The following is a 221,647-nucleotide window of genomic DNA, read 5'->3' on the forward strand; positions in this document are numbered from 1 at the left end:
ATTACCAGTCTTTTTATTTTATTCCTGCTGTCCGGATATTGCGTTAACAGCAGCGCGATGTTGGTCAGCGGGCCGATGGTGACCAGCGTAACGGGGTCGGCGTTGCTGCTAAGGTATTGATAAATCGCTTCGAAAGCGGGCACCGCGAGCGGTTTACGCGAATGCTCAACGAAAGCGTAGCCTTCCATCCCGGACTCGCCGTGAACATAAGCGGCATCGCGCAGCTTACGCACCAGCGGCGTGGCGGCGCCTTGTGCAACGGGGATATTTTTCTGCCAGAAATGCATGAGCTGCAGCGCATTACGCGTGGTTTTTTCTACCGAAACATTGCCGGCAACGGTGGTGATTAGCTTCAAATCAAGCTGCGGCGCAAAAAGCGCGGCGGCAATCGCCACCGCGTCGTCGATACCGGGATCGGTATCAAGAATGACTGGGGTTCTGCTCATGCTTTTCTCCATAAAAAAATGCCAGACGGTTTAACCCGGCTGGCATCTTCTCATTTTCGTTAACGGCTTGCGTTACTCTACTTCACGAACATCCATACGCAGCTCGCGCGGCACTTCAAAGACGATGTTTTCTTCGCGTCCTGTCAGTTCACGGGTTTCGCTACCGCCCAGCTCGCGCAGACGGGCAAGCACGTTTTGCACCAGGATATCAGGTGCGGACGCTCCGGCCGTGACGCCAACGCATTTCGCTTCTTTTACCCAACCTTCCTGGATATCCCCGGCGTCATCAATCAGATAGGCCGATTTACCCATACGTTGTGCAAGTTCAGCCAGGCGATTGGAGTTGGACGAGTTTTTCGACCCAACGACCAGCACCACGTCCGCCTCATCAGCCAGCGCGCGCACGGCTTCCTGACGGTTGGTGGTGGCGTAACAAATGTCGTCTTTGCGCGGACCAATGATTTTCGGAAAGCGATTACGCAGCGCGTCAATCACATCGGAAGTGTCATCAACAGAGAGCGTGGTCTGCGTCATAAACGAAAGCCTGGATTCGTCTTTCACATCCAGCTTGCTGACGTCTTCCGGCGATTCAACCAGGTACATTCCCCCTTTCGGGTTGCTGTACTGGCCCATAGTGCCTTCCACTTCCGGGTGGCCTGCGTGACCAATCAGAATGGACTCTTCACCACGGCGGCTTGCGCGCGCCACTTCCATATGCACTTTGGTCACCAGCGGGCAAGTCGCATCAAAGACCGTTAAATCACGGCCTTTTGCTTCGTTGCGCACCGCCTGGGAAACGCCATGCGCTGAGAAAATCAGAATCGCGCCGTCCGGCACTTCGCTGATTTGCTCAATGAAAATCGCGCCGCGTTCGCGCAGACTGTCTACCACATAGCGGTTATGCACCACCTCGTGACGGACATAAATTGGCGCGCCGTATATAGCCAGCGCGTTTTCCACAATGCTGATAGCGCGGTCGACCCCGGCACAAAAGCCGCGTGGGTTAGCCAACAGGATCTGCATTCAACGCCTCCAGTACCGGGTTAACTTCCAGTACTTCGATATCAAAATGAATGGTTTGCCCGGCGAGCGGGTGATTAAAGTCAACGGTGATGGAATCCCCGTTTACTTCACGCACGACGCCCGGCATCTCGCTGCCATCCAAAGCGGTGAAAAGCATAATCGCGCCCGGTTCAGGCTCGCCCGCGTCGACGAACTCACGACGAGAGAAATACTGGATCATATCCGGGCTTGGGATCCCAAACGCTGATTCAGGCGCCAGCGAAAAGGCCTTCTTATCGCCAGCTTTTAACCCCACAAGCCGATCTTCCAGGCCCGGCGACAGCGTTTCATCGCCAAGCGTGAAGAGCGCCGGTTTACCGTTATTACGGGTGGACTCAGCGGTGGAACCATCTTCGAGTTTCAGCGTGAAATGCACCAGGACTCTGCTGTTGGCCTGTATAGATTCAGCCATTATTTACCCTTTTTGCTTTGCGGGCTTGTCGGAGGAAACAAAGAATCCCTCCAGCACAATCAGCGCCGCGCCGATACAAATTGCCGTATCGGCCAGATTGAAGGTGGCAAAGTGCCAGTCGCCGACATAGAAATCGATCATATCAACGACAAAACCGTGCCATAGCCTGTCAAACAAATTACCCAGCGCGCCGCCAATAATTAAAGCATAGGCGATATTATTGAGCTTCTGGCTTGCTTTGGCGCGATACATCAGCACCGCCAGCACTACGCAGATACCAATAGCGATACCCGCGAAGAACCAGCGCTGCCAGCCGCCTTTGTCGGCCAGGAAGCTAAACGCCGCGCCGTAGTTACGGGCGTAGTGCAGGTTCAGCGACGGGAACAGCGATACGGTATCCCCCAGCATAAAATGCTGGAGGATAAGGTACTTGCTGCCAAGGTCGATGATTAATACCACGACCACCAGCCACAGCCAGCGCAAGCCGGTAGAAAGAATCGGTTTACTCATCAGGCAAATTTACGCTTTTCGCCGTCGCCGGCTACGTTGACTACACAGCGGCCGCAGAGCTCTGCATGTTCCGCTACCTGACCGACGTCTTTGGTGTAATGCCAGCAACGCGGGCATTTTTCACCGTCGGCTTTGCGCAAGGCGATTTTCAGGCCTTTAACGATTTCACTTGGCTGAGCGTCTTCCGTCGCCTGCGCATAATCCGCAACTTCGGCTTCAGAGGTCAACAGGACGAATCGTAATTCTTCGCCGAGGCTGTTTAGCTTCGCGGCCAGTTCGCTATCCGCGTACAGCGTCACTGCAGCTTCCAGAGAACCGCCAACACGCTTATCAGCTCGCGCCTGTTCGATGACTTTGTTTACTTCGCCACGTACGGTCAGCAAGGTATCCCAGTATTCATTGTTCATCGCTTCGCTATCAGCAAGTCCAAACAGACCTTCGTACCACTCGCCGGTAAAGACGTATTGCTCGCGTTTACCCGGCAGATAACCCCAGATTTCATCCGCGGTGAAGGACATGATCGGCGCCATCCAGCGAACCAGCGCTTCTGCGATATGGAACAGCGCGGTCTGGCAGCTACGACGCGCGACGCTGTCCGCTTTCGCGGTGTACTGGCGGTCTTTGATAATGTCGAGGTAGAACGAGCCCATTTCTACGGAGCAGAAGCGCATCAGGCGCTGGACTACTTCGTGGAAATCATAGCTCTCATAGGAAGCCAGGATATCCGCCTGCGCTTCTTGCGCGCAGCCAACGGCCCAACGATCCAGGGTCACCATCTCTTCCGGTTTCACCATGTCTGTTTGCGGATTAAACCCGTTCAGGTTCGCCAGCAGGAAACGCGCGGTGTTACGGATACGGCGATAAGAATCAGCGGCGCGCTTGAGGATTTCGTCGGAAACCGCCATTTCGCCGGTGTAATCGGTGGAAGCGACCCACAGACGCAGGATATCCGCGCCCAGTTTGTTCATGACATCCTGCGGGGAAACGGTATTACCGATGGATTTGGACATTTTGCGGCCCTGACCATCGACGGTAAAGCCGTGGGTCAGTACCTGGCGGTAAGGCGCTTTGCCTTTCATCGCCGTAGAAATCATCAGAGAAGACATGAACCAGCCGCGATGCTGATCCGACCCTTCAAGATACATATCTGCCGCATGGCCGCCAAACTCCGGGCGAACGTCGACTACGGATGAGTGCGTTGAACCGGAGTCGAACCACACGTCCAGCGTATCCGGCACCTTCGTGTAGTTGTCGGCGTCGTCACCCATGATGTCGCGCGGGTCGAGATCCCACCACGCCTGGATGCCGTCTTGTTCTACGCGCTTAGCAACTTCTTCCATCAGCTCCAGCGTACGCGGATGCAGCTCTTCTGTCTCTTTATGCACGAACAGAGACATCGGCACGCCCCAGGTGCGCTGACGAGAAATACACCAGTCCGGACGGTTAGCCACCATGGATTCGATACGCGCCTGGCCCCAATCAGGGATCCACTGCACGCTTTTGATCTCTTTTAAAGACTGCTCGCGCAGGCCTTTTTGATCCATGCTGATGAACCACTGAGGAGTGGCGCGGAAAATGATCGGCGTTTTGTGGCGCCAGCAGTGCGGATAGCTGTGCAGCAGCTTTTCAACGTGCAGCAGAACGCCTTTATCGCGCAGGATGTTAACGATCAGATCGTTGGCTTTGAAGACCTGAACGCCGTCCAGACCTTCATAGGTGCCAGGCAGATAGCAGCCGTCCGGCCCCACCGGGTTAGCGATTTCCAGACCGTATTTCTGGCTGATAACGAAGTCGTCCGGACCATGGCCACCAGCGGTATGTACCGCGCCAGTACCGGCATCCAGAGTAACGTGCTCGCCCAGAATTGCCGGCACGTCGAAATCCAGGAACGGATGTTTAAAGCGCATCAACTCCAGGTCGGCGCCCTTCGCGGTGCCCAGAACCTGCCAGTCATCGATAGCCGCGCTCTTCATTACGCTTTCGAGCAGATCTTTCGCCACGATCAGCGCCTGGCCCGCAACCTGCGCCAGCACATACTCGAATTCAGCATTCAGGGAAACGGCACGGTTAGCCGGCAGCGTCCACGGAGTGGTGGTCCAGATAACCATCGAAACCGGGCCGTTAACCTGCGTTGCGCCAAATTTGGCTTTCACCGCATCGGCATCAACGGCCTGGAAGTTAACGAAGATGGATGGAGAAGTTTTGTCGTAGTACTCCACTTCCGCTTCAGCCAGCGCTGAACGGCAGTCGACGCACCAGTGCACCGGCTTAGCCCCTTTATGCAGGTGGCCGTTACCGATGATTTTCCCGAGCGCACGGATAATGTTCGCTTCGGTGTTGAAATCCATGGTCAGGTACGGACGTGACCAGTCCCCCAGCACGCCCAGACGGATGAAGTCCGCGCGCTGTCCGTCAACCTGCTCTGCCGCGTATTTACGGCATTCCGCGCGGAACTCCGCAGCGGTGACTTTCTCGCCAGGCTTGCCGATTAGCTGTTCTACTTTCAGCTCGATTGGCAGGCCGTGGCAGTCCCAACCCGGAACATAAGGAGAATCAAAACCGGAAAGCCCTTTGGACTTCACGATAATGTCTTTCAGAATCTTGTTAACCGAGTGACCAATATGAATGCTGCCGTTCGCGTAGGGAGGGCCATCATGCAGAATGAAGGATTTTTTGCCTTTTTTTGCATTGCGGATGATGCCGTACAGGTCATCACCGTTCCAGCGCGCCAGCATGCCCGGTTCGCGTTTGGCGAGATCGCCACGCATCGGGAACCCTGTTTCCGGCAAGTTCAGGGTAGATTTAAAGTCACTCATTAGATTCTCGGTTCCGTATTTCGGTTTGAGGAAAGTCTGCTCAGGCGTTTGACCCGAAAAACTCGCGGGCTGTTACCACGTCTTTTGCGATTTGCGCCTTGAGTTCATCAAGGGAGGCAAAACGCTGTTCATTGCGTATTTTTTTACGCAGCACCACATCTATATGGCGCCCATACAGGTCCATTGCAACGTCGAGCAAATGGACTTCTAACTGCTGGCGCATCCCCGCAACCGTTGGACGAGTGCCGATGTTGGCTACGCCAGGAAGCAGCCTGTCGCCGAGGCCAGCTACTTCTACCGCGAAGACCCCTTTAACCGGGGAAACCTGACGACGCAGCGGTATATTCGCCGTCGGAAAGCCGATGGTGCGCCCCAGTTCATCACCGTGAACGACACGTCCTGAGATGATAAACGGATGCCCTAGCAGGCTTTGGGCCTGCTCAAGGTTGTCATCAGCCAGCGCCTGGCGAACCGCCGTGCTGCTGATGCGCACGCCGCCTTCACAAAATGTCTGCGTGTTGGCGACTTCAAAGCCGTATTCCAGTCCAGCTTTCTGTAATAACAAGAAATCCCCCTGGCGACCAGCGCCAAAGCGGAAATCATCCCCGACGGCGAGAAACTTCACCCCGAGGCGGTCAACCAGCAGATCGCTGACGAAGTTTTGCGCCGTCAGCGCGGCAAAGCGCCGGTCGAACCGGACGCAAAGCACGTAATCCACGCCGCACTCGGCCAGATAACGCAGCTTCTCGCGCAGCCTTGTCAGGCGTGCGGGAGATTTACCGGCGGCAAAAAGCTCAAGCGGCTGGGGCTCGAAGATCATGACCATTACCGGAAGATTGCGCGCACGCCCTTGGGCACACAGCCCTTGTAGCAGAGACTTGTGGCCTCGATGCACGCCATCAAAATTACCAATGGTGAGGACACACCCGTGGTGATTCTGGCGCAAATTATGTATGCCGCGTATCAGCTTCATGGCTGGCTCAAGACAGTGGAAATCGGCGGATTATACCAACTACCACGATGAACGTTAACCAACGATTGCCCCCTTTGGCATAAAGCTTTAAGGATTTCATTACGCTGAAGGGCGGTTTCAGCAAGCAAGCGCGCCATTGAACGAATTTTGTTAGCGAAAGGCTGTATTCGCGCCCGTGAAGCTGGTAGAATCCGCGCCATCACAACGTAAGAGGTGTCGTAAGTTTAACGGCGCTTATTTGCACAAATCCATTGACAAAAGAAGGCTAACCGGGCATATTCCTCGGCCTTTGAATTGTCCACATAGATCATATTTGGGAGTTGGACCTTGGCTAATATCAAATCAGCTAAGAAACGTGCTGTACAGTCTGAAAAGGCTCGTAAGCACAACGCAAGCCGTCGCTCTATGATGCGTACTTTCATCAAGAAAGTATACGCAGCGATTGAAACTGGCGACAAAGCTGCTGCACAGAAAGCATTTAACGAAATGCAACCAATCGTGGATCGTCAGGCTAGCAAAGGTCTGATCCACAAAAACAAAGCTGCGCGTCATAAGGCTAACCTTGCTGCGCAAATCAACAAACTGGCTTAATCGCTTTTTTGTTGTCAGCTTGAAAAAAACCGGCTCACGCCGGTTTTTTTATGCCTGAAATTTGCCGCTTACTTAAAAAGCGCCGAATAATCTCTGTTACACACGCGCCGCACCGCCGGGTGCTGGATCATGCGTTCTGCAAAAATGGCGTGATATTCTTCCATCACATGCTCAATCCGCCCGATCTCAACAATGTTGTTATCGTTGTAGATGTCCTTTCCATAAAGCGTAGGCGCAACAAAAATAGCGTTGTGCGCGGCGCCAAAAGCTTTCATCAGCGCAGCATCGTCAAACTCGCCGAGTATTTCCACCTTCAGGCCCTGTCCGTTAATCCAGTTAAGGATTTTACGTCCAAGCATTGAACGGCGGCCCGGGATCAGTAAACGTCTTGTTTCAAGGCAGGCCGGGAACGGTAAATCCGGTAGCGGGTTCTGACACCAGAAACTGATCCCGCACTCGCCAATCTTGACGGAGAACAGGCCTTCCTGCTGCGTTGAATCAATGGGGCAGTCGGAAATAATCATGTCCAGCTTGTGCTGGCTGAGCTGCTCCAACAGCATTTCGTGGGTGGACTCAAAACAACGCAGATGAATTTGCTCATCTTCAACCACCGCCGCATCCAGCACGCCGCTCACCAGCCGTTTGGAGAGCGCATCGGCAATTCCAACGTCGAACAGCAGGCTGGAGTCTTTGCGGTAGTTGACGATATCCAACATTTCCTGGCTTAGCGTGAACATGCGGTCCGCATAACGGAATACCAGTTGCCCCAGCTCGGAAGGCTCAAGCCCTCGCCCTTTGCGCTTAAACAACTTGCCGTCCAGACGCTCTTCCAGCGCTTTTATCTGACCGGTGATAGTTTGCGGCGTCAGATACAGCGCTTCCGCGGCGCCCACCACGGAGCCTTCTTTACAGACATGCCAGAAATAGTAGAGATGGTTGTAATTGATATGAGACACGCGCTTTCACTCCCTGAGAGATTATCCATTGGCTGACGGCGGTTTTACGCCGTCAGCGGTGAAAATTAGTGTTGTTGCACCCCTGAGGAAAAACGCTTCCTCAGCATACTGTAGCCCACCACGGCGGAAAGCAGCGATCCCATAAGGATGCCGAGTTTCGCCCAGGTGATAAGTGCGGGGTCGACGCTGCCAAAGGCAAGCGAAGCGATGAAGATCGACATAGTAAAGCCGATCCCGCACAGCACGCCCACGGCCATAATGTCTTTACCCGTTGTTCCCTCAGGCAGGCTCGCCAGCCTGAGCTTCAATGCGGCCCAGCAGAACAAGCTGATGCCCAGCGGTTTGCCAATAAACAGGCCGGCAACGATGCCCATCGGCAGCAGCGACGTTAATCCTTCAAGCGTCACGCCATGTAAGGATACGCCGGCATTGGCAAAGGCGAACAGCGGCAGAATTAAGAACGCCACCCAGGGATGCAGCACATGCTCCAGCGCGCGGGCGGGCGATCGCCCCGCTTTTTCTCTCAGCGGAATGAGGAAACCAATGATCACTCCGGCAAGCGTTGCATGAACGCCGGACTTCAGTACGGCAGTCCACAGCACAAGGCCTACAAGTATATACAAGCCGGTACGACGGACGTTGCAGATGTTCAGCAAGGCCAGTACCGCAATCGCGCCCGCGGCTACGGCCAGCGAAAGCAAAGAGAGATCGCTTGTATAAAACAGGGCAATAATAATGATGGCGCCAAGATCATCAATAATGGCTAACGCCATCAGAAAGACCTTCAAAGCAACCGGCACCCGGTTGCCCAACAGCGCCAGAATCCCCAGCGCAAAGGCGATATCCGTTGCAGCCGGAATGGCCCAGCCCTCACGGGTGATAGGATCCTGATAGTTGAAGATCAAATAGATGGCGGCGGGAACAAGCATTCCTCCAAGCGCTGCGATCATCGGGAGAGCAGCCTGGCGGCAGCTTGCCAGAGATCCTTCAACCAGTTCACGTTTCACCTCAAGGCCAATCATCAAGAAGAAGATAGCCATTAAGGCATCATTCACCCACAGCAGCAGGTTTTTGCTGATGTCCAGAGAGCCAATGCGCACTTCGACAGGCGTTTCTAAAAATGCCTGATAAAAGCCGCTGGTGAAATCGAGGTTAGCCAAAACCATCGCCATGGAAGCGGCGATAATTAACAGGATGCCGCTTGCGGCATCGCCATGGAAAAATCTTTGTAGTGTTTTCGTCATTTTTTCATCCTGGATGTAAGCAGCGTAAACAATAAGCCCCTACGAGGTCGTCAAAATAACAGTTGTAATACTTCGATAAAAGCAGGTTATATAGCAAAAATAGCTCGGTAAAAACGAATTAAAACAGAGTAGTTGTTTGCCCGCGTCGAAAATAAAAAACCTGAACCGAAATGACCCGATTCAGGTTTTAATTTTCATGCCCAACCGGATGATTTATTTGGTCAAATCATCAAAGAATCTTTTCACGCCATCAAAGAAGCTTTTGGAACGCGGGCTGTTTTTCTCACCGCTTGGTCCGCCAAAGCTTTCTTCCAGATCGCGTAAAAGCTGCTTCTGTTTTTCATTCAGGCTGACAGGCGTTTCCACTACGACGCGGCACAGCAGATCGCCCTGCGCACCGCCACGTACGGATTTCACCCCTTTGCCGCGCATTCTGAACAGCTTGCCGGTTTGAGTTTCGCCCGGTACTTTCAGGTTCACGCGGCCATCAAGCGTCGGCACTTCAATCTCACCGCCCAGCGCTGCCATAGCAAAGTTAATCGGCACTTCGCAGTAAAGGTTGTTGCCTTCACGTTCAAAGATTGGATGCTGCTTAACCTGCACCTGAACATACAGATCGCCTGACGGCGCGCCGTGTTCACCTGCTTCACCTTCACCCGCCAGACGAATACGATCGCCGGTATCCACGCCAGCCGGGATTTTCACCGACAGGGTTTTGGTTTTTTCTACACGGCCATGGCCATGACAGGTGTTGCAAGGATCTTTAATAATGGTGCCGCGACCCTGACAGTGCGGGCAACTCTGCTGCACGGTAAAGAAGCCCTGACGCATCTGCACCTGGCCTGCGCCGTGACAGGTTGGACAGGTCTGCGGTTTGGAACCGGATTTCGCGCCGCTGCCGTGGCAAACATCACACTCTTCAAGCGTCGGAATGCGGATCTCTTTGGTTACGCCGCGAACGGCTTCTTCCAGCGATAAATCCATGTTGTAGCGCAAATCAGCGCCGCGAGCGGCACGTTGACGACGACCACCGCCAAAGATGTCGCCGAATACATCGCCAAAGATATCGCTGAAATCGGCGCCGCCGCCGCCAAACCCACCGTTAAAGCCGCCGCCGCCCATGCCGCCCTGCTCAAACGCAGCGTGACCATACTGGTCATACGCAGCACGTTTTTGCTCATCGGTCAGGATTTCGTAAGCTTCTTTGATTTCTTTAAACTTACCTTCGGCCTCTTTGTCACCCTGATTACGGTCCGGGTGGAATTTCATCGCCAGGCGCTTGTAAGCTTTTTTGATTTCACGCTCGTCCGCGGACTTCGGGACGCCTAAAACCTCATAATAGTCTTTCTTCGCCATCTCTTTGTTCTGCCCCTAACATGCGTGCACGGGCGTGGAGAAAACTCCTACGCCCGTGCCAGTTATAAACCGCTCAAAGGGCGATTATTTTTTGTCTTTAACTTCTTCGAACTCAGCGTCAACAACATCGTCGTCTTTGCCAGCGTTAGTCGCGTCTGCCGCATTGCCCGCCTGCTGCTCAGCGTGCTGCTGCTGAGCCAGTTCCATCAGCTTCTGAGAAACCTGCGCCAGCGCCTGCATTTTCGCTTCGATGTCCGCTTTGTCTTCGCCTTTCAAAGAAGATTCCAGCGCGCTCAGAGCAGATTCGATAGCAGTTTTGTCGTCAGCCGGCAGTTTGTCGCCCGCTTCTTCAACCTGCTTACGGGTGCTGTGCAGCAAATGGTCGCCCTGGTTGCGGGTCTGAACCAGCTCTTCGAACTTACGGTCAGATTCGGCGTTAGCTTCCGCATCGCGTACCATTTTCTGGATTTCTTCTTCGTTCAGACCAGAAGAAGCCTTGATGGTGATCTTCTGCTCTTTGCCGCTGTTTTTGTCTTTTGCGGAAACGTGCAGGATACCATCGGCATCGATATCGAACGTTACTTCGATCTGCGGCATGCCGCGCGGTGCCGGGCTGATACCATCCAGGTTGAACTGACCCAGAGATTTGTTATCAGACGCACGCTTACGTTCACCCTGAATCACATGGATGGTTACCGCAGACTGGTTGTCTTCAGCGGTAGAGAACACCTGGCTGTGCTTGGTCGGGATAGTGGTGTTTTTGTTGATGAGCGCAGTCATCACGCCGCCCATGGTTTCGATACCCAGAGACAGCGGGGTAACGTCCAGCAGCAGCACGTCTTTCACTTCGCCCGTTAATACACCGCCCTGAACCGCAGCGCCGATAGCAACGGCTTCGTCCGGGTTAACGTCTTTACGCGGCTCTTTACCAAAGAACTCAGCAACTTTTTTCTGCACCATTGGCATACGAGTCTGACCACCGACCAGGATGACGTCCTGAATATCGGATACGGACAGGCCAGCATCCTGCAGCGCAACTTTCAGCGGCTCGATAGAACGGTTTACCAGGTCTTCGACCAGGGATTCCAGTTTCGCGCGAGTCACTTTGATGTTCATGTGTTTTGGACCGGTCGCATCTGCTGTGATGTACGGCAGGTTCACGTCGGTCTGCTGTGCAGAAGACAGTTCAATTTTCGCTTTTTCTGCAGCTTCTTTCAGACGTTGCATCGCCAGCGGATCGTTACGCAGATCGATGCCCTGATCTTTCTTGAACTCTTCTACCAGATAGTTGATCAGACGGCTGTCGAAGTCTTCGCCGCCCAGGTGGGTATCACCGTTGGTCGCCAGAACTTCAAAGGTTTTCTCGCCGTCAACTTCATCGATTTCGATGATAGAAATATCGAAAGTACCACCACCCAGGTCGTAAACCGCGATAGTACGGTTGCCGACTTCTTTATCCAGACCGTAGGCCAGCGCCGCGGCGGTTGGTTCGTTGATGATACGTTTTACTTCCAGACCTGCGATACGACCGGCGTCTTTAGTTGCCTGACGCTGTGCGTCGTTGAAGTAGGCAGGTACGGTGATAACCGCTTCAGTTACCGGCTCGCCCAGGTAATCTTCAGCCGTTTTCTTCATTTTTTTCAGCACTTCAGCAGAGATCTGCGGAGGCGCCATTTTCTGACCTTTTACGTCAATCCAAGCATCGCCGTTATCAGCGCCGATAATTTTGTACGGCATAATGGCTTCGTCGCGCTGCACTTCTTCGTCCTGGAAACGACGGCCAATCAGGCGCTTGATCGCGAACAGGGTGTTCTGCGGGTTCGTCACTGCCTGACGTTTAGCCGGCTGACCTACCAGAGTTTCGCCATCCTGGGTATATGCGATGATGGAAGGCGTGGTGCGATCGCCTTCGGCGTTTTCCAGCACGCGTGCCGTGGTGCCATCCATGATTGCTACACAAGAGTTGGTTGTACCCAGGTCGATACCAATAATTTTACCCATCTAAACGTCTCCACTTAAAATTTGTTCGTCATGTGGTTGTGAACCTGTTATGCGGGCAAACAAGCGTGTTTCAACTGCCCAAACATGTTTTTTTCCAGGTCCGCCAACTGCGGTTGGATACAAGATGGGGTCGGCTTGTCCGCCATCAAGGGGCAAAGCAAAAAAAAATTTTCATCTTCACACCTGTTTAGATCATGGACTCCTGTCAGACACCTGATTATGATGCCGCGCCCCGCAGCCCTTTAACGGATGCGCGGCCTTAATACACACTACATTTCAGATGAATTTTTTAGAGGAACTATGGGCAACACTAAGTTGGCTAACCCCGCTCCCCTGGGCTTAATGGGCTTCGGCATGACCACCCTTCTGCTCAACCTGCACAACGCTGGTATTTTCCCGATGGATGTCAACATCCTTGCTATGGGCATTTTTTATGGCGGTATTGCCCAGATTTTTGCGGGCCTGCTGGAATTTAAAAAAGGGAACACCTTCGGCTTAACCGCCTTCACCTCTTATGGCTCTTTCTGGCTGACTCTGGTCGCCATTCTGATCATGCCTAAGATGGGTCTGGCGGATGCCGCGAACGCACACTTCCTTGGCGCATACCTTGGCCTGTGGGGCGTATTCACCCTGTTTATGTTCTTCGGCACGCTGCGTTCCGCGTGTATGCTGCAGTTCGTGTTTGCCAGCCTGACCGTATTGTTTGCCCTGCTGGCTGTTGGCCACCTGTTCGACAATGAAGGCATCGTTCGCGTGGCGGGCTGGGTCGGTCTGGTCTGCGGCGCAAGCGCCATCTATCTGGCAATGGGCGAAGTACTGAACGAGCAGTTTGGCCGCACCGTGCTGCCGATTGGCGAGAAGCATTAACTGCCGTCACAGTCGGTAAATCAATCACCACCTCCCTGGGAGGTGGTTTAGGGGTGACAATAAAAAGCGGAGCCGGGCTCCGCTTTTTTTATGAATGTTGCAACGGTCTTTCTACCACCACATCTTCATGATTCAAATCCTGGCGCAGCCAGATCCCCAGCGCTAATCCCACCAGAGCCAGCGCCAGTACATACCAGGCCGGCGCCATTGGCGAAACGCCCATTAGCATGGTGACAAAGATTGGCGTGAGGCCGCCGAAAATGGCGTACGACACGTTATAAGAGAAAGAGATGCCGGTGAAACGGACTTCCGCCGGGAACGCCCGCACCATGACAAACGGCACCGCGCCGACAACCCCAACGCTCAATCCTGCCAGGCCATACAGCACAAACAGGTGCTCAGGATAGATTGGGGTAAGGTGATAAAACATCCAGCTACAGGCTGCAAGCAACAGGCTGCCGATAATAAAGGTTTTGCTCGCGCCGATACGGTCGATAACCAGGCCCGCGGCAATACAGCCAACGCACAGCATAATAGTGGCGATGCTATTCGCCTGAAGCGTCAACGCGGGCGCAATACCCACCTGTTTTTGCAGCCAGGTCGGCGCCATTAAAATCACCACCACGATACCCGCTGAAAGCAGCCAGGTTAGCAGCATAGAAACCACAACCGCTTTCTTATGGTTAACCACTACGGACTTGAGCGGCAGCTCTTCAGCCAGCGCTTTGCGCTTTTGCATCTCAATAAAGATCGGCGTTTCCTGCAGCCAGCGACGTAAATACATCGCCACCAGCCCGAAAATACCGCCAAGGAAAAACGGAATACGCCAGCCACCGTTATGAATGGCTTCCTGAGTCATCGAAGTATTGATGATGGTTGCCACAACGGAGCCGAGCAAAATTCCCACCGTCAGCCCGGCCGTTAGCGTTCCGCAGGCGATGCCGATGCGTTTATAAGGAACATGCTCGGCAACGAACACCCATGCGCCAGGCACTTCACCGCCAATCGCAGCCCCCTGAAGGACACGCATCAGCAGCAGAAGCAAAGGAGCCGCGATGCCAAGCGTGTTATAGGTCGGCAGCAAGCCGATCGCCAGCGTCGGCAAAGCCATCAACAGGATACTTAGCGTGAACATCTTCTTACGCCCAACAAGATCGCCAAAATGGGCCATCACGATGCCGCCTAGCGGACGAGCCAGATAACCGGCGGCAAAAATGCCGAAGGTTTGCACCTGGCGCAGCCATTCCGGAATATCCGCAGGGAAAAAGAGGGCGCCTACGACCGTGGCAAAAAACACAAAGATAATGAAGTCGTAGAATTCGAGCGCGCCGCCGAGGGCGGCCAGAGTCAGGGTTCTATAATCCTGACGGTTCAGAGGTCTTGCTGGTGGCGTTGCTGTTTGTATGGACATAAGGAACCGCGCGTAAAGAGGAGTGTGATAATTATTTTCCGTTTAGCTGTAAAGCAAACATTACTATAACGGTTAAAAACCAGCACTCCATAGACGCTACATCTTATGTCATAAACGCCTTAAATTTAGGATTTTGTTTCGCGGATTGCGCTCTTGGGGCGGAAAGCTGCTACTACTTGCGGATCGGTTTCGATATATGGCCCCTCAAGCAATTGTACACAATACGGTACACTGGCAAATATGCCAGGCACGAGCGCTTTTCCGTTTTCATCCTTCACGCCTTCAAGGGTTTCCTGAATTGACTTCGGCTGCCCGGGCAGGTTGAGGATCAGCGCCTGTTTACGAATCACGCCCACCTGACGGGAAAGGATAGCCGTCGGCACAAAATGCAGACTTATCTGGCGCATCTGCTCGCCGAAGCCCGGCATTACGCGGTCGGCGATGGCAAGCGTTGCATCTGGCGTCACATCGCGGCGAGCCGGGCCGGTTCCGCCAGTAGTCAGCACAAGATGGCAGGCCATTTCATCAACCAACTCGCAAAGTGTTTGTTCGATTATCGATTGCTCGTCTGGGATCAGGCGCGTTTCAATCTGGAAAGGGGTTGTGAGCGTACGTTCCAGCCAGGCAATCAGTGCTGGAATGCCTTTATCCTGATAAACGCCGCTTGAGGCGCGGTCAGAGATGGAAACTAAACCGATGCGTAAGGTATTCATATCATTCCCGGGAAGTCAAAACCTGGACAGAATGATACACGGCGAAGGGATTTGCAGACAGGGGATAACACTAAAAAGCGTGGCCGGGAACTCCGGCCACGCTAATGATTACAGCAGATCGCCGATCATTTTTTCCAGCTTTTCCTGGTCGATAGCAAACTTGCGGATACCGTCCGCCAGTTTATCAACGGCCATTGGGTCCTGGTTGTGCTGCCACAGGAACTGGGATTCAGTGATACGTTCAGGACGCGCTTTCACCTCGCCGCTGTACGCCAGTTTACGCTCAACCGCGCCTTCGCTTTCCGCCAGTTCTTTAAGCAGCGCAGGCGCGATAGTTAAACGGTCACAGCCAGCCAGCTCAAGGATTTCGCCAACGTTACGGAAGCTTGCGCCCATGACGACGGTCTCGTAGCCGTGCTGTTTGTAATACTGGTAGATTTCAGCGACGGAAACCACGCCCGGATCTTCGGACGCTGCGTATTCTTTCTGGTCGGTGTTGGCTTTGTACCAGTCGAGGATACGGCCAACAAACGGAGAAATCAGGAACACGCCCGCTTCTGCGCAAGCACGAGCCTGAGCAAAGGAGAACAGCAGGGTCAGGTTACAGTTGATGCCTTCTTTTTCTAACTGCTCAGCGGCACGAATGCCCTGCCAGGTAGAAGCCAGTTTGATCAGGATGCGATCGTTGCTGATGCCCGCGTCGTTGTACAGTTTGATCAGGCGTTTGGCTTTCGCGATGCTCGCTTCGGTGTCGTAGGACAGACGAGCGTCAACTTCAGTAGAAATGCGGCCTGGGATCAGCTTCAGGATTTCCAGACCAATGTTTACCGCAAGCTTGTCGGTGGCGTCCACTACCTGCTGTGCACGGTCGCTGCTCTGCTCGCGCGCCCACGTCACCGCATCGTCAATCAGTTTGCGGTATTCAGGGATTTGCGCTGCGTTCAGAATCAGGGAAGGGTTAGTTGTAGCATCCTGCGGCTGGTACAGCTTCATTGCCGCGATATCTCCGGTGTCAGCAACCACTGTGGTTAGCTGACGCAGGGAGGTCAATTTATCCGTCATGATAGTGTTTCTCGTCAGGTGTAGCTTGTTAGGGAGATGTAACCGGTCTTGCCTGATGATATCACGACGCAAGTCAGGTGCAACCGTAGCAATACCCGCACAGAAGGCGGACATAAATATGATAAACTCCCTGTAATATTTGCCTGCGATGTAATGGACTGTGCGTTATCGAAGCCTCCTGTCCGGAGCTGTCACGCATTGACAAGAGGAATGTTAATGACCGATTTCCTTCACTTTATCAATGATGTACTGTGGGGATCCGTGCTGATTTACCTGCTTATTGGCGCAGGCATCTGGTTTACTTTTCGCTGCGGTTTTGTCCAGTTCCGCTATTTCACTCAGTTTCGCGCGCTTATCAGCCCGCCATCCTCTCGTGATAAAGCTGGCATTTCTCCCTTTCAGGCGCTTTGCACAAGCCTTGCCGCACGCGTCGGCAGCGGCAATATCGCAGGGGTTGCGCTGGCGCTAACGATGGGCGGCCCCGGCGCGATTTTCTGGATGTGGGTCGTCGCGCTTATTGGCATGGCGACTGCATTTGCAGAATGTTCCTTGGCGCAGCTCTACAAACGTCGTGACAGCGAAGGCAACTATCGCGGCGGCCCGGCCTGGTATATGGAAAGCGGTCTGGGAATGCGCTGGATGGGAGTGATGTTCTCCCTCTTTTTGATGCTCGCCTTCGGGCTGATTTTCAACGCGGTGCAGGCCAATTCCATTGCCAATGCGTTAAATCACGCCTTTGCCGTCCCGAAAACCTGGTCCGGCATTTTGCTGGCTGTGCTGACCGCCGGCGTTATTTGGGGCGGTATGCGCGGCACGGCACGCCTTGCGCAGTTTCTGGTGCCTTTCATGGCGATAATCTGGGTGATGATGAGCGTGTATGTCGTCGCGCTGCATATCGATCGCGTGCCGGATGTAATCATGCTGGTGATAAAAAGCGCTTTTGGCTGGCAGGAAGCGGCTTCAGGCGCATTAGCCTTTACGCTAAGCCAGGCGATTACCACCGGCTTCCAGCGCAGCATGTTTTCTAACGAGGCGGGAATGGGATCAACGCCTAATGCTGCCGCTGCCGCGTCTGCATGGCCACCGCACCCGGCCTCGCAGGGGTTGTTGCAAATGTTCGGCGTGTTTATCGATACCGTAATTATTTGTACCGCCACGGCGGCTATTGTCCTTTTATCCGGAATACTCGATAACCCAACAACCAGCACCGACGGCATAGCCCTTGTGCAAATAGCCCTCAGCGGCATGGTTGGCGGCTGGGCTTCGGGATTTATCGCTTTTATCGTCTTTCTGTTCGCCTTTACTTCCATTGTGGCGAATTACGCATACGCCGAAAACAACCTGCTATTTTTGCAGCAAAAAAATCCGTTTACGCTGGTGCTGTTTCGCAGCCTTGCTTTAGTGATGGTGATGTTTGGCACTCTTTCTCCCCTGCCGCTGGTGTGGCAGCTTGCCGACGTGGCGATGGCGTTTATGGCGATAACCAACCTCAGCGCTATTCTTTTGCTTTCACCAGTAGTACGGGACATTACCGCAGACTATCTTCGTCAGCAGAAACTTGGCGTAACGCCGGTATTTGATCCGAATCGTTTCCCCGAAATCAAAAACCAGTTGGCGCCGGGCGTATGGGACAACCTGAACGTCACCAAAACCAGGCGTTAATCGCAACCATCGGCGGATACTTTCAGGAAATTTGCTAAAGTAAGCGCATAATTTTCAAGGAGCGAACATGCTAATTGTTATTTCCCCCGCTAAAACGCTTGATTATCAAAGCGATCTGCCAACAGAACGCTACACCCAACCGGAACTGTTGGAATATTCCCAGCAGCTAATCGGCATCGCCCGCAAGCTCAGCGCGCCGCAAATTGCCTCGCTTATGAGCATCAGCGACAAGCTTGCTTCGCTCAATGCAACTCGCTTCCATGAATGGCACCCGGATTTCACCCCGCAGAATGCGCGTCAGGCTATTCTGGCTTTTAAAGGCGATGTGTATACCGGCTTGCAGGCTGAAAAATTCAGCGATGCAGACTTTGATTACGCCCAAAAGCATTTGCGCATGCTGTCGGGGTTGTATGGCGTGCTGCGTCCGTTAGATCTGATGCAGCCGTATCGTCTGGAGATGGGAATTCGTCTGGAGAATCCGCAAGGCAAAGACCTTTACCACTTCTGGGGAGAAACGATTACCGACAAGCTGAAGCAGACGCTGGCGGATCAGGGCGACAATATCCTGATAAACCTGGCTTCAGATGAGTATTTTAAAGCGGTAAAACCTAAGAAGCTGCAGGCTGACATTATTAAGCCCGTCTTCCTGGATGAGAAAAACGGCAAGTTTAAAGTTATCAGCTTCTATGCCAAGAAAGCCCGCGGATTGATGAGCCGCTATATCATCGAAAATCGCCTCACCAAACCTGAGCAGCTCAAAGCGTTTAATACCGATGGCTACTTCTTTGATGAAGCGGCATCCGCTAAAAACGAACTGGTGTTTAAGCGCCACGAACAATAAAGCAAAACGCCAGCGTAAAGCTGGCGTTTCTTTTAGTGGTGGTTCCGGTGCTTATCATAGCGATCATTATCATGGTGGTCATGACGATCATAGTGGCGGTCAGGGCCGCCATGCGGCTGCCAGCGATTGCCGCGCCATTCGTAATGATTGCCCCACCAGCCGTGGTCGCGCCAGTGGCCGCCATCCCAGTAGTTACCATGATTATCCCGATCGCCAATCTGCAGCTTCACTGCCGGAACCAGGGTTATTTCAGCAGCCTGCGCGGCCAGAGGAGTCACCACCAGAATCGATAACGCCAGAACGATAGATTTCAACATAAGTCACTCCTTACTACTTCATGTCCCGATATGGGTCGTTAGGGAGAGATTATGACGATTGGCGCCAGGTTGTTATCCTCTGCAATCCTAATATCTAAGTGCCCGCATTTTATGGGAATTTCTACTTTATCCCTCCTTGATTCCTGCTTATTTTCTCCATAATTAGCCATAAAAAAACCACTCCGAAGAGTGGTTCGTTTGAAGCTTTGCAGATTATCAGGCTTTAACCATCATTAATTCACGCAGCGCGGCAAAATCCGCCGGCAGATTATGAGACAGCAACGGCAAATCGGCACGCGACGCCAGTTCTTCCGGCAGCGGCAGCGTTTCCCCAAGAATGTCTTCAACGCTCTCTTTAAACTTCGCCGGGTGCGCCGTGCCAAGGAACAGCCCGTATTCGCCCGGCTGAAGCTGGTCGCGCAGCGCGCGCCAGGCAATCGCGGCATGAGGTTCGGAAATATAGCCCTTCGCCCGCAGCTCAAGCATCGCCTGCTTCGTCTCTTCGTCGTTCAGCGCGGCATAACCCAGGTCGGTCAGTCGCCAGATTTTACGGCGGAATAATTCTTCCACACGCGGCCAGTTATTTGGCTGGCTGACATCCATGGCGTTAGAAAGCGTGGCGACGGTTGTGTTTGGGGTCCATTTCCCGTCGGCCAGGAAACGCGGAACCGTATCGTTGGCGTTAGTGGCTGCGATAAAGCGTTTGACCGGCAAACCAAGCGATTTTGCCAGCAGGCCAGCCGTCAGATCGCCAAAGTTACCGCTCGGCACGGAAATCACTAGCTGATTGCGGGCTTCCTGCGGCAACTGCGCCACGGCTTCGAAGTAATAGCAAATTTGCGCCAGCAGGCGACTGATGTTGATGGAGTTGGCGGAGTTTAACCCCAGCGCAACCTTCAGCTCTTCGTCGTCGAACGCCTGTTTGACCAGCGCCTGGCAGGCATCAAAATCGCCATCAATGGCCACGGTTTCAATATTGCCGCCAAGGGTACAGAACAGTTTTTCCTGCAGCGGGCTGATTTTGCCACGTGGATAAAGAATGACAACACGCACATTCTCCAATCCATAAAACGCGTGAGCGACCGCAGCACCGGTATCGCCTGAAGTAGCCGTTAAAATAGTTACCGGTTTGTCGCCGCTGATGTGGGTCAGCATCTGCGCCATAAAACGGCCGCCGAAATCTTTAAAAGCCAGAGTCGGGCCGTGGAACAGCTCAAGACAGCCAATATCCGGCTCGACGCTTTTCACCGGAGCCGGGAAAGCAAAAGCCGCGCGTACTCGCTCAAGAAGCTCATCCTGCGGAATTTCATCGCCGATGAAAGCAGACAGAATTTTGCTGCTGCGCGAAACGAAATCCATTTTCAGCATTTCGTCGATTTCGGTTAGTTCGAACTCAGGCAAGTCGTGAGGGAAAAATAGCCCCTGCTGTTTTCCCAGGCCCTGCGTAACCGCCTGGGCAAAGTTGACCTGCTCGTTATGATCTTTAAGGTTATACAGTTTCATGCGTTATCCCAGAACTCGTGCGCCAGCCGTATCCAGACGGCAAATATGTACAAAACCTTCCTGGTTCTGCAAATAATGTTGGCCTAACCAGTCAGCCACGCGTTGTGCGGTATCAGTGTTATCGCACAGCGCAAATAAGGTCGGGCCGGACCCCGAAATTCCGCTAGCCAGAGCGCCAATGTCCGCCGCGGCCTGACGCGCTTCGCTAAAACGCGGCAGCAATTTAGCGCGATACGGCTCGGCAATGACATCACGCATCAGCTTCGCCGCAAGCTGCGGCTGGCGGGTATGGCAGGCGTGAATAAAGCCTGCAAGATGGCGGCCGTGGCTGATGCAATCCTGGCGGCGATACTGCGCAGGAAGAATAGCCCGAGCCTCGGCAGTAGAAACTTTAATCCCCGGATACGCCAGCACCCACAGCCACTCGTCAAACCCGGGGACCGACTGGCTGATAATACCGTTTTCTTCGATCATCAACTGCATGCCGCCGAGGAAGCAAGGCGCGACGTTATCATAGTGAACGCTGCCGGAAATGCGCCCTTCCAGCTCGCCCATCAGGCTGAGCAGGCGATTATCGCTGAGCGGCTTGCCGCAGTATTCGTTCATCGCCATTAAACCTGCGACGACAGAACAGGCGCTGGAGCCAAGCCCCGAGCCAATCGGCATACTTTTTTCCAGCGTCATCGCCACGGGAATATTTTTGCCGATCTCCTGGCAGAAGCGTTCCCAGCACTGATAAACGATATTCTCACGAGGTTCAGACGGTAATTTACTGGCGAAGCGCCCGATGTTGTTAAGGCTGAAGGAATCCGCCGCTTCAACCGTGACGTAATCTCCCAGCAGCGAGCCATCTATCGGCGAAACTGCCGCGCCCAAAACATCAAAGCCGACGCTCATATTTGCGCTGCTCGCCGGGGCATATACTTTAACCATCTTAAACTCCTAACTTCCATGACAGGGTGCGCAATAGGTCCGCAAAAACACCGGCAGCAGTGACATCGTTGCCCGCACCGTAGCCGCGCAATACAAGAGGCAGCGGCTGATAATAGTGGCTGTAGAAAGCCAGGGCGTTCTCGCCGTTTTTCACCTTATACAGTGGATCGTTACCGTCCACGGCGTCAATTTTAACTTTGCAACTGCCGTCTTCTTCGATCGCGCCCACAAAACGCAGCACTTTACCTTCATCGCGCGCCTTCGCCACGCGAGCAGCAAAATCATCGTCCAGTTGCGGTAAACGCGCCATAAACGACTCGACATCCCCGGCTGAGTCAAAGGATTGAGGTAAAACCGGCTCGATTACGATATCGGAAAGCTCAAGGTTGCTGCCCGTTTCACGGGCCAGGATCAACAGCTTGCGCGCTACATCCATTCCGGAAAGATCGTCGCGCGGATCGGGTTCGGTATATCCCATTTCCCGTGCTACACGCGTCGCTTCTGACAGGCTCATCCCTTCATCAAGCTTGCCGAAAATAAATGACAAAGAACCAGAAAGAATGCCAGAGAAACGGCGTAATTCATCGCCCGCATTCAGCAAATTTTGCAGGTTTTCAATAACCGGCAAACCCGCGCCAACGTTAGTATCGTAGAGGAATTTACGACGCGATTTCGCCGCCGCGTTACGCATCTGGTGGTAGTAATTCATGGTAGAGGTGTTCGCCTTTTTATTTGGCGTCACCACGTGAAAACCTTCGCCGAGGAAATCGGCATACTGATCCGCCACCGCCTGGCTTGAAGTACAGTCGACGATGACCGGGTTCAGCAGGTGATATTCTTTTGCCAGACGGATAAGTCGGCCCAGATTAAACGGCTCTTTGGCTTCGGCCAGTTCCGCCTGCCAGTTTTCCAGATCCAGGCCGTGTACGTTGGTCAGCAGGGCCTTTGAATTTGCCACCCCGCAGACGCGCAGATCGATATGTTTCTTTTTCAGCCATGCCTGCTGACGTTTCACCTGCTCAAGCAGCGCGGCGCCCACGCCGCCCACGCCAATCAGGAACAGTTCGATAACCTGGTCGGTATTGAACAGCATCTGGTGGGTGACGCGCACGCCGGTAACCGCATCATCGTTGCTGACCACAACGGAAATGGAACGCTCAGAGGATCCCTGCGCGATTGCCACGATGTTGATGTTCGCACGAGCCAGCGCCGCAAAGAATTTTGCGGAAATACCCCGTAACGTGCGCATGCCGTCGCCCACGACTGAGATGATTGCCAGGTGCTCCATGATCGCCAGCGGCTCAAGCAGGCCCTCTTTCAGCTCCAGATAAAACTCTTCTTCCATAGCGCGGCGCGCACGACCGCAATCGCCCTGCGGCACACAGAAGCTAATGCTGTATTCAGAGGAAGACTGCGTGATCAGCACCACAGAAATACCCGCGCCGGACATCGCGGCGAAAACACGGGCTGCCATGCCGACCATGCCTTTCATGCCCGGCCCCGAAACGTTGAACATCGCCATGTTGTTAAGATTGGTGATGCCCTTAACCGGCAGATCGTCTTCATCGCTTTCAGCGCCGATCAGCGTGCCTGGCGCCTGTGGGTTGCCGGTATTTTTGATAAGGCAAGGGATCTGGAATTGGGCGATAGGGGTAATGGTGCGGGGATGAAGGACTTTAGCGCCGAAGTAGGAAAGCTCCATGGCTTCCTGATACGACATCGATCTCAATAACCGGGCGTCGGGAACCTGGCGCGGGTCGCAGGTATAAACGCCGTCGACGTCAGTCCAGATTTCACAACAATCGGCGCGTAAACACGCGGCCAGCACCGCAGCGGAATAATCGGAACCGTTACGGCCAAGCACGACAAGCTCGCCCTTTTCATTACCGGCAGTAAAGCCCGCCATTAATACCATATGGTCAGCCGGGATGCGGCTGGCGGCAATGCGACGAGTGGATTCGGTAATATCAACGGTGGACTCGAGGTAATGCCCGACGGCGAGTAATTTTTCGACCGGATCGATAACGGTTACGTTGTGACCGCGGGCTTCAAGCAGTGCCGCCATGATAGCGATAGAGAGCTTTTCGCCACGGCAAATGATTGCCGCATTAATGCTGTCCGGGCACTGTCCCAGAAGGCTGATGCCATGCAGAACATGTTTGAGCTGGGCGAATTCTTGTTCAACAAAGGCTTTAAGCTTAGCGAGCGGGAAACCGGGTTGCGCCTCAGCAAGTCCGTTAAGCAACTCGCTAAAAATACGCTCCGCATCGCTGATGTTCGGCAGCGCATCCTGTCCACCGATGGTTTTTTCAATCATCGCCACCAGGTGATTGGTAATTTTTGCCGGGGCAGACAGCACGGTCGCCACCTGCCCCTGTTTGGCATTACTTTCCAGGATATCGGCAACACGGAGAAAACGCTCCGCATTTGCCACTGATGTACCACCGAATTTCAACACTCGCATTGGATATTACCCCTTGATTTTTAGTCGAAAAAAAAGCCCGCACTGTTCAGGTGCGGGCTTTTTTCGTTTTTCCTGTATGCGTCAGCCCGCACCGTTACCTGTGGTAATGGTGGTTGTAATAATTGTGGTCATTGGGCTGAGGCGAATCATGGATGTTGTGTGCTCTTAATCTGATTTACCTATATTGGTTAAAGTATCCGCCTGGTTAAGTCAATTTATTTTTACTTTTGTCACGCTGGTTTACTTTCCACTCGCACGCTAACAAACAGGCCATAAATGGCACAATTACGCTATTTTGCTATGGATATTATTCCGTATTATCGCTATCAAAAGCCTTTTCATCAGGATTATTCACTGGCAAATTTATTTCGATATCGTGCAGCAACCGGTGCAGCATGGCGGTATCTCGCTGGGTTAAAAGACCTAAGCGCTGCTGTAGCCAGTCGGCCATTTTTTGGTCATCCGCAACGTCGAGCCGGGTGGTTAATGCGGTAATACGCTGACGTAATGCGCTCAATTGTTGAGCATCCGCCTGCTGCTTTTGCACTTCGGGCAGTTGCATAAGAGAAGAAAGTTGGTAGCAATAAACCATCACCGCCTGCCCCAAATTCAGCGAGGGGTAATCCGCTACCATCGGCACGCCGGTCAGCACATCGGCCAGTTCCAGTTCTTCATTGGTCAGGCCGGAATCTTCCCGCCCAAAAACCAGCGCGGCGGTGCCGACCCATTCACGTTTCTCTTCCAGCAACGGCGCTAGTTCCTGCGGTGTCGCATAGTAATGAAATTTGGCCCGGCTGCGAGCGGTCGTCGCAACGCTAAAATTTACGTCGTGCAATGCGTCGGCAAGCGTTGCGAAATGTTGAACATTATCAAGGATGTCTCCGGCGCCATGCGCCACCCAGCGCGCTTCCGGTTTCAGGTGCGCATCGCTTGCAACTATTCGCAATTCCGTAAAGCCCATGGTCTTCATCGCACGGGCGGCGGCACCGACATTTTCGGCCCTGGCAGGGGAAACCAGAATGATTGGTAAACGCATCAAAACTCTCTTAAAAATCGTCAAAGCCGGATAAAACCCGGGTAAAAATGATAATGCGCATCACAAATTTACTTTAATGCAACATTCGCAAGCGCAATATAAGTTATAAACACATACATTAGACACATAAGTTTTCAAGCGAAAAATGCTCAACAATGGATGCAAAACCGATGATATCTAACGGTTATTGCAGGAAAAACGGCGTTGATTAACATAACGAAATCTGATTTATCAGGTTTATTATCTTTTACGCGTCACTACGTTGATTATTAAAAAATTGTGACACAAGCTAGCAATACGCTACGATGATTTCATCAAACTGTTAACGTGCTACAATTGGAATTGATATATGTCAACGAAGCGTAGTTTTATCAGATGTCTAAAGCGGTCCTGCCTGTTATGTTGCTGTTAAAATGGTTAGGATAACAGCCGTTTTTGACACCGTCGGGTCCAGAGGGAAAAGCGCCCACGACCAAGCTAATGATGTTGTTGACGTTGATGGAAAGTGCATCAAGAACGCAATTACGTACTTTAGTCATGTTTAGCCCGACATGTTAATTTTTACCTTTTAGGTATGACATGTACCAGGCAGGTCAGGGACTTTTGTACTTCCTGTTTCGATTTAGTTGGCAATTTAGGTAGCAAACATGCAGACCCCGCACATTCTTATCGTCGAAGACGAGTTAGTAACACGCAACACGTTAAAAAGCATTTTCGAAGCTGAAGGCTACGATGTCTTTGAAGCGACTGATGGCGCAGAGATGCATCAAATCCTTTCAGATAATGATATCAACCTGGTCATTATGGACATCAACCTGCCGGGCAAAAATGGCCTGCTGCTGGCGCGCGAACTGCGCGAGCAAGCCAACGTGGCGCTGATGTTCCTGACCGGTCGCGATAACGAAGTAGACAAAATCCTCGGTCTTGAAATCGGCGCAGATGATTACATCACTAAGCCATTCAACCCGCGTGAGCTGACTATTCGTGCTCGTAATCTGCTATCCCGTACGATGAACCTGGGTGCGATCAGCGAAGAACGCCGTTCTGTTGAAAGCTACAAGTTCAACGGATGGGAGCTGGATATCAACAGTCGCTCTCTGGTTAGTCCAAACGGCGAACAGTATAAGCTGCCGCGCAGTGAATTCCGCGCCATGCTGCACTTCTGCGAAAACCCAGGCAAAATTCAGTCACGCGCCGAGCTGCTGAAGAAAATGACCGGGCGCGAACTTAAGCCGCACGATCGTACTGTCGACGTTACTATCCGCCGTATTCGTAAACATTTCGAATCCACGCCGGACACCCCTGAAATCATCGCCACTATTCACGGCGAAGGTTATCGTTTCTGCGGCGACCTGCAGGAATAATTCAGGCTAACCGGCAGTCAGTATTGCGAAAGGGCGGATAATCCGCCCTTTTCTTTTGTTGTTAATTCCACGGCATAATCGGCACGGCGCTCAGCGCGTTCTTCGGCGAACCCTCGACTACTTTGTCAGAATAAGCCAGATACGCCAGGGTATTGCGCTTCGCATCATAAAAACGCACTACCTGGAGCTTTTTAAATACCAGAGAAGTGCGCTTCTGGAATACCACTTCGCCCTGCGCCTTACCGGTTTTAATTTTCTCGCTAAGCTCTACCGGCCCAACCTGCTGGCAGGAAATGGCCGCATCAGCCGTGTCTTCAGCAAGTCCTAAACCGCCCTTGATACCGCCGGTTTTAGCCCGGCTAATGTAACAGGTCACATTCTTCACATCCGGGTCGTCAAAAGCTTCAACAACAATTTTATGATCCGGTCCAAAAACCTTGAACACCGTGTCCACTGAACCGATTTGTTCGGCAAAAACGTTCTGAGACAACATCAACAATGCGCCCGCTGCGGCTAAAACTTTATATTTCATATTGTTACCATTAATGAAGATTACCCCGGTTGACTATTCATCCTTTGAGGAAAAAGTCGTTTAATATCACGTTATTAATCAAATCATCCGAAGGACAAGCTGATTTTGGCACAACTTGCTAAAAAAAACTCTGAACGACCAAAGAACAAAAAATGCTATTATCCGGCCATAATTTCGGCACCCGCTCTGTCAGGATGAGGATATTTTATGGATCAGGCTGCGATCATTCGCGATCTGCTTACCTGGCTGGAAAGCCATCTGGATCAACCCCTTGCGCTGGATAATGTGGCGGCAAAGGCAGGCTATTCCAAGTGGCATCTACAAAGGATGTTCAAAGACGTTACGGGGCATGCGATTGGCGCCTATATCCGTGCGCGTCGCTTATCAAAATCCGCCGTGGCGTTGCGCCTCACCGCTCGTCCTATTCTTGATATTGCCCTTCAGTATCGTTTCGACTCGCAACAGACGTTTACCCGCGCCTTTAAAAAACAGTTCGCCCAGACGCCGGCATTATATCGCCGTTCACCGGACTGGAGCGCTTTTGGTATGTGTCCGCCTCTGCGTTTAGGCGAGTTTAACCTTCCGCAGGCTCATTTTGTTACTCTGCCGGAAACGCACCTGGTTGGCGTCACACAGAGTTATAGCTGCACGCTTGAGCAAATTTCAGATTTCCGTAACGAAATGCGCATTCAGTTCTGGACGCAATTCCTCGGCAATGCCCCTACGCTCCCGCGCGTGTTGTATGGTTTGCACGAACCGCGCCCCAGCATTGAGAAGGACGACGAGCAGGAAGTATTTTACACCACAGCGCTGTCGCCGGAAATGGCCAACGGCTTCCTGCCGGATTCTCATCCGGTCATGCTGGAAGGGGGTGATTACGTTCAGTTTAACTATGAAGGGCCGGGCACCGGGCTTCAGGAGTTCATTCTGACAGTCTACGGCACCTGTATGCCGTCACTGAACCTGACCCGTCGCAAAGGCCACGATATCGAGCGCTTCTTCCCGCAGGAAGAAGCTCGAGTTGAAGATAGACCGCTGCAAATCCGTTGCGAATATTTAATCCCGGTACGTCGTTAACGCTGCAGTTCGTCTAACGCAGGGGCGTCTAAATGCGAGATGTCCCCTGCCGTTTCAACCACCCAGCCTGGCGCAAGCCACGGGCTTTCCTGATGGTCGACACGCGAGATAGAACAGTTTCGCAAACGCAAACGGCGCTCTGCCCAGGCCGGTAAGCCCAGAATTGTACTCACCAGACAGCCCAGCGCCATACCGTGGCTTACCAGCAATGGACGGCTGCCGGCAGGGAGGTCGCGACAGGCATTGAGCGCTGCGTGCATACGGTTGCTCATTTCCAGCATCGATTCCCCTTCAGGAATGCGGCCATCCGGCGTGCCGTTTACCAGCAGACGACGCCAGCCCTCTTCTTCTTCGCTTAGCGTGTCCAGATGTCGGCGTTCGAGCACGCCCATATCCAGTTCACGCAGACGTGCGTCAAGCGTTACATCGCACCCACAAGCCTGCGCGATAATCTCTGCCGTACGACGCGTACGCCCTAAATCACTGGCGATAACATGAGTAATACCAAGGGCTTTCACACGTTCAGCCACTTGCCAGGCCTGACGTTCCCCTTTTTCAGTCAGCGCGCTGTCTGACTGGCCCTGAATGCGGCGCTCCGCATTCCACTGCGTTTCACCATGGCGAACAAGGTATACCTGTAACATGCTTTTTATCCGTTATACTGCTGCAACAAAAAATCTTTAGAGTTTCAGTGATTATGTACCATGTTGTCTGCGCCACAACCAATCCGTCCAAAATTAATGCTATTTTGCAGGCATTTCACGATATCTATGGTGAAGGATCCTGCCATATAGAGTCTGTTGTCGTCGAGAGCGGCGTGCCGGAACAGCCATTTGGAAACATTGAAACGCGAACTGGCGCACGAAGCCGCGTCATAAATGCCCGGCAGGTTCGCCCGAAAGCGGATTTTTGGGTCGCGATTGAAGCCGGGATAGACGAAGGCAGCACGTTCAGTTGGGTGGTTATTGAAAATCAGGCGCAACGCGGTGAAGCGCGTTCAGCAACGCTGCCGTTACCGGAAGTTATTCTGCAGAAAGTAAAAGCGGGTGAAGCGCTTGGCCCGGTTATGTCGGAATACACTGGCATCGATAAGATTGGCCGCAAGGAAGGCGCGATTGGGGTGTTTACCGCCGGGAAGCTCACGCGTAGCAGCGTTTATCACCAGGCGGTAGTATTAGCTTTGAGCCCGTTCCACAACGAGATTTACCGCTAGTCGCCTTTGCGTAATAGCTCCTGCTCCAGCCAAAGACAAAGTTCCGGCGGCGCGGATTTCAGGCTATTCGAACCACGGGTAATAGTAGCAATACCGGCGCCAAGCTCATTTTTAAGCTCGCGCTGGCTCATTTCACCTTTCAGTAACTCTTCGATAATTCTTACGCGAGTCCCCAAAGCGGCGCGCTCATCGGGCGTGAGTAATAGCGCTAACAGCGGCAGGTGAAGCTGCTTATCAAAAGATTTTTGCAGCAAATCCACAAAGCGAAGCCACTCCTGATTACTTTGCTCGGCCTGCTCCGCCGAGTATTGAGAGAGCTGAGTCATGTCAGGCCACCATACTATTTAACTAGTACAGCAGCATAACATAAACTCCCTCAAATCAATAACGCCGTTGCCACTCCGCGTCCGTTAACAATGGGTCTGATTTACCCATGAAATGCTTATAGTACGCGTCATAAGCGAGCACGTTTTTCACATAGCCGCGCGTTTCGGAGAACGGAATACTTTCCACAAAAGCGACTGCGTCAATGCGCCCTGCGCTGTTGCCAAGCCAGGTTCTGACTCGTCCGGGCCCTGCGTTATAAGCCGCCGATGAGAAAATACGGTTGTTTCCAAACTGCTGATAAACCGACTCCAGATAGGTCGTACCAATATTGATATTGGTATCCGGGTCCAGCAGTTGATTCGGGCTGGAATACCCAGCAATGCCAAATTTACTCACGGTGTGCGCAGCCGTGGCCGGCATCACCTGCATCAGGCCGCTTGCCCCCACCGGCGAGCGCACTTTCGGATTCCACGCGCTTTCCTGACGGGCAATAGCCATCGCGTAACTTTGCGTAATATCTTTGCCGCTGACATAGCGCGCGAAAGTATTTTTGTAGGCCAGCGGGAAACGCTCTTCGAGATGATCCCACAATTTACCTGCGATCGTCGCCTGAACGCTCAGATCCCACCAGTTTTGATCGAATGCATAACGCGCCAGCCCTTCCTGCTCGGGTTTGCTGCGGCTGGTGATCAAATTCGCCCATTCACTGCGAGCGGTGTTATCCATGCCCCAGTACATTAACTCGCGCACGCGTGCCATTTCCGGCCCCTGCACCAGCGCCGGGTTTACCGCAGCGGCTTTATCCACGCGCAGAGGATAATCTTCCCCCAAACGCTGTGCTGCGATCATTGGATAGAAACCACGCTGCTGCGTGAGCGAGCGCAGGATATCTTTCGCTTCATTTTCTCGCCCGCGCTCAAGCAGGAGATCGGCCTGCCAGTAGCGCCACTCATCTTTTTCTTTCGCTTCCATCGGCAAACGCGCAAGCCAGGTATTCAGCCCCGCGCGATCCCCTGCTCCCAGCGCCATACGCACGCGGCGTTCAACCAGCGTGGTGGACTGCGAACGCATGATCACATCATCGCGCCAGTTGGCTTGCTCAGAGGTGATATCGTTGCCCATCAGACGCCAGGCAACGGTTTCTTTCAGCTCCTGAGCCTGATCTTCGTTAAGCTGCTGGGCCTGCACCAGAGAAGGGATCATCAGTCGTGCATTTTCCGCATCCTGGCGCGCAATACGGGTAAACGCTACCGCCGCCGCCTGGCGAGTGAAGTCTGTCGCCCCAACGGTGCGGGCGAATGTCAGCACCGTATTCGGATCGTTTTGCAGGCTGATAAGCGCGCTGGCAATGGTCTGGTAATCCGCAGGCATCTGGTTCGCCAGATTCACCACCAGCGAAGTATTACCTTCTTTCATCGCCAGACGAATACGTTCCAGGTAAGCCAGAGGATCCTGCGTTCCGGATGACCGCCATGCCGAGAACAGACGATCGCAGCTCGAAGGTAAATTCTTACCGCTCAGCCACAGCTCTTTCGCTCCGCTCCACGCGGCGTCCGCCTGGCCGGTATTCCATTTCGCGTAGTAGTAATTACATTTTGATTCTGTGGTGCCCGGCGCCTCCGGACTAAAGGCCAGCAATCCGCGCCAGTCTTCACGACGCGCCAGCTCATTTACAAAACGGGATTTCAGCAATCGCGCCGGAGGCAACGTTGGGTTCGCCTGGATAAACTGGCTGACGGCCACCGTCGGCTCATTCATTAAATCATCGGTGAGCAGGCGATATTGCAGATAAGGATAGAGCGGATAATCCTGCAAACCGGGCAGCATCTGCTGCACCACATCCATTTGCTTGTTATCCCATGCCTGTTTGATTTGTGCATATCGGTTGCGTTGTTCGTCGAGCGAATCAGCCCGAGCCACACCGGCGAGCGTTGCCAGGCAAACGCCTGCAGCCAACATACGCCATACAACTTGTCTGGATTTCCCCACAAGTTCTCCTCACATGTATCAAGGCGGCATCATGCCGCCACGCAGATTAATGACAAACCTCATGGCTTGCGAAGTTCTGAAAGATGTCACCCGAAAAATTAACGGAAAAATCAATTTATTGATTTTCGGCTGATGACCACAAAAAAGGAAAAACCACGTTTTTTCTTTTTTGTCAGCAATCTCAGGGCGGCATCATGCCGCCACGTCATCTTCATGCTAACCAGGGGGCGCTCGTTGCGCCACGCCCGATGAAGATATTTTGCCAATAAACGCTTTAAGCGGGTTTTGGGTAACACAACCCGCGTGCCCTGCTGGGATTAACTGCTGAAAACGGCTACACTTCGCCACTGATACGCTACTCCTTAAATCACGAAAAAGAGGCGAAGTCGCACTGTGGCTCAATTCGTTTATACCATGCATCGTGTCGGCAAAGTTGTTCCGCCGAAACGTCATATTCTCAAAAATATCTCGCTCAGTTTCTTCCCTGGCGCCAAGATCGGCGTGCTGGGTCTGAACGGTGCCGGTAAATCCACTCTGCTGCGCATTATGGCCGGCATTGATACCGAGATTGAAGGCGAAGCCCGTCCGCAACCTGGTCTGAAAATTGGTTACCTGCCTCAGGAACCGCAGCTCAATCTTGAGCACACGGTTCGTGAGTCCGTTGAAGAAGCTGTTTCCGAAGTGGTTAACGCGCTGAAAGGTCTGGATGAAGTGTACGCGCTGTACGCCGAACCGGATGCTGACTTTGATAAGCTCGCAGCCCAGCAAGGCAAGTTCGAAGAAATCATTCAGGCGCATGACGGCCATAACCTGAACGTACAGCTTGAGCGTGCAGCCGACGCGCTGCGTCTGCCGGACTGGGATGCGAAAATCGCGAACCTGTCCGGTGGTGAACGCCGCCGCGTAGCGCTGTGCCGCCTGCTGCTTGAAAAACCAGACATGCTGCTGCTCGACGAACCAACCAACCACCTGGATGCGGAATCCGTGGCCTGGCTTGAGCGCTTCCTGCACGACTTCGAAGGCACCGTTGTGGCGATTACCCACGACCGTTACTTCCTCGACAACGTAGCGGGCTGGATCCTGGAGCTTGACCGCGGCGAAGGTATTCCGTGGGAAGGCAACTACTCTTCCTGGCTTGAGCAAAAAGACCAGCGCCTGGCGCAGGAAGCCTCCCAGGAAGCGGCGCGCCGTAAATCTATTGAGAAAGAACTGGAGTGGGTCCGTCAGGGCGCGAAAGGCCGTCAGTCTAAAGGCAAAGCTCGTCTGGCTCGCTTTGAAGAACTCAACAGCACCGAATACCAGAAACGTAACGAAACCAACGAACTGTTTATTCCACCGGGCGCACGTCTGGGCGATAAAGTCGTTGAGGTTACCAATCTGCGCAAATCCTACGGCGACCGCCTGCTGATTGACGATCTGTCCTTCTCCGTACCGAAAGGCGCGATTGTCGGCATCATCGGTCCGAACGGCGCGGGTAAATCCACTCTGTTCCGCATGATGTCCGGTCAGGAACAGCCTGACAGCGGCACTATTGAGCTGGGCGAAACCGTGAAACTGGCTTCCGTCGATCAGTTCCGCGACGCGATGGACAACAGCAAAACCGTGTGGGAAGAAGTCTCCGGCGGCCAGGATATCATGCGTATCGGCAACACCGAGATGCCAAGCCGCGCCTATGTGGGCCGCTTTAACTTCAAAGGCGTTGACCAGGGCAAGCGCGTTGGCGAACTGTCCGGCGGTGAACGCGGTCGTCTGCACCTGGCGAAGCTGCTGCAGGTTGGCGGCAACATGCTGCTGCTCGATGAACCAACCAACGACCTGGATATCGAAACCCTGCGCGCATTAGAAAACGCCCTGCTGGAGTTCCCGGGCTGTGCAATGGTTATCTCGCACGACCGCTGGTTCCTTGACCGTATCGCCACCCACATTCTGGATTACCAGGATGAAGGAAAAGTTGAATTCTTCGAAGGCAACTTCACCGAATACGAAGAGTACAAAAAACGCACTCTGGGTGCGGATGCGCTGGAACCTAAGCGTATTAAGTACAAACGTATTACTAAGTAACGAAAACGGGGCGCACAAGGCGCCCCATTTTTTTAAGCAAACAGGCTACCCCTGCTCGCCAATCATATCCTTCACCAGCTCAACGCAGCGCAGGAAGCGGGAATCGTAGTCAGATTCTTCAACGTGCACGTAGCTGATGTTGTTCTCTTCAAGCATCGATACCAAAAGATCCTGGAACGATTTCCTGTCCGCGTCGCTGCCCAGGCTTCGTAAACCGTCGGCTACCCAGGGCGTGTTGTTCTCAAGCAGGATAACCAGGTCAAAACGGTATTCGTCGATAAGCGCCTGCACGAATGGATGCTCGCGGCCTTCATATTTCTTACAGAAAGCCTGAGTGGTGACAAAATCGGTGTCGATAAAAGCCACTTTATTGGCGTATTTCACCGCAAAATCGACGTACTGAGCATGTCCGATGGCGATTTTGTCATAGTCGGAATACTGCAGCGCCATCTCATCGCCGCCGAGATGCGAGAAGACATAATCCCGCCCGTATTCCCAGGCGCTGGTGGTGTTGAAGATATTGGCAAGCTTATTGACCATCCACGACTTGCCGCTCGACTCCCCGCCCAGAATCGCCACGGTTCTGACAAAGAAGGGTTTTACCTCGGTTGGAATATATTCCCAGTAGCGGAACGGGTTTTCGCGAATCTGCCCGCCGCTGATATTCATAAAGGTACGTTTCGGATCGATAAGCACGGTTTCAATGCCAAGCTGCTCCGTAAAACGCGGCGCATCGCTCTCTTCCGAGGTGTAGATACGGTCGGCATTGATGCCTTTGCTTTCCATAAAAGCTTTAATGCCCCGGCTCCAGACATCCCAGCCGTGCGGATACGGCTCCATTCCTTCTTCGTTAAACGAATGGATACGGATGTTCTTCTGATATTTGAAGGTCTGTAGCAGCCAGCGCAGACGGTCGCCCGTGGTGGGCTGCTGAGACATGGCGCTGTCTTCAAACAACAACCGGTCGCGAGTTTCGTCATAGCCCATGATGATATGCAGCTCATCAACCTGGCTTGCGGCGCGCTGAATTAAATAGATATGGCCGGTATGCAGCGGATAAAACTTACCGAATACCACACCGACTTTTTTCTCGCGCCTTGGGAATTCCAGACCAAGAAAACGGTGCAACGCTTCGAGTTTCTGAGCGCTCGGGCTTTTGATTTTGGCGTTAAGTAACTGGCTAAGGTAGCCCTTGGTCATGCCGCAGGCTTCTGCGACCTGCTGCAGCGTAACGCTCTGCTGACGAATAGCGGTCTTCAGGTACTCGAAAGACGACATGCTGCCTGCCTCCTGCAAAAATGGGCGAATAATCAATTATAAGTCGTCAAAGACCGACAGCGCATCCGAGAGTTTTTTCACGCCGAAAACCTGCATCCCTTCCGGTATTTTTTTCGGCACGTTAGCCTGTGGAACAATCGCTCGCTTAAAGCCGTGTTTTGCTGCTTCTGAGATGCGCTCCTGGCCGCTTGGCACGGGGCGAATTTCTCCCGCCAGCCCCACTTCGCCGAAGACCACCAAATCCTGCGGCAGCGCCCTGTTTCGCAAGCTGGAAACCATCGCCAGCAGCAATGCCAGATCGGCGCTGGTTTCGGTAACCTTCACGCCGCCGACGACGTTTACGAAGACATCCTGATCCGCCATCTGCAGCCCGCCATGGCGGTGCAGCACGGCGAGCAAAATAGCGAGACGGTTTTGCTCAAGTCCCACGGCGACGCGGCGTGGGTTGGACATCATTGATTGATCCACCAGCGCCTGAATTTCTACCAACAGCGGGCGCGTGCCTTCCCAGACCACCATTACCGAACTGCCCGGCGTGATTTCATCGCCGCGGCTTAAGAAGATAGCGGAAGGGTTGCTGACTTCACGTAGCCCCTGTTCCGTCATGGCGAATACGCCCAGTTCGTTTACCGCGCCAAAGCGGTTTTTATGACTACGCAACGTGCGGAAGCGCGAATCGGCATCGCCATCTAACATCACCGAACAGTCGATGCAGTGCTCAAGCACTTTTGGACCGGCAAGCGAACCGTCTTTGGTCACGTGGCCAACCATAATAATCGCCACGCCCCGAGTCTTGGCGAAGCGCGTAAGGTAAGCGGCAGATTCACGCACCTGCGCCACGCTGCCCGGCGAAGATTGTACATCCGCCATGTGCATAACCTGGATGGAGTCGATAACCATCAGCTTCGGCGCTTCTTCTTCAGCGATCGTGCAGATTTGCTCGATGCCGGTTTCCGAAAGCATGTTCAGATTCGCGGTCGGCAGCCCTAAACGATGGGCGCGCATAGCAACCTGCTGCAAGGATTCTTCGCCCGTGACGTACAGCGTTTTCATCTGCTCGCTGAGTTTGCACAGCGTTTGCAGCAGCAGCGTTGATTTACCGGCGCCTGGGTTGCCGCCAATCAGAATAGCGCTACCGGGTACAACGCCGCCGCCCAGCACGCGGTCAAACTCTTTGAAGCCGGTTGAGAAACGCGGCAGCTCTTCGAGGCTAATTTCAGAGAGCTTTTGAACCCGGCTGACCCCTGCGCTGCCCGCGTAGCCAGATAAGCGTTCGTTACGCGCAACGGTTGGCGAGGCGGCAATGCGCACTTCGGTGATGGTATTCCAGGCATGACAGGCGCTGCACTGCCCCTGCCAGCGCGGATAATCCGCACCGCATTCATTACAGACAAATGCGCGTTTTGGAGCTTTCGCCACCTTAATACCTCTTAACGTTCTTCCTGAATCAGACTGCCGGACAGAATACAGAACACGCCCATCAAATCGGCATGGCGGATGGTCACTTCTGTCTTTTCATTCACTTTTGGCTTGGCATGGTAAGCAATGCCCAGCCCGGCGGCCTGAATCATGGGTAAATCATTAGCCCCGTCGCCAATAGCAACGGTCTGCTCGACGGGAATTTCATATTTCATTGCCAGACGTTTTAGCGTCTCGGCTTTAAACTGCGCATCGACAATCTGACCAACGACTTCGCCTGTCAGCTTGCCGTCGCAAATTTCGAGTTCATTTGCCACAACCGTGGTGAGATGCAGTTTATCGCGCAGATATTCTGCAAAGAAGGTAAATCCGCCGGAAGCAATGGCGACTTTCCAGCCAAGAGACTCAAGTTTTAGCACAAGGGACGTCAGGCCTGGCATTAACGGCAGCTCGTCGCGCACCTGGCGCAAAATCGACGCGTCCGCCCCTTTCAGGGTGCCCACACGCTGCTTCAGACTGGCGGTAAAATCCAGTTCGCCGCGCATCGCGCGTTCGGTTACTTCAGCCACCATTTCGCCCGTTCCGGCAAGTTTAGCTATCTCATCAATGCATTCGATTTGAATCGCGGTGGAGTCCATATCCATCACCAGCAGGCCCGGCGTGCGCAGATGGGGAATTTTTCCCAACGGGGCGACGTCCAGACCGGCATCATGAGCAAGCTTCGTCGCTCTTGGCGTTAATGAACCCGCGAGGCGAATAACCTGATAATCTTCCACACACCAGGCGGTCACGATAACCATCGCAGCGCCCAGTTTGCGCTGGTAGCGATTGAGACAGGCTTTATCAAGGTTCCGGCCATACAGGAGCCAGCCGCTGCGGCCCGCACGGTAATCCAGCGGCATCACTTCATCACCGCTGAGGGATAGCGGCAATCCTGGCCAGAGGGCAACATCGTTGGGCAAGTCGCACCAGGTCAAACTATTTGGCATTACAGCTCCTGAAAAAAAGATAAGGGCCAGAACAAAACAACGCATGAGGCTACCTTGTCCACGTTGCTTCTGGCAACATTAAAGTATGCAATTTTCCTAAGGCGCATTATGGCTCGAACTAAAATGAAATTCAGGCTACATCGTGCAGTGATTGTACTTATCTGCCTCGCACTTTTGGTGGCGCTGATGCAGGGGGCATCGTGGTTCAGTCAGGGCCACCAGCAGGCCCGAAACGTCCAGCTTGAAGAGCTGGCCCGCACGCTGGCGCGTCAGGTTAGCTTCAACCTGATTCCATTGATGAAATCCGAAAATCCGGATGAAAAACGCATCAACACCATGCTGACTTTGCTCACCCGCGACAGCCGTATTCTGGATGCGGCTGTTTATGATGATGAAGGCGATCGGGTGGCGCGAGCCGGCGAAGGCATAGACGTGCGCGACCGTCTGGCATTGGATGGCAAAAAAGCGGGCAGCTATTTTAATCAGCAAATTGTCGAGCCTATTGTCGATAAAGACAGCCCCATCGGCTATCTGCGCATCACGCTTGATACTCATAGCCTGCCTACGGAAGCCAAACAGGTGGATAACACCACCAACATTCTGCGCCTGATGATGCTGCTGGCGCTGGCAATTGGCATTGTTCTGACCCGCACTCTGTTGCAGGGCAAACGCACCCGCTGGCAGCAGTCCCCTTTCCTGCTCACCGCCAATACCGAAGTGAAAGAAGACGAAGAAAAGGATTCCTGATATGTCGACGTTACGCCTGCTTATTTCTGACTCACACGATCCCTGGTTTAATCTGGCCGTGGAGGAGTGTATTTTCCGCCAGATGCCCGCCACGCAACGGGTGCTTTTCCTGTGGCGCAATGCCGATACCGTGGTCATTGGCCGTGCCCAGAATCCGTGGAAAGAGTGCAACACCCGACGCATGGAAGAAGACAACGTGCGGCTGGCGAGACGCAGCAGCGGCGGCGGCGCTGTGTTTCATGACCTGGGCAATACCTGCTTCACTTTTATGGCAGGCAAGCCGGAATATGATAAAAGCGTTTCCACTGCCATTGTGGTTAACGCGCTGAATTCGTTGGGCATAAGCGCCTCGGCCTCCGGGCGAAACGATCTGGAAGTGCTGACGCCGCAAGGCGCTCGTAAAGTCTCGGGATCGGCCTACAAAGAAACAATGGATCGCGGTTTCCACCACGGCACGTTATTGCTGAATGCAGACTTAAGCCGTCTTGCGAACTACCTTAATCCGGACCCGAAAAAACTACAGGCGAAAGGCATCACCTCCGTTCGCGGACGCGTGACCAACCTGAACGACCTGCTGCCAGGCCTGACCTATGAAGATATTTTTTCGGCGGTGCGCGAAGCCTTCTTTGACTATTACGGCGAGCGCGTTGAAGCCGAGCATATCTCGCCGGATGCCCTGCCCGATTTACCTGCCTTCGCCGAAACCTTTGCCCGCCAGAGCAGTTGGGAATGGAATTTCGGCCAGGCGCCCGCCTTCAGTCACCTGCTCGATCAGCGTTTTACCTGGGGCGGCATCGAACTGCATTTCGACGTTGAGAAAGGCCATATTGACCGCGCGCAGATTTTTACTGATAGCCTGAACCCCGCGCCGCTCGAAGCGCTTGCCGCCCGCCTTCAGGGCTGCCTGTATCGTAGCGATATGTTGCAGCAGCAGTGTGAAACGCTGATCGCTGATTTCCCGGAGCAGGAAATGGAGTTACGGGAAGTCAGCGCGTGGATTGCGCAGACCGTGCGTTAAGCAAGGCGCTGGATATCCGCCTCAACGACATCGAGCTTGCGTTCCATCTTCCTGCTCAGCTCGCGAAACCCTTCGCTGACGCCTTGATTCTGGCTTGCTGCAAGCCAGAACTGTCGGGCTAACGGCAACATTTCCTGCCAGACATCGCCCGGCACTATCGGATCTATTTGCGGCGTATCAGGTTCTCTTCGCATGCTCCCGGCGCTGTTGGGAGCAAAGGCCATCGGCAGCATGTCATAGACCGGCGCTAAACGAAGCGGCATATCGGAAAGATAGAAAGACAGATTGCCCGCATGCATGTCGCTATTGGCAATCAATCTGCCAAACGCCCAGACTCGCTGAACCACACGCAGCGTTGCAGTTTCTATAACCTTCTGCGGGACTAATTCAGCCATCGCCGCTGGCCAGTGCAGCGGCCCGCTTGCAAACTCGCATTGCACAGCTTCAAGGGATACGATCCCCAGTCGGCCGCGCATGCCAATACAGTCAAAGCGGACAACCTCCAGGAATGCTTGTTGCTGTTGATTCACCAACACCCGAGCCCTGGATGCTGTAATGCCAGCCTGATTCAATATGTTTAGCGCCAGCGCCTCGGCATGAAGTAAATCCGCCCAGCGCCGACTGTTTTCATTGTGTACCGACGGGGTAAATTTAACGATAACCTGAGCAGGACCTGCTTCGGTTTGCGCATAGCAGGTGAACTTCGGCTGCTCTCCCCCCGCAGACGATCCCACGATATCTCCGGCTAAAGCGCTGTTTGCCATTTCGCCGTATACAGAAAGTTTGTCAGATTCAGGAATTGCCTGCGGCGCCGTTGCTTCAAACCAGCGGCGATAGCTTTCTTCGCCCACTAACCAGCCACCCAGGTTTTCTGGTGCCTGTCGGGAAAGCGCCAGCAAAACATCCTCTTCCTGCCATAAACGGATATCCTCCGGCAGGCCGGTTTGTTGCGCTAATCGCCGCCCCCATGACCTTCCCAAAAACCCCTGCGGACGCAAATCCGTTAAATACCATGGCAATCCATCAAACCACTGCGCAGTGCCGTTGTTGAGGATGACAAGGCAACTGCCCTGCGGCCAGATTGGGTAAAGCTCTCCGAAACGCCATGCCTTTCCTTCATGGTCTATTTGCCACAAAGGAAACTGACGAATCTGGCGCACGGGTCTTATCAACGCATATCGCGTCGCTCTGGCTTGCCCCGCTTTAATGATGGTTTGTTCAGCATTCACAAGGCGCGAAAACGTCGCCTGGCTAACGCCCAAACGCAGGCGCAGTGGGTTTGCAGCCTGCGGGCCCTGTAACAATAAGTCCGTCAACGCGCTCATGTGAATAGATTTGTGAATAGATACATGAATAGATTTATAGCGCTAAATAACTGAAGGGTAAAGCGAGATGGGATAAAAGCGAACTGATGGTGAATAGATACTTAAGTAAAAAGGGCGCTTTACGGCGCCCTTGCGGAATTACTCTTTGTCACCCAGCAATACGGATTCAAGAGCAATCTTGATCATATCGTTAAAGGTGGTCTGGCGTTCCGCCGCGGTGGTCTGCTCATGTGTACGGATATGGTCAGACACGGTGCAGATGGTCAGGGCTTTCGCGCCGTATTCCGCTGCCACGCCGTAGATGCCGGCGGCTTCCATTTCCACGCCCAGGATGCCGTATTTTTCCATTACGTCGAACATTTGCGGGTCCGGCGTGTAGAACAGATCGGCTGAGAAGATGTTGCCTACGCGAGCATCAACGCCCAGCGCTTTAGCCGCATCGACCGCGTTACGAACCATATCGAAATCCGCGATGGCTGCGAAGTCATGATCTTTAAAACGCAGGCGGTTCACTTTGGAATCAGTACATGCGCCCATGCCGATAACCACGTCACGCAGTTTCACATCAGCACGAACCGCGCCGCAGGAACCTACACGAATGATTTTCTTCACGCCGAAATCGGTGATCAGCTCTTTGGTGTAGATAGAGCAAGACGGGATGCCCATGCCGTGGCCCATTACGGAAACTTTGCGGCCTTTATAAGTACCGGTGTAACCCAGCATGCCACGCACGTTGTTCACTTCGCGCACGTCTTCGAAGAAAGTTTCAGCGATGTGTTTAGCGCGCAGCGGGTCGCCCGGCATCAGTACGACGTCTGCGAAATCACCCATTTCTGCATTAATGTGTGGCGTTGCCATCTTTGTTATTCCTTGATTTAAAGAGGTTCAGTTCGGGCGCAAAGCCTTGCGCCCGACAAAATCACAGCATGTTTTTGCCGTATTCCATATCGGAAAGACCGAAATATTTCGCGACGGTCTGGCCGATATCCGCGAAGGTTTCGCGGTGGCCAAGGGAACCGGCTTTCACTTTCGGGCCGTAAACCAGCACCGGGATATGCTCGCGAGTATGGTCGGTGCCTTTCCAGGTTGGGTCGCAACCGTGGTCTGCGGTGAGGATCAGGATATCGTCCTCTTTGAGCAGTTCCATCAGTTCCGGCAGGCGGCGGTCAAACAGTTCGAGGCCTGCGGCATAGCCCGCAACATCGCGACGATGGCCCCATGAGGAGTCAAAATCAACGAAGTTGGTAAACACGATGGTGTCGTCGCCCGCATCTTTCATCTCTTTGATGGTGGCATCAAACAGCGCGTCCAGACCGGTCGCCTTCACTTTTTTGGTGATGCCGACGTTGGCGTAGATATCCGCGATTTTACCTACGGAAACCACCTGGCCGTTTTTCTCTTCGACCAGTTTTTTCAGCACGGTTGGCGCTGGCGGCTCAACGGCCAGGTCGTGGCGGTTACCGGTACGCTGGAAGTTACCCGCTTTGTCGCCGATAAACGGACGCGCGATAACGCGACCAATGTTATAGCCGCCTTCGGTCAGCTCAACACGTGCGATTTCGCACAGTTCGTAGAGCTTATCCAGACCGTAGGTTTCTTCGTGGCAGGCAATCTGGAACACGGAGTCCGCAGAGGTATAGAAAATCGGCTTGCCGGTTTTCATATGCTCTTCGCCCAGCTCATCCAGAATCACGGTGCCGGAAGAGTGGCAGTTGCCGAGGTAGCCTGGCAAATTCGCACGCTCAACCAGCTTATCCAGCAGCTCCTGCGGGAAGCTGTTTTGCGTGTCTGAGAAGTAACCCCAGTCGAACAGCACAGGTACGCCTGCGATTTCCCAGTGACCAGACGGCGTATCTTTACCGGATGAAAGCTCGTGAGCCCAACCGTAAGCGCCAATAACTTCAGCGTTACCGTCCATGCCCGCCGGGATTTTACCGGTAGAACCTTCTGCGGCTTTAACCAGCCCCAGACGCGTCAGATTTGGCAGAGTCAGCGGCCCTTTGCGGCCGTGGTCCGCTTCGCCTTTTGCACAAGCTTCTGCAATGTGCCCAAATGTATCAGAGCCGACGTCGCCAAAGCGTTCAGCATCTTCAGTCGCGCCGATGCCGAAAGAGTCAAGCACCATAATAAATGCACGTTTCATAATTTCTCCTGCGTCTATGCGCCTGAAACGTCCGGGGACGTTTCAAAAAGTGATCGGATCAGTATGCCATTTATTGACTAATTCTGCGATAAACGACCGGCGTTTGTGTCGGCTGGGTATCGTTAACTTTGATTGCCGCTTTCACCGCGCGCGCCGCTTCCTGCCACTGCGCTTCGCTTGCTGCATGAATGACAGCCAGCGGGCGTGATGTGTCCACGCTATCGCCCAGGCGAGCCATTTCGGTAAAGCCCACGCTGTAATCGATAGTATCGGAAGCCTGACGGCGACCGCCGCCCATAGAGACCACCGCCATGCCTAAGGCCCGGGTGTCCATTTCGCCAACAAAACCAGCGCGATCGGCGTAAACGGCTTTGCTGAGCACGGCGGTCGGCAGGTACTTAGCGTAGTTTTCAACGAAGTCGGCCGGGCCTTTCTGTGCCGCGACCATCCGCCCGAAGATTTCTGCCGCTTTACCGTTATCCAGCACGGCCTGAAGCTTAGCGCGAGCTTCCGCATCATCTTTGGCGAGATTGCCGGAAAGCAGCATTTCTACACAAAGCGCCATGGTCACTTCCAGCAGACGAGGATTACGGTATTCACCTGTCAGGAACTGCACCGCTTCGCGCACTTCAACCGCGTTACCTGCGCTGGAAGCCAGCACCTGATTCATGTCGGTCAGCAGCGCGGTGGTTTTGACGCCGGCGCCGTTAGCAACGCCGACGATGGCTTCAGCCAGCTCGGCGGACAGTTCGTAAGTCGGCATAAATGCGCCGCTGCCCACTTTCACATCCATCACCAGCGCGTCCAGCCCTTCGGCCAGTTTCTTCGCAAGGATTGAACCGGTGATAAGCGGGATAGAATCTACGGTTGCGGTAATGTCACGCGTGGCGTAGAAGCGCTTATCCGCAGGCGCCAGCGAGTTGGTCTGGCCGATAATCGCCACGCCGACGTTTTTGATAATGTCGCGGAAACGGTTATCGTCCGGGAAAATGTCAAAGCCGGGAATCGCTTCGAGTTTATCGAGCGTGCCGCCGGTGTGGCCGAGCCCGCGGCCGGAGATCATCGGGATATAACCGCCACATGCCGCGACCATTGGGCCCAGCATCAGCGAAGTTACATCCCCCACGCCGCCGGTGGAGTGTTTATCCACAATTGGGCCGTTGAGATTAAGGCTCTTCCAATCCAGCACGGTTCCTGAATCTCGCATCGCCATCGTCAGCGACACGCGTTCCGGCATGGTCATATCATGAAAGAAAATAGTCATCGCCAACGCGGCAATCTGTCCTTCAGAAACGGTGTTGTCGCGAATGCCGTTAATAAAGAAACGAATCTCTTCGTCGCTTAACGGCAGGCCATCACGTTTTTTACGAATAATTTCTTGAGCGAGAAACAAGGTAACCCCCTGAGTTAATCAGGTAAATGCGGCGGTGAACCCGCCGCCGGAAGAGATTAATAGCTGCTGGCGCTTTTGCCGTCGCCGTGACCCAGCGCTTTTAACAGGCTGGCAAGCAGGCTGGATGCGCCAAAACGGTAGTGACGGGAATCCGCCCAGTCTGCGCCAAAGAGTTCATCAGCGATGGACAGGAATAGCGCCGCATCTTCTGCGCTGCGCACGCCGCCTGCAGGTTTGAAGCCAACGGTTTTTTCCACGCCCATATCACGAATAACTTCCATCATGATGCGCGCGCTTTCAGGCGTCGCATTCACCGGCACCTTACCGGTAGACGTTTTGATGAAGTCAGCACCAGCTTTGATAGAGATTTCAGAAGCTTTACGAATCAGCGCTTCTTCTTTCAGCTCGCCGGTTTCGATGATGACTTTCAGCAGCACGTTCGCGGCGGCACAGGCTTCTTTACAGGCTTTCACCAGGTCGAAACCAACCTGCTCGTTGCCGGCAATCAGCGCGCGGTATGGGAATACAACATCCACTTCGTCTGCGCCGTAAGCAATAGCTGCGCGAGTTTCAGCCAGGGCGATTTCAATGTCGTCGTTGCCGTGTGGAAAGTTGGTAACGGTGGCGATACGGATATCCGGCGTGCCCTGCTCTTTAAGAGTCTTACGCGCAATCGGAATAAAGCGTGGGTAGATGCAAATCGCTGCGGTGTTACCTACTGCGGTTTTCGCCTGATGGCACAGCGCGATGACTTTTTCATTAGTGTCATCGTCGTTCAGGGTGGTCAGATCCATCAGTTTCAGCGCGCGCAGGCTGCTTGCAGTTAAATCGGTCATAACGCTCTCCAACAAAAGATACAGAAGTCTCAGGCTTTCGAAACTCAACACGTTGGAGCGGACTTGGTTCCTTGAAGAGCAGAGGCAACGCTTGTCGCCATCACGTTGAGATCCATCTCACCGCACATTGCCGGTAGCAATGTTATAATTCTAACACTCACTACCCAGGCAATTTTGTGTTTCGCTTCACAAAAGCCAAAGGCGGAATTACATACTTTTCTCAGTATACGTGATTTAACGGACAAAATAACGCAATAAAATCGCCGGATGACCCTGAAAACGGCTGGCATCCCGCCAGCCGTTGATTTCCCGAAAATGTTAATATTCTAACATTACCAGCTTTCTGTTACAGCGCGAGGAAGACGCCTGCGATAGTTGCGCTCATCAGATTCGACAGCGTTCCCGCAGCCACTGCCTTCAGGCCAAGCTGGGCGATATCATGTCGACGGTTTGGCGCCATGCTGCCAAGGCCGCCAATCAGAATGGCTATAGAAGAAAGGTTAGCAAACCCACACAGCGCGAAGGAAATAATTGCTTTTGTATGGTCGGAAAGAACCTGCAAACCAGCCGCAGCAACGGTCGCGTCATCCTTGAGGTATTCACCAAAGTTCAGGTAAGCCACGAATTCGTTGATGATAAGCTTCTGGCCGATAAACGAACCTGCCACGTTTGCTTCACTCCACGGCACGCCGATAATCCACGCCAGCGGCGAGAATACCCAGCCCAGAATCAGCTCCATTGAAAGCTGCGGATAGTTAAACCAGCCGCCAATGCCGGAGAGCATGCCGTTAAGCAGCGCGATCAGCGCCACAAACGCCAGCAACATTGCGCCCACGTTCAGCGCCAGTTGCATACCGGAAGCAGCGCCGGAGGCGGCGGCATCCAGCACGTTCGCCGGACGGTCCGGATCGTTTTTCATCGACTCCAGTTCAGGCGCATCATTCGGCACTTCGGTTTCCGGCAGGATCAGCTTGGCAAACAACAGGCCGCCTGGCGCTGCCATAAACGACGCCGCAATCAGATATTCCAGCGGCACGCCCATTTGCGCATAGCCCGCCAGAACGGAACCGGCAACGGAAGCCAGGCCGCCGCACATTACCGCGAACAGCTCGGAACGAGTCATAGTCGCGATGTATGGACGAACAACCAGCGGAGCCTCAGTTTGTCCGACGAAAATATTCGCCGTGGCGGAAAGAGATTCGGTCCGGGAAGTTCTCAGCACCTTGCGCAGGCCGCCGCCAAGAATACGGATAACAAGCTGCATAATGCCGAGGTAATAAAGCACCGCGATCAAAGAGGAGAAGAAGACGATAATCGGCAGTACGCGCAGCGCAAACACAAAGCCGCCGCCGCCGAACACTTCAAACATTTTATCGGAAACCAGCCCACCGAAAAGGAACGAGATCCCCGCATTGCCGTAGGCAATCACGTTTGCGACCCCTTCAGACATAGCGAGCAGCACTTTGCGTCCGACCGGTACATAAAGGATTAACGCGCCAATACCGACCTGAATCAGCCACGCGCCCAGCACGGTACGCAAATTAATCGCTTTGCGGTTGCTGGAGAGTAAAACAGCGATCAGCAGCAGTACTATCATGCCGACCAGACCCATGAGGATTTGCATACGGTTTCCCTGTGTATTATATGGAAATAGAAAAGCGCAACGGCTTTCGCCTAACGCGCGGATTATAGCCGCAGGCGTTGAACAAATTGCCATCGCTATCACGTATTTCTACAAATCCAGAGAAACGTTTGTCTTATAAGGTGACCCAGATCACATCATTTTGCTGAATGATTACCAGCGGAATAATTTGTCTGCGTTGTAAATCAACGCGCTGGCAATTTCTTGCGCGGGTTCGGGGCGCAGTTCACACAGTGCTCTGAAAACATCTGCAACGCGTTCCGGGCGGTTTGGCTGACCCTGCGAGCCGTTAAGCGGCATGTCCGGCGCGTCTGTTTCCAGCAGCAATGATGAAAGAGGAAGACGCGCTATGACGTCGCGGGTTTTGCTGGCCCGGGGATAAGTAATGGTGCCGCCAACGCCGAGAAAATACCCCAGCTCAACAAACCGCTCGGCCTGTTGCAGGCTGCCGGCAAACGCGTGAACGACGCCGGTGCGCGGTAAATCGTGGCGTTTAAGATGCATAGCCAGTTTGTCATGGGTGCGGCGCGAGTGAAGGATCACCGGCAGTTCGTAGCGTTTGGCCAGTTTCAACTGTGCATCAAGAAGGGTTTCTTGCCTTTCAAACAGCGGTTCGTCCATGTAAAGATCGAGGCCAATCTCACCGATCGCCACCAGCTTTTCCGCGCGCTGTTTTAGATGATGCTCAAGCAACGCCAGAGAAGCGTCCTGATGCTTATAAATAACAATTGGATGCAGACCAATCGCGGCATACAGCGCGGGATGCTGTTCAGCCAGCGCCAGCACGGTAGCAAAACGCTCAGCTTCAATAGCCGGGACGATAATTTTCTCCACGCCCGCCCGTTGCGCTAACGCAAGGCTATGGGTTTCGTCGCCGGTAAAAGGCGAAAAATCAAAATGGCAGTGAGTATCGTAAAACTTAGCCATCACGCGGTGTCCTCGTTATTAAAAGAGGCGTCATTGGCTTCCGGCGCTTCCACCACGTTTTTGATCAAAGGCTCGTTCGCCACGACCGCAGGCGGCACAACCAGCGGCCCAGGTGTAACAACACGCGGGCGATGTCGTTTGATTGGCGGCTTCGCCGCCAACTGCCTGCCAACCGTGGCGAGGAAGTAACGACCGCACAGGCGTCCTGTTTTGTAATCGGCGTTCAGCGACGGCAGGCGGCTGCCCAGCGCGATACTCATCAGCGGCTTAGGGGGATAAATTTCAAAGATGCGCAGCTTGCCCGGCGGTTTTTCGATAAAGCTCTGAATATCGCGGTAACTCGCTTCGTGGTGTTGCACCAGATTCAGCAACGGTTGCAGGCTGCTGTCGCCCAGCCAGCGCTCCATGCGCTTAAACCATTCCGGCGTGTAATACATCTGCGAAGGAACGGTGCGGATAACTACCAACGTATCGGCGCCGAGGCGTGCGGCTTCACGCACCGGAATAGCATCGCTTATCCCGCCGTCCTGATAGCTGATGCCGTCGATATCCACGCCGGTACGATAAAACCCGGGAATAGCGCTCGATGCCTTGATGATATTCAGCCACGTATCGCTGGTCGGCGAGAAGTAGCCTGGCGAGTAATCATCGCTGCGGCATGCGCACATATAAAACTGCTTACCCGTCTCAAAAAGCTGGTCCGCATGGGACATGGAAAGCGGAAGTTTTGTGGACGTTGACTCAACAAGCCAGTCGAGGTCGATGAGGTTTCCTCCGCGCACAAAGCGCAGCGGATCGAAGAAGTCACGGGTTGTCGTAAAACGCGTAATCACTCGCCGCGCATAGCCTGGCTGGTTGCAGACATAAGCTGAGAGGTTTTGGGCGCCGGCGGAAGTGCCCAGGAAAAGATCGAACGGGTTAAATTCCGCGCGCATGAATTCGTCCAGAACACCGGCTGTGAAGATCCCACGCTGCCCGCCACCTTCGCAAATAATGGCAAGTTTACCGGGACTAAACGGGTTAAGTGCAAGCGGCGCAATATTGCCGAGCGTTACGGGTATACGTTGTCCCACCCTGCTTTCCTTTTCTATCCTTCTCTTTCAAGCCCTATGAGCGTTGGCTGCATTTTCTTGCCGCCTGGCCGTAACTCGAAATCTAAAGGTTATAAATTATTTTATGCCTTTCTATAAAATCCAGCCGAACAGAAACGCGAGAGCCAGTCATAAATGACTGGCTCTGGGGTCGGTCTCTTACTGTTATAGCATGTATAGCACGCTACGGACGTCTACGGCCCATAAACAGGCTGACCAGGAACAGAATAATACCTACCACGAAGACAATTTTTGCAGCACCCGCTGCGGTACCAGCAAGGCCACCAAAGCCCAACGCTGCTGCAATCAACGCGATAACCAGAAAAATAATGCCCCAACGAAACATAAGCCTCTCCTTAAACCATAGTGAACTCGAATCGCTTCTTAATGAGAGCCTTCAGGCTGCTCACTGGCGATATATGAGTAGCGGTAGTGCTGACTGATTCCCCCGGCCAACCCGGAGGAATAAGTTTCGGTTTGCTGCGATTATTCTACTTTCAGGTCGTTCTTAACGCTTTTCACGCCGTCTACGGCTTTAGCAATGCTCTCTGCACGTTCAGACTGAGCATTGTTCTTTACGTTCCCTGAAAGTTGTACAACGCCATCGGTGGTTTCCACTTTCACATTACGAGAAGGAACGATGTCGTCTGCTAATAGTTTAGCTTTGATTTCACTGGTGGTAGCAGTATCACCAGCATAACCGCTTACCGATTTGTCTTTAGCATCGCGGACGTGAAGCTTATCGCTCACGGAGGAGACGCCTTCAACGCCTTTAGCGACGGATACCGCTTGTTCAGCCTGAGCCTGGGTTTCGACAAAGCCGCTCAAGGTGACAACTTTTTTATCGGTTTTCACCGAAATATCGGTGCTTTTAATATTTTCATCGTCCACCAGCGCGGCTTTTACTTTCGCGGTGATGGAGCTGTCATCCATGAAATTACCGACTTTATTCATAGAGCTATCGATTTTTTGCCCTGCGGAGTCAGCCGTTGATTCAGTTTTGTTCAGCATAGTATCTTCTGCAAGAGCGGAACCGCTTGCCAGAACCGAACCCAGAACCACCGCCAGCAGAGTTTTTGAAATCTTAGTCGTAGTCATCGATTTATTCCTGTAAGTTTGCTCAGAATTTGAGCTCTAAGCCACAACGTGGCAGCTTTGCTGAAAAGGCGCTAAGCCTAAGCTTGCTCTCAGTCTGTGACTTTAGTGATAACCAAACCTTATGGCTTCTCGCCCTGTCTGATATCACGCCCTTCATGAGTTAAAGCAGTTATTAATATTGCAACAACAAATCTTCCCTGAAAAATATCCCGTAAAACCATCTATGGATGGGATATTTATCCATGCAATCTGCCATCACTTTGTTAAATATAGATCACAATCGCAAAATTGCATGGTGCGGGAGATTGAAAAACAGGCGAATGAAGGTGAAATGCGGGAAATTAAGAACAATCCGTAAGGGGTTAATAAGACAGGAAAAGTAGCAGGACGCGGCCGCCGCCGCGCCCTGAGAGGGGATTAATGCTCGCGAGTTTTACGGAACACGACATCCGGATAACGGTCTTGCGTCAGGTTAAGGTTAACCATAGTTGGCGCGATATACGCCAGGTTATCCCCGCCATCGAGCGCCAGTTGCACTTCGTTTTTGCGTTTGAATTCTTCAAACTTTTTCACGTCGCTGCATTCTACCCAGCGCGCCGTCGACACGTTAACGGACTCGTAAATCGCTTCAACGTTGTATTCGCTCTTAAGCCTTGCGACGACCACGTCAAACTGCAGCACGCCCACCGCGCCTACGATCAGATCGTTATTGGTGATGGGACGGAACACCTGCACCGCGCCCTCTTCAGAAAGCTGTACCAGGCCTTTAAGCAACTGTTTCTGCTTGAGCGGATCGCGCAGGCGAATGCGACGGAACAGCTCCGGCGCGAAGTTCGGAATACCGGTGAACTTCATCATTTCGCCCTGGGTGAAGGTATCACCAATCTGAATGGTGCCGTGGTTGTGCAGACCGATGATGTCGCCCGGGTACGCTTCTTCGACGTGGGAGCGGTCGCCTGCCATAAAGGTCAGCGCATCGGAAATCACCACGTCTTTGCCGGTACGAACCTGGCGCAGTTTCATACCCTTTTCATATTTACCGGAAACCACACGCATAAAGGCTACGCGGTCGCGGTGTTTCGGATCCATATTGGCCTGAATTTTAAATACGAAGCCGGTGAATTTCTCTTCCGCGGCTTTAACTTCGCGGCTGTCGGTGTTGCGCGGCATTGGCGCAGGCGCCCACTCCACAAGGCCATCAAGCATATGGTCAACGCCGAAGTTACCCAGCGCGGTACCGAAGAAGACCGGCGTCAGTTCCCCTTCAAGGAACAGTTCGCGATCGAATTCGTGGGAAGCGCCCTGCACCAGCTCCAGCTCATCGCGAAGTTGCGCCGCCAGCTCTTCACCCACGGCGACATCAAGCTCGGGGTTATTTAAGCCTTTTACAATGCGCACTTCCTGAATGGTGTGGCCTTTACCGGTCTGGTAAAGATAGGTTTCGTCTTTATAAAGGTGATAAACGCCTTTGAACAGCTTGCCGCAGCCGATAGGCCAGGTAATCGGCGAACAGGCGATTGAAAGTTCGCGTTCAACTTCATCCAGCACTTCCATCGGATCGCGAATGTCGCGGTCCAGCTTGTTCATAAAGGTAAGGATCGGCGTATCGCGCAGACGGGTAACTTCCATCAGCTTACGGGTACGGTCTTCAACGCCTTTCGCGGCGTCGATAACCATCAGACAGCAGTCCACCGCCGTCAGGGTGCGATACGTATCTTCGGAGAAGTCTTCGTGCCCTGGGGTATCAAGCAGGTTGACCAGGCTGTCGCGATACGGGAACTGCATCACGGAGGTGGTAATGGAAATACCACGCTGCTTTTCCATTTCCATCCAGTCGGATTTCGCATGCTGGCTGGAGCCGCGGCCCTTTACGGTACCGGCGGTTTGAATCGCCTGTCCGAACAGCAGCACTTTTTCAGTGATGGTGGTTTTACCGGCATCGGGGTGAGAAATAATCGCAAAGGTGCGGCGTTTCGACACCTCTTGCAGGTAAGGAGACAAAGTCATAATTGTATCTTCTGTGAATGCGCGCGGCCTTGGGCCACGCGGCTAGTGAACGTATTCTGGCGGCTATTTTACCCATCAGTATGGGTTTAACAATCAGCAATCATCAGCAGGATGACAAACTTTATACGATTGCGGACCGCGACGATCTCACCGGAATATTAACAAGGAAAATCAATTGATTGATTTTCGGCTGTCTTCTGCAAAGAAGAAAAAACCACGTTCTTTTCTTCTTTATTAATAATCTCAATCATGGCTTACACAACAGTTGCTCCAGTTCACCGAGTGAGGAAACCTGCCAGGTTGGATTAATTCCTTGCGGCAGGCTGCGCCCGTGGGCGTTTAACCAGCAGGTGGCAAGGCCGGCATTGATACCGCCCAGAATGTCCGACTCCGCGGTGTCGCCTACCATCATCACGCGATCGCGCGGCGGATTGCCCATTTGTTCGAAAGCATAATCGAAAATTCTGCGGTCCGGCTTGGCGATGCCCACCTGCTCGGAAATCACCAGCAGATCGAAAAAGTCCCGCAGGCCGGTGCGCTCAAGGCGGATCTGCTGCAGCGCAGTAAATCCGTTGGTGATGATACCGATTTTAACCTTGTCTTTCAGGGCATTAAGCAACGAAACCGCGCCCGGCAGCGGCGTGCAGATTTCAGCCATCGCATTCAAAAACGCGGCGTTCAAGTCGCCCGCCGGTACGTTCAGCCTTTCAGACCAGCCCTGGAAACGCTGGTGCTGCAGATGCAGCGCGCTGATGGCGCCGTTTTGATAATCAATCCAAAGAGGCTTGTTAACCGCCTGGTAATCCTGGAAATCGTCAGCCGTGAACGTCACGCTATAGTCGAGAAACATCCGCTGCAGGCCGCCGAACGCGTCAAAGGTAAATAACGTTTCGTCGGCATCAAATAAAATCCAGTCCCAGTTCATCAACACACCTTTTATCAATTAATACCCTGAATAATTCGAGTTGCGGCCAACTCTCCTGCTTCTCGAAGAATGACGGGTTTTTTAGCCCAGCGGTAACGCCATGATTATGGCGTCTTCCCTGCCCTCTTTGGTCGGGTAATAGTTGCGGCGAATCGTCGCCTCGTTAAAGCCCAGGCTCTCGTAGAGCGCAATGGCTGCGGTATTCGAGGCGCGCACTTCAAGCCACAGGGTGAACACATCTCGCGCTTCCAGCTCGCTGATTAAATGCTCCAGCAACTGACGGCCCAATCCCTTGCGCTGATAAGCGGGATCGACCGCGATATTGAATAACGTGGCCTCATCGAGAACAACCTGCGTGACGGCAAACGCCGCCATTTCGCCATCGACATCAAGACGCAAATTGAAATAGCGATCGCCCTGATTGCTGGCGAAGGTTTTCTCACTCCATGGAAAAGCATGGCTGCGCTGCTCGATGGCATACGCCGCCGCTAAATCACTCGGCTTCAGGGAATAAATCGTGTTCATGTTCGCAAATTTGCTGCCACAGCGCCTGTCGGGCTGCGCCATTATGATAAAGCTCGTTTAAGGCAGGCGTTGTTAACTGCGCGCCGGGAAGGGACAGCGGTTCATCAACGCCCAGTCGCCAGCTATTACAGCGGGTATCTGCTGGCAGCATCGCCGCACGATCCGGCGTGAGCTGCATAACCTGCTGCGGCGTAAGCGCCAGACTGCGCAGCACATCGCTAACCAAGGGATCGCTTAACGCCGGGAGGTCTTCTGCGACCATCACCAGCCGCGTATTCGCCAGCAGCGAGACGGCTATCTCGCCCTGCAACACCAGCGGTCGCCGCAGGTCCCACTGGGTAATGCCCAGTTGCCCTAACAGCCAGTCACGTCGCAAGCTCATAACGAAACCTTTTGAGAGTGCCAATTGGGGCGCAAATATAGCAAATTCATCGAATGTCCGCCATTAAACCTCTATAATCGCCGCTCTGATTTTGAAGGAGTGTTCCGATGTCTGCGTTAACCCCGGCAAGCGAAGTACTGCTGCGCCACAGCGATGATTTTACCGAAAGCCGCGTACTGTTTGCCGGTGACCTACAGGACGATTTACCCGCACGTTTTGAGACGGCGGAAAACCGCGCCCACACCCAGCAGTTCCATCACTGGCAGGTACTGAGCGCCCAGATGGGTGAAAACGCGCAGTATGGCCTGGTCGCGGGTGCCGATATCATTGGCGACAGCAACACGCTGATTTACTACTGGCCGAAGAACAAACCGGAAGCGCACTTCCAGTTGATGAACATTTTGTCTCTGATGCCGGTCGGCTGCGATGTGTTCGTGGTGGGTGAAAACCGCAGCGGTGTGCGAAGCGCCGAGCAAATGCTTGAAGATTACTGCCCGCTGACCAAAATCGACAGCGCGCGTCGCTGCGGCCTGTATCACGGTCGGCTGGAAACGCCGCCGCAGTTTGATGAACAGGCCTGGTGGGATGAATATCAGCATGAAGGCATGACGGTGAAAACCCTGCCGGGCGTCTTCAGCCGCGACGGCCTGGATACCGGCAGTAAGCTGCTGCTTTCTACTCTGACGCCGCATACCAAAGGTAAAGTGCTGGATGTCGGCTGCGGCGCTGGCGTGCTCGCCATTACGCTCGCAAGCCATTCACCAAAAGTTCGCCTGACATTATGCGATGTTAGCGCGCCGGCAGTTGAAGCCAGCCGCGCAACGCTTGCTGCGAACGGAATTGAAGGTGAAGTTATCGCCAGTAACGTCTATTCCGAAGTGAAAGGCCGTTTCGACATGATTATCTCCAACCCGCCTTTCCACGATGGCATGCAAACCAGCCTGGACGCCGCGCATCAGCTTATTCGCGGTGCGGCTCGTCATCTGAACATGGGCGGCGAGCTACGCATCGTAGCCAACGCCTTCCTGGCCTACCCGAACGTGCTGGACGAAGTATTTGGCAGCCATGAGGTCATCGCACAAACAGGCCGTTTTAAAGTTTACCGTGCCGTACTGGCCCGTGCGGCCAAGGCGAAGAAGCGCTAAACACGCCGCAGCGCCGCTTTTTGCAGCAATTGCGAAAGCGGTGCCAAATTAACTGTTGACGAAGCTCAGAAAACATCTAGAATGCGCCTCCGTGGTTGTGATACTTCGGTATTACAGGTATGCGAAGGTGGCGGAATTGGTAGACGCGCTAGCTTCAGGTGTTAGTGTTCTTACGGACGTGAGGGTTCAAGTCCCTCTCTTCGCACCACCAACAACCACGAGATATCGTTCGCACTGCGCGAAGGTGGCGGAATTGGTAGACGCGCTAGCTTCAGGTGTTAGTGTTCTTACGGACGTGAGGGTTCAAGTCCCTCTCTTCGCACCAATGCGATGACGATATCAACTCTCTTAAGCGCAAGCTTAAAACCTGTGCGAAGGTGGCGGAATTGGTAGACGCGCTAGCTTCAGGTGTTAGTGTCCTTACGGACGTGAGGGTTCAAGTCCCTCTCTTCGCACCACTTCTTAGTTGTTTCCCAGAAGCGCTCCAGTAATGCCTCGGCTGTTTTCTGCATTAATTTTTTACCTCATTTTTCTTATCTCATTCCAGAACTCATCATCACCAACGCAAGCCCGCTGGCAAATGCAACGCATGACGGCAGTAGCACGTAATGACGTAGACGCCTGTGAAACAGCATCGCCGTAGAAGCGACTAATCCCAACGCCACCAGCACCCGCCACTGGCTAAAGGACAAGTCCATGTACACCAGCGCCGCGACTATCAAAGCTGGTACGATCGTTCCCCAGGCGCTTTCAAGGCTCCGTTGCAACATTATGCCTATCTCATCAATTGGTAATGATAACCAATATCATATGATAACATTTCTCAGTTGTCAGCTATCGCAGTAACGTTTTTAGTCTGAATCAGAGCCGTTTTCATCATCGGATGACAGTTATTCACGAAGATGATAGATTTAGCCATAACGTTAATAAAACTCACCAATACAAAACACAACGTTAATCCGCTATCCGCAAATATAATTTTAAATCAATGCGAATTCACACTTCCAACACCTGACCTAAAGAATTAATTAAGCTATGAGTGCAAAAAACTGGCGAGCCTTAAATAAAGGGAAGCATCAACTTTCTTTACGTTTATTTCTTTTACTGAACGCAATATCCGCCTGTTTCAGCATGGTGAGCCCTATCTACCACACGGCAGCTATTACCGTGCCTGTCGTTCTGGTTCTGCTGCTCAGCACGGCGTTTTTGATCTGGCAATTGGTTGATAAGCAAAGATTAATTAATATCAATTCGGTATCATTTCTGCTGGGGGTAATATGGGCGTGGCATGTGGTTATTAAAAATAACGCCATTCCTGCCACCGATGCATCATTTCTAATAATTGCTCTGCTGTCGATATTATTTATTGGTTCTATCTCTTTTATCAATAATTTACAGGCTTTCATCCTGCATTGCCTGCCGGTTGCGTTAACTATTGCATGGCTCGATCAGGGCGAACACTGGCCGCGCGTCCTTTACTCCATCGCTTTGCCCGCCATCGGCATCACCATTCAGCATATCATTCAGCGGCGTAATGATAAGTTCACCCAGCGGCTGATGAACAAGCTGCTGGAAGAGAAAGAGACGCTCAACGATCTAAGCATGATCGACCCGCTCACGGGCCTGTACAATCGCCGTGGCTTTCAAAACCGTCTTGAAAATGTCCTGGCGGCTGGCAGCGGCAACCACTACGTGCTGCTGCTCGATATCGACCATTTTAAAGCTTACAACGATAACTACGGCCACAGCATGGGTGATCAGGCGTTGATCCGTGTCTCTGCCGCTATTCGCGATGCGGTGCGCTCGCGTGATATCGTCACCCGCTACGGCGGCGAAGAGTTTATGGTCCTGCTGACAAATATTGATGCCGACGTAGCGCTGCAAACCGCTGAACGCATCCGTCAGCGCGTTTACGATCTGAAGATCCTGCATTTGTTTAACGAACAGGTAGCCACGAATGTCACCATCAGTATCGGTCTTTCCCCGCTTGAGGATGACGGCATCGACGAGGCGCTGAGAATGGCTGACCAAGCGCTTTATCGCGCCAAAGGCCAGGGCCGCAATAACATTCTCACCAGCGATTCTTTGCAGGCGGCGTGAACAACGCCGTTCTTTTTCACCCCACCCGCACAGAGCGCACATTTTCATCTTGCTAACGGCTTTGCCTATAGTTAGGATTGGCAATCATTATCATTTAGATTACCGGTCGTATCAGGCGATGGCGTTTCAGTCCCAACAGTTTATTGATGACATTGCATGGCAGACGCCTTTTCGGCGCGCTGAGCCGCGGCTTGCGGACGAATTACGCGACCACTTCACATCCCATCGCGCGTATTTCAACGATATCGTTAAGCTAAATGAAACCACACCAGATAATGCTCTGACCTTCTATCAGTGGGCCCAGCCGGCGACGTTAACTTCCCTGATGGCCTGCTACGCCGATCATATCTATCGCAACCAGCCCGAGCTGCCGCGCGAAGGCAAACCGCTGAAGTCCCTTTGGGCGCAGTGGTATCTCGGTTTACTGGTTCCGCCTTTGTTAATGGCGCTGATTACCCATCCACGCGCGCTGGATATCGACCCGGCGCACATTCGCGCTGAGTTTCATGAAACGGGCCGAGCGGCCGCTTTCTGGCTGGACGTTCAGGAAGACGCTGCCGCAACGGTATTACCGCTTCGCCTGCGCGTGGAGAAACTCATCGTTAAAGGCATGATGCCGGTTGTTGACGCGCTGGAAGACAGCGGTGACATTAACGGCAAGCTGATCTGGGCAAATACCGGCTATCTCATCAACTGGTTCCTGGGCGAGATGAAAGACCTGGTCTGCGATGAAACCGTTGCCGACCTGCGTCACGCCTGTTTCTTCGAAAAACAGCTTTCTGATGGCCGGGACAATCCGCTTTACCGCACCGTGGTACCACGTGAAGGATTGCTGGTTCGTCGCACCTGCTGCCAGCGTTACAAGCTGCCGGATGTTCAGGGCTGCGGCGACTGCACTTTAAAATAAAACGGCGGGTTTCCCCGCCGTTTTCACATCTGAAACGCTTACGCTGCCTGCTGGCTTGCTTCACCAGAAGCTTTCTGCGCCTCTTGCGCTTCCTGCTCAAGCAACTGCTTCTCGTACACTTTAAAGAACGGGAAGTAGATGATGGCGGAAACGACGGCCAGCAACACCACCAGAATCGCCGCACGGAAATCCCAGCCCAGCGCCCAGGCCGCGCCAATTGGCGCCGGCGCCGTCCACGGCACAACAGAAATGACGCGCCCAATCAGATCCATCTTCATTGCACCCCACGCCAGCACGGCGTTAACCATCGGCGCCAGCAGGAACGGAATAAAGAACACCGGGTTCATAACGATTGGCGTACCGAAAATAACCGGTTCGTTAATGTTAAAGCAGGTTGGCACGATACTCAGGCGGCCAATGGAACGCAGGTGGGCCGATTTACTGCGCAGGTAGCAAATGACCAGTCCCATGGTAGCGCCGGAGCCACCGACTACGATAAAGAACGTCCAGAAGGCTTCCATAAAGATATGCGGCAGTGGCGCGCCCTGCGCCAGCGCACTCTGATTCATTCCGAGGTTGGTCAGCCAGAACATTTGCAGCATGCCTGAAACAATCGCCGCGCCGTGAATCCCCGCAAACCACAGCAGGTGGCCAATCAGCACCGCCAGCAGAATCGCCGGCAGAGAGTCCGCCGCGGAAACCAGCGGTTTGAACAGCGACATAATGGCCTGTGGGATAAGCATATCGAACTGCGACTGAATGAACAGGCTCAGCGGATACAGCGTCAGCACCACAACCAGCACCGGGATCAGCAGATCAAAGGAGTTTTTGATCATCGGCGGCACCTGGTCCGGTAGCTTGATGCCAATGTTATGCGCCTTCAGGAAACGCATCATCTCAACGCAGTAAACCGCCACCAGAATCGCGGTGAAAATACCCGTACCGCCCAGGCTATCTACCGGCAACGCCCCTTCGGTTTTTGGCGCGGCAACCAGCAGGAATGCCATCAGCGACAGCATGGCGCACATAAACGGATCAAGACCGTGTGACTTCACATAGTGCTTGCCCAGGTTATAGGCGATAGCCGCGCAGATATAGATGGACATGATGCCCATCGTCATATCAAACGGCGTAAGGATCTGCCCTTCGAAATGTTTGGCTGCATCCAGCCACGCGCGGGCGAAGCCCCAGGTGGTGGTTGGCGAGAATGGAGGATATGCAAAGACCAGCAGGAACGATCCAACAATCATAAATGGCATGGCGGAGATAAATCCGTCGCGGATAGCCATAACATGTCGTTGGGCCGAGATCCGCCCGGCTACCGGGCTGACATAGTTTTCAACAAAACGAAAAATCAAATTAAAGGCGGCATGGTTAGAAGACATAGTCGTTCTCCAGTCAGGCTATCAACGCGAGTGCATCAGCGAGAATTTTATCGCCGCGCATCATTCCGTAATCCATAGAGTTGATCACCGTGACCGGGATCTGTTTAGGTGCTGCCTGTGCTTTGAAATCCTCCAGACGATATTTGATTTGTGGCCCGAGTAAACAGCAATCATAACCGGGCATAACATCAGTGAACTCTTCAATGCCAACCGCTTTAATTTCTACGTCAATCTGTTGCACTAAAGCGGCTTGCTTCATCCTGTTCACGACCATGCTGGTAGACATACCAGCGGCACAGCATAAAAGGATACGTTTCATAGACTGCTCTTATTATCAGGTACAGGGGTGGTTACAGATTCAGTATTCCTCGCTCTTCGTCTTACTGCAACCGGTTACTGTAACCGGTTGCAGTGATTGTGAAGGAGATCCAGAATTCGCTGAATTTAAGCGGCTGCGTTGGCGATAAGCGGTTTACAAAAAGCAGGGCCTTATGCGAAATTATTTGCAGCCCAATCAGGAGAAACACATGAGTCTGCAGTCTGTGCGGCAATTCTTTGCCGACCACGCCCCCGATATCGACATTATCGAACTTAATCAAAGCACTGCCACCGTAGCCCTTGCCGCCGTCGCGCATAACGTTGAACCCGGTCAGATTGCCAAGACGCTGTCACTGAAAGTCAAAAACGACATTATTCTTGTCGTTGCAAAAGGAGATGCACGACTGGACAACAAAAAGCTCAAAGCCGCCTTCGGCGCGAAAGCCCGCATGCTCAGCAGCGACGAAGTCGTCACCTGGACCGGCCATCCTGTCGGCGGCGTTTGCCCATTCGGCCTTGAAAACCCGCTGGCCGTATATTGCGACATCACGCTTAAACAATATGACGAAGTGCTTCCCGCTGCGGGCGCCATTCACAGTGCGGTACGCATATCGCCCGAGCGTTTAGCCGAACTGACTGCTGCAAAATGGATTGATGTTTGCCTTTAAGGCAAAGAAAACCCTTAACATAGTTAACGAATCAACTTCTTGTCCGGAACGCTATCCCACACCGGGGCTATGCGAAACGCTTTTGGCGTGGCCCCGGTGTGGCGACGGAAGAAACGTGAAAAATAAGTCGCGTCGCTAAAGCCAAGGTAATCAGAAATCTGGCTGATGGTCATGCTGGTGTAGAGCAGGCTGCGTTTTGCCTCCAGCATCAGCCGCTGATGCAAAACGCCCAGCGCGCTGTGGCCATAAAACTCATGGCAAAGCGTATTGAGATGCACGCTTGATAAGCCAATCAGGCTCGCATAATGCGCAATGGAAAGATGCTCGCGATAATGGCTTTCTACCAGCTTATTAAAACGACGAATAACGCAACGCCTGCGCTCCACTTTGTCGCGGCCGATAAGCGCTGGTTTACATTGCCGGTTCAACCAGACAAGCAGCGCGCTTATCAGCGAGTGGATCATCATATCTCGCGCCTCACCATCGCCCTCATATTCGTTTTGCAAAGTGTGAAACAGAGTATTAATTTGTCCGCGCGAAGCTTTAACCGGCACGCAGGCGGCCTGCATGAGCACCTGTAAAGGACGGCCAAACTGCTCCTCAAACTGGGCAATCAGCGGCGCGGCAAACGAAAGCGAATAACCCTGAGTGCCCGGGGCAAAACGAAAACCGTGGATGCAAAGCGCAGGCACAATCTGCAAACAGGCCTGGTTCACGCGCCGCCTTGTCCCCTCAATTTCAATCTCCGCCTGCCCTTTGTGCATATACAACAACTGCACCAGATCGGCATGTTGATGCACGCGAATATTCCATTCATACAGGCTGCTGCGGCTATGAATAGATTCACAATGCAGCAGTTCCGGCGTCGGCCAGTTAAGGCTTTCACCGTAAAGCTTAAAGACGGGAACGATATTGTTAAGGCTCATCTTTCGCTCATAGTGGCAACAGGCGTCCTCTTTCGCCGGAATAAGTGTAGCGCATTCAACTCGCTTGCTTGTCAGCGCACTTCTTCGAAAGGCAGCCCGACATAATTCTCAGCAATGGTTGTCATGCCTGCACGAGAACCCAGATAGTATTCGCGATCGGCCTGCTGCATTTTGCGATCGAAGGCGTTTTGTCCGCTAAAATCATGCAGCAGATTGGTCATAAACCAACTGAAACGCTCGCCTTTCCAGACGCGGCGCAGCGCCATGGGCGAATAGACGTCCAGGAAGTCGGTACGGCCTTCGTGATAAACCTTCTTAAGGATGCGATAGAGATAATTGACGTCGGAAGCGGCGAGGTTAAGCCCTTTCGCCCCGGTAGGCGGCACAATATGCGCAGCGTCCCCCACCAGAAAAAGGTTGCCGTATTGCATTGGTTCAACCACAAAACTGCGCAGCGGCGCGATACTTTTTTCAAGCGCGCAGCCCGTCACTAACCTGGCACCCAATGCCTGCGGTAAACGCAGCTTAAGCTCATGCCAGAAACGTTCGTCTGACCAGGCTTCAACGTTGTCCGTCAGCGGCACCTGAAGGTAGTAACGGCTTCTCGTTAGTGAGCGCTGACTGCATAGCGCAAAACCCCGCTCGTGATGAGCATAAATCAGTTCGTGATTAACGGGCGGTGTGTCCGCAAGCAATCCCAGCCAGCCGAAGGGATAAACGCGCTCGTACTCGCGTAAAACATCTTTTGGGATAACCTGCCGGGAAACGCCGTGGAAGCCGTCGCAGCCGGCAATGTAATCGCAGTCGATGCGGCTGCTTTCCCCCTGCTTTTCAAAAGTGACATAGGGTTTATCGCTTTTGATATCAAATAATTGCACATTGCTGACGCCGTAAACGGTCACTGCGCAAGCCTCGGCGCGGGCCTCCATCAAATCCTGGGTCACTTCTGTCTGCCCGTAAACCATCACCGTTTTCCCGCCGGTTAACTCCTTAAGGGGGACGGCAATTCTTTTGCCATCGAACAGAAACTCCACGCCGCCATGCACCAGCCCTTCCCTGTCCATGCGCTTGTGAACGCCGGCTTCCCGCAGCAGATCAACGGTCCCTTTTTCCAGAATCCCGGCGCGGATTCGGCCCAGCACGTAATCGGGGGAGCGCCGCTCCAGCACAATATTGCTAATGCCTGCCCGATGAAGCAGTTGGCCCAGCAGCAGGCCAGACGGCCCGGCGCCAATTATCACAACCTGAGTTTTCATAGCAGAAACCCTCAACGCGAATTGTTATTTGTTTGTTTTATTTGTGTAAATAAAATGAGTGCATCTGCATTTTTGCATTCCAAAGAAGAAAAAGAAGGGCAATAACTGACTAAAACGTGCACTTTTCGAAACTCGGGCAGAACTGTGGGCAGGTTCAAATTTTGAGGAAAATGTAGACAAGGCGTCTGTCCCGGACAATGAATGCTCCGGGATGCCTGAATGTCAGATAAAGGATTTAGATAAATGGAAATAAACGAGGAAAAGCCCCGGAATTAACCCTTCATAAGATTCATCATTTGCTTAAACATATTACTTTCGCTATTGGCTAACTCATTAACCAGCGTGAAGTGGTTGTTACGTTGATCGTCAAGCAGGCTAACGTCATAGCCTTTTTCTCTACAAGCATTGAAATAAAGTTGGGTTTGGTTACGAAAACCCAGTGTTTCTTTTGCGCCAACGTCCAATAAAATACGCGGAGCATTCTCTTTCTCAGGAAGATTGAATATCGGGCTTAATAATTTTGCCTGTTCAGGAATAAGGCGCATCCATTCATTGATATAAGTCTCGCACAAGGGGCGAATATCATACAGCCCGCTTAACCCTAAAGCGCCTTTAATAACATTAGTCGGCACCCGATAGCTTTTCTGCCAGTTATCGGCGATTAACATCCCCGTCAGATGTCCGCCGGCTGAGCTTCCACCAACAAAAATACGTTCAGGGTCAATGCCAAATGGCGCTGAATGATGGTACAACCAGGCGATTGCGCTGCGAACCTGCCGGACAATTTCGGCAAGCGTAGCTTCAGGCTGCAAGGTATATTCCAGTGTCGCCACCGCGACACCGTGCCGGGTAAAACTTTCGGCCATCGAACAGGCATCTTCTTTACTTTGTGAATGCCAGTAACCGCCGTGAATAAAAACAAAAAGAGGCGCGGGTTGCTTTAACGCGGGAAATAAATCCAGACGTTCATCTGCTCCCATTCCATAATGCAAATCATAAATACCCGCAGTACGAGCTTTTGCCCTTGCGGCCAACTGGCTGTATTCCACCATGCAGGCATCAAAGTCTTCTACTGAGGCCCGGGCATTATACTGAATATTTCGGGCGTCAATATTTTGAAATTCCACATCGATCATTATTAATTTCCTTATTATGGCTTAATTAACAGAAGAGCTGTTGGCAAAAAATCCACCTGCGAATATATAGTAAATTTGACCTAAGATTTAACGACATAAAGTGCTTTTGTAGGCGGCGGTCAACGCCGTACGACGCCTTCCTTTGATGAAAATGTAGACAAAACGGCTTATCTGAAGAAAGGTTGATCCAGACCGCCTCAGTGCAGGCAGGAGCATATGCTATTAATAAGCAGTCTTAATTTTGAGCGGTCGCGCCGCTATTTCATTTTCCAGGGCAAAGCATGCAGACAGACGACAACGTACAGCGGGAAGTCACCCGCTTGTGTATTCAGTGCGCGCTTTTTTTATTGCAGCACGGTGCTGAAAGCGCGCTGGTTGAAGAACTCTCCACTCGCTTAGGCATCGCGTTGGGTATGGACAGCGTTGAAAGCTCCATCTCAGCGAACGCTATTGTGCTCAGCACCATTAAAAATAATCAGTGCCTGACTACCACACGTAAAAACATCGACCGCGGCATCAATATGCACGTCGTCACCGAAGTGCAGCATATTGTGATTATGGCCGAACATAAGCTGCTGGATTATAAAGACGTTTTGAAACGCTTCTCGCATATTAAACCCCTGCGTTATCCTCGCTGGCTGGTGGTGCTGATGGTGGGATTATCCTGCGCCTGTTTCTGCAAGCTGAACAACGGCGGCTGGGAAGGCGCATTCGTCGCCTTTGTGGCAAGCTCCGTGGCGATGTATGTACGCCAGGTGCTGACGCAGCGCCATTTGCATCCGCAAATTAACTTCTGCATCACCGCTTTTATCGCCACCACCGTCTCCGGCCTGTTAATAACCAAGGGGCCCTTTGCCAGTACATCAAACATAGCGATGGCGGCAAGCGTTCTGCTGCTGGTGCCGGGCTTTCCATTAATCAACGCCGTGGCGGATATGTTCAAAGGCCACGTCAATACCGGCCTTGCACGCTGGGCTATGGCGAGCCTGCTAACGCTCGCCACCTGCATCGGGGTAGTTATGGCAATGGCTATCTGGGGGCTGCGCGGATGGGCATAATAGATTTCATCTTCGCGTTAATGCAGGACATGGCGCTGGCGGCAGTCCCGGCCGTAGGCTTTGCGCTGGTCTTCAACGTGCCGCACCGGGCGTTGCCTTATTGCGCATTGCTTGGCGCAATAGGACACGGTTCGCGCATGGCAATGATGACCGCAGGTTTCAATATAGAGTGGAGTTCGTTTATTGCCGCCATTCTGGTAGGTATGATCGGCATTCAGTGGTCGCGCTGGTACCTTGCTCATCCGAAGGTCTTTACCGTGGCGGCGGTCATTCCGATGTTTCCCGGGATCTCAGCTTACACCGCGATGATTTCCGCCGTTAAAATGAGCCACTTCGGCTACAGCGAAGACCTGCTAATCCAACTGGTGACGAACTTCCTCAAAGCGTCGTTTATCGTGGGCGCCCTGTCGATTGGCCTTTCGCTTCCGGGTTTATGGCTTTATCGCAAGCGTCCTCGCGTTTAACCTGATGTAATGTAAGAAACCAGCCCTGTTACGTAGCCGATAACCTTAAGGAGCCCGATTGGAACCTCACGAAATCTATCTCCCGGAACATTCCGCTGAGGCGAGCCTGAAAGAGAAAATCTTTTTTAGCGCCATTACCCTGTTTGCTGAATTTGGCCTGAACGGCGCGCGCATGGAGCAGATAGCCGAAAAAGCGGGCACCACAAAGCGCATGGTGGTGTATCACTTTAAGAGCAAAGAGCTGCTCTACGTTCAGGTGCTGGAATATGTCTATACGCAAATTCGTGGCGCCGAACGCAAGCTTAACCTTGCCACTCTTCCGCCCGTTGAGGCCATGGTAAGGCTGGTAGAATGGACGTTCGATTTCCACGCCACGCACCCGGATTTCATTCGTATTATCTGTATGGAAAACATGCAGCGCGGGCGCTTTGTTAAAGAATCCACCTTCCTGCGAGAAATCAACCGCAGCGCGCTGGATTTACTTGAAGATATCCTCTCACGCGGCCAGGAAAAACAGCTATTTAGCACAGCGGTAACCGCCAAAGACGTGCACCGTCTGGTCAGCAGCTTTAGCTTCTACCATGTCGCCAACAGCTACACCTTCTCCAACCTGTTTGAGGAAGGACGCGACCCGGCAGAATACACCGACCACTATCGTAAAATGGCGGTGCAGGTGGTGCTGCGTTACGTCGGACCGTAGACAGAAGAAGGCAGAAAGCGGAAAAGTTGCACAATTGCCCCTTTGATTAAGAACAGTCGCTGTTCCGGCGTTCTGCCTCAGAGCGTTATACTCGGCGCTGTTCTCCTGCCAGGCAGGTTATCAAAATGGGTATAACAAGATGAAAGCAAGCAATCGTATGGTATGCGCCCTTGCGCTGGCGGCCTCAGTTTTTGCAGGCCAGGCCGTCGCGGCAAGCTGGCAGGACCAACTGTCCAGCGCGGCAAGCGAATTAAGCAAAAGCAACACCGCTACCACCGGCAGCACGCAAAGCGGCGGGCTTTCCCTCTCCTCGCTGACCGGCCTGCTAAACGGCGGCAACCAGGCGCTAAGCTCCAACAGCATGACCAACGCGGCTGGCGTAATTGAGTACTGCGCCAAAAACAAACTGGCGACGGCCACCAGCGCCGAAAACATCAAAAGCCAGCTAATGAGCAAGCTGGGCCTGGAAAGCGCCACCAAACCCGCCGAAGAACCGGACTATAACCAGGGCCTGCTGGGTCTGCTGAACACCGGTAAAGACCAGCAGTTGGATCTGAACACTATCGGCAGCTCGCCGCTGGCTGAAAAAGTGAAAACCAAAGCCTGCGATCTGGTACTGAAACAGGCGGCTAATTACATTTCCTGAATGAAAAAGGCTGCCTCAGCGGGCAGCCTTTCCGGCAACAAATGTTCATATTTCACGTTATTTTGATGCCGCATCAAACTACGCCAGCAGCAGGCGAATGCCCCGATCGCACAGGCGTTTCGCGTCCTGCTCAGGCAGCGCTTTATCGCTGACGATATGAGTAAAGGCGCTAAGCGGCGAAATACAAAATAACGAGTATTTCTGGTATTTAGAACTATCGGCTATCAGCACCTTTTTGCCGGCGTTGGCGATAATATCGTGTTTGATCGCCGCTTTTTCTTCCGTCGGCGTCGTAACGCCTTTCTCCAGGCTCCACGAGTTGCAGCTCATAAAGGCCACGTCCGGATGGATAGCGCGCAGTAAACTTCTGCCGTGCTCCCCCACGCAGGACTGGCTGCTGTCGTCGATGCGTCCGCCAATAATGGTCACTTCAATCTGGCGAAACTCAGACAAGAACAGCGCAATATGCAGGTCTGCCGTGAACACGCGCAGCGGAAGATGAACCAGGCTGCGCGCAAGCTCCAGCGCCGTTGTTCCTGCGTCCAGCACTATTGCATCACCGGAAGAGACAAGCGAGGCGGCCTCACGGGCAATCGCCTGTTTTTGCTTGAGGTTACGCTGTTGCTTTTCAAACGTGGTGGGCTGGATGGGAACAAACTGCTTGAGCGCAACGCCGCCGTGGCTGCGGCTGATAACGCCCTGTTCATCCAGTTTTATCAAATCGCGACGAATGGTGGCCGGTGAAGCGTCCACCGCCTCAACCAGTTGCTCTACTGTCACCAGATTATGGCTTTTTAACACCGCCATAATCTGGTCAAGACGATAATTACTCTTCATTTTCCGTGAGATTACGCCAGTTGCATTGCGAGTTTAATCGAGACCTCCATGCTCTCAGATTTAGCTTTTCCTTGCCAGGCAATATCAAAGGCGGTGCCATGATCCGCGGAGGTCCGAATAAACGGCAGGCCCGCGGTGATATTCACCCCGTCGTAAAAACCCAGCAGCTTAAGCGGAATATGCCCCTGATCGTGATACATCGCCACCACCATGTCGTATTGCCCTTCATAAGCCTGTAAAAAGACCGTATCCGGCGGGCAGGGGCCGTAAACGTTTAGCCCTTCGGCTTTCGCGGCGTTAATGGCAGGCGTGACCGTATTGATCTCTTCATCGCCGAACAGCCCGTTTTCACCCGCATGAGGATTAACCCCGGCGACGGCAATGCGTGGAGCGGCATACCCCACGCGTTTGAGAAATTTATCGGCAATATTGATAACCGTTTCGATACGCTCCTGATTAAGCGTATCGAGGAATTTGCGCAGGGCGATGTGCGTAGAAACATGAATGACCTTCAGCTTATCGGTGTAAAGCACCATCGCATAGTCTTTGCTGTCGGTGAGCTTTGCCAGCAGTTCGGTGTGGCCCGGATACAAATGCCCCGCCTTATGAAGCGCTTCTTTGTTCAGCGGCGCCGTAGCAATCGCATGAACTTCGCCTGCCAGCGCCAGTTCGGTCGCGCGCTTAACGCAGCGATAAGCCAGATCGCCCGCCTGGGCCTGGACTTTTCCGGCTACCAGCGACTGCGGCTCTTCCAGCGGTTCATCCAGCACGTTAATGACGCCTGGCGTGAAACGCGCCTCTGAAACCTGATTGACTGGACGTAAATCCACTTCAGGAACAAGACCTGCCTGACAAACGCGTCGCAAGGTTTCCAGACAGCCGATAACCACGGCTGGCGCGCCGTTCAGCTCGTCGTGCAGCAGCGCTTTGATAATAATTTCCGGGCCTATCCCGGCAGGATCGCCCATCGTTACCGCGATTGTCTTAGTGGTCACTGTACATCTCCTCAATAAAATAGAGCGCATCGCAAAGCGTACTCTCTGTACCAAACCCACCGGCTTTTGTGATCACCGGTAAATCATCAATCTCGCTGTTGATAAACGTCCCGCAGGGAATGCAGGGAGCGACTTCACTCTCGATGCGGTAGCCTTCAGCGCCCAGCGCGTTAGCCACCGCAATGGCGATATCGCCGCCGGTGAGGAACAGCCCGCCAATACTGGCCTGCCCGGTTATAGCCAGCGTGAGCTGTCCGAGCTGCTGACTTATTCTTTCTCCGACCTGCTGACGCGTCAGAGCGTATTGCCGGCATAGCGCCTCAATCTGGAAGCGATCTTCCGCCTCGCGGCTGGTGCGCAAAATACAGTGCCGCCCTTGTTCAAGAATTTCGCAGGCCTGCGCGATGATGTTCTGCCGATGTTGTTCGGCACGCGAAGTCAGCAATAGCGCAACGTCGATATCAACGATGTCGCCACGCCTGCTACGCCTGGCCTGCTCCACCTGGCGGCGGGTGGCTTCGCTCATTGACCCGGCGACAACCAGCACCGGCAGAGCCTGGCGTTCAGATAAAAAAGCAGATACGGGAAGCGCATTGGCAAGACCGGCGGCCCCCACCAGTAAAGGCGGCGGCGACATTGCCATCGCCGCGCTGGCAATAATCTCCAGATCGTTCTCGGTAACGGCATCCACCACCACCATGGTCTTCCCCTGCCCGGCTAGCTGCTCAAGGGCGCTCGCCAGCTCGCCGCTTCTGACTCTCGACAGATCGATTTCACAGACCTGAACTGCGGATTGCCGGGCGATTAAGGTGCTGATGCGGGATGAAACGATGGGCGTGCGCGGATCGCTTGCGAACTCCGTTTCAAGCAAAGGAACCTGATGCACCAGACATTCGCCCCGTTCGGTGGTGCGCCCGGCACCGGGAATAGCCCCGGCAATTAACGCCAGCGTTTTACCCGTTGCCAGCATGGCGGCTTCAACCTCAGCCCCCACGTTGCCGCGAAAAGTCGAATCAATTTTCTTGTACACCAGCGGTGCTTCCTGCCCCGGCTGGCACCACTGTCGTAAGGCTTCCGTTACCGCCTGCGCGGCTTCACCCGGGGTAACGGCCCGGCTTTCGGTATTCACCACCAGCACATCCGCATGACGGGAAGGCTTCTGCCGCTGCGTAAGCATGACTTCCGTTTTGGCTCCTTTCTTTGCCAGTTGCACCCCGGTGTCGTTGGCGCCGGTAAAGTCATCCGCGATAACGATTAATTTCATAAAGCCTCCTTCGCCTTCATCTGCGCGTTACGCTTTGCCACCCAGGATGTCAGAAGCGGCGTAAGAATAGCCGTGGTGATAACCGAGGCCGCTATTAGCGGCGCAGCCGACGCCGCAACCTGCGCCAGAGAAGGGTCCGCCTGCGCAATCGCCAGCGGGGTAGCAACGGCGTTGCCTGCGGTACTTGAAGCGGCCGCGCCTGCAATACCTGTCCCGCCCATTAAGCGATCGGCGCGGATATTAAAGAATCCGCCCACGATAGTGGTCAGCACACCAAGCAGAATGCCGGCAAGCCCGCCCTGCAACAGCATTTCCAGATTAATGCCCGCCCCTAACGCGAAGGCGAAGAAAGGAATCAACAGCGGGCCGCCTTTGGTCAGAAACTCGCGCATATTGACGTCAAGATTACCGAGCAGCATTCCCACCACCAGCGGGACCAGAATCGCCACCAGCGCCATCAGAGGAATGTTTGCCATTCCCGCCGCGCCCAGGGCAATCATGGTAAAGAACGGGCCGTCGTTCAGAGAAAGAATAGAGATAGCGCCCACGTCGCGCTCATTGCCAAATTCCCCCACCAGCGCCGCATACAGACCGCCGTTGGAATTGCTCATAGCGGCGATAATCGCCACGCCGCTAAGGCCAAATATTCCTTCCGCGCCGAAAAGGTATTCCACGCCAAGCCCCAGCGCCACCGCAACGAGCAGTTTAGTTAGCGTAATCGTGCCGCCCTGCAGCAAAGCCTGCGGGGCAGCTTTGAAACTGATGCCGGCCCCCATGCACAACAGGAAAGCGCCAATCAACGGAGCCGCGCCGTTTTTAAATAACGCCGTGGTAAAACCGCCGATTTCAAGCGCCTGAGGAAAGAATGTATTCAGCACCGCGCCAATCACCAGAGGAACAACCATCATGCCGCCCGGGACCTTCTCAATTGTTTTTTTGATGTTCATCTTTCACCCGATTAGATTGAATAAAATCAAAATGATTATATTCAATCAATGAAAGGATAGAGAGATCCCGGTCACAGAACGCTCAAAAGCTACAATAATGGGGTTAACCGGGAAAGGATGATTTAAAGAACGCTAAAAAGAGCTCAAAATGATTATTTTCAATCATCAGCAAATAAGAGCGGAGGCCTCAAATGTCCTCCGCCGCAGCGGGAAAGGAAACTACTTTTGTAACGCGCAGCCGTAATCCAGGATCTCCCCCGCCGTGCCCAGGTTTAAATCCGTCACTTTCAGCCGATTAGCCAGCAGCATAAACTCGCCCTGCTCTGTCATCGTCACCGCCAGGCCATATTTTGCGATGTCGTCGCCACGCTGTTTGACATAAGCATTCAACAGAGCAAAGGGGCTTTGCTGCTCAAACGTATTCGCGGGAATTTTCATCGCCAGATAATCATGGCCTTTAAGCTTCTCGCCGAACGGCTGCCAGCTATTGCTAATCTGCCCTTCGTGCTGGTTAAGCGCCTGATAAACATCCGGCCGCAGACAGGCAAGATGGATATGCAGTTGGTTTTGCGAACGCCCGTACCAGGAGTTTATCGCCAGGGCCAGATAGCGGTCGTTAACAGGTTTGTCCGCCATCTGCTTTAAGCGGCCGCGCTCCTGCCAGGCGTAATAAAAGTAATTTGGCGCGTCTGGCTTCTGAATAGCCGGGCTTTCGATGCCGGTGATTTTCTCCGTCGGCATCGCCAGCGTATGCAGCGGCCCTTTGGCATCTTTAAACACCACAAAATGCTTAACAGGATCGACGGCTAAACAAGGCGCGGGATCGTGACGCTGCTGCTGATTCGGCACGCACTGCTCGCTGACAATCTTCCACAGCGCATCGCTGTTAGCGCGGATATACAGCAGCCAGACGGCAGCGGCCACGACCAGTACAATAAGCAGGAAAAAGATGATGCGGAGGGCTTTCTTCATGAAGAGTCACGTCCTGTGTCGAGAGATTTACCAAAGCGGATGTAGAGGAACATTCTACACCGCCGGCGTCCGGAGCCATAACGCCAACAAACTTTTACGCAACCGCCCGCCGTTCAACGCTGCTGCAACGACCTGGCTATTAACTGAAAACATTCCTCAATCTGCGGAGGAAAATCCTGCTGGCAGCTGCGCATCAGGGCAACGGTGCGGCTCAGGGAAGGCTGCTGGAGATGCACGACTGCAAGCTCTTTATCCTGCAGGTGCGTGGTGTAAAGCTGCGGCAAGATCGCAATAGCAAGGCGCGAGCGGACCAGGCCATAAAGCGTTTCAATAAAATCGACCTGATAGCGCGCGGTAAGATTCAGACGCTGGCTTTCGGCCATCGCGGCCACCAGCCGACTGATATTTCCTTTGGAAAATACCGCAATATCGCGGCGGGAAAGGTGCCGCCACGGGATATGGCTGGAGGTTGCCAGAGGATCTTCGCGATGCATAACGGCCACGAAAGGATCTTCCTGAAGCGGATGGATCTCAAGCGTTTCGGGCACGGAACTGTCCAGCGCGCCGATGCCAAAATCAAGCTGGCCTTTTTCCAGGTGGGCGATCAGCGAATCGTTAGTACGATCGTGAAACTCAATGCGCAGGCGCGGAAAATGTTCTGCCATAAGCCGGGGAATGTCCGGGAACAACAGGCTGCCCACCGACGGCACAAGGCCGATACGTAACGTGCCGTCACCGCCGTCCTGCACGATGCGTTGCATATCATCAAACGATCTTTGCGCCACATACAGCACTCGCTCTGCGTGGGGCAGGATCGCCGTACCCAGTTCGGTTAACGTCACCGCCGAAGCCGTGCGGTTAACCAGCTTGCCGCCGAGCACCGTTTCAATTTGTCGCAACGCGCTGCTGAGCGCAGGCTGGCTAATCGCCAGATGGCTCGCGGTATCGGTAAAATGGCGCAGCTTAGCCAGCGTCACAAAATACTGAATCTGTTTTAAGGAGAGAGCGGGCAGGCGCTGCCAGGGTTCAGCCATGATGGTATCAGGGTTCGCAAGGTAAACGTTTGCGACAGGATAAACGTTTCTTATCGGCCGATAAATTAAATCATCTGGGTAAACCTTAACTGCCTGGAGTAGCCTGCCACTATTTCCAGCCGGACAGTAAACCGATGAACTCATATGTACTTGCGGACGTGCGCCGCCGGGCGGTTAAAGCAGCTTCAGGCGAGGCGCCATTCGACCTGCTGCTAACCAATGCGAATCTGATTGATATGGCGACAGGCGAAATCCGCCTCGTCGATATCGGCATCGTCGGCTCGCTTATCGCCAGCGTCCATCCTTGCGGAACCTGGCCTGAAGCCGCAGACATTCACGATCTGGCCGGGGATTACGTAAGCCCCGGCCTGATGGACACCCACGTTCATGTTGAAAGCTCCCACCTGCCGCCTGCACGCTACGCTGAAATTGTTGTGGCGCAAGGCACCACGACCATCTTCTGGGACCCGCATGAGCTGGCAAACGTGCTGGGCGTGGAAGGCGTGCGTTATGCTGTGGAAGCGAGCCGCGATTTACCGTTACGCGTGATTTGCGCCGCGCCGTCCAGCGTCCCTTCTACGCCGGGCCTGGAAATGTCCGGGGCGGATTTTGCAGGCAAAGAGATGGAAACCATGCTTGCATGGCCGGAAGTGGCGGGCGTTGCGGAAGTGATGGACATGCACGGCGTGCTGAACGGCAGCGAGCGCATGCTGGAAATTCTTAACGCCGGGCTGAACAGCGGCAAGCTGATTGAGGGCCACGCGCGCGGCCTGAGCGGCGCTCAGCTTCAGGCGTATCTCGCCGCTGGCGTCACCTCCGATCATGAACTCACCTCCGCCGCCGATGCGCTGGAAAAACTGCGCGCCGGGCTGACCATCGAAATCCGTGGTTCTCATCCGTACCTGCTGCCGGAAATCGTGGAAGCGCTCAACGCCCTGCCTCACCTCTCCTCGCAGGTTACGGTCTGCACGGACGATGTCCCGCCGGATATCCTGCTGGAAAAAGGCGGCATTATTGCTCTGCTGAACCTGCTGATTGAACACGGCCTGAAGGCGACCGACGCGCTGCGCCTGGCTACGCTCAATGCCGCAATCCGCCTGCAGCGTAACGATTTAGGGCTGATTGCCGCCGGGCGCACGGCAGACCTTGTGGTATTTGATTCGCTGGAAAAATTACAGGCGAAAGCCGTGTACGTCGCGGGGCAGCACATGGCGCAAAACGGCAAATTACTTAAACCCGTCAACGCGCCGGATGTTTTGCCTCCGCGCGACACCGTGCGTTTAAAACCGCTGAAGCCGGAAGATTTTACCCTCAACGTTCCTGTCGCTCACGGCACCGCCACGCTGCGCCACATCAAGGGCGCACGCTTTACCCAGTGGAACGAAACCACCGTAAATGTACGCGACGGAAAAGTGCTGCTCCCGGAAGGCTTCAGTCTGATTTGGGTGCAGCATCGCCACGGCCGTCATGAAGCCAAACCTCAATTGGCGCTGCTGGAAGGCTGGGGCGAACTGCGCGGTGCGATTGCGACGACCTATTCTCACGATTCCCACAACCTGGTGGTGCTGGGCCGCAACCCGCAGGACATGGCGCTGGCAGCGAATACCTTAATCGCCAGCGGCGGCGGCATGGCGCTTAGCCAGAACGGCGAAATCCTCGCCCACGTCGCCATGCCCATCGCCGGCATGCTCTCCGACTTACCCGCAGCGGAACTCGCACGGCAGTTCCACGAGCTTCGCGAACTGAGCAACAAAGTCGCCGACTGGGAGCCGCCATACCGCGTATTCAAAGCTATTGAAGGCACCTGCCTTGCGTGTAACGCCGGGCCGCACCTGACCGACCTCGGATTGACGGACGGCGCCACGCGCCAGATCGTCGACCCGCTTATTGCCTGCCAGGAAACGCTGGCGAAATAACAACACAACGTTGAGATAGCACAGGAGAGCCACACAATGGCCGAAAACTCAGTAAATCCAGCCGCTGCAGAGAGCTGGCTGGAGCGGCGCTTCCAGCTTTATTCACGGCAAAGCAAGGTGAAAACCGAATGCCTCGCCGGGGTGACGGGCTTTCTGGCCGCCGCTTACCTGCTGGTTGTTATTCCCGGCCTGCTGGCCGCAGGCGGAATGGATAAAGGCGCCGCCACAACCGGCACGATTCTGGTCTTTGTCGCGGGCACGCTGCTGATGGCTTTTTACGGCAACCTGCCGTTTATCGTAGGTCCTGGCATCGGCGGGTCGGTGCTGGTGGGCGTTACGCTTGCGGGCAGCGAAGGCATTAGCTGGCAGACTGGACTCGGTATCGCCTGCTGGTCCGGCATTCTCTTTTTCGCCCTTACCCGGCTTGGCCTGCGCGAGGTGGTCACGCGTTCGGTACCGCAATCCATCAAGCTTGGGCTAACGGCGTCCATCGGCCTGTTTGTTGCCGTGCTTGGTTTTCGCAACGCCGGGCTGGTGCTGGCGAACGCGAAAACCAACGCGCTGATGATGGGCGATTTTACCGCGCCGGGCGCGCTTGTTGCGCTGTGCGGCCTGTTCCTCGCCATCGCATTGCAGGCGCGACGTATTCCCGGTGCGATTCTCTGGGCTATTTTATTCGCAACGCTGGTCGGTATTCCTTTTGGCGTCACGCATCTGCCGCAAAGCTTTATCGCTATGCCGCATTCTCTCGCCCCGGTGCTGGGGCAAGTGGATATGTTTGGCGCGCTGAACATCGCCTTTCTGCCTTACCTGTTTGTGTTCTTCGCCTCGGAGTTTTTCTCCACCATGGGAACCACGCTTGCGGTTGGCGGTGAGGCCGGTTTGCTGGATGAGCACGGCAATATGCCGCATATCAACCGTCCGTTTATGGTGGACTCTATTGCGGCAGCGCTCGGCCCGTGGGTGGGGATCCCGGCGGCTACGGCGCTGATTGAATCTTCCGCTGCGGCAGAGGCCGGGGGTAAAACGGGACTGGCTGCGCTTGCGGCAGCCATCATGTTCCTGCTGATGCTGCTGTTCACGCCAATTGCCCTGGCTATCCCAAAAGAGGCCACCGCCCCTGCGCTGATCCTCATCGGCCTGAATATGTTCAGCGGGCTGCGCAAGGTGGATTTAGCGAACTTCACCGACGGCCTGCCGGTGTTGATGATGGTGATGATTACGCTGATTGCCAACAGCTTCGGCACCGGCATTGCGGGCGGCCTGCTGTTCTATATCATCATCAAGGCGATTGCCGGGAAATGGCGTGAGATCCCGGTTGGGCTGTATCTGCTGGCGGTTCCGCTGGTGTATTACTTTGCGACGCTTGTGCGCCATTGACTTCTTCGCTGGCAGGCAGCTTTTCACTGACCAGCCCTGCCGGGCGTTCATCAGATAACGCACCCTGGATGACATAAAGAAAGGGTTGCCAGGCCATAACCACCTCCTGCGGCGTTTTCTTAAAGTATAGAAAACGCCCGACTGGCCACCTTCAACAGAAAGTCTTAACCGCCTGGCGGCGCTAAGACTTTTTCTGCCGTTGCTCTCTCGCAGGTCTTTTCAGATATTCGCAAAGCGTATTTTCGGGGCGTTTAAAAACCGCCAGGAAATCGCCTGGCAATAACTCATCCACCACGACTGCCGAATTAAGTCCGCAGACGTTCTTTCATTTTTCTATTTAAACTAAGCTTGTTGCTCTGCTTATTTATTCAAAAGAGTTTTCATGCTTACCGTTGCCATAAGAGAAAAAAATAGCCACTTTGTACACGGCATAAAAATTATCGTTCAACAAATATGCAAACGCCGCCATGAAACCTTTCATTTTTTACCCGCTGAGCACCATGACGTTGCCGACGTGTTGTTTATCTCCCTTGAAGATAACTGGGTAAGCGCCGATTGTTATAAAATGCCACAGACGACCCAAACCCAGCGCGTCATTCTTATCTGCCGAAAGGAGGAACATGAAAAATTGATGTTCCGTCCCTGCCTGTATATGTTGCCGGCCATTTTTCGTGAAGATGAGGTTGAGGAAATTACCCACAAAATTGCTCACTGGACGGCTCCGGCAAGACGCGGCAACAACACCCGAGCCGTGCCTGCAAGCGTTTGCAAATACTGCACAACCCGCCACTTTTCCCTGCCCGAGCGCGAGCTTCTCAGGCACATCGCCTGCGGCCATTCGCTATGCGATGCCGCATACCTGATGAAGATTGACGAATCCGCAGCGCGTTTATACCGCCAGGCTATCATGAAAAAATTGCGTATCAGCAGCCAGCAGGGATTAATAAAATTTATAAGAGTGAATCTTCTTTTTTTACTTGATTAGTCGGGCAAGCTAAAACGCTGCTTAAACGATTTCTTGTTTCTTATTTAATAAATAGCACGGGCTGAATTATCCTGTTTATTAAGAAATTTCCTGAATAAGCTTAAGCCTGTCCTAATATCTAACGGCAACGCCTGCTGCCAAAATAACCGGAGTGCGAAATAATCAGGAACATTGACAGATTTTCTTGCTGATTATCCTCTTCGCTATCGCATCCGCGCTTCACGCAGGCCTACACAGTTAGCGACAAAATAATTATGAATAATTCTTCTTATTCGGCACGCTTCTTTGGCACTCTGCCCGCCTGCGGACGTTATTTTAGCAACCGCAAAAAGATACCTGACCGGTTAGCCAGTGAGTGAGCATTTGCATTTAGCCGCACGTAAAAGGAGACATCGCCGCACCGGCAGCCTGGCGATTCCGACCGTCTTTGATCGACTTGAATATTTGCAGCAGCAAACCCACAAGCTATGTGAGCAAAAACCCGTGGATATGCTGCTCCTTACGCACGACAGGTATCTTTCGCTGGCGCTTACTCAGCATTTCCTTAAACGCACCCGCACGCGCATCTGCTCGACGCTTGAAGAAGTGACGGGCTTTTTCGAGCAAACCCCTTTGCCGCGCATCGTCATTGACCTCGACTGCATAACCCTGCCCGTGCTTCACGTGCTTGACGCCGTACGCGCCTGGCACAAGCAACGGCCAGGCATCAGCATTACGCTACTGACATCCAGCCACAGCCCGGAGGCGTCGTGTTTTATTGCCGCAGCCGCAGCCTGTCGGGTTATCGAACGGCGCCTGGAAATTGTCTTATTATTATATTTATTGATGCAACGACCTTGCTCCCCCCGGCCGGTTCAGGCTAACTATACGCGCGCGAATGATGACCTTTCTCCTCGGGAATGGAAAATCCTCATGGAGGTGGCCCGGGGTCGCTCCCTCAAAACCATTGCATTCTCCCTTGGGAAGCCGTATCACGCCGTGGTGTATACCCTGAGCCGGGTCTCAGCGCGCATTGGCCTGAACAATAAGAAATCGCTTATCCAATTGCTTCATGAATTATCAGTCATACCGACCGACAGAAACCATTATTTCTAAGCTACTGAGTTTTTATGGAATTTAGGAAATTACTTATTTTATATGTTTTAAAAATGTTAAATAAGAACTGTTCATTAACAGTTATAACTATTCCTGGACCGACAATCTCCGCTATACGGCCCGCCCCGTCCATGAACAGGGTCTTTTTAACCGCGAATAAATTTAACAAACACATAACAATTAGCGCTTCATACTATTTTTAATATTTAAAATAAACTTTTAATGCAAATATTTAGTTTACGCCGCAAATATAAACCAAATAAAAAATAGCTTACTTCATAATGCAGAACTTAATAGTGCCAAACAACACCGCGAGCAACAGCAGACTTTCTCTCATATAATATGAATGTATAATCCTCTCCACCGAATAATCCAATAAGAAAAAAACATTCGCTAATATGCCCTGAAGCTTTATTCATGAGCCCTGTCACTTATCAGAAATATATACCCAAAAGGACTAATTATTTTTAAGGGAGAATTCTGCACGCACATTCTAAAAGTTAGCCTGTTAATATTTCATAACTTTCGCTGCCAGTGACCTTGCGTCAACGCGATGTTTTCCTCAAACAATCCGAGGCAAAAAAATGAAACCTGCATCCGTAATCATTATGGACGAGCACCCTATTGTCCGCATGTCGATAGAAGTGCTGCTACAGAAAAATAAAGCTATTAGCGTGGTATTAAAAACCGATGATGGCCGGGAAGTCATTGACTATATGCGTGCTCACCCGGTCGATCTTGTGATCCTGGATATTGAGCTGCCAGGCGTTGATGGATTCACTTTATTAAAAAGAATCAAAAGCATACAGGAAAGTACGAAGATACTTTTTCTCTCCTCAAAATCTGAGCGCTTCTATGCGGGGCGTGCGATTCAGGCTGGCGCAAACGGCTTTGTCAGTAAGCGAAAAGAGCAGGAAGATATCTATAACGCGGTAGAAATGCTGCTATCGGGGTACTCATTCTTCCCCTCGGATACCCTGCACTTCATCAGCCAGCCTAATGCGCGAAAAGGTACGGTTGACGATATGCCGCTCTCAAACCGTGAGGTGACGGTATTACGCTATCTGGCAAACGGTTTATCTAATAAAGAAATTGCGGAGCAGCTTTTGTTAAGCAATAAAACGATCAGCGCCCACAAAACAAATATATTCTCTAAACTACACGTCACCTCCATCGTTGAGCTTATCGATTATGCTCGCGCAAAAGAATTATTATAAGAGCGCGTACATAACTTAAAATGAAAAACCGGGAGGATGAAATCCCGGCTTTTCATTTCCCAAGAAAGTAGCCTGCCATCAGTAATAATTAATCATAAACGTCGCTTCGGCATCAGCACGGCCCGGCTGCGGATTATCGGCAAGCGCAATGTAATTGGCGAAAAAGGTCAGCGCTGCATTGCCGTTAACGTCCGCCGTCACATCTTTACTGGCGCTTTCTAAAGCCAGCCTGGTTTTATCTTCATTGCGTAATTCCACGGCGATATTCGTCGCGCCGCTTGTAGCATTAAGCGCCAGTAGATCCGGATTATCCGCAACGCTTTTTCCTGAAAAAGTAATGGAAACCGAGCCCGGCGGGCAACCTTTAAGCTTCAGCGTAAAGGGCATACTTTGCGTCGTGCTGCCCGTTGTACGTAACTGCCTGGTTGGCCATGCGCCAAGCTGCACCGTTTTATTGTCGTCGCCGGTTTCCACATAGCAACTGTAATCCACCACGTTGCCACGCAGTTCAATATTAATTTCACCCAGCGGCGAAGCCGCCCGGGCGCGGTAAGGTACAAGCGCGGCGAGTACGGTTAACGCCAGACAAGAAGCCCTGTAAAATTTAGTCATAGTCCACCCGCAAATAGCCCCGAGCCGAAAACGGCCCCTCCGCTGGTTTGTTTCCCGTTACGCTCACCGGCCATGCGCGTATATCCACCCTGGAGGAAGAGGCATCGTCAAGACGGAAATTGATTTTGCTGCCGAGGCTGTTAGGCGTGAGCGGCGCGCCAGTCCCGTCTGAGACGATAAACCCGAGATCGTCGTTATTGGAAATCATCATATTGCCGGAAATTTTTTCCGCTTCCAGGCGCAAAGAGAGATAGGCCTGCGCATCGACGTTGGTGCACTTAATGCCGATAGTTTTAGTCTGTGGCGTTACGCTCTGCGGGCGGTTTCCCGCGCCAGCCTGGCTAAACAGAGCGGCGCCGATATCGCCAAAATCAAACTCGACGATTTGCCCGGCGTTAATCTCGCAGGTTTGCGGAACTTCCACCTTGCCGCTGTAGCTGATGGTGTAAACCGGCGTGGTCAGCGAGTCGGTATTACGCGTGGTGACATAAACCGTAAACATGGTCTGTTTCGGAATAGGCACCATGTTAATAAAGGGCCGGGTGACCTTAAGCCGAAAAACCAGGTTTGAGTCCCTGACCGGGAAAGGCTGCCCTTTGGAAACATTCGGATGGCTTCCCATCTGAATATAGTCCCGAGGCGGATAAAACACCCCGGAGTAGCTGTCGGTTATTTTCATCCCGCCGTTAAGATAATCATTTATTTTTAGGTACTTATACCCATCCAGCGTTTCCTGAACCGGCAACGTGGTGACATAGCTGCGCATCGTCGTATTACCGCTTGTCCCTGACGGGCACGTCGCGTTAACGCCAACCCACTGCGACTTTTCCGCCAGCGTCACAATCTGCCCGGCGTGGTTGTTCGCGCTGGTAAAAACGTTCGAGAGATCGTATGAAACCTCGGTCGGCACGCCGTTTGAGTTAGCACAAACCGTAGCAAACGCCGGAGCTGCGCAGGTCAGCAGCACAGCGCCGGCCAGATAAGTCTTTACTTGCATTGTTGGTTTCCTCAGTCGCGCTGCAAAACTATAAACAGGTGGCGGTTGCCATGGCGACGGCCTGCTTCAGGCTCTCTTCCGGCAGCGCGTAAGGAGCGAAGCACTGCGAGCCTTTGCCCTCGCCCCACTGAATGAGCAATTTTCCTTTCAGCGGCAGGCCGCTCAGGTAGATTTGCCCGTCATCGCCCACCATGCTGGTTGCGCCGCTGGCTTCTTCACGCACGACCGAGCCAAACGGCACCGCGCGATTGCCGCGTTTTACGGTGATAATCGCCCGCACGCCGATTCGTGCATTAAATGCGGCACGCACCAGCGCGCCCTGAGTCGGCACCACGCTGCTGACGTTGTTTTCAATATCGGTGTGGTTATCCATCGAGTTGGTATCCAGCGCGATGCGGTTATAGCGATACACCGTGGCGTAAGGCATCACGGCGTAACCGCGCCAGTCGGTTTTCACCCCGGTCTGGTTTTCTACGCTAACGCCGGACGCGCCGGGCGCTTTAATCAGCACGTTGGTATCCCCGAGCGGCTGGCTGAGCGTGACGCCATCGGCATGCCCCACCACGCCGCCGGACGCCTGCCAGTTGAATTCACGCCGATCGCGGTCGTAGTTGTAGCCCAGCCCAAGGGTGCCGTAGGTTGCCTGCCAGTTGGCATTGGCGCTGCCGCTGTAGCCGCTGGAACTGCTGTGGCCCTGGGTTACGCTGTAGTTCAGGTTACGGTCTTCAAGCAGCGTCCCGCCGACGCCGGTCTGCACGGTATTCTTCCCGTCCGAATTTCGGCTGGCGGCAAAGGTGGCATAGGCACGGTCAATGGCTTTATCCCGCGAATAACCGTGGCCTAAAAGCGTGCTGAACGGCACGGAGAGATTAAACGCAACGATGCGGTCATTACTGGCAAGGCCGACGGATTTACTCCACGAAGCGGAAACCGAATAGCTAATCCCGCGCCAGCCGCTGGCATAGCCTGCCTGATACCAGGTATTATCTTCGTCCGTACCCCAGTAAGTTTGCTGGCTGCCGGAAACGTATAGCGAGCCGTAATCTCCGAGCGACTGAGAAATGTTGACCTGAAAACGCCCGCGCTTGCTGTAGCGCAGGTTGTGATAATTCTGGATGACCGGCGCCTCATTCTGGCTCTCGTTCTCTTCCCGCTTATATTCGTAACCTTCCATATTTTTATAAGCCACATCATCAAGGGTGTAGAACCCGCGCGTGGAGTAGCGATAGCCAAGAAGCTGGAAATTGGTGCCGTAGGAACTCAGAGATTTGGCGTACAGGAAACGCAGCGACTGGCCCTGATGCTCGCTGTCATCGGCAAGTTTGCTGCGCGCGTGGGTCACGTCCATAGAAATCGCGCCCCATTCGCCGAGGTTTTTCCCAAGCCCCAGCGCCGCAGAGGTATAGCGCTCCGCAAGCTGGGTTCCCCCATAAAGGGTGTAGCCCTCAGGCAGGCCCGCAATCAGCGTGCCCTGGGTGAAGAATGGCGTATCCTGCTGGCTGTTGCCGCTGCGAAAATCTCCGGCGACCAGGTCATATTTCAGCCGCCCTTCACGCTGCAACAGCGGAACGGTGGAATACGGCACGGTGTATTTCTGCAGGCTGCCGTCTTTTTCCTCAAGCGTCACTTCAAGGTCGCCGCTCGAAGACGTCGGATTCAGATCGCTGATGGCAAACGCGCCGGGCGACACATAGCTCTGATAGATAACGAAACCGTTCTGGCGAATGATGATTTTAGCGTTGGTTCGGGCGATGCCTCGCACCGTTGGCGCGTAGCCCTGTAGGCTGTCCGGATACATGCTGTCTGAAGAGTAAAGGCGCGCGCCGCGAAAACCGAGGCTGTCGAACACATCGGTGCCGGTGTTGCTGTCGCCCATCACCAGCTCACTTCTCAGCGGAACAATCGAGCGTTGCAAATAGGTGCTGATGTTCTTCCAGGCGTTGGCGCTATAGCCATCGCCGCTGGTATAGCTCCACGCGCCGTTGTTGCGCAGCCGCCACGGTCCGTAGTTCAGGCCGCTTTGCAGGCTCAGATAATAGCTGTCGTTATTGGTCGAGCGGTTGCCGGTAAAAGAATAGTTCACCAGCGCCGCCGGGATGCCTTCATCCCACTGGTCCGGCGGGATATAACCGCGAGCGCTGTTAAGCAATGAAGCCTGCGGCAGGCTGATATTCAGGCGCAGCCTGGCAAAATCAAACGTCATTTCCGCACCGGGAATGGCCTCGGTCACCGGCACGCAAACGCCCGCTTTATATTTCGCCAGCTCAGGATAAGCGAGCATGTTCAACCCAAGGCGTGTAAGCCAGGCGACATCAAGGCAAGGGGTAAGGCCGCCGGACTTAACGGTTTCGCCGGGCCCGGCGTTGGCCGTCTCCACAAACTGCAAATCTTCGGTGGCGATAAACTCATCGTTGCGCCAGATATCCACGCGGTACTCGCCCGGCGCCTGATGGCTGCCTTTCTCAAAACGCGACAGATCCGCCACGGAAGCGACATCTTCGGATAAAAACGCCGGGTTGAAGTAGCTTTCTGCAACGCTAATCGTCGGAAAGAGCGCCGCCAGCGCCATTGCCGACAGCGGGGCAACGCTCAGCGCCTGCTGCGTGCGAGACTTTTTCATCATTTCCCTGCTTCCCCATTGCTGCCAGGCGACATCACTGCATCTGACCTGCTTGCGCTGGCGTGACCGCGCCATAGTCATTCACGGTCTGGAAAGAGACGCTCCCGCTGCTGCCTGCCGGCAAGGTAACCTGCGCCACGCTCTTCGGCGCGACCATGGTGTTCGCCAGCTTCTGGTTGCCGATTTTCAGGTTGACCGTCGAGACATAGTACGGCGACGGGTTATGCAGCATCAGATGCCCGCCGCTACGGCTGAAGCGCAGTTGCTTCACCGCCTCTTCGGGCTGCATCTGCAGATTTTTCGGGCGAACAAACACCTTGATGCGCGACAAAATCGCAAGCTGAAGCACGTTGTTGCTCTCAACGGTATTTTTATCCACCGATGGAATCGCCTTCACGTTCAGCCAGAAAATGGACTCGCGATCTGCCGGCAGCGGCTGGCCGACATAGATAATGCGCAGGGTATTTTCACTTTTCGGCTCGCTGACAAACAGCGGCGGCGTGACGATAAAGCCCTTATCTTTTTTGCCGATATTATTTTCCACCCACGAATTCACCAGATAACGTTCTTTGGTATCGCTATTAGTAATGGGAAGAGAAGTCTGCTTCGCATCACTGGGATAAATAACGCGGGTGGCGCCGAGGCCAATTCCCCCGCTCGCCTGAGCCGAAAGTGTTATTAACAGACATAACGCTGCGACCACGCCTGATTTAAATAAAATATTTGTCACGACGGATACCATTAAATTGTGAACGCTTCTGACTCAGGGATAAACCAGCGTGAACCAGACATCAGAATGAATATTTCCCGGCAGCAGACGTTCGGAAACCGAGCGGTAGCGAGCGGTGAAATGGAAAATTATTTCCCGGCTTTTAACCGGCATAAAATAACCCGGTGCGGTATTTGGAATAATGAGCTGCTGCTCGCTGTCGAATAAAGCAAGCCCAAGGCCGGTGCTGGCGTCGTTGCCATTTACGCTGGTCGCAGCCAGAAAAACCTGCGGGTCTTCTACAGGCGTCGCGCCCTGAAAAGCGATACCCACCTGTGCAGACACTTCGGGAAGGCAGCCGGTCAACCGGATAGCAAAGGGGATGCTGACGGGAGCGTAGCTGCCCACTCCCTGAAAAAGCGTGCTGCCGTATTGCCCCATTTTTACGGTCATCTCCTGGCTTTCGAGGGCGACTGCGCAGGCGCCGTTAACCAGCGTTCCCCGCATGTGCACCTTACCGCCATCAATCACCACTACCCGCTTCGCCAGTACCGGGCTTCCCGCCACCAGCAACAGGAGGAACAGGATTTTCCTTTTCATGCTCGCCTTCTCAGGATTAACGTGAAATCTGCCTCTTCCCTGAGGCACGCCTCATCCATGCGCCTTGTAATTACTCGTATTTCATAACGAAAGTGGCGTCGGCATTCGCCTGGCCTGCGGTCGCGGCAGCCGCGGTTGCTTTATAACGAGCGGTGAACGGCAAAGTGTTAGTGCCGTCGGTCAGAGCCTTAGCGGTAGAGAAAGTCGCCCCGTCCGGAGCCAGCACTTTAGAAGCGCTGTCGAGGATCTGAATACCTACGCCCGTTGCGGTGGTGCTGTTATCGCCGGAGCTAACCGCCAGCAGAGTAGGATCAACGACGTCAGCCTGGCCTGAGAAAGCGGCAGCGGCGGTAGCCGCTACGGTGCTGTCACAATCGTTAAGCACAATGGTGAAAGGGATCTGAGCAGAAGTGTCGCCGGCTTTGGTAAAAGCCGCGGTACGGTACTGGCCCAGTTTAACAATCTGACCGTCAGACTGCGTGCTGACCGCGCAGGCGGCGTTAACCAGCTCGCCTTTAAAATGGACGGTACCGCCATTAACGGTAACCGGGGTGGCAGGATCTTCTGCGTGAGCCGCACCGCTCATTAAAACAATGCCTGCAACCAAAGAAGAAGCAATTTTGCTGAATTTCATGGATATTCCTTAAAGTATTAAAACGCACATCACGGATAGCACTGAATATGTATTTCAGTATTTATTAATTATCCTTACCGTTGAAACAGCACCCACCGGCCTGATTAACAGACCAGTGCTCTCCGATAATTTTTTGCAACGGTGATAATTAATTAAATAGTTAAAACGCCTTCTGGCGACGAGGAATAAATTAATGGAATCGTAGATGAAATAATACCCGCTAAGTCTTTATATAACCTAAGCAACATCTTAATAACCACTAAGAAACCACGTGAATAACGCACGTTTTCGACGGGCTAAGTTGCCAAAACGTTAAATGTGTCACACTTGCAGTGTTACACTGTGCGGCTTTATTACAAAAACGAGCCTGGTGACGAAATTGAGTGAACATTTAGAAGAAAAAATCCAGCGGGGCGTGGTCGCACGCCCTAACTGGTCGGCAGTTTTTGCCGTGGCGTTTTGCGTCGCCTGCCTGATTACCGTTGAGTTTTTACCGGTGAGCCTGCTGACGCCGATGGCGCAGGAGCTGGGTATTTCAGAAGGCGTGGCCGGACAATCGGTCACCGTCACGGCGTTTGTGGCGATGTTCGCCAGCCTGTTTATCACCACTATTATTCGCTCCGCCGACAGGCGCTACGTCGTTTTTCTGTTCGCCGTACTGCTTACTCTTTCCTGTCTGCTGGTTTCTTTTGCGAATAACTTCACGCTGCTTTTGCTGGGACGAGCCTGCCTGGGCTTTGCGCTGGGCGGCTTTTGGGCGATGTCAGCTTCGTTGACCATGCGTCTGGTGCCCGCAAGAACGGTGCCGAAAGCGCTGTCGGTTATTTTTGGCGCAGTCTCAATCGCGCTGGTTATCGCTGCGCCATTGGGGAGTTTTTTAGGCGGCATTATCGGCTGGCGCAACGTGTTTAACGGCGCGGCGCTGATGGGCGTGGTGTGTATTATCTGGGTATGGAAAGCGCTGCCTTCGCTGCCGGGAGAATCCACTCAACACAAACAAAATATGTTTGGCCTGCTTAAGCGCCCCGGCGTGCTGGCTGGCATGGCGGCCATTTTTATGGCCTTTGCCGGACAGTTCGCTTTCTTCACTTATATTCGCCCGGTGTATATGACGCTGGCAGGATTTGACGTGGATGGGCTGACGCTTGTGCTGCTGAGCTTCGGCATCGCAAGCTTTGTAGGAACATCGCTCTCGGCGGTATTTCTTAAGCGTTCGCTAAAACTCGCGCTGGCCGTCGCCCCGCTGATTCTGGCGCTTAGCGCGTTGGTTCTGGTGCTGTGGGGAACAGACAAGATCGTGGCGTCAGCTATTGCCGTTATCTGGGGCTTTGCCTTTGCGTTGATACCGGTCGGCTGGTCGACGTGGATCACCCGCTCGCTCGCCGATCAGGCGGAAAAAGCGGGATCTATTCAGGTGGCGGTCATTCAGCTAGCAAATACCTGCGGCGCGGCCGTTGGCGGCTACGCGCTGGATAACCTGGGCCTGCTCTCGCCGCTGGTGCTTTCAGGAAGCCTGATGCTGCTGACGGCGGCTTTGGTGACTGTGAAGGTGCGGGTTAAATAACGCTATACCTCCCGGCGGATGGCACTTCGTTAATCCGCCCTACAAAAATAGTAGGGTGGATTAGCGCCAGCGCCATCCACCCGCCTTATACCAATCATCCCCGATAAAAAGGCTTATCCCCCAATATCGTCGCGCGGTGCATAACGCGCCGCGCGGGAAGGTAATCGGCGTTAGCGTAATGCTGCGTGACGCGATTATCCCAGATGGCGATGTCGTTTTCCTGCCAGCGCCAGCGCACCTGGAATTCAGGTTTGGTGATATGCGCGAACAGGAATGCGAGCAGCGCGTCGCTCTCTTTTTGGGTGAGATCGACGATGCGTGTGGTGAAGCCTTCGTTAACAAACAGCGCCTGTTTGCCGCTTACCGGATGGGTGCGCACAACCGGATGGGTAAGCGGCGGATTTTTGGCAACGGCCTCGCGCCAGCGCGCATGTTCGGCCTCGGTGCGGGTATGTTTATATTCCGGGAAAGATTTCCTGAAATCGTGCTCTGCCTCAAGGCCGGACAGCAGGCGTTTCAACGGCGCGGAAAGTGCTTCATATGCCGCGATACCGCTGGTCCACAGCGTGTCGCCCCCCGTCTCCGGCAACAGCTTCGCAGCAAGGATCGCTCCGGCTGGCGGCGTTTCGATAAAGGTGACATCGGTGTGCCAGTTGTCGTTATCCGGCGGGTTATCGTTGTGGGTATCCAGCAGGATAATTTCTTCCACGCCTTCCGCATGCGGATAGACCGGATGAATGTGTAAATTGCCAAAGCGCAATGCCAGCCCGCGCTGCTGCGCCGGGGTAATCGGCTGATCGCGGAAGAACAGCACCTGATGGCGGATCAGCGCGTGATAAATTTGCTCGAACTGGTTGTCGCTCAACCCACGCGTTAAATCCAGACCCTGTACCTGCCCGCCGATGTACGGCCCCAGCGGCGTAATATTCACTTTTTCACTCATTGTCCTTCTCCATGCCACGGGGTTAAGCGACGCTGCAAAGCACGCAGACCCAGTTCTAAACAAAATGCGATAACGGCAATCACGCCGATGCCCGCAAGCACCACGTCGGTTGCCAGAAACTCACCGGCGGACTGCACCATAAAGCCCAGCCCGCGGGTGGCGGCGATAAGCTCTGCGGCCACCAAAGTTGACCAACCCACGCCGAGGCCGATGCGGAACCCGGTCAAAATCTCGGGTAGCGCACCCGGTAAAATTACGTGCCACACAACCTGCGCGCGGGAGGCCCCAAGCGCACGCGCGGCCCGAACACGAACCTGCTGGGCGCTGCGTACTCCAGCCATGGTCGACATCGCGACAGGCGCGAAAATCGCCAGATAAATCAGCAGGATTTTGGAGGTTTCGCCGATGCCGAACCAGATGACCATCAGCGGTAAATAGGCCAGCGGCGGCACCGGGCGGTAAAGTTCGATCAGCGGATCGAGGATGCCGCGCACCGTCGGGCTTAAGCCCATCGCGATGCCAACCGGAATGCCAATCAGCACCGCGGCGGCCAGCGCCGTGAGAATGCGCAGCAGGCTGGCGGCCAGATGCTGCCAGAGGGTCGCATCCATAAAGCCCTGGGGACCTGCGATGCTAATCAGCTTGCTCAGGACCTGGCCCGGCGGCGGCAGGAACAGCGGGCTTATCCACTGCTCGGCGGCCACCCACCACCACAGAAGGACGATAGATGTCAGCGTGATAAGGCTTAACGTAATCTGACGCGAGAACGGCCAGCGCAGGGCGATGCGCCTGCGACGCGGTTTATCTGGAATTGCGATGCTCACTGGAAGCCCTCCCGCTGTTCAAATACACGGCTCAGCACATATTCGCGCTTAGCGATAAATTCAGGGTCAGATTTGATGCTGCGGCAAGGTTCGCCCGCCGCAAACCGGCGGCCAAAATCAAGCGGCAGCCTCTCCAGCACGCGCCCCGGCCCTGACGAAAGCAGCACCAGCTCGGTGGCGAGGAACACCGCCTCTTCAATGTCGTGTGTGATAAGCAGCACCTGGCGGCGGCTTTCGTGCCACAGCTTTAACAGCAGGGTTTGCATCTGCTCACGGGTAAACGCATCCAGCGCGCCGAAAGGTTCATCAAGCAGCAAAAGCTGCGGCTGGGTGGCAAGGGCGCGGGCGATGCCCACCCGCTGGCGCTGCCCGCCGGAGAGCTGCCAGATAGCCCGTTTCGCCTTATCTTCCAGCCCAACTTTGCGCAGCATATCGAGCGCGATTTCCTCGCGCTGTGATTTCGTCTGCCCGGCAAGCTGCAGGCCGAAGGCAACGTTTTCCAGCACCGAACGCCACGGCAGCAGCCCTTCATTTTGAAAGACCACGCCGCGTTCCGCGCCCGGCCCGGTGACCTGCTTGCCCTGTAGGGTGATGCTGCCGGTGTGGTAAGGAACAAAGCCAGCTATCAGGTTTAACAGCGTCGTTTTTCCGCAGCCGGACGGGCCGAGCACCACCAGCAGCTCTCCTTCATCCACCGTCAGGCTGATGTCGTTGAGGACGGTTTTACCGGCATAATCTGCACTGAGTCCTGAAACCTGTAACATGGCCTGCCCCCCTTATTGCGCCAGCGTTTTCACGAAGCGATCGGTGACGAACTGGCTGTAATCCGCTTCCACCGCCGGGACTTTGCCCTGCGCCTTCAGGAACTGCGCGGTATCGACAATCGCTTTATTCACCGGGCCGCCGAGCTGCTCGGTTTGCTGGCTGGCGGTAAGATAGGTATTGCCCTTCACCAGCCCCGGCACGTCGTTTTCCGGCACGCCGCTCAGGCGGGAAAGCTTGCTGAGGTTCTCCGGCTGCTTCAGCCATTCATCGGGATTATCGATATAGCCTTTTTGCGCGGCGAGAGCGCTTTTGGCGAAGGCCTTAACGACCTCAGGATGCTGCTCGGCAAAGTCTTTGCGTACAACCCAGACATCCAGCGTTGGCGCGCCCCATTTGCCCACCTGCGCGGAATCGGTCAGCACGGCACCGTCTTTTTCCAGCTCGTTCACCGCAGGCGCCCAGACATAGGCGCCGTCGATATCGCCACGCTGCCAGGCGGCGATAATCGCCGGAGGCTGAAGATTAAGGATTTGCACCTGGCCGGGCTTGATGCCCCAGTGTTTCAGCGCCGCCAGCAGGCTGTAGTGCGTGGTGGAGATGAAAGGCACGGCAATGCGCTTACCGATCAGATCCTTTGGATCGGTGATGCCTTTTTTAACCACCAGCGCCTCGGAGTTGCCGAGCTGCGAAGCCAGCAGGAATACTTCAATCGGCACCTTCTGGCTGGCAGCGACCGCAAGCGGGCTGGAGCCGATATTGCCAATCTGCACGTCGCCGGAAGCGAGCGCGCGCACCACGCTTGCGCCGCTGTCGAACTTGCGCCATTCAACTTTTGCGCCGCTGTCTTTGGCGAAAGCATTATCGGCCTGGGCGACTTTGGCGGGTTCAGCGGAAGTTTGATACGCCACGGTAACGTCCACCGCGAACGCCCGTGTGGCGATAAGGGCCAGCGCTGCCAGCCAAAGAGAATGTCGAATTGCTGCCATGATGTGTGTGCTCCTGTCTCGATGATGGGAGCAGTATTTCCAACGGCGACGATGACATAAAAGAATTAAAAATTATCGCTAATGCTTTTATGTCCTTAGATAAGATTGTGCTTTGGATAGTTGCGGGGTGGGAATGGTGCAAAAGAAAAAGCGCCTCTGCTGATGCGTCTCTAAGACACAAGCTTCTGCTTAAAGCTTTTCCGCCGCCCTGCGCCTTGTTAATATTTTGTTGTTTAACAGTTAAACTGAGGCGCGGATTTTGCCCAATTTTGATCTGCAGGATTTATACGCGTTTATCGCGCTGTGCGAACACGGCAGCTTTCGCTACGCGGCTGAGGCAATCTGCATTTCGCAGTCTGCGTTGAGTCGACGTATCGAAAAGCTTGAATCCTCCCTTGGCGTGCGGCTTTTTGACAGAACGACCCGCAGCGTAACGCTGACGCTGACCGGAAGAACCTTTGCTCCCCGCGCCCGGCACCTGCTAAGCGACTTTGAGGACGCCCTTAATGGCATCAGCGAGCGTACGGCCTTCAGCAGCGGCATGGTGACCGTCGCCTGCATTCCTTCCGCCGCCTATTACTTTATGCCCCGGGTCATTGCGCGCTTCAGGACGCAGTTTAAAAAAATCCGCATCCGGCTTATCGATACCAGCGCCGGGAATGTATATACCGCCGTGCATAACAAACAGGCCGATTTTGGCTTAAGCTTTCTCTCCAGCGGCGAGGCGGACCTGACGTTTCTGCCTTTAGCCGATGAAACCTACCAGGTGATTTGCCCGCCTGCTCACCCCATCGCACAGCGCGACAGCCTGACGTGGCAGGCGTTTTTCAACGCCGACTATATCTGGCTGAATAAATCTTCCGGCAACCGCCACCTGCTCGATCGGGCGCTGGGCGAGATTGCCAGGCGCCGTGCCCCCGTGTGCGAAACGCAGCACGTCACTACCATGATGGGCATGGTCGAAGCGGGGCTGGGAATTGCGGCGGTGCCCTCCATGGCCCTTCCTGACAGCGGGCACCCTTTGCTGGTGCGAAAACCTCTGACGGAGCCCGTGGTTAAAAGGCAGGTCGGGCTGATCAAAAGGGCGGGAACGGCGCTGTCCCCCGTGGCGGCCGAGCTGGAGAAAACGATTATTGGGCTATTCCACCCGTAGCAGGCAGCGGGTCGAGCCCCGTCTGGCGCACCACCGTCTGTGCTTCAGGTGACGCCAGAAAGCGAAGCAGCCGACGAGCCTGCTGCTGATGAGGCGCTCCCGCCACTACCGCGCCAGCAAAGCGGGTGACGTACTGAACGGATTCAGGAATACGACCGATAAATTTAGCGCCTTTCACCGGCAACAGCTCGCTCACCTGCTGAAAACCAATCTCCTCGTCTCCCTTCGCCACCACGGACGCAACGGGGATCTTTTCTATCATCCTCGCCTTATCCCTGACCTGCGCGGCAATGCCCAGCCGGTTAAAAAGCTCAGCCTGCACATAGCGCCCGCTGGCGCTGTCGGAATAGGCAATGGACTTCGCTTTTAGCAAAACGGCTTTCAGGTTATCGACATTGCTGATATCCGGGGCGGCGGAACCTTCGCGTACCACGGCGCCGATGCGGGAATCCGCAAGCTCGGTACGGCTGCCTTGCGCAATCTTTCTTTGCTTATTCAGGTCGTCCAGCGCGTAGCCGACCATGATAACCACGTCCGCCGGCTGGCCTGCCGATAAACGGTTAGGGATAGCCTCCGGCGAGTTGCCCATCGACGGCCCGTGAACAATATGCACGGTATCGCCCGTTGCGGCCTGATACTGCGGCGCAAGCTTATCCAGCGCCGCTGAAAATCCGCCGGAAATCATAACCGTAATGTCTTCCGCCCCCGCCGTGGCGCAGAAAGTTATCGCCAACAGAAAAGCGGCGGCCCGGAGCTTAAGCTGTTTCATTTGTTCTTCCTTAGCTAAATGATTTACGGGTATGCCAGCTGCGATCGGATGCCTGGTGATAAAGCCAGAGCGTGGCAAGCAGCGCGCAGACGGCGGCGAAGCTCATCCAGTACCCCGGAGCCGCTTTGTCACCGGTATACTGAATCAGCGCGGTAGATACCGCTGGCGTAAAGCCGCCAAACAGCGCCGTTGCCAGACTGTAGGCCAGAGAGAACCCCGCCACGCGAACCTCTGCGGGCATGATTTCCGCAAGCGCGGGGATCATCGCGCCGTTGTAAAGACCATACATAAATGACAGCCACAGCAGCACGGCCAGCATCATGCCGAAGCCGGGCGCGTTAGCCAGCAGGGTGAGTGCGGGCCAGGTGGTGAAGATAGCCAGCAGCGTCATGGCAATCAGCACCGGCTTGCGCCCGAGGCGATCGGAAATGGCCCCGCCGATGGGCAGCCAGATAAAATTCGAAATAGCGACCAGCAGCGTCACCAGCAGGCTGTCTGAGGAACTCAGCATCAGGACTTTTTTACCGAAGGTGGGCGCATACACGGTGATCAGGTAAAAGGCGGTCGTGGTCATCGCCACCATCAACATGCCGGCAATCACCACGCGCCAGTTATTAAGCAACGTTTTCAGCGCCTGGCCTATTTCGAGATGGCTGGCCCGCTTTGCAAACTCTTCAGTTTCATCCAGATGACGGCGTAGCATGAAGATAAACGGCACGATCAGGCAGCCGATAAGGAAAGGAATGCGCCATCCCCAGGCGTGCAAGGTGCTTTCGTCCATCAGCAGATTAAGGGCGTAGCCGAGCGAGGCGGCCACCATAATGGAGACCTGCTGGCTGCCGGACTGCCAACTGGTATAAAACCCTTTGTGGCCGGGCGTGGCGATTTCAGAAAGATAGACGGAGACGCCGCCCAGCTCCGCGCCCGCCGAAAAGCCCTGCAACAAACGGCCGCACAGAACAAGCAGCGGCGCCCATAATCCAATGGTGTCGTAGCCGGGCACCAGCACGATTAAAAACGTGCCCAGCGCCATAATGGACAGGGTAACAATCAGCCCTTTGCGCCGCCCGACTTTATCTATCCACGCGCCGAGGACGACCGCGCCAATGGGGCGCATCAAAAATCCGGCCCCAAAGACGGCAAAGGTCATCATCAGCGAGGCGAATTCGTTTTCAGCCGGGAAGAACACGTGGGCAATGTAGGTGGCATAGAAACCGAACAGGAAGAAATCAAACTGCTCAAGAAAGTTTCCTGAGGTGACCCGCAGGATAGCCATTGCCCTGGAGCGAAAGGTCGGGATATCGGCAGCAAAAGGCATATCGCCCTCCATAATTAACAATAATTTTTAGTGTTATTAACCTTTAATCAACCATGAGAGTGCGATATTTACGCCGCCTGGATAAGTGCATTTCCCGCATGTATTGATGCGGCAGACGCATCAATTTAATGACAAGCGGGGGCTAACGCGGCCCTGCCAAGGCCACGGCAGGAATTAATCCTTACGGAGTGAGGTGTATTACGTGAGGTTCACCACATTTAGCGGCTGGAGTAATTATTAATAAAGACCGAAACGGGCCGCAGAAACATTGCCGTTTGCGACGGGATATCTGCGACAAGGCTGGATGCAGGGCGTGAGTGCTTCAGCTCATCAGCATTGTAGGATGGATAAGCGCCAGCGCCATCCACCGTTTTACCCTTTCCTTTCATCAGCCACGTATCGCCGCATCGATTGCGGCAACGTCAATTTTCTTCATCGACATCATCGCCGCAAACGCACGCCTGGCGGTGTCGCCGCCCGTGGCCAGGGCTTCGGTTAGTACGCGCGGGGTGATTTGCCAACTGACGCCCCATTTATCTTTGCACCAGCCGCATTCGCTTTCCTGACCGCCGTTGCTGACGATGGCGTTCCAGTAGCGGTCCGTTTCTTCCTGGTCGTCGGTGGCTATCTGAAAGGAAAAGGCTTCATTGTGTTTGAAATGCGGCCCGCCGTTGAGGCCGATACAGGGCACGCCCGCGACGATAAATTCGACAACGATTGTGTCGCCAGCCTTGCCGTCAGGATAGTCGCCGGGTGCGGGAATAACGGCGCCAACGCTGCTGTCCGGAAAGGTCGCAGCATAGAAACGAGCGGCGGCTTCCGCATCATGATCGTACCAGATACAGACAGTGTTCTTAGCCATAAGTGAGCCTGCTTGTTGTGTTTTGCCCACGATAAGTATGTATCGAAACTGGTTTATATGACTGCAAGATCCGCGATCTGTGGTCTGTATCGCTTAACTGACGGGGAGCTTAACCAGCGTTGGGTTTTCCAGGTTTAATAAAAAAGTTAATATAGCGTCGATGAAACATATTCGATCAATCAGCCATTCAGAGTACCTACGAAAGCGGCATTTTGCCGCCGAAACAGGAGTTCTGAAATGGCAAGAAACAGAGCGGTCCGCCGCCGCCATGCGGCCCGATTAAAGAAAGTCAGAGCTGGCTTTAATAATGCAGGCGATGGTGGGAAAAGGCACGTAGGGATAGTATTTACAACGCCTTGCTGCTGTAGTTGCTATATGTGCGGCCATAGAAGAAAACACTTTGGGCCAAACAGGCAGGAGCAAAAAGCTTACGCCAGATGGCGTGCTCAGGAGGAAGAATGTATTACGCAGGAGAGCATTTCTAGTTACCGTTAAGGAGCCAGAAATGTCCAATTTCAATAAAGTGAAAGACCGTGATCGTCACGGCAAAGCCAAACCTCATTTCCGTGTGCAGTATCCCAGCTATGAAGCAAAACACTGCCATCACGCCGATCGTTACGGCGAACGAGCACCGGGTATGAATTACAACATCAATCCTGGTTGGTGGGATAATCTCTATACAACTCGTCGGCGTCGCGCTGACGATCGTATTAATGCAGGGAAGATCCTTCATGGTCGCGATCCTGACAGCATTTGCTGGATGCCCGACAAAAAGCCAACCGAATATTACTGGTAAAGAAAGTCAGCTCCGGCGCTGAGGAATCCCCGGTAATGGGCGGGTAAAAAAGGCAGGCATAGAGAGTTATGATCTACTGATTGTGCAACCAATCAAAAGCGATTGGCTCTACCCGGTCAGCGCCAGAGATGGCCTCCAGGCCAGCCGGATATGTGAAACGGCGCATAAGAGTTTGTTAAGCGGACGGGCTGAGATGCTGGGATAGTTTTAGGTTTGGTTCTTTTGGACAGGGATGTTCATTTTTTGGGACGGGGATTATTGGGGAGCTAGCAAGCTAACAGCTTGTATTGTTTATAGGCACTATCAATTGAGGTAAGAAACAACGACAGAAGGTGCGAAGGCCGGACTCGAACATCGCAACTATCCTTATGATCTTAAGAGATTTAAACGTACAGGAATAAGTAAGATACCATCATTGATACCATCACGCGTACCTGTTGACTATCATCCACTAGGTTCAAACCAAGTATCAAGGTCAATTTTCATCAAATATGCACTTTTTTTAACGATCTTAGTAAAATCGCAATGAGTTAGTGCCCCAGCGATAAAGATAGGAGCTTTAATTTTCATATATAATGCTACCTGCCATGATTATAGCCTAAACATCGAAGCCCCCTTACATTTAAAATCGTTTACACTACACACTACAAATATTATTCTATCTAAATATTCAAGCATATTAACTAAGATAAAGGATATACATGAAATTAGCTGACAAAATATTCATAAAGCTCTTTTTTAAAAAAATAAAATTAATAATTCGGCGTTCGTACAAAAAAGGATATTCTCAGGGGAAAGATAAAGGTTATCATAAAGGTCATGGTGATGGTGTGTTAAAATATCACATTCGTCGCGAAATCGATACGGTATCGATGTCCACTATTGATAACTCGATTTATGGTCCAGAAAATATTGGCGTTACGAGAGAATTAGAGCAACTCATGATTGAAAAGGTAAGAGTTGCAACTGAAGCTGGAATTTTAAGCTCACCTTCCCCGTCTCAGTGGAAAATGATTTTTTCAGATCATCCTGCGACTTGCGTTGTTGCTGGTGCTGGTTCAGGTAAATCGACAACCTTGATTCTCCGCTTAGTATTTATGCACTTTTATTTAAATATTCCATTAAGAAAAATCACCGTTATTTCATTCACAAAAAAATCATGTGATGAGTTGAGTGATAAATTAAGCTACGTTTTCAGTTTTTGGGATAAAGATCATGATAAAGTTGCGATAAATTCAATTGTAAATACATTCCATTCTCTTATATATAGATTTTCATTGAGTTCTATGCCAGGCATAAGTGCTTTCGATTTCCTTGGTGGAAGGATAAATCCAGATGACCCAAGTTTAGAGTTATCATTAGGTAAAAGAACCAATGAACAAGTTGAGGTTTTAAAGGGTGTTTATACCGAGCTATATAACAAAAACAAAGATTTTAAAATTTGTATAGATAAGCTTATAGATATTTCAATAACTGCATCACAAACATCCGATGAAAAGGAGGAAAGAGATTGGTTGATTAATTACGCCGCAGAGCGAGACCTGGTTTTAACGCAACAAATCAATGACCTATGGAATGAAGAAGGGAAATGGCCTATAGATGGAATAATAGCTGGTCCGGTAAAATGCTTTCACGTTAATGGAAATATTTTTTATGCTAATGGATATGTAGAACATAATAAAATGCCAGTTTTTCTGTCAGGTAATATTGGTAGAAAGAAACTGTATGACGAAAAAGATTATGTTAAAGGTAGTGAGTCTGACCCTAAGAAAAAGATACTTTTAGGAAAGGCTATATACTTTAAAAATAAAATAGCTGCTGGATACAACACTCAAATCTCGATATTTATTAATAGCAATCAAAAACTTAACTCGGTTAATAGTTTTTTGGAGAATTACATCACTGGTGAAGCTCCCAGTAACTTCTCCATAAAGTTGAATGGTGAATTAGCTCAAACAAATATACTTGAGCTATTATACGATCAAGGTTCTTTTATAGAAAGCCTTGGTAAAGAAGTAGTCACCACCATATCCAATATTTCACTTTTTAGAGAAAAAGGGGTTGAGTTTTATTTTGCAAAAGCATTAGCTATCTTCTGGCCTTCATTCGAAGACACTCTCTATAAAAACAACATGATGACTTTCAACAGAATGTTTATCATGTTTTCAGACGAATCGGTATTACAGCAACGCCGAGATTTATTCAAAAATAGATACTCAAGATTCGAAAATCTCTTAGTTGATGAATTCCAAGACATATCGCCTCAAATCGCCAACTGGATAAAAGCACTACAAAAAGAAAATGCGATTTTAAGTCGAAAACCTACAATCATGGCTATAGGAGATGATTGGCAATCTATCTATTCATGGAGAGGAAGTTCACCTGATATTTTCATGAATTTTTCAGAGTTTTTCCCCGTTCATAAATCATTAGGTAGACACAATACAGTTTTGATGATGGAAAACTATCGTTCAGATTCAAAGATTCTTGAAGATGCCGAAAAGATGATGGGTTTGGTTAAAGGAAAAATTGTAAAGGAGTCAATTTCATGCCGAGAACCTGATGGTGATGAGCATGGTGTTTTTTGTTATGAGTATGATGACAAAAAGGGGGGTGATTCTTGGAAGGACAAAGCTATTGAGATTATTTTTGAACAGTTCAATCTAGTTAAAAATCAAAAAAACAAAGATAAAACACATTTAATTGTCTTAAGTCGAACCAATAATACGCTTCAAGAGATAAAAGAACTTTATAACAATAAATATGGGAATATTAAAGGAATCAACTTCTTAACAATTCACAAGGCAAAAGGTTTGCAGGGTGAAGTATGTGTCATTTTCGATGATAGTAAAGCTCATACGGGACACATTTTAAGAAATGAGATATATAGGCAGGTTTCCTATTTTAATTATAGCTATGACCAGGTAATGGTTGATGAGTCATATCGTTTAGCATATGTTGCAATAACACGAGGAATAAAAAGAGTATTTTGGTTTGCACCTAAAGGAAGCGATGGCGCATTTTCTCATTTTAAGTAACAAAACAGAGAGGGATTGCATCCCTCTTTATAATTAACTGCATAGTTGTGACAAAATTTCATTTGAAATTTATACTTATCTAATCATAGCCTATATATATTAATAGGAAACTGGCAACAATTACCTATATTATCCATTGTTGTTGAAGAAGTGTGATTACCAACGCTGGCGATAGAAACTGATGAACTAAAAGTTTGAATAAATAACAATAAAACAAAAGAAAAAAAGTCCTGAGTAGAAGTTTATGTGTCATTTTAATACATGTCACCTTGCGATTAACACCATCTCAATTTTTTATGAACAGAGCAAACATTTTCAATTGTTAACTTTTCCTTGTGTTTATCACTACCTGCCGCCCAAGTATTCCACTTCAGAATGATGCAGCAGTATTAAGAATGTAAATCTAACAAACTGATGAAAACAAATAAAAATAGCATAGTAGTGTACTAGACTACTCAAGGAATACTTTTATAACGGAATGCCGGGACTTTGGGATCACCTGCTCAACCACGACTAACTGGGTTGCAAACATGAACATCGGTGCAACCTTCCGTTCTCTTCTGAGTAGCATAGGACATTCTGGATCTACACAGGATTCAACCTGGTCTTCATCGTGATAACTTTTCTGCTCGTCCCTGAAACCAAAGGGGTCCCTCTTGAGCATATTGAAAAAAATATGATGTCTGGCAAAAAAGTCGTGATCTGAGTTAGTAAGTTGATACCTGATAAAAGCCAGCAATGAATGTCTGCCTTTTATGTTTTCCAAAAAATTATTTTTAGATAATTTATAACCTTTTTCTAAAATCATCACACTCACCGTTGTCAGGATTCAATATACTACTCATCTTATCCTTTTCTTCTTTAATCCTTCTCTTGACCAGCATATCCTCAAGGGTGTTATCAAAATTATTATCAAGCAATTCTCCAACGATCCAATGCTCAATACCACCATTTAGTTCGGTATAATAATTTGCAAAATAGAAATTATTTATTATGAACAGTGCCTTTTCAGCAAAGCCAAGTTCGAAATGTTCCCAAAAAATATCAATTACTATATTTCTCCCTGGGATGTCTGTGAAGTTGTCATAAACCCCCTATCATTTAACAAATTTGATGTATGCTCACCTAACCACTACCTCTTTTATATTATCATCTGTTATTTTTTTCTTATCCATATTAAACCCTCTCCAACCAAAAAAATAATTTGATTTTCTAATTCTATTCCTGATAAAAGTCAACCATATTTCATTTATTTATATGCTGAGAGTAATATATTTTAGGGGTTATATTAAAGTGCTCAGCTAACTTCTTCCATGATTGTATTGCAAGCAAAAATTGGATAGAGTTTCTTTGAGTTATTCTTTCTAACTTTTCTTCAAAGACAAACCACAGACATGCATAGCTAATTTTTTTATCACAAGGTATTGTTTTTCTAAGTATCAGTTCTAATGAATCTTTCGATTGCTCAATATTATAAATTAATTCTTTTTCTTTATCGGAAATTTTAACCGCTATTATTTCTTCGTCCTTGTAAAGGTCTGCCACTTCAAGTTTATATTTTTTCTTATTGCTTTCCATCGAATTGATCAATGTCAATTCCCTGTCTAACAGTTCATATCCATTATCAGCAGATTGTTTCTGGTTGAAATAATATTCTCTATATATTATTTTATTGTCCACAGGCATTCCTGAGTCTATTTTTGATTTCTTATCTTTAGCCCAAACTTGATACTCATTTTCATCCAACAGATCTTTTTGTATAAAATCTATTTGTATAAGCGACTCTTTCAAATAATCTAAAAAAGATTGATTAAAAGAGCACCAGTCACCATTACTTAAGAAATAATGCACTCCATCTTTCTCAATATAAATATCTAATATCTCTTTTAATGGCTTAGAGAATTTCCCTCCCTTATCCTCAATTTCAAAGGAGACATGTAAGTCATTAATGTTTTCTACATCTTCATTTTCAATCAAATACTCAGATATGGATTTTATGTCGATCCCTCCTCCCAAACTTTTTTTATAAAAACTTTTTTTGCCTTTTTTATATGCAATTGAATAATTATATTCAGTAAAACTAAAGCAAAAGTTGACCCCGTAAACGTGAAATTCCTCAATCATTAATGAAGCATCCATCGTTTTCAGAGCTTTAAACAATATAGAATCCAAATCAACTATCAAGGAATCATCATATACTCTTTCTCTTTTAGGCAGACGAATGCTTTGTGGTTCTGCCAAAGCCATGATTATTTGGTTGAATATTTTAGCAAGCCCTACGGGAGTCACTTCTGTGTCCATTTGGATCGAATCGGCGAATATTATATTTTTATCACCCCACAACTCATTATCAGTTGCTTTCAATTTGAGATGATCAACAGATTCGCCAGGCTCATAACTATCTTTTATGAATGTGGTGTAAGATGATATTTCTTGCCTTTTTGACCCAGAAAAATACGTGCTCTTTTTGAGCAAGGTAGTTTCTTCTTTAGCAATTCTTATTGCCAATTCGATTCCAAAATCTCTTTCAATGAATTTATTTACATAGAAATGTGATTTACCGAGTGTGATAGCAAAAATCAAATCCGGGGATTCAACATTTGTGCAAATCATCAATCCGTAATGAAACTTATTCTTTGGCTCCTCCAACCCTTCCTCAAAGAAATCCTTGTAAGTTTCCCACCACCATATTTTATTTCCATCCAAATCTTTAGAGTAAAAAAACTCCATTTTATAGCCATCTATGATTTTTTCTTTTTGTTTATTCAAACCCACACTGGCTATTTTTTCGAGCAATTTATCCAGACAGGACATGCGGACTTTGTAGATATTATATGTATTTGACATGGGTAGTCCTTTTGGTCAGCGAGCTAAAATACTCAATGAATTTAACAACTGTGTATCCAAGGTTTCTCTTACTGGAGTTGGAAGCCCATTTGCAACTCTATAATTCTTGATTGCTGTCCTTGTAGCAGGCCCCATGCTTCCGTCGATATTGCCGTTGTAGAAACCTTTATCTAGTAAAGCGAACTGCACTCTCATGATCAACCGCTTACGTTTTTCTGTATCCGAAGTCAGCCCACTACTTGCACGGTTGGCACCTGTGGTTCCTGCTGAGTTTGTTATGGTTGAGCTATCCATGTCATTAGAGCGAAGTGAACGGACAGATGAGGAGGACGATGACGAACGAGTCCCTGAACTTGATGATTCTGAGGTGCTTGGTGTGCTGTAAGTTTTCGGATAGTAGGGAGTAGAAGTTCCCCCATAGTATCCACCACCAGAAGATGATCTATGAGAGCTATGACTTCGATGTGAACTGTGACTGCGATGACCCGCTATATAAAATGGCACCTCTGTGTTTAGAGGGGCTATCACCATATCATGCTCGTTAAGAGACATTGCAGGCATATCACTTGCGCCTATAGCTGAGTCACTTGCCCATACAGAGTTATTCAAAGCAAGAAATCCAGGAAGTAATGCTGCGAAATTAAATTTTTTCATTTGATAGGTCTCGGAGGTTGATGAAAACGGCCTTTTGATGAACTGAAATATCCAGCACAGGAAGACTTCTGAGTGCATTCATCACATTCTTTTGGATAATAATTTTTCCAGTCAGAGATGGACTGTGTAGCAAATCCCCAAGCTCTTTCCGGAAGGTGACACAATGGATAATTGAAGATGGTAAGTGGTATACCCGACCTCTGAGCGGTTTCTACAGCAGAAAGGATCTTCTCGCTATAGCTGTCGTGCTCAACGAAGATTGATGACCAGTTCTTGCGGGCCCATCCAATCGATTCAAGCCCCATCAGTGAAATTTGGTTTATATTGGAGAACACACGGCCAGTGAACTCAACGATGTCATCAAGTTCTGTATAGTTAGCCTGTGTAGGGATAATTCTAAGTTCAATGTTGATCCCTGAGTTACCTGCATTTATTAACCCTCTGACTGTCTCATCAAATGCCCCCTCACTTCCAACCAGATAGTCATGAACTGATGACCTTGAAGAATAAAGTGGGATACCAAAAGTAATTTTGATCTTATCGCTTCGTTCTTTCATCTGACGAGTAAAACTGACATCTGAAAATTTCCGCCCATTTGTTAAAACATGCAAAGCAGTGCCTGGTGAGTTTTCGATGATGAAATCGATAAAGTGCAGGAAATCGTCACCATACAGTAGAGGCTCTCCCCCGCTCACTCCCACTACACCATTCAAAGAGAAAGAGGCAATGGCAAGTGCTGACTGACTGAGTAGCCAATCATCGTTTCCAGTCTTAGGAGGCTGCGAACAAAACAGGCAACTGTTGTTGCACCTTTCAGTTACCAGAACCGTATTATGATTTGCTCTTCGGGACAAAATCACCCTGAGCATGTTGCCGTTGTTAACGATCCCGATGTCACCATCTTCTATCGAATCAAATAGCTCTTTGCTAAAAACAGAGTCTGTAAAATATGCAGGTAGCTGTGAATCGCTCTTTGCCTTAGTGACAAGCAAATTTGGGAGGAAAAACTGAGGGTTTTCTGGCTTGGATTTGCACAAGCGATAGAATCCCTGCTTAACTGGCAGTTCAGATGAAAACCGGAAAATATCGTTTCTTAACACCTCAGACATAAGCCCATCCTTTAAGCATCTCTGCCATAGGCCCATCCTGAGATATCTCGTTCAGAAGGTAACGGAACATACCTTTGTGGTATTGGCAGAATGTAGACCGGCTCTTGTCACCAACTGGTTCGCCGTGGACACTGATGTTTTGGCAAGGATCTGCGCCACAGAAAGGCTGATAGGCGCATGTGTCACAACCAGGCATAGCGAAGTTAAATGATGATGTTAATGACGACCTGTAGAACTCACTATTACTGAACGACAGGGAAGAAAAGTTACCGGCACTAAAATCTGCTTCGGGATTCACTTTCTGAAGCATACGGCTTTCGTCGCTACCGTAAACCTTACCGTCATAATTGAAGAGGATACAGTTCAGAACCACTCCGCTTGGCGATTTCAGGTCTGCATAGCCACTGAAGCCCGGATTAAAGATTCTCTTAATATGGATAGCAGCCGAATGCTCAACGACAGGTATGCCCTTCTGATTCTGAAGTAACACTTCTTCCATCAACTCTTTGTAAAATTCGAAATACTCCGGCATCGAAAAGGTAAAGCTTTGCTTTTGGGCAAATCCGTATGGGCTGACAGGTCTAATAAACATATCCGTAAGACCTAAGCCCAAATGAGCCTCCACTATCGAAACAGGATCTTTGGTAAGTTCTTTTGTTACGGTGGTTACTGTAGCAACACGATTAGAACCCAATTCATCACGTATGAGTTGCATACCAGCGATAGCTCTCGAGTGAGCTTTTGCTCCAGGGAGGATTCGATTCGTATTGTGGGTATGTTCATTGCCGTCAAGAGATACAGAGAAAGTAATGTTCCTACTTCTCACCCACTCGATGACAGAAGCATCTAACAGCGACAGGCTTGTAGCAATCACCATTTCAAAAGCTTCGGAGCCGAGTGAAACCTCACATTCGTTATAAATCATTTGCACAAGATCGAATCTGAGGAGTGGTTCTCCCCCCTGAACTTCGATTTTGTATGGCGGTGTTCCCAATTTCTTTATAGCGCTGACAATTTCAGGTATGAGTTTCGGGTCAAGATCGTAGCCACTTGCTCCGACTGCTGCTCTGCTAACCTGACAATACTTGCAGGTATGATCACATCTCAGTGTAGGAACTATCATGAAGATTGGCCTGATGGCTAAATCATTCATGAGTCTTTTAGCTAAACCAGAACTTAACGCAGAAGAAGCCAATGAAACCGCGTCATCATTAGCAATAAAAAGCTTACTTTCAAGGCTACCCGATACATTCCGCTCTATTGGAAATTGGTTGCATGATAGCTGGAAAAGCTCTGCATCCTCAATGAAGTGGTGGAAACCAGCCAGATTACTGATGAAAACCTTGCCATCATTTAATCTATCGAAGTTAAACGGCATGAGCTTCATCAAGCGAGTCTCTCATCAATACTCTTCAGAACATTGCTGATAATCGCTGCTCTAACTCTTCCCGTATGGCTATCAAGAGATTCCCTTAGCTGGAAATCGTTTCTCAACCGTTCAAATTCGAACTGTATTTCCTCACTACACGTATCAAAAGAGACATGCCAATTTACATCGTCATCTTCCAATCGCCATCGTGTATAGGCAGTCATCCAGTAAAGACTGTTTCGTAAAACCCATTCAGAACATGCTGTTTTGCTTATCGTTTTATTCCACATATATGTCTCAAAGAGTTAATAAAACATAACCATTAGAATGGCTTATGTTTTTGTAAGCATCTTCTAAGCCTTCCGGATAGATGACGTAAGATTCTGTGAGTGTAATAAAATTTAACTTATTTAAATTCAGTTAGTTACACAAGTCACAATCAAGACTTATCCCATATACAATAACATTACCTCTTGAAAGGGTAATTTGTAAATTTTTTTTTACATTTTATGATTAGCTGATAGAACAGGTTAGTAGCGAATCTTTAGCCGGAGATGTGAGAAGTTATCCACTATTAGTAATGTAAGAGCCAGTCGGTTTGGTGATGCGAGCTTTAAGCGCAAAATTATATAGTAGGGTCATAGAGTTACATGTTGCCATTGCCGACATACTTTTCGTATGTCATAAATCTCAGACAGAGATGATGCAGCAGTATTATACAAATAAAACAATACAATGATTTTTAAAGATTTTATTCATAGAAAAGAACTATAGAATACAATTGGCATACTTGACAGGGGGCCTTCTCCTACAAAAAATGGTATATCGGATTTTCATGCACCAGTCTTTAGATTAGGCACTCAAAGTGATAACATATGGCTATATGAGGTTTATTAAAAATAAATAAAAGATGGTTGATATAATGGAAACACCATACAGCTTTTTGAAATTCGTTACACAAGATAGAATTGATATTTTAAAAGATGGATATATTAGATTTACTCCCCCTAAAGACTTGAATGACCCCTTCGAAGTTAACCCTGTAGTAATTCCTCATGACCCTTACAATATTCAAATGATAGAATCCGGGTATGATTATCAAAATCATGAATTCACAGCAAGTGATCATGATTTTTCATGGAAACGATTCAATAAAATTGGACACTATAAAACTGAATATTCAAAGTTCTCTAATAAATATGGAATTCTTTCTCTTTCCAGTTCTAAAGATATGTGTTCAATGCCATCAGTAGCAATTTTTAGTGAAGAAGATCCAAGACGTAATTTATTAATGTGGTCCCATTACACAGACGAACACAGAGGTTTTATTATTGAATTCCATAGTGACTTTATTGATGACACTGAAATATCAAAAATAACGTACTCTCATGAAAGGCCAATGGTCACCCAAGAAGACATAGAATCAGGAGTCATTTTTCCTTTTTTTGTTAAAGGTAAGAAATGGTGTTATGAAAAAGAGTGCAGAATCATAAAACCTTTGGAACAAGCTGATAAAATAGTACATTTGGACAATGGCAATACCATACATCTATTTAAAATAAAAAAGTCTCAAATTCGCTCTATAACTACAGGCTGTAACATGGACACGAATAAAATTGAAGAACTAAAAAAAATTGTATTCACTGACCCAGAATTAAAAAACTGTGTATTTTATGTTTCAAAGATAGACAATGAGGGGTTCGCTTTGGATTTCAGATCATATTCAGCCAATGGTTGGACTAATGATGATGTATTTGGATTCCCAATGATATCCAAACATCCCTTATTGATAAACCCTGAGAATGTAAAAAACAAGTATAAGAATAATTAACAAACACCTAAGAGCTAACTTAAGGATATTTATGATTATGTTATATAAATTAATGAATATGAGGGGTTTCTTATTTTGGGGTTATTTGATCAGCATATTAATGTCATCATTAATTTTGATCTGGGTCTACTTCCAGCCCCTTAATTACATTATTTGGCTGTTTGTCCCACTAATTGTCCCTATATTATTTTCAATTTGCATAATAATAACGCGCAATAAGGAACAACGCGATTTAATAAAATCCTTAAATGATTCCACATTGTTCTCAATTAGTGCTATTACAACAGCTTTGGCGATTATCAAAACTATCGATTTAACCCCAGTAGATGCTTTTGACTTACTGATGAAAAACAGAGTCGGATATATTCTGATATGTGGGCACACGATTTTATATACAATAAAAGCCACCATAGCTATGTGTGAAAGTTATGAAAACTGGATTAAAATATCAAAAGAAAAATAATTTATTTTTTTAGCATGACGGCAAAAAACACAATCACAAGCGGAGTTGTGAAAAAAGAGACTATTATAGCACTATAAATTGCTATATATATTTCAGAAGCCCCCTCCACATTAAGTATGTTAAACTCGCTTGCATTGCACAATATAATAACAAAAAACATTATTAATATAAAATAAATTGCTACGATTATTTTCGTTTTCATCTCACTATCTCTCTCTTTAACCTTATAATATATACATATCAATTATAATCTTGCTGTCAATAGCATTTGAGAATGTTAATATGCAAGGGCTAACTTATCGAAGCTACGCTTCACTAAGTTGCCTTGCTTTTCTGCCCTTTGGTTGAAAAGAAAAACAATCTGATTTTTTGGATAATCACATTGCTCACGCACAGCTCCACTTTAAAAAAAATAAGACAGAACAATACTAATTCTCTAAAGAAAATTAGATGTAAGATGCAATACCCACCGCAAATGTGATGTCGATCACGATTTTCACAATTATAGCTAAATCCTATTGATGTTATAATAATAAAATACGTAGAGAATATCGTTTCCCCTTCGCAAGGAGTCATTGGTGGGTGAAGAACGCAGGAACATTAATAATAATACGCATATAGTTTTATATGATGAGGTGAGTGGTCTTTGCCCAAAATGCTCTAAACCTTTGATGGTTCAGAATGGCAAACGGAAAATAAAGATCTATGAAGTAGCACACATATATCCTTTTTCTCCTCGTAAAGGTGAAAAAGAATTACTAAAAAATGAGCCACTTCTTTGTGACGATGTTGATAGCGAAGATAATTTAATTGCCTTATGTAGAGACTGTCATAAGTTGTTCGACAACCCAAGAACGATTGAGGGTTATCGGGAAATATGCGCTATCAAAAAGCAGTTAAGACAAGCTGCACAAATCAAAAACAGGCAATATAATTTTAAGATTGAAGAAGATATAAAAGAGATAATTGATAAGCTATCAACACTTGAGCCAAGAGAAGATTCACAATTATCATACAACGCAATGAGAGTTGATGACAAAATTAATTCTGAATCTGGCCCTGTTTTTAAAATAAAGATCAAGGCTCAAGTTACTTATTTTTACACTGAAATAAAAAAATTATTCCAGCAACTGGATCAACGTATCCCAAACACTTCAGAAATAATATTCAATGAAGTTAAAACATACTACCTAACTTTAAAAAGAGAGAATTTATCTCAATCTGAGATATACGATCATTTAATTAATTGGATAAAAACAAACACTAAAGAAACTAATAATGTAGCAGCGGAAGTATTGGTGTGTTTTTTTATCCAAAATTGCGAGGTTTACTCATGATTACACCAAGTAAATCTATCTCTATCCAAGATTCAATATTATATAAGATGACAATTATTTTAGAAACTGACTTTAACGAAATTAATATTACTGATTTATACAAAAAAACATCAAGTAATTTTTCATCTCTGGACGAGTTTGTTTACTCACTTGATTTTTTGTTTATTTTAGAGAAAATTATATTAAACCCAGCCAATGGGACGGTAACAAAATGCTAAAGAATATATACTGTGAAAAACTAATTAGAAAAGAATTGATTTTCAAAAAAGGTTTAAATACCATATTGGGGCCTAAGAATGGTGCCAACTCCATCGGTAAATCATCTGTTTTAATGTTAATTGATTTTGTTTTTGGTGGGGATGATTTTATAACCTTATGCAAAGATGTTATTTCGAAAGTTGGCCATCTAAATATCGACTTCACTTTTGAATTTGATGGAAAATCATATAATTTCACAAGAAAAACTGAAACTCATAGTAGTGTAATTTTTAAAAGCAACGAAGAAAATATTGAGTGGTCAATTGTAGATTTTAGAACGTTCTTAGCTCAGAAATATGGTTTTTCATCAAACGACCCTTCATTAAGAAATTTAATCTCAAGATTTTCCAGAATTTGGGGAAAAGATAATTACAATCCTAATAAACCTCTTTTGCGCTTTACAGGTGAAGGATATGCTTCAATCAAAGAGTTTCTCATAAAATCTTTCGACTATTATAATTTAATTGAAGAAATTGAAAAAAAGAAAGCCGAAAATGAAGTGAAAAGAAAAAATATTGATATTGCGTTCAAACAAGGTTTTGTCAAAAAAGTAAATTTAAAAGAATATAGGCAAGCAAAACAAGACCTCAGTGTTATCGACAATAAAATTGACATCATAAAAAAAGATTTAGATCTTTTCGCAGCTAACATAAAAGCTATTCTGGACGAAAAAAGCCTAACGTTAGCTGTCGAAAAGGATAAATATCTAAAACAAAAAAACTCTCTCGCAAGTAAATTATTTAGGATAGAAGAAAATATATCTGATACCAAGCCTATTCCCAAAAGATATTTTTGCAAAGTTGTCGATTTCTTCCCAACTGTTAACATTGAAAAGCTAAATGAGGTAGAAGGTTTCCATTCATCAATTTCAAAAATATTAAGTGATGAGTTGAAAAAAGAAAAAGAAAGTCTTATATACCAATTAAATGAGATTGATATGGGAATTAGTTTAATTGACCTGAAAATTAAAGAAATAGCAGCGTCAGTAGATAGACCGGACGAGATTATTGATGAAGTATTGTCTTTATCTATAAAGAAAAAAGAAGTCGAAGATACTGTTAACTACAGAGAACGCCAGGATGATATCAAGGAAGCCTCAACAGCTATAAAAGTAGAACTTAAAGAAAAAACTGAAGAAATCCTGTCAAAAATCTCTAACTTATTAAATGAAAACCTCAAACTCTTTAACACAAAATTCTATGGTCCAGACAGAATACCTCCCCAGATAATTCTCAGTGATAATAATTATCTTTTCGAACATCATTCTGATTCGGGGACAGGTAAATCTTATGCAAATATGCTGGCATTGGATGTGAGTTTTTTACATACAACAAAATTACCTATAGCCATTGAGGATTCGATTGTTTTCAAAAATGTCGAAGTCGCAGCTATAGAAAAGATAGTTAACACATTAAACACTATTGATAAACAAGTTTTTATATCACTAGATCAACTAAATATTTATAGTGAAAATACAAGATCAATTTTGCGACAAGCAAGTTTTATGAGGATAAGTAGAAAATATCCCGCATTTAAATTTTCATGGAATATCGAATCCCAAAGAAAATAATCATTTAGAATGGCTACTAGGCATTCAGAAAGGTGGCCATTTTATGTTATTTACTCCATTATTAAATCACCACATTGACATTCCTCACGAATAAAATATAAATAATAGAGAGCATATGGAATATGCTCAGATATATAAATTATAAGATATGAAAGGAGTTCATATGGATAACATTTTCAACCGAATTAGCAGGGTTAATATATCGAAAAACCTTCTTAGGACATATTGTGTCAGTGTAAGGCTTAACAAAGATGAATTGCAGCTACTCAATGCAAGGCGTGGTGAAAAAAGCAAAGGCGAATGGTTACGCATGGCATCCCTCCAAAAATTACCCCCTGTTATACCTGAAATCAATACAGAGGCTTGGAAAGCTATATCTGATATATCTCAAAAACTAAATCGTATTGCTACTCATATAGATAGTAAAAGCAAAGATAGCAAGCTTACCCATACAGAATTGTTCGCTGTTAAGCGGCAATTAGCAGAGCTTCGCCAGAACCTTCTAAGCGCTGACATATGGAGCAACCCCGATGAAGGGAATGCAGAAGATCAGACGTGGTAAAAGCTTTGTTGGTGTTGTTCTCTATGCATTAAAACAAGCATCTCATCATAAACAAGTTCCCTCCGTGATCGGTGGCAATATGATGGGAAGCTTTGCAGAAGATCTAATCGCTGAATTCGATACAAGCAAACAGCTTCGCCCGGAAGTAGAAAAAGCGGTGTGGCACAATTCGCTTCGCCTACCTGCAGGTGAATCGCTGTCAGAAGACAGATGGGTTATGTTCGCAGACGACTACATGCAACGCATGGGCTTCTCAGAAACGCATCTTCGTTGCTATGTCCTACATGATGATTCAGCAGGCCAGCACATACATATCATCGCAAGCCGCATAAATCTCAGTGCCGGTAAACTTTACCTTGGCAGGAACGAAAACCTCATCAGCACACGTTTAATCAGCGAACTTGAAATAGCACACAATCTCACAGTAACAAAATCCACAGCTTCTATTGACCCACAGCAAGCGAAGCGTAAGAAGTTATCTCGCAACGAACTGATGCTTTCTCAACGGACTGGAGTTCCTTCACCTAAGGAAGCTCTTCAACAGCTCATTGATAAAAGTTTAGCTGATACGCCTCAACTTCTAACTTTTATCAAAAGGCTGGAAGAAGCTGAAGTTTCCTGGACGGCCAACATTGCTTCTACGGGAAAAATGAATGGCTTCTCATTTGAATTTAATGGCATCGCGTTCAAAGCCTCACAATTGGGTAAGAGCTACTCCTGGGCAAATCTGCAAAAACGACTTAACTACAACCCAGAACACTTACAGGGTCTAAGAGCCAGCATATCTACAACAGAGGCTCCTGCTCCTGCTCCTGCTCCTGCTCCTGCTCCTGCTCCTGCTCCTGCTCCTGCTCCTGCTCCTGCTCCTGCTCCTGCTCCTGCTCCTGCTCCTGCTCCTGCTCCTGCTCCTGCTCCTGCTCCTGCAGAAATAGTAATCAAGGTAATAAAGGAATCACTCACTATTTCTGAGAAAATTGCATCGCTAACGCCTTCTCATTCTCATTCTCATTCTCATGCTCCTTCAATAACTGCTTCTGTTGCACCTGCTTCGAAGACGGTAGTTAAAGAAGATAAGCGGCAGCAGATACTCAATGCCGTTTTCGATTTACAAAATAGCAAGAAAATCAGACAAGTAAGACCTCGCCGCTTCATGGTTTGGATTCCTTTACTTAATCTATTGAAATTATTAGATTTCTGTTTGTTGTATGCATTCAGAAAATTCAAAAGAGTGTTGAAAATCCATGCCTTGACCCCCTTTTTGCAAATCCCAACCCAGGCAACCATTAACCAACTGAATAACGAAGAATTGCCATGCTGTAAAAATAGTCATACTCGCCGCAAGGGTTAATGCATTGATTTCAAGTGAAATTATTGATCGGTATAACAGATCGATATGTACAATTTGATAGCCCACGCCTATCTTAATTAAGCCATCGATCGGTACAAACGTTTTTACTTGAGTCTGATAAACATCGAAGATTCATCAAGATATCTCCACTCCTGTTAAAGATTAACCAACTTGATGGATACGCAAATGACAACAGAACTCACGTTTAAAGAGCCAGCCAAGCCAACAATTTTTGTGATGAAACGAACATGGATAGCGTTGGCGATTCCAGTAGTTATATTTTTCACCTTGGGTTCAGAAGCTGTCTCACAGTCATTCGTTGCATGGTTACTGGCAGGTGCTTTTATAATTTTTACAGCAATACCTAAGTATTTAGACAAACGTAAAAACCATGCCACTATCGATTATTTTAACGATAATAATGACGGTTATTATTATCATGAGTTTGATAAAACATCATTACTCATTGATTTAAATAAAAATACCATAAAACTAAAAGAGAAAAACAAAGAGCAAACATACCCGTTGAGTGATATTAAAACGTGGCGTTATGACTTAAAGAACTCTGGAAAAATGATTGGCATTGGAATTACCAACGGGATCGTAGCTAAATCTCAAAATGATTCCAACAGATTAAAAGACGCAAAAAATTCAGGTTTTTTTATTTCCGTAAAAGATATTCAGTCACCAGAATGGCAGGTGAGATTTTTTCCGAAGAAAGGACGTTTCAGTGACGAAGCAGGTTTTAGAGATACAGAGCTTCAAATGAAGCAATGGATGCAGGTTTTTGAACAAGTCTTAAACCAAAAATAAATCTAATAAAACAAGGATAGCAAACATGTATAAAATTATTATAGCTTTACTTACTGTCTCAATTTTCAGTGTGGCAGGATGTTCCTCTTACGGGAATCAGGATTTGAAAAAAGAAAATCAAGCCACATTACAAACTAAATTAATTAAAAACAAAACCACCAAAAATGATGTAATTAAAGAATTCGGTCAACCGTCCTCAACCACAACCAGTGGGCAAAGCGAAGATATTTATTTGTATGATATCAATAACGCAAAAATGAGTGTGATTAACGTAATCCCTATAATCGGTATGTTAGCAGGAAACACAAAAACGGAGTCCAGAACACTGTCAATAGCATTTAATAAAAATGGCACCGTAGAGACATGGAGCTTCATGTCAGACGACAGAAATCTCAACAATGGATTCATTAACTAAAGTTGCATTAAGTTGAGTGTTCTATCCCCGTGCAGAACGGGGATCATTACAATCTCTTTCTTTTAATAGGCTTACAAGCTGTTGTCACGCGACTGTTAATCTCTTTCATTTCATACTGCGCTTTTAACTCAACGTAGACTTGCTCTAACCTCACCTGATTCCCTTCAATATAATCTACAAGTGCTGTAAGTTGTAAGAACAGGAATTCTTTATTTTGTAAATTACTTATGAAATTACTTTTCATACACTTGAATAAGCCACAAAACATTTGCATTATGTTGTCTACATTATTCGTGGAACTACTATAGCTATTACCTGAATAAAAATACTTTAAGTGATAGCCGACGAAGAACAAATATAATTTGTATGTGAAAATGTCATCTTCTGGTTTGTATTCAGCACAAATATACTTATCTATAAGTATGATGAACTTCTCTTCTTTTGATAGAGATTTCTTTTTATTATCCACAAATTGCATCCTTGCAAGTTATTTTTATCATCCTGATATTTTATAAATACCATAATTAAATTGAAAAGCAAGATTCTTGTAAAAATATATTTACATGATGTTAATTTTATTTTACACCGCATCAATATTTCTCAGGCAAGGGTTCATTTAACTGGTGTGACTTAACCCCATATTTATACGAGTTGTATTGCCATTGTGTGAACTGTTCTTTATATCTGTTATTTTGTTTTCTAAGAATCTCAATTTCCGCTTCCATATTTTTAATTCTTTGCGCTGCAATATTCAAATTAGCAGGTTTTTTTAAAGGGAGTTCACTTTCTTTCAACCTTTTTCTTTTTAACAAATATGCTTCTACAATTTCTTTATGAAGAGCCAATGATTGACGAGTTGGTTTCTTCCCAATGTGTGGTATTAATTTTCCACGTAGTGCTTCCCAAGTTAATTTCCCTTCCCATGTATGAATGATTACATTTATCTTTTTTATATCTGCCTGCGTTAAATGTTTAGCCATATACCCTCCAATTTTATTATTTATATTATTTTATTTACTGCATCTTTTTATCTAAAATAGATAATATTTCTTCGTGATGTTGAACCCACTCCTCTGCACCGTAAAAACCATCACCTACTGCCTGAATCGCCTTCTGATGTAACGACCGGATTGTTTTGATACTTTGCGCTTGCTGTTTTTCACTCATGGCATCATAGCCTGCCCATCCAAGTGTCGCTGTTTTTGATAACTTTTTGCAGGGTGGAATTATGTAGTCATGGATACAATAACCATTAGCCGTTAGGTGAACAGCTCCATGATCTAACTCATCAAAGATTTTTTCACTCAAATGAGTTCCAACCTGGCCGCAATAGCGGTTGTTGCCGAGCTTCAGAGACCCTACTTTTTCAAGCATTTCTTCTTGCGAGACATGGTTATAAACACGATTCTGCGTGATGCTGACTCGTCCCGACCATTTTGCTATCTCCAATTCGGATAAATCGCCAAGGTGTGCCAAAGTATTGAGAAGATGTCTGGGCTGATGGGAACGGAGGTATAACGCTTCGCCTGAATCATCTAGATAACCAAAACGCGAAAAGACATTTTTCATTGTCTGCCCAGTTTTTCTCGCCTTTTCTATATCCTGCGTAAAGAAGCCATAGGTTGGTCTGTAAAGGGCATAAAAAACGGTCAATCTCCTTTCATTGCACTGATGCAGATTCAATAGACACAACGCATTGCTACATTTAACTGATTTATCTTCATCAAACCAGGGGAATTTCTCAGGTAGCAAGCCAACTACCATTTTCGATAGTGCTCTTAAAGTGTAAGCCCCGTCTGCTGGATTAAGGAATGAAACTCCACCGTCGATACTGGTTCGCTTTACCTTATCGATGCATTGCTTCTTATCATTCAGTTGATAGCCAAGTGCATGGCAAAGCTGAACAACATCAAGTGGCTTATCTTCCTGCACTGCAGGACAAAGTTCATGTCTGTAAAATTTATCAGGCGAGGATTCATACCATTTAGCAAGAGAGCGTGCATTTTCAGACAGCCTTCGCAGTCTGCTAATTGCTCTTCTGGCAACAGGCACCATAACGTCAGGTATCCACTTGATAGTAGCTCCATAGCCTTTTACTGAAAAAAAACGAAGCCCATATCTCTCTATTCCATTTTTATCATTTCGAGTAATTTCACAGTCAGCAGGCAAGGCCAGAATTTCTGAAGCTCGACTTGGGGCGCACATCAGTAATGCAAAAACAGAAGTCGTAAAAAGGTCTCTCTCGCTGAGTTCTTCATCCGGCAGGGAAAAAATCTCAGCGATAGCGAGTAAAGCTTGCTGATCAGGTAATTTATTTTTTCTGTCTGCATCTTCTTTTTCTGGAACATAGTTGTTTTTAGTATTTCGCTTTACTGGATTGGTCCAACTAAGAAACCCACACTTTAAAAAATGTTGCTCAGATAAAAAATTACCAAGTTTTTCAAGCTCATACGCACACATATAAAGGACATTATTTTCATAGTGCTGACCTGCTATCTGTAAAGCCTCGTCCAGAACAACGACAGAAGTGTTATAAACGTAAGCGCTCTGACAAACTTGCAAAAGTGCTTTTTCCAGACACTTTAACGCCATCATTGTTGTGCCGGGATTTTTAACAGGACTTAATGCCTGCTGGTATCGGATATAGCTTCTTGCAAAATTCACAAAATTTTTATCTAGCAGGTATTCATCTTTCAACACGCCCCTACCCGTATCTAACTTTCGAAAAACGGCAATACCTTTCCATACAGGACAATCCCATTTCAGATCTGCACCGAATACGGTTAACTTATCACGGCAAAAGTTGTTAAAATCATGAACATTTCTTTCTGCATCTAAATCAGAGTAAGACTTGAATATCACTATATTATTCATATAAAAGCCTCGTCACTCTCAATATTATTATTCGTTATTCTAAAATAAACGCAACTATGGCATGGGTCTTCAAGAAAATCAGTGCAGGATAAACATGCTCTATTCTTCAACAAATTACTATTATTAAATTTTGTATCTCCATTAGCTTTCCCAAGAAAAACATTAGCAAGAAAAGCCAACTTAGCTGAGACAGCCTGATTGATCTTTTCAACATTATCAGGCAGATTTTCGACATAAATCCCAGCACTGTAGATTGAGGAATGGTCTAACAATTCAGAAATAATCTGCACGCTATACCCATCTCTGGCAAGTCTTGTCCCCAGCGTATAACGTAGTCTTCGTGCATTAATTTTCATTGATTCTCCTGTTCGTTCCGAGATAACTCCTTCTATTTTAATTATTTTACTCAGAACATAGTCAACGACGTTTTTAGGCACATGAAGTCTGTCAGAACTAAGTAATCCTAAAATATCTTTTTCGTCTGCCGTGATTTTACGACCAGACTTACTCATAAATATAGGAACCTCATTTTTCTCCGCTGAATTAAGTGTCCTGCCGATTGTTTCCTCAACCAATTTGACTGAACAAACAGCCTGCTCATGAACAATATTAAAAATGTATTCACTAAGAATTAACTTTCTGAAAGATTTTCTAAACTCAAGCCCCTGCTTTATTCTAGGGAAATTCATGTAATATTCAACTTTGCCATTGATCGTCGATTCTCTTACAATATCTTTAAATTTTAGTGAAGTAATTTGCGCAGGTCTTCTTCCTGTAAAACTTACCAACAGCGCCAAAGAAAATTCATATAAATTTATTTTATTGAATTCATATGCATTTCTAATTGCCCTGTTGAATGTATAATGCTCAGGGTCTGTTAATGGGCCTTGTTCAGGATTTTCATTTTTTACCGCATCTCCTGCTTCTTTAACTTTCAACTTCATTGCATTGAAAAGTGATATAACCTTTTCATCAACTCCGTAATATTCCAATGAATACCATGTTTTGAAGAAACTCCTCAGTGTGACTAAATATTGAACCCTTTGTTTCGGCAGTGTATCTTTATAATTTAAAATAACTGTCTCTTCAATATAAGCAGGGGTCATCTTCTTAATAAAATCATGTATGTTGTTATTGATCTTTATAACGTAGCTTGGACTATACTTGCAGGCATAATAGGCAAGCGTGTTTATATATCCCTCAGTTAACTTTGGATGAAGAAATCTTGATACATATCTAACATTTACTATGTTATTACGATCTAGCACCCATTTCTCATCATTTATACAAAATGAATAATCAGGTTGCTTCGCGGTTAAATACACCTTGTCTTCTTGATGTTTTACATTATTCATATAGCTCTCTCCATAAATTCATTTTGAATCACCAATGAGGTCTTATGAGCCTGTTCTACGATATGTCTTGCGTTGTATATTTTTGCCATTTCCGAATCAACTACCCACCCCATAATATAAGATCGAATCTGGGCTTCCTTTTCCTCTGAAAAGGGTTCATCCCTCTCATCCATCATTCTGGAAAACTCATAGTTCCAAGTATGTCTCAGCATATGCCCACTTAACTCATTTAACTCTGGGTGAGCCTTGCTAATTATGTTGATGATTTTATGATATGCCGACATTGATAAAGGCATTCCAACTGTTTTTCCTAATTTATTGGTGATGAAAAGAAAATCATTACCTTTTGCATTTTTAACTTTGTTTCTTTCTACAATAATATAATTATAGATCTCTCCCATTAGGGTCTCTCCAACAGGTAATTTCCTTTCGCATGTTTTCACGAGAGGCTGATTCACTCGTGGATCAGACTTATCATCAGCTCGCCTTTTTATTGCAATAGTAGAATGTGCAAAATCAATATCGCTGATCCTTAGATTCAAAAGCTCTCCTGCTCTTATACCAAATGAATAAAGCAACAGCATTATTAATTGATTTCTTTTCTGCACTTCAGAAGAAAATGGATTATTATCCGAGTTCGGTTTAACAATATCAAATAAGTAGTCAAGTTGTTTTTGATTAAGAGCTTTATCTGGTATCTCTTTTTTATACCTGTCTATATTCGATGGTCTTTTACTTTTTACCGCTGTAATGAAATTTTTTATTTTTAATTCTACATTTTTATCGTTTGATAAAGTCAAATAGACTTTACAGAGCCATTGCATGTAGTCACAGATAACATTGAACCTAAAGTAATTGGTTGGATTTTTTGCTACAGGTAATTTACCACTTGGAGTGCCTTTTCCTTGTTTGTAATTTTTCGACATATAGTCTGATAAAACTTCAATTTCATTGAAACTTAAAAACTCTAGTTTGAAAATCCTTTCTTCAATATCTATATTATTTATAGCAAAGTAGCTATGTAACATAGCTAAAATACCTGCGATTGACTGTATAGTATTAATTGAGTTTGAACGATTCCTTACTTGGGTTATCAAGTAAAGATTTGGATAATAAATTGGCTCCCCCGTTATTTTATCAACAACGTGGCAAAACCTTTCTCCATTATCAAATACAAAGGAATTTATTGCATATTTTTTCATATGTCTCCTTATAAACCTTACACTTATGTATAGGTGCGGTATATTGTTAAACTATGATTTTATTTTTTACAAAAAAAATGCACATGTATTTATATTTTATTGTTCCAAGTCAATTATTTAACAATGAAAAATTTCGCACCTTATATAAGGTGAATCTAGTTATTATTATGTTTACCTAATACTTCAAAACAGACCGCAAACCCAAGCAGAATAAGTCGTTCATTAATTATGTAAACTTTTAAGTAAAGTATTAGGTGTTTTTAATCATGCAAACTTTACATTTTATCCTTCACTTCTCAATTCTAACTGATACTTCATAATTCTAATTGCCAATAGTTTCAATTCCCGGCGAGACTTGATCAAAAGGAAAAATGTTTCATAGACAATTGATTGCTCAAATATATTGTTCTTGCTTATTTCTTCAAAAACACCTCTAATATCCCCTTCAAAATATTGACTTAACCAATAGCCTATTTTCCTGTGAAGGTCATTATCTGATAGGTTATCTATTACCTTTAAATCAAAGATCCCTGAGTAAATTTCTAATTCAATATTGGCCATTTTGCATTCTTCACTTATAAATTGTTCAATTCTCATTTTAGATATCCTTGTAGGTGATATGAGTTAAGCAGCATTTTTTCTTGTTTCATCTATTGTTGCTTGAATCCAATCATCAATTTCACTTTCAATAAATGCTACGGCGCGTGAACCGATTTTAATTTGAGTTGGGAAACGCCCTTCGCTGATCAGACGGTAAATCCATGCTTTTCCATAACCGGTTCGGTTCATCACTTCTGTTAAACGGATAAGTCGGGTTGTTTGGTTGTTCATTGTCAGTGCTCCAGCTTCGTTTCGATGGAGTGACTTTAGATTTGACTGGAAAAGAGAACTAGTGAGGGTCAAAACAAGGAAACCGCGCGAGTTCCCTTGTTTATGAGTTTGAGGAGGTTTAGGTCAGTCGGAATCAGTGAGTTTCATCACGTCTGAAACTCTCATGTTTTTCAAGATACTGTTTTTGTTTATAAAAAAGTTAAATTGTCGGATAAAATCCTTCGTAATAGCCTTCATTGCAAGTGGGCGATCTGTGTCTTTTATTTGATAGTGAAGCCTGGTCTGTGATTCGTCATCATCATCGGTATAAAGTAATCGTGAAAGTCTATCTTCTGATATTCGAACGTCATTGCATGAAGCCCAAAAAAGTATATCCAGCATTGGGATAAGTCGATAGTTAATGATTTTTTTTATTACTCCATACCCAAATCGCATTGTCTCAACAGGATTGGGAGACACACCCTTAAACTTTCGCCATTGAGGTAATGCAGATTTTAAAGACTCCGCAATTTGTTCATCTGTCCCACTTTCTAAATCTAACTCCAATAAAATGGAACTCTTAAAAAAGTCTGGCATTGATTCTGAAAGAGGAACCTCAGAATAACTTTTATTAATTTCGTAATCATCTCCTCCCTTCCAGAAAAACATTCCACGTTTCATTGCCACAATACTCCACAGCGCTATTTCTTCTGTATTAGTCAATAGGAAATGTGGAGGATCGAGCAATTGATGCTCCATATTTAAATAACCTAGCCTTTCCTCTTCAATTAAGAAAGGATCACCGTTGAATATTTGCTGTTGGTAATTTAGAAATGCCTTTTGCTCAAAACCTTCTCGATTAGTCTTGAAGAACAGTGTTCTTGCCCAGAGTTCATGATACAAAAGCAACAACGATACTTCCTCAAATTTACGATAAGTATCAATGTTCAACCACGCTTTGATCTCTTTGGTATGCTCTGGCTTCCAGTTTTGCATTTTCCCTCCTGAAAATAGGCAAAATTCAGAAGCAATATATTAGCCAGAGCTTAAATAAGAAAGATACCCCAACAATCATCGAAACTTAGGAAGGTTGTTGAGGTATCAGCAATAGATACTTTTCAGCAGGTTTGGAATTTACTCTTTTTTGAAGTCAAAGGGAGAAACCGCTCGCGTCCTCAAAGCATCAAGATAATCTGCCCACCACTGAACCATCAGACGGCGTTCATCAAGATGTTCAGCTTTATGTATATAGGCGGCCCTGACAGAGTTTCTTTCTTGATGGCTCATCTGACGCTCAACCGCATCCTTAGACCAAAAACCGGCTTCAATTAATGCACTACAAGCCATCGCACGGAAACCGTGTCCACACACCTCTGTAGACGTGTCATATCCCATAGATCTTAAAGCCTTGTTCACCGTGTTTTCGCTCATCGGTTTTCCAGGGTTGTGATCACCGATAAAAATCAGATCATATCCACCGCTGATTTCTCTGATCGCTTCAAGGACTTCTAAGGCTTGACGGCTTAATGGGACAAGATGTGGTGTTCGCATTTTTGACCCACGGTGTGAGTGCTTCACTCCGAGTAATGGTTCACGTTCTGCTGGGATCGTCCACATAGCATTGTCTAAATCAATCTCTGACCATCTTGCAAACCTGAGTTCGCTAGAGCGAATGAAAATCAGCAATGTGAGCTTCACCGCTAGTTTGGTTAGTTTCCTGCCTTTAAAACTATCAATACGTTGAAGGAGTTCAGAGAAGCGATCAAAAGGTAAAGCTGGCCTGTGGGTTCGTTTTGCTACTGCAATAGCCCCAGACATCTCCTGAGCTGGGTTGTAGTCAATTAAACCATTCTGGACTGCATATCGCATTATCGCGGTGGTTCGCTGTTGCAGGCGTGCTGCTACTTCCAGACGCCCTGAAGCCTCAACGACCTTGATCGGAACGAGTAGGTCCTTTGTTTTAAGCTCAACAATTTTTCTCTTACCTATTGAGGAGAAAAGGTTGTCTTCAAGACTTTTAAGAACTCGTTCGCTGTGAGAAGGAGACCATCTCCGATTACATGCGGTATGCCAGTCTCTTGCTATTGCTTCAAAGGTAAAAGCTTCGCTTTGCTCAATCTTGTCAGTTTTTTTCTTTTCGGAAGGGTCGATACCAACAGATACCAACTTTTTGGCTTCATCTCTTTTTCTGCGAGCTTCGCCAAGTGAGACCGTAGGGTAGACACCTAATGCCAGAACCTTTTGTTTGCCATCAAAACGGTATTGCAATCGCCAATACTTAGCGCCGTTTGGATTGATTAGCAGGTGCATACCCTGCCCATCCGTGAGTTTGAAGGGTTTATCTGAGGGTTTGGTTGTTCGAACTTTGATATCAGTGAGCGCCATCAGTTGATACCTCCATTGTTGGTATCAAAATCAATCGAACCGAAGATACCACCAGTTATACCATCATTTGTTGGTATATGTGGATAGATGTGAGTGGACGTCAAGAGACATAGAACAGAGGAGAAACAGCGTAACTGCTGGATTTTAGAGACAAAAAAAGACGTCAATAGACGTCGATTTTGTACTATTTGGTGCCGAAGGCCGGACTCGAACCGGCACGTATTTCTACGGTTGATTTTGAATCAACTGCGTCTACCGATTTCGCCACTTCGGCACGAAGAGGTATGCGGAAAACGTTGTGGATTATACCTGTCGCACGCTGCCTTGCAAGCTCCGCCCTTCGCAAGCTGCGCTAAGTGCTGAAAAAAACAGCGTGTTTGCCAAACATTGCCCATGCAGCCTTTATTTACGCCCTCATCCCCCCTTCCCCAAAAAGCACATCTCGCACACCGTCCTGGCGTCGTCCATGCTCTACACTTCCTGACTGAGCCAACACGAAGGAAATCATATGTCCATTATAAAAAGTTACGCCGCGCAGCAGGCCGGCGCAGAGCTTGAGCTTTACGAATACGACGCGGGCGAACTGCTGCCGGAGGACGTTGAAGTCAAAGTCGAATACTGCGGCATCTGCCATTCCGACCTGTCGATGATCGACAACGAATGGGGCTTCTCGCAGTATCCGCTGGTGCCGGGGCACGAGGTGGTTGGCCGCGTGCATGCCCTCGGCAGCGCGGCGCAGAACAAAGGCCTGAAGGTGGGCCAACGCGTGGGCATCGGCTGGACGGCGCGAAGCTGCGGGCACTGCGATGCGTGCATCAGCGGCAGTCAGGTGAACTGCCAGGAAGGTAGCGTGCCGACGATTGCCAATCGCGGCGGCTTTGCCGATAAAATCCGCGCCGACTGGCAGTGGGTTATCCCTCTGCCGGAATCCATCGATATCGAATCCGCCGGCCCGCTGCTGTGCGGCGGCATTACCGTTTTTAAACCGCTGCTAATGCATCACGTTACAGCCACCAGCCGCGTGGGTGTGATCGGTATCGGCGGCCTCGGACATATCGCCATCAAGCTGCTGCACGCCATGGGCTGCGAGGTCACCGCGTTTAGCTCTAACCCTGCTAAAGAGCAGGAGATCCTGACGATGGGCGCGGATAAAGTGGTCAACAGCCGCGACCCGCAGGCGCTGACAGCGCTCGCCGGGCAGTTCGATCTCATCATTAATACCGTCAACGTCGATTTGGAGTGGCTGCCGTACTTCGAGGCGCTGGCTTACGGCGGCAAGTTCCATACCGTCGGCGCGGTGATGAAGCCGTTCGCGGTTCCAGCGTTCAAGCTGATTGCCGGCGACCGCAGCATTACCGGTTCGGCAACGGGTTCCCCGCACGAGCTACGCACGCTGATGAAGCTTGCCGGACGTGCAAAAGTAGCGCCGCAGACCGAGCTCTATCCGATGTCGAAAATCAACGAGGCTATCCAGCACGTGCGAGACGGCAAAGCCCGTTACCGCGTGGTGTTAAAGGCTGATTTTTGATGTGACAGACCCCTTCTGAGAAGGTGGCTTTTGAGAACGCCCCTGTGAGGGTAACACCGTTCACTTAAGCTGATGCATTAGGGGAAACACCAGGATTTGGTTCCCGAAGGGACGCCAGACCTGGTGGTCGCCCCGGGTATCACAAACTTAAACTAACGGTGTTACCTTAACTTCAGAAGTCGGATGGCGCTTCGCTTATCCGACCTACGTTTGATAATTGTATCCACCCACACGGCGCTTATCTGACCTATGTTATTTGACCAGTGCGGCAAATACCTCGGCCACGGCAACCGCGCCCGGGTCTTTTACACCATCCAGATTGCCGCTGTTAACATACGACGAGCGGCCGGCGTTGGCTTTTTGCATTTGCGCCGTCGCGTCTGCGCCTTCCTGTGCGGCTTTCACCGCAGCTTTCAGGTCCTTATCCCGCAACGCTTCAAGCGCCGGTTGCAGGGCGTCGATCAGCGTGCGATCGCCGAGATCCGCGCCGCCGTAACGTTTCATCTGTTCCAGGCCAAACAGCAGCGCTTCCGGCAACGGTTTTTGCTCGCCCACTTTTTGCCCGGCTGCGGTAAAGAAAATCGACATCAGCACGCCGCTTGAACCGCCCATCACCGTCGCCAGCCTGTCGCCAATCAGTTCCAGCAGGGCTGCCGGATCGTTGAGCGGCAGTTTGCCGCTATCGTTAAGCTGCGCGATATCCCTCGCCCCTTCGGCGAAGGTGGAGCCGGTATCGCCGTCGCCCACTTTCGCATCCAGCGCGTTCAGGTGGTTTTCCTGCTCGATAAGCGTTTTGGTTACGCTTGCTACCAGCGCTTTCGCGGCAGCGTTGTCGGACGGCGTTATTTCCACGTCGCGGCGCAGCAGGCTGTGTTTTTGCGTTGGCATGGCGCGGTATTTCACCATCGGCTGCCAGCCTGCGGTTTCTACCTCAGCCTGTAACGCTTTAATAAAGTCGTCATTCAGGGCGATGGCCGAAAGCGAGAAGCCTTTCATATCCAGCGCGCTCACCAGCGGCGCGGGGCCAATCAGGTAGTCGAGCTGATCTTTAAGATCGGAGTGCACCAGCTCTCTGGTCAGCAACGCCATCTCCAGCGACGATACGCCGCCCAGGTTGTTAATCAGCACCGCAAGTTTTGCCTCCGCGCCGGTCTTTTGACGCAGGTGTTTGACCAGCGTAGCAATGATCTCTTTGCTGTTTTGCGTGTCGATGGTACTGGCGCCCGGCTCGCCGTGAATGCCCAGCCCCAGTTCGACGTGGCCGCCTTTAATGCGCCCTTCTTCTTCATCACTGCCCGGCAGGTTGCAGGTCTGCATCGCCACGCCCATGCTGGCGAGGTTGTCGCAGGCCTGCTGCGCGATGGATTTTACGTCGCTCAGGGATTTGCCCTGCTCTGCGGCGAAGCCCGCAATTTTGTGTACCAGCGCCGTGCCGGCAATGCCGCGCGGCTGCTTGTTATCCGGCAGCGAGATATCGTCGCCGACGATCACCATCTCGACCTTCAGGCCGTGCTTTTTGGCTTTTTCCGCGGCGAGGCCGAAGTTCAGGCGGTCGCCGGTGTAGTTTTTCACAATCAGCAGGCAGCCACGGTCGCCGGTTACCGCCACGATGGCGTTCAGCACCGCATCCACACTTGGCGAAGCGAAGAGGTCGCCGCACACCGCAGCGGTGAGCATGCCTTTGCCCACAAAGCCGACATGCGCCGGTTCGTGGCCTGAACCACCGCCGGAAATAATCGCGACTTTGCTTTTATCCCAGTCGTTACGGACCACTACGCGGATGGCGGGATCTATGTCAAGGCGCGTCAGGTTACGGTAGCGGGAACTGATAATAACGCCTTCTATAGCGTCGTTGACCAACTGTTTTCGGTCATTAAAGAAGAATCTGGACATAGGTTCCTTAAAATCTGAAAAACGTATGCAAAGCATAGTTCTTACTTCGAGGGTTGCCGCAAACATGGGAATATGCTGATGACGATATTTAGCCGATTGCTATGCTTATGGAAAATTACCTCAGGGAAACTATCATGACCGCGCCACTGCTGATTGCCAGAACTATCGATAAGGAACTTCATTTACTGCCCGCGATGGCGAACCGCCACGGGCTGATTACCGGCGCGACGGGCACCGGGAAAACGGTAACGCTGCAAAAGCTGGCCGAATCTTTCTCAGAAATCGGCGTGCCGGTGTTTATGGCGGATGTAAAAGGCGATTTAACCGGCGTGGCCGAAGAAGGCGCGGAGTCGGAAAAGCTGCTGGCAAGGCTTGCGAAAATCGGCGTCACGGACTGGTCGCCGCACGGCAATCCTGTTGTGCTGTGGGACATCTTTGGCGAGAAGGGCCACCCGGTGCGCGCTACCGTCTCGGACCTCGGGCCACTGCTGCTTTCCCGGCTGTTGAACCTCAATGAGGTTCAGTCCGGCGTACTGCAAATCATCTTCCGCATTGCCGACGACCAGGGCTTGCTGCTGCTTGATTTTAAAGACTTGCGCGCCGCCACGCAGTATATCGGCGATAACGCGAAGTCGTTCCAGAACCAGTACGGCAATATCAGCAGCGCCTCCGTCGGCGCCATTCAGCGCGGGTTGTTGCAGCTTGAACAGCAGGGCGCGGAATATTTCTTCGGCGAGCCGATGCTGGATATCAAAGACTGGATGCGCACCAGCGCAGACGGCAAAGGCATCATTAATATCCTCTCGGCGGAAAAGCTCTACCAGATGCCGAAGCTGTATGCCGCAAGCCTGCTGTGGATGCTCTCCGAAGTGTACGAACAGTTGCCGGAAGCGGGCGATCTGGAGAAGCCAAGGCTGGTGTTCTTCTTTGATGAGGCGCACCTGCTGTTTAGCGACGCCCCGCAGGTGCTGCTGGATAAAATCGAGCAGGTGATTCGGCTTATCCGCTCCAAAGGCGTTGGGGTTTATTTTGTTTCTCAAAATCCTTCGGATATTCCGGATACGGTGCTCGGCCAGTTGGGTAATCGCGTTCAGCACGCGTTACGCGCTTTTACGCCAAAAGATCAGAAGGCGGTGAAAACGGCGGCGCAAACCATGCGCGCCAACCCGGCGTTTGATACCGAAAAAGCGATCCAGGAACTCGGCACCGGCGAGGCGCTGGTCTCTTTTCTGGACGAGAAAGGCAGCCCGACGGTCGTGGAGCGCGTCATGGTAATTGCGCCCTGCTCGCGCATGGGGCCGGTGACCGACGACGAACGCAACGGCCTGCTGAACCATTCGCCGCTGTACGGTAAATACGACGAAACTGTCGATCGTGAATCCGCATACGAAAGGCTGCAACAAGGCGTACAGGCTGCGGGCGAACAGCAGGATGCGCCACCGGCTAAAGGCAGTGCGGTCGCCGTGGATAACGGCATCCTTGGCGGGTTGAAGGATATTCTGTTTGGCACAACCGGGCCAAGAGGCGGCAAGAAGGATGGCGTGGTGCAGACCATGGCTAAGAGCGCGGCCCGCCAGGTGACCAACCAGATTATTCGCGGCGTGCTGGGCAGCATTATGGGCGGCCGCAGGCGCTAAATACCCTCGCCCCTCAATTATCCAGGGCGGATAAGCGTAGCGCCATCCACCATCTGCGTAACAAAACGGTGGATGGTGCGAGCTTATCCGCCCTATGGCCCGTCTCCCCTCCGGTACAAAGTTCTTTGAATACCGTCACAATCGCTCGATCTCATTTACCCATTCTGTCCGGATGTAGCTAAATTGTTAACTCATCCGACCACATAATAAAAATGACATTGCAGGAAGAGAATATGAGCTATCCGTCGCTGTTCGCCCCACTTGATCTGGGCTTTACCACCCTCAAAAACCGCGTGCTGATGGGATCGATGCATACCGGCCTTGAAGAACATCCTGACGGCGCCGAACGGCTGGCGGCATTTTATGCCGAGCGCGCCCGTCACGGCGTGGCGCTGATTGTCACCGGCGGCGTTGCCCCCTCGCCTTCAGGCGTGGGCGTGGAAAGCGGCGCGGTGCTGAACGATGAAAGCCAGCTTGCGCACCATCAGGTGGTCACCGATGCGGTACACCGCGAAGGCGGTAAAATCGCCCTGCAGATCCTGCATACCGGTCGTTACAGCTATCAACCCAACCCGGTGGCACCTTCCGCCATTCAGGCGCCCATCAACCGTTTCAAACCTCATGCCTTAACCCACGGCGAAATCCTGGCGCTGATTGAAGATTTTGCCCGCTGTGCAGATCTTGCAAAACAGGCCGGGTACGACGGCGTTGAGGTTATGGGCTCGGAAGGGTATCTGATTAACCAGTTTTTAGCCGCGCGCACTAACCAGCGGGACGACGAATGGGGCGGCGATTATCCGCGCCGAATGCGCTTTGCGGTAGAAGTTGTGCGTTCCGTGCGGGAAAAAGTCGGCCCGGATTTCATCATTATTTATCGCCTCTCGATGCTCGATCTGGTCGACGGCGGCGGCACGTTTGACGAAGCCGTACAGCTCGCAAAAGCAGTTGAATCGGCTGGCGCCACGTTGATTAACACGGGCATCGGCTGGCACGAGGCGCGCATTCCAACTATCGCCACGCCGGTTCCTCGCGGCGCATTTAGCTGGGTTACTCGCAAGCTTAAGGGCCTGGTTTCGATCCCGTTAGTCACCACCAACCGCATTAACGATCCGAAAACCGCCGAAGAGATCCTCGCTAACGGCGATGCGGATATGGTCTCGATGGCGCGTCCTTTCCTGGCCGATGCGGAGCTGGTGTCGAAGGCGCAGCAGGGCCGTGAAGATGAGATCAATACCTGCATCGGCTGTAACCAGGCCTGTCTCGATCAGATCTTTGTCGGCAAGGTGACCTCATGCCTGGTGAACCCGCGCGCCTGCCACGAAACAAAAATGCCGATTGTTCCGGCCCGGACAATCAAAAACCTGGCGGTTGTCGGCGCAGGCCCGGCAGGACTTGCGTTTGCGGTAAATGCCGCGGGCCGCGGGCATAAGGTTACCTTGTTCGACGCGGCGGCGGAAATCGGCGGGCAGTTTAATATCGCCAAACAGATCCCCGGCAAAGAAGAGTTTTACGAGACGCTGCGTTATTACCGCCGCATGTTGCGGCTGACGGATGTTGATATTCGCCTGAACCAGTACGTTACCGCGCCGATGCTCAAAGAGTTCGACGAGGTGATCCTCGCCTGCGGCATTGAGCCGCGCATGCCGCTTATCGACGGCATTATGCATCCCAAAGTCCTGAGCTATATCGACGTGCTGCGGGAAAAAGCGCCGGTGGGCGAACGCGTGGCGATTATCGGCGCGGGCGGCATCGGCTTTGATACGGCGATGTACCTCAGCCAGCAGGGCGAGTCCACCAGCCAGAATATCGCCGAATTCTGCGTGGAATGGGGCATCGACACCAGCCTGCAACACGCGGGCGGCCTGCGTCCGGATGGCGTGCATCTGACGAAAAGTCCGCGCCAGATTGTGATGCTGCAACGCAAAACCAGTAAACCCGGCGAAGGCTTAGGCAAAACTACGGGCTGGATTCATCGCACTACGCTTCTGGCCCGCGGTGTGAAAATGCTGGCGGGCGTGAGCTATGAACGCATCGATGACGAAGGGCTGCACATTACGGTTGGCGGTGAACCGCAAACGTTAGCGGTAGATAACGTAATTATCTGCGCCGGACAGGACCCGCGTCAGGAACTGGCGGAGCCGCTGCGCGAGCTGGGGAAAACGCTGCATCTGATTGGCGGGGCGGACGTGGCGATGGAGCTGGATGCCCGGCGCGCGATTGCGCAGGGCACCCGTTTAGCGCTGGAGATTTAGCGGCGGCGGCCTAATTTCACCGCTTTGAGCACGACGAATTTATTGTTGGACGCTATGGTTTCGCAGTTGCCGAAAATTTTCTTCAGCTTGCGGAAGTAGTCCAGATGGCGGTTAGCCACGATGTACAGCGCGCCGTTGTTAACAAGGCAGCGGCGCGCGTGGTGGAACATTTCCCACGCAACCTGGTCGGTCAGCGCGTGCTGCTGGTGGAACGGCGGGTTGCACAAAATCGTGTCGAAGCGGTAAGGCTCCACGCCGGACAGCGCGTTGTTAATCATAAACTCGCAGCGGTCCAGATTTTCCGGCATGTTGGTTTCAACGTTCAGGCGGCTGGACGCCACCGCCATCGGCGATTCATCGACAAACACCACTCTCGCTTCCGGGTTCTGGTCCAGCAGGTGCAAACCTACCACGCCGTTACCGCAGCCCAGATCCACAATCTCCCCTTCCAGGCCGGTCGGCAGATTCTCAATAAAGAAACGCGCGCCGATATCCAGGCCCGTGCGGGAGAAAACGTTCGCATGGTTATGGATGGTCCACGGCGTGCCTTCCAGTTTCCAGTTCAGGGTTTCCGGCGCGTCTTTCAGATCTGGATTAGTGAACGTGCCGTTAATCAGGCGCGCTTTTTTCCAGGCCAGCGTGGTAGTGGTCGGCCCGAGGATTTTCTCGAACAGTTCCAGCGTTGAGTTGTGAATATCGCGGGCTTTGGCGCCGGCGATAATACGCGTTTGCGGCGTCACCACTTTACGCAGGGCGCGAAGCTGCTGTTCCAGCAGGGCAAGCGTCTTAGGTATTTTGATCAGCACAAGTCCCGGCGCCTGCGGATAATCCGCGGTGCTGTCCAGGAATGTCACGTTGGATTCCACAATATCGTTCAGGCTGAGGTTCTGGCGGGTGGCCAGTTCGCTCAGGTAGGAATCGCTAATGCTGTAAGGCTTGTGCCCGGCCAGCACGGTGGCAAGCGTGCCAAAGGTATCGTTAAAAATCAGGACCGGGCCGCTGATTTCGGTGTCGTCCAGCTGTTGCAGCAGATAGTCATCCGCCGCTTCCCACGCCTGCAGCGGGTTTACGTCGTCCGTTTCCGGGAAACGTTTTAGTGTCAGTGAACGGAAACCGTTGTCTGATTGGCTCATCGGCCCTCCTGGATGGTAAAATTTTGGCGTTATCCCCGAACGGGGGGCGTGAGTATACCTTTTTTCCTTCTCAAGAGCGTATGAATGAGCGAACTGATTTACTTAAACGGCTATCCCGAGCATTTGCTTTCGCAGGTTCGTACGCTGATTGCAGAGCAGCGTCTGGGCGAGGTGCTGCAAAAGCGCTACCCGGACGCGCACAATATCGCAACGGATAAAGCGCTTTACGCCTATACACAGGATCTGAAAAGCCAGTATCTGCGCAACGCGCCGCCCATCAATAAAGTAGCCTACGACAGTAAAATCCACGTGCTGAATAACGCGCTGGGATTACACACGGCGATTTCCCGTGTGCAGGGCGGCAAGCTCAAGGCGAAAGCAGAGATTCGCGTGGCGACAGTTTTCAAATCCGCACCGGTTGCCTTTCTGCGCATGATCGTGGTGCATGAACTGGCGCACCTGAAAGAGAAAGACCACAACAAGGCGTTTTACTCGCTGTGCTGCCATATGGAGCCGCAGTATCATCAGTTCGAATTTGATACCCGCCTGTGGCTGACGCAACTGGCGCTGAAAGGTTCCGCATAAAACGACGGTGGATGGCGCTTTCGCTTATCCACCCTACAGGCTGACGTAGCAGGCTTTGAAAGTCTCTGTCTAACGGTGGAGGCGCTTTTTCCACCCTATATAACTGTTTAACAAAGTAGTCGCGATTTTGTAGGGCGGGTAAGCGAAGTGCCACCCGCCAATGAAGATAAACCTCTTACCTGGACTCATTTATGATCAGATTCGCCGTGGTTGGAACTAACTGGATCACCCGTCAGTTCGTCGATGCCGCCCACGAAAGTGGCCACTACAAGCTCACCGCAGTCTATTCCCGCACCCTCGAACAGGCGCAGACTTTCGCCAATGATTATATGGTGGAGCACCTGTTCACCGACCTCGACGCGATGGCGACGAGCGATGCCATTGATGCGGTTTATATAGCCAGCCCGAACGCTCTGCACGCGCCGCAAAGTATTTTGTTCCTGAGTAATAAAAAGCATGTGATTTGCGAAAAGCCGCTCGCTTCTAACATTCGTGAAGTGGAAGCCGCTATTGCCTGCGCGCGCGAAAATCAGGTGGTGCTGTTCGAAGCCTTTAAAACCGCGAGCCTGCCGAACTTTATCGCTCTGCAACAGGCGCTGCCGAAAGTCGGCAAGGTTCGCAAGGTGCTGCTTAATTACTGCCAGTATTCCTCACGCTATCAGCGTTATCTGGACGGCGAAAATCCAAACACCTTTAATCCGGCCTGGTCCAACGGCTCAATTATGGATATCGGCTTCTATACGCTGGCTTCAGCCGTCGCGCTGTGGGGCCAGCCGCACTCCGTACAGGCTACGGCCAGCCTGCTGGAAAGCGGTGTGGACGCCCACGGTTCGGTGCAGATGAACTACGGCGATTTCGACGTGAACCTGCTGCACTCAAAGGTGAGTGATTCGGTTATCCCGAGCGAGATTCAGGGCGAAGCGGGTTCGCTGGTTATTGAAAAGATTTCCGAATGCCAGCGCATTACTTTTGTGCCGCGCGGCGGCAAACCGCAGGATCTGTCACAGCCGCAGCATATCAATACTATGCTGTATGAAGCCGAAACCTTTGCTCGCCTGGTGGCCGGCAACGAAGTGAACCATCCAGGGCTGGTCACGTCGCGCATCACCTCTGCATTAGCGACAGAAATTCGTGCGCAAACCGGCGTAAAATTCCCGGCGGATGACATCCCGGCATCCCTCACGGCGTAAAGCTGTGTAAGGGCGGGTAGCCGAACATTGACGGCGTTTATGTCTCGTAATATTTTGTTACCCGCAAAGGGGAGTAACTTCATTGCCGGTTAATCGTCATTACGGTGCGTAAGCACCCGGTTGCCGGGCAATGCGAATGGTTTTTTACCCAAAAAACCATTCCGCGTTGTAAGTGAGACCTTGCCGGAAGGCGAGATCCCTATTGCAAGCGAAAGCGGCTGGCGTCTTCCGACGTTGGCCGTTTTTGTTTTGAAGGAATCTCTTATGAATAGTGTAGGCACGCCATTACTGTGGGGCGGTTTCGCCGTCGTCGTTGTCATCATGCTGGCAATCGACCTTCTGCTTCAGGGCCGAAAAGGCTCGCACACCATGTCTATGAAGCAAGCCGCCGCCTGGTCGCTGGTGTGGGTAACGCTTTCTCTGCTGTTTAACGCCGCTTTCTGGTGGTATCTCACCGGGACTTCCGGGCGCGAAGTGGCGGATACCCAGGCCCTCGCCTTCCTCACCGGCTACCTGATCGAAAAAGCGCTGGCGGTGGACAACGTCTTCGTCTGGCTGATGCTGTTTAGCTATTTTTCCGTTCCTGCGGCCCTGCAGCGTCGCGTGCTGGTCTACGGCGTACTGGGCGCGATTGTTCTGCGTACGGTAATGATCTTCGCCGGTAGCTGGCTAATTACGCAGTTCGAGTGGCTGCTTTATGTGTTCGGCGCGTTCCTGCTGTTCACCGGTATCAAAATGGCGCTGGCGAAAGAAGATGAAGGCGGTATTGGCGATAAGCCGCTGGTGCGCTGGTTGCGTAGCCATCTGCGCATGACCGATAAAATCGAAGGCGAGCATTTCTTCGTGCGCAAGAATGGCCTGCTGTTCGCCACGCCGTTGTTGCTGGTGCTGATTCTGGTTGAACTGAGCGATGTGATTTTTGCGGTCGACAGCATTCCGGCAATCTTTGCGGTCACCACCGACCCGTTTATCGTGCTGACGTCTAACCTGTTCGCCATCCTCGGTCTGCGCGCGATGTACTTCCTGCTGGCGGGCGTGGCAGAACGCTTCTCCATGCTGAAGTATGGCCTGTCGATTATCCTGGTGTTTATCGGCGTGAAGATGCTTATCGTCGATTTCTACCATATCCCTATCGCGATTTCGCTCGGCGTAGTGGGCGGTATTCTGGCCCTGACGCTGGCGATTAACGCGCTGGTAAACGTGCGTAACGACAGGAAAAGGCTGGCTAAATAATTATGTTGGGTGGCGCTTGCGCTTACCCGACCTGCATTACCGTAGGGCGGATAGGCCTGAGCGCCATCCGCCGCCGGGACGAAGTGAACTCTATCCCTGGCATTTGTCGACAATGTCACAATATTGTTAATCAACAGTTATTAAACCTGAATTATAGTCAAATAGTCAGTCGTTAACGCTTCCCACAATGCCACTTTCCCTTATACTCGACCAGGCAAACACATTTTCTTACATCCGATCTTATAAGTGCCCCAGAGTACAGATGCAGGATGAGACGACACACTACAGGAAGGTATTAAATGGCTACACAATCCCCGGGATTGATTAAGCGCCTGGCGCAGGGCAGTCTGGTCAAACAGATTCTGATTGGTCTGGTGCTCGGCATTGCGCTGGCGCTGGTTTCAAAGCCTGCCGCCATTGCGACAGGCTTGTTAGGTACGTTGTTCGTAGGCGCCCTGAAGGCAGTCGCCCCGGTGCTGGTTCTGATGCTGGTTATGGCGTCTATTGCCAATCATCAGCACGGACAAAAAACCAGCATTCGCCCTATTTTGTTCCTCTATCTGCTGGGCACGTTCGCGGCGGCGCTGACCGCCGTTTTGGTGAGCTTTATCTTCCCTTCAACGCTGCATCTCGCTACCGGCGCAACGGATATTTCGCCGCCTTCCGGCATCGTTGAGGTTATGCGTGGCCTGCTTCTGAGCATGGTTTCCAATCCGATTAATGCACTTTTAAACGCTAACTATATCGGCATTCTGGTGTGGGCCGTGGGTCTGGGCTTTGCCCTGCGTCACGGTAACGAAACCACTAAGAACCTGATCAACGACGTTTCCGATGCGGTAACTTTCCTGGTTAAAGTCGTGATTCGCTTTGCGCCGATCGGTATTTTCGGGCTGGTGGCTTCAACACTTGCCACCACCGGGTTTGAAACGCTGTGGAGCTACGCGCAACTGCTGCTGGTACTGATTGGCTGCATGCTGGGCGTGGCACTTATCGTTAACCCGCTGCTGGTGTGGTACAAAATTCGCCGTAACCCATACCCGCTGGTGTTTACCTGCCTGCGTGAAAGCGGCGTGACCGCTTTCTTCACCCGCAGCTCCGCCGCCAACATTCCGGTAAATATGGCGCTGAGCGAGAAACTGAATCTGGACAGGGATACTTACTCAGTATCCATTCCGCTGGGTGCGACCATTAACATGGCCGGCGCGGCAATTACCATTACCGTCCTGACGCTGGCGGCTGTAAATACGCTTGGCGTACCGGTCGATTTGCCAACTGCCCTGCTGCTGAGCGTTGTGGCTTCACTGTGCGCCTGCGGGGCTTCGGGCGTGGCGGGCGGTTCGCTGCTGCTGATCCCGCTGGCCTGCGGCATGTTTGGTATTCCTAACGAAATTGCCATGCAGGTGGTAGCGGTGGGCTTTATTATCGGCGTTCTGCAGGACTCTTGCGAAACAGCGCTGAATTCCTCTACCGACGTGCTGTTTACCGCAGCGGCATGCCAGGCAGAAGATGCGCGTCTGGCGAGCAAAAATCCTTTACGCGGTTAACCTTTATTTCTCCCCGTCGGCCACGGCGGGGAGTTCTTCGCGCTCCTGGACTTTCTTTTCCACGCTAAACGGGTCAATGCCCCGCTTCTGCATCCGCCAGAACCGTATGATGTTCAGGCCGTTCATCACCAGAAAGCTGCCTTCAATTAACGTCCCGCCAATCGATCCCAGCCAAAAATTATGCGTCACCCAACAGGCGGTGGAGCACCACATCACGCAGCGGGTCGTCAGCCCTTTGCAGCGGAACAGCACCCAGGTACTGGCTACGGTGCCGATAATCGGCAGCAACTCAACCAGGTGGTTAATTTTCGCCAGCCCAAGGCCAAGCGTCAGCGCGATAAAAATCGTCATTACCCACAGGCTGCGGGTGCGCAAAGAAATAACGGTGCGGATGGCGTTGAGTTCAGCGCTCATGCCCGCCGGGCTTGCGCCCATCAGGAAGAAATGCAGGCCGATAATGGCGCTGTAAGCCGCCAACTGTAGTTTGAAGCGTTTTTCGTCGCGGTTAATGAAAGTGGTTATCCCAACCAGAAAGGCCAGAACGCCTACTGCCTGGGCAATCCAATACGCGGTCATGAGATATCCTTGCCAGCCTCAGGTCTGTACTGGAACGGGCTGCGCCATCCACAAAAAAACTGGCGGGTGGCGCATTGCTTACTCACCCTACAAAACGATTTACAAGGTTACGCCGCTTTTGAAGATGGCGAGTTCACGGAAATCATTACGTTCGTTGCAGGTCTTGCTGCCGTTAGCAATATCAACAATGGCATCGATAAACTGGGTTAACAGCGTTGGCATATCGCTGCCGTGAAGCAACTGTCCGGCGTCAAAATCAATCCAGTGGGGTTTCTTCGCCGCCAGCTCACTGTTAGTGGCGATTTTTACCGTTGGCACAAAGCCGCCGTACGGCGTGCCCCGCCCGGTGCTGAAGAGCACCATATGGCAGCCTGCACCTGCCAGCGCGCTGGTGGCGACCGCATCGTTCCCCGGCGCGCTTAACAAATTCAGCCCCGGCGTTTTCAGGCGCTCGCCATAACGCAGAACATCCACCACTTCGCTTTCCCCGGCTTTTTGCGTACAGCCGAGCGATTTTTCTTCAAGGGTTGTGATACCGCCGGCTTTGTTGCCAGGTGAGGGGTTTTCGTAAATTGGCTGATTGTGAGCGATGAAGTACTGTTTGAAGTCATTCACCATCGCGACGGTTTTTTCAAAGGTCGCTTCATCGCGGCAGTGGCTCATCAGAATACGTTCGGCGCCGAACATTTCCGGGACTTCGGTCAGCACGGTTGTGCCGCCGTTTGCCACCATATAATCGGAAAAGCGTCCAAGTATAGGATTGGCGGTGATGCCGGAAAGTCCGTCTGAACCGCCGCACTCCAGGCCGAACTTCAGCTCGCTGAGTTTGCCCGGCTCGCGTTTGTCGTGGCGCATTGCTTCATAAAGCTGCTGCAACTGCTCCAGCCCCGCTTCCACTTCATCGTCCTGCTGCTGACAAATCATAAAGTGAACGCGCTGCGGGTCGTATTCGCCAAGCGTTTCACGGAAGGCGTCAACCTGGTTGTTTTCGCAGCCCAGGCCGATAACCAGCACCGCGCCCGCATTCGGGTGATGCACCATGTTTTGCAGCATAGTGCGGGTGTTGATGTGGTCTTCGCCCAACTGTGAACAGCCGAAAGGATGGCTGAACAGAAAGACGCCGTCGATATCTTCCGCGTCGTTGTTTTGCTTCAGAAAACGATTCTGGATCTGTCGCGCGATACCGTTCACACAGCCCACGGTCGGCAGGATCCACAGTTCGTTACGCACGCCAACCGTGCCGTTGCTGCGGCGATAGACGTTTACTTCACGATCTGCGGCCTGCGCTGCCAGCGCCTGGAAGTCAGGTTGATAGCGATACTCGTCTAAATCGCTCAGATTGGTACGCGCATTGTGCGAGTGAATATGTTCGCCCGGTTCAATTATCGCCAGAGCATGTCCAATAGGCAGGCCGTACTTGATGATGTTTTCACCCTGCGCAAGGTTGCGCAGGGCGAATTTATGGCCACGCGCGACCGGCTGACGCAGGGTTATTTCTGCACCTTCCACGACAACAACTTCGCCTTCAGACAGGTCCACTAACGCGACGGCGACATTGTCCTGCGAATGGATCTTGATGTATTGCATAGCAACCTCGCAGCCGGATTAGTTCAGTTCAATGCCGAAGTAATCACGGGCATTGTTAAAGCAGATGTTTTTCACCATTTCGCCAAGCAGGCTAATGTCGGCCGGCGCTTCGCCCGCAGCCACCCAGCGGCCAATCATCTGGCACAGAATGCGGCGGAAATATTCATGGCGCGTATAGGACAGGAAGCTGCGGCTGTCGGTCAGCATGCCGACGAAACGGCTCAGCAGGCCCAGTTGCGCAAGCTGAGTCATCTGGCGCTCCATGCCGTCTTTCTGATCGTTAAACCACCAGCCGGAACCAAACTGCATTTTCCCCGGCATGCCTTCACCCTGGAAGTTACCGACCATGGTGCCGATCACTTCGTTATCGCGCGGGTTCAGGCAGTAAAGGATCGTTTTTGGCAGTTCGTTGTTTTCGTTTTGCTTGCTGAGCAGGCGAGACAGTTCAATGGCCAGCGGGCGATCGTTAATGGAGTCGAAGCCCACGTCCGCGCCCAGCAGCTTAAACTGGCGCTGGTTGTTATTACGCAGCGCGCCGATGTGATACTGCTGCACCCAGCCGCGACGGCTGTATTCAGCCCCCAGCCAGACCAGCACGGCGGTTTTAAACTGCGCGACTTCATGCTCGCTTATTTCGTTGCCGGACAGGCGGCTCGCCAGAATGCCATCAAGCGTCGCTTCATCCGCTTCGGCAAACAGCACCACATCCAGCGCGTGGTCCGACACCTTACAGCCATGGGCGGCGAAGTGGTCGAGACGTTTGCTCAGCGCGGTTTGCAGATCGCTGAAACGACGGATATCGGTATCAGAAGCTTCAGCCAGTTTGCTCATGTAATCGGCAAAGGTCGGCTGTTCAATATTGAAGGCTTTGTCCGGGCGCCAGCTTGGTAACACTTTGATGTCAAAACCATCTTCTGCGACCTGGCGGTGATAGCGCAGATCGTCAATCGGATCGTCGGTGGTGCCGACCATCTTCACGTTCATCTGTTTCATGATGCCGCGAGCGGTGAAGTCATCCTGCGCCAGCAAATCGTTGCACTGGTTCCAGATCTCGTCGGCCGTTGCAGGGGAAAGCAGCTTGCCGGTGATACCGAACGGACGGCGCAGCTCCAGGTGCGTCCAGTGATAGAGCGGGTTGCCGATGGTATGCGGTACGGTGGCGGCCCAGGCATCGAACTTTTCGCGGTCGCTTGCATCGCCGGTACACAGGCGCTCTGACACGCCGTTGGTGCGCATTGCACGCCATTTGTAATGATCGCCTTTCAACCAGATGTCATACAGGTTTTTAAAGCGATAATTTTCCGCAACCTGCTGCGGCGGCAAATGGCAGTGGTAGTCGAATATAGGCTCGTCCTTAGCATATTCATGGAACAGACGGCGGGCGAATTCGGTATCAAGAAGAAAATCTTCAGTCATAAACTGGGTCATGGGTATGCTTCCTCTGTACGTATCATTTCGATGCTTGCGCATAATGACGACAAAGTTATCACACCAATTTACAGAGGCCGAGTTGATTTTTGGGGCGCTCATCACAAAAACCACACAATCGTTGTTAATACTCTGTTTAAAAAAGCCTATAAGCCCGCGTCATTACTGGCCTCAAAGCCGCTTCCCTTCTGGAGAGAGCTGAAAAACGCTTTTGTGATGTCACTCAACTTTTAAAGATGTATGACAAGTTATCTTGCCCCCGTCGCAATATCTCTGATTACGGATAGCTTCAACCGCTGGCATGACAATCAGCGCCTGACGGTACGGACACCGGATTTGCCGAAGGCACTTTTTTAAATGGCAAGATACGGGTCTTACCGGGTAATACCTCCCGGCATGCACCCCACTAATAACTAACGCTCAGGCAAAGCCTGACACGTACGGCCATGTTTGCGTGGTTGTTTATAAGACGGGATGAGGTTAGAAATGCGAAAGATCAAAGGCTTGCGCTGGTACATGATTGCGCTCGTAACAATGGGCACCGTGTTGGGCTATCTTACTCGTAATACCGTGGCGGCTGCCGCACCGACGCTGATGCAGGAACTGCATATTTCCACTCAGCAATATTCTTATATTATCGCGGCCTATTCGGCCTGCTATACCATTATGCAGCCTGTCGCAGGCTATGTGCTTGATATTCTGGGTACAAAAATCGGTTATGCCTTCTTCGCTATTGCCTGGGCCGTTTTCTGTGGCGCAACGGCGCTGGCGGGAAGCTGGGGCGGCCTGGCTGTGGCGCGAGGCGCGGTGGGCGCGGCAGAAGCAGCGATGATCCCGGCTGGCCTGAAGGCCAGTAGCGAATGGTTCCCGGCAAAAGAGCGTTCCATTGCGGTAGGCTATTTTAACGTGGGTTCCTCTATCGGCGCGATGATTGCTCCGCCGCTGGTGGTCTGGGCAATTCTGATGCATAGCTGGCAGATGGCCTTTGTGATTTCTGGCGTGCTGAGCTTTGCCTGGGCTATGGCCTGGCTGTTTCTGTATAAGCATCCTCGCGATCAGAAGAAATTAACCGAAGAAGAACGCGAATACATCATTGGCGGCCAGGAAGCGCATCACCAGGTCAACAACAGCAAAAAAATGTCGGCTTTGCAGATCGTGAAGAACCGTCAGTTCTGGGGCATCGCCCTGCCGCGTTTCCTGGCAGAGCCAGCCTGGGGCACGTTCAACGCCTGGATCCCGCTGTTTATGTTTAAAGTCTATGGCTTCGACTTAAAACACATTGCGATGTTTGCCTGGATGCCGATGCTGTTTGCCGACCTTGGCTGTATTCTCGGCGGTTATCTTCCTCCCCTGTTCCAGCGCTGGTTCGGCGTGAATCTGATTGTTTCGCGCAAAATGGTTGTGACCATGGGCGCGGTATTGATGATTGGCCCCGGGACTATCGGTCTGTTCACAAGTCCTTATGCGGCGATTGCCCTGCTGTGCGTCGGCGGCTTCGCTCACCAGGCTCTTTCTGGCGCGCTGATTACGCTTTCTTCTGACGTATTCGGCCGTAACGAAGTCGCTACCGCTAACGGCCTGACGGGTATGGCGGCCTGGACGGCGAGCACCCTGTTTGCTTTGGTTGTGGGCGCGTTGGCTGATACCCTCGGCTTTAGCCCTCTGTTCGCAGCCCTGGCCGTGTTCGATCTGCTCGGCGCCGTCGTTATCTGGACCGTGCTGAAAAACCAACCGATTAGCGAACTGAAAACGACGTCGAAAACCGGTCCGGCAGTGACACAACCCTAGCTCCTTCTTTTCTTAATTAAGCCGCCTTAATGGCGGCTTTTCCCTTTGTGAACCTCTCTGCGTTGTGGAGAGAAGTTGCGAAAAGTGGTATAACAAATCAAGTTACCCTCGCCGTATCTCCCGGAGTCACATATGGAAGTCATGGAACCTCGTCGCCTTTATCAACAGTTGGCCGCTGAGCTAAAACATCGCATTGAAAATAGCGTGTATCAGGTTGGCGAAAAGCTTCCGGCAGAGCGCTTTATTGCTGAAGAGAAAAACGTCAGCCGCACCGTGGTGCGCGAAGCGATTATTATGCTTGAGGTGGAAGGCTATGTAGAGGTGCGCAAGGGCTCCGGCATCCATGTTATTTCCAGCCAGGCAAAACACACCAATATTCCCGACGAGCGCTTTGAATTCGCAAGCTTTGGGCCGTTTGAACTGCTGCAGGCGCGTCAGCTTATTGAGAGCAATATTGCCGAATTCGCGGCCACTCAGGTCACGAAGCAGGATATTGTGAAACTGATGGAAATACAGGAAATGGCGCGCAATGAACAAAGTTTCCGTGATTCAGAATGGGATCTCAATTTCCATATTCAGGTAGCCCTTGCGACGCAGAACGGCGCGCTGGCGGCTATCGTTGAGCAAATGTGGAGTCAGCGCATTCACAACCCGTACTGGAAAAAACTCCACGAGCATATCGATTTGCGCACGGTGGACAACTGGTGTGAAGATCACGATAACATCCTTAAGGCCCTGATTCGTAAAGATCCGCATGCGGCCAAACTCGCTATGTGGCAGCACCTGGAGAATACAAAGCAGATGCTGTTTAACGCCACCAGCGATGATTTTGAATTTAACGCTGACCGCTATCTGTTTGCGGAAAATCCCGTCGTTCATCTTGATACCGCGGCAAACGGTCAAAAATAGTCATTTTCACGCGCGGGGGTAAGCAAACCAACCAATAGTGTCAGCGTTTGTAAATACCCTCGCCAGCCCACCGGCCAGTAAGCAAAATCAATCCTCAACAAAGCACAAATACTGTGACGCATTACGCGGGGCTTTGTTACAATTAGACGTAATTTCACTGTCGGTAAAGGCTCACTTTTCCTCCACCAGGCTCATCGCATTCACAAGGAGCGGTGGCGATACGCTTTCATCAGGCTGTGGGTGCGGACGGCTTAATAAAAATCCTAACAGTGCCGTTAAACTTCTCCGACCCGAATTAAACCGGCGACCTTAATCGATGTGCCAGGAACACTGAATGGAACTTTTGACGCAACTGCTTAACGCTCTCTGGAGCCAGGATTTTGAAACACTCGCCAATCCTGGGATGATTGGCATGCTTTATTTTGTATTGTTCATGATTCTCTTTTTGGAAAATGGATTGCTTCCAGCGGCTTTCCTGCCCGGCGATAGCCTTTTAGTGTTAGTTGGCGTGTTGATTGCTAAAGGCGCCATGGGTTTCCCGCAAACGATAATTTTACTGACCACCGCAGCAAGCCTGGGGTGCTGGCTAAGCTATATTCAGGGGCGCTGGCTTGGAAACACGCGTATCGTGCAGAACTGGCTTTCGCACCTTCCCGCCCATTATCACCAACGCGCGCATAATCTTTTCCATAAGCACGGGCTGTCCGCGCTGCTGATTGGCAGATTTATCGCTTTTGTTCGTACCCTGCTGCCAACTATTGCCGGTTTGTCGGGTCTGAATAATGCGCGTTTCCAGTTTTTCAACTGGATGAGCGGTCTGCTGTGGGTATTGATCCTCACCACACTGGGATATTTACTCGGCAAAACGCCAGTGTTCCTGAAGTATGAAGATGCCTTGATGTCCTGCCTGATGCTGCTGCCCGTTGTGCTGCTGGTGTTTGGCCTGATCGGTTCGTTAATTGTGCTTTGGCGTAAGAAATACGGTAACCGCGGCTAGAGGAATAATAATGAAAATAGAATTTACGCGTCGCCTGCGGGTGGCGCTGCTGTTCGCAGGCCTTGCTGCAGGGGCGTTGCTGGTATGGTCCGGAATGCAAAGGACAGAATCCACTTTGCAAATCCGCGCCAGCCAGCAAGGCATCAGCATGCCTGACGGTTTTTTTGTCTGGCATCACCTGGATGCCAACGGCATCCGGTTTAACAGCATTACCCCGGAAAATGACTCGTTATTAATCAAGTTTGATTCCAGCGCGCAAAGCGAAGCCGCCAGGGTCGTGCTTTATAAAACGCTCCCCCACGGCTACGTTATCGCTCAGCAGGATGACGATAACAGCGCCAGCACCTGGCTGTCGCGCCTGCGCACCCACGGCGATCGCATCGGCTAATCCCTCTCCAGAATTCTTAATTTGTTAACAGAAATTGGGTTTTTACCCAATTTCTGACTATGCTTGAGTTTGCATTATCCGCTAAAAATCAGCGTCTTTATCAGAATTACTGGACTATGGGTGTCAGGCTTCGCAGCTATTACACACATTCACAATGGAAGGTTGAAATCATGAATTACCGTACCGTACTGGCTATTGCTCTGTTGTCACTAACGTCTGCCACGCAAGCTGCATCGCTATGCGGCGAGAAAGAGGCGGATATTCAGCGCGAAATCGGCTATGCGGAAAAGCATCATAATCAGCACCGTATCGACGGTCTGAACAAAGCGCTTAAAGAGTTGCGCGCTAACTGTAGCGACAGCGGCTTGCGTGCTGAGCATCAAAAGAAAATCAACAAACAAAAAGAAGAGATCGCCGAACGTAAAGCGGACCTTCAGGAAGCACGCCAGAAAGGCAATGCGGACAAAATTACCAAGCGGGAACAAAAGCTATCTGAAGCAGAACACGAGCTGAAAACGTTAGAAGCGCGTGATTACTAAGGCTTAAGGATTATCCTCAAACACCTGGAGAGAGAACTATGTCAAAAGATACTACATCAGAACATTTGCGCGCTGAGTTGAAATCCCTGGCAGATACCCTTGAAGAGGTGCTGAGCGCATCGACGGATAAATCAAAATCCGAGCTGGAAAAACTGCGCGGCAAGGCGGAAAAAGCGCTTAAAGAAAGCCGCAATCGCCTCGGCGAAACCGGCGATGTGCTCGCCAAACAAACGCGTGAAGCCGCGGCTAAAGCAGATGATTATGTGCGTGAAAATCCATGGACCGGCGTTGGAATTGGTGCGGCGATTGGCGTCGTGCTGGGCGTTCTGCTGACGCGTCGCTGATTATGGCTGATTCCCGTCAAACTCAGGGGCCGGGTAAAGGGGTCCTCGGTATCGGCCAGCGCCTGGTCACCATCATTGTTGGCATGGTGGAAACCCGGGTGCGTCTCGCGGTAGTTGAGCTGGAAGAAGAGAAAGCTCATATCGTTCAGCTACTGCTTATGCTTGGGTTAACCATGCTTTTTGCGGCTTTCGGGCTCATGAGCCTGATGGTATTGGTTATCTGGGCAGTCGATCCGCAATATCGTCTTAACGCGATGATTGCCACAACGGTTGTGCTGCTGGCGCTTGCGCTGATTGGCGGTCTGTGGACGCTCCATAAATCCCGCCAGTCAACCCTACTGCGCCATACGCGTCGCGAACTGGAAAACGACCGTGAGCTGCTGGAGGAAGACAAGTCATGAGCGACCGCGAACGCGACAAGCGTAAAGCGTTATTACTGAGCCGCATCCAGCAGCAACGGCTGGATTTAAGCGCAGGAAAACGTGACTGGCTGGAAGCGACAGGTGCTTATGACCGCGGCTGGCATACGCTGATAAGCCTGCGCAGCTACGCATTAGTTGCAAGCAGCGTGATGGCAATCTGGACCGTTCGTCACCCCAGTTTCTTAATGCGTTGGGCCAAGCGTGGTTTTGGCGCCTGGAGCGCGTGGCGGCTGCTCCGTAGCACCATCGCGCAACAAACGCGCTAAATAAAATGCCGTCCTTCGGGACGGCATTTTTTTGCCTGGCAAATTTAGCTCAATATATTTGATGAAGTTTGACAGTATTCCTTGCTAACAATCCTCTTTCGTCAAGCCTATTATCCCCTCCAACGAAAGCAAACACCGGTAACTACCGGAAATTGCACAAACATTAATCCCCGGGCCGATAGAACCCAAATAAAAATCGTTGGAGAGTAAAATGAAAAAATTAGATGATGCTGGCGTATTGTTAGCACGTATCCTGATGCCGGTCCTGTTCATCGTCGCAGGCTGGGGCAAAATTACGGGCTACGCCGGTACTCAGCAATACATGGAGGCAATGGGCGTTCCGGGCTTCCTGCTGCCGCTGACTATTTTGCTGGAGTTCGGCGGCGGTCTGGCGATTCTGTTTGGTTTCCTGACTCGCACAACCGCAATTATTACTGCGGTGTTTACTCTGCTAACGGCTTTCCTGTTCCACAGTGATTTTGCGCAGGGTCCAAACTCCATTATGTTCATGAAGAACTTCACTATCGCGGGCGGCTACCTGCTGCTGGCAATCTTCGGGCCTGGCGCATACAGCCTCGACCGGGCGCTGAATAAAAAGTGGTAACGGTTCTATACTGAACACATGATAAGCGAAGGTTATGCCTTCGCTTTTTTGTTTATAGTTTTCTTTGCGTAACAAATGGGAGAGAAGCATGGGACAGCTAATCGATGGCGTCTGGCACGATACCTGGTATGACACCAAATCCACCGGCGGGCGCTTTAAACGTTCTGAATCCGCCTTTCGCAACTGGCTGACCGCGGATGGCGAACCGGGTCCGACGGGCAAAGGCGGTTTTGCGGCCGAGAAGGATCGTTATCACCTTTATGTTTCCCTCGCCTGCCCGTGGGCGCACCGCACGCTGATTATGCGCGCGCTAAAAGGGCTGGAATCTTTCATCTCCATTTCTGTTGTTAACCCTTTGATGTTGCAGGATGGCTGGACATTCGATGATGATTTCCCGGATGCCACCGGCGACGGGCTTTATCAGCACGAATATCTCTACCAGCTTTATCTGCAGGCCGATCCTGACTATACCGGCCGCGTGACCGTTCCCGTGCTGTGGGATAAAAAAACGCAGACCATCGTCAGCAATGAGTCGGCGGAAATCATTCGCATGCTCAATACGGCTTTCGATGCGCAGGGGGCTCGTGCCGGGGACTATTACCCGCAAGAATTGCGCGACAAGATTGACGAGCTGAATAGCTGGATTTATGACACGGTAAACAACGGCGTGTATAAAACTGGGTTTGCCACGACGCAGGAAGCCTACGACGAAGCCGTGGGGAAAGTGTTTGTGTCGCTGGCGCGCCTGGAGCAGATCCTCGATAAGCATCGTTACCTCACCGGCGACCGCCTGACAGAAGCGGACATTCGGCTGTGGACCACGCTTCTGCGCTTCGATCCGGTTTATGTTACGCACTTTAAGTGCGACAAACATCGGATTAGCGATTACCCGAACCTGTACGGTTTCCTGCGGGATATTTACCAGATGCCCGGCGTGGCGGAGACCGTCAGCCTGCCACATATCCGTAACCACTATTATCGCAGCCACAAAAACATCAACCCAACCGGGATCATCTCCATCGGACCCGATCAGGATCTTGATGAGCCGCATGGCCGCGACGAGCGGTTTGAAAGGCGCTGATGATATTCATCCTGCTGAGGTTTTACGTCTCTTCCATTCACGGCTATTCTTGAAAGAGATCGCTTAGAGATCAAATGATTGACGTTTAATCAAGGCAGGCCATATATGGATTGGTATATCAAAGCATTAAGAAATTATATTGGTTTTGGCGGACGAGCGCGCCGCAAGGAATACTGGATGTTCATCCTCGTCAATCTGATACTGACCGGGGTATTGAGCATTCTGGACAAGATGTCAGGGCTGAGGATCGCAGAAGATGAAGGTGCGTTAACGACGATTTACGGCGTGCTGATTTTCCTGCCTTACTGGGCCGTTCAGTTCCGTCGCCTGCATGATACCGACCGCTCTGCGTGGTGGCTGTTGTTGTTGCTGATCCCGGTTGTCGGCTGGCTGATCGTTCTGGCGTTTAACTGCCAGAACGGTACGCCGGGTGAAAATAAGTTCGGCTCCGATCCTAAGATGCTGGATGCTACGTTAGTTAGCGAGTAGCGCTTAATTATTTACTTTCTTATCCAGGCCCTCTTCTTTCCGGGAGAGGGCCAAAATTATTTCAGCAACTTCGGTATTTCACGCAGACACCAGGCCTTCGCTTCGCCCATGCTGTCGCGTCGCCACGCCATGATTATGTCAATTTCATTGGTATATTCCGGGCTTACCACACGCAGTCGCCCTTCGGCTATGTCCTGCTCCACCAGCGGATACGGCATGGTTGCTACTCCCAGCCCGGCCAACAATGCCTGACGTTTATCTTCAATGCTGCTGACGGTAAGGCGCGGCTGTTTATCCAGCAATTGCACTGTTAATACCGGGCGTTCACGTGCGGTATCCGCCACCGCAATGCCGCGATATTTCACGCGCGTCACTTCTGACAGCGGCTCCGGTTCGCTATGAATAGGATGACCGGGCGCGGCGACGTAAACATTCATCACCGTGTAGAGCTTGCGTGAATTAATCTCTGATGACGAACGGAAGTGCATATCCGGCGCAATCACGATATCCGCCCGGCCCTGCTCAAGGCGTTCCCATGCCCCGGCCAGCACTTCGGTGATGACAGAAAGTTGGGTATCGGCTTTATCTACCAGTTTATCAATCAGCGGGAACAGACGGCTCGTGGGCACCAGCGCTTCGGTGACGATAGTAAGATGAGTTTCCCAGCCGCGCGCCAGCGCTTCGGCATCGGTAGTTAGCTTGTCTGCCGCTTCGAGCAACACGCGCCCGCGCTCAAGCAGCATGCGCCCGACATTGGTGAATTTTGTGCGATGGCCCGAGCGGTCAAACAACACGACATCCAGTTCTTCTTCTAATTTTTGCATGGTGTAGCTTAACGCTGAAGGCACTCGCCCCAGCTCATCCGCCGCTGCGGCAAAGCTGCCGCGCCGGTCGATTGCGTCCATGACTCTTAACGCCTCAAGCGTCAATGCTCTCTCTTTAGCCATCTCGTTCTCATTCAGGAAATTTGAACATACCGAGCAGATTAACTGGCTAACAATGCAGCGTCCAGGCCTTTACCATGGGTTGAGTGTAAAAAGAGGTCAAGAAATTATGATTACGCCAAGAACTGCCAAACAATGCGGGAAAGCGGACTACGGATGGCTGCAGGCACGCTATACGTTTTCCTTTGGACACTATTTCGACCCGAAATTGCTGGGCTATGCCTCTTTGCGTGTTCTCAATCAGGAAGTGCTGGCGCCCGGTGCGTCATTCCAGCCGCGAACCTATCCGAAAGTCGATATTCTGAACCTGATTCTGGAAGGCGAAGCAGAATATCGCGACAGCGAGGGCAATCACGTGCAGGCCAGGGCCGGGGAAGCATTGTTGCTTTCTACCCAGCCGGGCATCAGCTACAGCGAATATAACCTCAGTAAAGAAAAATCGCTGACGCGCATGCAAATCTGGCTGGACGCCTGCCCCGAGCGTGAAAATGCGCTGGCGCAAAAAATTGAAATTGCCGGGGTGGCTCAGCAGTTAATCGCCTCGCCGGACGGCAGCAAAGAGAGCCTGCAACTGCGCCAGCAGGTCTGGATCCACCATATTGAGCTGGAAAAAGGCGAGCAGCTTAGCTTCCAGTTGCACGGGCCGCGCGCTTACCTGCAGTCCATTTATGGTATGGTCCATGCCGTAACCCATACGGAAGAAAAAGAAGGGCTGACCTGTGGCGACGGCGCGTTTATCCGTGACGAGGCTAACATTACGCTGGTTGCCGATACGCCCCTGCGTGCATTGCTGATAGATTTACCGGTGTAACCTCCTGAAAAGCCATTAAAAAAGAGAATAATCAATGAGTAAGAAGAATAACGCGAAGAAGAACGGCATAAAAAAAGCGCATTTATCTGACCCGGCGATAGGTGTTATGGCAACCGCAGAGCCTGAGCTGAGTTATGACGACATGTTAAGCGAGCTGGAAGCGATCGTTAGCGAAGCGGATATGCGGCAGGCAGAAGAAGAAACCAGTCTGTAATGAGATTTGTAGAGTCTGATCTGAAAAAACCGAGGAAATCCCCGGTTTTTTTTATGAGCGGGCCGAGCGAGTTTATTCGCCGCCGTTGCCACTGCCCTTAACACGTTCAATGTTGGCACCCAGCGCCTGAAGTTTGTCTTCAATGCGCTCGTAGCCGCGATCGATGTGGTAAATACGGTCAACAACGGTTGTCCCTTCCGCGATACAACCCGCCAGCACCAGGCTTGCAGAAGCACGTAAATCGGTCGCCATTACCTGCGCGCCAGAGAGCTTTTCCACGCCGTGGCAGATAACCGTATTGCTTTCAATTTCCGCGTGCGCGCCCATACGAATCAGTTCCGGCACGTGCATGAAACGGTTTTCGAAAATGGTTTCGGTGATAACGCCGGTGCCTTCGGCAACGAGGTTCAGCAGCGTGAACTGGGCCTGCATGTCCGTCGGGAAGCCAGGATGCGGCGCGGTGCGTACGGTTACGCCTTTCGGACGCTTGCCGTGCATATCAAGGCTAATCCAGTCTTCACCCACTTTGATGTCGGCGCCCGCTTCGCGCAGCTTCGCCAGCACCGCATCCAGAGTATCCGGCTGGGCTTTATGACACACGATTTTGCCGCCGGAGATAGCGGCTGCCACCAGGAAAGTACCGGTTTCGATGCGGTCTGGCAGCACGCGATACACACCGCCGCCCAGACGCTCAACGCCTTCGATAGTAATACGATCGCTGCCTGCGCCGCTGATTTTTGCACCCAGCGTGTTGAGGAAGTTCGCCGTATCGACGATTTCCGGCTCGCGAGCGGCGTTTTCGATGATAGTGGTGCCTTCCGCAAGGGTCGCAGCACTCATGATAGTAACCGTGGCGCCCACGCTCACTTTGTCCATCACGATATGCGCGCCTTTCAGGCGGCCATTCACGGAAGCTTTAACGTAGCCTTCTTCCAGTTTGATTTCAGCGCCCAGTTGCTCAAGGCCCGTAATATGCAAATCGACCGGACGAGCGCCGATTGCGCAGCCGCCCGGCAGAGAAACCTGACCCTGACCAAAACGAGCGACCAGCGGGCCCAGCGCCCAGATAGAAGCACGCATGGTTTTCACCAGCTCATAAGGCGCACAGAAGATATTTACCTCGCTGGCATCAATGTACACGGAGCCATTGCGTTCAACTTTGGTTCCCAACTGGCTGAGCAGCTTCATCGTGGTATCGATGTCTTTCAGTTTTGGGACGTTTTGGATCTCAACTGGCTCTTCGGCCAGCAGCGCTGCGAAGAGGATCGGCAGAGCGGCATTTTTTGCGCCTGAAATCGTCACTTCACCGCTTAGCTGGGTTGGACCCTGCACACGAAATTTATCCATTGCAACAGCTCTCTTTTAAATTCAATCGTTACAACACGCGCGCGGCGGGTTGCTCAAAAACCATTTAGTTTGCGATCGCGATCCCACTCTTGCGGGGTATAGGTCTTGATCGACACGGCGTGAATGCGGTTATCGGCGATAAACTCCATCAGCGGCGCATAAACCGTTTGCTGCTTCTTCACGCGACTTAACTCGCCGAACAGCTCACCCACCGCAATCACCTGAAAGTGGCTACCGTCGCCGGAAACGTGGACTTCCTGGAGGGGCAGTGCGCTCATCAGCACTGTCTGAATTTCATGATTTTCCATGGGATATATATTCGTCGGTTAATGAATTAGCCACACATCTTAGAGGAAAGTGGCGTCGGCTTAAATAAGCAAAAAGCCCCCGATCTCAACGGATCGAGGGCGTGAACAGTAACGCTATGAAATTACTGGCTTGTAAAGGCGGGTAACAGGCCGTCTGGCAGATTATAAAGTTTGACCAGCGTTTGCAGTTTGTCGCTTGCCCCCTGCAACGCCAGTTCGCCGCCCTGCTTTCTGGCGAGATCAACGAGGTGGATAAGCAACGCCAGCCCTGCCGTATCTACTCGTGTCAACCGGGCAAGATTGAACGTCTGAACGCCGGCCATAACCTGCGCCCGCTCCTGCCAAAGCGACTGGACGGTATCGCCGTCCAGTTCACCGGCAAGCACCAGCGTGCTGCCTTCACGTTTCCAGCTCAGTTGCTCCATTACTTTTTGTTTTCCAGAGTGATCGGCTGCTGAGAGATAGACTTCAGTTGCGCGGTCAGGCCGTCGATACCTTTGGTTCGCAGGATGTCGCTCCACTCATTTTGTTTGGTGGTGATCATGCTGACCCCTTCGGCAATCATGTCGTAAGCCTGCCAGTTACCGGTCTGGCTGTTTTTACGCCACTGGAAATCCAGACGTACCGGCGGACGGCCGTTTGGATCGATAATCGTGACGCGAATAGCGACGATATCGGCATTACCCAGCGGCTGTTCCGGAGCAATCTGGTAAGACTGACCGTTATACATAGCCAGCGCCTGACCGTAGGCCTGTTTGAGATATTCTTCGAAAGCCTTGAAGTAGGCGTCACGCTGGGCGGGCGTCGCTTCTTTGTAATAACGGCCAAGGACCAACGCGCCCGCATATTTGATTTGTACGTAAGGCAGAAGCTCCTGACCCACGATATCGCGCAGATAGTTCGGGTTTTGACGAATTTTAGGCTGTTCGTTCTTCAGACGGTCGAAGGTTTTCTGCGCCGCCTCATTCATCTGTTTATAAGGATTGCTTTGGTCCGCCGCCATCGCAAACGGCGCAATCACCAGCATGGCGATCATCACAAGACGTTTAAACATAATAATATCCTCTTTGATTAGTTCGTCGTGCCTGGCTGCGGCGCTGCTGCATTATTCTCAGCGGGCGCCGGATGGGAATCCCCGGAATTTTGATTATCGCCGTTGCCGCTCTTATACAGGAACTGGCCAATCAGGTCTTCAAGCACCAGGGCTGATTTCGTATCCTGAATAGTGCCGCCGTCTTTAAGGATAGACGAGCCCAGTTCCGGATCGTCAAAACCAAGATTCATCGCAAGATATTGCTCGCCCAGCAGGCCTGAAGTACGAATCGCCAGCGAGCTGGTGTCTGGAATATGGTCATAGCGTTTCTCGATTTCCATCGTGACGCGCGGTAAGTAGGTTTTCTCATCAAGGGAGATATCATCCACGCGTCCGATAACCACCCCGCCCAGACGAACCGGAGAACTGACTTTTAGCCCGCCGATATTGTCGAAGGTGGCATAAACCCGATAAGTCGGCTCGCTGCGCAGCGAGGTGACGTTAGCCACTTTCAGGCACAGGAAGATGACGGCGACCAGCGCCACCAGCAAGAAAGCCCCAACCCAAATTTCAAATTTCTTTGTTTGCATGAACTCAATTCCCAAACATCAGTGCTGTGAGCACAAAATCAAGGCCAAGAACGGCCAGAGATGCGTGCACAACGGTACGTGTCGTTGCCCGGCTAATCCCTGCGGACGTCGGAATAGCATCGTAGCCATTAAATAACGCAATCCACGTTACGGTAATGGCAAATACCACGCTTTTAATGACACAGTTAACTAAATCAAGACGCCAGTTAACGGCGTTCTGCATGGCTGACCAGAAGAAGCCAGAATCAATGCCTTTCCAGTTCACCCCCACCAGCGTGCCGCCCCAGATACCGACAGCAACAAAAATCAGCGTCAGTAACGGCAGCGAGATGACGCCCGCCCAGAAACGCGGTGAAACCACCCGACGCAGCGGATCGACGGCCATCATTTCCATGCTGGAGAGCTGTTCCGTGGCTCTCATCAGGCCAATCTCAGCGGTTAGCGCCGATCCCGCCCGCCCGGCAAAGAGCAACGCGGCGACAACCGGCCCAAGCTCACGCAACAGCGAGAGCGCCACCAGCATGCCAAGGCTGGATTCCGCGCTGTAGGTCGTCAGCACCAGGTAACCCTGCAGGCCGAGCACCATACCGATAAACAGGCCGGAGACGATAATAATCAGCATCGACAGGACGCCGACGTTATAGAGCTGACGCATCAGCAGCGGCGCGTGTTTACGGAATTCCGGTTTCCCTACCAGCGCGTTAAAGAGCATCAACCCGGCACGACCAAACGAAGCGCAGGTTTTTAAACCGCGTCGTCCGAAAGATGCCAGCGCATTAAAGAGCATTTCTGCTAACTCCCTGTTTCTGATAATAAGTCTTTTTGATAGTCCGCAGCAGGATAGCGGAAAGGCACCGGGCCGTCCGCAATACCGTCCAGGAACTGTCGCACTCGCGGATCGTGATTCTCACGCAGCGCTTCAGGACTGCCTTCAGCAACAATATGCCGATCGGCGGCGATATAGGCGTAATCAGCGATACTCAGCACTTCCGGAACGTCGTGGGAAACCACAATGCAGGTGACCCCTAAGGCGCTGTTTAATTCTGAGATCAATTTTACCAGCACGCCCATGGTGATGGGATCCTGCCCGACAAAGGGTTCATCGAACATGATGAGGTCCGGCTCCAGCGCAATCGCGCGGGCAAGCGCTGCACGACGCGCCATCCCACCTGATAATTCAGACGGCATCAGATTCGCCGCGCCACGCAGACCAACCGCTTCTAGCTTCATCATCACCGTGCTGCGTAACAGCGGCTCCGGCAGACGGCGATGCTCGCGCAGCGGATAGGCGACGTTTTCAAATACGTTAAGATCGGTAAACAGGGCGCCTGACTGAAACAGCATGCTCATGCGTTTGCGCACGGTAAACAGACGCGAACGCGACATAGCCGGAACGTTTTCACCATCAAACAGGATTTCGCCGCTGTCTGGCGGAATTTGTCCGCCGATAAGGCGCAGCAATGTGGTCTTCCCTATCCCGGAAGGCCCCATAATGGCAGTAATTTTACCCCGGGGTACGGTCAGAGAGATATTGTCGAAAATGCGCCGATCGCCGCGGGAGAAACTCACCCCGCGAATATCGACCAGATTCGTCGCGGTCTGGCCCATCATCCTTCCTTTTTAAAGAGTCTGTTGATTAAGCATGGTGTTAAAACGCAGCGGAAACCCATCATTTTTACAGAATATTACCTGCTGCACTTAGCGAAAGCTGGCATTTGTTTTACTTTTCGGACGCATAAAGTCAGAATTAAGAATTATTGCCAAGCCCTTCAGATCTGTACGCAAGCCGGAATTTTCCAGGCCAGGACCGGCGATTATACCTTAATAAAGGATTTTGCATGCTGTTAGCTACGGCTCTGTTAATTATCGGTTTACTTCTGGTGGTCTATGGTGCCGACCGGCTGGTGTTTGCCGCTTCTCTACTTTGCCGCAATTTTGGGGTTCCGCCGTTAATTATCGGTATGACCGTTGTGAGTATCGGCACATCTCTCCCGGAGATGATAGTCGCAGGCTCCGCGGCTCTGCACGGTCAACTGGATTTAGCCATCGGCACCGCGCTGGGCTCCAATATTACTAACATCATGCTGATACTTGGACTCGCGGCACTTTTACACCCATTTACCGTGAATTCCGATATCCTGCGTCGCGAATTACCCCTAATGTTAATCGTGAGCGTAATGGCTGGCTTATTTATCTTCGATAATCAGCTAAGCCGAATCGACGGCCTGCTGCTTATCGCGCTGGCCGTTTTATACCTGCTATTTATAGTGAAGATCGCACGCCTGGCGGAGCAACAGGGGCACGACAGCCTGACGCGGGAGCAAATGGCGGAGTTACCGCGTGAAGGCAGCCGTTCCGTGGCTTATCTCTGGCTCGCGGTGGCGCTGATTATTTTGCCTATGGCTACGCGCATGGTTATCGATAATGCCACCGTGCTTGCGAACTTTTTCGGCGTAAGCGAACTGGTCATTGGCCTGACGATTATTTCAGTCGGCACCAGTCTTCCGGAGCTGGCAACAACTATAGCGGGCGCGCGAAAAGGCGAAGATGACATCGCCATCGGCAACATCATTGGTTCGAACATTTTCAATATTGTTTTTGTGTTGGGTATCCCGGCACTCATCGCGCCGGGCGAAATCGATCCTCTGGCCTTCGCGCGCGATTACTGGGTAATGTTAGCGGTAAGTGCCATTTTCGCACTACTTTGCTGGCGCAAGCCTCGCTCTATCGGCAAGGCGGCGGGCGCTCTGTTAACATGTGGTTTCTTCGTATGGATCGTGGTGCTTTGGTTTGTGGCATCACCAGTCGTTGGGTAAAGCGGAAACGGAAAATATGTCACACATAGATTTACAGCCGGGTTTTGACTTTCAACAAGCAGGCAAGGACGTCCTAAATATTGAACGTGAAGGCCTGGCGCAGCTTGATCAGTACATCAACGCTGACTTCTCTCAAGCCTGCGAGAAGATCTTCTATTGCTCCGGCAAAGTCGTCGTGATGGGAATGGGCAAGTCAGGACATATTGGTAAAAAAATGGCGGCTACCTTCGCCAGCACCGGTACGCCTGCGTTCTTTGTCCATCCGGGTGAAGCAAGCCATGGCGATTTGGGCATGGTTACCGCGCAAGACGTGGTCATTGCCATCTCCAACTCCGGCGAATCCAACGAAATTCTCGCGCTGATCCCCGTTCTTAAACGCCTCCAGGTGCCGCTCATTTGCATGACTAGCCGCCCTGAAAGCGCCATGGGACGCGCCGCCGATATCCATCTTTGCATCAAAGTCCCGCAGGAAGCCTGCCCGCTGGGCCTTGCGCCGACAACCAGCACCACGGCCACGCTGGTAATGGGCGATGCGCTTGCGGTCGCGCTGCTTAAAGCCCGCGGCTTTACCCAGCAAGATTTTGCGCTTTCGCATCCTGGCGGCGCATTAGGACGCAAGCTGTTATTACGCGTTAACGACATCATGCACACCGGCGATGAAATTCCGCATGTCAGTAAAGAGGCGTCGCTGCGCGATGCTTTGCTGGAAATCACTCGTAAAAATATGGGCATGACGGTTATCTGCGACGACCTGATGAAAATCGAAGGTATCTTTACCGATGGCGACCTGCGTCGCGTCTTTGATATGGGCGTCGACTTGCACACCCTGAACATCGCAGATGTGATGACGGCGGGCGGAATTCGGGTCCGTCCGGGCACGCTCGCGGTAGATGCTTTGAACCTGATGCAATCCCGCCATATTACTTCAGTGCTGGTTGCCGATGGCGACCAACTGCTCGGTGTGGTACATATGCACGATATGCTGCGCGCAGGCGTGGTTTAACAAAGGATTAGAATCAATGAGTAACCATGAAGCGCCGCTCGATACCTGCTATGGGCCTGTGAGCGCGCGCGTGATGGAGCGGGCGGCAAACGTGCGCCTGCTTATTCTGGATGTCGACGGCGTCATGTCAGACGGCCTGATCTATATGGGCAACAGCGGTGAAGAGCTGAAAGCTTTTAATGTGCGTGACGGCTACGGCATTCGCTGCGTCCTCACCTCCGACATCGAAGTCGCTATTATTACCGGACGTAAAGCTAAGCTGCTTGAAGACCGTTGTGAAACGCTGGGAATTACCCATCTTTATCAAGGGCAATCCGATAAGCTGCTGGCTTTTCGCGATCTCCTCGATAAACTCGCCCTGGCGCCAGAACAGGCGGCTTATGTCGGTGACGATCTTATCGACTGGCCGGTGATGGCTGAATGCGGGCTGAGTGTGGCCGTTGCCGATGCGCATCCACTGCTGACGCCGCGTGCGGATTACGTTACCCGCATCAACGGCGGACGCGGCGCCGTACGCGAAGTCTGCGATCTGTTATTACTGGCACAAGGGAAGCTTGATGAGGCCAAAGGGCTATCCATATGAGTAAAACAAGGCGTTGGGTTATCATCCTGCTGTCGCTTGCAGCCCTGGTGCTAATCGGCATTAATCTGGCCGATAAAGACATCGTTGCGCCAGTTTCCGTAAACAGTAATGAGCCAACCTATAAAAGCGAACATTCCACCACGATAGTTTATAGCCCTGAAGGGGCATTAAATTACCGTCTGGTGGCAGAACACGTTGAATATTTTTCTGAAACAGCCATTTCCTGGTTCACCAACCCGGTAATGACCCAGTACGATGAAAATAAAGTTGCAACCTGGTCATTACGGGCAGATCGCGCCAAACTAACTAATGACCGAATGCTGTATCTGTATGGCAATGTTGTTCTCACAGCCCTGACTCCCGATTCGCAGTTACGCAAAATTACCACAGACAATGCGCAGGTTAACTTGATCACTCAGGATGTCGCGTCCGATGATTTGGTGACGCTGTACGGTACCAGCTTTAACTCCAGCGGCCTGAAAATGCGCGGAAATTTACGCAGCAAAAACGCCGAGCTGATTGAAAAGGTTAGAACATCCTATGAAATCCAGAATAAACAAACTCAGCCGTAATTTAGTGCTAACCAGTACGCTTTTGGCCGCCAGTTTTTCGGCTTTTGCGCTGACCGGCGATACCGAAAAACCTATTCACATTGAATCAGATCAGCAGTCGCTGGATATGCAGGGCAATATCGTTACCTTCACCGGCAACGTTGTTGTTACGCAGGGCAGTATCAAGATCAACGCCGATAAAGTCGTGGTGACCCGTCCCGGCGGTGAGCAGGGTAAAGAAGTCATTGATGGTTTTGGCAACCCGGCGACCTTCTATCAGATGCAGGACAGCGGTAAGCCGGTAAAAGGCCACGCTTCCAAAATGCATTATGAATTGCAGAACGACTTTGTGGTGCTGACCGGCGATGCGTTCCTGGAACAGCTCGACAGCAACATCAAAGGCGACAAAATTACCTATCTGGTCAAAGAGCAAAAAATGCAGGCCTTTAGCGATAAAGGTAAGCGCGTGACCACCATTCTGGTGCCTTCACAATTGCAGAATAAAGATGGCCAGGCGCCGGCACCTAAAAAGAGTAACTAATTCGTTATGGCAACTTTAATCGCGAAGAATCTCGCCAAGGCCTATAAAGGCCGCCGCGTGGTGGAAGACGTGAGTCTGACCGTTAAATCCGGCGAAATTGTCGGCCTGCTCGGCCCGAACGGCGCGGGTAAAACGACAACCTTCTATATGGTCGTTGGCATCGTGCCACGTGATGCGGGCAACATTATTATTGATGATGAAGATATCAGTATGCTGCCGCTTCACGCACGTGCGCGTCGGGGCATTGGTTATCTGCCTCAGGAGGCGTCGATTTTTCGTCGTCTGAGCGTATTTGATAACCTGATGGCGGTGCTGCAAATCCGCGACGATTTGAGCGCAGAACAGCGTGAAGATCGCGCGAATGAGCTGATGGAAGAGTTTCACATTGAGCATTTGCGTAACAACCTCGGCCAGTCGCTGTCCGGTGGTGAACGTCGCCGTGTGGAAATCGCCCGCGCTTTAGCCGCAAATCCAAAGTTTATTCTGCTTGATGAACCTTTTGCCGGGGTCGACCCGATTTCGGTTATCGACATCAAGCGAATAATCGAGCATTTACGCGACAGCGGGCTCGGTGTGCTGATTACTGACCACAACGTACGTGAAACCCTCGCCGTTTGTGAACGAGCTTACATCGTCAGCCAGGGGCAGCTCATCGCACATGGCACGCCGGGGGAAATCCTGGAAGATGAGCATGTTAAGCGCGTCTATCTGGGCGAAGAGTTCAGACTCTGATAGGGTAGGAAGCATTAACCTGTATACCTGAGGAAGTTCGCTCTGAATATGAAGCAAGGTTTGCAACTTCGGCTTAGCCAACAACTTGCTATGACTCCGCAACTGCAACAGGCCATCCGTCTGCTGCAGTTGTCGACGCTGGAGTTACAGCAAGAACTTCAGCAAGCACTGGAAAGCAATCCACTGCTTGAGCAAACCGACCTGCATGAAGAAATCGACACTCAGGAAACTCGCGAAAACGAAGCGCTGGACACCCGTGAGGCTCTTGAACAAAAAGAGATGCCTGACGAACTTCCGCTGGATACGAGCTGGGATGAAATCTACACCGCAGGAACCCCTTCCGGCACCGGAACTGACTACATCGATGATGAGCTTCCGGTTTATCAGGGCGAAACCACCCAGTCGCTTCAGGATTACCTGATGTGGCAAGTAGATTTGACCCCTTTTACCGACACCGATACCGCTATCGCCACCTCCATTGTCGACGCCGTTGACGAAACAGGCTATCTCACCGTCTCGCTTGAAGAAATTCTGGAAAGCATGGGTAACGACGAGTTGAGCCTTGATGAGGTGGAAGCGGTACTCAAACGCGTGCAGCGGTTTGATCCCGTTGGCGTGGCGGCGCGCGATCTGCGCGATTGTCTTCTGATTCAGCTTTCACAATATGCCAAAGAGACGCCCTGGCTGAACGAGGCTCGTCTGATCGTCAGCGAACATCTTGATCTGCTGGCCAACCACGACTTCCGTAGCCTGATGCGCGTCACGCGCCTGAAAGAAGACGTGCTGAAAGAAGCCATGTGCCTGATCCAGTCTTTAGATCCGCGTCCAGGGCAGTCCATTCAAACCGGCGAGCCTGAATACGTCATTCCTGATGTGCTGGTACGTAAAGCCCAGGGACAATGGACCGTGGAACTCAATTCAGATAGCATTCCACGCCTGAAAATAAATCAGCAGTATGCCGCGCTCGGCACCAGCAGCCGAAGCGACAGCGATTCGCAATACATCCGCAGCAACCTGCAGGATGCGAAGTGGCTAATCAAAAGTCTGGAAAGCCGCAACGATACGCTGCTGCGCGTCAGCCGCTGTATCGTCGAGCAGCAGCAAGGTTTTTTTGAGCACGGCGAAGAACACATGAAGCCGATGGTGCTGGCAGATATTGCGCAGGCGGTGGAAATGCACGAATCCACCATCTCGCGTGTGACCACACAGAAATATCTGCACAGCCCGCGGGGCATCTTTGAACTGAAATATTTCTTCTCAAGCCATGTGAATACCGAGGGCGGTGGCGAAGCCTCCTCCACGGCAATACGCGCGCTGGTGAAGAAGTTAATTGCTGCGGAAAACCCCGTGAAACCTCTTAGCGACAGCAAGTTAACGACTATGCTGTCAGATCAGGGGATTATGGTGGCACGCCGCACTGTTGCGAAGTACCGAGAGTCTTTATCCATACCACCGTCAAATCAGCGTAAGCAGCTGGTCTGACTCAACTGATAAGGAAGACACTATGCAGCTCAACATTACAGGACAAAACGTCGAGATCACGGACGCACTGCGCGATTTTGTGAATGCGAAGTTTGCCAAACTGGAGCAGTACTTCGAACGCATTAACCAGGTTTACATTGTGTTAAAAGTGGAAAAAGTTACCCACCTTGCAGATGCCACGCTTCATGTAAACGGGGGGGAGCTACATGCCAGTGCCGAAGGCCAGGACATGTACGCGGCCATTGACGGCCTCATCGATAAACTGGCTCGCCAGTTAACTAAACATAAAGATAAACTAAAACAACATTGATAATCCAGGTATCTGTTTACGCCTCGACGGCTCGTTGTCCCAAGGTCAACGGGCCGTTAGCATAACAGGGTGCTTAGGTGAACTTATGATGAACAACGATTTCGCTCTACAGCTTAGTAACGTCCTTAACCAGGAATGTACCCGAAGTGGTGTCCACTGCCAGAGCAAAAAGCGCGCGCTGGAAATTATCAGCGAGCTGGCTGCAAAGCAGCTTGGCCTGCCGCCGCAGATTGTTTTTGAAGCGGTGCTGACGCGTGAACGCATGGGAAGTACCGGGATAGGTAACGGCATCGCCATTCCACACGGAAAGCTTGAAGAAGATACTCTGCGCGCCGTGGGGGTGTTCATTCAACTGGAAACGCCAATTGCTTTCGACGCCATTGATAACCAGCCAGTCGACCTGCTGTTTGCTTTACTGGTGCCTGCCGATCAAACCAAAACACATTTGCACACCCTGTCCCTGGTGGCAAAACGTCTGGCGGACAAAACGATATGCCGTCGCCTGCGTGCGGCGCGCAGCGACGAAGAGCTTTATCAGATCATTACCGATACTGAAAACGGTAGTGAAAGTGAATAATCCGGCTGCGGCATCGCAAATGCCACAGCTTGAGATGTCGGGGGAATGATGACATGGTGCTGATGATAGTCAGCGGCCGCTCTGGTTCAGGGAAGTCTGTAGCCTTGCGTGCACTGGAAGATATGGGATTCTACTGTGTGGATAACCTGCCAGTAGTGCTGCTGCCGGATTTGGCGAAAACGCTCGCTGAGCGACAAATATCTGCGGCGGTCAGTATCGACGTGCGTAACATGCCGGAAAACCCGGAGATTTTTGAGCAGGCAATGACAAACCTGCCTGATTCTTTCTCTCCGCAGCTTCTGTTTCTTGATGCGGACCGCAATACCCTGATCCGACGTTATAGCGACACCCGCCGATTACACCCGCTTTCAAACAAGAATTTGTCGCTGGAAAGCGCCATAGACGAAGAAAGCGATCTGCTTGAGCCGCTTAAGTCCCGCGCCGATCTGATAATCGATACCTCAGAAATGTCGGTGCATGAATTAGCGGAAATGCTGCGTACCCGCCTGCTGGGCAAGCGTGAGCGCGAGCTAACGATGGTGTTCGAATCCTTCGGCTTCAAGCATGGTATTCCAATCGATGCCGATTACGTTTTCGACGTGCGCTTCCTGCCAAACCCGCACTGGGATCCGAAACTGCGCCCGATGACGGGTCTGGATCGCCCCGTCGCCGCGTTTCTTGACAGACATACAGAAGTTCACAATTTTATCTACCAGACCCGCAGCTATCTTGAGCTATGGTTACCGATGCTGGAAACCAACAATCGTAGCTACCTGACCGTAGCCATCGGTTGTACGGGCGGTAAGCACCGCTCGGTTTATATTGCCGAGCAGTTAGCCGACTACTTCCGTTCACGTGGGAAGAACGTTCAGTCTCGTCACCGTACGCTGGAAAAACGTAAAACATGACCGTAAAGCACACCGTTGAAATCACTAATAAGCTGGGCATGCATGCACGCCCGGCGATGAAACTGTTTGAGCTGGTGCAAAGCTTTGATGCAGAAGTGATGCTGCGGAATGAAGCGGGAACCGAAGCCGAGGCCAGCAGCGTTATCGCCCTGCTGATGCTGGATTCGGCTAAAGGCGGGCAGATTGAAATCGAAGTCACCGGCCCGCAGGAAGAACAGGCGCTGGCAGCGGTTGTCGCGCTGTTCAACGCCGGTTTCGACGAAGATTAAAATTATTTCAACTCATGCTGCGCCAGAAATGACTCTCCGCCCAACTGGCGCATCTGCCGTAAAATCCACTGCTGACGTTGGCCTACATAGCCGGAAGGCGCGTTCGCTTTAAAGCGAATCGGGTTAGGCAGCACTGCGGCAAGCAAAGCGGCTTCGGACGCGCTCAAACGACTTGCCGGTTTGTGGAAATAGCGTTGCGCGGCAGCTTCCACGCCAAAGGTGCCTTCGCCGAATTCAGCGATATTCAGATAAACGGTCAGAATACGGCGCTTCGTCCACACCACTTCCATACCAAGCGTAAGCCCGGCTTCCAGCCCTTTTCGCACCCAGCTACGTCCGTCCCATAAAAAAAGATTTTTGGCCGTTTGCTGCGACAGCGTGGAAGCACCGCGAATGCGTTTCTCGTTGCGTTCATTGTGGGAAATCGCTTTTTCTATAGAAGCCATATCAAACCCCCAATGCTCCGGGAAGGTCTGATCTTCTGCGGCAATCACCGCAAGCGGCATCCACGGAGAAATTTCATCCATGCCTACCCAGTCCGAATGCGCGACATAGCTAAAATCCCCCGTCAGCCAGGCGCTGAGCTGCCGCTCGGCCATCACCGCTGAAAACGGAACGGGAAGAAAACTAAACAGGACGATGCCCGCAATCCATAGCCCGGCAATAGCCAGTACTACACGTAAAATCCAGCGCTTGAGATATGTCCAGAGCGCGAAACGCCCTTTCCTCATGCGCTGAGCACCAGAACGCGAGCTACCAGTTTTTCTATACCGGCAGCAGCTTCATCGATGCGGGTAGCCAGCATGTAAGCAGGCGTTGTAACGACTTTACGTTCTTCGTCGACCACGATGTCATCTACCGGACAAGGAACATGCTCCGCGCCCATCTCTTCGAGCAACTCGGCCATGTCGATATCTGTACCGATCGTCAAACGCACGGGCATATCCAGAATTTTTGGCAGCATGGCTGGCGCGATACACATAAAGCCAATGGGTTTACCCTGCGCATGAACTTCGCGGGTCAGTCGACGCAATTCGCTGTCGACCCGGCATTCGATGCCCTTTGAAGCAAAATCGCTGAGGTTTTTAGCCGCGCCGAAGCCGCCTGGCACAATCAGAGCATCAAGCTCATTAGCATCTGCCTTCGCTAAAGGCATTATTGCACCGCGCGCGATACGGGCAGCTTCAACGAGGACATTTCGCCCCTCGTTCGCTTCATCGTTGGCAAGGTGATTGATAACATCCGTTTGAGGTTTATCGGGTGCAAAACAAACGGCTTCAGCGCCCGCACGCGCTATCGCCAGCAGCGTAATCACCGCCTCGTGGATTTCGCTGCCATCGTAGACGCCGCAACCGCTGAGCACCACGCCAACTTTCTTCATATGGCTCTTCCTTTTGGTCATGCGGCCCTGATTATCAGTTATGGTAATTTGGCCGCTATGGTTCACACATTTTACTGATTCACGTAACAAACTTTTTAAGTTTTGCTATCTTAATGCCTGAGCAACCCTCGAATGACAGGTTGTGCCGCTTGATGACAACTTATAAATAATCGGCGCAACCTACAATTTCCCTGGTGTTGGCGCAGTGTTCGCGCACCCCGGTTTATCCGGGGTCATTTTTTAGGAGCGTTCGCAACCCAGGCCTTCAGAACATCCACATCGTGCTGCCATTCTTGTTTCAGCTCTTCAATCCACTCACCCACATTATCTGACCATGCAGGTAAATCCGGCGACTGAATTTGCTGGGCGACCTGTTGCAAATGACGCAGGCCGACGGACCCTGCGGCGCCTTTAATTTTATGTCCTTCCTCAACCACGCTCTTCCAGTCGCGGGCGGTCATATTGGAATCCAGGATGCTTAAATAGCCCGGCATCATTTTTTCAAACATCGCCAGACCATCGGTAATTAACTTCGGCCCTACTAATTCCATGTACTGTTCGAGCATCGGTATATCAAGTAACGCTTGCTGTTTTTCACTGTCAACTTGAGTCATTACAGGTTCCTTCTCGGTGTCAGTCTGTTGGTTATCCCAGAATTTCTGAATAACGGCCATAAGCGCCGGTACCGCAAGCGGCTTGCTCAGCACGTCATCCATTCCCGCTTCCAGATACTCTTTTTTATCTTTCAGCACGTTAGCTGTCAGCGCCACCAGCGGTGGAAGCTCTTCTTTGTCAAAGCGAACGTTCAGCTCGCGGGAAATATCCAGCCCGGTCATATCCGGAAGCTGAATATCCAGCAGCACCAGGTCGTATTCGCCCGGCGTGAATTTTTCCAGCGCCTCTTTGCCCGTCATGGCGACCTCAACGCTGTTGCCCAGCTTCTCCAGCACCGAGCGGGCAACGATGACGTTTAGCTCAATATCCTCTACCAGCAGCACGTGCAGCGCTGGCAGCGGCATTTCGTCATCGTCGAAGGTATCTTCGACTTCCTCCGCCACGCGCGGAGCCTGCACCGTCAATGTGAATAGCGAACCTTCGCCCGGCTTGCTGCTGACGGTAATGTCTCCGCCCATGCTTTTCGCCAGCCGGCGCGAAACCGCAAGCCCGATACCGGTGCCGGTGGCGGGCTTCCCGCCGTGGCTGTCTTTGACCTGATAATACATGGCGAAGATTTTATCCTGCTCGTCCTGCGGTATACCAATACCGGAGTCCTGAACTTCAAAACGCAGGCTGCTTTCATTTTCATAACGTACGCGCACTGTGACCTGCCCGCCTTTTGGCGTGAACTTCACGGCGTTACTGATGAGATTCCAGAGAATCTGTCGTAAACGCGTTCCGTCGGTCACCACTTTATGCGGCAGAGGCAACCGGGGCTCCATAACGAACGCCAGCCCTTTCTGCTGGGCCTGCAGCCCTGAAAGGTTTTCCAGGTCGGCGAGGAAACTGGTGAAATCGACCTGTTGGTTATCGAGCTGGACTTTATGACGCTCAAGCTTATCCATATCGATGATATCGTTGAAGATATTCCCGAGCGTAATGGCCGAAACGTGGATGGTTTTCAGATAGTTTGTCTGTTCGGCGTTCAGCTCGGTATCCAGCAGGATACGGCTTAGTCCGACGATGCCATTTAACGGCGTGCGCAGCTCATGGCTGATGGTGGAGATAAATGTGGTTTTGTCGCGGCTGGCCCGTTCCAGCGCTTCCTGATAGCGTTTACGTTCGGTGATGTCACGCCCAAAACCCATCAGACCATGACGTTTACCGACACGGTCGTAATACGGCACTTTGCGAATTTCAAAGCATGCTTTGCGCCCGTCCGGGTAATCCAGCCACTGTTCGTAGGTCAAAGAAACGTTGTGTCGAAAAACCTTTTCATCGGTTTCGATAACTTTCTGTGCCGCCTCTTGCGAATAAACGTCCTGCGGCTTAAGGCTGATGAGCTGTTTTTCGCTTTTCCCGGTCAGCAACTCCATGGCGCGGTTACAGCCGGAGAATTCTTTATCTTCGTTGCGATAGAACACCAGATCCGGTGAAGCATCCAGGAAGGAGCGCAGGAACGAGGATTGTTGCTCAAGAAGAATTTGCGTCTCTTCACGCTCCTGCATTTCTACCTTGAGCTGCTCAAGCATGGTCTGGCGTTCGTCTTCCGCTTTCACACGATCGGCGATCTCCTGATTAAGCTGAGCGATATTATCTTTAAGCTGCACATTGAGCTTCAGATCGCGCTCGCGCATCTCCTCAAGCTTTTCGACCAGCCTGGACAGCCGCTGGCGCGACTCTTCAAGCTGCTCGACCACCACCGAAAGGAAATAGACCGCCCACGGCGTAATCAGCAGGCCGAAAAAGATAGAGCGCACGACATCAATGCTTTCGACCTGACCGCGCAGCAGCATGGTGACCGCCATCTGCACAACGATAGCCAGCACCACCAACGCCGAAGCCAGCAGCAAAGAGAAGCGCACTAGCCCGAGCTTCACCATTAAATCAACGTAATACTGCGCGAGTAACCGGATTTGCTTCATGGAACGTTTCCTTCGCCAACAATCCGCTAAATATACCGCAAAAAGACGTAACGCTCAGGAATTACGAGAGAAGAGTGGGATCCCACGGCGTGCCCAGCGCCGACCCCTGCGCGCCATGCTCAAGCAGATACTTATTGATTTCGACCATGCCGGTCCAGCGATTCTCGCACCACAGAGGCGCAAGCAGAGTTGGGCGGCGGGCGCTTGCGGAAATTCGGTGGTAGACGATATCAAGCGGCGTATGGCGAATCATCTGTGCGGCAACCGTCGTATAATCTTCCAGCTCAATTCCCTGTAAACGCCCCGCCTGCCAGCTTTTTGCCATGATACTTCCTGCGACGATGTGCAGCGGATGAAGTTTGATGCCGTCCACGCCGGTCTCCACGACCTTTTCCAGCGTTTCCAGGCAGTGTGCCTGCCCTTCTCCCGGCAAACCGACGATAAGATGGCTGCAAACCTTAAGACCGCGCTGGCGGGCGCGACGAGTGGTTTCCTGATAGCAGGCGAAGTCATGGCCACGGTTGATGCGGTGCAAGGTCTTGTCATGAGCGCTCTGTAAACCCAGCTCCAGCCAGACCTCAAAGCCTTGCTCATGGTATTCGCTCAGTAAATCCAGCACGCTCTCCGGCACGCAGTCAGGACGGGTGCCTACACACAGGCCAACAATGCTTGCCTGGCCGATCGCCTGTTGATACATCGAGCGCAGCACCTGCACTTCCGCCCATGTGCTTGTGTAGGCCTGAAAATAAGCGAGATAATGTTGCGCGCGGTTTACAAGCTTCGCCTGATGGGCGAGCTGCCCGGCAATGGAGTTGTGCCGCTGCGTTTCGTCGGCAAAAGAAGCCACATTGCAGAATGTGCATCCGCCGCGACCAATAGTGCCGTCGCGATTTGGGCAACTGAAGCCGCCGTGAAGAGTGAGTTTGTGGACTTTATGCCCGTAGCGGCGAGTAAGATCCCCACCAAACATGTTGACTAATTTCTGTAACTGCATAATCTGTTGGGCCGACCCGAGAAAGGGACGTAGCCTGCCATTTTCTGCGTTTAACGGCGATGACCTGGATCAATCGCACTGGCGCAGCTTTATCTATTGCATAATCATTCATAATTAGTGCAACTCTACGCATCGTGCGAATGATTACTTTTCCTTATATTGACGCCCTTTGTTTAAAGAATATGACGCCCGGTAAAAAACAGTGTCATGCTGCACCGCCAGCCCTTATTGCAGCACAACGTGCTGGCAATATCAGCAACACCAGCATGGTCTGTAAATTTGCTGCCTTGCAGACAGTGAGAGAGATCACATAACCCGGCTCGTTTAACGACGGCTTAATTGCAATAAAAAAGCCTTAATTATATTACATATCAATAGGTTAAACATTTTTTAGCACAATTATGTATAAATAAGAATGCCATTTGACCTGTGTGCGCTTTCCCGATAACTTGGAAATCCGCTGGAAGCTTTCTGGGTGGGTTCTGTGCCCATCATATTTATGCAGTAATTAAGATTCCCTCTAAAGCAAGTCCTCAACACTTGTGAAACCGGATGCGAAGGTCTTAAGAGGGCGACACGCGAGGTATGCGTAGATGCGCAAAACCCCGTCGCCATGCCCTTGCTGCGCCCACGCGCAAACGGTATCGGGAATCACGTAGAGCCTGGGGAGGTTCACTGATATGTTGTACGATAAATCCCTTGAGAAGGATAACTGTGGTTTCGGCCTGATCGCCCACATAGAAGGCGAACCTAGCCACAAGGTAGTGCGTACCGCTATTCACGCACTGGCCCGAATGCAGCACCGTGGCGCAATACTCGCCGATGGCAAAACCGGCGACGGTTGCGGCCTGCTGTTACAAAAACCCGATCGTTTCTTCCGAATCGTTGCGGAAGAGCGCGGCTGGCGTTTAGCCAAAAATTATGCCGTCGGCATGATTTTCTTAAGTAAAGACGAAGCATTAGCCAATGCAAGTCGCCGTATTGTTGAAGAAGAGCTGCAAAACGAAACCCTGTCGATCGTTGGCTGGCGCCAGGTGCCAACCAATGAAGACGTGCTCGGTGAAATCGCCCTCTCCTCAAAGCCTCGCATCGAACAAATTTTTGTTAATGCCCCGGCTGGCTGGCGCCCACGAGATATGGAACGTCGCCTGTTTATCGCCCGCCGCCGCATTGAGAAACGCATCCAGGACAAAGACTTCTACGTTTGTAGTCTCTCAAACCTGGTGAATATCTATAAAGGTCTGTGCATGCCGGCAGATTTGCCGCGCTTTTACCTGGACCTGGCGGATCTGCGTCTGGAATCGGCCATTTGCCTGTTCCACCAGCGCTTCTCCACCAACACCGTACCACGTTGGCCGCTCGCTCAGCCGTTCCGCTATCTGGCTCATAACGGTGAAATCAACACCATTACCGGCAACCGCCAGTGGGCGCGCGCGCGTACCTATAAGTTCCAGACCCCGCTGATCCCGGATCTGCATGATGCCGCGCCATTCGTCAACGAAACCGGCTCAGACTCCAGCTCCATGGATAACATGCTGGAGCTGCTGCTGGCAGGCGGCATGGATATCGTGCGTGCCATGCGTTTGCTTGTCCCGCCAGCCTGGCAGAACAACCCGAACATGGACCCGGAGCTGCGCGCTTTCTTTGACTTTAACTCCATGCATATGGAGCCGTGGGACGGCCCGGCCGGCATCGTTATGTCCGATGGACGCTTCGCTGCCTGTAACCTGGACCGTAACGGCCTGCGTCCTGCGCGCTACGTGATTACCAAAGACAAGCTCATCACCTGCGCCTCTGAAGTCGGTATCTGGGATTACCAGCCGGACGAAGTGGTGGAAAAAGGCCGAGTTGGCCCGGGCGAGCTGATGGTTATCGACACCCGTGTTGGCCGTATCCTGCACTCTGCGGAAACCGATGAAGAGCTAAAAAGCCGCCACCCTTATAAAGAGTGGATGGAAAACAACGTTCGTCGTCTGGTGCCGTTTGAAGACCTGCCGGACGAAGAAGTGGGCGCCCGTGAACTGGACGACGATACGCTGGCAAGCTATCAAAAACAGTTTAACTACAGCAGCGAAGAGCTGGATTCTATCCTGCGCGTGCTGGGTGAAAACGGTCAGGAAGCGGTCGGCTCAATGGGCGACGATACCCCGTTTGCCGTGCTCTCCAGCCAGCCGCGTATTATTTACGATTACTTCCGCCAGCAGTTTGCGCAGGTGACCAACCCGCCAATCGATCCGCTGCGCGAAGCGCACGTGATGTCGCTTGCCACCAGCATTGGCCGTGAAATGAACGTCTTCTGTGAAGCAGAAGGCCAGGCCCACCGCCTGAGTTTCAAATCGCCAATTCTGCTGTGGTCGGATTTCCAGCAGTTGACGCAACTGGACGAAGAACACTACCGCGCCGACACGCTGGACATCACTTACGATGTGACAGAGAAATCGCTGCACGAAACCGTAAGCGCGCTGTGCGACGAAGCCGAACGCATGGTACGCAGCGGCACCGTGCTGCTTGTGCTCTCGGACCGCAACATCGCTAAAAACCGTCTGCCGGTACCGGCACCAATGGCGGTTGGGGCGATTCAGACTCGTCTCGTTGAGAAGAGCCTGCGCTGCGACGCCAACATCATTGTTGAAACCGCAAGCGCGCGCGACCCGCACCACTTTGCGGTTCTGTTGGGCTTCGGCGCAACGGCAATCTATCCGTACCTTGCCTACGAATCGCTGGCAAGACTGGTCGATACCGGCGCTCTCGATAAAAACTACCGCACGGTAATGCAGAACTATCGCAACGGCATCAACAAAGGCCTGTACAAGATCATGTCCAAAATGGGCATCTCAACTATCGCCTCTTACCGTTGCTCGAAACTGTTTGAAGCCGTGGGCCTGCATAAAGAAGTTTCCGAGCTGTGCTTCCAGGGCGTTGTCAGCCGCATCGGCGGCGCAGGCTTTAATGACTTCCAGCAGGACCTGCTGAACCTTTCCAAACGCGCGTGGCTGGTCCGCAAGCCGCTGGATCAGGGCGGACAGTTGAAGTTTGTCCACGGCGGCGAGTATCACGCATACAACCCGGACGTGGTGCAAACGCTGCAAAAAGCGGTGCAGAGCGGCGAGTACAAGGATTATCAGGAATACGCGAAGCTTGTGAACGAGCGCCCGGTGGCAACGCTGCGCGATATGCTCGCGCTCAATCCGCAGGGCGAAACCATTCGCATTGAAGACGTTGAGCCCGCCACCGAACTGTTCAAACGCTTCGATACCGCAGCCATGTCTATCGGCGCGTTAAGCCCGGAAGCGCATGAATCCCTGGCGGAAGCGATGAACAGCATCGGCGGAAACTCTAACTCCGGCGAAGGCGGTGAAGACCCGGCGCGTTACGGCACTAACAAAGTGTCCCGCATCAAGCAGGTCGCTTCCGGCCGCTTTGGCGTCACCCCGTCCTATCTGGTCAACGCCGACGTCATCCAGATCAAAGTCGCTCAGGGCGCGAAGCCGGGTGAAGGCGGTCAGTTGCCGGGTGATAAAGTCACGCCGTATATCGCAAAACTGCGCTATTCCGTCCCTGGCGTTACGCTGATTTCACCTCCGCCGCATCACGATATCTACTCGATTGAAGATCTGGCGCAGTTGATTTTCGACCTGAAGCAGGTTAATCCGAAAGCGATGATCTCCGTGAAGCTGGTTTCTGAACCGGGCGTTGGCACCATCGCGACCGGCGTAGCAAAAGCCTATGCGGACCTGATTACTATCGCCGGCTACGATGGCGGCACAGGCGCAAGCCCGCTGTCTTCAGTAAAATACGCGGGCTGTCCGTGGGAGCTGGGCCTGGTCGAAACACAGCAGGCGCTGGTAGCTAACGGCCTGCGCCACAAAATCCGTCTGCAGGTTGATGGCGGTCTGAAAACCGGCCTCGATATCATCAAAGCGGCGATTCTCGGTGCGGAAAGCTTTGGCTTCGGTACCGGGCCAATGGTTGCGCTGGGCTGTAAATATCTGCGTATTTGCCACCTCAACAACTGCGCGACGGGTGTTGCAACCCAGGATGAGAAGCTGCGTAAGAACCACTATCACGGTCTGCCGTTCCGTGTAACCAACTACTTTGATTTCATCGCTCGAGAAACGCGTGAACTCATGGCGCAGTTAGGTGTGAAGCGTCTGGTGGATCTGATTGGCCGTACCGACCTGCTCAAAGAGCTGGACGGTTTCACCGCCAAACAGCAAAACCTGGATCTGTCGAACCTGCTGAAAACGGCCGAGCCTATGCCGGGTAAAGCGGTTTACTGCACAGAGCACAATCCACCGTTCGATAAAGGCGATCTGAACGCACAGTTGCTGGCCCAGGCGAAGCAGTATGTGGACGATAAGCAGAGCAAAACTTTCTGGTTTGATATTCGCAATACCGACCGTTCAGTGGGCGCGATGCTCTCCGGTTATATTGCCCAGCACAACGGCGATCAGGGGTTAGCAGCGGATCCGATTAAAGCGCACTTCAGCGGCACCGCGGGTCAGAGCTTCGGGGTGTGGAACGCAGGCGGCGTTGAACTGCACCTGACCGGCGATGCCAACGACTACGTCGGCAAAGGCATGGCGGGCGGTTTGATTTCTCTGCGTCCGCCGGTGGGTTCCGCCTTCCGTAGCCATGAAGCAACCATTATCGGCAACACCTGTCTTTACGGCGCAACCGGCGGCAAGCTTTATGCCGCAGGCCGCGCGGGCGAGCGTTTCGCAGTGCGTAACTCCGGTGCAATCACCGTGGTTGAAGGCATTGGCGATAACGGCTGTGAATATATGACCGGCGGCATCGTCTGCGTCATCGGTAAAACCGGTGTGAACTTCGGCGCCGGCATGACGGGCGGTTTCGCCTACGTGCTGGACGAAGACGGCGATTTCCGTAAGCGCGTTAACCCTGAGCTGGTTGAACTGCTCAGCGTTGAAGACCTGGCAATCCACGAAGAGCATTTGCGCGGCATGATTACCGAGCACGTGCAGCTTACGGGTTCCCAGCGCGGCGAAGAGATCCTGGCGAACTGGCCAGCCTTTGCGGCGAAATTCACGCTGGTTAAACCGAAGTCCAGTGATGTCAAAGCATTGTTGGGTCACCGTAGTCGTTCTGCAGCCGAGCTGCGGGTGCAGGCGCAGTAAGAGGTCACGATGAGTCAAAACGTTTATCAATTTATCGACTTACAGCGCGTTGATCCGCCAAAGAAACCGCTCAAGATCCGTAAAATCGAATTTGTGGAAATTTACGAGCCATTCTCAGAAGGCCAGGCTAAAGCACAGGCAGATCGCTGCCTGTCCTGCGGCAACCCGTACTGCGAATGGAAATGCCCGGTTCATAACTACATTCCAAACTGGCTGAAGCTTGCCAACGAAGGGCGCATTATCGAGGCGGCTGAGCTGTCTCACCAGACAAACAGCCTGCCGGAAGTGTGCGGTCGCGTTTGCCCGCAGGACCGCCTTTGCGAAGGTTCCTGCACCCTGAACGATGAATTCGGCGCCGTCACCATCGGTAACATCGAACGCTATATCAACGATAAAGCGATTGAGATGGGCTGGAAACCGGATCTGACCGGCGTGAAGCAAACCGGTAAACGCGTTGCGATTATCGGCGCTGGCCCTGCGGGGCTTGCCTGTGCGGACGTGCTGGCGCGTAACGGTGTGAAAGCGGTGGTTTACGATCGTCATCCGGAAATCGGCGGCCTGCTGACCTTCGGTATTCCCGCGTTCAAACTGGAAAAAGAAGTGATGACCAAACGCCGCGAGATCTTCAGCGGTATGGGCATCGAATTCAAACTCAATACCGAAGTGGGTCGCGATGTACAAATCGACGATCTGCTGAGCGAGTTTGATTCCGTCTTCCTGGGCGTGGGCACCTATCAGTCCATGCGCGGCGGTTTAGAGAATGAAGATGCGCCAGGCGTGTTCGACGCCCTGCCGTTCCTCATCGCTAACACCAAGCAGATCATGGGCTTTGGCGAAACGGCTGAAGAGCCGTATGTGAATATGGAAGGCAAACGCGTCGTGGTGCTGGGCGGTGGCGATACCGCGATGGACTGCGTGCGTACTTCTGTTCGCCAGGGCGCAACGCACGTTATCTGTGCCTATCGCCGTGACGAAGAGAACATGCCGGGCTCACGCCGCGAAGTAAAAAACGCGCGCGAAGAAGGTGTGGAATTCCAGTTCAACGTACAGCCTCTGGGCGTGGAAACTAACGCTAACGGCAAAGTGTCGGGCGTGAAATTTGTTCGCACTGAACTGGGCGCGCCGGACGCTAATGGCCGTCGTCGTCCGGAAATCGTTGCGGGTTCCGAGCACGTGGTCCCTGCCGATGCGGTTGTGATGGCGTTTGGTTTCCGTCCGCACAGCATGCAGTGGCTGGAAAAACACAGCGTTGAGCTGGATAGCCAGGGTCGTATTATTGCGCCGGAAGGCAGCGAAAATGCCTTCCAGACCAGCAATCCGAAAATCTTCGCCGGCGGTGACGCAGTGCGTGGATCTGACCTGGTAGTGACGGCGATTGCCGAAGGCCGCAAAGCGGCTGATGGGATCCTGAACTTCCTCGAAGTGTAAGATATGTCGGGTGGCGCTAACGCTTACCCGACCTACGGGAACAGGCTTGTTGTTGTGGCGGATGGCGTTTCTCTTGCTCGACTAGTGCAACTGTTTAAATCGTAGGGTGCATAAGCGGCAGCGCCATCCACCAAATTATTCAGCCCGGAGGCGTTACCGCCGCCGGGCTTTTTTATGCTTCAAGCGCGCTGCGATGCAGTTTTATTACCACTTTCTTAATTGTTTCTGTTCCCGAATGGGCGGCCACGCAGCCAGGCTTATGAGGTTCAAGCGGCATAAATACGGCGAACTGGCCGGGAAGAAGCGTCAGCGTCTGCTCGTTTTCAATACGGCGGCAAAGCTGATAATCCTCCTCCACATGAAATTCTTCGCATTCACGCCCACTCTCAAAAAGCCCGTAATAAATCAGCTCTGTTCCCGTCAGCAACACCTGAATATCAATGTATTCCCGATGCTGCTCCGCTTTTTTCGCATCCGGCGGCTGTGTGGAAAACTCCATAACGTTCATAAACAGCGTTTCACCCTGCAGGGGATAACTGCCCGGCGCTTTGTGCTGCGGCTTTTCCGCCAGAGCTATCCGAATAGCGTTAATCAGCGCTTCCGGTAAACCTGCGGATTCAGGATGGCGACTCTCTCCGGTAATCATGGCATGGCTTCCTGTGCTAACAGCGCGGCCCCGAACAGGCCCGCATTATGTTGGTGTCTGGCAGCCAGGACCTGAGTGCGATAAGTTTTCGGCTCCTCGCCAAGAAACGTGCTGACCAGTTCTATATACCCTTCGCTTAGACCGACGCTGCCGCCAATCACCACACACTGGCAGTCCGTCGAAGCTTTGATATCGGCAATAAGGCGCGCCAGCGTTTGCGCCGAGCGCTGCTTTAACGCATTGGCCTGTGGATGCCCCTGAGTAGCACGGGCAAAAATCGTTTTTGCATCGCTTCCTGCCAGTTCCCCTTTTGCCGCCGCCGCAATGCCCCGTCCTGAAGCTATAGCTTCCACACAGCCGATGCGCCCGCAGCCGCAGCGCGGCCCGTTTGGGTCCGCAAGCGTGTGGCCAATATGCCCGGCAAGACCGCCTGTCCCAACCAGCAGCTTGCCATCACTGACAATGCCGCCCCCGACGCCTGTAGAAACCGTGATAAACACCATGTCGCTGACTTCCGCTGCAAGCGAGCGGTACTCTGCCCATGCAGCGGCCTGCGCGTCATTCACCGCAATACATGGAAGCGCGGTGAGACGGGCCATTACTTCAACCAGCGGAAAATGGGCAAGGCCGCCAAGGTTTTCAGGATTGATAGCGCTCAGCACGCCATTCTGAATGATCCCGGTTGAGGCGATGGCGACACGCTGCGCGCGTGTCGTCAATGGCGCGACCAATCCGGCCAGACAGCCCTGTAATGCATCCTGCGTTTTGCTGGCAGGCGTCGCCATTTCGCGTCTGTCGAGAATGTTCATTTCCCTGTCGATAAGCGCGGCGGCCAGTTTCGTGCCGCCGATGTCAATTGCAAGCGTCGTCATTTCACCGCCTTGTGGACCAATGCATTTTTGCTTCCTGAACGCACCGCGCCGCTAAAAGCTTTGCCGTCGATGGCGTCATGCGTGCGCAATGCTTCAGGATGGATCCAGCGCTGAATGCGCGATGGCATATCCAGCCCGATGAGCAGGATGACAACAAAGGTCAGGCTGAACGAGAGCGAAGCCAGAGCGGTGCCTAAATCCAGACGCTGAGCAATGGTCGCGCCAATCACCGGAGCCAGCGCGCCGCCAAGAGCGCCAACGTTATATGTGAAGCCCAGCCCTGCCGCTCGCTGTTCAGTATCGAAATAACCGCTGATTAATTTTGGCAAAATGCCGGAGATACCCTGGCCAAGCATTTGCTGGAAGAACAACAATAAGCCCAGCACCCAGATATTCCCGCCGCCGATAGCGAACACCGGGATTATCAACAGTTGCGAAACCAGCAGGCTACAAACATAGGCTTTACGCGTGCCCAGCCAGTCACCGAGGAAACCGCCCACACAACAGCCAACCGCCGCGCCAAAGCCGCTAAAGAACAGCACATGGGCAACCGTCGTGGGATCGTAAGCCAGCTCAGACTTCAGATAAGTTGGCAACAGCGCCTGAATCGGCCATGAATAAAGGAAGGCGAAGAACACCACAACCATAAGCGTGACGCCCGTCGGCCAGCGTTTACCGCTGCTTTGCACCATAAAGCTAATGAATACGGCGGCGCAGATAAGACCCAGAATAGCGATGATTGCCGCATTCCCTACATCGCCCGCAAAGCAGAAGTAGAGCGCTGTCGCGACCACGGCGGTCAGGCCCATATTAATCATTCGGTGTTCGCCACGGTAAAGGATATCAACCATGGTTCTGACCGGTTTTTTATCGGCGAATTTCTCGTGCCAGTCTTCCGCCTCCGGGATATTTTTACGCAGCCAGAGCGCGAAGATAATAGGCAGAATGCCGATGAAAAACAGCGCGCGCCAGCCCCATTCAGGCACCACGACGCTATAAACCTGTGCCGCCAGCACGGCCCCAACGGAAAAACCTGAAATTAAGAAACCGCTCGCCTTATTACGCAAATGCTTTGGCCAGCTTTCAATGACGTAGGTGGCGCTGGAGCCATATTCGCCAGCCATTCCCATACCGATAACCAGGCGGGCAATAAACATGGTAGTAAAGCCCGGCGCGAAACCACAGGCCAGCGTACCGATAGAAAACAGGATGATGCTGGTGATCATGGCGAGTTTACGGCCGTAGCGATCGCCCATGGCGCCCAATACCAGCCCACCAAACCAGCGGGAAATAAACGCCGCGGAGATAAGGCTGGCGGCCTGGACGGTTGTCAGGCCAAATTCACTTTGTATTTCAGTTAACACTAACGCTATCAGGACAAAATCAAAACCATCCAGTAAGTAGCCAATCCAGGCTGCGGAAAATGCCTTCCATTGCGGCTTAGTGAGATGGCGATACCATGGCATCTGTTGGGCAGTGTTATTCATAAAGCACTCCCGGCGCGGATTAATGCTAATCCGCCCTTTTGTTAGGTCTGATGAGGTTTGATGAATGCCGGTTTCCCGGCATCGTGTATCAGAACGTTGCGCGTTCCGCCTGTAGCTCAGCCGCCAGCGTCTTGAGTTCCGGCAGGAATTGCTCATCCACCGGCGCAAAAGGCTTACGGCATAGTGGTACAGCGACGATATCCATGTAATGCAACAGCGTTTTCAGCCCGCGGAAGACCCCGACTTTAATCAGCAGATCGATAACTTTGTTGCACTCGCTTTGCAGCCGCATTGCGCGCTGCACATCCCCTTCCTGTATCGCCTTTTTGATAGCCAGATAACGCCAACCCATCACGTTGTAAGTACTGCCGATCCCTCCATCCGCGCCCGCCATCAGGCCGGAAGCAAAAATTTCGTCGTAACCGTTGTAGAGCACCAGATCGGGATGCGCACGGCGGATCTTTTCCATCTCGTACAGATCGCCGGAGGTTTGTTTAAGCGCGCCTACGCCGGGTAAATTGATAAGCGTTGCCACCTGATCCAGCGTCAGCTTTACGCCGCTTAAAGCTGGAATATTGTAGACCACCATCGGCAGGCCGCCGGATGCGTCAATCACCGCACGATAATGATCGCAATGCTCGTTAAAGCTAAACGGGTAGTAGAACGGCGTCACGGCGGAAACGGCGTCAAAGCCATAACGATGTGCCGCTCCTGCCAGCTTCTGGCTTTCCTGAGTGCTGATTGCCCCTACGTGGGCGATTAGCGTTACCTTACCTTTTGCCTCTTCGGCAACGACTTCCAGCACCTGCTCGCGTTCCTGCGCATTTTGTAAAAACGCTTCTCCGGTAGAACCGCCGACATAAAGGCCATCTACGCCCTGCTCAATATTAAAGCGCACAAGACGGCGCAGGCTTTCTGTATCAACCTGCTGTTGTTGATTAAAGGGAGTCAGCAGCGCTGGCATTACACCCCGAAGATTCTGTGTCATAAACGCCTCTTTATTGTCTGGTTTTTAAACATAACGATATACCTTTATACCTGTTATACCAGACTGAAAAGTAAACGCCATACGGCCAGAACGTCAGGATGTGATCTTGTTCATACGAAATAATTATGGTTGATCGGATGTTGCCGAAAGACGTGCGATAGATCGTAATTCAGCGAGCTCTATTTCTTCGTGCTGCGTTTGCGCGGCGCGGCGTAATAAGCGGCGAATACGCTTTTCAGATGGGCTTTTAGCGCGGCTTCCGCAGCATCGGGATCCCGTGCCTGGATCGCTTTGAGAATTTCAATATGCTGCTGATAGCTTACGTTGTTATGAGCGTGAAGCTCTTCCTGGGGAACGGCAGGACGAGCCGCAATCAGCCAGTCCAGCAGAGCGACATGCACGGCCATAAAGATCGGATTTGCGGGGATTTCGGCCAGTTCGCGATGGAATTCGATATCGGATCGAATAAAGAGTTCGTTGTCGTCCAGCGCCTGGCTATTCATTTCAAGCGCTTTACCGAGACGGGCAATCTGCTCATCAGTGGCAAATTCCGCCGCATAGCGCACCAGGCTGGATTCAAAAAACATCCTTAGCTGTTCGAAATGGGCAATACCGCCGGGACGAGAAAGGAAATCTTTCGCGACGCCAGACAGCTCTCCAATAATGGTATCTGCGGAAGGGCGGGAAACACGGGCGCGTTCGCCATTGCTGATTTGCACCAAACCTTTGCGCTTGAGGGCAGCCAGCGCTTCACGAACAGAAGGACGCCCAACGTTGAAAAAGGCCATCAGTTCGCGCTCGGAAGGCAGTTGTTCGCCTTCAGCAAACTCGCGCCTGCGAATCATCTGCTCAAGTTCTTCCTCCACCATTTCCGAAAGCTTTTTACGCGCAAGCGGGCGACGGCGCATCGCATGCCCGATGGTTTCAGTCGTCTGGTCTGCCTGGTCGTCAAATGTGCTCATAGCGTCAGAAAAAGGCCGTTTTTAAGGGAAGAAAGCGAGAAATAATCTTCTGGATCATAACACAGCAATACCAGACTTACGAAAGAAGAGGCCCGCTGGCGCGGGCAATAAAAAAGCCAGTCATCAGACTGGCTTTAGAGTGGTGTCAAACACCCGAAAAGCGTGGTTTTCGGGTGTTTGGGATAGACCAGAAGGCATAATCCTTTGTTTTTAAAAGTGCCTGCAAAGCAACTTTTAACCCTTGAGAACTATGTCAGCATACTAAAAGCCAGTCATCAGACTGGCTTTTGTTTTACTTCACTACGCGCAGAGCCGGACGGCCGCCACGCGGAGGAGGATCGTCATCCGGGCTATTGTCATCTTCTTCGTGATCCGGGCGATCGCCATCAATCACCTGCATCATCATATCCGAATCGGATGTTGCTTGTTCATCATCGTTGTGGCTTTCAACGTCGTCATAACTGGTTTCTGGCTCGAACATAGTGCCAGCGCCATTTTCACGAGCGTAGATCGCCAGTACCGCCGCCATCGGAACAAATACCTGACGCGGCACACCGCCAAAGCGCGCATTAAAACGCACCTCGTTGTTGGCCAGCTCCAGGTTTCCTACCGCACGCGGCGCGATATTCAGGACAATTTGCCCGTCGCGCGCATATTCCATCGGTACATGCACGCCTGGCAATGTCACATCCACAACCAGGTGCGGTGTGAGCTGGTTATCCAGTAGCCACTCGTAAAAAGCACGGAGCAGATAGGGACGACGCGGTGACAATTGCGACATATCCATCAATTAGCCTCGGGTCTGCAGACGCATTTCACGCTCAGGTTCGGTCAAAGAGGCGAGGAAGGAGTCACGCTCGAATACACGAGTCATATAGCCTTTCATCTCTTTAGAACCCGCGCCTGTCAACTCAATACCCATCTGCGGCAAACGCCACAGCAGCGGCGCCAGGTAGCAATCCACCAGGCTGAACTCGTCACTCAGGAAGAAAGGCTTTTGGGTAAAGACTGGCGCAATCGCCAGCAGTTCTTCACGCAACTGCTTACGAGCAGCGTCCGCTTCCTGTGCAGAACCGTTCATTACGGTGTTCAGCAGGGTGTACCAGTCTTTTTCGATGCGTTGCATGTACAGACGGCTTTCACCACGTGCCACAGGGTAAACCGGCATAAGTGGCGGATGCGGGAAACGCTCATCAAGATATTCCATGATGATGCGGGATTCCCACAGGGTCAATTCGCGGTCAACCAGGGTCGGTACGCTGTGATTTGGGTTGAGGTCAATCAGATCCTGAGGCAGGTTATCCGTTTCCACATGCTCAATTTCAACGCTAACACCCTTTTCGGCCAGCACGATACGTACCTGATGGCTATAGATGTCAGTAGGACCGGAAAACAGCGTCATCACCGAACGTTTGTTGGCAGCGACAGCCATGAAAACCTCCAAGTTTATTCAGAAAATTACTGCTAATAGCCGCAAGCGGCGACTAACCTGACTGTTTGTTACCCAATTCACTCGGACTTCCATCAGTCGCCAGAAAACGAGGCGAAAACAAACTGATGCCGACATTTGGGCAGAAAATTGGTTGATAGTTTACCAGATTTTACCGGTTTTGTGGGGAGCGAATCTGAAATTTGCGAAAAATCTAAGTTAGATCAAAGCGTTAAAATCAATAATATAAATTTCAGGCATAAAAAAACCCGGTGCAGGACCGGGTTTTTTGCCAATTGCCTTTCTGCGTAAGCAGAGACAATTAACGTTTGGAGAACTGTGGACGACGACGTGCTTTACGCAGGCCGACTTTCTTACGTTCAACTTCACGAGCATCACGAGTAACGAAGCCAGCTTTACGCAGTTCGCCACGCAGGGACTCGTCGTACTCCATCAGAGCGCGGGTGATACCGTGACGGATCGCACCAGCCTGACCAGAAGTACCACCACCTTTAACAGTGATGTACAGATCGAATTTCTCAACCATATCAACCAGTTCCAGCGGCTGACGAACTACCATGCGGGCAGTTTCACGACCGAAGTACTGTTCCAGAGAACGTTGGTTGATAACGATTTTGCCGCTGCCTGGTTTGATAAACACGCGAGCTGCGGAACTTTTGCGGCGACCAGTGCCGTAGTATTGATTTTCAGCCATTGCCATAATCCCGATTAAATGTCCAGAACTTGCGGTTGCTGCGCCGCGTGGTTGTGCTCGGTGCCCGCGTAAACTTTCAGTTTACGGAACATAGCACGACCCAGAGGGCCTTTCGGCAGCATGCCTTTAACCGCGATTTCAATCACACGCTCAGGACGGCGGGCAATCATCTCTTCAAAGGTCGCTTGTTTGATACCACCGATGTAGCCGGTGTGATGGTAGTACACTTTGTCAGTACGCTTGTTGCCGGTTACAGCAACTTTTTCTGCGTTCAGAACGATGATGTAATCACCAGTATCAACGTGCGGAGTATATTCCGCTTTGTGCTTACCGCGCAGACGGCGAGCCAATTCAGTAGCCAGGCGACCTAAGGTCTTACCGTCAGCGTCAACAACATACCAGTCGCGCTGTACAGTTTCTGGTTTAGCTGTAAAAGTTTTCATTAAAAGCTTACCCAATATATAGTTACACGTTGGTGAACACCCAAACGTTTAAAATCAGTTGAGGTTCACGCGACATTGTCCAGCAAACCTACCCCTTCGAATAGCCTATGCCGGCACGACAAAAGTTTTGGGAAAAAACTTTGGTTGTAACGTGGGGTCGCAAGATTATAGAGAAGTCGCATCCAAAGATCGACCACAATTTACCTTTCCTGCCGCATATCAACATTCAGGGCATATGCGACAAACGTAAATACTCCTCGCTTTGCATTTCCTGCAGGCGCGAAAGGCAGCGCTGGAACTCGAATTTTAGCCTTTCACCTTGATAAATATTGAATAATGGCGCTTGTGCAGAAACCGCAAGCTTTACATGGCGTTCGTAAAATTCATCCACCAGGGCAATAAAACGTCTGGCTTCGTTTTCATTCATCACCGTCATGACCGGAACGTTGAACAGCATAACCGTATGGAAGAGACGCGATAAGGCGATGTAATCATGCTGGCTGCGGGCATCCACACACAGCGTTGTGTAATCCACCGCCAGTGTTTGGTTCGCCGTGCCGAGTGTGGCAAGCGGGCGATGGTTAATTTCCAGCACCGGTTCGCCCTCTCGCGATATTCCCGCAAGCGCCGTATACAATTTCTCCATTTGCTGCGTGGTTTCTTCGTTGAGCGGAGAAAGCCAGAGATGCGCCTGCGTCAGCGTGCGCAAACGGTAATCAATGCCCGCATCCACATTCATTACGTCACAATGCCGTTTTATCGCTTCGATAGCGGGCATAAATCGCGAACGTTGCAGGCCGTTGCGATAAAGCTCATCAGGTGGAATGTTCGAAGTGGCAACCAAAGTGATGCCGCGGGCAAACAGCGCTTTCATTAATGTGCCAAGCAGCATGGCGTCGGTAATGTCCGAAACAAAGAATTCGTCGAAGCACAGAATATCTGTTTCGGCTTTAAAACCATCTGCGACGATTTCAAGCGGATCGCTGTGCCCCTGCAACTGAGTAAGTTCTTCGTGCACGCGCAGCATAAAGCGGTGGAAGTGCAGCCGCATCTTGCGTCGGCCAGGTAAACTCTGAAAGAACAAATCCATAAGCCAGGTCTTGCCGCGCCCTACTCCGCCCCACATATACAGCCCGCGCACAGGTTCATTAGTGACTGGCGCGTTGCGTTTTCCGAGCAGCTTGCCAAACTTCGCCATCAATCCGCTGCCTTCAACTGGCGCAGAGTTTTTATTTGTAAGCTCATGATAAATAGCTTCAAGACGTGTTACGGCTTCACGCTGGACGTCATCGGGCTGGTAGCTGCCCGCAGCCAGAGCCTGTTGGTAGCGCGATGTGGGGGAGAGATTTTGCATGGTATTATGGTGATCCCTTAAAAATCGTATTGCCGTTTACTGATGGTCTTTAAGTACGGATGTCGAAAAAAAGGTCGTTCTACCCTAAGCGATGCTGCGTCAGGATTCCACTTCTCTTAGGTTAGCGGTTATAGTGGCTACATTACCCTACGGATTCACAAGATAACGGGAGAAGTTCATGACCTGGGAATATGCGCTAATTGGGTTAGTTGTCGGGATTATCATTGGTGCCGTCGCTATGCGTTTTGGCAACCGCAAATTGCGTCAGCAGCAGGCTTTACAGTATGAGCTTGAGAAAAACAAAGCGGAGCTTGAAGAATACCGCGAAGAGCTGGTCAGCCACTTTGCCCACAGCGCGGAGCTGCTTGATAACATGGCGCACGACTATCGCCAGCTTTATCAGCATATGGCGAAAAGCTCCAGCAGCCTGTTGCCTGAGCTCTCAGCCGAAGCCAATCCTTTCCGCAACCGTCTGGCTGAGTCCGAAGCCGGTAACGATCAGGCACCGGTGCAAATGCCGCGCGACTATTCGGAAGGCGCGTCAGGATTACTGCGTACCGAGCGTGCAAAACGCGATTAATCTCAGTTGTAAGATTTTTTTCCTGGGGCACGCGTTTCGTGCCCCAAATCTCCTCTCGCCACAGCTATCATTTAATAATCTCTGCACATCCAACAACAACATTGTTACCCGGCTGATATTTCAATAACATCGGAGTGTTATCGGGTTTTCCTTTTTCCAGGTCACGAGAGCAAGCCATCAATGAAGAAAAAAACACGGTTATTGAGTGCGTTAGCGTTAAGTGTCGGGTTAGCTCTGAGCGCATCACCTTTTGCAGTTGCCGCGATCCCTTCACAGGTTCCCGGCCAGGCTGCATTGCCAAGTCTGGCCCCGATGCTGGAAAAGGTTTTGCCTGCCGTGGTGAGCGTTCAGGTTGAAGGCACGGCTGCCGCACCCACGCAAAAAGTCCCGGAAGAGTTTAAAAAATTCTTCGGCGATGACCTTCCTCCTTCTGAATCACAGCCTTTTGAGGGCCTGGGTTCCGGCGTGATTATTAACGCAGCCAAAGGGTATGTGCTTACTAACAATCACGTGATAAGCCATGCAGAAAAAATCAGCGTACAGCTTAATGACGGGCGCGAGTTTGAGGCCAAATTAATTGGCGGCGACGATCAGAGCGATATCGCGCTTATTCAGTTGCAAAACGCGACAGGTCTTACGCAAATCGCCGTGGCCGACTCGGATAAATTGCGTGTGGGTGATTTCGCCGTTGCTGTTGGGAATCCATTTGGGCTTGGCCAAACCGCTACGTCAGGAATTGTCTCAGCTTTAGGCCGCAGCGGGCTAAATCTGGAAGGGCTGGAAAACTTTATTCAGACGGATGCTTCCATCAACCGGGGCAACTCCGGCGGCGCATTGCTTAACCTCAACGGTGAGCTGATTGGCATTAACACCGCCATTCTCGCGCCGAGCGGCGGCAGCGTCGGTATTGGCTTTGCGATCCCGAGCAATATGGCTCAGACGCTGGCCAAACAACTGATGGAGTTCGGTGAAATCAAACGCGGCCTGCTGGGTATTAAAGGCACCGAAATGAGCGCCGATATTGCCAAAGCGTTTAATCTCACCACCCAGCGCGGTGCATTCGTCAGCGAAGTTCTGCCGCAGTCCGGATCGGCGAAAGCTGGCGTGAAGGCGGGCGATATCATTACCAGCCTCAACGGTAATCCGCTAAATAGCTTTGCGGAGCTGCGTGCAAAAATCGCCACCACAGAACCTGGTACGGTGGTGAAACTGGGCCTGCTGCGTGACGGTAAGCCGCTGGAAGTGAGCGTAACGCTTGATAAAAGCACCGCGTCATCGGCTAATGCAGAACTGATTATCCCTGCGCTTCAGGGGGCGTCGCTAAGCGATGGCCAGCTTAAAGACGGCGCTAAAGGCGTGAAGCTCGACAGCGTAGAAAAAGGCACGCCAGCCGCGCAAATTGGGCTGCATAAAGATGATGTAATCATTGGTATCAACCGTGAACGCATCCGCTCCATTGCGGAAATGCGTAAACTGCTGGAAAGCAAGCCGCCGGTAATCGCCCTGCACGTCGTGCGTGGCGAGGATAGCCTCTATTTGTTATTGCGTTAATTTGGTCAGTAATCGGACATCGCGAGTGCGGTGTCCGATTAACTCATGCTATTCTGCGTTCGTTTTCTCACTGACTGATTTAAACCCATGTTTCTGAAGATTTTACGATCGGTTGCGATCGGCCTGATTGTGGCGGGTATTTTGTTGGTATCTTTACCTTCATTACGCCAGAAAATCGCGCCGCTGGCACCTTCGAAGTTTGACAGTGCCGATGAAACACCGCTGAGCTATAACATCGCGGTGCGCCGTGCTGCGCCTGCCGTAGTGAACGTCTACAACCGTAGCGTGGGGAGCAACGCTCAGAATCAGCTTGAAATAAAAACCCTCGGCTCCGGGGTAATTATGGATGACCGCGGTTACATCATTACCAATAAGCATGTGATTAACAACGCCGAGCAAATCATCGTCGCCCTGCAGGATGGCCGCGTCTTCGAAGCGTTGCTGGTCGGCTCCGATAACCTCACCGATCTGGCCGTGTTAAAAATTAACGCAACCGGTCTGCCTATCATTCCCATTAACAGTAAGCGCCTGCCTCATATTGGCGATGTAGTTATGGCAATCGGCAACCCCTATAACCTTGGGCAAACCATTACACAGGGCATTATCAGCGCAACGGGGCGTATTGGCCTGAGCCCTTCCGGTCGCCAGTCTTTCCTGCAGACCGACGCCTCCATCAATCACGGTAACTCCGGCGGCGCACTGGTGAACTCGCTTGGTGAGCTGATGGGCATCAACACACTCTCCTTTGATAAGAGTAATGATGGTGAGACTCCCGAAGGTATCGGTTTTGCGATTCCAACCCAGTTGGCGACTAAAATCATGGATAAGCTCATCCGGGACGGCCGAGTCATTCGTGGTTATATTGGCATTGGCGGACGCGAGATAACTCCTCTGCATGGCCCGGCAACCGGCATCGACCAAATTCAGGGAATCATTGTTAATGAGGTATCCCCGGATGGCCCGGCGGCTAAAGCGGGCATTCAGGTAAATGACGTGATTGTTTCGGTGAATCATAAACCGGCTATCTCTGCCCTTGAGACGATGGACCAGGTAGCAGAAATTCGCCCGGGTTCGGTAATACCGGTGGAAGTCATGCGCGAGGACAAGAAGCTCACGATGCAGGTGACCATTCAGGAATACCCAGCAGGCAATTGATTTCCGACATAAAAAAACCGGAACATTTGTTCCGGTTTTTTTCATCTATCAGATACCAAGCCGATCATTTGTTAACGAATTCTTCGCCCAGCGCAATGTCTTTCTTCAGCGTATCAAGCATGCCTTCCAGCGCCTGATGCTCAAAAGCGCTCAGTTGGCCATAGGATTTATGCTCCGCGATGCCGTTTTTACCCAGCAGCAGCGGCTGAGAGAAGAAGCGTGCATGCTGGCCGTCGCCCTCTACATATGCACACTCAACCACATTGCTTTCGCCCTGTAGCGCACGAACCAGCGACAGACCAAAACGAGCGGCAGCCTGACCCATAGACAGGGTTGCAGATCCGCCGCCAGCCTTCGCTTCAACCACTTCAGTACCCGCGTTCTGGATACGTTTGGTCAAATCGGCAACTTCCTGCTCGGTGAAGCTAACGCCTGGGATCTGGGACAGCAGCGGCAGAATAGTCACGCCAGAGTGGCCGCCAATCACCGGAACGTCGATATCGCCAGGCTGTTTGCCTTTCAGTTCCGCAACAAAGGTATTGGAGCGGATGATGTCAAGCGTAGTCACGCCAAACAGTTTGTTCTTGTCGTAAACGCCAGCTTTTTTCAGCACTTCAGCAGCGATAGCCACCGTGGTGTTCACCGGGTTGGTGATGATACCGATGCAGGCTTTCGGGCAAGTTTTAGCAACTTGCTGAATCAGATTCTTCACGATACCGGCGTTAACATTAAACAGGTCGGAACGGTCCATACCAGGTTTACGCGCCACGCCTGCGGAAATCAGCACAACATCCGCACCAACCAGTGCCGGAGTCGCGTCTTCGCCGCTGAAGCCTTTGATTTTCACATCTGTAGGAATATGACTAAGGTCAACCGCTACCCCTGGGGTAACCGGCGCGATGTCATACAGAGAGAGTTCTGAACCTGAAGGCAGTTGGGTCTTGAGTAGAAGGGCAAGCGCCTGGCCGATACCGCCTGCCGCGCCGAGGACTGCAACTTTCATCCTAAACTCCTTATTATGGTTAGCAAAAACGTGCCGTAACTCCATACGGTGGCGACCATAATCCAGAGATGGGGTAATTACAATCTTCCCGCCTTCAGATTGCGACGTTACGCAATCATCGTGCGTTACTGCTGCATTTACTCGCCGGGTGGAAACGACGCCTGGGCGCCCGGTCACTACCTGATGTTGTCACATCAACAGGCGGTTACATTACACCTTACGCCCGCATCAAAACAACATCATTTTGATAACATTTAGTTTACTTAAAGGCTTATTTTCGAGTCGTGATACAGGCATGTTTCTTGATAACGAAATTTGATAAAATTCGTCTCTTTCATAACATTATTTCAGGCCCAGGCCACTTGACACATTTGCATAAAAATTCATTTAAATGCATAATAATGTTATCCGTTTACCTCTACACAGGTGACCCATGCGTAACTCCTCAAAACAAGAAGAATTGATCAAAGCCTTTAAGTCGCTTTTAAAAGAAGAGAAATTCAGCTCTCAGGGTGAGATCGTTCATGCATTGCAGAACGACGGCTTCGATAATATTAACCAGTCCAAAGTTTCCCGCATGCTGACCAAATTCGGCGCGGTACGTACGCGTAATGCAAAAATGGAAATGGTTTATTGCCTGCCTGCCGAGCTTGGCGTTCCGACCACCTCAAGTCCGCTGAAGAACCTGGTGCTGGATATCGACTACAACGATGCCGTAGTGGTTATCCATACAAGCCCGGGGGCGGCTCAGTTGATTGCCCGCCTGCTGGACTCGTTAGGAAAAGCAGAAGGTATCCTCGGTACCATCGCCGGCGATGACACTATCTTCACGACGCCTGCCAACAACTTCACGGTGAAAGAACTCTACGAAGCCATTCTCGTGCTGTTCGAGCAAGAGCTGTAGGCTTTACCCCTGCCCTACCCGTCATCGTCGTGGCGGGTAATTCTCCTTTTATTCTCCTTCACCTGCGCAATCACCCGCTTCGCTACATCCCGACAGCAGATATCTCTGACAATATATTCGTTGGATCATGATTTGTTCTGTCAAAGACCGCACAAATAATCAAAGCCGTTTATGTATATGATTTTACTTATATTTAACAAAAAAATCGCAATAAATAACCATTTTTAATAACTAAACGTAATAAAAAATTATTCTATTAACGTAAAGTTTCATTGTGAATTGTTAGCAGGGTATTAATTTTTACCGTTACTAGTGTATACTTGATTTTGTGATGAGGGTCACGAAACGATGGCCCAAACAAAAGAATACGACGAGGTAAAAATTATGAATATGAAAAACGCTGTAGTTACCGCAAGCCTGCTATCTATGCTTTCCTTCGGCGCTTTTGCTGCCACTTCCATCAACGCTGACCAGGCACAAGGCCTGCAATCAGTTGGCACCGTATCCGTAAGCGGTATCGGTAGTTCGCCAATGGATATGCATCAGAAGCTGGTTAAAAAAGCCGATCGGGAAGGCGCTTCTTCTTATCGCATCACCGAAGCGCGTTCCGGCGATCAATGGCACGCAACGGCTGAGCTGTATAAATAACACTCGGTGATATAAGCAAGTCCGAAAGAATTAAGAAACGACAATCTCACTCAGCGACCCCAAGAACAAAAATCGACATTTAGCCCTTCCGGTCGTTGGGAAAAATATTCAGGAGTAGACATCATGAAAACCAAATTAACCATCGCAGCACTTAGCCTTCTGTCCGTTCTCTCTTTTGGCGCTAATGCAGCAGCGCAACAAATCTCCAGCGAACAGGCGCAAGGTATGCAGCCTATGGGCAGCATCTCCGTAAGCCAGGTCGGCAGCGCGCCTATGGATATGCGTCATGAATTATCACAGAAAGCGGCAGAGAAAGGCGCTTCAGCTTATCGCATCACCGAAGCGCGTACCGGTGATCAATGGCACGCCACCGCTGAACTGTATAAATAAACCCTCGTCGTCGTCCGACGACCTTGCCCCCGCTCGCCGGGGGCTTTTTTATGCCTTTTAGTTACGAATATTAAAGCGGAGCTGTCCTTCAAGTTCTTCTTCCGCTTCATCAAACAGCAGGATCAACGCGCCATAACGCCGCCTTTGTAACTCCGGCAGATGAATAAACTCAATCTCCGCCGGGAGAGGTAAACCTCCCCCAACCACTACGTCCCATAAGCTATCGAGATCGTGAATCTGGTTTTTCTTGAGTGAAAACGCCTGGATAAAGTGGCGATAGAATCCCGGCTGATCTTCTATCTCGTTAAAATCAAAGATATATTTTTTCATCTCCGGCCACCCCAACCAGAATATGCCGCGCCATCGCGAGCCTACAGGCCACCGATGTGCAGGGTTTTGACTTCCAGAAACTCATCAAGCCCCAGCACCGATCCTTCACGGCCAAGACCGGACTCTTTCACGCCGCCGAACGGCCCAAGTTCAGTCGACACGGCACATTCGTTAATTCCAATCATCCCGCTTTCAAGCGCCTGCGACACGCGGAATACGCGTTGCAGATTCTGAGTATAGAAGTAAGCGGCCAGGCCAAACGGGGTATTGTTGGCTCGTCTGACAGCTTCCTCTTCCGTTTTGAAACTAAAGCATGCCGCCAACGGACCGAAGGTTTCTTCCTGCGCCAGTTTCATCTCGTCATTAGCATTGATAATGACCGTTGGCTGCCAGAAATTGCCTCCCAGATCGTGGCTTTTGCCTCCCGTTAGCACCTTACCGCCCCTGGCTAACGCGTCTTCTACATGCTCGCGGACTTTCTCTACGGCAGACTTTTCGATAAGCGGCCCGACAACCACGCCTTCATCCATACCATTACCGACTTTAAGCGCCTTAACCGCTTCCGCCAGTTTATTGACGAACTGCTCGTAAACCCCTTCCTGGATAAAGAACCGGTTCACGCTAACGCAGACCTGGCCTGCATTACGGAACTTATTCGCAATCGCGCCTTTTACGGCTTCATCAATATCAGCATCGTCAAACACTATGTATGGCGCGTTGCCCCCCAGCTCCATCGACACTTTTTTCATGGTCTCAGCGGCGTTACGCACCAGCGTTTTGCCCACGGCGGTGGAACCGGTGAAAGATATCTTGCGGACGTCATGGCTTGCCATAATCGCATCGCTGATTTCAGGCGTGTTGCCCGCGACCGCATTAAGGACGCCATCGGGCACCCCAGCTTTTTTCGCAAGCGTCAGCAAGGCGAAAGCGGAAAGCGGCGTGTTGTTGGCAGGTTTAATCACGCCGGTGCACCCAGCAGCAAGCGCCGGTCCGAGTTTACGGGTCAGCATCGCCATCGGGAAATTCCATGGGGTGATAGCCGCCACTACGCCAATCGGTTCCCGCGTCGCGAGAATTCTCGAACCCGGTTTGACGGGAGGGATAATTTCACCGTTAGCACGCTTCGCCTGCTCGGCAAACCATTGAATAAAGCTTGCCGCGTACTCAACTTCGCCTTCAGCTTCCTTTAGCGGCTTGCCCTGTTCGGTCGTCATAAGCCGCCCCAGCCAGGTTTTATTTTCAATAATAAGCTGGTACCAGCGATAAAGAATCGTTGAGCGTTCTTTTGCGGTTTTCGCCCGCCATGCAGGAAAAGCTTTGGCCGCCGCAGCGATAGCTTCTTCGGTCTCTTTCTTACCGGCTTTCGCCACTTTTGCGACTGTTTCACCTGTTGCCGGATTTATTACGTCGAAGGTGTTCGCGAGGCTGCGCCATTCTCCATTGACCAGATAGCCGGTGCTGAATAATTCACTGTCCTGGAGTGCCTGATTTGTCATAATTTTCTCCTGTGATGAATCGCGCATCCGGTAAGTATAGATACAAAAAAGCCGACGCATTGCGTCGGCTCTGAGGTTCATCTTAAGCGTCTATCAGCGTGTGCTGATATTTATGCAGAATATTTGCCAGCCTTTTTACCGGTTCAGTTACCTGCAACGGGGCTTCCCAGATTCGCAGCTTCTCCTGGTAAATATCCAGCTCGCCCAATAGCTGCTCGAAATGCCTGCGTCGTTTGTCATCATTGGAAGCCGAGATAACTTTGTCTGCGGTATGACGAAGCTTGCGGTGAAAAGCAGACAGATCGGCATTCACCGGAATAGGAGCGTCCCGCAGTCTCTGGTGCGCAATAATCAATGTGAGCGCCAGACGATAGCGATCGATATCGCCGGGGAACATATTCAGCAGCAAAAAAAGCTGCCGGTATAGCGCCGGGAGATGGTTTTCTTTGCGACGGTTGTTATTGGTGGTCAATGCCGAAACCGCAGCCGAGACAAACTGATTAAGCAGCGTACGCCCGGTACGCTCTTTAGAATTATCCCGCACCAGCAGAATGACCATCATCGCCAGAAAACAGCCGACGATTTGCCCCAGCGCGCTATCAAGGAAAGTGCTGAAATGAAACGTCATCGGATTATCCAGCACGATAACGTTAATTGTCCCGGCCAGCGCCCCCATCGAGCCCAGCCGCCGCTTCTGCACCTCAATACCGATAAAGAATCCCAGCAGCGCAAGGCTAATACACAGCAGCAGCATGCTTTGCTGAGTGGAAGGAATGATCACCAGAAAATAGAGCGCGCCAAGCGGCAGGGCGACCAGCATCCCATACAGGAAATCCAGGGAAACCATTCGCGGATTGGGTAAACGCATAGCAAGCGAAGTCACGACGGCTATCATTACCATCGCCCCGCTACCGGATGTCCAGCCGGTCCACAGCCAGAACAGGCAGCCCAGCAGGCAAGAAATCGTCGTACGCCAGAAGTTGATCATCGCGTGGTGACGTTCCGCAGACTGAACTTTGATCACCACTTCGTCAGTCAGGATCTCTTCTTCTACGGCGCTAATACGCGTGTTGCTTGCCACTCCGCGTTTTAACAGCAAAAAGCGTGTCGCCGCGCCAGCCCAGGTGCGGATGGTAACAGGAGTATTTTTCTCGCCGGTTGAGGAAATTACACGCCTTAAGACCTTCATTCTTTTATGAACGTCCGCCGCGTTTTCTACCGGTATTTCAAACAGCATTCTGAATTCAGGCGTGACAAATTCAGGCCGGGTATTCTGAATAAGAAAAGTTTCGCAGGCCTGGGTAATCAGCGTTAAGGAAAGCGAGTTAATAGCTTTAAGACGGCGGTTTGCCTGGCCCCAGCGCGCGGATTCAATCCTGAGATTGCTGCGCATTCCCTCAAGCGCTGTGGTACGGCGGACCATATTGCTCCAGGCTTTATCCACCTCTTCTTTTTCGCCATGCGCAATGCAAAGCTGCATAAGCCGATAATGATCCACCAGCAAATTGTCCAGCTCGCGGTCGATTTCCTGCTTGATAGAGCGCGGGGAAAAAATCAAATCCGCAAGAATAGCGCAAACGATGCCAATCACGATTTCGCTACAGCGCTCAACGGCAAATTGCGGCGTAGTCACCGGGTCCAACTGGATAGTGACAACGATGATTAGCGCCGTGTAACCGGATAAACCCCAGGCATAGGAGTTCTCCACTTTAACCAGCGAGGAAATCCAGGTACAAAACCCTGCCCAGATACAGCACACCAGCAGCATGACAACCGGCGCGCGAATCAACGAGGTGATAATAACCAGCGCCGCGATACAGCCGATAAAGGTGCCGATGATACGCAGCATACCGCGATAGCGAATAGCGCCTGAATATGGCTCACCACCCGCCGCAAACGCAGGACCTGCGGCAACAATCGCAGCGGTTAATACGGCCCAGCGCGGCGTTTCAAGCTGGAAGTGAAAGCCCACAAACAGGGCCAGCACAATGGCGAACGCCAGCTTGAACGCAAAGCGCAGATGCAGTCGGGAGATAGAATACATAGTCGCCCGGCTTACCCAAATTCACGCAGACGATGCATGAATTTGATGAATGCAGAGTCGTGCTCGACATCGCGATCTTTCTCACCGGTGACGACGACCGTAGCCGTGGTGCCTGCCGGATACAGGTTGCCCTGCTGCTCATCCAGGCGAATACGTACCGGCACACGCTGCGCCAGGCGAACCCATTCCAGATTAGAGTCCACGGTAGCCATGCCTTTTGTATCGCTGGTGCTGCTGGCATTGGTTACGCCGGCCGAGATGCTGTCTACGGTGCCGCGTAACACGCGGTTGCTGCCCAGCGGCGTTATCTGAACGCGATAACCCGGACGGATGCCTTCAAGCTTGGTCTCTTCCATATAGGCAAGAATGTAGAAAGAGTGCTGTTTTACCAGCGCCACCACCGTTGAGCCACGAGTAATAAACTCGCCGCCGTGCACGTTCAGGTTGGTTACCCAGCCGTCCGCCGGGGCACGTACAACGGTACGCTGCAGGTCGAGATCCGCCAGATCGCGCGTTGCCTGCGCCTTCGCAAGCTGATGCAATACGGTTTGCAGCAGGTTGTTCGACTGATCGATTTCTTCACGCGACATCGCCTGGATACCCAACCTGTTACGGCGTCCGGCCTCACGGCGTTTTTCACTTGCCAGCGCTTCGTAATAAGCCACGTCCGCCTGCGCCTCTGCCAGCGCCTTTTGATAACGCGGCTGGTCGATGGTAAACAGCACCTGGTCTTTTTTAACCAGTTGGTTATCGTGCACGTTCACATTAGTAATCAGCCCGGAAACATCAGGCGCAATCGCCACAACATCCGCAGTAAAACGGGCGTCACGCGTCCAGGGCGACTCGGTGTAAAACACCCAGGCGCGGAAGATAGCGATGAAAGCCAGCAGCACCAGAATCAGCGTGATGGCGGTACGGATCATTTTTCTTGTAAGTGTTTTCACATCAACCTCAAACAAACAGCTGCGAGACGAGATAAAACAGGCAGCAGTAAAGCGCTGTATTGAATAATGCCGGATGCCAGACGAAATCATAGATACCCGTAGGGGTAAGCAGGCGGCGCACCAGCCAGAAAACCGCCAGTGAAATGATCAGCTCAAAGAATATCGGTGGAAAGGAAAGACCGAATACCACGATAACCGGAAATAAACTCATGTTAACCTTGTAAAGGATAGTGCAGGTGACACAGGCCCAGGACGATTATCCGCGACTAAATAGTTGCCAGGAACGGCAGGCGAGAACGCGGTTTGGGCTGTGTTAATAATAATATATTAACGTAACTGTTACCTTGTTATCTATAATCTGTGATCTAAATCACTTTTAACTCAGAGTGAACAATGGAAAGACTTAAACGCATGTCGGTTTTTGCCAAAGTGGTCGATCTTGGCTCTTTTACCGCCGCCGCAAGGCAATTGCAGATGAGCGTATCGTCCATCAGCCAGACGGTTTCTAAGCTTGAAGACGAACTGCAGGTAAAGCTGTTAAACCGCAGTACGCGTAGCATTGGCCTTACCGAGGCCGGCAAAATTTACTATCTCGGCTGCCGCAAGATGTTACATGAAGCCCAGGAGGTGCATGAACAGCTTTACGCCTTCAACAATACGCCAATCGGCACGCTGCGAATCGGCAGTTCTTCAACCATGGCACAGAATGTCCTCGCAAATATGACGGCGGACATGCTTAAAGAGTACCCTGGGCTTACGGTTAATCTGGTAACCGGCATTCCTGCCCCGGACCTGATTGCAGACGGTCTCGACGTGGTGATTCGCGTAGGCGCGCTTCAGGATTCCAGCCTGTTTTCAAAACGGCTTGGGTCAATGCCAATGGTTATTTGCGCCTCGAAAAGCTACCTTCAGCAAAACGGCATACCGGAAAAACCGGCCGATCTGGCAAACCATTCGTGGCTGGAATACAGCGTTCGTCCCGACAACGAATTTGAGCTCATCGCTCCTGAAGGTATTTCCACGAAGATGATCCCGCAGGGGCGCTTCGTCACCAACGATCCGATGACGCTTTCACGCTGGTTGAAGGCTGGCGCCGGGATCGCTTACGTGCCGCTAATGTGGGTGATCGAAGAGATCAACAATGGCGAGCTGGAGATTTTATTCCCCCGCTACCAGTCGGATCCTCGCCCGGTGTACGCGCTTTATACCCAAAAAGACAAACTGCCGCTGAAAGTGCAGGTGTGTATTAACTATCTGACGGAGTATTTTGTGAAGGTGGCGCAACTGTACCAGGGCGTGCGGGAAAGAAACGGGCGCGGGAAAGAAAATAGCCGGGGTTAACCCGGCTGTTCGGTTTTATGCCGTACCGCCAACGGTAAGATTATCGACCTTAAGCGTCGGCTGGCCGACGCCTACCGGCAGGCTCTGGCCTTCTTTGCCGCAGACGCCCACGCCGTTATCAAGCGCCAGATCGTTACCTACCATCGAAATTTGCTGCATGGTTTCAATGCCGGAACCAATCAGCGTCGCACCTTTAACCGGCTTAGTGACTTTGCCTTTTTCAATCAGATACGCTTCTGAAGTCGAGAACACGAACTTACCGGAGGTAATATCCACCTGACCGCCGCCGAAGTTTGGCGCGTAGATACCGTACTCAACGGATTCAATAATCTCCTGCGGCGTGGATTTACCTGCCAGCATATAGGTGTTGGTCATGCGCGGCATTGGTAAATGCGCGTAGGACTCACGGCGGCCGTTGCCCGTTGGCGCAACCCCCATCAGACGCGCGTTTAGCTTGTCCTGCATATAACCTTTCAGAATGCCGTTTTCGATAAGCACGTTATATTGTCCCGGCACGCCTTCATCGTCGATAGCAACCGAACCACGGCGGTTAGCCATAGTGCCGTCATCCACAACGGTGCAAAGCTCCGAGGCGACCAACTGGCCCATCTGGCCGCTGAACACAGAGGTGCCGCGACGATTAAAATCACCTTCCAGGCCGTGACCAACAGCTTCATGCAGCAGTACGCCAGGCCAGCCTGCGCCCAGAACTACCGGGAACATACCCGCTGGCGCCGCGACGGCAGACAAAGTAATCAGCGCCATACGCACGGCTTCTTTCGCCCATGCATCGGCACGAACTTCACCGCCGATGGTTTCGAGGAAATAATCATAACCAAAACGACCGCCGCCACCGCTGGAACCGCGCTCGCGCTTGCCGTCTTCTTCAACCTGAACGCTGACGGACAAACGCACCAGCGGACGAACATCCGCCGCAAGAGTGCCGTCAGTTGCCGCCACCAGAATTAATTCATAAACGCCGGTCAGACTGGCAGTAACTTCCTGCACGCGGGGATCTGCTGCTCGTGCCACACTATCGACACGCTTAAGGATGTCGAGCTTCTCTTCACGGGTCATGCTCTGCAAAGGATCGGCGCTGGTATACAGCGCGCTGTGCTGCACCGCTCCGAGCGTACGTGCGCGGCCATCGCCTTGCTCACGAACAATGCTCCGTGCCGCGTGGGCACTTTGTTCCAGCGCCAGCAGGCTGATTTGATCGGCATAAGCAAAACCGGTTTTCTCACCGCTAACAGCACGCACGCCGACGCCCTGGTCAATGTTGTACGAGCCATCTTTAATAATGCGGTCTTCTAGCACCCAGGATTCGTGATAACTGGACTGGAAATAGAGATCCCCATAGTCGAGCCGACGCTCGGACAACTGCCCGAGGATAGAAAACAGATCTTGATGGGTTAAGCCATTCGCAGACAGCAACTGCTCACTTACCAGGTTCAGACTCATCGTTTGAATACTCTTGTTTCATACAATTTGGAGGTGCCCTAACTAGTTCAGGTCACGGAAAGGCGGCAAGCTCGTGATTCCCCAGGAGCATATTTTTACTATGTGACTGGAGTGAGCGAGCGCAGCCAACGCGTCTGTGGCCTGAAATATGACGGGCATATCTATTGAGCTTGCGGCAATTAGCTCCTCGCGTCAAATCACTTAGCTTTGTTCACGCGCGGCTGGCGCAGCACTTCGTTGATTTGCGGATTATCTACCGGCCCGGTGATGTGGTAGCGCAGAACGGAAATTTTACTCCACAGAGGCCCAAGCACTTTGCTTGCGGCGAAGACGGCTGCGCCAACAATCGGATTGATGACAAAGGCTGTCGCCACGCCAACTGTCGCGGAGATTTCCGGGGCGACCACGGCCTCCATATCGAGTTGTCGGCGAACCAGGTCAACCGAGCCTTTCATGGCGATATCCGCTTCCAGGCCGTCCACCAGCGTGTCGTCGGTATGCAGCACCCCGTCTTTTATCCATGCCGTGCTGCGGATAGAGTCAAAGTAGAATCCGTCGCCAAAGGTATCGCTGAAGTCAAAACGCAGCTTACGCATCAGCGCATCAAAGCTCACCAGGCGCAGCAACTGGCCTGCATGGCCCGTGCCCAGCTCGGCGATTTGTCCTTTACCCAGACGAGTATGCAGGATGCCATTCAGAGAGGACTCTTGCGGTCTCCAGGGCACATCGCGCCAGTGTAAATCGTATTCCACGTCGAATGAGGAACCCTGAATTGGCGTCTTCACGCCAAAGAAATTAGTCGCCGCATCCAGTTTTTTACCTTTTAGCTTCCCTTTCAGGGAGGTACGCATTTCCGTTGGGCTGTTTACCCATTCCCCGTCGCCCGTCAGGCGTGCAAAGCCGGTATCGATCAGAGCGTTGCTGAGTTTTAAGGTGTCGCCTTTAATGTTTACATCGCTGTCAACACGTCCATATTTTTGCCCCCACAGCCAACATTCGGCGCAGCGCAACTCGACGTCAGGCCAGTCGCGGAAACTGATTGCATCCTGAGCAGAAGGTTGAGACGTGTCGCTCGGCGGAGTGGATGATTTGACGATGTTCCAGTCAGGATTGAAGTAAAGATACTTAATAGCTGCCTGCCATGGCGCATTGTTATGCATATTCAGCGTTGCGTTAATCTCACGGCCCTGCGCATTCACCTGAGTGCCCATTGTTGTTGCATGCGAAACCAGGCTGAGGTTATTCCATTGCTGCCCGGCAAGAGTCAAAGCAGGCGTTCTGAGCGTAATATCCGATGGGAAAACTGCCGAATCGCCAACGCCCGTCACCGCGCCCTGACTGAACAGAGCCAGCCACTGCGCGCCGTCCATCGCCGGCAGGTCCAATTCCAGCCCCGGCTGTTCAGGCAGAGGGGGAATAGTATGGCTATCCGTCGCCCAGATAGCCCGATCGAGCGTCAGTTTTTTATTAAGCAGCCAGCGGCTGGAAAAACGATTTGTCGCCCCGGCGCTGCCGGTCAGAGTGAAACTGTTAAGGTCGCCTTTCACCGCAACCTTAAGCGGCAGCGGTTGCCCGGTGGATTTATCGACCGGTGCAGGTAAGTGACTACTTACATTCTTAAGATCGGCATCCAGGTCGACTTTATAGCTGGCGTTGCCGCGATAAGGCAGCGTTATACCCACCACGCCTTTCCAGGCCGCGCTGCCGCGCAGAGCTTTATTCACCTGTTCCGGTAACACGCCCGTTTTATTTGGCTGCCAGTCACCGTTCAGGTTAACGCCAATCTTATAATCCTTCTCGCCAGTTTTAGTATTAAAATCAATGGCTACTGGCTGATTAAACCAGGTGGCGCGCAGCGGTTCACTGTGTAAATCGCCATTCACGAAGCTGAATTTACCGCTCAGGTTTTTCAGGGTGCTGGATAGCGGTTTAATCAGCAGCGTGTTGTTATTAAGCATCACGTCGCCTTTCGCCGTCGTCATCTTGCCGTCTAACGGAATATCAAGATGTAAGCGAGCATTCACATCGCCGCCAATCTGGAGCTCATCAAGGGCTGCGGCCAGCGAGTCATCAAGCGGCGTCTCTTTAAAATAAGGCCCGATGGCGCTGCCAGGCCCGCTGATATCAGAATCAATCAGCAGCTTATCTTTCGAGTAATCCGGAATGGTCGCGGTAAGATTGCGCCCGGTGACGCCACCAAGTTTTACCTCGTCGCTCTTCATCCACAGGCCGTCGTTGATGAAATCCAGTTCTATATTGAGGTCTTCCAGCGCGGGCCAGTCCGGCTGGAAAGCAAATTTGGCCTTGCGTAACGGAACGAAAACTTCAAACTGCCCTTCGTTATGCTGATAGGGGAACAGATGCGGGTTGCCGCCGTAAACCAGCGTGGCGTTTTCTGCCTGCCCGCCCTGAATGGCTCCGCTCAGATAGTCCACCAGCGCTTTACCCATCAGGTTTTCAGGGAAGTAGCGCCAGGCGTCTGCGCCGTTATCAGTGTTGATGCCCGCCAGAATGCTTAACCACGGATCGCCCTCAGCAGGCTGGAAGTAGCGGAAATCGCCACGTGCCCAAACCGAGCGGGCTTTAACGTCCAGGTTTTTACCGTCGAGCTGGAAGCCGCTGGCATTTCTCTTCCATTCAAGAGTCGCAGCCCCTTTTTCTATTTCCAGCGGTGCGCGAAATACCGTCTCGTACGGCATTTTCGCATCGCTCACCAGCGCATTTAGCTGTCCGTGCTCTACGCTGCCGGTAATCGAACCCGAGAAATGTTCGGTGCCCGGCAGCATTTTCCACTGGTTCCAGCTAACATCTTTCCAGCGCCCCTGCATACGCGTTTTTTCGGTTTGTTGCAGCGGGATATCCACCGCCAGCACGTCGATGTGGCCATGCGGTTGCAGGACGTTCCAGATTTCGCCCAAATCAGGAGAGATTTTGGCGGCGATCGGCAGCAGGCCGTTGAAACTTTCCAGTTCCATATTCGTGGCACGCACGCGCAGCTCTTCGCTACGTTTGCTCTCTTTGCCGCCCACGTCCTGCGGTTCGAGCCACGCAAGGCTCAGCGAACCTTTTGGCCAGATTTTATCATCAAGCGTGATATTGGTGGAGGGGATTTCAAGGCCCCAGCCCGCCGCAGAGCGGTTTACGCGAGCCATTAAATTATCGACTGATAAATGATGGGTTGTCTGTTCGCCTTTCCAGCTTGCGCCGCCCTGCTTGAGCCAGATGTTGCCGCCCGCAATATCCCCGTCTTTAACATCCATCCAGGCTTCAAGACTAAACTCAGCGTCCTGCAAATCGATATTGTCCTGCATCCAGCGGCCCAGCCACGGTTTGACATCAACCCGGTCGGCCTGCAGCCAGACCTTGCCAATGTTAAGAATGCCGTCTTCATCGCGTAGATCCATACGCACGTTTGCCAGACCGTGCTGCCCGTTGAAACTGGAAAGGCTGACCTGCCCCTCAGCGCGGTGACGATTTTTGGAGTTAAGCCAGGTCAATTGTGGAATGGACAGTTCGGCGCGCTGGCCGGAGAGCGTAAGAAAACTCAGGGAGCTGTCGCGTAGATCAAAGTGATCGAACTGGCGTAAAAAGAGATCGCTGATTTTACCCGTTTTGATTTTGCCGTCGGTGTTATGGCTAAGCGGGGTGTTGCTGCGCATATGGAGCTGATAAAAGGTGAGATCGCGGAACTGCCAGCGGGCATGAAGCAGGCTCTGCCAGACATCGAGCGCAAGCGTAACGCGCTTGATACTCATATCTCCGCCGTCTTTCAGACCGGCTTTGATATCGCGCACTTCAAGCATCGGACCGAAGTTTTGCCAGCTTGCGTTGATTTGACTGGCATCCACCGGCACGCCCGTTATGGATTCAATCTTTTCAAGCAGCGCCGGGCGCCAGGCATTCAGGTGTGGCAAAGCGAGCCGCAAACCACTCACCAGCAGTGCGACGATAACAATCAGCGTTGCGCCTGTGAGTAGCAGAATGCCGGGCAGTCGCCTCACATATCTCTCCTTGTCAGCCTTGCGGCTCGGTACCCTAAAAAGTACAACCCGTATAAAGGATTACATCATAACGACGTCGAACTGCTCCTGATTATAGAGCGGTTCGATTTGTACTTTTACCTGCTTGCCGACAAAGATTTCTACCTCTGCCAGCGCGTGAGATTCTTCGCTTTTCAGCGCTTCGCCAACCGCCGGGGATGCATACACCAGGAAACGGTCGGAATCGTAGGCGTGATGGACACGCACGATTTCGCGCATAATTTCATAGCAAACTGTTTCCACAGTTTTCACCGTGCCGCGTCCGTGGCACGTCGGGCAACCTGCGCAAAGTACATGCTCCACGCTCTCGCGGGTACGTTTGCGGGTCATCTCTACCAGACCAAGCTGCGAGAAACCGTTCACGCTGGTTTTCACGCGATCTTTGCTCAACGCCTGTTCCAGAGAGTGCAACACGCGACGACGATGATCTTCATTACTCATATCGATAAAATCGATGATGATAATACCGCCAAGGTTACGCAATCGTAGCTGGCGTGCGATAGCCTGCGTGGCTTCGATGTTGGTGTTGAAAATAGTATCGTCAAGGTTGCGATGGCCGACAAACGCGCCGGTGTTGATATCGACAGTAGTCATCGCTTCGGTTTGATCGATAACCAGATAACCGCCGGATTTCAGCTCAACTTTTCGCTCAAGCGCCCGCTGAATTTCATTTTCGACGTCAAAGAGATCGAAAATGGGCTGGCGGCCGCTGTAATGTTCAATTTTGCTGGTCATTTCCGGCATGTATTCTGCGGTAAATTCCAGCAGCATGTCGTAGGTCAGACGAGAGTCGACACGAATTCTGTCCAGCGCAGCGTCTGCAAAATCACGCAGCACGCGTTGCGCCAGGGCAAGTTCGCCATAAAGCTGGCAGCGCGTTTTATTGCGTTTTTTACGCTCGCTGACTTTGGTCCATACGCGTTTGAGATAAGCAGCATCGGAAGAGAGATCTTCCTCGCACACGCCTTCAGCAGCGGTACGAATGATAAATCCGCCCTGCTCGTCGCAGTAGGCGCTGACCACGCGTTTCAGACGATCGCGCTCTTCTTCGCTTTCGATTCGCTGAGAAACGCCGACGTGCGAGGCGCCGGGCATAAACACCAGATAGCGGGAAGGAAGCGTGATGTCCGTGGTCAGGCGAGCGCCTTTGGTGCCAAGCGGATCTTTGACCACCTGCACCATAAGATCCTGTCCCTGGCGAACCAGTTCGGAGATGTCGCGCACGGTGAAGTTTTTACGCTCTTCACCCGCAACGCATTCGGTGTGCGGCATGATGTCGGAGGCGTGAAGAAACGCTGCCTTATCAAGGCCAATATCTACAAATGCCGCCTGCATCCCCGGTAGCACCCGGCTAACACGACCTTTGTAGATATTCCCTACGATCCCACGGCGCGCTTCGCGCTCAATGTGGATTTCCTGCAGTATTCCGCCGTCAATATAGGCTACCCGCGTTTCTGAAGGGGTAACATTGACCAGTAATTCAGCCGTCATCTTTTCCTCGTCCATCACGCAATGCGTGAAAATTACTCAGTAGTTCATACGTTTCTACCAGAGGCAATCCGACAACGGCATGGTAACTGCCATTTATCTTTCTGACGAAACAGCCGCCCAGTCCCTGAATGCCGTATGCCCCTGCTTTGTCCATAGGTTCACCGCTGGCAACGTAACCGGCGATATCCTGTTCTGATAAGCTTCGGAATGTCACTTCTGTTATCACAAGGCAGTCAAGCACCGACTGGCTGTCCGCCAGCGCAACCGCAGTCATAACCTGATGTTGATGGCCGGAGAGCAATCGCAGCATCTGTGCCGCATGTGCCTGATCCCGCGGTTTTTCCAAAACTTCACCATTGTAGATAACAATGGTGTCTGCGCCTAACACCGGTAAATCTTGCTGAGCTAACGCAACACCCGCCAGAGCTTTATCACAAGCCAGGCGCCGAACGTACTGCTCCGCGCTCTCATGGCTCAGACGCCGCTCTTCCACATCAGTTACGATACGTTCAAAGGCTACGCCCAACTGGGTCAGAAGCTCCTGGCGACGCGGGGAGCCAGAGGCAAGATATAAAGATGTCATGTTTAACCTTACTGCACGGCAAATTGTTGCCGAATTTTTCGCATCAACAGGAATATCCATGGCCAAAGCACGCCGTTCACTACACTGCTCCAGAACACTTCCGGCCGGAAAGAGACGTTAATGACCAAAAACTCTGACCAGAAAACAATGACATCAGTGACCAGTGATAAAAGCATCACCACCAGTGCCTGCTGCCAGAGCGCGAGGTTACGGAACAGTTGGAATTTTAATGCTGCCAGGTAGGCGACAATACTCAGTGACAGGGCGCGAACGCCCAACGTGGAGCCACTTATCAGATCAAGTATGGCACCCATGACAAAACCTGTGCCTACATTTACGCGATGAGGCAAAGCGAGGATCCAATACAGCAGGATCAATAATACCCAGTCCGGACGATAGACTTTCATGTCGTCCGGCCAGGGCATTACCTGCAATAACAGAGCTACCAGAAATGACAGCCAGATAACCCAACGACCCTGACTACGATAACTTCCCACTACTGCCCTCCCTGGACGCCAGTTGCAGGAGGTGGATTCCCTGCATTAGGCGACTGCGGCATACCGGTAGCCGGCGGAGGGAGCGGAGCGGGCGGCCCGACGGAATCAGCCGGCGGTAAAACCTGCGGCATCATCTGCATTAAGCGTTCGTTAGCCACGCGATGCACTCCTTCAGGGGGCATTGGCACTTTGCCTTCGCGATCCGCGCCCCACAGCAGGAGCAAATAACGCAGACGCTGCAAACCAGCCGTTGGACGAGCCTGAATGACGGTGTAAGCACGCTGAGTATCAAGTTTCACAGAAGAAACGACGCCCACCGGATAACCTTCAGGGAAACGGCCGCCCAGACCTGAAGTAACAAGCACATCTCCAACACGAATATCCGTGTTCGCTGGCAGATGTTCCAGTTGCAGATCGTCAGTACAGCCGTTGCCGGCTGCAATCACGCGAATATCGTTACGCAGCACCTGAATCGGCAGCGCGTGGGTCGCATCGCAAATCAACAACACGCGGCTGGTGAGTTTCGCTACGGCAATGACCTGACCTACGACGCCTTTATCACTGATAACCGGCTGGCCTTCGTAAACGCCGTTTACGCTGCCTTTATCAATCACCACCTGATCGCTGTAGGGATCGTTTACCGTAGAAATGACCTGAGTCACCATTTTTTGCTCATCCTGCCGTAAGGGTGAGCCGAGCAATTCACGCAGACGTGCGTTTTCCTGACGATACTGGCCCATCATCAGCAATTCGCTGTTCTTCAGGATCAACTCCTGACGCAACGCACGGTTTTCAAGTTCCAGTTGATCACGAGAAGCGAGCGTTTGCGACACGCTATCAAGCAATTCACGGGGACCATTGGAGACAAAATAGAAAGGACTGACGGCAGTATCCATGTACGTTCGGATTTGGCTGAACGTACCGAGGCGGCTGTCGGCAATAATGACACCAATCGCCACCAGCAACGCCAGGATCAGGCGAAACTGCAGCGACGGGCCACGGCTAAAAATGGGCTTCATAGGCTATGCGTATTCCCAGGCCAACAAGAAGGGGCAGTCATAGACTCCCCCTTACCTGCGGCTGATTACTCTTCGCTGAACAAGTCGCCGCCGTGCATGTCGATCATTTCCAGCGCCTTGCCGCCGCCACGGGCTACGCAAGTCAATGGATCTTCTGCAACCACTACTGGAATACCGGTCTCTTCCATCAGCAGGCGGTCAAGGTTACGCAGCAATGCGCCACCGCCGGTCAACACCATGCCGCGCTCGGAGATGTCGGAAGCCAGTTCCGGCGGACACTGTTCCAGCGCAACCATAACCGCGCTAACAATACCCGTCAGCGGCTCTTGCAGCGCTTCGAGAATTTCGTTGGAATTCAGGGTGAAACCACGTGGAACACCTTCAGCCAGGTTACGACCACGCACTTCGATTTCACGCACTTCATCACCCGGATATGCAGAACCGATTTCATGCTTGATACGTTCGGCTGTTGCTTCCCCAATCAGGGAGCCGTAGTTACGACGCACATAATTAATGATGGCTTCATCGAAACGGTCGCCGCCGATACGAACAGAAGAGGAGTAAACCACGCCGTTCAGGGAGATAACGGCCACTTCAGTGGTACCGCCACCGATATCCACAACCATAGAACCGGTTGCTTCAGAAACCGGCAGGCCAGCACCGATAGCGGCAGCCATTGGCTCTTCAATCAGGAAGACTTCACGTGCGCCGGCGCCCTGAGCGGATTCACGGATTGCACGACGTTCTACCTGCGTTGCGCCAACGGGAACACACACCAGCACGCGCGGGCTTGGGCGCATAAAGCTATTGCTGTGAACCTGCTTGATGAAGTGCTGCAGCATTTTTTCAGTCACGAAGAAGTCAGCGATAACGCCGTCTTTCATTGGACGAATAGCCGCGATGTTGCCAGGCGTACGACCCAGCATTTGTTTTGCGTCATGGCCTACAGCAGCAACGCTTTTTGGTGAACCGGCACGATCCTGGCGAATGGCCACGACGGAGGGCTCATTCAGTACGATGCCTTGTCCTTTTACATAAATCAGGGTATTCGCGGTACCCAGGTCAATGGACAGGTCATTGGAAAACATGCCACGAAATTTTTTCAACATACTAAGGGATAATCCTGAAAGCTGGGGCGGAAACAAAATCCGCTTACTTTACCAACCACACGTTGCAGCGACAAGGCGCATAAATGTTCTGCGACGGTGAAAATTTGTGCAGTTTACTTCACCTGTTACACCTAAGAAACATTGGTTCTCAAACCGCTATATAAGGGAACAAACGCTGTAGATTAAACGAACAAGGCTAAGTAGCAAACCGATACATTAAATGCTGCGACATTCTGTCCGGCAGACGCAGGCGTCCCCTTAAGATGCAGCGCGCGTTATTCTACGTGAAAACTTGATAAACGGCAGGTTAAACCGAGTATCTTTGAGAATATTTTTTCACGTTGCTGTCGAGCGGCGCAGAGGCGGCAAAGAAATCACCCTGAGCGCCGCTCACCCCTTTCTCTACCAGCGTCTGCCATTCACTACGTTTTCTTACACCCGTGGCAAAAACCTGAGTTTGCGTTCCATGACAGGCTTCAACCAGGCTTTGTACAAATAACTGGTTTTCGGTTCGCTTCTCGATGTTTCTCACCAGCCCCGGATGAAGCTTAATAAGTTCTATATTCAGCGTCTTGATGTAGGTTGTACTCACAACGGTTAAGCCCGCCTGTACAACCGCAACACGAGCACCCAACGCCTTTATTAAACGTATAACTGGTTGTAACCGGCTGATGTGTTGACAAACATCTGCCTCTGCAAGTTCAAAAATAATTCGTTTACGGAGCGATTTTTCACATTGCATTAACGCATCCCTTAACCAGCGCTGGAAAGGAACGCGGATCAGCGAGTCGACGGTTATCTGGATGGCCAGCGTTTCTTCCGGCCAGAAGCTGACAAGAGGAAGGGCGCGGGTAACCAACTGGCGGTCATATTGTTCGAACAAACCGAACTGCCTCACCATCGGCATATACTCAGCCGAAAGAACTTCCTGTTCACCATCAAAGATACGGCACATGATTTCGCGATGGTGGGTATACCCGTCGCGCATTACCGCCGGTTTTTGATAGAAACGCGGGCCGCCGCGTCGCAGCGCCTGCTCAATGAGCGTACGCCACTTAACGTTTCCTCGCCCCTTTTCAGGCAGTTTATCGTCATACACCGACCAGCTATTCGCCCCCTGCAAAGAGGCATTGCGGGTTGCCACCTCAGCATTCTCCATGACCTGCTCTTTGGTCTGCCCGCTACGCCATGCGCAAATACCGATATGCAGCATATCGTTACGATCTAACATGCGGGTTGGCGGCAGGGTATCTATGGCCGTCAGAAGCTGGCTTGCAATGCCATCGGCTTCTTTTAACGTGCGATGCGGCAGCAGAACGGCAAAATCGCTACGGAAATAGCGCGCCAGCAACGCGCCGGGATAGCGCATCACAAAGGTCGACAGCATATTAATAAGCGTAAAGAGGTATTCTTCGGTCGCCGGGCGGCCCCAGGTATCATGGAGAGTGTCGAAATCAGGCAGGCGGATAATCATCACGACGCCATATGCGCCAACCCGCTCCTGGTCTTCAAGCAGCGTCGCCAACTGGTTATCAAAAAACAGCCGATTATTAAGCCCGGTTTTCGCGTCTTGTGCGGCGAAAGCGCGAATCAGCGTGTCCATTTTGCTGCGCTGTTCGCTTGCGTTTTGTAAATCAGAAAGCAGCACGTCAAGCGCGCTGCTGGCGCGGGTCGGCCACTCAAGCACCGAACCCCTCACTTCTGAACTCCGCTCGCCGTTAAGAATTCGGGTGGCGCGGGTTTCCAGCAACTCTTCTCCTGCGAGCTGTTTTTTCATCCAGCGAACGGCAAAAAACAGCACCACTACCATTAAACCGATAGCGACTGTGAGCGGCACGGTGTTAAACAAAGAGTTGTAGTAATTCGTCACGGGATCGCGAAAAGTCAGGCTGACAAACATGCCGGGATGTTTCATTAATTCAACCGTTACGCTGCGATAGCCGTAATGAGTGCCGGCAGGGTTATAGACCTGTTTCAGCTCATGTTCGTACACCACTTTGTCACCCATCCTAAGATGAATTTCAGTGATATCGATGGGAACCATGACTTCATTAAGACGAGCAAGCAACGCCTGTGGAGAAGAGGTGACCAGTTCGTTATCAATAATGGTGGCGACGGCCAGCACCCGCTGATTAACTTTTTCATGCGCTGCGTTAAAAAAACTCAGCGAGCACCCGATTAGCGTCACAAAGATAGCCAACCCGGTGAGTAAGGTCATGAAAGCAGAAAGCTTCGTCGTTAATCGCATCCTTGTGTTAACTCCGTATGATGAAAAATGTCGCCTTAAACCGGGCCATGATTGACGCGGCATTACATAGTAAAAGCCAATGCCAGGCAAATACCCACAGACAAAATATCGCCATTGATTGCGAAAAACGGGCATTACGCGTCAATTAGCGAGTATATACGCCTGCTTTTTTTTTCCAATGATATGCCCTTCGCGTGGCAGTCCCGTTGACTTAAATTTCAATTTTTTGTGACATATTCGCCGGGATGCAACTTCTCCGTCATGCTTAATAAAAAGCCCTACTGGAGATTGCCATGAAGAAGGTTACTCATCTGACCGAAGCGGACGTTACGCCAGAATCCGTTTTTTTGCTTAAGCGTCGTCAGATACTCAAAGCGCTTGGGGTTGGCGCGGCGGCGCTTTCTCTTCCGCGCACGGCTGACGCAGACATTCTCTCGTGGTTTAAAGGTAATGACCGCCCGCCCGCTCCGTCAGGTAAACCGCTGACATTCAGCCAGCCCGCGCAATGGCAGGCAAAACTCCCCCTCACGCCGGTTGATAAGGTCACCGGTTATAACAATTTTTATGAGTTTGGGCTGGATAAAGCCGATCCGGCAGCAAACGCGGGCAGCCTGAAAACCGATCCCTGGCAGGTGAAAATTAGCGGTGAAGTCGCCAAACCCATGACGCTCGATCTGGATGACTTATACAAACGCTTTCCATTAGAAGAACGCATTTACCGCATGCGCTGCGTGGAGGCCTGGTCAATGGTGGTGCCGTGGATAGGCTTCCCGCTAAGCAAATTGCTGGCGCTAGTCGAGCCGACCAGCAATGCTAAGTATGTCGCCTTTGAAACGCTCTACGCGCCGGAACAAATGCCCGGCCAGAAGGATCGTTTTATTGGCGGCGGCCTGAAATACCCGTATGTGGAAGGGCTTCGTCTCGACGAGGCCATGCACCCGCTGACCATGCTGACCGTTGGCGTTTACGGCAAAGCGCTGCCGCCGCAAAATGGCGCGCCCATTCGTCTCACCGTTCCCTGGAAATATGGTTTCAAGGGCATCAAGTCTATCGTCAGCATTAAGTTAGTTCGTGAATTACCGCCAACAACCTGGAACATGGCCGCGCCGGACGAATACGGGTTCTATGCCAATGTGAATCCACATGTTGATCACCCCCGCTGGTCACAGGCGTCGGAAAGATTTATCGGTTCCGGCGGCGTGCTGGATGTAAAACGTCAGCCAACCTCGCTGTTTAACGGTTATGCAGAGCAGGTTGCTTCGTTGTATCGCGGTTTGAATCTTAAGGAGAATTTTTAAGTGCGGCTGACTGCGAAACAAATTACCTGGCTGAAGGTGGCCCTACATCTCGCCGCCTTCCTGCCTTTTATATGGCTGTTCTATGCCGCCAGTCAGGGACTGTTTAGCGCGGATCCGGCGAAAGATATTCAGCATTTTACCGGCAGAATGGCGCTGAAATTGTTACTGGCTACGTTATTGATAACGCCGCTTGCCCGCTATGCTAAACAACCTTTGCTTATTCGCACACGTCGTTTGCTTGGCGTCTGGTGCTTTGCCTGGGCGACGCTGCATTTGGTCAGCTATTCGTTACTGGAGTTGGGGATAAGCAACCTGAGCCTGCTCGGTCAGGAACTGATAACGCGTCCCTATCTGTCTTTGGGTATTATTAGCTGGTTTGTTTTGCTGGCTTTAGCCGCGACCTCGACGCAAAGCGCGCAACGTAAGCTAGGTTCTCGCTGGCAAAAACTGCATAACTTCGTGTATTTGGTAGCTATCCTTGCGCCTGTTCACTATCTTTGGTCGGTAAAAATTATCTCTCCTCAGCCCTTGCTTTATGCTTTAGGTGCATTCATCCTCCTCGCCCTGCGTTATAAGAAGTTTCGTCAGTGGTGGCGTTAAGCCTGTAAATACGACCCTTCCGAAATTCTGAAAATGTGCTCACGCTGGCAAAAAAGACGTTTGCCGGGCAGGCGTCTTAAGCGATATCAGTTGGAAATCTTCCCTGATAAGACCAGTATTTAGCTGCCAAATGCTACGAAATCGTTATAATGTGCGACTTTGGTTTTTCCGAGGGGTCATTTTTAGGCTCTGAAGGTGACAACCGGGCAACTTAGGTATATTTTGTAAAATGCCTACAAATTGCAGGAGATGGCAGCACGATGTCGGGTAAATTTCACATTTTGCTTTTGAACGGTCCAAATCTGAATATGCTGGGAACGCGCGAGCCGGATAAATACGGCGACCAGACTCTGGCACAGATTGTTAACATGCTTGAAAACGAAGCGAAAACCCTCAACGTGTCGCTCAGCCACCTGCAATCGAATGCGGAATATGCGCTAATCGACCGAATTCATCAGGCGAAAGACGACGTCGACTTTATTCTGATTAATCCGGCCGCGTTTACGCATACGAGCGTTGCGCTGCGTGATGCCCTGCTTGCGGTGAATATCCCGTTTATCGAGATCCATCTGAGCAATGTGCATGCGCGCGAACCGTTCCGCCATCATTCGTATCTTTCTGATAAAGCTGTCGGCGTTATCTGCGGATTAGGCGCTGACGGTTATTCATATGCACTACAGACGGCGGTCAAACGCCTGTCAAAATCCATCTAAACAAGAGTACGGAACCCACTCATGGATATTCGTAAGATTAAAAAACTGATCGAGCTGGTTGAAGAATCAGGCATCTCCGAACTGGAAATTTCTGAAGGCGAAGAGTCTGTTCGTATCAGCCGTAGCGCGCCAAACGCGAGCTACCCGATGATGCAACAAGCTTATGCTGCACCAATGTACCAGCCACAGCCGCAACCTGGTCTGTCTAACGCTGTTGCACCTACCGCCGCCCCGGCGATGGAAGCGCCAGCGGCTGCTGAAGTCAGTGGTCACATCGTACGTTCCCCGATGGTCGGTACTTTCTACCGCACCCCAAGCCCGGATGCGAAAGCGTTTGTTGAAGTTGGCCAGAAAGTTAACGTTGGCGACACTCTGTGCATCGTTGAAGCAATGAAAATGATGAACCAGATCGAAGCTGACAAATCTGGCGTGGTGAAGGCCATTCTGGTGGAAAACGGCCAACCGGTAGAATTTGACGAGCCGCTGGTCGTCATCGAGTAACGAGGCGAACATGCTGGATAAAATTGTTATCGCTAACCGTGGTGAGATTGCCCTGCGTATTCTTCGTGCCTGTAAAGAACTGGGCATCAAGACCGTCGCCGTGCACTCCACCGCGGACCGCGACTTAAAACACGTACTGCTGGCGGATGAGACGGTCTGTATCGGCCCGGCTCCGTCCGTAAAAAGCTATCTGAACATCCCGGCAATTATCTCTGCGGCTGAAATCACTGGCGCAGTAGCGATTCACCCGGGTTACGGCTTCCTGTCTGAAAACGCCAACTTTGCCGAGCAGGTTGAGCGTTCTGGCTTTATCTTCATTGGCCCGCGTGCTGAAACTATCCGTCTGATGGGCGATAAAGTTTCTGCAATCAACGCCATGAAAAAAGCCGGCGTGCCTTGTGTGCCAGGCTCTGACGGCCCGCTGAACGACGATATGGATAAGAACCGCGCCCATGCGAAACGCATCGGTTATCCGGTAATTATCAAAGCGTCCGGCGGCGGCGGCGGTCGTGGTATGCGCGTGGTTCGCAGCGATGCGGAACTGGAACAATCCATTAATATGACCCGTGCGGAAGCGAAAGCGGCTTTCAACAACGATATGGTCTATATGGAGAAGTACCTCGAAAACCCTCGCCATATCGAAATTCAGGTACTGGCGGACGGTCAGGGTAACGCAATCTATCTGGCAGAACGCGACTGCTCCATGCAGCGTCGTCACCAGAAAGTTGTTGAAGAAGCACCAGCGCCGGGCATCACGCCTGAACTGCGCCGCTTCATCGGCGAGCGTTGCGCGAAAGCCTGTGTCGATATCAACTATCGTGGTGCGGGCACCTTCGAGTTCCTGTTCGAAAACGGCGAGTTCTACTTCATTGAGATGAACACCCGTATTCAGGTTGAGCATCCGGTCACTGAAATGATTACCGGCGTTGACCTGATCAAAGAACAACTGCGTATCGCTGCCGGTCAGCCGCTGTCTATCAAGCAGGATGAAGTTCATGTTAAAGGCCACGCGGTGGAATGCCGTATTAACGCCGAAGACCCGAACACCTTCCTGCCAAGCCCGGGCAAAATCACCCGCTTCCATGCGCCAGGTGGTTTTGGCGTGCGCTGGGAATCGCATATTTACGCCGGTTATACAGTGCCGCCGTACTACGACTCCATGATTGGCAAACTGATCTGTTACGGCGAAACCCGTGAAGTGGCGATCTCTCGTATGAAGAACGCCCTGGCTGAGCTGATCATCGATGGCATTAAAACCAACGTTGAGCTGCAGACCCGTATCATGAACGACGAACACTTCCAGCATGGTGGCACTAACATCCACTATCTGGAGAAAAAGCTGGGTCTTCAGGACTAAGCTTTTCTACTACGTCGCTAAAAAGGCCGCTTGCGCGGCCTTTTCTTTTTTGATCCCCCTCCTGCTGCTATGCGTTACAATCGCCGCTTTCCGCGAATTCAAGGGACGATAATGGACACGCGTTTTGTTCAGGCCCATAAAGAAGCGCGCTGGGCGCTGTGGCTAACCCTGGCCTACCTCGCAGCTTGGTTAGTGGCTGCTTACTTACCCGGTAATGAGATTGGCCCGACCGGCCTGCCGCACTGGTTTGAGATGGCCTGTCTGCTGGTACCGCTGGTTTTTATTCTGCTGTGCTGGATGATGGTGAAGTTTATCTTCCGGGATATTCCGCTGGAGGACGACAATGCAGCTTGAAGTTGTCCTGCCCCTCGTAGCTTATCTGCTCGTGGTGTTTGGCTTATCCATTTACGCTATGCGCAAACGTAGCGCCGGTAACTTCCTGAACGAATACTTCCTGGGCAGCCGCTCAATGGGTGGATTCGTATTAGCGATGACCTTAACCGCCACCTATATCAGCGCCAGTTCGTTTATCGGCGGGCCAGGGGCTGCCTATAAATACGGCCTGGGTTGGGTTCTGCTGGCGATGATCCAGCTACCCGCAGTCTGGTTGTCGTTAGGCATTTTAGGGAAGAAGTTTGCCATTCTGGCCCGCCGTTACAATGCGGTGACGCTTAACGATATGCTTTATGCCCGCTACCAAAGCCGCCTGCTGGTCTGGCTGGCAAGCCTGAGCCTGCTGGTTGCTTTTATCGGCGCGATGACCGTGCAGTTTATCGGTGGCGCTCGCCTGCTTGAGACCGCTGCGGGTATTCCTTACGAAACCGGCCTGCTGATTTTCGGGATCAGCATTGCGCTTTACACCGCGTTCGGCGGTTTTCGTGCCAGTGTATTAAACGACGCAATGCAGGGACTTGTGATGTTGCTTGGCACCGTCCTGCTGTTGATTGGCGTAATTCATGCCGCAGGCGGTCTCGAAAGTGCCGTTGATAAACTTCAGCATATCGATCCGAAGCTGGTTTCTCCGCAGGGCGCAGATAACATTCTTTCACCGGCCTTTATGACCTCGTTCTGGGTGCTGGTGTGCTTTGGCGTGATTGGTTTGCCGCACACCGCCGTGCGCTGCATCTCCTATAAAGACAGTAAAGCCGTTCACCGAGGCATTATTCTGGGCACTATCGTGGTGGCCATATTGATGTTTGGCATGCATCTGGCGGGCGCGCTGGGTCGGGCCGTACTGCCGGATCTGCACGTGCCGGATCTTGTCATTCCTACGCTAATGGTTACGGTACTGCCGCCCGTGGCGGCCGGGATCTTTCTTGCGGCGCCGATGGCGGCCATTATGTCTACCATCAACGCGCAACTGCTTCAGTCCTCTGCGACGATCGTAAAAGATCTCTACCTCAACATGAGGCCTGAGCAGATCCGCAATGAAAAGCTGCTTAAGCGCATGTCCTCCGTCATTACGCTGGTATTAGGCGCTCTGTTATTGCTTGCCGCCTGGCGTCCGCCGGAGATGATAATCTGGCTTAACCTGCTCGCTTTCGGCGGCCTGGAAGCTGTGTTCCTCTGGCCGCTGGTGCTGGGCCTGTACTGGGAACGTGCGAATGCGACGGGCGCGCTAAGCGCGATGATCGTAGGCGGCGTGCTGTATGCCCTGCTGGCAAGTTTTAATATCCAGCTATTCAGCTTCCACCCGATCGTTCCTTCACTATTATTAAGCTTGCTGGCCTTCGTGATCGGCAACCGCTTTGGCCACAGGATGCCTGAGCCAGCGCTTGTTTCAACTACTGATAAATAAAGAGTTTCGCCATGCCATGGATTCAACTGAAGATTAATACCTCCGGCTCAAACGCTGAAGAACTCGGCGATGCCCTGATAGAAAGCGGATCGGTATCCGTTACGTTTCAGGACACGCATGACACGCCGGTATTTGAACCTCTGCCGGGTGAAACTCGTCTGTGGGGCGATACCGATGTGATTGGCCTGTTTGATGCCGAAGCCGATATGGCCGAGGTTGTCGCCATCCTTGAAAATCATCCTCTGCTCGGCGAAGGCTTCCACCATAAAATTGAACAGCTCGAAGACAAAGACTGGGAACGTGAATGGATGGACAACTTTCATCCTATGCGCTTCGGTAAGCGACTATGGATTTGCCCAAGCTGGCGCGACGTGCCTGACGCAAACGCCGTGAACGTAATGCTCGACCCGGGCCTGGCGTTCGGCACCGGCACTCATCCCACCACTTCTCTTTGCCTTGAATGGCTCGACGGGCTGGATTTAGCAGGCAAAACCGTCATCGATTTCGGCTGCGGTTCCGGCATTCTGGCCATTGCCGCTTTGAAGCTGGGCGCGGCAAAAGCCATCGGCATTGATATCGATCCTCAGGCAATTCAGGCCAGCCGTGATAATGCCCAGCGTAACGGTGTTTCTGAACGCCTGGAGCTTTATTTGCCAAAAGACCAGCCAGAAGCCATGAGCGCCGACGTGGTGGTCGCTAACATCCTCGCAGGTCCATTGCGTGAACTGGCGCCATTAATCAGCGTGCTGCCGGTCCAGGGAGGTTTTCTGGGTCTTTCTGGCGTACTGGCAAGCCAGGCGGAAGGCGTTTGCGAAGCCTATGCGGATAAATTCACGCTCGACCCGGTTGCTGAAAAAGAAGAGTGGTGCCGTATTACGGGGATCAAACGCTAGTCTGCTTTCGATAACGTGGTCATAAGGCCACGTTATTATTCCTAAATTTTATCCCTCCACCTTTTTTGCTCCTCGCGCCCTCAGGCCCTTGCCTTATAATACCCCACTTAATTCATTGAATTAAATAATATTTAAAAACAACATAATCACGGAATGAATATATGAACAATACTTTACGCGCCGCGGCAATCTTCGTTATCACCGTTTTACCGGACTATGCGATGGCATCGCACTGGAGCTATGAAGGGGCAGAATCGCCGGAACACTGGAGCGAAACAGGGCCAGAAAATCAGCTGTGCAAAAGCGGGATGAACCAGTCACCGGTAAATATTGACGCAACGGTTAAAGCACATATTACTCCGTTGAAAGCCAGCTATATGGATTCCCCGGTTACGCTCCTCAACAATGGCCATACCATTCAGGCAGGGTTCGCGCCTGACGCTAAAGATACCCTGATCGTTGACGGCGCGCCTTACCAGCTTGAGCAGCTCCATTTCCACGCTCCGAGCGAAAATACAATCCACGGCAAGCACTACGCTATGGAAATGCACCTGGTCCATAAGAATGCCCAAGGGGAAATTGCCGTCGTTGCGGTAATGTTCGAGACCGGTGAGGCGAACAGCGAGCTGGACAAACTCTGGCGGAACATGCCGGCAAAAGCGGATGAATCCTTCGGGCTCAGACAGAAAATTGACGTCAATAAATTGCTGCCGAAAGAGTTATCGCACTATCGCTTCAGCGGCTCTCTGACAACGCCTCCCTGTAGCGAAGGCGTGCGCTGGCTGGTAATGAAGCACCCGGTGATGCTTTCTGAACAACAGTTGCATCAATTCACCGCGGTTATGCATCATGACAATAATCGACCGGTACAGCCTCTGCATGGACGCGTCGTGGTGGAATAAGCAGCAAAAAGGCGGGAAAATGCTCCCGCCGTTAAGCCTTTTTTCCCCGTCCGTCTCCGGCATTTAAGACAGGAAAAATGCGACATTCGTCGCATTAAAACACCGGGAGTGATGAATAAAGCAGCGATTTATCTGGCTATAACGCCCTAAATAGCAGTTAATTGCTACTGATTTTACATTAATCCTGAAAGCGCACAAAACAACCAATAATATATAACCTATTAATATTTAAATTTATTTATCGTAGATATTCTCACAGCCTAATGATTCATTGATCTACAACAGCGGATTGTTCAAAGTTTGTCCTTTCATCTCGTGTAAAAAATGCGTAATATACGCCGCCTTGCAGGTACAGTATGGTCATTTCTTAACTCATGCGCATCGGACACCACCAGCTCAGAAATCGCCTTATCGCAGCACCTATGGCTGGCATTACCGACAGACCGTTCAGGACACTGTGTTATGAGATGGGAGCAGGTTTAACCGTTTCCGAGATGATGTCTTCTAACCCGGAAGTTTGGGCGAGTGACAAATCCCGTTTACGGATGGTGCATGTCGATGAGCCGGGTATTCGCACCGTGCAAATCGCCGGCAGCGTGCCTGAAGAAATGGCAGAAGCCGCACGCATTAACGTGGCTAATGGCGCTCAGATTATTGATATCAATATGGGGTGCCCGGCAAAGAAAGTGAATCGTAAACTGGCAGGTTCAGCCCTTCTGCAGTACCCGAGTCTGGTGAAGTCTATCGTGACGACGGTGGTGAAGGCGGTGGACGTTCCTGTGACGTTAAAGATTCGCACTGGCTGGGACACGGCGCACCGTAACTGTGTAGAGATTGCCCAACTGGCTGAAGAATGTGGCATTCAGGCTCTGACAATTCATGGACGCACCCGCGCCTGTTTATTCCAGGGAAACGCTGAGTACGACAGTATTCGGGCAGTTAAGCAGAAAGTTTCCATTCCGATTATCGCGAATGGCGACATTACTGACCCGCTTAAAGCCAGAGCTGTACTCGACTATACAGGGGCTGATGCTCTGATGATAGGACGTGCAGCTCAGGGAAGACCCTGGATCTTTCGGGAAATCCAGCACTATCTGGACACTGGAGAGCTGCTTCCTCCCTTGCCTCTGGCAGAGGTGAAGCGCTTACTTTGCGCACATATTCGGGAACTCCATGACTTTTATGGTCAGGTAAAGGGATACCGAATTGCGCGCAAACACGTATCCTGGTATCTCCAGGAACACGCTCCGGATGACCAGTTTCGGCGCACATTCAACGCCATTGAGGATGCAAGCGAACAGCTTGAGGCGTTGGAGGCATACTTCGAAAATTTTGCGTAAACAGAAATAAAGAGCTGACAGAACTATGTTCGAACAACGCGTAAATTCTGACGTACTGACCGTTTCTACCGTTAACTCTCAGGATCAGGTTACCCAAAAACCCCTGCGTGACTCCGTGAAACAGGCACTGAAGAACTATTTTGCTCAACTGAATGGTCAAGATGTAAACGATCTGTATGAGCTGGTACTGGCTGAAGTAGAGCAGCCATTGTTGGACATGGTGATGCAATACACCCGTGGCAACCAAACCCGTGCTGCTCTGATGATGGGCATCAACCGTGGTACGCTGCGCAAAAAATTGAAAAAATACGGCATGAACTGATACTAATCAGTTAGTGTTGTTTAAGAAGGCGCGACCCGGCATGGGGAAGCGCCTTTTTTATCGTCCAAATTACAGGCCTGCCTCCATTTTCTCTCCATAGTTTTACGTCCGCGCCCTCTTTTCTCCACTTTGTTTACAGTGCACACGAATTGCAATTATTCCCTTCTCCTTGCGGGGTGATGGCGATGATAAAATAAGCACATTCACGCCGGGGTGGATTTTGTGAAGACTCAGTGCCTTTCCTGCGCACCAGTGAGAGTTATCCCTGCCCCGGGTATGTATCAATGAGGTTTGAAAATGAAAAAGCTAATTGCCGCCGCCCTGCTTTCCACGCTTCTGGCTGGTTGTGCGACCAATTCACCTTGCGTGCCGGTTTATGACGATCAGGGTCGTCTGGTGCATACCAATACCTGTATGAAAGGCACAACTCAGGATAACTGGGAAACCGCAGGCGCTATAGCCGGTGGTGCAGCCGCGCTTGCTGGCTTGACCCTGGGTATCGTTGCTCTGACCAAATAAACCCGGTCAGTATGATGAAAAGCGCGAGCGGCCCCTCGCGCTTTTTTTTTGCGCTGCATTATTAAGGTGCATTTTTTAATTCCAGGTAAATTTTTAGCGACACGACAGAACGCCCCCCGGCAGCCGATGTGAAACAAATCACTCAAATTCACACCGCTTCATTCATTTGCATTCCACAGCGTGATAATTCTCACATCTCAACCCAATCCCTGTCATTGCTACTATTAACGCCTGAAATCAGTTCCTTTCGCATTATCAAATCCTGAAACTTTTTTGCTCTGAAATGTGGCGCAGGTTTCAATTTTGCACCGTCACGGGGCGTTGAGCGCACATTTTCCTGTCTACACTCAGCTTACTGCGGCAAACGTACACGCAATACGCCCGCTGCAAACCTGGCATCCCCTTTGCTTTAAAGAGACTGGCAGATGCCACAGATTGAAAACGGCGCCTTTGGGAGCCGCAAACATATAACGATAATTTCGCCACACAGGATGCATTATGAAAAAGATGATGATCGCCACTCTGGTCGCAGCCGGTTCGTTGTTAGCAGTTGCAGGCCAGGCTCATGCCGGGACCTCGCTTGATGCAGTAAAGAAGAAAGGCTTTGTGCAATGCGGGATCAGTGATGGCTTGCCAGGCTTCTCTTACGCCGATGCGAGCGGTAAATTCACCGGTATTGATGTGGACGTTTGCCGTGGCGTCGCCGCTGCGGTTTTTGGAGATGCCACCAAGGTTAAATATACCCCGCTGACCGCCAAAGAACGTTTCACCGCTTTGCAGTCTGGCGAAGTCGACATTCTTTCTCGTAATACTACCTGGACTTCCTCGCGCGACGCGGGCATGGGCATGATCTTCACCGGCGTAACCTATTACGATGGCATCGGTTTCCTGACGCATAATAAAGCCGGCCTGAAAAGCGCTAAAGAGCTGGATGGCGCAACGGTTTGTATCCAGGCCGGCACCGACACCGAGCTGAACGTAGCGGACTATTTCAAAGCCAATAATATGAAGTACACCCCGGTGACGTTCGACCGTTCTGACGAATCCGCTAAAGCGCTGGAGTCTGGCCGTTGCGATACCCTTGCCTCCGACCAGTCTCAGCTATACGCGCTGCGCATCAAGCTGAGCAATCCTGCTGAATGGATCGTTCTGCCAGAAGTTATTTCTAAAGAACCGCTGGGCCCGGTTGTTCGCCGTGGTGATGAGGACTGGTTCGCCATTGTGCGCTGGACGTTGTTCGCCATGCTGAACGCAGAAGAAATGGGCGTGGATTCTAAAAACGTCGATCAGATGGCCGCAAATCCAACCACGCCGGACATGGCTCACCTGTTAGGTAAAGAAGGCGACTTCGGTAAGGATCTGAAGCTCGACAATAAATGGGCATACAACATCGTCAAACAAGTCGGTAACTACGCCGAGATTTTCGAGCATAACGTTGGTTCCGAAAGCCCGCTGAAGATCAAACGTGGTCAGAACAACCTGTGGAACAAAGGCGGCATCCAGTACGCTCCGCCGGTTCGCTAAGCGAAATGTCAGGAATGGGCACTGCGCGCGCAGTGCCCAGGGTTTGAGTTTATGTTACTGAGGTTTGCTTATGTTCCAACGCCGCCCAACCGTAAAAGGAGACCTCTCCTTTTCTAATCCCGCGGTTCGTGCCTGGCTGTATCAGATTGTCGCCGTTGCTATCGTTGTTGGCATTGCGGCTTACCTGATACACAACACCGTCACTAACCTTAATAATCGCGGCATTACCTCAGGTTTCGCTTTCCTCGACCGAGCCGCCGGTTTCGGCATCGTCCAGCATCTGATTGACTATGAGCAGGGTGATACCTATGGCCGGGTTTTTGTCGTCGGGTTATTGAATACCTTGCTGGTATCCGCACTGTGCATTGTGTTTGCGTCCTTTCTCGGTTTCTTCCTGGGCCTTGCTCGTCTGTCTGAAAACTGGCTATTACGCAAACTATCGACCATCTACATTGAGACATTCCGAAACATTCCGCCGCTGCTGCAAATCTTTTTCTGGTATTTTGCCGTATTGCGCAACCTTCCCGGTCCCCGTCAGGCGGTGAATGCATTTGATCTGCTCTTTCTTAGCAACCGCGGGCTTTATATTCCTTCGCCACAGATGGGCGAAGGGCTACTGGCCTTTATCGTCGCGATAATTGTGGCGCTTGCCGTTTCCGCAGGTCTCTTTCGCTATAACAAAACGCATCAGATCAAAACCGGACAGCTTCGCCGCACATGGCCTGTCGCGTTGGGATTGCTGATTTTGCTGCCGGCTATAGCACAGTGGGCTTTCGGCGCGGCGCTGCACTGGGATGTGCCCGCCTTGCGCGGTTTCAACTTCCGTGGAGGGATGGTTCTGATCCCTGAACTGGCGGCTTTAACTCTGGCTTTATCGGTATATACCTCGGCTTTTATCGCAGAGATTATCCGCTCCGGTATTCAGTCAGTGCCCCATGGCCAGCATGAAGCAGCGCGTTCATTAGCGCTGCCAAATACTGTGACATTACGCCAGGTCATTATTCCTCAGGCCCTGCGGGTCATCATCCCGCCATTGACCAGCCAGTATCTCAACATCGTAAAAAACTCCTCTCTGGCGGCGGCAATTGGCTATCCGGATATGGTATCGCTGTTTGCCGGTACGGTGCTAAATCAGACCGGACAGGCCATCGAAACCATTGCCATAACCATGTCGGTTTATCTGATTATCAGCCTGAGCATCTCCCTGCTGATGAATATCTATAACCGCCGCATAGCGCTGATTGAGCGTTAAGGAGCCATGATGACAAAAGCATTAACCTCCCATCAGGCGCCGCCAAAAGCCGTTCGTTCGGGTGCGGTGCAATGGGCCCGTAAAAATCTGTTTTCCAGTTGGTCCAACAGCCTGCTCACGCTTTTCTGTTTATGGATGATGTGGGAGCTCATTCCGCCGTTGCTTAACTGGACGATTTTCCAGGCTAACTGGCTGGGTGAAACGCGTGCAGACTGCACCAAAGAAGGCGCCTGCTGGGTGTTCATTCATGCCCGTTTTGGCCAGTTTATGTATGGGCTTTACCCGCACGATCAGCGCTGGCGTATCAATCTTGCTTTGCTTGTCGGCCTGCTCTCTATCGTACCTATGTTCTGGAATGCAATGCCACGTCGCGGGCGCTATATCGCTACCTGGGCGGTTATTTATCCTCTGGTAGTCTGGTGGCTGATGTACGGCGGTTTTCTGGGGCTGGAACGCGTGGAAACGCGCCAGTGGGGTGGACTGACGTTAACCTTGATTATCGCATCCGTCGGGATCGCCGGTGCTTTGCCGCTTGGGATTCTTCTGGCGCTTGGCCGCCGATCGCGCATGCCGGTGGTGAGGATCCTGTCAGTTGTATTTATCGAGTTCTGGCGCGGCGTTCCGCTAATCACCGTGCTATTCATGTCATCGGTCATGCTCCCGCTGTTTCTTGCGGAGGGAACAAGCATAGATAAGCTGATCCGTGCGCTGGTAGGGGTGATCCTTTTCCAGTCGGCTTACGTCGCTGAGGTAGTCCGTGGCGGTTTACAGGCATTGCCTAAAGGCCAATACGAAGCGGCAGAATCTTTAGCGCTGGGCTACTGGAAAACACAGGGGTTAGTCATTTTACCGCAGGCGCTAAAACTGGTGATCCCGGGCCTGGTTAACACCATTATTGCGCTCTTTAAGGACACCAGTCTGGTGATCATTATCGGCCTGTTCGATCTGTTTAGCAGCGTGCAGCAGGCCACGGTGGACCCCGCCTGGCTGGGGATGTCTACCGAAGGTTATGTCTTTGCGGCCCTGATCTATTGGGCATTTTGTTTCAGCATGTCGCGCTACAGCCAGCACCTGGAAAAGCGCTTTAACACCGGGCGTACACCGCACTGAGGATAAAAATGAGTCAAGTTACTATGCAACCTGCTGACGCAATGATTTTGTTGGAGAATGTGAATAAATGGTTCGGACAGTTTCACGTTCTGAAGGATATCAATCTTAAAGTTAAACAAGGTGAACGTATTGTCCTTTGCGGGCCGTCAGGTTCGGGGAAATCCACCACCATTCGCTGCATTAATCATCTTGAAGAGCATCAAAAGGGCCGCATCGTTGTTGACGGAACAGAGCTGAATGACGATTTACGCAATATAGAAAAAGTGCGCACTGAGGTAGGGATGGTTTTCCAGCACTTTAATCTTTTCCCTCATCTGACGGTGCTACAGAACTGTACGCTCGCGCCAATTTGGGTGAAAAAGATGCCGAAGAAAGAGGCTGAAGCACTGGGTATGCACTATCTGGAACGGGTCCGAATCGCCGAACATGCCCATAAATTCCCCGGACAAATCTCCGGCGGGCAGCAGCAGCGCGTGGCGATTGCCCGTTCACTGTGCATGAAGCCCAAGATTATGCTGTTCGACGAACCCACTTCCGCGCTCGATCCGGAAATGGTGAAGGAAGTGCTGGATACCATGATTGGCCTTGCGCAGTCAGGTATGACAATGCTGTGCGTAACGCATGAAATGGGTTTCGCAAGAACGGTAGCCGACAGGGTGATCTTTATGGATCGAGGAGAAATCGTTGAGCAAGCTGCGCCAGAAGAATTTTTTGCGCATCCTAAATCAGAACGTACCCGTGCTTTCCTTTCTCAGGTTATCCATTGATATCCCCGACAAGCACAAAACAAAAAGGCCACCCGTTAAGGTGGCCTTCATGTTTTACCTGGAACCCGGCAGTGCCTTCATTAATCGTATCATCCTGATACTCGTCCCTTCGAGCCGCCGTAAAAGCATTCAAAATTGTTCCCGACGCTTTGTCGCATGAACATACTTGAGCAGATAACCGGGCAGACTGAGATAAATAAAAAAGCCCCGCACTTGCGTGCAGGGCTTTTTTATTTATTTGAAGCCTGGCAGTTCCCTACTCTCGCATGGGGAGACCCCACACTACCATCGGCGCTACGGCGTTTCACTTCTGAGTTCGGCATGGGGTCAGGTGGGACCACCGCGCTAGTGCCGCCAGGCAAATTCTTTATTAAATCGTCTAACTTTAACTTAAAAACTGGTGCTGATACCCAGAGTCGAACTGGGGACCTCACCCTTACCAAGGGTGCGCTCTACCAACTGAGCCATATCAGCACGCTAATTCTTATAACAGCCTGCTTTAAAAGCAAACTTTACTTATTTGGAGCCTGGCAGTTCCCTACTCTCGCATGGGGAGACCCCACACTACCATCGGCGCTACGGCGTTTCACTTCTGAGTTCGGCATGGGATCAGGTGGGACCACCGCGCTAGTGCCGCCAGGCATATTCTGTTTCATTAACCGTCATTCTTCATGACCATTAATATTAATCTCGGAATTCAGCTGAAAATCAGTCTCTCTCACCAAAACACCTTCGGTGTTGTAAGGTTAAGCCTCACGGATCATTAGTACTGGTTAGCTCAATGCATCGCTGCACTTACACACCCAGCCTATCAACGTCGTCGTCTTCAACGTTCCTTC

General features: G+C 51.4%; 214 protein-coding genes, 5 tRNA genes, 3 rRNA genes, 2 pseudogenes and 1 other annotated feature (1 of these 225 running past the window's edge). Of the genes and pseudogenes, 98 read left to right on the plus strand and 126 right to left on the minus strand.

The window, feature by feature from the left end; genetic code table 11:
- The 6 genes from rihC to ribF form a co-directional block, all read right to left on the minus strand.
- Nucleotides 1-446, minus strand: partial view of a ribonucleoside hydrolase RihC gene (rihC, locus tag MUA00_RS08490; protein WP_271122665.1) — the beginning only. 472 nt of this gene lie to the left of the window's left edge; the window shows 446 of its 918 coding nt (coding positions 1-446); its start codon is at nucleotides 444-446; its stop codon lies off the left edge, out of view.
- 72 nt (nucleotides 447-518) lie between these two features.
- Nucleotides 519-1,469, minus strand: coding sequence for a 4-hydroxy-3-methylbut-2-enyl diphosphate reductase (gene ispH / locus MUA00_RS08495; protein ID WP_271122666.1), 951 nt, complete (start codon nucleotides 1,467-1,469; stop codon nucleotides 519-521).
- A complete protein-coding gene (fkpB, locus tag MUA00_RS08500; protein WP_271122667.1) occupies nucleotides 1,450-1,920 on the minus strand; it encodes an FKBP-type peptidyl-prolyl cis-trans isomerase in 471 nt (156 codons plus the stop codon). Before fkpB ends, ispH begins: the two co-directional genes overlap by 20 nt.
- A gap of 3 nt (nucleotides 1,921-1,923) precedes the next feature.
- Entirely contained in the window at nucleotides 1,924-2,430 is a 507-nt protein-coding gene (lspA, locus tag MUA00_RS08505; protein ID WP_271122668.1) for a signal peptidase II, read from the minus strand.
- Nucleotides 2,430-5,246, minus strand: coding sequence for an isoleucine--tRNA ligase (ileS, locus tag MUA00_RS08510; RefSeq protein WP_271122669.1), 2,817 nt, complete (start codon nucleotides 5,244-5,246; stop codon nucleotides 2,430-2,432). The genes lspA and ileS overlap by 1 nt, the downstream gene beginning before the upstream one ends.
- 40 nt (nucleotides 5,247-5,286) lie before the next feature.
- Nucleotides 5,287-6,219, minus strand: a complete 933-nt coding sequence (ribF, locus tag MUA00_RS08515) for a bifunctional riboflavin kinase/FAD synthetase (RefSeq protein ID WP_271122670.1) — start codon at nucleotides 6,217-6,219, stop codon at nucleotides 5,287-5,289.
- Between the two features lie 327 nt (nucleotides 6,220-6,546).
- Here ribF and rpsT point away from each other — a divergent pair, with 327 nt between their 5' ends.
- Nucleotides 6,547-6,810, plus strand: a complete 264-nt coding sequence (gene rpsT, locus MUA00_RS08520; protein ID WP_271122671.1) for a 30S ribosomal protein S20 — start codon at nucleotides 6,547-6,549, stop codon at nucleotides 6,808-6,810.
- A 68-nt stretch (nucleotides 6,811-6,878) separates the two neighbouring features.
- Here rpsT and nhaR read toward each other — a convergent pair whose 3' ends face one another.
- From nhaR to dnaK, 4 genes are all read right to left on the minus strand, one after another.
- Nucleotides 6,879-7,766, minus strand: a complete 888-nt coding sequence (nhaR, locus tag MUA00_RS08525; RefSeq protein WP_271122672.1) for a transcriptional activator NhaR — start codon at nucleotides 7,764-7,766, stop codon at nucleotides 6,879-6,881.
- 65 nt (nucleotides 7,767-7,831) lie between these two features.
- On the minus strand, nucleotides 7,832-9,010 hold the full coding sequence (nhaA, locus tag MUA00_RS08530) for a Na+/H+ antiporter NhaA (protein WP_271122673.1): 1,179 nt from the start codon (nucleotides 9,008-9,010) through the stop codon (nucleotides 7,832-7,834).
- Nucleotides 9,011-9,223: 213 nt separating this feature from the next.
- A complete protein-coding gene (gene dnaJ / locus MUA00_RS08535; protein WP_271122674.1) occupies nucleotides 9,224-10,366 on the minus strand; it encodes a molecular chaperone DnaJ in 1,143 nt (380 codons plus the stop codon).
- Between the two features lie 84 nt (nucleotides 10,367-10,450).
- Nucleotides 10,451-12,367 (minus strand): molecular chaperone DnaK, encoded by a 1,917-nt coding sequence (gene dnaK / locus MUA00_RS08540; protein WP_271122675.1) that lies wholly within the window; start codon nucleotides 12,365-12,367, stop codon nucleotides 10,451-10,453.
- A 300-nt stretch (nucleotides 12,368-12,667) separates the two neighbouring features.
- Between dnaK and satP the strand changes: the two genes are divergently transcribed.
- Nucleotides 12,668-13,234 carry an acetate uptake transporter gene (satP, locus tag MUA00_RS08545; RefSeq protein WP_271122676.1) on the plus strand — a complete coding sequence of 189 codons (567 nt, stop codon included), beginning with the start codon at nucleotides 12,668-12,670 and terminating at the stop codon, nucleotides 13,232-13,234.
- Nucleotides 13,235-13,322: 88 nt separating this feature from the next.
- Here satP and MUA00_RS08550 read toward each other — a convergent pair whose 3' ends face one another.
- The 3 genes from MUA00_RS08550 to tal form a co-directional block, all read right to left on the minus strand.
- Nucleotides 13,323-14,645: an MFS transporter gene (locus MUA00_RS08550; RefSeq protein ID WP_271122677.1), complete on the minus strand. Its 1,323-nt coding sequence runs from the start codon at nucleotides 14,643-14,645 to the stop codon at nucleotides 13,323-13,325.
- Between the two features lie 125 nt (nucleotides 14,646-14,770).
- Nucleotides 14,771-15,358 carry a molybdopterin adenylyltransferase gene (gene mog, locus MUA00_RS08555; RefSeq protein WP_271122678.1) on the minus strand — a complete coding sequence of 196 codons (588 nt, stop codon included), beginning with the start codon at nucleotides 15,356-15,358 and terminating at the stop codon, nucleotides 14,771-14,773.
- Nucleotides 15,359-15,466: 108 nt separating this feature from the next.
- Nucleotides 15,467-16,420: a transaldolase gene (gene tal, locus MUA00_RS08560; RefSeq protein WP_271122679.1), complete on the minus strand. Its 954-nt coding sequence runs from the start codon at nucleotides 16,418-16,420 to the stop codon at nucleotides 15,467-15,469.
- 216 nt (nucleotides 16,421-16,636) lie between these two features.
- On the opposite strand from tal, the gene MUA00_RS08565 reads away from it, so the two are divergent.
- Both MUA00_RS08565 and yaaA read left to right on the plus strand, forming a co-directional pair.
- Nucleotides 16,637-18,082: an alanine/glycine:cation symporter family protein gene (locus MUA00_RS08565; RefSeq protein ID WP_271122680.1), complete on the plus strand. Its 1,446-nt coding sequence runs from the start codon at nucleotides 16,637-16,639 to the stop codon at nucleotides 18,080-18,082.
- Nucleotides 18,083-18,149: 67 nt separating this feature from the next.
- Nucleotides 18,150-18,923, plus strand: a complete 774-nt coding sequence (gene yaaA / locus MUA00_RS08570) for a peroxide stress protein YaaA (protein WP_271122681.1) — start codon at nucleotides 18,150-18,152, stop codon at nucleotides 18,921-18,923.
- A 32-nt stretch (nucleotides 18,924-18,955) separates the two neighbouring features.
- On the opposite strand, the gene MUA00_RS08575 is transcribed toward yaaA, so the two are convergent.
- The 7 genes and pseudogenes from MUA00_RS08575 to yjjY all read right to left on the minus strand — a co-directional run bounded on the left by MUA00_RS08575 (nucleotide 18,956) and on the right by yjjY (nucleotide 25,715).
- Complete coding sequence (locus tag MUA00_RS08575) at nucleotides 18,956-19,240, minus strand: DUF2502 domain-containing protein (RefSeq protein WP_271122682.1); 285 nt, start codon at nucleotides 19,238-19,240, stop codon at nucleotides 18,956-18,958.
- A gap of 216 nt (nucleotides 19,241-19,456) precedes the next feature.
- Nucleotides 19,457-20,743: a threonine synthase gene (gene thrC, locus MUA00_RS08580; RefSeq protein WP_271122683.1), complete on the minus strand. Its 1,287-nt coding sequence runs from the start codon at nucleotides 20,741-20,743 to the stop codon at nucleotides 19,457-19,459.
- A 3-nt stretch (nucleotides 20,744-20,746) separates the two neighbouring features.
- Nucleotides 20,747-21,676, minus strand: a complete 930-nt coding sequence (thrB, locus tag MUA00_RS08585) for a homoserine kinase (RefSeq protein ID WP_271122684.1) — start codon at nucleotides 21,674-21,676, stop codon at nucleotides 20,747-20,749.
- Nucleotide 21,677: 1 nt separating this feature from the next.
- Complete coding sequence (gene thrA / locus MUA00_RS08590) at nucleotides 21,678-24,140, minus strand: bifunctional aspartate kinase/homoserine dehydrogenase I (RefSeq protein ID WP_271122685.1); 2,463 nt, start codon at nucleotides 24,138-24,140, stop codon at nucleotides 21,678-21,680.
- A 26-nt stretch (nucleotides 24,141-24,166) separates the two neighbouring features.
- Nucleotides 24,167-24,283: a sequence feature (Thr leader region), on the minus strand.
- Nucleotides 24,222-24,290 carry a thr operon leader peptide gene (thrL, locus tag MUA00_RS21300; RefSeq protein WP_369123863.1) on the minus strand — a complete coding sequence of 23 codons (69 nt, stop codon included), beginning with the start codon at nucleotides 24,288-24,290 and terminating at the stop codon, nucleotides 24,222-24,224. It overlaps the preceding feature by 62 nt.
- Nucleotides 24,291-24,447: 157 nt before the next feature.
- Entirely contained in the window at nucleotides 24,448-25,176 is a 729-nt protein-coding gene (locus tag MUA00_RS08595) for a tRNA/rRNA methyltransferase (protein WP_271122686.1), read from the minus strand.
- A gap of 397 nt (nucleotides 25,177-25,573) precedes the next feature.
- Nucleotides 25,574-25,715 (minus strand): annotated as a pseudogene (gene yjjY, locus MUA00_RS08600) (YjjY family protein).
- A 108-nt stretch (nucleotides 25,716-25,823) separates the two neighbouring features.
- Between yjjY and arcA the strand changes: the two are divergent.
- Entirely contained in the window at nucleotides 25,824-26,540 is a 717-nt protein-coding gene (gene arcA, locus MUA00_RS08605) for a two-component system response regulator ArcA (protein ID WP_034459438.1), read from the plus strand.
- Nucleotides 26,541-26,601: 61 nt separating this feature from the next.
- Here the strand turns inward: arcA and creA are convergent, their stop codons facing one another.
- Nucleotides 26,602-27,072 carry a protein CreA gene (gene creA, locus MUA00_RS08610; RefSeq protein WP_271122687.1) on the minus strand — a complete coding sequence of 157 codons (471 nt, stop codon included), beginning with the start codon at nucleotides 27,070-27,072 and terminating at the stop codon, nucleotides 26,602-26,604.
- A 207-nt stretch (nucleotides 27,073-27,279) separates the two neighbouring features.
- On the opposite strand from creA, the gene robA reads away from it, so the two are divergent.
- Nucleotides 27,280-28,149, plus strand: coding sequence for an MDR efflux pump AcrAB transcriptional activator RobA (robA, locus tag MUA00_RS08615; protein ID WP_271122688.1), 870 nt, complete (start codon nucleotides 27,280-27,282; stop codon nucleotides 28,147-28,149).
- On the opposite strand, the gene gpmB is transcribed toward robA, so the two are convergent.
- Entirely contained in the window at nucleotides 28,146-28,793 is a 648-nt protein-coding gene (gene gpmB / locus MUA00_RS08620; protein ID WP_271122689.1) for a 2,3-diphosphoglycerate-dependent phosphoglycerate mutase GpmB, read from the minus strand. The two genes, robA and gpmB, sit on opposite strands and share 4 nt — an antisense overlap.
- Before the next feature lie 53 nt (nucleotides 28,794-28,846).
- Between gpmB and yjjX the strand changes: the two genes are divergently transcribed.
- On the plus strand, nucleotides 28,847-29,362 hold the full coding sequence (yjjX, locus tag MUA00_RS08625) for an inosine/xanthosine triphosphatase (RefSeq protein WP_271122853.1): 516 nt from the start codon (nucleotides 28,847-28,849) through the stop codon (nucleotides 29,360-29,362).
- On the opposite strand, the gene trpR is transcribed toward yjjX, so the two are convergent.
- Together trpR and sltY are read right to left on the minus strand one after the other, a co-directional pair.
- Nucleotides 29,359-29,688: a trp operon repressor gene (gene trpR, locus MUA00_RS08630; protein WP_271122690.1), complete on the minus strand. Its 330-nt coding sequence runs from the start codon at nucleotides 29,686-29,688 to the stop codon at nucleotides 29,359-29,361. The genes yjjX and trpR overlap by 4 nt on opposite strands.
- A 55-nt stretch (nucleotides 29,689-29,743) precedes the next feature.
- Nucleotides 29,744-31,678 (minus strand): murein transglycosylase, encoded by a 1,935-nt coding sequence (gene sltY, locus MUA00_RS08635; protein WP_271122691.1) that lies wholly within the window; start codon nucleotides 31,676-31,678, stop codon nucleotides 29,744-29,746.
- A gap of 393 nt (nucleotides 31,679-32,071) precedes the next feature.
- Here sltY and ettA point away from each other — a divergent pair, with 393 nt between their 5' ends.
- Nucleotides 32,072-33,739, plus strand: a complete 1,668-nt coding sequence (ettA, locus tag MUA00_RS08640; RefSeq protein ID WP_271122692.1) for an energy-dependent translational throttle protein EttA — start codon at nucleotides 32,072-32,074, stop codon at nucleotides 33,737-33,739.
- Nucleotides 33,740-33,784: 45 nt separating this feature from the next.
- Here ettA and nadR read toward each other — a convergent pair whose 3' ends face one another.
- From nadR to serB, 3 genes are read right to left on the minus strand one after another with little or no spacing between them, the layout of a single operon-like run.
- Complete coding sequence (gene nadR / locus MUA00_RS08645) at nucleotides 33,785-35,017, minus strand: multifunctional transcriptional regulator/nicotinamide-nucleotide adenylyltransferase/ribosylnicotinamide kinase NadR (RefSeq protein ID WP_271122693.1); 1,233 nt, start codon at nucleotides 35,015-35,017, stop codon at nucleotides 33,785-33,787.
- 36 nt (nucleotides 35,018-35,053) lie between these two features.
- A complete protein-coding gene (gene radA / locus MUA00_RS08650) occupies nucleotides 35,054-36,436 on the minus strand; it encodes a DNA repair protein RadA (RefSeq protein ID WP_271122694.1) in 1,383 nt (460 codons plus the stop codon).
- An 11-nt stretch (nucleotides 36,437-36,447) separates the two neighbouring features.
- Nucleotides 36,448-37,425 carry a phosphoserine phosphatase gene (gene serB / locus MUA00_RS08655; RefSeq protein WP_271122695.1) on the minus strand — a complete coding sequence of 326 codons (978 nt, stop codon included), beginning with the start codon at nucleotides 37,423-37,425 and terminating at the stop codon, nucleotides 36,448-36,450.
- 108 nt (nucleotides 37,426-37,533) lie between these two features.
- Between serB and MUA00_RS08660 the strand changes: the two genes are divergently transcribed.
- Together MUA00_RS08660 and lplA are read left to right on the plus strand one after the other, a co-directional pair.
- Complete coding sequence (locus MUA00_RS08660; RefSeq protein ID WP_271122696.1) at nucleotides 37,534-38,172, plus strand: YtjB family periplasmic protein; 639 nt, start codon at nucleotides 37,534-37,536, stop codon at nucleotides 38,170-38,172.
- Nucleotide 38,173: 1 nt separating this feature from the next.
- A complete protein-coding gene (gene lplA / locus MUA00_RS08665; RefSeq protein WP_271122697.1) occupies nucleotides 38,174-39,190 on the plus strand; it encodes a lipoate--protein ligase LplA in 1,017 nt (338 codons plus the stop codon).
- Here lplA and yjjJ read toward each other — a convergent pair.
- The 14 genes from yjjJ to MUA00_RS08735 form a co-directional block, all read right to left on the minus strand.
- The gene (gene yjjJ, locus MUA00_RS08670; protein ID WP_271122698.1) at nucleotides 39,187-40,515 is read right to left on the minus strand and encodes a type II toxin-antitoxin system HipA family toxin YjjJ; all 1,329 of its coding nucleotides are present in this window, start codon (nucleotides 40,513-40,515) and stop codon (nucleotides 39,187-39,189) included. The genes lplA and yjjJ overlap by 4 nt on opposite strands.
- Nucleotides 40,516-40,653: 138 nt before the next feature.
- The gene (gene deoD, locus MUA00_RS08675) at nucleotides 40,654-41,373 is read right to left on the minus strand and encodes a purine-nucleoside phosphorylase (RefSeq protein WP_202301367.1); all 720 of its coding nucleotides are present in this window, start codon (nucleotides 41,371-41,373) and stop codon (nucleotides 40,654-40,656) included.
- A gap of 61 nt (nucleotides 41,374-41,434) precedes the next feature.
- Nucleotides 41,435-42,658 (minus strand): phosphopentomutase, encoded by a 1,224-nt coding sequence (gene deoB / locus MUA00_RS08680; RefSeq protein WP_271122699.1) that lies wholly within the window; start codon nucleotides 42,656-42,658, stop codon nucleotides 41,435-41,437.
- Between the two features lie 70 nt (nucleotides 42,659-42,728).
- Complete coding sequence (deoA, locus tag MUA00_RS08685; RefSeq protein ID WP_271122700.1) at nucleotides 42,729-44,051, minus strand: thymidine phosphorylase; 1,323 nt, start codon at nucleotides 44,049-44,051, stop codon at nucleotides 42,729-42,731.
- Between the two features lie 56 nt (nucleotides 44,052-44,107).
- Entirely contained in the window at nucleotides 44,108-44,887 is a 780-nt protein-coding gene (gene deoC / locus MUA00_RS08690) for a deoxyribose-phosphate aldolase (protein ID WP_271122701.1), read from the minus strand.
- 346 nt (nucleotides 44,888-45,233) lie between these two features.
- Entirely contained in the window at nucleotides 45,234-46,511 is a 1,278-nt protein-coding gene (locus MUA00_RS08695) for a NupC/NupG family nucleoside CNT transporter (RefSeq protein ID WP_271122702.1), read from the minus strand.
- Nucleotides 46,512-46,682: 171 nt separating this feature from the next.
- Nucleotides 46,683-47,456 (minus strand): TatD family hydrolase, encoded by a 774-nt coding sequence (locus MUA00_RS08700; RefSeq protein ID WP_408639694.1) that lies wholly within the window; start codon nucleotides 47,454-47,456, stop codon nucleotides 46,683-46,685.
- Nucleotides 47,456-48,529 (minus strand): patatin-like phospholipase family protein, encoded by a 1,074-nt coding sequence (locus MUA00_RS08705; RefSeq protein ID WP_271122704.1) that lies wholly within the window; start codon nucleotides 48,527-48,529, stop codon nucleotides 47,456-47,458. The genes MUA00_RS08700 and MUA00_RS08705 overlap by 1 nt, the downstream gene beginning before the upstream one ends.
- A gap of 202 nt (nucleotides 48,530-48,731) precedes the next feature.
- Nucleotides 48,732-48,893, minus strand: coding sequence for a DUF1328 domain-containing protein (locus tag MUA00_RS08710; protein ID WP_002437547.1), 162 nt, complete (start codon nucleotides 48,891-48,893; stop codon nucleotides 48,732-48,734).
- A gap of 140 nt (nucleotides 48,894-49,033) precedes the next feature.
- Nucleotides 49,034-49,645, minus strand: a complete 612-nt coding sequence (gene osmY, locus MUA00_RS08715) for a molecular chaperone OsmY (protein ID WP_271122705.1) — start codon at nucleotides 49,643-49,645, stop codon at nucleotides 49,034-49,036.
- Nucleotides 49,646-50,062: 417 nt separating this feature from the next.
- Nucleotides 50,063-51,652 carry a peptide chain release factor 3 gene (gene prfC, locus MUA00_RS08720; protein WP_271122706.1) on the minus strand — a complete coding sequence of 530 codons (1,590 nt, stop codon included), beginning with the start codon at nucleotides 51,650-51,652 and terminating at the stop codon, nucleotides 50,063-50,065.
- A gap of 247 nt (nucleotides 51,653-51,899) precedes the next feature.
- Nucleotides 51,900-52,577: a pyrimidine 5'-nucleotidase gene (gene yjjG / locus MUA00_RS08725; protein ID WP_271122707.1), complete on the minus strand. Its 678-nt coding sequence runs from the start codon at nucleotides 52,575-52,577 to the stop codon at nucleotides 51,900-51,902.
- 81 nt (nucleotides 52,578-52,658) lie between these two features.
- The gene (gene rimI / locus MUA00_RS08730; RefSeq protein ID WP_271122708.1) at nucleotides 52,659-53,102 is read right to left on the minus strand and encodes a ribosomal protein S18-alanine N-acetyltransferase; all 444 of its coding nucleotides are present in this window, start codon (nucleotides 53,100-53,102) and stop codon (nucleotides 52,659-52,661) included.
- Nucleotides 53,071-53,484 (minus strand): DNA polymerase III subunit psi, encoded by a 414-nt coding sequence (locus MUA00_RS08735; protein ID WP_271122709.1) that lies wholly within the window; start codon nucleotides 53,482-53,484, stop codon nucleotides 53,071-53,073. Before MUA00_RS08735 ends, rimI begins: the two co-directional genes overlap by 32 nt.
- A 107-nt stretch (nucleotides 53,485-53,591) precedes the next feature.
- On the opposite strand from MUA00_RS08735, the gene rsmC reads away from it, so the two are divergent.
- From rsmC to MUA00_RS08755, 4 genes are all read left to right on the plus strand, one after another.
- Nucleotides 53,592-54,629 (plus strand): 16S rRNA (guanine(1207)-N(2))-methyltransferase RsmC, encoded by a 1,038-nt coding sequence (rsmC, locus tag MUA00_RS08740; RefSeq protein ID WP_271122710.1) that lies wholly within the window; start codon nucleotides 53,592-53,594, stop codon nucleotides 54,627-54,629.
- A 121-nt stretch (nucleotides 54,630-54,750) separates the two neighbouring features.
- Nucleotides 54,751-54,837 (plus strand) — tRNA-Leu (locus tag MUA00_RS08745).
- A gap of 30 nt (nucleotides 54,838-54,867) precedes the next feature.
- Nucleotides 54,868-54,954 (plus strand) — tRNA-Leu (locus MUA00_RS08750).
- Between the two features lie 46 nt (nucleotides 54,955-55,000).
- Nucleotides 55,001-55,087: transfer RNA gene (locus MUA00_RS08755), tRNA-Leu, on the plus strand.
- Nucleotides 55,088-55,162: 75 nt separating this feature from the next.
- On the opposite strand, the gene MUA00_RS08760 is transcribed toward MUA00_RS08755, so the two are convergent.
- Nucleotides 55,163-55,399: a DUF1435 domain-containing protein gene (locus tag MUA00_RS08760; RefSeq protein WP_271122711.1), complete on the minus strand. Its 237-nt coding sequence runs from the start codon at nucleotides 55,397-55,399 to the stop codon at nucleotides 55,163-55,165.
- Nucleotides 55,400-55,664: 265 nt separating this feature from the next.
- Between MUA00_RS08760 and MUA00_RS08765 the strand changes: the two genes are divergently transcribed.
- Together MUA00_RS08765 and fhuF are read left to right on the plus strand one after the other, a co-directional pair.
- Nucleotides 55,665-56,729 carry a GGDEF domain-containing protein gene (locus MUA00_RS08765; protein WP_271122712.1) on the plus strand — a complete coding sequence of 355 codons (1,065 nt, stop codon included), beginning with the start codon at nucleotides 55,665-55,667 and terminating at the stop codon, nucleotides 56,727-56,729.
- Between the two features lie 118 nt (nucleotides 56,730-56,847).
- Nucleotides 56,848-57,636: a siderophore-iron reductase FhuF gene (gene fhuF / locus MUA00_RS08770; protein WP_271122713.1), complete on the plus strand. Its 789-nt coding sequence runs from the start codon at nucleotides 56,848-56,850 to the stop codon at nucleotides 57,634-57,636.
- A 38-nt stretch (nucleotides 57,637-57,674) separates the two neighbouring features.
- On the opposite strand, the gene MUA00_RS08775 is transcribed toward fhuF, so the two are convergent.
- Together MUA00_RS08775 and MUA00_RS08780 are read right to left on the minus strand one after the other, a co-directional pair.
- Nucleotides 57,675-59,021 (minus strand): PTS sugar transporter subunit IIC, encoded by a 1,347-nt coding sequence (locus MUA00_RS08775; RefSeq protein ID WP_271122714.1) that lies wholly within the window; start codon nucleotides 59,019-59,021, stop codon nucleotides 57,675-57,677.
- Between the two features lie 13 nt (nucleotides 59,022-59,034).
- Nucleotides 59,035-59,340, minus strand: coding sequence for a PTS sugar transporter subunit IIB (locus MUA00_RS08780; protein WP_271122715.1), 306 nt, complete (start codon nucleotides 59,338-59,340; stop codon nucleotides 59,035-59,037).
- A gap of 208 nt (nucleotides 59,341-59,548) precedes the next feature.
- Here MUA00_RS08780 and MUA00_RS08785 point away from each other — a divergent pair, with 208 nt between their 5' ends.
- A complete protein-coding gene (locus tag MUA00_RS08785) occupies nucleotides 59,549-60,007 on the plus strand; it encodes a YbaK/EbsC family protein (RefSeq protein WP_271122716.1) in 459 nt (152 codons plus the stop codon).
- Between the two features lie 23 nt (nucleotides 60,008-60,030).
- Here MUA00_RS08785 and MUA00_RS08790 read toward each other — a convergent pair whose 3' ends face one another.
- The 3 genes from MUA00_RS08790 to MUA00_RS08800 form a co-directional block, all read right to left on the minus strand.
- Nucleotides 60,031-60,933, minus strand: coding sequence for a helix-turn-helix domain-containing protein (locus MUA00_RS08790; RefSeq protein WP_271122717.1), 903 nt, complete (start codon nucleotides 60,931-60,933; stop codon nucleotides 60,031-60,033).
- A 71-nt stretch (nucleotides 60,934-61,004) separates the two neighbouring features.
- Nucleotides 61,005-62,189: a 4-hydroxybenzoate 3-monooxygenase gene (gene pobA / locus MUA00_RS08795; protein ID WP_271122718.1), complete on the minus strand. Its 1,185-nt coding sequence runs from the start codon at nucleotides 62,187-62,189 to the stop codon at nucleotides 61,005-61,007.
- Nucleotides 62,190-62,461: 272 nt separating this feature from the next.
- Entirely contained in the window at nucleotides 62,462-63,325 is an 864-nt protein-coding gene (locus MUA00_RS08800; RefSeq protein WP_333780872.1) for an alpha/beta hydrolase, read from the minus strand.
- A 281-nt stretch (nucleotides 63,326-63,606) separates the two neighbouring features.
- Here MUA00_RS08800 and MUA00_RS08805 point away from each other — a divergent pair, with 281 nt between their 5' ends.
- The 4 genes from MUA00_RS08805 (at nucleotide 63,607) to MUA00_RS08820 (ending at nucleotide 66,193) form a co-directional block, all read left to right on the plus strand.
- Nucleotides 63,607-64,383 (plus strand): threonine/serine exporter family protein, encoded by a 777-nt coding sequence (locus MUA00_RS08805; protein ID WP_271122719.1) that lies wholly within the window; start codon nucleotides 63,607-63,609, stop codon nucleotides 64,381-64,383.
- The gene (locus MUA00_RS08810) at nucleotides 64,374-64,847 is read left to right on the plus strand and encodes a threonine/serine exporter (protein WP_271122720.1); all 474 of its coding nucleotides are present in this window, start codon (nucleotides 64,374-64,376) and stop codon (nucleotides 64,845-64,847) included. The genes MUA00_RS08805 and MUA00_RS08810 overlap by 10 nt, the downstream gene beginning before the upstream one ends.
- Before the next feature lie 58 nt (nucleotides 64,848-64,905).
- Nucleotides 64,906-65,547, plus strand: coding sequence for a TetR family transcriptional regulator (locus tag MUA00_RS08815; RefSeq protein WP_271122721.1), 642 nt, complete (start codon nucleotides 64,906-64,908; stop codon nucleotides 65,545-65,547).
- 139 nt (nucleotides 65,548-65,686) lie between these two features.
- Nucleotides 65,687-66,193 carry a DUF2501 domain-containing protein gene (locus MUA00_RS08820; RefSeq protein ID WP_271122722.1) on the plus strand — a complete coding sequence of 169 codons (507 nt, stop codon included), beginning with the start codon at nucleotides 65,687-65,689 and terminating at the stop codon, nucleotides 66,191-66,193.
- A 78-nt stretch (nucleotides 66,194-66,271) separates the two neighbouring features.
- Here MUA00_RS08820 and MUA00_RS08825 read toward each other — a convergent pair whose 3' ends face one another.
- From MUA00_RS08825 to MUA00_RS08850, 6 genes are all read right to left on the minus strand, one after another.
- Nucleotides 66,272-67,030, minus strand: coding sequence for a DeoR/GlpR family DNA-binding transcription regulator (locus tag MUA00_RS08825; protein WP_271122723.1), 759 nt, complete (start codon nucleotides 67,028-67,030; stop codon nucleotides 66,272-66,274).
- 11 nt (nucleotides 67,031-67,041) lie between these two features.
- Nucleotides 67,042-68,025 carry a D-threonate 4-phosphate dehydrogenase gene (locus MUA00_RS08830; protein ID WP_271122724.1) on the minus strand — a complete coding sequence of 328 codons (984 nt, stop codon included), beginning with the start codon at nucleotides 68,023-68,025 and terminating at the stop codon, nucleotides 67,042-67,044.
- Complete coding sequence (gene dtnK, locus MUA00_RS08835; RefSeq protein ID WP_271122725.1) at nucleotides 68,015-69,289, minus strand: D-threonate kinase; 1,275 nt, start codon at nucleotides 69,287-69,289, stop codon at nucleotides 68,015-68,017. Before dtnK ends, MUA00_RS08830 begins: the two co-directional genes overlap by 11 nt.
- Entirely contained in the window at nucleotides 69,286-70,236 is a 951-nt protein-coding gene (locus tag MUA00_RS08840; protein ID WP_271122726.1) for a 2-keto-3-deoxygluconate permease 1, read from the minus strand. The genes dtnK and MUA00_RS08840 overlap by 4 nt, the downstream gene beginning before the upstream one ends.
- A 219-nt stretch (nucleotides 70,237-70,455) precedes the next feature.
- Nucleotides 70,456-71,208 (minus strand): CDP-diacylglycerol diphosphatase, encoded by a 753-nt coding sequence (locus MUA00_RS08845; RefSeq protein WP_271122727.1) that lies wholly within the window; start codon nucleotides 71,206-71,208, stop codon nucleotides 70,456-70,458.
- A gap of 113 nt (nucleotides 71,209-71,321) precedes the next feature.
- The gene (locus tag MUA00_RS08850) at nucleotides 71,322-72,245 is read right to left on the minus strand and encodes a LysR family transcriptional regulator (RefSeq protein WP_271122855.1); all 924 of its coding nucleotides are present in this window, start codon (nucleotides 72,243-72,245) and stop codon (nucleotides 71,322-71,324) included.
- Between the two features lie 131 nt (nucleotides 72,246-72,376).
- Between MUA00_RS08850 and MUA00_RS08855 the strand changes: the two genes are divergently transcribed.
- The 5 genes from MUA00_RS08855 (at nucleotide 72,377) to fimZ (ending at nucleotide 78,835) form a co-directional block, all read left to right on the plus strand.
- Complete coding sequence (locus MUA00_RS08855; RefSeq protein ID WP_271122728.1) at nucleotides 72,377-74,158, plus strand: adenine deaminase; 1,782 nt, start codon at nucleotides 72,377-72,379, stop codon at nucleotides 74,156-74,158.
- Nucleotides 74,159-74,194: 36 nt separating this feature from the next.
- Nucleotides 74,195-75,538 carry an NCS2 family permease gene (locus tag MUA00_RS08860; protein ID WP_271122729.1) on the plus strand — a complete coding sequence of 448 codons (1,344 nt, stop codon included), beginning with the start codon at nucleotides 74,195-74,197 and terminating at the stop codon, nucleotides 75,536-75,538.
- A gap of 382 nt (nucleotides 75,539-75,920) precedes the next feature.
- Nucleotides 75,921-76,523, plus strand: coding sequence for a fimbria biosynthesis transcriptional regulator FimW (gene fimW, locus MUA00_RS08865; protein WP_271122730.1), 603 nt, complete (start codon nucleotides 75,921-75,923; stop codon nucleotides 76,521-76,523).
- 351 nt (nucleotides 76,524-76,874) lie between these two features.
- A complete protein-coding gene (locus tag MUA00_RS08870) occupies nucleotides 76,875-77,618 on the plus strand; it encodes a helix-turn-helix transcriptional regulator (RefSeq protein ID WP_271122731.1) in 744 nt (247 codons plus the stop codon).
- A 584-nt stretch (nucleotides 77,619-78,202) separates the two neighbouring features.
- Entirely contained in the window at nucleotides 78,203-78,835 is a 633-nt protein-coding gene (gene fimZ, locus MUA00_RS08875; protein WP_271122732.1) for a fimbria biosynthesis transcriptional regulator FimZ, read from the plus strand.
- Between the two features lie 78 nt (nucleotides 78,836-78,913).
- Here fimZ and sfmF read toward each other — a convergent pair whose 3' ends face one another.
- The 6 genes from sfmF to fimA form a co-directional block, all read right to left on the minus strand.
- Nucleotides 78,914-79,447 (minus strand): fimbria assembly protein, encoded by a 534-nt coding sequence (gene sfmF / locus MUA00_RS08880; protein WP_271122733.1) that lies wholly within the window; start codon nucleotides 79,445-79,447, stop codon nucleotides 78,914-78,916.
- Entirely contained in the window at nucleotides 79,440-80,444 is a 1,005-nt protein-coding gene (fimH, locus tag MUA00_RS08885) for a type 1 fimbria D-mannose specific adhesin FimH (RefSeq protein WP_271122734.1), read from the minus strand. The genes sfmF and fimH overlap by 8 nt, the downstream gene beginning before the upstream one ends.
- 28 nt (nucleotides 80,445-80,472) lie before the next feature.
- Nucleotides 80,473-83,067, minus strand: a complete 2,595-nt coding sequence (locus MUA00_RS08890; RefSeq protein ID WP_271122735.1) for a fimbrial biogenesis usher protein — start codon at nucleotides 83,065-83,067, stop codon at nucleotides 80,473-80,475.
- A gap of 31 nt (nucleotides 83,068-83,098) precedes the next feature.
- Nucleotides 83,099-83,794, minus strand: a complete 696-nt coding sequence (fimC, locus tag MUA00_RS08895) for a type 1 fimbria chaperone FimC (RefSeq protein WP_456298735.1) — start codon at nucleotides 83,792-83,794, stop codon at nucleotides 83,099-83,101.
- A gap of 33 nt (nucleotides 83,795-83,827) precedes the next feature.
- Entirely contained in the window at nucleotides 83,828-84,373 is a 546-nt protein-coding gene (gene fimI / locus MUA00_RS08900; RefSeq protein ID WP_271122737.1) for a type 1 fimbrial protein subunit FimI, read from the minus strand.
- A 70-nt stretch (nucleotides 84,374-84,443) separates the two neighbouring features.
- Nucleotides 84,444-85,007: a type 1 fimbrial major subunit FimA gene (fimA, locus tag MUA00_RS08905; protein WP_271122738.1), complete on the minus strand. Its 564-nt coding sequence runs from the start codon at nucleotides 85,005-85,007 to the stop codon at nucleotides 84,444-84,446.
- A 379-nt stretch (nucleotides 85,008-85,386) separates the two neighbouring features.
- On the opposite strand from fimA, the gene nepI reads away from it, so the two are divergent.
- Entirely contained in the window at nucleotides 85,387-86,571 is a 1,185-nt protein-coding gene (gene nepI / locus MUA00_RS08910) for a purine ribonucleoside efflux pump NepI (protein ID WP_271122739.1), read from the plus strand.
- Nucleotides 86,572-86,665: 94 nt separating this feature from the next.
- Here the strand turns inward: nepI and tauD are convergent, their stop codons facing one another.
- The 4 genes from tauD to tauA are packed head-to-tail and all read right to left on the minus strand — an operon-like array spanning nucleotide 86,666 to nucleotide 90,089.
- Complete coding sequence (tauD, locus tag MUA00_RS08915; RefSeq protein WP_271122740.1) at nucleotides 86,666-87,514, minus strand: taurine dioxygenase; 849 nt, start codon at nucleotides 87,512-87,514, stop codon at nucleotides 86,666-86,668.
- Entirely contained in the window at nucleotides 87,511-88,338 is an 828-nt protein-coding gene (gene tauC / locus MUA00_RS08920) for a taurine ABC transporter permease TauC (protein WP_271122741.1), read from the minus strand. The genes tauD and tauC overlap by 4 nt, the downstream gene beginning before the upstream one ends.
- On the minus strand, nucleotides 88,335-89,102 hold the full coding sequence (gene tauB, locus MUA00_RS08925; protein ID WP_271122742.1) for a taurine ABC transporter ATP-binding subunit: 768 nt from the start codon (nucleotides 89,100-89,102) through the stop codon (nucleotides 88,335-88,337). The genes tauC and tauB overlap by 4 nt, the downstream gene beginning before the upstream one ends.
- Nucleotides 89,103-89,114: 12 nt before the next feature.
- A complete protein-coding gene (gene tauA, locus MUA00_RS08930; protein ID WP_271122743.1) occupies nucleotides 89,115-90,089 on the minus strand; it encodes a taurine ABC transporter substrate-binding protein in 975 nt (324 codons plus the stop codon).
- Nucleotides 90,090-90,348: 259 nt separating this feature from the next.
- Between tauA and MUA00_RS08935 the strand changes: the two genes are divergently transcribed.
- Complete coding sequence (locus MUA00_RS08935) at nucleotides 90,349-91,242, plus strand: LysR family transcriptional regulator (protein ID WP_271122744.1); 894 nt, start codon at nucleotides 90,349-90,351, stop codon at nucleotides 91,240-91,242.
- Here the strand turns inward: MUA00_RS08935 and MUA00_RS08940 are convergent.
- The 3 genes from MUA00_RS08940 to MUA00_RS08950 all read right to left on the minus strand — a co-directional run bounded on the left by MUA00_RS08940 (nucleotide 91,220) and on the right by MUA00_RS08950 (nucleotide 94,191).
- Complete coding sequence (locus MUA00_RS08940; RefSeq protein WP_271122745.1) at nucleotides 91,220-92,011, minus strand: substrate-binding domain-containing protein; 792 nt, start codon at nucleotides 92,009-92,011, stop codon at nucleotides 91,220-91,222. The two genes, MUA00_RS08935 and MUA00_RS08940, sit on opposite strands and share 23 nt — an antisense overlap.
- A gap of 10 nt (nucleotides 92,012-92,021) precedes the next feature.
- Entirely contained in the window at nucleotides 92,022-93,329 is a 1,308-nt protein-coding gene (tcuC, locus tag MUA00_RS08945) for an MFS transporter (RefSeq protein ID WP_271122746.1), read from the minus strand.
- A gap of 388 nt (nucleotides 93,330-93,717) precedes the next feature.
- Nucleotides 93,718-94,191 (minus strand): VOC family protein, encoded by a 474-nt coding sequence (locus MUA00_RS08950; RefSeq protein ID WP_271122747.1) that lies wholly within the window; start codon nucleotides 94,189-94,191, stop codon nucleotides 93,718-93,720.
- Nucleotides 94,192-94,696: 505 nt separating this feature from the next.
- On the opposite strand from MUA00_RS08950, the gene MUA00_RS08955 reads away from it, so the two are divergent.
- The 3 genes and pseudogenes from MUA00_RS08955 to MUA00_RS08965 all read left to right on the plus strand — a co-directional run.
- A complete protein-coding gene (locus MUA00_RS08955; protein ID WP_271122748.1) occupies nucleotides 94,697-94,987 on the plus strand; it encodes a hypothetical protein in 291 nt (96 codons plus the stop codon).
- A 701-nt stretch (nucleotides 94,988-95,688) separates the two neighbouring features.
- The gene (locus tag MUA00_RS08960) at nucleotides 95,689-98,025 is read left to right on the plus strand and encodes a UvrD-helicase domain-containing protein (RefSeq protein WP_271122749.1); all 2,337 of its coding nucleotides are present in this window, start codon (nucleotides 95,689-95,691) and stop codon (nucleotides 98,023-98,025) included.
- A gap of 476 nt (nucleotides 98,026-98,501) precedes the next feature.
- A pseudogene (locus MUA00_RS08965) lies at nucleotides 98,502-98,731 on the plus strand (MFS transporter); the annotation flags it as partial.
- A 539-nt stretch (nucleotides 98,732-99,270) separates the two neighbouring features.
- On the opposite strand, the gene MUA00_RS08970 reads toward MUA00_RS08965, so the two are convergent.
- Genes MUA00_RS08970 through hxsD form a run of 5 tightly spaced genes read right to left on the minus strand, consistent with a single transcriptional unit; the run spans nucleotide 99,271 to nucleotide 104,294 of the window.
- Complete coding sequence (locus MUA00_RS08970; protein WP_271122750.1) at nucleotides 99,271-100,872, minus strand: DUF6119 family protein; 1,602 nt, start codon at nucleotides 100,870-100,872, stop codon at nucleotides 99,271-99,273.
- Nucleotides 100,873-100,887: 15 nt separating this feature from the next.
- A complete protein-coding gene (gene hxsA, locus MUA00_RS08975) occupies nucleotides 100,888-101,526 on the minus strand; it encodes a His-Xaa-Ser repeat protein HxsA (protein WP_074392030.1) in 639 nt (212 codons plus the stop codon).
- Nucleotides 101,523-102,635: a His-Xaa-Ser system radical SAM maturase HxsC gene (gene hxsC / locus MUA00_RS08980; RefSeq protein WP_064515991.1), complete on the minus strand. Its 1,113-nt coding sequence runs from the start codon at nucleotides 102,633-102,635 to the stop codon at nucleotides 101,523-101,525. The genes hxsA and hxsC overlap by 4 nt, the downstream gene beginning before the upstream one ends.
- Nucleotides 102,628-104,022, minus strand: coding sequence for a His-Xaa-Ser system radical SAM maturase HxsB (gene hxsB, locus MUA00_RS08985; RefSeq protein ID WP_064515989.1), 1,395 nt, complete (start codon nucleotides 104,020-104,022; stop codon nucleotides 102,628-102,630). The genes hxsC and hxsB overlap by 8 nt, the downstream gene beginning before the upstream one ends.
- Entirely contained in the window at nucleotides 104,022-104,294 is a 273-nt protein-coding gene (hxsD, locus tag MUA00_RS08990) for a His-Xaa-Ser system protein HxsD (RefSeq protein WP_064515987.1), read from the minus strand. Before hxsD ends, hxsB begins: the two co-directional genes overlap by 1 nt.
- Before the next feature lie 632 nt (nucleotides 104,295-104,926).
- Here hxsD and MUA00_RS08995 point away from each other — a divergent pair.
- From MUA00_RS08995 to MUA00_RS09030, 9 genes are all read left to right on the plus strand, one after another.
- Nucleotides 104,927-105,835: a DUF2971 domain-containing protein gene (locus tag MUA00_RS08995; protein WP_064515985.1), complete on the plus strand. Its 909-nt coding sequence runs from the start codon at nucleotides 104,927-104,929 to the stop codon at nucleotides 105,833-105,835.
- Nucleotides 105,836-105,866: 31 nt separating this feature from the next.
- The gene (locus tag MUA00_RS09000; RefSeq protein WP_245163509.1) at nucleotides 105,867-106,298 is read left to right on the plus strand and encodes a hypothetical protein; all 432 of its coding nucleotides are present in this window, start codon (nucleotides 105,867-105,869) and stop codon (nucleotides 106,296-106,298) included.
- Between the two features lie 578 nt (nucleotides 106,299-106,876).
- Nucleotides 106,877-107,635 (plus strand): ABC-three component system protein, encoded by a 759-nt coding sequence (locus MUA00_RS09005; RefSeq protein WP_064515981.1) that lies wholly within the window; start codon nucleotides 106,877-106,879, stop codon nucleotides 107,633-107,635.
- Nucleotides 107,632-107,853: an ABC-three component system middle component 7 gene (locus MUA00_RS21240; protein ID WP_064515979.1), complete on the plus strand. Its 222-nt coding sequence runs from the start codon at nucleotides 107,632-107,634 to the stop codon at nucleotides 107,851-107,853. The genes MUA00_RS09005 and MUA00_RS21240 overlap by 4 nt, the downstream gene beginning before the upstream one ends.
- Nucleotides 107,847-109,463: a DUF2326 domain-containing protein gene (locus tag MUA00_RS09010; RefSeq protein WP_271122751.1), complete on the plus strand. Its 1,617-nt coding sequence runs from the start codon at nucleotides 107,847-107,849 to the stop codon at nucleotides 109,461-109,463. The genes MUA00_RS21240 and MUA00_RS09010 overlap by 7 nt, the downstream gene beginning before the upstream one ends.
- A gap of 163 nt (nucleotides 109,464-109,626) precedes the next feature.
- Nucleotides 109,627-110,025, plus strand: coding sequence for a hypothetical protein (locus tag MUA00_RS09015; RefSeq protein WP_064515975.1), 399 nt, complete (start codon nucleotides 109,627-109,629; stop codon nucleotides 110,023-110,025).
- Nucleotides 109,994-111,373 (plus strand): relaxase/mobilization nuclease domain-containing protein, encoded by a 1,380-nt coding sequence (locus MUA00_RS09020; RefSeq protein WP_271122752.1) that lies wholly within the window; start codon nucleotides 109,994-109,996, stop codon nucleotides 111,371-111,373. Before MUA00_RS09015 ends, MUA00_RS09020 begins: the two co-directional genes overlap by 32 nt.
- 186 nt (nucleotides 111,374-111,559) lie before the next feature.
- A complete protein-coding gene (locus MUA00_RS09025; protein ID WP_271122753.1) occupies nucleotides 111,560-112,186 on the plus strand; it encodes a DUF4755 domain-containing protein in 627 nt (208 codons plus the stop codon).
- Nucleotides 112,187-112,211: 25 nt separating this feature from the next.
- Nucleotides 112,212-112,601 carry a hypothetical protein gene (locus tag MUA00_RS09030; protein WP_271122754.1) on the plus strand — a complete coding sequence of 130 codons (390 nt, stop codon included), beginning with the start codon at nucleotides 112,212-112,214 and terminating at the stop codon, nucleotides 112,599-112,601.
- Nucleotides 112,602-112,647: 46 nt separating this feature from the next.
- Here the strand turns inward: MUA00_RS09030 and MUA00_RS09035 are convergent, their stop codons facing one another.
- From MUA00_RS09035 to MUA00_RS09080, 10 genes are all read right to left on the minus strand, one after another.
- The gene (locus tag MUA00_RS09035; RefSeq protein WP_271122755.1) at nucleotides 112,648-113,079 is read right to left on the minus strand and encodes a hypothetical protein; all 432 of its coding nucleotides are present in this window, start codon (nucleotides 113,077-113,079) and stop codon (nucleotides 112,648-112,650) included.
- Between the two features lie 112 nt (nucleotides 113,080-113,191).
- Entirely contained in the window at nucleotides 113,192-113,581 is a 390-nt protein-coding gene (locus MUA00_RS09040; RefSeq protein ID WP_271122756.1) for a hypothetical protein, read from the minus strand.
- Nucleotides 113,582-113,615: 34 nt separating this feature from the next.
- Nucleotides 113,616-115,475: a DNA-binding protein gene (locus tag MUA00_RS09045; protein ID WP_271122757.1), complete on the minus strand. Its 1,860-nt coding sequence runs from the start codon at nucleotides 115,473-115,475 to the stop codon at nucleotides 113,616-113,618.
- On the minus strand, nucleotides 115,472-116,830 hold the full coding sequence (locus MUA00_RS09050; protein ID WP_271122758.1) for a site-specific integrase: 1,359 nt from the start codon (nucleotides 116,828-116,830) through the stop codon (nucleotides 115,472-115,474). Before MUA00_RS09050 ends, MUA00_RS09045 begins: the two co-directional genes overlap by 4 nt.
- Nucleotides 116,827-118,032 carry a tyrosine-type recombinase/integrase gene (locus MUA00_RS09055; RefSeq protein ID WP_271122759.1) on the minus strand — a complete coding sequence of 402 codons (1,206 nt, stop codon included), beginning with the start codon at nucleotides 118,030-118,032 and terminating at the stop codon, nucleotides 116,827-116,829. The genes MUA00_RS09050 and MUA00_RS09055 overlap by 4 nt, the downstream gene beginning before the upstream one ends.
- Before the next feature lie 282 nt (nucleotides 118,033-118,314).
- Nucleotides 118,315-118,629, minus strand: coding sequence for a hypothetical protein (locus MUA00_RS09060; protein ID WP_271122760.1), 315 nt, complete (start codon nucleotides 118,627-118,629; stop codon nucleotides 118,315-118,317).
- A gap of 27 nt (nucleotides 118,630-118,656) precedes the next feature.
- Complete coding sequence (locus tag MUA00_RS09065; protein ID WP_265316300.1) at nucleotides 118,657-118,863, minus strand: helix-turn-helix transcriptional regulator; 207 nt, start codon at nucleotides 118,861-118,863, stop codon at nucleotides 118,657-118,659.
- A gap of 123 nt (nucleotides 118,864-118,986) precedes the next feature.
- Nucleotides 118,987-119,838, minus strand: a complete 852-nt coding sequence (locus MUA00_RS09070) for a DUF6387 family protein (RefSeq protein WP_057627415.1) — start codon at nucleotides 119,836-119,838, stop codon at nucleotides 118,987-118,989.
- Between the two features lie 138 nt (nucleotides 119,839-119,976).
- On the minus strand, nucleotides 119,977-121,227 hold the full coding sequence (locus MUA00_RS09075; protein WP_271122761.1) for a tyrosine-type recombinase/integrase: 1,251 nt from the start codon (nucleotides 121,225-121,227) through the stop codon (nucleotides 119,977-119,979).
- Nucleotides 121,228-121,416: 189 nt separating this feature from the next.
- Nucleotides 121,417-121,501, minus strand: a tRNA-Leu gene (locus MUA00_RS09080).
- 234 nt (nucleotides 121,502-121,735) lie between these two features.
- On the opposite strand from MUA00_RS09080, the gene ahr reads away from it, so the two are divergent.
- Nucleotides 121,736-122,755, plus strand: coding sequence for an NADPH-dependent aldehyde reductase Ahr (gene ahr / locus MUA00_RS09085; RefSeq protein ID WP_271122762.1), 1,020 nt, complete (start codon nucleotides 121,736-121,738; stop codon nucleotides 122,753-122,755).
- A 252-nt stretch (nucleotides 122,756-123,007) separates the two neighbouring features.
- Here the strand turns inward: ahr and MUA00_RS09090 are convergent, their stop codons facing one another.
- A complete protein-coding gene (locus MUA00_RS09090; protein ID WP_271122763.1) occupies nucleotides 123,008-124,648 on the minus strand; it encodes a glycerone kinase in 1,641 nt (546 codons plus the stop codon).
- A 134-nt stretch (nucleotides 124,649-124,782) separates the two neighbouring features.
- On the opposite strand from MUA00_RS09090, the gene MUA00_RS09095 reads away from it, so the two are divergent.
- Entirely contained in the window at nucleotides 124,783-126,285 is a 1,503-nt protein-coding gene (locus MUA00_RS09095) for a helicase HerA-like C-terminal domain-containing protein (protein WP_271122764.1), read from the plus strand.
- Nucleotides 126,286-126,518: 233 nt separating this feature from the next.
- Entirely contained in the window at nucleotides 126,519-128,537 is a 2,019-nt protein-coding gene (locus MUA00_RS09100) for an NADPH-dependent 2,4-dienoyl-CoA reductase (RefSeq protein ID WP_271122765.1), read from the plus strand.
- On the opposite strand, the gene rlmG is transcribed toward MUA00_RS09100, so the two are convergent.
- Nucleotides 128,534-129,670 (minus strand): 23S rRNA (guanine(1835)-N(2))-methyltransferase RlmG, encoded by a 1,137-nt coding sequence (gene rlmG, locus MUA00_RS09105; protein WP_271122766.1) that lies wholly within the window; start codon nucleotides 129,668-129,670, stop codon nucleotides 128,534-128,536. The genes MUA00_RS09100 and rlmG overlap by 4 nt on opposite strands.
- A gap of 84 nt (nucleotides 129,671-129,754) precedes the next feature.
- On the opposite strand from rlmG, the gene MUA00_RS09110 reads away from it, so the two are divergent.
- From MUA00_RS09110 to sstT, 4 genes are all read left to right on the plus strand, one after another.
- Nucleotides 129,755-130,255, plus strand: a complete 501-nt coding sequence (locus MUA00_RS09110) for a M48 metallopeptidase family protein (protein ID WP_271122767.1) — start codon at nucleotides 129,755-129,757, stop codon at nucleotides 130,253-130,255.
- A gap of 191 nt (nucleotides 130,256-130,446) precedes the next feature.
- Nucleotides 130,447-131,445, plus strand: a complete 999-nt coding sequence (locus MUA00_RS09115) for a Gfo/Idh/MocA family protein (protein WP_271122768.1) — start codon at nucleotides 130,447-130,449, stop codon at nucleotides 131,443-131,445.
- A 264-nt stretch (nucleotides 131,446-131,709) separates the two neighbouring features.
- Nucleotides 131,710-132,678, plus strand: coding sequence for a TerC family protein (locus MUA00_RS09120; RefSeq protein WP_271122769.1), 969 nt, complete (start codon nucleotides 131,710-131,712; stop codon nucleotides 132,676-132,678).
- A gap of 299 nt (nucleotides 132,679-132,977) precedes the next feature.
- The gene (gene sstT / locus MUA00_RS09125; protein WP_271122770.1) at nucleotides 132,978-134,222 is read left to right on the plus strand and encodes a serine/threonine transporter SstT; all 1,245 of its coding nucleotides are present in this window, start codon (nucleotides 132,978-132,980) and stop codon (nucleotides 134,220-134,222) included.
- Nucleotides 134,223-134,225: 3 nt separating this feature from the next.
- Here the strand turns inward: sstT and MUA00_RS09130 are convergent, their stop codons facing one another.
- The 3 genes from MUA00_RS09130 to uxaC all read right to left on the minus strand — a co-directional run bounded on the left by MUA00_RS09130 (nucleotide 134,226) and on the right by uxaC (nucleotide 137,813).
- Nucleotides 134,226-134,798: a YgjV family protein gene (locus MUA00_RS09130; RefSeq protein WP_271122771.1), complete on the minus strand. Its 573-nt coding sequence runs from the start codon at nucleotides 134,796-134,798 to the stop codon at nucleotides 134,226-134,228.
- Nucleotides 134,799-134,897: 99 nt separating this feature from the next.
- Entirely contained in the window at nucleotides 134,898-136,385 is a 1,488-nt protein-coding gene (locus tag MUA00_RS09135) for a UxaA family hydrolase (RefSeq protein WP_271122772.1), read from the minus strand.
- A gap of 18 nt (nucleotides 136,386-136,403) precedes the next feature.
- Nucleotides 136,404-137,813, minus strand: a complete 1,410-nt coding sequence (uxaC, locus tag MUA00_RS09140) for a glucuronate isomerase (protein ID WP_271122773.1) — start codon at nucleotides 137,811-137,813, stop codon at nucleotides 136,404-136,406.
- A gap of 446 nt (nucleotides 137,814-138,259) precedes the next feature.
- On the opposite strand from uxaC, the gene MUA00_RS21305 reads away from it, so the two are divergent.
- From MUA00_RS21305 to MUA00_RS09195, 12 genes are all read left to right on the plus strand, one after another.
- Nucleotides 138,260-138,379 (plus strand): DUF6026 family protein, encoded by a 120-nt coding sequence (locus MUA00_RS21305; protein WP_408639695.1) that lies wholly within the window; start codon nucleotides 138,260-138,262, stop codon nucleotides 138,377-138,379.
- On the plus strand, nucleotides 138,330-139,601 hold the full coding sequence (locus MUA00_RS09145; RefSeq protein ID WP_408639696.1) for an MFS transporter: 1,272 nt from the start codon (nucleotides 138,330-138,332) through the stop codon (nucleotides 139,599-139,601). The genes MUA00_RS21305 and MUA00_RS09145 overlap by 50 nt, the downstream gene beginning before the upstream one ends.
- A gap of 132 nt (nucleotides 139,602-139,733) precedes the next feature.
- Entirely contained in the window at nucleotides 139,734-140,510 is a 777-nt protein-coding gene (gene exuR / locus MUA00_RS09150; RefSeq protein WP_271122775.1) for a transcriptional regulator ExuR, read from the plus strand.
- A 334-nt stretch (nucleotides 140,511-140,844) separates the two neighbouring features.
- Complete coding sequence (gene yqjA / locus MUA00_RS09155; protein WP_271122776.1) at nucleotides 140,845-141,507, plus strand: DedA family general envelope maintenance protein YqjA; 663 nt, start codon at nucleotides 140,845-140,847, stop codon at nucleotides 141,505-141,507.
- Between the two features lie 10 nt (nucleotides 141,508-141,517).
- The gene (gene mzrA, locus MUA00_RS09160) at nucleotides 141,518-141,895 is read left to right on the plus strand and encodes an EnvZ/OmpR regulon moderator MzrA (protein WP_271122777.1); all 378 of its coding nucleotides are present in this window, start codon (nucleotides 141,518-141,520) and stop codon (nucleotides 141,893-141,895) included.
- 170 nt (nucleotides 141,896-142,065) lie between these two features.
- The gene (locus MUA00_RS09165) at nucleotides 142,066-142,434 is read left to right on the plus strand and encodes a DUF1090 domain-containing protein (RefSeq protein WP_271122778.1); all 369 of its coding nucleotides are present in this window, start codon (nucleotides 142,066-142,068) and stop codon (nucleotides 142,432-142,434) included.
- A gap of 38 nt (nucleotides 142,435-142,472) precedes the next feature.
- Nucleotides 142,473-142,778: a DUF883 family protein gene (locus MUA00_RS09170; protein ID WP_271122779.1), complete on the plus strand. Its 306-nt coding sequence runs from the start codon at nucleotides 142,473-142,475 to the stop codon at nucleotides 142,776-142,778.
- Nucleotides 142,779-142,780: 2 nt separating this feature from the next.
- Entirely contained in the window at nucleotides 142,781-143,179 is a 399-nt protein-coding gene (locus MUA00_RS09175) for a phage holin family protein (RefSeq protein ID WP_271122780.1), read from the plus strand.
- Complete coding sequence (locus MUA00_RS09180; RefSeq protein WP_271122781.1) at nucleotides 143,176-143,466, plus strand: YqjK-like family protein; 291 nt, start codon at nucleotides 143,176-143,178, stop codon at nucleotides 143,464-143,466. The genes MUA00_RS09175 and MUA00_RS09180 overlap by 4 nt, the downstream gene beginning before the upstream one ends.
- Before the next feature lie 211 nt (nucleotides 143,467-143,677).
- Nucleotides 143,678-144,070, plus strand: a complete 393-nt coding sequence (locus MUA00_RS09185) for a DoxX family protein (protein WP_271122782.1) — start codon at nucleotides 143,678-143,680, stop codon at nucleotides 144,068-144,070.
- Nucleotides 144,071-144,158: 88 nt separating this feature from the next.
- Nucleotides 144,159-145,151, plus strand: coding sequence for a glutathione S-transferase family protein (locus MUA00_RS09190; RefSeq protein WP_271122783.1), 993 nt, complete (start codon nucleotides 144,159-144,161; stop codon nucleotides 145,149-145,151).
- Nucleotides 145,152-145,256: 105 nt separating this feature from the next.
- Nucleotides 145,257-145,640 (plus strand): DUF805 domain-containing protein, encoded by a 384-nt coding sequence (locus tag MUA00_RS09195; protein ID WP_271122784.1) that lies wholly within the window; start codon nucleotides 145,257-145,259, stop codon nucleotides 145,638-145,640.
- Nucleotides 145,641-145,696: 56 nt separating this feature from the next.
- Here the strand turns inward: MUA00_RS09195 and yhaJ are convergent, their stop codons facing one another.
- Nucleotides 145,697-146,587: a DNA-binding transcriptional regulator YhaJ gene (yhaJ, locus tag MUA00_RS09200; RefSeq protein WP_271122785.1), complete on the minus strand. Its 891-nt coding sequence runs from the start codon at nucleotides 146,585-146,587 to the stop codon at nucleotides 145,697-145,699.
- A gap of 106 nt (nucleotides 146,588-146,693) precedes the next feature.
- Here yhaJ and MUA00_RS09205 point away from each other — a divergent pair, with 106 nt between their 5' ends.
- Together MUA00_RS09205 and MUA00_RS09210 are read left to right on the plus strand one after the other, a co-directional pair.
- Nucleotides 146,694-147,395 (plus strand): pirin family protein, encoded by a 702-nt coding sequence (locus tag MUA00_RS09205; RefSeq protein WP_271122786.1) that lies wholly within the window; start codon nucleotides 146,694-146,696, stop codon nucleotides 147,393-147,395.
- A gap of 34 nt (nucleotides 147,396-147,429) precedes the next feature.
- Nucleotides 147,430-147,609, plus strand: coding sequence for a hypothetical protein (locus MUA00_RS09210; RefSeq protein ID WP_271122787.1), 180 nt, complete (start codon nucleotides 147,430-147,432; stop codon nucleotides 147,607-147,609).
- Between the two features lie 72 nt (nucleotides 147,610-147,681).
- On the opposite strand, the gene murA is transcribed toward MUA00_RS09210, so the two are convergent.
- The 7 genes from murA to mlaF all read right to left on the minus strand — a co-directional run bounded on the left by murA (nucleotide 147,682) and on the right by mlaF (nucleotide 152,495).
- Entirely contained in the window at nucleotides 147,682-148,956 is a 1,275-nt protein-coding gene (gene murA / locus MUA00_RS09215; RefSeq protein ID WP_271122788.1) for a UDP-N-acetylglucosamine 1-carboxyvinyltransferase, read from the minus strand.
- A gap of 53 nt (nucleotides 148,957-149,009) precedes the next feature.
- Complete coding sequence (gene ibaG, locus MUA00_RS09220; RefSeq protein WP_271122789.1) at nucleotides 149,010-149,264, minus strand: BolA family iron metabolism protein IbaG; 255 nt, start codon at nucleotides 149,262-149,264, stop codon at nucleotides 149,010-149,012.
- 122 nt (nucleotides 149,265-149,386) lie between these two features.
- Nucleotides 149,387-149,689: a lipid asymmetry maintenance protein MlaB gene (mlaB, locus tag MUA00_RS09225; protein ID WP_271122790.1), complete on the minus strand. Its 303-nt coding sequence runs from the start codon at nucleotides 149,687-149,689 to the stop codon at nucleotides 149,387-149,389.
- Nucleotides 149,689-150,318 (minus strand): phospholipid-binding protein MlaC, encoded by a 630-nt coding sequence (mlaC, locus tag MUA00_RS09230; protein ID WP_271122791.1) that lies wholly within the window; start codon nucleotides 150,316-150,318, stop codon nucleotides 149,689-149,691. The genes mlaB and mlaC overlap by 1 nt, the downstream gene beginning before the upstream one ends.
- Nucleotides 150,319-150,335: 17 nt before the next feature.
- Nucleotides 150,336-150,887 (minus strand): outer membrane lipid asymmetry maintenance protein MlaD, encoded by a 552-nt coding sequence (gene mlaD, locus MUA00_RS09235; protein ID WP_271122792.1) that lies wholly within the window; start codon nucleotides 150,885-150,887, stop codon nucleotides 150,336-150,338.
- A 4-nt stretch (nucleotides 150,888-150,891) separates the two neighbouring features.
- Nucleotides 150,892-151,674 (minus strand): lipid asymmetry maintenance ABC transporter permease subunit MlaE, encoded by a 783-nt coding sequence (mlaE, locus tag MUA00_RS09240; protein ID WP_271122793.1) that lies wholly within the window; start codon nucleotides 151,672-151,674, stop codon nucleotides 150,892-150,894.
- A 5-nt stretch (nucleotides 151,675-151,679) separates the two neighbouring features.
- Nucleotides 151,680-152,495, minus strand: coding sequence for a phospholipid ABC transporter ATP-binding protein MlaF (mlaF, locus tag MUA00_RS09245; RefSeq protein ID WP_271122856.1), 816 nt, complete (start codon nucleotides 152,493-152,495; stop codon nucleotides 151,680-151,682).
- Nucleotides 152,496-152,725: 230 nt separating this feature from the next.
- Here mlaF and MUA00_RS09250 point away from each other — a divergent pair, with 230 nt between their 5' ends.
- From MUA00_RS09250 to npr, 11 genes are all read left to right on the plus strand, one after another.
- On the plus strand, nucleotides 152,726-153,703 hold the full coding sequence (locus tag MUA00_RS09250) for a calcium/sodium antiporter (RefSeq protein ID WP_271122794.1): 978 nt from the start codon (nucleotides 152,726-152,728) through the stop codon (nucleotides 153,701-153,703).
- 16 nt (nucleotides 153,704-153,719) lie between these two features.
- Complete coding sequence (gene kdsD / locus MUA00_RS09255) at nucleotides 153,720-154,706, plus strand: arabinose-5-phosphate isomerase KdsD (RefSeq protein ID WP_271122795.1); 987 nt, start codon at nucleotides 153,720-153,722, stop codon at nucleotides 154,704-154,706.
- A gap of 16 nt (nucleotides 154,707-154,722) precedes the next feature.
- A complete protein-coding gene (gene kdsC / locus MUA00_RS09260; RefSeq protein ID WP_271122796.1) occupies nucleotides 154,723-155,289 on the plus strand; it encodes a 3-deoxy-manno-octulosonate-8-phosphatase KdsC in 567 nt (188 codons plus the stop codon).
- Nucleotides 155,286-155,861, plus strand: a complete 576-nt coding sequence (lptC, locus tag MUA00_RS09265) for an LPS export ABC transporter periplasmic protein LptC (protein ID WP_271122797.1) — start codon at nucleotides 155,286-155,288, stop codon at nucleotides 155,859-155,861. The genes kdsC and lptC overlap by 4 nt, the downstream gene beginning before the upstream one ends.
- The gene (gene lptA / locus MUA00_RS09270; RefSeq protein WP_271122798.1) at nucleotides 155,830-156,381 is read left to right on the plus strand and encodes a lipopolysaccharide ABC transporter substrate-binding protein LptA; all 552 of its coding nucleotides are present in this window, start codon (nucleotides 155,830-155,832) and stop codon (nucleotides 156,379-156,381) included. Before lptC ends, lptA begins: the two co-directional genes overlap by 32 nt.
- Nucleotides 156,382-156,387: 6 nt before the next feature.
- Nucleotides 156,388-157,113 carry an LPS export ABC transporter ATP-binding protein gene (gene lptB, locus MUA00_RS09275; protein WP_271122799.1) on the plus strand — a complete coding sequence of 242 codons (726 nt, stop codon included), beginning with the start codon at nucleotides 156,388-156,390 and terminating at the stop codon, nucleotides 157,111-157,113.
- Between the two features lie 48 nt (nucleotides 157,114-157,161).
- Nucleotides 157,162-158,595, plus strand: a complete 1,434-nt coding sequence (gene rpoN, locus MUA00_RS09280; protein WP_271122800.1) for an RNA polymerase factor sigma-54 — start codon at nucleotides 157,162-157,164, stop codon at nucleotides 158,593-158,595.
- A gap of 22 nt (nucleotides 158,596-158,617) precedes the next feature.
- Nucleotides 158,618-158,905 (plus strand): ribosome hibernation promoting factor, encoded by a 288-nt coding sequence (hpf, locus tag MUA00_RS09285; protein WP_121266403.1) that lies wholly within the window; start codon nucleotides 158,618-158,620, stop codon nucleotides 158,903-158,905.
- Between the two features lie 85 nt (nucleotides 158,906-158,990).
- Nucleotides 158,991-159,482, plus strand: coding sequence for a PTS IIA-like nitrogen regulatory protein PtsN (gene ptsN, locus MUA00_RS09290; protein ID WP_271122801.1), 492 nt, complete (start codon nucleotides 158,991-158,993; stop codon nucleotides 159,480-159,482).
- A gap of 53 nt (nucleotides 159,483-159,535) precedes the next feature.
- Complete coding sequence (rapZ, locus tag MUA00_RS09295; RefSeq protein ID WP_271122802.1) at nucleotides 159,536-160,390, plus strand: RNase adapter RapZ; 855 nt, start codon at nucleotides 159,536-159,538, stop codon at nucleotides 160,388-160,390.
- A complete protein-coding gene (gene npr / locus MUA00_RS09300; RefSeq protein WP_121266409.1) occupies nucleotides 160,387-160,659 on the plus strand; it encodes a PTS phosphocarrier protein NPr in 273 nt (90 codons plus the stop codon). Before rapZ ends, npr begins: the two co-directional genes overlap by 4 nt.
- A 2-nt stretch (nucleotides 160,660-160,661) precedes the next feature.
- On the opposite strand, the gene mtgA is transcribed toward npr, so the two are convergent.
- The 4 genes from mtgA to MUA00_RS09320 form a co-directional block, all read right to left on the minus strand.
- Nucleotides 160,662-161,390 carry a monofunctional biosynthetic peptidoglycan transglycosylase gene (mtgA, locus tag MUA00_RS09305; RefSeq protein ID WP_271122803.1) on the minus strand — a complete coding sequence of 243 codons (729 nt, stop codon included), beginning with the start codon at nucleotides 161,388-161,390 and terminating at the stop codon, nucleotides 160,662-160,664.
- Entirely contained in the window at nucleotides 161,387-162,040 is a 654-nt protein-coding gene (gene elbB, locus MUA00_RS09310; RefSeq protein ID WP_271122804.1) for an isoprenoid biosynthesis glyoxalase ElbB, read from the minus strand. Before elbB ends, mtgA begins: the two co-directional genes overlap by 4 nt.
- A 233-nt stretch (nucleotides 162,041-162,273) precedes the next feature.
- Complete coding sequence (gene arcB / locus MUA00_RS09315; protein WP_271122805.1) at nucleotides 162,274-164,622, minus strand: aerobic respiration two-component sensor histidine kinase ArcB; 2,349 nt, start codon at nucleotides 164,620-164,622, stop codon at nucleotides 162,274-162,276.
- Between the two features lie 61 nt (nucleotides 164,623-164,683).
- Entirely contained in the window at nucleotides 164,684-165,616 is a 933-nt protein-coding gene (locus MUA00_RS09320) for a TIGR01212 family radical SAM protein (RefSeq protein ID WP_271122806.1), read from the minus strand.
- Nucleotides 165,617-166,296: 680 nt separating this feature from the next.
- Here MUA00_RS09320 and gltB point away from each other — a divergent pair.
- Both gltB and MUA00_RS09330 read left to right on the plus strand, forming a co-directional pair.
- Nucleotides 166,297-170,754 (plus strand): glutamate synthase large subunit, encoded by a 4,458-nt coding sequence (gltB, locus tag MUA00_RS09325; protein WP_271122807.1) that lies wholly within the window; start codon nucleotides 166,297-166,299, stop codon nucleotides 170,752-170,754.
- 9 nt (nucleotides 170,755-170,763) lie between these two features.
- Nucleotides 170,764-172,182, plus strand: coding sequence for a glutamate synthase small subunit (locus MUA00_RS09330; RefSeq protein ID WP_271122808.1), 1,419 nt, complete (start codon nucleotides 170,764-170,766; stop codon nucleotides 172,180-172,182).
- Between the two features lie 172 nt (nucleotides 172,183-172,354).
- Here the strand turns inward: MUA00_RS09330 and nanQ are convergent, their stop codons facing one another.
- From nanQ to zapE, 10 genes are all read right to left on the minus strand, one after another.
- Entirely contained in the window at nucleotides 172,355-172,828 is a 474-nt protein-coding gene (gene nanQ, locus MUA00_RS09335; protein ID WP_271122809.1) for an N-acetylneuraminate anomerase, read from the minus strand.
- The gene (nanK, locus tag MUA00_RS09340) at nucleotides 172,825-173,700 is read right to left on the minus strand and encodes an N-acetylmannosamine kinase (RefSeq protein ID WP_271122810.1); all 876 of its coding nucleotides are present in this window, start codon (nucleotides 173,698-173,700) and stop codon (nucleotides 172,825-172,827) included. Before nanK ends, nanQ begins: the two co-directional genes overlap by 4 nt.
- Complete coding sequence (locus MUA00_RS09345; RefSeq protein ID WP_271122811.1) at nucleotides 173,697-175,187, minus strand: MFS transporter; 1,491 nt, start codon at nucleotides 175,185-175,187, stop codon at nucleotides 173,697-173,699. The genes nanK and MUA00_RS09345 overlap by 4 nt, the downstream gene beginning before the upstream one ends.
- Nucleotides 175,188-175,275: 88 nt before the next feature.
- Nucleotides 175,276-176,175: an N-acetylneuraminate lyase gene (gene nanA, locus MUA00_RS09350; RefSeq protein WP_271122812.1), complete on the minus strand. Its 900-nt coding sequence runs from the start codon at nucleotides 176,173-176,175 to the stop codon at nucleotides 175,276-175,278.
- A 179-nt stretch (nucleotides 176,176-176,354) separates the two neighbouring features.
- Nucleotides 176,355-177,137 (minus strand): transcriptional regulator NanR, encoded by a 783-nt coding sequence (locus tag MUA00_RS09355; RefSeq protein WP_271122813.1) that lies wholly within the window; start codon nucleotides 177,135-177,137, stop codon nucleotides 176,355-176,357.
- A 292-nt stretch (nucleotides 177,138-177,429) separates the two neighbouring features.
- Nucleotides 177,430-177,924: a ClpXP protease specificity-enhancing factor gene (gene sspB / locus MUA00_RS09360; RefSeq protein ID WP_271122814.1), complete on the minus strand. Its 495-nt coding sequence runs from the start codon at nucleotides 177,922-177,924 to the stop codon at nucleotides 177,430-177,432.
- 3 nt (nucleotides 177,925-177,927) lie between these two features.
- The gene (gene sspA, locus MUA00_RS09365; protein WP_271122815.1) at nucleotides 177,928-178,569 is read right to left on the minus strand and encodes a stringent starvation protein SspA; all 642 of its coding nucleotides are present in this window, start codon (nucleotides 178,567-178,569) and stop codon (nucleotides 177,928-177,930) included.
- A gap of 319 nt (nucleotides 178,570-178,888) precedes the next feature.
- A complete protein-coding gene (gene rpsI / locus MUA00_RS09370; RefSeq protein ID WP_064543072.1) occupies nucleotides 178,889-179,281 on the minus strand; it encodes a 30S ribosomal protein S9 in 393 nt (130 codons plus the stop codon).
- Nucleotides 179,282-179,295: 14 nt separating this feature from the next.
- On the minus strand, nucleotides 179,296-179,724 hold the full coding sequence (gene rplM, locus MUA00_RS09375; protein WP_271122816.1) for a 50S ribosomal protein L13: 429 nt from the start codon (nucleotides 179,722-179,724) through the stop codon (nucleotides 179,296-179,298).
- Between the two features lie 226 nt (nucleotides 179,725-179,950).
- A complete protein-coding gene (gene zapE, locus MUA00_RS09380; RefSeq protein WP_271122817.1) occupies nucleotides 179,951-181,078 on the minus strand; it encodes a cell division protein ZapE in 1,128 nt (375 codons plus the stop codon).
- Nucleotides 181,079-181,256: 178 nt separating this feature from the next.
- On the opposite strand from zapE, the gene zapG reads away from it, so the two are divergent.
- The 3 genes from zapG (at nucleotide 181,257) to degS (ending at nucleotide 184,364) form a co-directional block, all read left to right on the plus strand.
- Complete coding sequence (gene zapG, locus MUA00_RS09385) at nucleotides 181,257-181,658, plus strand: Z-ring associated protein ZapG (protein WP_271122818.1); 402 nt, start codon at nucleotides 181,257-181,259, stop codon at nucleotides 181,656-181,658.
- 180 nt (nucleotides 181,659-181,838) lie between these two features.
- On the plus strand, nucleotides 181,839-183,209 hold the full coding sequence (gene degQ, locus MUA00_RS09390) for a serine endoprotease DegQ (RefSeq protein WP_271122819.1): 1,371 nt from the start codon (nucleotides 181,839-181,841) through the stop codon (nucleotides 183,207-183,209).
- A gap of 87 nt (nucleotides 183,210-183,296) precedes the next feature.
- On the plus strand, nucleotides 183,297-184,364 hold the full coding sequence (gene degS / locus MUA00_RS09395; protein WP_271122820.1) for an outer membrane-stress sensor serine endopeptidase DegS: 1,068 nt from the start codon (nucleotides 183,297-183,299) through the stop codon (nucleotides 184,362-184,364).
- Between the two features lie 64 nt (nucleotides 184,365-184,428).
- On the opposite strand, the gene mdh is transcribed toward degS, so the two are convergent.
- Nucleotides 184,429-185,367, minus strand: coding sequence for a malate dehydrogenase (gene mdh, locus MUA00_RS09400; protein WP_271122821.1), 939 nt, complete (start codon nucleotides 185,365-185,367; stop codon nucleotides 184,429-184,431).
- Nucleotides 185,368-185,651: 284 nt separating this feature from the next.
- On the opposite strand from mdh, the gene MUA00_RS21310 reads away from it, so the two are divergent.
- The 4 genes from MUA00_RS21310 (at nucleotide 185,652) to yhcN (MUA00_RS09415) (ending at nucleotide 187,309) form a co-directional block, all read left to right on the plus strand.
- Nucleotides 185,652-185,831 carry a hypothetical protein gene (locus MUA00_RS21310; RefSeq protein ID WP_408639697.1) on the plus strand — a complete coding sequence of 60 codons (180 nt, stop codon included), beginning with the start codon at nucleotides 185,652-185,654 and terminating at the stop codon, nucleotides 185,829-185,831.
- Nucleotides 185,801-186,271, plus strand: coding sequence for a transcriptional regulator ArgR (gene argR / locus MUA00_RS09405; protein ID WP_271122822.1), 471 nt, complete (start codon nucleotides 185,801-185,803; stop codon nucleotides 186,269-186,271). The genes MUA00_RS21310 and argR overlap by 31 nt, the downstream gene beginning before the upstream one ends.
- Nucleotides 186,272-186,655: 384 nt before the next feature.
- The gene (gene yhcN, locus MUA00_RS09410; protein ID WP_271122823.1) at nucleotides 186,656-186,919 is read left to right on the plus strand and encodes a peroxide/acid stress response protein YhcN; all 264 of its coding nucleotides are present in this window, start codon (nucleotides 186,656-186,658) and stop codon (nucleotides 186,917-186,919) included.
- A 123-nt stretch (nucleotides 186,920-187,042) separates the two neighbouring features.
- Entirely contained in the window at nucleotides 187,043-187,309 is a 267-nt protein-coding gene (gene yhcN, locus MUA00_RS09415; protein WP_271122824.1) for a peroxide/acid stress response protein YhcN, read from the plus strand.
- A gap of 57 nt (nucleotides 187,310-187,366) precedes the next feature.
- On the opposite strand, the gene MUA00_RS09420 is transcribed toward yhcN (MUA00_RS09415), so the two are convergent.
- The 5 genes from MUA00_RS09420 to aaeX all read right to left on the minus strand — a co-directional run bounded on the left by MUA00_RS09420 (nucleotide 187,367) and on the right by aaeX (nucleotide 192,334).
- Nucleotides 187,367-187,639 carry a barstar family protein gene (locus MUA00_RS09420; protein WP_271122825.1) on the minus strand — a complete coding sequence of 91 codons (273 nt, stop codon included), beginning with the start codon at nucleotides 187,637-187,639 and terminating at the stop codon, nucleotides 187,367-187,369.
- Nucleotides 187,640-187,680: 41 nt separating this feature from the next.
- Nucleotides 187,681-189,135 (minus strand): NAD-dependent succinate-semialdehyde dehydrogenase, encoded by a 1,455-nt coding sequence (locus MUA00_RS09425; RefSeq protein WP_271122826.1) that lies wholly within the window; start codon nucleotides 189,133-189,135, stop codon nucleotides 187,681-187,683.
- 82 nt (nucleotides 189,136-189,217) lie between these two features.
- Entirely contained in the window at nucleotides 189,218-191,179 is a 1,962-nt protein-coding gene (aaeB, locus tag MUA00_RS09430) for a p-hydroxybenzoic acid efflux pump subunit AaeB (protein WP_271122827.1), read from the minus strand.
- Nucleotides 191,180-191,190: 11 nt separating this feature from the next.
- A complete protein-coding gene (gene aaeA / locus MUA00_RS09435; RefSeq protein WP_271122828.1) occupies nucleotides 191,191-192,123 on the minus strand; it encodes a p-hydroxybenzoic acid efflux pump subunit AaeA in 933 nt (310 codons plus the stop codon).
- Between the two features lie 7 nt (nucleotides 192,124-192,130).
- Nucleotides 192,131-192,334, minus strand: a complete 204-nt coding sequence (gene aaeX / locus MUA00_RS09440; protein WP_271122829.1) for a p-hydroxybenzoic acid efflux pump operon protein AaeX — start codon at nucleotides 192,332-192,334, stop codon at nucleotides 192,131-192,133.
- 182 nt (nucleotides 192,335-192,516) lie between these two features.
- Here aaeX and aaeR point away from each other — a divergent pair, with 182 nt between their 5' ends.
- Nucleotides 192,517-193,464, plus strand: a complete 948-nt coding sequence (gene aaeR / locus MUA00_RS09445) for an HTH-type transcriptional activator AaeR (RefSeq protein ID WP_271122830.1) — start codon at nucleotides 192,517-192,519, stop codon at nucleotides 193,462-193,464.
- Between the two features lie 15 nt (nucleotides 193,465-193,479).
- Here the strand turns inward: aaeR and tldD are convergent, their stop codons facing one another.
- The 8 genes from tldD to csrD form a co-directional block, all read right to left on the minus strand.
- Nucleotides 193,480-194,925, minus strand: coding sequence for a metalloprotease TldD (tldD, locus tag MUA00_RS09450; RefSeq protein WP_271122831.1), 1,446 nt, complete (start codon nucleotides 194,923-194,925; stop codon nucleotides 193,480-193,482).
- 197 nt (nucleotides 194,926-195,122) lie between these two features.
- Nucleotides 195,123-198,926: an AsmA2 domain-containing protein YhdP gene (gene yhdP / locus MUA00_RS09455; protein WP_271122832.1), complete on the minus strand. Its 3,804-nt coding sequence runs from the start codon at nucleotides 198,924-198,926 to the stop codon at nucleotides 195,123-195,125.
- A gap of 60 nt (nucleotides 198,927-198,986) precedes the next feature.
- On the minus strand, nucleotides 198,987-200,456 hold the full coding sequence (gene rng, locus MUA00_RS09460; RefSeq protein WP_271122833.1) for a ribonuclease G: 1,470 nt from the start codon (nucleotides 200,454-200,456) through the stop codon (nucleotides 198,987-198,989).
- The gene (locus tag MUA00_RS09465; protein ID WP_271122834.1) at nucleotides 200,446-201,039 is read right to left on the minus strand and encodes a Maf family protein; all 594 of its coding nucleotides are present in this window, start codon (nucleotides 201,037-201,039) and stop codon (nucleotides 200,446-200,448) included. Before MUA00_RS09465 ends, rng begins: the two co-directional genes overlap by 11 nt.
- An 8-nt stretch (nucleotides 201,040-201,047) precedes the next feature.
- Nucleotides 201,048-201,536 (minus strand): rod shape-determining protein MreD, encoded by a 489-nt coding sequence (gene mreD / locus MUA00_RS09470; protein ID WP_271122835.1) that lies wholly within the window; start codon nucleotides 201,534-201,536, stop codon nucleotides 201,048-201,050.
- Nucleotides 201,536-202,555 carry a rod shape-determining protein MreC gene (gene mreC / locus MUA00_RS09475; RefSeq protein ID WP_271122836.1) on the minus strand — a complete coding sequence of 340 codons (1,020 nt, stop codon included), beginning with the start codon at nucleotides 202,553-202,555 and terminating at the stop codon, nucleotides 201,536-201,538. Before mreC ends, mreD begins: the two co-directional genes overlap by 1 nt.
- A gap of 65 nt (nucleotides 202,556-202,620) precedes the next feature.
- Nucleotides 202,621-203,664, minus strand: coding sequence for a rod shape-determining protein MreB (gene mreB, locus MUA00_RS09480; RefSeq protein WP_000913396.1), 1,044 nt, complete (start codon nucleotides 203,662-203,664; stop codon nucleotides 202,621-202,623).
- Between the two features lie 307 nt (nucleotides 203,665-203,971).
- Entirely contained in the window at nucleotides 203,972-205,912 is a 1,941-nt protein-coding gene (gene csrD, locus MUA00_RS09485) for an RNase E specificity factor CsrD (protein ID WP_271122837.1), read from the minus strand.
- Nucleotides 205,913-206,205: 293 nt separating this feature from the next.
- Here csrD and msrP point away from each other — a divergent pair, with 293 nt between their 5' ends.
- From msrP to MUA00_RS09565, 16 genes are all read left to right on the plus strand, one after another.
- Nucleotides 206,206-207,210: a protein-methionine-sulfoxide reductase catalytic subunit MsrP gene (gene msrP / locus MUA00_RS09490; protein WP_271122838.1), complete on the plus strand. Its 1,005-nt coding sequence runs from the start codon at nucleotides 206,206-206,208 to the stop codon at nucleotides 207,208-207,210.
- Entirely contained in the window at nucleotides 207,211-207,810 is a 600-nt protein-coding gene (msrQ, locus tag MUA00_RS09495; RefSeq protein ID WP_271122839.1) for a protein-methionine-sulfoxide reductase heme-binding subunit MsrQ, read from the plus strand. It begins immediately after the preceding gene.
- Between the two features lie 260 nt (nucleotides 207,811-208,070).
- Nucleotides 208,071-208,523 (plus strand): type II 3-dehydroquinate dehydratase, encoded by a 453-nt coding sequence (gene aroQ, locus MUA00_RS09500; RefSeq protein ID WP_271122840.1) that lies wholly within the window; start codon nucleotides 208,071-208,073, stop codon nucleotides 208,521-208,523.
- Nucleotides 208,524-208,544: 21 nt separating this feature from the next.
- Nucleotides 208,545-209,024: an acetyl-CoA carboxylase biotin carboxyl carrier protein gene (gene accB, locus MUA00_RS09505; protein WP_271122841.1), complete on the plus strand. Its 480-nt coding sequence runs from the start codon at nucleotides 208,545-208,547 to the stop codon at nucleotides 209,022-209,024.
- A gap of 10 nt (nucleotides 209,025-209,034) precedes the next feature.
- A complete protein-coding gene (accC, locus tag MUA00_RS09510) occupies nucleotides 209,035-210,381 on the plus strand; it encodes an acetyl-CoA carboxylase biotin carboxylase subunit (protein ID WP_271122842.1) in 1,347 nt (448 codons plus the stop codon).
- A 111-nt stretch (nucleotides 210,382-210,492) separates the two neighbouring features.
- A complete protein-coding gene (locus tag MUA00_RS09515; protein ID WP_271122843.1) occupies nucleotides 210,493-210,735 on the plus strand; it encodes a YhdT family protein in 243 nt (80 codons plus the stop codon).
- Nucleotides 210,725-212,179: a sodium/pantothenate symporter gene (panF, locus tag MUA00_RS09520; protein ID WP_271122844.1), complete on the plus strand. Its 1,455-nt coding sequence runs from the start codon at nucleotides 210,725-210,727 to the stop codon at nucleotides 212,177-212,179. The genes MUA00_RS09515 and panF overlap by 11 nt, the downstream gene beginning before the upstream one ends.
- Nucleotides 212,180-212,190: 11 nt before the next feature.
- On the plus strand, nucleotides 212,191-213,072 hold the full coding sequence (prmA, locus tag MUA00_RS09525; RefSeq protein WP_271122845.1) for a 50S ribosomal protein L11 methyltransferase: 882 nt from the start codon (nucleotides 212,191-212,193) through the stop codon (nucleotides 213,070-213,072).
- Between the two features lie 161 nt (nucleotides 213,073-213,233).
- A complete protein-coding gene (locus MUA00_RS09530) occupies nucleotides 213,234-213,974 on the plus strand; it encodes a carbonic anhydrase (protein WP_271122846.1) in 741 nt (246 codons plus the stop codon).
- 374 nt (nucleotides 213,975-214,348) lie between these two features.
- The gene (gene dusB / locus MUA00_RS09535) at nucleotides 214,349-215,314 is read left to right on the plus strand and encodes a tRNA dihydrouridine synthase DusB (RefSeq protein WP_271122847.1); all 966 of its coding nucleotides are present in this window, start codon (nucleotides 214,349-214,351) and stop codon (nucleotides 215,312-215,314) included.
- Nucleotides 215,315-215,339: 25 nt separating this feature from the next.
- Nucleotides 215,340-215,636 carry a DNA-binding transcriptional regulator Fis gene (fis, locus tag MUA00_RS09540; RefSeq protein WP_000462905.1) on the plus strand — a complete coding sequence of 99 codons (297 nt, stop codon included), beginning with the start codon at nucleotides 215,340-215,342 and terminating at the stop codon, nucleotides 215,634-215,636.
- A 297-nt stretch (nucleotides 215,637-215,933) separates the two neighbouring features.
- Nucleotides 215,934-216,155, plus strand: a complete 222-nt coding sequence (locus MUA00_RS09545) for a hypothetical protein (RefSeq protein ID WP_202306212.1) — start codon at nucleotides 215,934-215,936, stop codon at nucleotides 216,153-216,155.
- A gap of 498 nt (nucleotides 216,156-216,653) precedes the next feature.
- Nucleotides 216,654-217,679 (plus strand): amino acid ABC transporter substrate-binding protein, encoded by a 1,026-nt coding sequence (locus tag MUA00_RS09550; protein ID WP_271122848.1) that lies wholly within the window; start codon nucleotides 216,654-216,656, stop codon nucleotides 217,677-217,679.
- Between the two features lie 70 nt (nucleotides 217,680-217,749).
- Entirely contained in the window at nucleotides 217,750-218,931 is a 1,182-nt protein-coding gene (locus MUA00_RS09555) for an amino acid ABC transporter permease (RefSeq protein WP_271122849.1), read from the plus strand.
- Nucleotides 218,932-218,940: 9 nt separating this feature from the next.
- On the plus strand, nucleotides 218,941-220,041 hold the full coding sequence (locus MUA00_RS09560) for an amino acid ABC transporter permease (protein ID WP_271122850.1): 1,101 nt from the start codon (nucleotides 218,941-218,943) through the stop codon (nucleotides 220,039-220,041).
- 8 nt (nucleotides 220,042-220,049) lie between these two features.
- Nucleotides 220,050-220,808: an amino acid ABC transporter ATP-binding protein gene (locus MUA00_RS09565; RefSeq protein WP_271122851.1), complete on the plus strand. Its 759-nt coding sequence runs from the start codon at nucleotides 220,050-220,052 to the stop codon at nucleotides 220,806-220,808.
- 243 nt (nucleotides 220,809-221,051) lie between these two features.
- Here MUA00_RS09565 and rrf (MUA00_RS09570) read toward each other — a convergent pair.
- From rrf (MUA00_RS09570) to MUA00_RS09585, 4 genes are all read right to left on the minus strand, one after another.
- A 5S ribosomal RNA gene (gene rrf, locus MUA00_RS09570) occupies nucleotides 221,052-221,167 on the minus strand.
- Between the two features lie 39 nt (nucleotides 221,168-221,206).
- Nucleotides 221,207-221,282: transfer RNA gene (locus MUA00_RS09575), tRNA-Thr, on the minus strand.
- Nucleotides 221,283-221,333: 51 nt separating this feature from the next.
- Nucleotides 221,334-221,449 (minus strand): 5S ribosomal RNA (gene rrf / locus MUA00_RS09580).
- A gap of 101 nt (nucleotides 221,450-221,550) precedes the next feature.
- Nucleotides 221,551-221,647: ribosomal RNA gene (locus MUA00_RS09585) — 23S ribosomal RNA — on the minus strand; the annotation flags it as partial.

The organism is Dryocola boscaweniae (assembly GCF_025215095.1).
GTDB lineage: Bacteria > Pseudomonadota > Gammaproteobacteria > Enterobacterales > Enterobacteriaceae > Dryocola > Dryocola boscaweniae.

Bases quoted from the DNA above. Each gene is read 5' to 3' on its own strand.
- ispH (WP_271122666.1), bottom strand. From the start codon at position 1,469: ATGCAGATCCTGTTGGCTAACCCACGCGGCTTTTGTGCCGGGGTCGAC.
- fkpB (WP_271122667.1), bottom strand. From the start codon at position 1,920: ATGGCTGAATCTATACAGGCCAACAGCAGAGTCCTGGTGCATTTCACG.
- lspA (WP_271122668.1), bottom strand. From the start codon at position 2,430: ATGAGTAAACCGATTCTTTCTACCGGCTTGCGCTGGCTGTGGCTGGTG.
- ileS (WP_271122669.1), bottom strand. From the start codon at position 5,246: ATGAGTGACTTTAAATCTACCCTGAACTTGCCGGAAACAGGGTTCCCG.
- ribF (WP_271122670.1), bottom strand. From the start codon at position 6,219: ATGAAGCTGATACGCGGCATACATAATTTGCGCCAGAATCACCACGGG.
- nhaA (WP_271122673.1), bottom strand. From the start codon at position 9,010: ATGACGAAAACACTACAAAGATTTTTCCATGGCGATGCCGCAAGCGGC.
- dnaJ (WP_271122674.1), bottom strand. From the start codon at position 10,366: ATGGCGAAGAAAGACTATTATGAGGTTTTAGGCGTCCCGAAGTCCGCG.
- dnaK (WP_271122675.1), bottom strand. From the start codon at position 12,367: ATGGGTAAAATTATTGGTATCGACCTGGGTACAACCAACTCTTGTGTA.
- satP (WP_271122676.1), top strand. From the start codon at position 12,668: ATGGGCAACACTAAGTTGGCTAACCCCGCTCCCCTGGGCTTAATGGGC.
- MUA00_RS08550 (WP_271122677.1), bottom strand. From the start codon at position 14,645: ATGTCCATACAAACAGCAACGCCACCAGCAAGACCTCTGAACCGTCAG.
- mog (WP_271122678.1), bottom strand. From the start codon at position 15,358: ATGAATACCTTACGCATCGGTTTAGTTTCCATCTCTGACCGCGCCTCA.
- tal (WP_271122679.1), bottom strand. From the start codon at position 16,420: ATGACGGATAAATTGACCTCCCTGCGTCAGCTAACCACAGTGGTTGCT.
- MUA00_RS08565 (WP_271122680.1), top strand. From the start codon at position 16,637: ATGACCGATTTCCTTCACTTTATCAATGATGTACTGTGGGGATCCGTG.
- yaaA (WP_271122681.1), top strand. From the start codon at position 18,150: ATGCTAATTGTTATTTCCCCCGCTAAAACGCTTGATTATCAAAGCGAT.
- MUA00_RS08575 (WP_271122682.1), bottom strand. From the start codon at position 19,240: ATGTTGAAATCTATCGTTCTGGCGTTATCGATTCTGGTGGTGACTCCT.
- thrC (WP_271122683.1), bottom strand. From the start codon at position 20,743: ATGAAACTGTATAACCTTAAAGATCATAACGAGCAGGTCAACTTTGCC.
- thrB (WP_271122684.1), bottom strand. From the start codon at position 21,676: ATGGTTAAAGTATATGCCCCGGCGAGCAGCGCAAATATGAGCGTCGGC.
- thrA (WP_271122685.1), bottom strand. From the start codon at position 24,140: ATGCGAGTGTTGAAATTCGGTGGTACATCAGTGGCAAATGCGGAGCGT.
- MUA00_RS08595 (WP_271122686.1), bottom strand. From the start codon at position 25,176: ATGCGTTTACCAATCATTCTGGTTTCCCCTGCCAGGGCCGAAAATGTC.
- arcA (WP_034459438.1), top strand. From the start codon at position 25,824: ATGCAGACCCCGCACATTCTTATCGTCGAAGACGAGTTAGTAACACGC.
- creA (WP_271122687.1), bottom strand. From the start codon at position 27,072: ATGAAATATAAAGTTTTAGCCGCAGCGGGCGCATTGTTGATGTTGTCT.
- robA (WP_271122688.1), top strand. From the start codon at position 27,280: ATGGATCAGGCTGCGATCATTCGCGATCTGCTTACCTGGCTGGAAAGC.
- gpmB (WP_271122689.1), bottom strand. From the start codon at position 28,793: ATGTTACAGGTATACCTTGTTCGCCATGGTGAAACGCAGTGGAATGCG.
- yjjX (WP_271122853.1), top strand. From the start codon at position 28,847: ATGTACCATGTTGTCTGCGCCACAACCAATCCGTCCAAAATTAATGCT.
- trpR (WP_271122690.1), bottom strand. From the start codon at position 29,688: ATGACTCAGCTCTCTCAATACTCGGCGGAGCAGGCCGAGCAAAGTAAT.
- nadR (WP_271122693.1), bottom strand. From the start codon at position 35,017: ATGTCGTCTTTCGAGTACCTGAAGACCGCTATTCGTCAGCAGAGCGTT.
- serB (WP_271122695.1), bottom strand. From the start codon at position 37,425: ATGCCAAATAGTTTGACCTGGTGCGACTTGCCCAACGATGTTGCCCTC.
- MUA00_RS08660 (WP_271122696.1), top strand. From the start codon at position 37,534: ATGGCTCGAACTAAAATGAAATTCAGGCTACATCGTGCAGTGATTGTA.
- lplA (WP_271122697.1), top strand. From the start codon at position 38,174: ATGTCGACGTTACGCCTGCTTATTTCTGACTCACACGATCCCTGGTTT.
- yjjJ (WP_271122698.1), bottom strand. From the start codon at position 40,515: ATGAGCGCGTTGACGGACTTATTGTTACAGGGCCCGCAGGCTGCAAAC.
- deoD (WP_202301367.1), bottom strand. From the start codon at position 41,373: ATGGCAACGCCACACATTAATGCAGAAATGGGTGATTTCGCAGACGTC.
- deoB (WP_271122699.1), bottom strand. From the start codon at position 42,658: ATGAAACGTGCATTTATTATGGTGCTTGACTCTTTCGGCATCGGCGCG.
- deoC (WP_271122701.1), bottom strand. From the start codon at position 44,887: ATGACCGATTTAACTGCAAGCAGCCTGCGCGCGCTGAAACTGATGGAT.
- MUA00_RS08695 (WP_271122702.1), bottom strand. From the start codon at position 46,511: ATGCAAATCCTCATGGGTCTGGTCGGCATGATAGTACTGCTGCTGATC.
- MUA00_RS08700 (WP_408639694.1), bottom strand. From the start codon at position 47,456: ATGGCTAAGTTTTACGATACTCACTGCCATTTTGATTTTTCGCCTTTT.
- MUA00_RS08710 (WP_002437547.1), bottom strand. From the start codon at position 48,893: ATGTTTCGTTGGGGCATTATTTTTCTGGTTATCGCGTTGATTGCAGCA.
- osmY (WP_271122705.1), bottom strand. From the start codon at position 49,645: ATGACTACGACTAAGATTTCAAAAACTCTGCTGGCGGTGGTTCTGGGT.
- prfC (WP_271122706.1), bottom strand. From the start codon at position 51,652: ATGACTTTGTCTCCTTACCTGCAAGAGGTGTCGAAACGCCGCACCTTT.
- yjjG (WP_271122707.1), bottom strand. From the start codon at position 52,577: ATGAACTGGGACTGGATTTTATTTGATGCCGACGAAACGTTATTTACC.
- rimI (WP_271122708.1), bottom strand. From the start codon at position 53,102: ATGAACACGATTTATTCCCTGAAGCCGAGTGATTTAGCGGCGGCGTAT.
- MUA00_RS08735 (WP_271122709.1), bottom strand. From the start codon at position 53,484: ATGAGCTTGCGACGTGACTGGCTGTTAGGGCAACTGGGCATTACCCAG.
- rsmC (WP_271122710.1), top strand. From the start codon at position 53,592: ATGTCTGCGTTAACCCCGGCAAGCGAAGTACTGCTGCGCCACAGCGAT.
- MUA00_RS08760 (WP_271122711.1), bottom strand. From the start codon at position 55,399: ATGTTGCAACGGAGCCTTGAAAGCGCCTGGGGAACGATCGTACCAGCT.
- MUA00_RS08765 (WP_271122712.1), top strand. From the start codon at position 55,665: ATGAGTGCAAAAAACTGGCGAGCCTTAAATAAAGGGAAGCATCAACTT.
- fhuF (WP_271122713.1), top strand. From the start codon at position 56,848: ATGGCGTTTCAGTCCCAACAGTTTATTGATGACATTGCATGGCAGACG.
- MUA00_RS08775 (WP_271122714.1), bottom strand. From the start codon at position 59,021: ATGTCTTCTAACCATGCCGCCTTTAATTTGATTTTTCGTTTTGTTGAA.
- MUA00_RS08780 (WP_271122715.1), bottom strand. From the start codon at position 59,340: ATGAAACGTATCCTTTTATGCTGTGCCGCTGGTATGTCTACCAGCATG.
- MUA00_RS08785 (WP_271122716.1), top strand. From the start codon at position 59,549: ATGAGTCTGCAGTCTGTGCGGCAATTCTTTGCCGACCACGCCCCCGAT.
- MUA00_RS08790 (WP_271122717.1), bottom strand. From the start codon at position 60,933: ATGAGCCTTAACAATATCGTTCCCGTCTTTAAGCTTTACGGTGAAAGC.
- pobA (WP_271122718.1), bottom strand. From the start codon at position 62,189: ATGAAAACTCAGGTTGTGATAATTGGCGCCGGGCCGTCTGGCCTGCTG.
- MUA00_RS08800 (WP_333780872.1), bottom strand. From the start codon at position 63,325: ATGATCGATGTGGAATTTCAAAATATTGACGCCCGAAATATTCAGTAT.
- MUA00_RS08805 (WP_271122719.1), top strand. From the start codon at position 63,607: ATGCAGACAGACGACAACGTACAGCGGGAAGTCACCCGCTTGTGTATT.
- MUA00_RS08810 (WP_271122720.1), top strand. From the start codon at position 64,374: ATGGGCATAATAGATTTCATCTTCGCGTTAATGCAGGACATGGCGCTG.
- MUA00_RS08820 (WP_271122722.1), top strand. From the start codon at position 65,687: ATGAAAGCAAGCAATCGTATGGTATGCGCCCTTGCGCTGGCGGCCTCA.
- MUA00_RS08825 (WP_271122723.1), bottom strand. From the start codon at position 67,030: ATGAAGAGTAATTATCGTCTTGACCAGATTATGGCGGTGTTAAAAAGC.
- dtnK (WP_271122725.1), bottom strand. From the start codon at position 69,289: ATGAAATTAATCGTTATCGCGGATGACTTTACCGGCGCCAACGACACC.
- MUA00_RS08840 (WP_271122726.1), bottom strand. From the start codon at position 70,236: ATGAACATCAAAAAAACAATTGAGAAGGTCCCGGGCGGCATGATGGTT.
- MUA00_RS08845 (WP_271122727.1), bottom strand. From the start codon at position 71,208: ATGAAGAAAGCCCTCCGCATCATCTTTTTCCTGCTTATTGTACTGGTC.
- MUA00_RS08855 (WP_271122728.1), top strand. From the start codon at position 72,377: ATGAACTCATATGTACTTGCGGACGTGCGCCGCCGGGCGGTTAAAGCA.
- MUA00_RS08860 (WP_271122729.1), top strand. From the start codon at position 74,195: ATGGCCGAAAACTCAGTAAATCCAGCCGCTGCAGAGAGCTGGCTGGAG.
- fimW (WP_271122730.1), top strand. From the start codon at position 75,921: ATGCTTACCGTTGCCATAAGAGAAAAAAATAGCCACTTTGTACACGGC.
- fimZ (WP_271122732.1), top strand. From the start codon at position 78,203: ATGAAACCTGCATCCGTAATCATTATGGACGAGCACCCTATTGTCCGC.
- sfmF (WP_271122733.1), bottom strand. From the start codon at position 79,447: ATGACTAAATTTTACAGGGCTTCTTGTCTGGCGTTAACCGTACTCGCC.
- fimH (WP_271122734.1), bottom strand. From the start codon at position 80,444: ATGCAAGTAAAGACTTATCTGGCCGGCGCTGTGCTGCTGACCTGCGCA.
- MUA00_RS08890 (WP_271122735.1), bottom strand. From the start codon at position 83,067: ATGATGAAAAAGTCTCGCACGCAGCAGGCGCTGAGCGTTGCCCCGCTG.
- fimI (WP_271122737.1), bottom strand. From the start codon at position 84,373: ATGAAAAGGAAAATCCTGTTCCTCCTGTTGCTGGTGGCGGGAAGCCCG.
- fimA (WP_271122738.1), bottom strand. From the start codon at position 85,007: ATGAAATTCAGCAAAATTGCTTCTTCTTTGGTTGCAGGCATTGTTTTA.
- tauD (WP_271122740.1), bottom strand. From the start codon at position 87,514: ATGAGTGAAAAAGTGAATATTACGCCGCTGGGGCCGTACATCGGCGGG.
- tauB (WP_271122742.1), bottom strand. From the start codon at position 89,102: ATGTTACAGGTTTCAGGACTCAGTGCAGATTATGCCGGTAAAACCGTC.
- tauA (WP_271122743.1), bottom strand. From the start codon at position 90,089: ATGGCAGCAATTCGACATTCTCTTTGGCTGGCAGCGCTGGCCCTTATC.
- MUA00_RS08940 (WP_271122745.1), bottom strand. From the start codon at position 92,011: ATGAAACAGCTTAAGCTCCGGGCCGCCGCTTTTCTGTTGGCGATAACT.
- tcuC (WP_271122746.1), bottom strand. From the start codon at position 93,329: ATGCCTTTTGCTGCCGATATCCCGACCTTTCGCTCCAGGGCAATGGCT.
- MUA00_RS08950 (WP_271122747.1), bottom strand. From the start codon at position 94,191: ATGGCTAAGAACACTGTCTGTATCTGGTACGATCATGATGCGGAAGCC.
- MUA00_RS08955 (WP_271122748.1), top strand. From the start codon at position 94,697: ATGTCCAATTTCAATAAAGTGAAAGACCGTGATCGTCACGGCAAAGCC.
- MUA00_RS08960 (WP_271122749.1), top strand. From the start codon at position 95,689: ATGAAATTAGCTGACAAAATATTCATAAAGCTCTTTTTTAAAAAAATA.
- MUA00_RS08970 (WP_271122750.1), bottom strand. From the start codon at position 100,872: ATGTCAAATACATATAATATCTACAAAGTCCGCATGTCCTGTCTGGAT.
- hxsA (WP_074392030.1), bottom strand. From the start codon at position 101,526: ATGAAAAAATTTAATTTCGCAGCATTACTTCCTGGATTTCTTGCTTTG.
- hxsC (WP_064515991.1), bottom strand. From the start codon at position 102,635: ATGTCTGAGGTGTTAAGAAACGATATTTTCCGGTTTTCATCTGAACTG.
- hxsB (WP_064515989.1), bottom strand. From the start codon at position 104,022: ATGAAGCTCATGCCGTTTAACTTCGATAGATTAAATGATGGCAAGGTT.
- hxsD (WP_064515987.1), bottom strand. From the start codon at position 104,294: ATGTGGAATAAAACGATAAGCAAAACAGCATGTTCTGAATGGGTTTTA.
- MUA00_RS08995 (WP_064515985.1), top strand. From the start codon at position 104,927: ATGGAAACACCATACAGCTTTTTGAAATTCGTTACACAAGATAGAATT.
- MUA00_RS09000 (WP_245163509.1), top strand. From the start codon at position 105,867: ATGATTATGTTATATAAATTAATGAATATGAGGGGTTTCTTATTTTGG.
- MUA00_RS21240 (WP_064515979.1), top strand. From the start codon at position 107,632: ATGATTACACCAAGTAAATCTATCTCTATCCAAGATTCAATATTATAT.
- MUA00_RS09010 (WP_271122751.1), top strand. From the start codon at position 107,847: ATGCTAAAGAATATATACTGTGAAAAACTAATTAGAAAAGAATTGATT.
- MUA00_RS09015 (WP_064515975.1), top strand. From the start codon at position 109,627: ATGGATAACATTTTCAACCGAATTAGCAGGGTTAATATATCGAAAAAC.
- MUA00_RS09020 (WP_271122752.1), top strand. From the start codon at position 109,994: ATGAAGGGAATGCAGAAGATCAGACGTGGTAAAAGCTTTGTTGGTGTT.
- MUA00_RS09025 (WP_271122753.1), top strand. From the start codon at position 111,560: ATGACAACAGAACTCACGTTTAAAGAGCCAGCCAAGCCAACAATTTTT.
- MUA00_RS09030 (WP_271122754.1), top strand. From the start codon at position 112,212: ATGTATAAAATTATTATAGCTTTACTTACTGTCTCAATTTTCAGTGTG.
- MUA00_RS09035 (WP_271122755.1), bottom strand. From the start codon at position 113,079: ATGCAATTTGTGGATAATAAAAAGAAATCTCTATCAAAAGAAGAGAAG.
- MUA00_RS09040 (WP_271122756.1), bottom strand. From the start codon at position 113,581: ATGGCTAAACATTTAACGCAGGCAGATATAAAAAAGATAAATGTAATC.
- MUA00_RS09045 (WP_271122757.1), bottom strand. From the start codon at position 115,475: ATGAATAATATAGTGATATTCAAGTCTTACTCTGATTTAGATGCAGAA.
- MUA00_RS09050 (WP_271122758.1), bottom strand. From the start codon at position 116,830: ATGAATAATGTAAAACATCAAGAAGACAAGGTGTATTTAACCGCGAAG.
- MUA00_RS09055 (WP_271122759.1), bottom strand. From the start codon at position 118,032: ATGAAAAAATATGCAATAAATTCCTTTGTATTTGATAATGGAGAAAGG.
- MUA00_RS09060 (WP_271122760.1), bottom strand. From the start codon at position 118,629: ATGAGAATTGAACAATTTATAAGTGAAGAATGCAAAATGGCCAATATT.
- MUA00_RS09065 (WP_265316300.1), bottom strand. From the start codon at position 118,863: ATGAACAACCAAACAACCCGACTTATCCGTTTAACAGAAGTGATGAAC.
- MUA00_RS09070 (WP_057627415.1), bottom strand. From the start codon at position 119,838: ATGCAAAACTGGAAGCCAGAGCATACCAAAGAGATCAAAGCGTGGTTG.
- MUA00_RS09075 (WP_271122761.1), bottom strand. From the start codon at position 121,227: ATGGCGCTCACTGATATCAAAGTTCGAACAACCAAACCCTCAGATAAA.
- ahr (WP_271122762.1), top strand. From the start codon at position 121,736: ATGTCCATTATAAAAAGTTACGCCGCGCAGCAGGCCGGCGCAGAGCTT.
- MUA00_RS09090 (WP_271122763.1), bottom strand. From the start codon at position 124,648: ATGTCCAGATTCTTCTTTAATGACCGAAAACAGTTGGTCAACGACGCT.
- MUA00_RS09095 (WP_271122764.1), top strand. From the start codon at position 124,783: ATGACCGCGCCACTGCTGATTGCCAGAACTATCGATAAGGAACTTCAT.
- MUA00_RS09100 (WP_271122765.1), top strand. From the start codon at position 126,519: ATGAGCTATCCGTCGCTGTTCGCCCCACTTGATCTGGGCTTTACCACC.
- rlmG (WP_271122766.1), bottom strand. From the start codon at position 129,670: ATGAGCCAATCAGACAACGGTTTCCGTTCACTGACACTAAAACGTTTC.
- MUA00_RS09110 (WP_271122767.1), top strand. From the start codon at position 129,755: ATGAGCGAACTGATTTACTTAAACGGCTATCCCGAGCATTTGCTTTCG.
- MUA00_RS09115 (WP_271122768.1), top strand. From the start codon at position 130,447: ATGATCAGATTCGCCGTGGTTGGAACTAACTGGATCACCCGTCAGTTC.
- MUA00_RS09120 (WP_271122769.1), top strand. From the start codon at position 131,710: ATGAATAGTGTAGGCACGCCATTACTGTGGGGCGGTTTCGCCGTCGTC.
- sstT (WP_271122770.1), top strand. From the start codon at position 132,978: ATGGCTACACAATCCCCGGGATTGATTAAGCGCCTGGCGCAGGGCAGT.
- MUA00_RS09130 (WP_271122771.1), bottom strand. From the start codon at position 134,798: ATGACCGCGTATTGGATTGCCCAGGCAGTAGGCGTTCTGGCCTTTCTG.
- MUA00_RS09135 (WP_271122772.1), bottom strand. From the start codon at position 136,385: ATGCAATACATCAAGATCCATTCGCAGGACAATGTCGCCGTCGCGTTA.
- uxaC (WP_271122773.1), bottom strand. From the start codon at position 137,813: ATGACCCAGTTTATGACTGAAGATTTTCTTCTTGATACCGAATTCGCC.
- MUA00_RS21305 (WP_408639695.1), top strand. From the start codon at position 138,260: ATGTTTGCGTGGTTGTTTATAAGACGGGATGAGGTTAGAAATGCGAAA.
- MUA00_RS09145 (WP_408639696.1), top strand. From the start codon at position 138,330: ATGATTGCGCTCGTAACAATGGGCACCGTGTTGGGCTATCTTACTCGT.
- exuR (WP_271122775.1), top strand. From the start codon at position 139,734: ATGGAAGTCATGGAACCTCGTCGCCTTTATCAACAGTTGGCCGCTGAG.
- yqjA (WP_271122776.1), top strand. From the start codon at position 140,845: ATGGAACTTTTGACGCAACTGCTTAACGCTCTCTGGAGCCAGGATTTT.
- mzrA (WP_271122777.1), top strand. From the start codon at position 141,518: ATGAAAATAGAATTTACGCGTCGCCTGCGGGTGGCGCTGCTGTTCGCA.
- MUA00_RS09165 (WP_271122778.1), top strand. From the start codon at position 142,066: ATGAATTACCGTACCGTACTGGCTATTGCTCTGTTGTCACTAACGTCT.
- MUA00_RS09170 (WP_271122779.1), top strand. From the start codon at position 142,473: ATGTCAAAAGATACTACATCAGAACATTTGCGCGCTGAGTTGAAATCC.
- MUA00_RS09175 (WP_271122780.1), top strand. From the start codon at position 142,781: ATGGCTGATTCCCGTCAAACTCAGGGGCCGGGTAAAGGGGTCCTCGGT.
- MUA00_RS09180 (WP_271122781.1), top strand. From the start codon at position 143,176: ATGAGCGACCGCGAACGCGACAAGCGTAAAGCGTTATTACTGAGCCGC.
- MUA00_RS09185 (WP_271122782.1), top strand. From the start codon at position 143,678: ATGAAAAAATTAGATGATGCTGGCGTATTGTTAGCACGTATCCTGATG.
- MUA00_RS09190 (WP_271122783.1), top strand. From the start codon at position 144,159: ATGGGACAGCTAATCGATGGCGTCTGGCACGATACCTGGTATGACACC.
- MUA00_RS09195 (WP_271122784.1), top strand. From the start codon at position 145,257: ATGGATTGGTATATCAAAGCATTAAGAAATTATATTGGTTTTGGCGGA.
- yhaJ (WP_271122785.1), bottom strand. From the start codon at position 146,587: ATGGCTAAAGAGAGAGCATTGACGCTTGAGGCGTTAAGAGTCATGGAC.
- MUA00_RS09205 (WP_271122786.1), top strand. From the start codon at position 146,694: ATGATTACGCCAAGAACTGCCAAACAATGCGGGAAAGCGGACTACGGA.
- MUA00_RS09210 (WP_271122787.1), top strand. From the start codon at position 147,430: ATGAGTAAGAAGAATAACGCGAAGAAGAACGGCATAAAAAAAGCGCAT.
- murA (WP_271122788.1), bottom strand. From the start codon at position 148,956: ATGGATAAATTTCGTGTGCAGGGTCCAACCCAGCTAAGCGGTGAAGTG.
- ibaG (WP_271122789.1), bottom strand. From the start codon at position 149,264: ATGGAAAATCATGAAATTCAGACAGTGCTGATGAGCGCACTGCCCCTC.
- mlaB (WP_271122790.1), bottom strand. From the start codon at position 149,689: ATGGAGCAACTGAGCTGGAAACGTGAAGGCAGCACGCTGGTGCTTGCC.
- mlaC (WP_271122791.1), bottom strand. From the start codon at position 150,318: ATGTTTAAACGTCTTGTGATGATCGCCATGCTGGTGATTGCGCCGTTT.
- mlaD (WP_271122792.1), bottom strand. From the start codon at position 150,887: ATGCAAACAAAGAAATTTGAAATTTGGGTTGGGGCTTTCTTGCTGGTG.
- mlaE (WP_271122793.1), bottom strand. From the start codon at position 151,674: ATGCTCTTTAATGCGCTGGCATCTTTCGGACGACGCGGTTTAAAAACC.
- mlaF (WP_271122856.1), bottom strand. From the start codon at position 152,495: ATGGGCCAGACCGCGACGAATCTGGTCGATATTCGCGGGGTGAGTTTC.
- MUA00_RS09250 (WP_271122794.1), top strand. From the start codon at position 152,726: ATGCTGTTAGCTACGGCTCTGTTAATTATCGGTTTACTTCTGGTGGTC.
- kdsD (WP_271122795.1), top strand. From the start codon at position 153,720: ATGTCACACATAGATTTACAGCCGGGTTTTGACTTTCAACAAGCAGGC.
- kdsC (WP_271122796.1), top strand. From the start codon at position 154,723: ATGAGTAACCATGAAGCGCCGCTCGATACCTGCTATGGGCCTGTGAGC.
- lptC (WP_271122797.1), top strand. From the start codon at position 155,286: ATGAGTAAAACAAGGCGTTGGGTTATCATCCTGCTGTCGCTTGCAGCC.
- lptA (WP_271122798.1), top strand. From the start codon at position 155,830: ATGAAATCCAGAATAAACAAACTCAGCCGTAATTTAGTGCTAACCAGT.
- lptB (WP_271122799.1), top strand. From the start codon at position 156,388: ATGGCAACTTTAATCGCGAAGAATCTCGCCAAGGCCTATAAAGGCCGC.
- rpoN (WP_271122800.1), top strand. From the start codon at position 157,162: ATGAAGCAAGGTTTGCAACTTCGGCTTAGCCAACAACTTGCTATGACT.
- hpf (WP_121266403.1), top strand. From the start codon at position 158,618: ATGCAGCTCAACATTACAGGACAAAACGTCGAGATCACGGACGCACTG.
- ptsN (WP_271122801.1), top strand. From the start codon at position 158,991: ATGATGAACAACGATTTCGCTCTACAGCTTAGTAACGTCCTTAACCAG.
- rapZ (WP_271122802.1), top strand. From the start codon at position 159,536: ATGGTGCTGATGATAGTCAGCGGCCGCTCTGGTTCAGGGAAGTCTGTA.
- npr (WP_121266409.1), top strand. From the start codon at position 160,387: ATGACCGTAAAGCACACCGTTGAAATCACTAATAAGCTGGGCATGCAT.
- mtgA (WP_271122803.1), bottom strand. From the start codon at position 161,390: ATGAGGAAAGGGCGTTTCGCGCTCTGGACATATCTCAAGCGCTGGATT.
- elbB (WP_271122804.1), bottom strand. From the start codon at position 162,040: ATGAAGAAAGTTGGCGTGGTGCTCAGCGGTTGCGGCGTCTACGATGGC.
- arcB (WP_271122805.1), bottom strand. From the start codon at position 164,622: ATGAAGCAAATCCGGTTACTCGCGCAGTATTACGTTGATTTAATGGTG.
- MUA00_RS09320 (WP_271122806.1), bottom strand. From the start codon at position 165,616: ATGCAGTTACAGAAATTAGTCAACATGTTTGGTGGGGATCTTACTCGC.
- gltB (WP_271122807.1), top strand. From the start codon at position 166,297: ATGTTGTACGATAAATCCCTTGAGAAGGATAACTGTGGTTTCGGCCTG.
- MUA00_RS09330 (WP_271122808.1), top strand. From the start codon at position 170,764: ATGAGTCAAAACGTTTATCAATTTATCGACTTACAGCGCGTTGATCCG.
- nanQ (WP_271122809.1), bottom strand. From the start codon at position 172,828: ATGATTACCGGAGAGAGTCGCCATCCTGAATCCGCAGGTTTACCGGAA.
- nanK (WP_271122810.1), bottom strand. From the start codon at position 173,700: ATGACGACGCTTGCAATTGACATCGGCGGCACGAAACTGGCCGCCGCG.
- MUA00_RS09345 (WP_271122811.1), bottom strand. From the start codon at position 175,187: ATGAATAACACTGCCCAACAGATGCCATGGTATCGCCATCTCACTAAG.
- nanA (WP_271122812.1), bottom strand. From the start codon at position 176,175: ATGACACAGAATCTTCGGGGTGTAATGCCAGCGCTGCTGACTCCCTTT.
- MUA00_RS09355 (WP_271122813.1), bottom strand. From the start codon at position 177,137: ATGAGCACATTTGACGACCAGGCAGACCAGACGACTGAAACCATCGGG.
- sspB (WP_271122814.1), bottom strand. From the start codon at position 177,924: ATGGATATGTCGCAATTGTCACCGCGTCGTCCCTATCTGCTCCGTGCT.
- sspA (WP_271122815.1), bottom strand. From the start codon at position 178,569: ATGGCTGTCGCTGCCAACAAACGTTCGGTGATGACGCTGTTTTCCGGT.
- rpsI (WP_064543072.1), bottom strand. From the start codon at position 179,281: ATGGCTGAAAATCAATACTACGGCACTGGTCGCCGCAAAAGTTCCGCA.
- rplM (WP_271122816.1), bottom strand. From the start codon at position 179,724: ATGAAAACTTTTACAGCTAAACCAGAAACTGTACAGCGCGACTGGTAT.
- zapE (WP_271122817.1), bottom strand. From the start codon at position 181,078: ATGCAAAATCTCTCCCCCACATCGCGCTACCAACAGGCTCTGGCTGCG.
- zapG (WP_271122818.1), top strand. From the start codon at position 181,257: ATGACCTGGGAATATGCGCTAATTGGGTTAGTTGTCGGGATTATCATT.
- degQ (WP_271122819.1), top strand. From the start codon at position 181,839: ATGAAGAAAAAAACACGGTTATTGAGTGCGTTAGCGTTAAGTGTCGGG.
- degS (WP_271122820.1), top strand. From the start codon at position 183,297: ATGTTTCTGAAGATTTTACGATCGGTTGCGATCGGCCTGATTGTGGCG.
- mdh (WP_271122821.1), bottom strand. From the start codon at position 185,367: ATGAAAGTTGCAGTCCTCGGCGCGGCAGGCGGTATCGGCCAGGCGCTT.
- argR (WP_271122822.1), top strand. From the start codon at position 185,801: ATGCGTAACTCCTCAAAACAAGAAGAATTGATCAAAGCCTTTAAGTCG.
- yhcN (WP_271122823.1), top strand. From the start codon at position 186,656: ATGAATATGAAAAACGCTGTAGTTACCGCAAGCCTGCTATCTATGCTT.
- yhcN (WP_271122824.1), top strand. From the start codon at position 187,043: ATGAAAACCAAATTAACCATCGCAGCACTTAGCCTTCTGTCCGTTCTC.
- MUA00_RS09420 (WP_271122825.1), bottom strand. From the start codon at position 187,639: ATGAAAAAATATATCTTTGATTTTAACGAGATAGAAGATCAGCCGGGA.
- MUA00_RS09425 (WP_271122826.1), bottom strand. From the start codon at position 189,135: ATGACAAATCAGGCACTCCAGGACAGTGAATTATTCAGCACCGGCTAT.
- aaeB (WP_271122827.1), bottom strand. From the start codon at position 191,179: ATGTATTCTATCTCCCGACTGCATCTGCGCTTTGCGTTCAAGCTGGCG.
- aaeX (WP_271122829.1), bottom strand. From the start codon at position 192,334: ATGAGTTTATTTCCGGTTATCGTGGTATTCGGTCTTTCCTTTCCACCG.
- aaeR (WP_271122830.1), top strand. From the start codon at position 192,517: ATGGAAAGACTTAAACGCATGTCGGTTTTTGCCAAAGTGGTCGATCTT.
- tldD (WP_271122831.1), bottom strand. From the start codon at position 194,925: ATGAGTCTGAACCTGGTAAGTGAGCAGTTGCTGTCTGCGAATGGCTTA.
- rng (WP_271122833.1), bottom strand. From the start codon at position 200,456: ATGACGGCTGAATTACTGGTCAATGTTACCCCTTCAGAAACGCGGGTA.
- MUA00_RS09465 (WP_271122834.1), bottom strand. From the start codon at position 201,039: ATGACATCTTTATATCTTGCCTCTGGCTCCCCGCGTCGCCAGGAGCTT.
- mreC (WP_271122836.1), bottom strand. From the start codon at position 202,555: ATGAAGCCCATTTTTAGCCGTGGCCCGTCGCTGCAGTTTCGCCTGATC.
- mreB (WP_000913396.1), bottom strand. From the start codon at position 203,664: ATGTTGAAAAAATTTCGTGGCATGTTTTCCAATGACCTGTCCATTGAC.
- csrD (WP_271122837.1), bottom strand. From the start codon at position 205,912: ATGCGATTAACGACGAAGCTTTCTGCTTTCATGACCTTACTCACCGGG.
- msrP (WP_271122838.1), top strand. From the start codon at position 206,206: ATGAAGAAGGTTACTCATCTGACCGAAGCGGACGTTACGCCAGAATCC.
- aroQ (WP_271122840.1), top strand. From the start codon at position 208,071: ATGTCGGGTAAATTTCACATTTTGCTTTTGAACGGTCCAAATCTGAAT.
- accB (WP_271122841.1), top strand. From the start codon at position 208,545: ATGGATATTCGTAAGATTAAAAAACTGATCGAGCTGGTTGAAGAATCA.
- accC (WP_271122842.1), top strand. From the start codon at position 209,035: ATGCTGGATAAAATTGTTATCGCTAACCGTGGTGAGATTGCCCTGCGT.
- MUA00_RS09515 (WP_271122843.1), top strand. From the start codon at position 210,493: ATGGACACGCGTTTTGTTCAGGCCCATAAAGAAGCGCGCTGGGCGCTG.
- panF (WP_271122844.1), top strand. From the start codon at position 210,725: ATGCAGCTTGAAGTTGTCCTGCCCCTCGTAGCTTATCTGCTCGTGGTG.
- prmA (WP_271122845.1), top strand. From the start codon at position 212,191: ATGCCATGGATTCAACTGAAGATTAATACCTCCGGCTCAAACGCTGAA.
- MUA00_RS09530 (WP_271122846.1), top strand. From the start codon at position 213,234: ATGAACAATACTTTACGCGCCGCGGCAATCTTCGTTATCACCGTTTTA.
- dusB (WP_271122847.1), top strand. From the start codon at position 214,349: ATGCGCATCGGACACCACCAGCTCAGAAATCGCCTTATCGCAGCACCT.
- fis (WP_000462905.1), top strand. From the start codon at position 215,340: ATGTTCGAACAACGCGTAAATTCTGACGTACTGACCGTTTCTACCGTT.
- MUA00_RS09545 (WP_202306212.1), top strand. From the start codon at position 215,934: ATGAAAAAGCTAATTGCCGCCGCCCTGCTTTCCACGCTTCTGGCTGGT.
- MUA00_RS09550 (WP_271122848.1), top strand. From the start codon at position 216,654: ATGAAAAAGATGATGATCGCCACTCTGGTCGCAGCCGGTTCGTTGTTA.
- MUA00_RS09555 (WP_271122849.1), top strand. From the start codon at position 217,750: ATGTTCCAACGCCGCCCAACCGTAAAAGGAGACCTCTCCTTTTCTAAT.
- MUA00_RS09560 (WP_271122850.1), top strand. From the start codon at position 218,941: ATGACAAAAGCATTAACCTCCCATCAGGCGCCGCCAAAAGCCGTTCGT.
- MUA00_RS09565 (WP_271122851.1), top strand. From the start codon at position 220,050: ATGAGTCAAGTTACTATGCAACCTGCTGACGCAATGATTTTGTTGGAG.